Raw genomic sequence first — 230686 nt, forward strand, 5'->3', positions numbered from 1 at the left:
CGCAGTGCCACGCCTTCGGCGGCGGCGGAGGCGCCCTGTCCTCCGGCAAGTTCGCGCCGAGCCTGTACCCGGCGTCGGATCGGACGATCTACGCGGCGATGCTCAGCGGCCCGCAGAACATGCCGGTGTTCGGCGACAGTCAGCTGACCCCGGAGCAGAAGGCCGACATCATCGCCTACATCCAGCAGGTCGTGCAGGAGGGTCCCGACCCGGGCGGGTTCAACCTCGGCCGCTACGGCCCGTCCACCGAGGGCTTGGCGATCTTCCTGGTCGGCATCGTGGCGCTCGTCTTCGCGAGCCTGTGGATCGCGGGCAAGTCGTGACCACCGGCCCCCGAGGATCCGGCCGCGGGCCGACGGACGTCCACGACCCCAGCGTGACCCGCTTCGAGGTGGTTCGCGAGGGCGCTCGCCGCGACGACATCGAGATCGTCCACTACGAGCCGCAGGTCACCGCCGGTTCCAAGGCCGAACGGCGGGTGGTCCGCACCGTGACGGCTCTCTTCCTGGTCGCCGGGCTGTCCGCCACCGCCTTTCTCGTCGTCTACATCTGGTGGCCGTGGCGCTATCGGCTGGTCGGTGACATCGAGGAGTACTACACCCCGCTGCTGGGTCTGGCCCTCGGCGTCGCGCTGCTCACGCTGGGTTTCGGCGTCCTGGTCTGGGGCAAGCGGTTGCTGCCGAAGGAGGTGTCGATCCAGGACCGGCACGAAGGGCCGGTACCCGCCGACGATCGGCGCATCACCGGCCAGACCATGCTGTACATGGCCGACGAGCTCGGTGTGAAACGGCGTCCCCTGCTCGGGGTGTCCCTGCTCGCGGGCCTGGTCCCGGTCGGGGCGGTCGTCGCCGCCCCCCTGGTCGGCGGCCTCATCAAGGATCCGCACGACAATCGGGAACTGTTCCGCACCGGCTTCGCCCCGGCCGACGACAACGGCGCCGTCACCAGGATCCGGCTCGTCCGGGAGGACCGGCGGCCCGTCCGGCCGCTGGAGTTGCTGCCCGGCGGCCAGGTCACCGTGTTCCCGGGCATCCCGCACGGTGTCAGCAACCAGTACGCCGACTCGGTCACGCTGCTCATCCGGTTGCGCGCCGAGGACGCCCTCGCCGCGCGGGAGAACAACCGTCGGGCCGGCAAGCAGGACTGGATGTGGGGTGACTTCATCGCGTACTCCAAGATCTGCACCCACGCCGGCTGCCCCGCCAGCCTCTATGAGCAACAGACCAACCGGTTGCTCTGCCCGTGCCACCAGTCCCAGTTCCTGATCACCGACAACGCGCGACCCGTCTTCGGGCCCGCCAGCCGGCCGCTGCCACAGCTGCCCATCGAGGTCGACGACGAGGGCTTCTTCGTCGCCAGCTCCGACTATCGCGAGCCCATCGGTCCTGACTTCTGGGAGCGCCCCTGACGCGCTCCGGATACGGCGTGCGAAACACACGAGGAGGCACCGTGACGCGACTGGCCCGAGCGCTCCGGCGGGTGTCGCTGCCGGGCGCGGCACTTGCCGTGTCACTGCTCGCCGGCTGCGGCGCGGGTCAGGTCGCGGAGACGGCCGAGAAGGAGCCCTCGATCCAGGGCGTCAACCTGATGACCGACAACGGCGAGTACGCCGTTCGCGGTCTGCTCATCGAGTTTCCCGGCGCTGACGGCTACCGCGCCGGAGCGGACGCGCTGCTCAGCGCCGTCATCTACAACGACTCGAAGGATGCGGTCACGGTGACCGTCACCACGCAGGACGCCCGGGACGTCGTCATCGTCGATGCTGTCCGGCCCGTCCCTCCCCGGTCGGACCCGCCCGCTGCGCCCAGTCCCACCATCGCCAGCCCAGCCGCGACGGACGCCTCCCCCGCCCCCGGCGGATCGCCGGATGGCGCCGCGCCGGATCCGCGGACCGGGCCGGCCCGGATCGACCTTCCCCCGCTGAGTTTCGTCCGGTTCAACGCGCAGGCCGGCCGGTACTTTCAGCTCCTCGACCTCGACGAGTCGCTGCGTTCGGGGCAGAACGCCAGCATCACCTTCGACTTCGGCAACGGGCAGCGGATCACCGGCCCGGCACCGGTCGCCGCGGCCCTGACTCCCGTGCCGCCGCCACCGCCGATCGTCGAACCCGAGGAGGCCGAGACCCACGAGGGGGCCGACCACGGCGATTGAGGTCGCAGCACACCCGGGACCGACCTGCCCTCCGCACGGCGGGCCCGCACCCCACATCGGCACCACCCGCTGAGCGCGCTGCCGGGCTCGGGCTCCACCGGCCCGGATGGTGTGTCGCGCAATCCGGGATTCCCCCGGCGGTGACTGCCTAAGGTGAAGACGCGACGGACACCACCGGTCGGCCGCCGAGAACGATGGGCAGCACCATGGCGCGGTTCCTGGAAGTACTGTGGGACACGAGCAGCGTGAACGGTCGCCTCGTGACCAGTGTGGTGCTGGCCCTGCTGGCTCTCGTCGTCGCCATCCTGGCCGGCCGGCTGGCCACGATCAAGGTGCAGGAAACCACCAACCGCTACTACCTCCGCAAGGCGGTGCACTACCTGACCGTGGTGGCGCTGCTGTTCGCCCTGGCCCTGCTGTGGCGGCCGTTCGCCGGTCGCATCGGTGTGGTCGTCGGCCTGCTCGCCGCCGGCCTCGCGCTGGCCCTGCAGGAGGTCCTCGGCGCCTTCGCCGGCTGGGTGAGCATCCTCACCGGTCGGCAGTTCCGGGTCGGCGACCGCATCCAGATGTGCGGCGTACGCGGCGACGTCCTGGACATCACCCCGCTACGGACCCGGATCCTGGAAAGCGGGTCCTCGTCCGATCCGGAGTCCTGGATCCGTGGCCGCCAGTACACGGGGCGAGTGGTGTCACTGTCGAACCGGTTCGTGTTCACCGCGCCGGTGTTCAACAGCAGCACGGTGCTGGACCATCTGTGGGAGGAACTGACCCTGCCGGTCCCCTACGAGGCGGACTGGCATCTGGCCGAACGCATCCTGTGTGAGGAAGCGCAGAACATCTCCGCCACCGCCGACGCCCAGCACGCCATCGAGCAGATGCGCCACCGCTACCCGGTCGCCGAGGCCGAGGTGGATCCTCGGGTCTTCATCCGGGCCACCCCGAACTGGATAGAACTGTCCGCCCGGTTCGTGGTGCCGGTACGCGCCGCCCGACAGGTCAAGGACGAGGTCACCCGGCGAGTGCTCGACCGGTTCGCCGAGAACGGCCTCCGGGTCGCCTCGGTGACCCAGGACATCACGGTCCGCCCTCCGCAACCAGGAGCTTCCACCCGGCCCGCCGCACCCGCCACCGGATGACCCTGAGCCGCTGCCGCCCTCCGCCCGGGTCGTCCGGTGCTACCCCCGTCACCGGGGTCTGTGGTCTGATGTCGCCACCCTCGCAGAAAGGACGCGAACATGGCCGTCGACCCGGGGTACCAGCAGGTCACCAGGCTGCGAACGGTCGCCCTACAGGAAGCCGTCCTGCAACCGACCACGCCCTGGGGCCGCAGCTGACCAGCCTCGTGGCGCGACTGTGGACGGGGTGACGACCGATCAGAGATGTTGGCGGCGCCACTCACTGGTAGCCTCCTCGATCACCCGTTCCTCCGCGTGGACCGACGCCTTGATCCGCGCCCGCGCGTCAGCGGCGCTGTATCGCTGGATCACCACGAGGACACCGCAGACCGCCACCAGCACGGCCAGCGCCACGAGGGGGGTCAGCGCGGCCGCCGGCACCGCCAGCAGGCTGACGACGACCGCCGCGGCCAGGGCGGTGGAGCGCAGCCGCCGGAACGTACGCGCCGCGACGGCCACCCCCATCAGCAGATAGAGGGCGACACTTCCGTACAGGACGGACACGGCCGGCCAGGGCAGCGGTTCGGTCTCGCGCATGGCCACGACTTCGAGGACGAGCTTCAGCCCGAGGGCGGTCCCGACGATCGCGACGATGGTCACGAAGTGCAGGTAGGAGAAGACGTCGCGGGCCAGGGCGATCCGCTCCGGACCCCGGGTGCCGTGCATCGCCTGCTCGACGCTCGGCAGCAGGGTGTCGAAGTGCAGCCACCACAGGGTCGCCAGCAACGCGATACCGAGCACGGACCCGGTGATCACCGGCACGGTCAGGGTGAGTCGGTCGAACCGGCCCGGGCCGAGACCGAGCGAGATGACCGCCTCCCCGAGGGCGATGATGACGATCAGCGAGTGCCGCTCCGCCCAGTGCCCGGCCGAGGCGACGGCCCAGCGGGCGTACGGCAGGAACAGACCGACCGAGTACTCGACCAGCAGAGCGGCCGCCCAGAGCGCGAGACGCACGTCGAGAACGGCATCGGCCGGCGCCCAGCGGCTCGCGGAGGCCGCCAGGCCGACAAGCACCGCCGCCACCAACGCCGGAAGGCTGATCACCACGAGTTGCCTGCGGTTACGGGCGGCGGCGCTCAGCGCGTACAGGAACGTGACCAGGGTCAGGCCGCGCAGGACCAGGTAGGCGCCGGCGAACACCACCGGACCGGTCAGGTCGTCCGGTTGGTTGACGAACGCCTGCGGGATGGCGATGGCCAGCACGAAAGCGGCGGCCATGACGCCGAAGCCGAGCAGGGGCAGCAATCCGTAGTCGGCGCGGACCAGGTTGCCCAGGGTGGCGAACGTCGTCCAGCAGAACCAGAGCAGCGCCAACACGACCACGCCGGACAGCACCGCCTGCGTGGTCACCTCGACGGACACCAGGCCGGCCACGTTGAGAAACGCGAAGACGAAGATCAGGTCGAAGAACAGCTCCAACCGGGTGACCCGGGAACCGGGCATGACCGGCCGGAGCCAACGGGACCGGCGCAGCTGCGGTGGAGCGCTCACCCGGTCATTCTGCGCACAACGACCTCAGCCGAACTCTGATTCGTACCGATTGCCGGAATGCGCTATCTCGCCGGGATCCTGCGCAGCTACGTCGAGGACGGGCACTACAGCTACCGGCAGGTACTCACCGATGGCGACGTCGGCATCCTGGTCTGACCACTGATCATCCCGCCGGCCGGTGGGAGTGAGCGACTCGCTCAGGCGGGGGTGGGTTGGCGGCCGAACGCGCGCATCGCGAGCGCGCCGACGGCCGGGCCCGGGGCGAGCAGCAGGAACGCCCACCGCCAGCCGACCGCGTCGGCCAGGACGGGAACGAGTTGGATGGTGACCACGGTAAGGGCGAACCCGATGGCCGTCTGCGCGGTGAGCGCGGTGCCGACGTACCGCTTGTCGGCGACCTCACTCAGAGCGGTCGAGAAGACGCCGGAGTCCGCGATCACCGCGGCACCCCACACCACACCCAGCAGTACGACGGCGGCGGGCGGCGCGGCGAAGAACAACGGTGAGGCCAGGCAGCAGGCGCCACTGACCACCAGGGCGGTGAACGCGGCCCGGGGTCGCCCGAACCGGTCGGCGGCCCAGCCGCCGGCGAGGCATCCGGCGACCCCGGCGATCCCGATGGCCAGGAACGCGAGCAGGCTGACGTTCGCGTCGTCGCCACGGGTCCGGGCCGCCGTGCCGGCGATGAGGAAGCTGGGCAGCCAGGTCCACAACGCGTACAGCTCCCACATGTGTCCGAAGTAGCCCAGGTTCACCAGCCGGGGACCACGTTGGCCGAACATCGCCAGGGCGTACCGGGGGTACGGACGCGGCGACGTGCCCGGGGCGAACTGCGGACCTTCCCGCACCAGGGTCGCGGCCAGCACCGCGCCGAGCAGCGCGAAGCCGGCCGCGGTGCCCATCACGCCGCGCCACGGCAGGTCGCCCAGCCCGCCGATCAGGTGCGGCAGCGCCGAGCCGAGGGTCAGCGCGCCGATCATGACGCCGAACGCGAGCCCGCGGCGGGCCGGCGGCGCCCAGGACCCGGTCAGCTTCATGCCGACCGGGTACACCCCGGCCAGGAAGACACCGGTGAGGAAGCGCAGCGGGATGGCTCCGGCCAACCCGTCGACGGTGAGGGCGAAGACGCCGGTGCAGGCGGCGGCGAGCGTCGCGCTGCCGGCCATCAGCAGGTGTGGTCTGACCCGGTCGGCCAGGTTCAGCACGGTCGACGCCACGGCACCGGCCACGAAGCCGAGTTGCACGGACGCGGTCAGCCACACCGAGGCGGCGGCGCCGATCTGCCACGACTCGCGTAGCGCCGGCACCACGGCGGAGGCCGAGAACCACACCGCCAGGCTGAGCACCTGGACGGCAGCGATGAGCGCCCGCTGTACCCCGGGTCGTGACGTCATCCGCGCTCCTCCGCTACCGCCTGGAGATCAGCTTGGTGCCTCGGCCCGGGGCCGCGCCACCGCCCCTCGCGGCCGTCACGGACGCCCCCTGCCGTGCCCCGGCCCAACTTCGCGCAGGTGCCCGCCTCTGCGCCACCCGGCGTGACGCCACCCACAACCGCTACGCCATCCTAGGATGATGCTGTCGACTTCCCTGGAGCAAGCTGCCGACCGGCAGCGGTCAGGACCGACGCCGGCCGATCGCCTGGATCTCGATGAGCAGGTGCGGGTGCGGCAACTGGTGTACGGCGACGGTGGTGCGGGTGGGGCCGGTCTCGTCGAAGTACTCGGCGTAGACCTCGTTGTAGCCACCGAAGTCGTTCATGTCGACCAGGTACGTGGTGATCTGGACGAGGTCGGTGAGGTCCGCTCCGACCGAGTGCAGGATGTCGCGGATGTTGTCGAGAACGGCGCGGGTCTGGGCGCGGATGTCGAGATCGGTGACGCCCATCGCGTCCACCGCCGCGCCGACGATCGTGTTGTCCGGTCGGCGGCTCGACGTACCCGAGACGAAGATCAGCTCACCGGCGAGCTTGACATGCGGGAACCGGCCGCGTGGCGTGGCCTTGCCCGGCACGACTCCGTGGTGGCGCCCGGCCGCCTCGCTGCCGCCGGTCACGACCCGACCCGCAGCGACGCCGTGCCGAGCCGCTCGACGGTGACCCGCACGTACGATCCGGCCCGCAGCGGTACGGCGGCCGTCGCCGCGCCGGCGAGCAGGACCGAGTTGTCGGCCAGGTCCACACCGCTGGCGTCGGCGAGACGGACCGCGTCGGACAGCGCTCGCCGTGGATCGCCGAGGATGGCGGCCGTCGAGCCGACCTGGACCACCCGCCCGTCGACCTCCAGCAGCACGCCGAGGTTGTCGATCCCGTCCGGCATCAGCTGCCAGGCGCCGAGCACGAAGCCACTGGCCGAGGTGTTGTCGGCGATGACCTCGGGCAGCGTGAAGCGGAAGTCGACGTACCGGGAGTCGATGACTTCGATCGCCGGGGCGACCGCCGTGATGGCACCGCCCTCGACGAGGAAGGCGACCTCAGGTTCGGCCTTCGGATGGATGTGGTCGCCGAGCCTGATGGTGCCGCCGTCCGGGATCCGCATGGCGTCGGTGAGCCGGCCCCAGATGACCTCGTCGACGCCCATCTGCGTCATCTTGGCCCGGCTGGTCAGCCCCAGCTTCAACCCGACGGGACGTTCACCACGGGACAGCCTGCGGTCGACCACCGCCTGCTGCACGCGGTAAGCGGTGGTCACGTCCAGCCCGGTCTCGGCACCGAACGATGGGACTGGGGTGCGGCTGGTCGCCGCGCCGTCGAGGCGTACGGCGAACTGGTCGACGATGCTCATCAATCTCCCTCGGTGCCGGTGGTGGCGGTCGCCAGGTCGAGGGCGACGTCGACGATCATGTCTTCCTGCCCGCCGACCATGCCGCGGCGACCCAGTTCGACGAGGATCGAGCGGACGTCGACCCCGTAGCGGTGCGACGCCCGTTCGGCGTGCCGGAGAAAGCTGGAGTAGACCCCGGCGTAGCCGAGGGTGAGCGTTTCCCGGTCGACCCGGACCGGCCGGTCCTGCACCGGCCGGATCAGGTCGTCGGCGGCGTCCATCAGCGCGAACACGTCACAGCCGTGGTCCCAGCCGTGCAGGTCGGCCACGGCGACGAACACCTCCAGCGGCGCGTTTCCGGCACCCGCGCCATGTCCGGCCAGGGACGCGTCCACCCGGGTGGTGCCGTGCTCGACCGCGGCGACGCTGTTCGCCACGCCGAGGGACAGGTTGTGATGCGCGTGGATACCGATCTGCGTGCCCGGGTCGAGGAGCTGCCGGTACGCGTCGACCCGCTCGGCGACGTCCCGGGTGAGCAGCCGGCCACCGGAGTCGGTGACGTAGACGCAGTGGGCGCCGTACGACTCCATCAGCTTCGCCTGCTGCGCGAGTGCCGTCGGGTCGGTCATGTGCGCCATCATCAGGAACCCGGACACGTCCATGCCGTTGTCGCGCGCCCACCCGATGTGCTGGGCGGAGATGTCCGCCTCGGTGCAGTGCGTGGCGATCCGTACGCTCGTCACCCCCAGGTCACGTGCGGCCTTCAGGTCGGCGATGGTGCCGATGCCGGGCAACAGCAGGGTGGTCAGTTTCGCGGTGCTGACCGTCTGCGCCGCCGCGGCGATCCAGTCCGCGTCGGAGGCGGCACCGTGCCCGTAGTTCACGCTCGATCCGGCCAGGCCGTCGCCGTGCGCGACCTCAATCGCCGCGACACCGGCCGCGTCGAGGGCCGCGGCGATCGTCCGGACCTGGTCGACGGTGAACTGGTGCCGGACGGCGTGCATGCCGTCGCGCAAGGTCACGTCCTGGATGTACAGCCCGCTCACGCGGACACCTCCCGTCCGACGCGGGACGCCACCATCCGCTCGGCGGTGCGCAGCGCGGCCGAGGTCATGATGTCGAGGTTTCCGGCGTACGCGGGCAGGTAGTGCCCGGCCCCGGACACCTCCAGGAACACCGACACCTGTACCCCGGTGAACCGGGCACCCAACGCGGGCACGTACGCGTCGACCTCGTCGAACTGCACCCGCTGCTTCAGCCGGTAGCCGGGCACGTAGCCGGCGACGGTGGCCACCATCGCCTCGACCGACGCCGCGACAGCCGCCCGGTCGACGTCCCGGTCCGGGCACAGGCAGTAGACCGTGTCCCGCATGATCATCGGCGGCTCCGCCGGATTCAACACGATGATGGCCTTGCCGCGGTGGGCACCGCCGACCACCTCGATCGCCCGTGCCGTCGTCTCGGTGAACTCGTCGATGTTCGCCCGCGTTCCCGGACCGGCCGACCGGGACGCGATCGACGCCACGATCTCCGCGTATCGCACCGGCGTCACCCGGCCGACCGCCGCGACGACGGGGACGGTGGCCTGACCGCCACAGGTCACCATGTTCACGTTCGGCTCGTCCAGATGCTCGTTCAGATTCACCGGCGGCACCACGTACGGGCCGACGGCGGCCGGGGTCAGGTCCACCACCAGCCGGCCGTGCTCACGCAACAGCGCGGCGTGCCGGTGGTGCGCCCCGGCCGACGTCGCGTCGAACACCAGCCGCACGTCGGCGAACTCCGGCATCGCCAGCAGCCCGTCGATCCCGTCGGCGGTCGTGGCCACCCCGAGCCGGCGGGCCCTGGCCAGGCCGTCGGAGTTCGGGTCGACCCCGACCATCGCCACCATCCGCAACGACTCCGACAACCGCAACACCTTGATCATCAAGTCGGTGCCGATGTTGCCCGACCCGATCACCGCCACGCCCGTGGTCATGCCGTCTCCCCCACCTCGAAGCAGGCCCGGACCGAGCCCAGGCCGGAAATCCGTGCCTCGTAGGCCGCGCCGGCGGTGACCGGCACCATCGGCCCGAGCGCCCCGGAGAGCACCACGTCGCCGGCGACCAGCGGCGCGCCCGCGACGGCCAGCGTCTGCGCCAACCAGGCCACCGCGTGCACGGGATTGCCGAGGCAGGCAGCGCCGGCCCCCACCGACACCGGCTCGCCCGCGTGTTCGAGCACCATCCCGGCCAGCCGCAGGTCCACGTCCGACAGCCTCCGGGGCTGGTCACCGAGGACGAACAGGCCCGACGAGGCGTTGTCGGCGACGGTGTCCACGATCGAGATGTCCCAGCCCGCGATCCTGGAGTCCACGACCTCGATCGCCGGCAGCACGTGGTCGGTCGCCCGGATCACGTCGGCGACCGTCACCCGTTCGAACGGCAGGTCGGCACCCAGCACGAACGCGACCTCGGCCTCCACCCGAGGTTGCAGCAGCCGACCGCGGTCGATCTCGGCGCCGTCCGGGACGGCCATGTCGGCGAACAACACCCCGAAGTCCGGCTGGAAGACGCCGAACGCCTGCTGCACCGCCGCGGACGTCAGGCCGACCTTCGCGCCGATCCGGCGGCGGCCGGCCGCCTCCCACGCGACGACCTGCGCCCGCTGCACCTGGTACGCCGCGTCGACGGCCCCGGTCGGCAGCACCTCGCCGCGCAGCGGCGGCACGGGTTTCCCGGTCTCGTACGCGGTGCGCAGCAGGGTCGCGGCCCGGGCGACATCAGTCATGACAGATCCACACAGACATTCGTCAGTTCCGAGTAGAAGTTCAGCGAGTGGACGCCACCCTCACGGCCGACGCCGGAGGCCTTCACGCCACCGAACGGCGTGCGCAGATCCCGCAGGAACCAGGTGTTCACCCACACGATCCCGGCGTCCATCCGCGCACCGGCCCGGTGCGCCCGGCCGACGTCCCGCGTCCACACGGTGCCGGCCAGGCCGTACTCGCTGTCGTTAGCCAGCGCGAACGCCTCGTCCTCGTCCTCGAACGGTGCCACGTGGCAGAGCGGGCCGAAGACCTCCTCCCGGTTGACCCGGGCGTCGGGCTTCAGGCCGGTCAGCACGGTCGGTTGGACGTACGCGCCGCCGTCGCGGGCATCGCCGAACCCGGGGACACCGCCGCCCGCGAGCACCGTGGCGCCCTCCGCGCGGGCCAGGTCGTAGTAGCCCAGCACCTTGTCCCGGTGCTGGTGGGAGATCAGCGGCATGGTCACCGTCGCCTCGTCGGCAGGCCAGCCGTACGCCAACTCGTCGGCCCGCTCCGCCAGGCGGGTCACGAACTCGTCGAACACCGGCCGCTGCACGAACAGCCGTTCCGTGCACAGGCACACCTGACCACCGTTGGTGAACGACGACCGCACTGAGCCGGCGACCGCGGCGTCGAGGTCCGCGTCCGCGAAGACCAGACCGGCGTTCTTGCCGCCCAGTTCGAACGAGACCGCCTTGACCCCGTCGGCCGCCGCCCGCATGATCGCTGCGCCGGTCGCCGACTCGCCCGTGAACGTGATCGCGTCCACCCCCGGATGCCGGGTCAGGAACTCCCCCGCCGAACCCGGCCCGAACCCGTGCACGACGTTGAACACGCCGTCGGGCACCCCGGCGGCCGCCATCACCTCCGCCAGCAACGTCGCCGACGACGGCGTCTCCTCCGACGGCTTCACCACCACCGCGTTGCCGCAGGCCAGCGCCGGCGCGACCTTCCACGTCAACAGCAGCAGCGGCAGGTTCCACGGCACGATCACCGCCACCACGCCGACCGGCTTACGCACCGCGTAGTTCAGCGCCCGTCCGCCGCTCGGTGTCACCGTCGTGAACGACTCCGTCGGCGCGGTCGAGACGATCTCCGCGAAGGCCCGGAAGTTCGCCGCGCCGCGTGGGATGTCCAGGGTCCGGGCCTGCGCGATCGACTTGCCAGTGTCACCGACCTCCGCCGCCACCAGGTCGGCGAACCGACGCTCCAGCTCGTCGGCGACCCGGTACAACACCGCGGCGCGCTCGCGCTCCCCCATCCGGCCCCACGGCCCACGGAGCGCCGACCGGGCCGCCGCGACGGCGGCGTCCACGGTGGACTCGTCGGCCTCGGCGACGTACCGGATGGTGTCTCCGGTGACCGGGGAGACCTTCGTGAAGTGCGGGCCGGAGGTGTCGAACTCGCCGTTGACGAAGTTCGGCAGCACGGTCGGCTCGCCGGCCGGCCGGCCGGCGAGCAGGCTGGGGGACCAGAGCCCGTCGGTCATCAGGCGTACCTTTCGGTCAGGCGGTGATGGACGCGGTGTCGGCGGCCTCGTCGGCCCCGCTCTCGGCGACCAGGGCTACGACAGCGGCGTCCACGGTGGGCTCGCCGGCCACCGCGGCGGCGGCCTCGTCGGTGACGACAAGCACGGTGGTGCCGACGCCGACGTTCAGCGGGTCGACCGCCACCAGGTCGGGGCCGTCCGGCCGGACCCGGATCAGGACGAGCCGCCGGCCCTGCAACGACGGCAGGATCCGGTCCGCCCACACCTTGCCGACGACCTCACCGAGGACCATCAGCTCGCTCCGGGCAGGGCGGCCATGACCTCACGGATCCGGGCGGTTTCCGGGTTGTCGAGCAGCGCTGCGGTGTTCGGGTGCGGCTTGGGATAGACCTGCGAGCTGCGCAGCTCGCCGTGGGCGCGGATGGCGGCCTCGCCGGCGGCGACGGCCTGCCGTACGGCGGCGAGCGTGCCGCGTACGGCGACGGCCAGGTAGCCGCTGGTGACCCGTTCGACGCCGACGCACCGTACGTCCGCGGTTTTGATCATGGCTTCGATGCCGGCCGAGAGGGCCACGACGCCTCGGGTCTCGACGATTCCGATCGCGATGTCGGAGGACATGTCTGGTTCTCCTTACCGGTGGGTCAGTTTCCGACGAGTTGGGGGTCGGCCGCCAGCGCGCTGACGGCGTCGCAGGGGCTGGCGAAGACGATCGAACGCACCGAGCGGCTCTTGGCCCGGGCGGTCTCCTCGCCGATGTCGACGGCTTCCTCGACGGTCGCGAGGTCACCGCGGACGGCGACGGCGACGATCCCGCCGCCGAGCCGGACCACCTTGGTCACCTCGACCTCGGTGGCCTTCACCATCGCGTCGACGGCGTCGAAGATGGGGGTGAAACCTTCGGCCTCGACGAAGCCCACGGCACTGTTGCGCATGCTCTCTCCTCTAGTGGTGGTCTGGCAGGTTCCAGGACACGACGGCGCCGCCGGTGCCCCAGATCGGGCCGTAGGCGTGCAGATGTGCCGGACCGGTGGCCGCTTCGGCACCGGCGGCGAAGGCGAGTGCCCGGAACTGGCTGTCGGCCTGCGCCTGCCGGGCGAATTCCTCACGGACGGCGAGGACCTCGTCGACCTTGCCGGCGGTGAGCAGGTCGAGGATCCGGGTGTTCCACTGCTCGTGGCCGGGTGCGCCGATGCGGTCCTGGCCGGGGTCGATCCACTGCTGGATGAGTCCCGAGGACATCCCGGTCACCACGACGACCGCGGCGCGCAGGCCGGCGTCGCGGGCGGCGGCGGCACCGGCCCGACCCACGTCGGCGAGGGTCTCGGCGTCGGCGTAGAGGTTGCAGGAGACCTGTGCCCAGCGCAGTTTCCGCTCCGGGTCGAGCAGGGCGGAGGTGACGATGGTGCCGGTGTCGATCGGGAACCCGTCGTAGCGGGTCCGCCGGGCCTGCATTCCCCCGGCCTGCACCCGCGCGGCCCACCGTTCGGTGAAGTCGACGTCGAACCGCAGGTCGTAGTCGAGCAGGCCGTAGTCGTAGGCGTACCAGTTCTCGTCGACGTGCTGGCCGCGTGGGTTGGGGTCGCACTGGAACTGGTGACCGAGGACGGTGAACCACTGCGTCGACAGCAGCAGCACCACGTCGGGTTCGAGGCGCCGCAGCCGGGCGCCGACGTCCCGGGCCGCGTCGGCGAGCGCCGACCAGCTCGGTGCCGGTTGGTCGGCGAGCAGATGGGGCATGCCGGGTAGCAGCGCCCCGGCGAGAATTCCGGTTCGGTCAGCCATGGTGGCTCCCCTCGGGCAGCCACTCCACCACCGCGTTGCCGGTGCCGATGATGGTGCCGTAGCCGAGCACGTCACCGCCGACCTTGGGCCAGCCCATCGCGGCGAGCATCCAGGTGAGGCTGCCGGCCTTGGTCTCCGAGGCGGTCGCCTCGATGTGTTCGGGGATGAGTTCGCGCAGCGGTGCGGTGGGGCCGCGCCGGATCGCCTCCAGCAGTTTCATGTCCCACCGGTACTGGTGGTTGTTGTACGGGTGTTCCCGTTCCATGTCCTCGGGCAGCTCCGGTTCCTCGTGCCAGTGCAGGTGCGACAGCGAGTTGGAGGCGAGCAGGACGGCCCGCCGGCCGGTGGCCTCGACCGCCCGCCGGGTGGCCTCGCCGAGCACCTCCATCTCCTCCAGCGACGCGTCGGAGTAGAAGTACGGGTTGTTGTTGGCCGACAGCGAGACCACCGGGATGTCCCAGGCCGGGTTCGCCAGGTGCAGCGCGCCGATGGTGGCGTAGTCGACGCGTACCCGGGGGTCGCGCAGCGTGCGGGTGACAAGTCCGAGTCCGGCGGCCTCGTCGGCGATCGCCTCACCGAGTTCGACGTCGGTACGGAAGTCGTAGCGGTAGCGGAACAGGTGCGGGAAGATCGGCTCGACGGAGATGCCACGCGGGTTCGGCACGCAGTTGACGTGGTGGCCGACCATCGTGATCCAGTGCGGGGCGTGCACGATGAGCACGTCCGGTTTGTGCACCTCACGGATGCGGGTCCGTAGCCGCTCGTACGCCCAGCGCAGCGTCTCCCAGCCGCCGGTGGAGCGCGGCTCGTTCTGCGGCGGGTTCTCGGCGTAGATCAGGTGTGGTGGGTGTGGGCTGAGGCAGCCGGCGACGATGCCGCAGCGCGGCGGGGTGGCGGTCGGCTGTGGTGCCCGTGCGGCGGTGGTGGCGCCGCCCCGGGCCGGCGGCAGCGGCACCCGGAAGACCTTGCTCATGACCATCCTTCCCCGGCGAGCACCCGCACGTAGCTACGGTCGTGCGGGGCGGTGCCGAGAATCTGCAGCCCGTCGTCGTCGAGGGCGAGTTCGTCAGCGGCCAGTGCCGCGTCGTGCCGGATCCAGGCCCGCAGCGGGGCCGGGTGTGCGCCGTGCACCTCGACGAGGGTGTCCTCGGCGAGGTCGCTGTCGGCGGCGACGTACGCCAGACGTCGCCGCCCCCGCTGCCCGGTGTAGGCCGGGTTGGCGGTGACGGTGGTCCGCAGCCAGCGCCGCTCGTCGCGCAACCGTTGCCGGTTGGCGGCGGTCGCAGCGACGTCGACGTCGCCGGCCGGGTCGAGTTCGACGCCGTAGCGCCGCCGGGCCTCGGCAACGGTCAGGTACTCCTGGGCGACGTCCTCGGCGACGTCCTCGGGCAGCCGTTCCAGCGGGTCGCCCCAGCCGCCACCGCCAGCCGACTCCATGACCAGTACGTCACCGGCGCGCATCGGGAAGCCGGCGACCTTGCCGGGGGTGGCGAAGTCGACCCGCTCGCCGTCCGCGCGCCGGATGTGGGTCACCGTCGGTGCGCCGGGCCCGCCGTTGCGCAGCCCGTATGGCGGGACGGTGGTCCGGTCGGTCTGCACCGAGTAGGCGCCACCGCTGGCCAGCAGGCGGGTTTCCCGGCGGCTGCCGAGCCCGCCGCGACGGACCCCGTCGCCGCACGAGCCGGTCCGCAGCTCGCACGCCTCGATGAGAATCGGGATCTCGGTCTCCAGCCGTTCGACGGACTGGATGGTGGAGATGTCGCCGAGGTCGACCGGGTTCATCGCGCTGGGCCCGTCGGATTCGAGGAATCCGCCGTTGCCACCGGCCGGGTAGTCGTAGTAGAGGTAGGGCCGCCCGGTGTGCTCGTCGACGCCGCCGATGAGGTTCTGGAAGGTGGTGCCGAACTGGTCGGCGGCGATGAGGTCGGGTGCCACCTGGCTGAGGGCGGCCATCACGGCCGAGATGACCCGCTTGCGGACCTCGCTGTGCGCGTTGGCCGGTGCCGGGTAGCTGACGTGCACGACGGTGCCGGGTTCGGTGAGCACCCGCAGCGGCCGGAACGCGCCGTGGTTGACCAGGCCACCGGGGTCCAGTGCCGACTTGACCGCGATGAAGACGCCCGCCACGGTCATCGCCCGCGAGGAGTTCACCACGGCCGCCACCTGGCCCGACGAGCCGCGGAAGTCGGCCTCGATCTCGTCGCCGTCGACGGTGAGCGCACAGCGGACGATGGCGGCGTCGTACCGGCCGTCGGTGTAGAGGTCGAGGTAGTCCTCGTAGCGGTAGGTGCCGTCGGGCAGGGACCGGATCATGGCGCGCAGCCGCTGCTCGGTGCGGTCCATGTTGGCCGCGACGGATTCGCCGATCAGGTCGACGCCGTGCCGGGCGACGAGTTCCCGCAGCCGGCGTTCGGCGGTGTGGCAGGCGGCGATGCTGGATTCGAGGTCGCCGCGGCGTTCCTCGGCCATCCGCACGTTGGCGAAGACGATGTCGAACGCGGCCCGGTTGGGCCGGCCCTGCTCGATCAGCTTGATCGGCGGGATCCGCAGCCCCTCCTGGAGGATCTCGGTGGCCTGGCCGGAGACGCTGCCCGGGGTCATCCCGCCGATGTCCGCCCAGTGCATGCGTACGCAGGGGAAGAGGAAGAGCTTCCCGTCGACGAAGACCGGGCTGATCAGGGTGACGTCGTTGAGGTGGCTGCCGCCACGGTAGGGGTCGTTGACGATGTAGAGATCACCGGGACGCATCTCGTCGGCGAAGTCGGCGAAGATCTCGGCGACCGAGGCCGGCATGGCGATGACGTGACCGGGCATGTCCCGGCCCTGGGCGACCATCTGACCCTGCGGGTCGAACAGCGCGCAGGAGAAGTCCTGCGCGTCGGCGATCACCGGCGAGTGCGCCGTACGGAAGATCGTCTGTCGCATCTCCCGGACGATCGAGATGAGACCTTCGGTGACGACTTCCAGGTCGATCGGGTTCACAGTCATGCGGATGCCTCACTGGTTCCGGCTCGATCCCGGTGGACTGGACCATATTGTGGTCCTAGGGTTATATTATGAAACCTAGCAATCGAGAGGGTGGGAAGCAAGATGTCGTACGCCACTGACCCCGGCACCGAGGACGGACCGGCTCCCCGCGAGTCCGGCACGCAGGCGCTGGACCGCGCGCTCAACGTGCTGCTCGCCTTCCGCGGCACCGACACCGAGCGCAAGGTCAGTGACGTCAGCCGCGAACTCGGCCTGCACAAGTCGACCGCCAGCCGGCTGTTCCGCGCCCTGGCCGACGCCGGCTTCCTGCAGCGCAACGAGGAGAACGGGAACTACCGCCTCGGGGTCACCGTCTTCGAACTCGGCGCCCGCTACCTCGCCGGCCTCGACCTGCACGCCGTCGCCCGCCCCCTGGTGCACCGGCTGGCCGAGGAGGAGGGCGAGAGCGTCAACCTGTCGGTCCTGGAGGGCCTCGACGCGATCTCGATCCACGTCGTGCAGGGCACCCGCAACCTGCAGCTCGTCTCCCGGCTCGGCCGCCGCATCCCGCTGTGGTGCAGCGCCGCCGGCAAGGCCCTGCTGATCGACCAGGACGACGCGCACCTGCGCAGCACGCTGGCCAGCGCACCGTTCACCGCCCTGACCGCCAACACGATCACCGACCTGGACACCTTCGTCGCCCGGATGGCGACCGTCCGGCAGCAGGGCTGGGCCCTCAACGACCAGGAGAGCGAGGAGGGACTGCGGGTCGTGGCCGCGCCGGTCCGCGACCGCCACGGCCGGGTCACCGGCGCGATAAGCGTGTCCGGCCCGATCTTCCGGCTCGACGAGGCACGGGTGGCGGAACTCGCCGCGGCGGCCTGCCGGACCGCCGACGAACTGTCCCGGCAGCTCGGGTACGGCTTCGGCGACGTCTGGGGCGACTGACCCGGTCAAAACTTCTCCTGCACCACGTCGGGGCGTACCCGCACGTGCAGCACGGCCGGCCCGGTCAGCGGCAGCACCTCGTCGAAGGCGGCCCGCGCGCCCGCCTCGTCGGTGACGGTCCACGCCGGCACCCCGAGCGCTCGGGCCACCGCGGCGAGGTCCCGTTCGGGGAACCGGGCCAGCTCCGGGTCGACCCCACGCGGGGCGAGCTTGCGCACCTCCGCGCCATACGCGGCGTCGTCGAGCAGCACCAGCAGCACCGGCGCGCCGACCCGGGCCAGGGTGTCCAGCTCGCCGAGCCCGGTGAGCAGACTGCCGTCGCCCTCGAAGGCGACCACCGGCCGGTCGGGACGACCAACGGCGGCACCCACCGCGAACGGGAGCCCGACGCCGATGCTGCCGAACTCCCACGGCGCGACGAAGGACCGGTCGGTGGCGGCCGAGTCGAGCAGCAGGTTGGGCCAGCCGCCGAAGTGACCGACGCCGACCACCGTGGTCCGCTCGCGCGGCAGCCGGCCGGCGCAGATCCGGATGAACGCCCGTGGGTCGATCCGGTCCGCCGAGGACTCGACGGCCAGGCCGGCGAACGGGTCGGCGGCCGCCAACTCGGCCGGCAGGTCGGCGTTGCGCCAGTGCGGCCGGCGCACGGGTGCCAGCACCGCCGACACCGCCCGGGCCGTCTCAGACGCGTCGCCGAGCACCCCGGCGGCCACCGGCCAGCGGGCCCCGATCGCCGCCGGGTCGATGTCCACGCTGACCACCACCGCATCCGGGAAGAGGGCACCGTGGTCGGCGGTCCACCGGTTGAGCCCGGCGCCGAAGGTGACCACCAGGTCCGCCCCGGCCAGCACCCGCCGGGTCAGCGGCCGGGACAGCCCACCGGCCACCCCGAGGTCGTACGGGTGCCCGCGGAACAGGCCGGCGGCCATCAGCGTGGTGGCGAGCAGGGCCCCGCTGCGGTCGGCGAGTTCCCGGATCGCGGCGGCGGCCGACTCGGCGCCCCGGCCGGCGAGCAGCACCGGGCGCTGCGCCGTACGCAGCCGTCGGGCCAGCGCGTCGACGTCGGCGGGAGCCGGCACGAGCGGTCGCGGCGCCCGGGGCGGCACCGGCGCCGGCCCGACCGCGCCGGCCGGCACCGCCTCGTCGGCGAGGTCGATCGGCACGTTCAGCACCACCGGGCCGGGCAGCTCGCGGGCCGCCCGGAACGCCAGCCCGACATCGCGTACGGCGGTGCCGGCGGCGGCGACCGGCACGAAGGTGCCCGCGGTGGCCAGCGCGTACGGCTGCTGGTCGAAATGCTGCACGTGCAGCGGGTCGCCGGGCGGGGTGTCGCCGGCGATCAGCACCAACGGGGTGCGGGCCTGCCGGGCAATGGTCAGGGCCGCCCCGGCCACGGCCAGCCCCGGCCCCTGGGTGACGGTGGCGACCGCGCACCGGCCGGTGGTGCGGGCGTACCCGTCGGCCATCATCACCGCGGCGTTCTCGTTGCGGGCCGCGACGAACCGCACACCGTGCCGGTGCACCAGGTCGGCGACCAGGAACATGTTGGCGTCGCCGAGCAGACCGAACACGGTGTCGACGCCGTGCGCGACGACGGCGTCGGCGATCGCCTCGAAGACCTTCACCGTGCTCCCCCGTCCAGGTAGCCGCCGGGCGGGCGCAGCGCCACGCTGAGCGCGCCGAGGTAGGAGTCGTTGGCCACCGCTTCGAACCGTGGACCGGCCAGCCGGGCGGCGCGCTTGGTCATCGACCGGCCGACCGCCGAGGTGGCGAGCAGCCGGTCGGTGATGCCGGTGACGGCGGCCGGCAGTCCGTCGGCGTCGACCACGGCCGTGACCAGGCGCAGGGCCAGCATGTCGGCCGGTTCGACCCGTTCGCCGAGCAGCAGCCAGCGCTTGGCCAGGTCGGCGCCGACCAGATCGGCGAGAATCGCCATGCCGCTCCAGGTCAACGGGATGCCGAAGGTCACCTCGGGAAAGGTGAAGTAGGCGCTGTCGGCGGCCACCCGCAGGTCACTGGCGAGCCCGAGGACGGCACCCGAGCCGATCGCCGGGCCGTTGAAGGCGGCGACGGTGGTCTGTTCCAGCCGGTACCAGCGCTCCACCAGCTCGGCGGTGCGCCGCTGGACGTACATGGTGGTCTCGGCGTCGAGGCCGGCCAGCTCGTGCAGATCTGTGCCGGCGCAGAACGCCGTACCGTCGCCGGTGAGCACCACCACCTCGACCGTGCGGTCGCGGCCGAGTTCGTGCAGCACGTCCTCGAAGCGGGCGAGCATGCGCAGGTCGAAGCTATTGCGCCGGGAGGGACGGTGCAGGATCACCCGGGCCAACCGGCCCGAGCGGTGCAGCAGCACCGAGTGGTCACTTGTCATGTTGACTCCGAGGTCAGGAGGGCTCGGTCGACGAGCGCGGCGGCGTGGCCGACGTACGACAGTGGGTCGAGCAGACTGGCCAGGTCGGTGCCGGGCAGGGCGGCGGCGACCTGCGGATCGGCGCGCAGCACCTCGGCGAAGGGCCGGTTCTGCTCCAGGCTGTCCCGGACGATCCGCATCACCAGGTGGTGGGCCTGCTCACGGCCGAGCGATTCGGCCAGGCGCAGCATGACCGCCTCGGAGAGCACCAGCCCGCCGGTGATGTCCAGGTTGGACCGCATCCGGTCCGGGTTGACACCGAGGTCACCGAAGACCTCGATCAGCCGTTCCAGGGCACCGCCGATGAGGATGAAGCACTCCGGCAGCAGCTTCCACAGCGTCATGCCGACGCCCATGTCCCGGTCGTCCTGGGCGACCATGGTCTGCAGGGCCAGCGGCACCTGGGCGCGTAGCGTGCCGGCGGCGGCGATCACCGCCTCGCACCGGATCGGGTTGCGTTTGTGCGGCATGGTGCTGCTGCCGACCTGGGTGGCCCGCTGCGGCTCGTACGCCTCGCCGACCTCGGTACGACCGAGGAAGTAGATTTCCCGGGCCAGCTTCTCGGCGCTGGCGGCGACCAGCCCGAGGACCATCAGGCACTCGGCGAACCGGTCCGACGTGGCGTGCCACGGGGTGTCCGCGACTCCGAGACCGAGTTCGTCGGCCACCGCCCGTTCCAGCGCGAACGCCTGTGGGCCGTACCCGGCCATCGTGCCGGCGGCCCCACCCATGCTTGTTACCAGCAGTCGTTCGCGCAGCTGGGCCAGCCGGGCCCGGTGCCGTTGCAGCTCGCTCTGCCACACCGCGCAGCGCAGGCCGAACGTGGTCGGCAGCGCCTGCTGGCCGTGGGTGCGGGCCGGCATCGGGGTGGCCCGGTGGCGCAGGGCCAACCGGCGCAGGATGCGTACCAGGTCGTCGACCTGGCGTTGAACGACGTCCAGGCCGGCCCGGGCGCGCAGCACGAAGCCGGTGTCCATCACGTCCTGGGTGGTGGCGCCGAGATGGACGTACCGACCGGCGTCGCCGGAGCAGGCGTCGGTCAGCGCCCGGACCAGCGGCACCAGCGGGTGCACGGTGTCGGCGGCGTCGGCGGCGAGCACGGCGGTGTCGAGTCGGTCGAGCCGGGCCGCGTCGGTGATCGCCTGGGCCGCCGCCGACGGGATGAGGCCGAGCCCGGCCTGACCACGGGCCAGGGCCGACTCGACGTCGAGCCAGGACTGCATGAGCTGGCGGTCGTTGAAGATCCCGCGCATCTCGGCGTTGCCGAAGAAGCTGGTGACGGTCAACGAGTCCAGAAAGCACGAGCCGAGCTGCATCAGCGCTCCTCCTCGCCGGTGAGCAGGTCGAGCGCGGCACGCCGGTCGACCTTTCCGGACGGCAGCAGCGGCAGCCCCGGCACCGTCCGGATCAGCGTCGGCACCTTGTGCCGGGCCAGCCGGGCGGCGGCCAGCCCGGTGAGCCGGTCACGGTCGATCTCGGTACCCGCAGCGGCGACCACGACGGCGCCGACCTCCTCGCCCCAGCGCGACGACGGCACGCCGAGTACGCACACCTGGGCAACGGCCGGGTCGTCGAGCAGGGCCGCCTCCACCTCGGCAGGGCTGACGTTCTCGCCGCCCCGGATGATCAGTTCCTTGACCCGGCCGGTGAGGGTGAAGATCCGGTCGGCGCTGAGCGCACCCAGGTCACCGGTGCGCAGCCAGCCGTCGGAGGTGATCGTGGCCCGGGTGGCAGCTGGGTCGTCGACGTAGCCAGCGGTCACCGACTCGCCGCGCACCAGCAGCTCACCGGGGCTGCCGGTGGGCAACTCCGTCCGGGTGCCGGGGGCGACGACGACGGCCTCGAGGTCCGCGACGATCCGGCCGACCGTGTCGCCGGGGCTGCCACAGCGTCCGTCGTCGGGATCGACGCTTATCGTCGGTCCGGCCTCGGTCTGTCCATAGACCACGGCGATGCGGTCCAGCCCGAGCACCCGTCGGGTGCGGGCGAGCAGCGCCGGTGCGCAGGGCGCGCCACCGAGGAAGCCGACCCGCAGCGAGGACAGGTCGAAGCGGTCCGGTGCGGCCTCGACGGTGTCGGCGAGCATGGTGGCCATCGTCGGTACGGCCTGGAGCACCGTGCACCGGTGCCGGGCGATCTGGGCCAGCACCGGGCCGGACCGGAACCGGCGTACCGACACCCACAGTGCGCCGGTGAGCAGGGCCAGCACGGCACCGCTGCCGAGACCGGCCGCGTGCGCCAGCGGCAGCGGCGAGGCGATCCGGTCGCCGGCACCGAGACCGGCGGCGCCGGCCGTCCACCGCGCGTTGGCGATCAGGTTTCGGGCACTGAGCGAGACCATCTTGGCCGGGCCGGTCGAGCCCGAGGTGAACTGGATGTTCAGGGTGGCGTCCGGGCGTGCGGCCGGGGCCGGCGCGGCGTCGGTCCAGCCGGGCAGTCCGGCCAGGTCGTCGCCGAAGGCGTGCCAGCCGTCGGGACGGGCGCCCGGCGGCAGCCCGGCGACCGCCTGCACGGCGGTGGCCCGGCCGTCGCGGTCGCGCACCTGGTTGGCGACGAAGAGCCGGCGCGGGCGGCTGCGGGCCAGTGCCGCGGTCAGCTCCGGGGTACTCAGGCCGGGATGCAGGGTCACCAGCGCGGCGCCCCGCCACGCTGCGGCGGCCAGCAGAACCAGCCAGCCCGGACCGTTCTCGGCCCACACCGCGATCCGGTCACCGCGACCGACCCCGAGTGCGGCCAGCATCGCCGCGCCCCGGCCGGCCAGGTCGGCGAACTCACCCGCCGAAACGGGTCGGTCCACCTCGTCGAAGGCGTACAGCGGGCGGTCCGGTTCCCGGGCGGCGCGGTCCAGGACGATGGCGTCGAGGGCGGAGGGGATCACCGGGTCACTCCCTGACGAGCAGCAGATTTCCGTGGTCGTCGACGCCGGCGGTCCAGCCGGCGCCGACCACCGTCGTGCTGCCGTTCTCCCGGATGACCGCCGGGCCCCGCACCGCGCCGCCGGGGGTCAGCTCGGTACGCCGCCAGACGGTGGCGTCGACCCAGCCGTCGGCCCCGTAGATCCGGGTGCTCCCGGGTCGAGGCGTGGCACCGGCCGGGGGCGCGAAGCGGACGGCGGGTCGGGGACCGAACGCGGTCAGCCGGCAGTTGACGATCTCGGCCGGGTGCCCGGACCGGGCGTACGCGTACCGCTCGGCGTAGGCGGCGTGGAACATCGCCACCAACTCCTCGGCGGTCGCCGGCACCTCATCGACGGGTACGGCGAGGTCGAATGACTGTCCCCGGAACCGCATGCCGACCGACAGACCGAAGGTGACCTGATCGGGTTCGACTCCGTCCTCCGCCTTGAGCTGCGCCCGCGCGACGTCACGCAGTTCGGCCGTCACGGCGCGTACCGCGCTCAGCCCCGCCTCGTCGGCGGGCACCAGCACCGTACGCACGTAGTCGTGCCGGGCCTGGGCGGTGACGAAGCCGAGCGCGGAGAAGTTGCCCGGCACCGGTGGCACCAGCACCCGGCGGATGCCCAGCTCGTCGGCGAGCACGGTGGCGTGCATCGGGCCGGCGCCACCGAAGGGCATCAGCACGAAGTCCCGAGGGTCGTGACCGCAGGCGACCGAGATCTCCTTGATCGCGCTGGTCATCTTGGTGGTGGCGATGGTGATGATGCCGTGGGCCAGTTTCAGGTCGTCGAGACCGAACTCGGCGGCGAGGCGGTGCACGGCGGCCCGGGCGGCGGTGACGTCGAGGCGTACCTCGCCGCCGAGGCTCTCCTGCGGGTCGAGGTGGCCGACGACCAGGTGCGCGTCGGTGGTCGTCGGCTCGGTGCCGCCCCGCCCGTACGCGGCCGGGCCGGGGGTCGAGCCGGCGCTGCGTGGTCCGATCCGCAGTTCACCGCCCAGGTCCCGCCAGGCAATCGAGCCGCCGCCGGCACCGATCGTGTTGATCTCGACCTGGAAGGTGCGGTTCGGGTAGCCGGCGATCTTCCCGTCGTTTGTCATCAACGGGGTGCCGTTCTTGATCAGGCAGACGTCGGTGCTGGTGCCACCGATGTCGCAGGTGATCACGTTCGGGTAGCCGGCCAGCCCGGCGACGTGGACGCTGGCGGCGACTCCGCCGGCCGGACCGGACAGCGCCAGATTGATCGGCAGCCGGCCGGCTTCCTCGGTGGAGACGATTCCACCACTGCTTGTCATGATCGACAGAGGGTGGGCGTAGCCGCCGGCCGCGAGCGTGGTGCCGAGCCCGCGCAGGTAGTCGGCGACCGTCGACCGGACGCTCGCGTTGAGCACGGTGGTGGTGAACCGCTCGTACTCGCCCTGCTCCGGCACGACTTCGGAGGAAATCGTGCAGACCAGACCGGGGTAGCGCTCGGCCAGCCGGGAGGCCGCCGCCCGCTCGTGCGCCGGGTTGCGGTAGGAGTGCAGCAGGCAGACGGCGACGGCCTTCGGCCCGGCGGCGGCCACCCGGTCCAGGACGGCGTCGAGGTCGGCGGTGTCCAGCGGCCGCACCACGCTGCCGTCGGCGCCGATCCGCTCCCGCAGCACGTGCCGCAGCCGACGCGGGGTCAGCGGCGCCCGCCCCGCCTCCTTGACACTGTAGAGCTGTGGCCGGTGCCCCAGTCCCATCTCCAGCACGTCACGGAAGCCCTCCGTGGCCACCACGCTGACCGGCTCGCCGGACCCTTCCAGCAGCGCGTTGGTGACCCGGGTGGTGCCGTGAACGAACCGGTCGACCTCGTCGAGGCGTACGCCGAGCTTGGCCAGGCCCTCGAAGATGGCCGCCGCGGGGTCGTCCGGCGTGGAGAGGGTCTTGGCCTCGGCGAGCCGGGCGGTGGCCGGCTCGTACACGATGACGTCGGTGAAGGTGCCACCGATGTCGACGCCGATGCACAGCATGGCGAGCCTTTCGGTAGTGGTGGGTGCGCTGAGTCGGGCGGGACGTGGCCGGGTCGCCGGGGCGGCCCGGTCAGAAGGTGACGCCGTAGCGGCGCAGGGTTCTGCTGCTGACGGCCCGCAGGATCCAGTCGAAGAGGTAGCCGAGCACGCCCAGGGCGATGATGCCGACGAAGACCCACTCGGTCTTGGCGTAGTTGCGGGCGGTCCAGATCAGCGAGCCGAGGCCGCTCTGCGCCGCCACGATCTCGGCGGAGACGATCGTCAGGAAGGAGTTGCCCATGGCCAGCCGAGCGCCGGTCACCACGTGCGGCACGGTCGAGGGCAGCACCACCGAGACCAGGGTGCGGGCCGGACCGGCGCCGAGCGCCCGGGCTGCCCGCAGCCGCAGTTCGTCGACCGACAGGACCCCGGCCAGCGTGTTGAGCGCGACGATGAAGACGGTCGTGTAGAAGATCAGCGCGACCTTCGACGCCTCACCCGGGCCGAGCCAGATGATCGCCAGCGTGACGAAGGCGATCGGCGGCACGAACCGGAAGAACTGGATGTACGGGTCCAGCATCAACCGCAGCCACGGCACGCAGCCCATCAGCAGCCCGACCGGTACCCCGATCACGACGCCCAGTCCCCAACCGGTCAGGATCCGCGTCGACGAGGCGCTCACCGAGCTCCACAGGGTGCCGTCCTGGACCAGTTCGACCGCGCCGCGCCAGGTGAGCAACGGCGACGGCAGGAAGAAGGCGGTGTAGTTGCGGCTGACCAGATCCCAGATGACGATGCCGAGCGCCACCGACAGGACCGACAGCCCGACCCGGGTCAGCCGGGGCCGGCTCCGGCGTCGGCGGGCCGGACCGGGCTCGGCGCGGCCGGTCCGCTCCGGGACGGTACGGACGTCCACGCTCATCGTCGCGTCCTCCTGTCCTCATCGGCGGCCCGGCCGCCGTTGTCGCCAGCGGCCTGCCTGGCGTCCGGCCCGTCATGCCCGTCGTCGAGGCCCTGGGCGCGCAGGGTCCGGGCCACCTCGGTGCCGATGTCCTCGCGCAGCTGACGGAAGAGCGCGGCGCTCGCCGGGTCGGTCAGGTCACGGGGCCGGGGCAGGTCGCACGGGTAGACGTTCTTGATCGCCGCCGACGGACCGGCGGTCATGGTGACGATCCGGTCGCCGAGCAGGATCGCCTCGCCGATGTCGTGGGTGACGAACACGATCGTCGCGCCGGTCTCCCGCCAGATCCGGTCGAGTTCGACCTGCATCACCAGCCGGGTCTGCGCGTCCAACGCGCCGAACGGCTCGTCCATCAGCACGACCGACGGTTCGTTGGCCAGCACCCGGGCCAACTGCGCACGCTGGCGCATGCCGCCGGAGAGCTGACCGGGAAACCGGTCGGCGCTGTGACTGAGCCCGACCATGGCCAGGTAGCGGTCCACGGCGCTGGCCCGCTGCGCCTTGCCGACGCCGCGCATCCGGGGGCCGAAGTCGACGTTCTGGCGTACGGTCAGCCACGGGAAGAGGGCCTCGGCGCTCTGGAACACCACGCCGCGCGACACGTCGGGGCCGGTGACCCGCGCACCGGCGCAGGTCACCTCCCCACCGACCGGCTTGACGAACCCGGCGATCGCGTTGAGCAGCGTGGACTTGCCGCAACCGCTGGGGCCGAGCAGGCAGACGAACTCCCCACCGGCGATGTCCAGGTTCGCCTGGCGGACCGCCACGAAGTCGTCGAAGCGGATGTCGACGTCGCGTACGGACACCGGGGAGCCGGAGCGGTTCACACCACTCCCCTGACCATGACCGCCGCCGGGTCGGCCTTCTGGTCCACGATGTTGCTTTCCTGCTGGAACTGGGCGATCTCGTTGTAACGGGCGATGTCCTCGTCGGTGAAGTCCCGAACCTGGCACTGCACGCCCTCGAGCAGGGACTGCGCCTCGGCCGCCGGAACCTTGATCGCCGCCTCGGTGACCGTGCCGGCCTTGGCCGGGTCGGCGGTGATCTGCTCGCACGCCTGGGCGATGGTGTCGACGACCTTCTTGGCGGTCTCTGTGTTGGCCTCGTACCAGGCGCCGTCGACACCGATGATCAGGTTGTAGACGTACCCGATGTCTCCGCTGGTCAGCAGCACCGTGCCGCCGTTGGCGACGCCGCGCGACGGCCACGGCTCCCACATGATGTAGCCGTCGACGTCGCCGCGCTGCAGCAGTGCCGGCATCTCGGCGGGCGAGGCGTTGACGAACTCGACCGCGTCGCGGCTGATGCCCTCGCTGTCGAGAACCTTGTTGGTGGCGTACTCGTTCACGGTCCCCGGCACGACGCCGTACTTCTTGATGCCGGCGACGTCGGTGATGCCGGAGCGGGCGACGAGCTTGATGAAGCTGGGCGACTGGGAGAAGACCGCGAGTCCCTTGATATCGCCCCGCGTCGCCCGGTTGAGCAGGCTCGACTCGGTGCTGGCGGTGACCTGGCCCTGCTTGGCCAGGATGGCGTCGAGTCCGCCGGTGCCCTCCTGGTACTGGGTGACGGTCACGTTGAGACCGGCCTGCTCGAAGAGGTTTTCCTGATTGGCGAGGTAGATCGGCGAGTACGCCGGGTCGACGCCGACGCCGAAGTTGACGGCGGCGGAGGGGGCGGCGCTCTCGCCGTCGGGCTCCCCGGACGACTGGTTCTCGGAACATCCCGCCACGGCGACGGTCATCAGCAGGGCTGCGGCGGCGGCCCGCACTCGCATTCTCATGGCTACCCCAGACTTAAGCGGCTCATATTGTGGTCGTGGTTGCTTAATATGGGACGCTACTGTGAGGCGGTTTACAACGTCAAGAGTTTCGACCGATGGCCTCTAGACACAGACAGTAGCCAGAGTCGGGCAGGTGCCCCCAGCACGCATCGAGGAGACACCGACCGTGAAGTACCTGAACAACCCAGTTGACGCGGCGAATCCGGAATCTGGGTCGGAAGCAACGCCATCCGGGCCGGTGACTGAAAGTGGCGGACAGGCGATGCCATCCCGACTCTGCTCACCGAACTGTTACCCACGAACGACGACCGAGCGGGCGTGGACCGTCGCCGACACGATCCGCTACGCCCTCGGCGTCGGTGCCGGACAGACCGACCCCGCCGACGAACTCCGCTTCACCACCGAGAACTCCACCGGCCACCGGCACGCCGCGCTGCCGACCTTCGCCACCCTGCTCGCCGCCGAACCGCCATACCTCGGCGAACCGGCCGTCGTCCGGCACGCCGGTGAGACCCTGACCCTGCACCGGCCGCTTCCGCCCGCCGGTCACGCCCGCATCACCGCCACCGTCACCGGCGTGTACGACCAGACCCGCGGGGCCCTGGTCCGCCACCGCTCGGAGATCCACGGCGTCGACGGCGCACCGCTGGCCACCGTCGAGCGGGCCATGTTCGTCATCGGCCGCGGCGGTTTCGGCGGACGGCGCGCACCGGTCACCGCCTGGCAGCGGCCGGCGGGGCAACCCGACCACACCGCCCATCATCGGATCCGCGCCGATCAGGCCCTGCTCTACCGGCTCAGCGGCGACCGCAATCCGCTGCACTCGGATCCGGCCGTGGCCCGTGCCGCCGGGCTGCCCGGTCCGGTGCTGCACGGGCTGTGCACGTACGGCTTCGCCGCCCGGACGCTGCTGCACGCGGTGGCCGACGGGGATCCCGACCGGATCCACCGGATCAGCGCCCGGTTCAGCGCGCCACTGTTTCCCGGCGACACCCTCACCGTGCTGGTGTGGCGGCGGCCGGGTGGTGCGCTCTTCCAGGCGGCCGACGGTCGGGGCCGGCCGGTCCTCGACCGGGGTGTCTTGGAGCTGCGCCGCGGACCAGCGTGACGGCCGACCGGCAGGACGTCGCCGCCGACGGACCTACGGGACCAGGACGATCTTTCCCACGTGACGGCGGTGGGCGAGTTCCTCCTGGGCGTCAGCGGCCTGGTGCAGCGGGAAGGTCGTCGCGATGACGGGTGCGATCTCACCCCGCCGGGCCAGATCCATCAGGAGTTCGAAGTGGGCCGGGCTGTGCATCGCGGAGCCGATCAGCTGCGCGTTGTGCAGGTAGAGGCGACGCACGTCGAAGCCCACCTGGTAGCCGCCGAGCGCGCCGGCGACGACCCATCGACCGCCGTCGCGCAGCAGGGGCAGACCCTCGTCCACGAGATCGCCGGCGACGACGTCGAGCCCGACGTCGATGCCCTCCGGGGCGACGGCGCGGACCTGCCCGACGACATCCTTCGCGCGGTCCACCACATCGTGCGCCCCCGCCGCGCGCACCGCGTCGATCTTTTCCCCGCTGCTGATGGCCAGCACCCGCGCGCCGCGTGCCCGCGCGATCTGCACCAGCGCCAACCCCACGCCACCGGAGGCGCCCGAGACCAGGACGGTCTCCCCTGGGCGCAGCCGACCCCGCTCGATCATGCCCAGCGCCGTGCCGTACGCCGTGGGCAACGCGGCGAGCTGGTCGTCCGTGAGCGGTGACCCGGTCATGTCGTGCACCTGCCGTGCCGGTGCGGTCACGTACTCGGCGTAACCACCGTCGCGTTCGCTGCCCATCAGGCCGACCGGGTTCGCGTCCGGCCCGTCGGTGTCGTAGATCGCCGGATCGACGACCACGCGGCGCCCGACGAGGCCGGCGTCCACGCCGGGCCCGACGGACACGACCCGTCCGGCCACGTCGGCGCCCTGGATGCGGGGGAACTCGATCGGCCCCCGCCAGCCCGACCGCGCCGTCGGATCCCCCGGGCGGCCGTAGGCGCCCTCCCTGGTCCACAGGTCGGTGTTGTTCACCGCCACCGCGCTGACGCGGACCAGCACCTCCCCCGCCGCCAGGGCGGGCACCGCCACCTCCGCCTCGGTCAGCACGTCCGGCCCACCGTGCCGGGCGATCCGCATGGCACGCATCGTCGTCGGCACCGCCATGGCTGCCCCCTCCGCAAGTACACTGATCTGTGAACCACAACCGTACAGCGATCGGTGCGGAGGAGCCCCCGATGCCGGAAACGCGGGCCCGGACCCGGGCTGGCCAGCGGATCCTCGCGGCCGCCGAGGAGCTTTTCTACGAGCGTGGCATCACCGCCGTCGGCGTGGATCTCATCGCCGAGCACTCGGGTCTGACCAAACGGACCCTGTACAACCAGTTCGGCTCGAAAGACCACCTGGTGACCGCGTATCTCACCGAGCGCGACCAGCGCTGGCGCGCACTCGTGCGCGACACCGTCGACGCGTGCGATGATCCGGTCGAGGCGGTCACCGCACCGTTCGACGCGCTGCGGAGCTGGGGCAGGACCAGCACCCGCGGCTGCGCGTTCATCAACGCGCTCGCCGAACTGCCCGACCCGGCCCATCCCGCCCACCGCATCGCCGCGAACCAGAAGCACTGGTTGCTGGCTCTGTTCGGCGACCTCGCCACCGCGGCGGGCTGCGCGCGGCCCGTGCCTCTCGCCACCCGGCTCCTCGTGCTGCACGAGGGCGCTCTCGCCACCCGACCACTCGCCCTCGACACCCTCGGGGAAAGCACCGAGCTGGCACGTAACCTCGTTCGCGCCAGCCTCCGGACCGGCGGACGGGACGGCGCGCGACGATGATCCGACGTCAGTCGTCGCCGACGACCTTGACGTCCTTCCAGAACGCGACCCGGTCGCGGATCATTTCGGCCTCGGGCAGCGGCTGCGGGTAGTACCAGACCGCGTCCACGCTGGTCTGCCCGTCGTGCTCCAGCGTGTAGTACGACGCGGTGCCCTTCCACGGGCAGACCGTGTGGGTGTCGGAGTCCCGCAGCAGGTCGTCGCGGAGCGCGGCACGGGGAAAGTAGTGGTTGCCCTCGACCACGACGGTGTCCGGGCTCTCGGCGATGACCAGGTCGTTCCAGACGGCTTTCGGCATGTCTCCCAGACTAGGTCGGCGCACGGCCCGGCGGCGGCTCGTGCCTCGTCCGCAACGGTCGACTGGCGCTTGTCGGCGGCACGGCCGACCGCGCCGAGCGGCACGATTCGATGGGAGCGGTGTGGGGACGCGGCGCTAGCGCGGCACCTCGTGCAGCGTGACGGCGTCGAGCCGACCGTCGGCCAGTTCGGCGGTGAGGTACGTCGCGTACGGCTGACGGCGCCGGTCGGTCGGCGAGCCGGGATTGAGCAACCGCAGGCCGCCGGGGGCCTCGCTGTCCCAGGGAATGTGGGAGTGGCCGAAGACGAGCAGGTCGCAGTCGGGGAAGCGAGCCGCGCACCGCCGCTCCCGGCCGCCGGCCGGCCCGGTCTCGTGCACCACCGCGATCCGCATCCCGCCGATGTCCGCGCGGGCGATCTCCGGCAGTCGGGCCCGCAGGTCGGGACCGTCGTTGTTGCCGTGCACGCCGATCAGCCGGGCACTGCGCCGCTCCAGGTCGTCGAGCAGGGCGGCGCTGACCCAGTCGCCGGCATGGATGACCAGGTCTGAGGCGTCGACGGCGGCCCACAGCCCGGGCGGCAGGTCACGGGCACGTTTCGGCAGGTGGGTGTCTGCCATGATGACCAACCGCACCCGGTCAGCGTAGCCCCGCCCCGGCCCCGGCCCGCCCGCGTCGGATCACCCCACCGCCGAGGGGGTCAGACGCGACCGCGTACGAGCGGCAGGAAGACCTCGTCGACGATCTCGACCAGGGTCTCGTCGGGGACCGGAGGGGTGCCGCGCATCGCGTACTCGGCTCTCAGCAGCATCATCGGCGTCGCCGCGACCCGCGGGTGCACGGCCGTCGGCGGTGCCTCACCGCGGGCGACCGCCCGGTCGAGCATGGTCAGCCAGGCGCGGTCCATGGTGTCCGCGCCTGACCGTTGGCGCATCAGGTCGAGCAGCGCCGGGTCGTCCGCCGCCGCGGCCAGCAGGCTGCGCAGGACCGCTCCGTGCGGCGAGGACCACGTCTCGTTCGCCTTCCGCAGCATCTCGAGCGCGTCGCCCCGCAGGGTGCCGGTGTCGGGGTTCGGCATCGCGACGTCGGAGAGATGGCGGTACGCGGCGATGCCCAACGCCGCCCGATGCGGCCATCGGCGGTAGATGGCGTTCTTGTTGGTCCCCGCCCGGGCGGCGACCCGGTCCATGGTCATCCCCGCGTAGCCGGACCGGCGCAGTTCCTCCGCCGCCGCCCGCAGGATCGCCCCTTCCAGTTCCTCGCCCCGGCGTCTGGTGCCCATGCTTTGCAGGGTACTAGACGTACCCTATAAGGTACGCCACGTACCCTTTGGTGAGGAGAGCTGCCGTGCGCGTCTTCGGCATGAACTACGACACCGGCTTCGTGAGCGCCGGTTCCACCACCCACGAGCCGTTCGATCCCGAGACGGTACGGCGCGACCTGCGCGTCATCCGCGAGGAGTTGCGCTGCGACGCGGTACGCATCACCGGCGGTGTCCAGGATCGACTGGAGCTGGCCGCGCGACTCGCCGCCGAGGCGGGGCTCGAGGTGTGGTACTCCCCCTTCACCAACGGCCTCGACCGCGCCGAACTGATGGCGTTCCTGCTCGACGGCGCCGAGCGGGCCGAGCGGCTCCGCCGTACCGGCGCCTCGGTCGTGTACCTCACCGGCTCCGAGATCTCCCTGTTCACCGACGGTTTCCTGCCCGGTCGCGACCTGGCCGAGCGGCTGGCACTGTTCGCGGATCCGATGCGGATGCGGGAGGCGGTCCCGGTTGCCCGAGCCGCCGTACGCGACTTTCTCGCCGAGGTGGTGCCCGGGGTGCGGGAACGCTTCGGCGGCCTCGTCGGCTACGCCTCGATCCCGCTGGAGGGTGTCGACTGGACGCCGTTCGACATCAGCGCCAGCGACGCCGGCTACCGTGACGCGACAAACGCCGCGGCGTTTCCGCGGACCCTGGCCGCGGCGGTGGGGCAGGGCAAGCCGTACGCGGTTACCGAGTTCGGCTGCTGCACCTTCCGCGGCGCGGCCGACGTCGCGGGCGCGACGGAGCCGGTGGAATACGACGAGCAGGGCCGTGCCACGCGGCTCACCACCGAGCTGGAACGTGACGAGCAGGGCCAGGCCCGCTACCTGCTGGATCTGCTGCGCGATTACGAGCGTGGCGGGGTGGAGGCGGCGTTCGTGTACACGTTCGCGAACCGGCACCTACCGACCACGGAAGACCCGGCGCACGACTACGACCTGGCCGCGCGCGGGATCGTACGGGTGCTGCCGGACGGCTCGTGGACGCCGAAGGCCGCCTTCCACGCCCTGGCCGAATACGGCCGCATTCGTGCGAAGGCCTCGACCTGCTCCTGACGCGCGGCAAGCGGTGAAATCTGTTCACCTGGTGCGCGCCGCGTTGACCCGTGCCGCCGCGTCGTGGAGCCTCAGGCGGCGCCGGCGGCGGCCTGCGCGTCCCACATGCTGACCACCACGCCGAACACGAAGAGCTGCACCGGCGTCGCGAGCCCCGGCAACTCGATCGCGATGTCGCCGCGCCAGAAGCTGGTCTTGCGGACCGAGCCCACCCGGGTGTCGCCGAGAACCAGTTCCTCCTCGCCGCCCCAGATGGACTTACGCCGGAAGTGGTAGGTCTGCCCGGCCGTTTCGACGGTCCACCGCTTACGACCCACCCGATCGGCCGAGGCGACCAGTGTCCCCGCGTCGTCGACCATGGTGTAGCTGGTCCCCCAGGCGTTGGAGCGGACCTGGAAACGCCGCCCGTCCAGCTCGAACTCGCCACCGCCGCGCCAGACCGAACTGTCCCAGACGGCGATCTCCCGACCTCGGTCCGTCAGCACATAACGGCTGCGCCAGACGCTGACCCTGCGAGCTTCCATGCGACCAGGGTAGGCAACAGGACCTGCGGGTGGCGCGCGGCGGACATCGGGCACCGCGACCGGCGACCACGCGGCAGCCAACCCTTGCTCCTCACGCGGCGTGATGCCCGATAGTCGTGCCATGGCGGAGCAACTGACCGTGGGACGGGTCGCGGAGCTGGCCGGCGTCAGCGTCCGCACCCTGCACCACTACGACGAGATCGGCCTGCTCGAACCGTCCACCCGCACCGCCGCCGGACACCGGGCCTACTCCGCCGACGATGTGGAGCGGCTCCGGAAGGTGCTCGCCTACCGGCGGCTCGGCTTCGGCCTGCGCGAGATCGCGGAGCTGGTCGACGATCCGACCACCGACGCGGTCGCGCACCTGTGCCGGCTGCGGGGCCTGCTGATCGATCAGCGCGATCGCGCTGCCGCCATGGTGACGGCCATCGACGGGGAGCTGGACGCGCGGGCGAGGGGAATTCGGACGACACCGGAGGAACAGTTGAGAGTGTTCGGGACGCAGTTGTACGACGCCATCGGATCCGCCTACCCCGCGACCCGGCGCACCGAGCCACGGATCGCCACGCGTATCTGGGCCGCCCTGGGTGACGCCCGGACGGTGCTGAACGTCGGAGCCGGCACCGGCTCGTACGAGCCACCCGACCGCGACGTCACGGCGGTGGAGCCGTCGGCGGTCATGCGGGCGCTACGGCCGCCGGGCGCGGCACCGTGCGTGGCCGCGGCCGCGGAGCGCCTGCCGTTCGAGGACCAGTCCTTCGACGCCGCGATGGCGGTCAGCACCGTCCACCACTGGCCCGACCCGGTCGCCGGGCTGCGCGAGATGCGACGGGTGGCCCGCCGCGTGGTGGTCTTCACCTACGACGCCGACGACACCCGCTGGCGGCAGCGGTTCTGGCTCACCCGCGACTATCTGCCCGAATTCGCTGACCTGCTCGTCGGTTGGCCGTCGCTGGCCGACCTGACCGGCGCGATCGGCGGACGCGCCGAGCCGGTGCTGGTGCCGTGGGACTGCGTCGACGGGTTCTTCGAGGCGTACTGGCGCCGGCCCGAGGCGTACCTGGACGAACACGTCCGCCGCGCGGTGTCGGTGTGGACCAGGGTCGGACCGCAGGCCGAGCAGCGGGCGGTCAGCGGACTCCGTGACGACCTGTCCTCGGGTCGGTGGGCTGAGCGCAACCGAGACCTGCTCGCCCTCGACACGGCAGAGCTCGGTCTCCGCCTGCTCGTCGCCTGACGCCTCCGCGTCGCGGTCAGCTGCGCCCGTTCATGGCAGCCCGGATCCGCAGCCACGACGGGTCGCTGTCTGACGCGTCGGTGACCATCTCCAGTTCATCCGACTGCCAGGTCCGGATTCCGTCGGTCAGGTCAAGCTGGTCCACCTCGATGACCGGGGCCTCAACGGTCCCGGCGAGGAACTCGGTGACCGCGGCGGCTGACGCCCCGGCTGGGCTGGTCCGTCTCCCCGACAGCACCAGAAGCGTGCCGCCGCCGGCGACGATCAGCTCGCCGGTGGCGAAGGCCGCCAGGGCGGTCACCCTCGACCCGGGTAGCACCTCGTGCTCGGTCACCTGTTGTCCGTCGATCTCGAACTCGACGACCGCACCCTCCGGCGTACCGATCCAGAGAACACCCGGCCCGAACGCGACGTTCTGGCGCGACCAGGCGTGCATTCCGTCAAGCCACTCCTGCGGGTACGGGTACCCCGGACTGGGCTCGCCGAGCACCAGGCCGAGCACCCGGCGCAGCGACGGGAACTCGAACAGCTCAAGTGAGTTGTCGTAGGCGTTGCCCCGTACCGCGAAATGCCGCCCGTCCGGGCTGAAGATCGGCGTCTCGTAGCCGTCGCAGTCGAGGATCAGCGCCCGCCGCATAGGCCGCAGCACAGCCTCGGTGTCCCGGCAGAAGAGCACCAGGGTGGCGCCCTGATCGCTCTGCAGGGTGGCCACCAGGCCACCGCCCGGGTGCGCCGCGACTCCGGTGTCCCATTGCGGGCCGACCGTGGTTGCGCCGGAGGCGATGTCGAGAACGATGGAGGAGCCCCAGCCGTCCCCGCCGCCGCCGGGCGACAGCCAGAGCGTCTGACCGTCCGGACTGAACGCCACATCCCGTTGGTGTGCGGTCGGCGCAACGCCGTCGATCGCAGTGGTACCCGAGGGAGTCCAGCAGACCGTGCTGGCGCCATCCACTACCACCAGCCGCGGCTCACCGGGATGCCAGGCGGCAGACGGTGTCCGCTCGAACCGGTCATGGCCCACGGCGTCATAGCCGGCCGAGTCCGCGCCGAAGCCGCCAACCTCACGCAACTGCCCGACCGCGTACTCCCAGATCCGGATCGCCGGGCGGTCGGCGTCCCAGCCGGCGATCAACGGCAGTCTGGGGTGGCACAGCAACCGATCGAGCGTGGCTTTGGAGGGCACCTGGGCCAAGGTTTCCACCGGCACACCGTACCGGCGCGAAGCGGATGCCCAGCCCGTCGGATCGAACCAGCGCGCCGCTGCGGGAAAGAGTGCGGCTGCGGCCGGCTGCGGCGTGGATGGCGCCACGGTCGAGGGGCGATGGTCAGTGTCATGGTGCGGCGGGACTGTCAGAATCGGACTCAACGAGCCGGTACGGAACTGGTCGAGGGGAAGACATGAGCGACTGGAACGACAAGGTCATCGCCGAGTTTCGCGCCAACGGCGGTCAGGTGGGCGGGCACTTCGCTGGCCAGCCGCTGCTGCTGTTGCACACGGTCGGCGCCAAGAGCGGCCAGCCCCGCGTACACCCGATGATGTACCACAAGGTGGACGGTGGCTATGCCGTGTTCGCCTCCAAGGCCGGCGCGCCCACCAACCCCGACTGGTATCACAACCTGCTCGCGCATCCGCGCACGCGAGCGGAGATCGGCACGGACACGGTCGAGTTGGTCGCCCGGGTCGCCACCGAAGACGAGCGGGAGCGGATCTGGAGCGCGCAGAAGGCGGCGTACCCGTTCTTCGCCGACTACGAGCGGAAGACCAGCCGCCAGATCCCGGTCGTCGTGCTCGAACCGGCACCGTAGCGAGCGACGATCGACGTCCAGGGACGGCACTCGGGAAGGCCCAAAGAGGACTCCACCAAGGTCCGGGTCAGGCTCGGGTGAGAATGGTGATGCCGCAACTGGAGGCGATCAGCACCGACCGCCAGGCCGTCGGGCGCGGTCGCAGGGTGGTGCCAGGGTGGTGGCGGCGGGCCGACCGCCAGGGTGCGGAACCGGGCGCTCAGCGTCTCGGCGTGGCTCATGGCGAGCCGCCGTCGGCGGCACCGGACGGATCAGCGCCGATCACGGCCCCGATCTCGGCCGGCAGCGGATAGACCCGCTCGGTGGGTAGCAGGGCTGCGGCACCGGCGTCATCGCCGGCGACAAGTCGATCACGTATCGCGTGCGCCAGGCCGGTCACCTCGGCGATGGCGACGATCCACTCGTCGAGGTAACGGTCGACCGCCTCGCCGGACAGCCCCACCTGCAACGACCGGTACGGCAGCGGTCCGAGGCGCAGCGACCGCTCGGGATCCCACTGCACCCGCACCGGACTGGTCTGCACCCGCCGCGTCCACGCGGCACGGTCCGGGTACACGCTTCGGTCGAAGTGACTCAGGCAGGCTGCCGCCAGAGCCCACTCGAAGCCGCTACGCCGGATCTCGACCGCCAGCACCCGCTCCTGGCCGGGCTTGGACGCCCACCCGCAGCGATACATCATCCACAGGAACGACGGTTTGATCCAGGTCATCCGGTCCCGTTTGAACGGCGCCACGAACCGCCCGGCCGCCAGCGCCGGCACCGCGATCTGCGGCGGGTACGCCTGGTAGACGGTGACGGTGTCGGCGGTGTACCGAGCCCGAATCTGCCTGTCCCGAACGTCCACGCCCGAGATCCTCGCCGATCCGGCTGGCGGTCATCCACCAGATTCCGCGTCCTGGTCACCGCGCTGACCGCAGCCGTGACGCCAGCTTTGCGCGAGGTACCGGCCTGGTGCCGGAGGCACGGCTACTTCGCCGCGATCTCATCGTGCAGCCCGGCGACGGGTCGATGTGCCGATCAACCGGCCAGCTTCTCGAAGAGCTCGTTCGTCGTGTCGTAGTACCTCGTCGTCCGGCCGAGGTGCGTCATGCCGAGCCGCCGGCAGACAGCCTGAGAGGCATGGTTGTCCGGATTCGTGACCGCGATGACCCTCGTCAGACCTCGGCCGAACACGTCGTTCAGAGCCGCCGCCGCTGCTTCGGTGGCGTAGCCGTGTCCCCAGGCGTTCGGATGCAGGTGCCAGCCGATCTCGACATCGGCCGGCCCGCCGGCAGGTTCGCCAACCGACAGGGGAATCGGTTTGAGCAGAAGGTTTCCTACCAGCTGGCCGTCGGTAGCGGTGGTGATGGCCCAGATCCCGTGCACCGGATCGTCGATGGCGCGTCGGCGTGCGATCGAGGCGAGAGCCTCCTCGCGGCTGTTCATGGTTGTCGGCTGCGCGCCGAGAAACCGCACGACCTCCCAGCGCGACTCGAGGTCCAGCAGAAAGTCGGCGTCCTCGTCACGCCAGGGACGCAGCAGCAGGCGGTCGCTCGCGATGGTGCGCATCTGGTCCAACCTAGTGTTCCGGCCGGGGGCCGAGGGCCTGCGAAAGCGGATGTCACTGTGGCGGGCGGGGCTCGATGACACTGCTGGCCCGGTACTCGGCAACGATCTCGGCGAGGATACGTTGGCCGTCCGCGAACTCTGCCGCGTCTTCAACAGCGTCGAACGTGTAGGAGCAGGTGGCGAGGGTTTTCCAGAGGGCCCAGCCACGGCCACGCGCCCACGTCGCGTCATCCACCGACAGCCGGGTACGGAATGCCTGCCGGCCATCGGCGGTCAGAAGCGTCCAGGCGATCGCGAGATCGCAGGCCGGGTCGCCGACGCCGCACGTCCCGAAGTCGATGACGGCCGCCAACTGGCCGTCAGCAAGGAGCAAGTTTCCCTGGGCGACGTCACCATGGAACCAGCGGTCGACACCGTCCCAGCGGGCGTCGAGGGCCGTCGCCCAGATCTCGCGCACCAGCTCGGCGTCGACGCGGTCGTCCAACTCGACGAGCGCCTGCTCGACCATCTTCCCGTAGGTACGCAGGGTGCCGCCCCGGAACCAGTTGTGGACCCCCGGCCGCGGACCACCAGCGGCGTCGACGGCTTGCAGGGCCGCCAGGAACTCGGCCAGGTCGACCGCGAATCGCACCGGGTCGGCGATACGGTCCGAGCTGGCCGGCTCGCCGTCGAGCCAGCGGTAGATCGACCACGGGTGCGGATAGCCCGCGTCCGGCTTGCCTCTCGCCACCGGGATCGGGATGGGCAGCGGCAGCCGATCGGCGAGGGTGGGCAGCCACCGATGCTCCTTGTCGACCGCCAGGGCGTACTCGGCAGCGCTGGGCAGACGCACGAGCATGTCGGAGCCGAGGTGGAAGGTCCAGTTGTCCCAACCGCCGTTGGCCACCGGCTCGATCGGGAGGTCGGCCAGGTGCGGGAACTGGTCGGCGATGAGCCGACGCACCTGCTCCGCGTCGACGGTGACGCGCTGCGGCAGCGGACCGAGATCCGGAACGTCACTCACTGACCCGTCCTCGCCTGACTCTTGGTTTGAGCGCAATGTACGCGAGCGGCGGCAGCCTGTCGGTCATGAGCGGCTGGGCGGCTCGACCATGACGCGGCGGTGGCCGCCGGATAGAGGATAGGCGCGCCAAGTCGTCGAATGTGGCGTACGGTGCGGTGGCACCCGGTTGTCGGTGAGGTCGCTATGGATGAGCAGGACTTCTGGACACGGATGGAGTTCCGCATCCGCGCCGAGTTCCAGGGCTTCGCGGACCGGCGTCTTCGGTGGTACTGGTGTGATGGTCTGGTAGCCGAGCAGTACGAGTTACTGACCGCCGATCCGTGTATCCGTGGCCGGGCCTGGTCCGGGCCCAGTGGCCAGGAGCCTTGGCGGTTCGTGCTGCGGATCGGCCGGGGCGCGCGGACGCGTGCGGAGATCCCTTGGACCGCGCTGCTTCCCGGCGAGCAGGCAACGGGATGGCTGTCGGCCGATCCGCGACGCAGAATCATGCTGATAAGCCCGCTGGTCGGCTACCCCGAATGACCATTCGATGCTGCCGTGAAGCGCTCGTCACCTGGCTCTGTGCGACAGTGGCTCATGCCGTTGCGCAGGTACGACCTCAGAGCGTCAATCGCGGTGTCCGACATCGAACGGGCAGTCGCGTTCTACGAAGGCAGACTCGGCCTTCAGGCAGTGCGGTCCGGACCCAGCGCGGACATCCCCGACGGCAGCCGCATCTATGGTTGCGGGGGCAGGCCGGCCCTGAATGTCTACCAGTCGGTCACCGCCGGAAAGAGCCCCGCGACACTCGCGACCTGGTACGTCGACGGCATCGACCAGATCGTCGACGAGCTCGTCTCGTCCGGCGTCGAGATCACCCGGTACGACCAGTTGGAACATGACGCCAGGGGAATCACCGCGCGGGCCGGCGGTGGGCGCATCGCATGGTTCCAGGATCCGGACGGCAACACCTTCGCCCTCGAAGCCGACGTCTGACGACCCGGCTACAGATTCCCGGACTCCGGCCACTCGGACCAGTGGGTGTTCGGCGGTGCGCCGGGGGCGTACCGGGTGGGATCGCCGGTGGCCAGCACGTCGGCGATCTGGCGGAAGGTCTCCGACTCGCTGGGGCGCAGCCCGGCCGCCACGTCGGGATGGTGCCACGGCGCGCCGACGCGCGCTACCGGCGTCGGTTGCGGGGGTGGTTCCTGGCCGTCCGCTCGTTGCCGCGTCGGTAGTTGCCGGTGAGGCGCGCCATCAACTCCTGCGGATCTTCCTCGTGCACGTCGAGCAGGAATCGGGCCGCGGCGGCGCCCCTGAGCACCACGGCGGGGCGGCCGTGGTGGAGCAGTTCCACCTCACCGTTCTTGCGGAGGCGGTAGGTGAATCCCTCAGGCACACCGGGCATCGCCGTATCGTCCTCGCAGGTGGAGCCGCACGCGACCGAATTACGCTGCCCGGCCGGACCGGGTCGGCCTCGGGCACCGGCGATGCTTCGTCGACCCGGGGGTGGGATGCTTCTTGCATGCCGTCCTATCCACCCACCTTCGCCGACCAGGTCGTCGCACAGCCGGCGAAGGCCCAGTTCGAGACGTTCATCGACGAGCACCGCAGGGCGCTGACCAGCTGCCTGGACGGGCTGACCGAGGAACAGGCACGCCGGTCGTTGGTGGTCTCCCGGACCACGCTGCTGGGTCTGGTGAAGCACGCGACCTTCGTGGAGAAGGTCTGGTTCGACGAGGCCGTCACGGGCCGGTCGCGCGCGGAGATCGGCATCCCGGCGACGCCGGACGAATCGTTCGTCCTCGACGACGACGACACGATCGCCAGCGTCCAGCAGGCGCACCGCGAGGCCTGCGCGGCGTCCCGCCAGGCGACGTCGTCCCTGGGGCTGGACGACATCTTGCCCGGCAACCGGCGCGGCCCGCTGCCACTGCGGTGGGTGTATCTGCACGTGCTGCGCGAACTCGCCCAGCACTGCGGGCACGCCGACATCCTCCGCGAGCAGCTCCTGCACGAGTGAGCCGCGGTGTCCCGGACACCAGCACCTTGCCGTACGCGGCCCGCATGCCGGCGAAGGCCCGGTGCAGCCCCTCGATGTCAGTGGTGAGGACGAGACAGGAGCCGTACGACTGTTCCGGGTCGAAACCGGCGATCTCGAAGAAGTGCAGGTGCAGGTCCTCCCGCCGCAACGCCGCGTACGGGTTGGGTTTGCGCTGCTGGTACGTCGGGTGGAAGCCCAGCACCTGATAGAAGGCGACGACGTCGTCGATGGACGGACACGGCAGCAGGGGTACGGTCACCTCGTTGGCCATGGCACCTTCCTATGCGGCGTGGGACGCCCGTCGCACATGGAAATGGCCTACCGTCCGGATCGATCATCCGATCGGCCGACCGGGCAGGTGCCCGACCGCGTCCGACACCCGCCGACAACGGAGGTCGTCCGATGCCGCTGCCCCCGGACAGCCACGTGCACAGCGAGTGGTCGTGGGACACCCGGGTCGGTGACATGGAAGGGTCGTGCGCGCGGGCCGTCGAACTCGGTCTGCCGGCGATCGCCTTCACCGAACACCTGGACCACACCGCGTGGCGGGTCGCGACCGAGGGTCCGTACGTCTCGGAGCACCTCACCTCGCTCGCCGACGCGGGCGGGATACTGACGCCGCCCGCCTTCGACGCCGCCGGATACCTGGCGGCGGTGGAACGCTGCCGGGAGCGGTTCCCCCAGCTGCGCATCCTCAGCGGTCTTGAGCTGGGTGAGCCCCATCGCCACGCCGATCAGATCGCGCGGGTGCTGGCCACCGGCCGGTTCGACCGCCTCCTCGGTTCCCTGCACACGCTGCCCGATCAGGGCGGCTTCGCCGAGCCCTGGGCGATCTACCCGCACCGCGATCCGTACGAGGTGGTCCGCGCGTACCTCGCCGACGTCGCCACCATGGTCACCACCAGCGACACGTTCGACGTGCTGGCGCACATCGACTATCCGGTCCGCTCCTGGCCGACCGACGACGCCGGCCCCTTCGATCCCATCGTCTTCGAGGACGAGTTCCGCGAGGCGTTGCGGGTGACCGCGCTGTCCGGTCGGGCGCTGGAGGTGAACACCCGGCTGCCGTTGCACGCGACCGTGCTCGGCTGGTGGCACGAGGAGGGCGGCGACGCGATCACCTTCGGCAGCGACGCGCACCTGCCGGCCTTCGTCGGACACGGCTTCGGCGAGGCCGCTCGACTGGCGCAGGCGCACGGCTTCCGACCCGGCAGGAATCCCCACGATCTCTGGGGTCGGAGGTGAGCGCCATCCGGCCGCCGACCGAGATCGTGCTGGTCCGGCACGCCCGGTCCGTCCCACCCACCGCCGACGGTCCGGACGACTTCACCCGCCCGCTGACCGCCCACGGGCTGCGGCAGGCGAAGGAACTGGTGACGGCACTCAGCGAGCCGCGACCGGCGGCGGTCTGGTCCAGCCCGTACCGGCGCGCGATCCAGACCGTCCAGCCGACCGCCGACGCGCTCGGCCTGCCCATACGCACCCGGACCGACCTGCGCGAGTGGGACGACGGCCTTGCCTTCACCGAGGTCTGGGAGTCGCATTACGTCAAGAGCTGGACGGATCTGTCCCACGCACGCCCGGGCGGTGAGAGCCTCGAGCAGCTCGGCATCCGTGCCGTCGCCGCCCTGCGGGCACTCGCCCGGCACCACGCCGGCCGGGTGGTGCTCGTCGGCAGCCACGGCACCTTCGTCTGCCGGGCGTTGGCCGGTTTCGGCGTGCCGGTCAGCTGGGCCACGGTGCGGCGGATGCCGATGCCCGCGATCTACCGACTTCGCTTCACCGACCCGAGCACCGGTCCCGAGGTGTCCGGATGGACCTGATCGACTCGGCCCCGGAGCGGCCCGGTCACCGGCTCAGCCGGCCGCCACCAGGTAGGAGGAGGCCCGGTGAGCCGGACGAACAAGGTTCCGGCCGCGGGTCAGGGCAGCTCGATCGGGAGGGTGATGCCGTCCAGGCTGTGCGGACAGGGACAGTCCCGCTCGACCGGAAGTGCGGCGACCGCGTCGAGCAGCAGCCCGCGCAGCCGCTCGGTGTTCTCACCGAAGACCCGGAACACCTCCTGCTGGGTCACCCCGTGACCGCTGTGCACACCGGCGTCCAGGTCGGTCACCAGGGCGATGGAGCTGTAGCAGAGGGCCAGTTCCCGGGCGAGGACCGCCTCCGGGTGACCGGTCATGTTGATGACCGCGCCGCCGATCGCCGCGTACCACCGGGACTCGGCGCGGGTCGAGAAACGTGGCCCCTCCACCACCACCATCGTCCCGTCGTCGTGGGCGGGCACCGACCGGCCGGTGGCGGCCGCCAGCAGGGTACGCCGACCGACCGGACAGTACGGATCGGCGAAGGAGACGTGCACCGCGCCCTGCTCGTAGTACGTCTGCACCCGGCCGCTGGTCCGGTCGACGAGCTGGTCGGGTACCACGAACGTGCCGGGCCCGAGGTCCGGCCGCAGGCCACCGACGGCGCACGGCGCGAGCACCTGGCGCACCCCGAGCGACCGCAGCGCCCACAGGTTGGCCAGGTAGGGGATCCGGTGCGCGGGATGCCGATGATCGCGGCCGTGCCGGGGCAGGAACGCCACGCTACGGCCGCCGACCTCGGCGATCGTCACCGCGTCGGAGGGCGCACCGTACGGTGTCTGGACGACGTGTTCGGTCGCGCCGTCGAGCAGCGCGTAGAGTCCCGAGCCGCCGATGACGGCGAGTTCCGCGGATGGGGACACGCTCACCTCCAGTTCGCTACCGGCCGGGTCACGGCCGCCTACCACGTGGTCAGCAGCAGGTGGTTGATCGTGAGGGCCACCGCTGCCTGCGCGGTGAGCCAGGTACGGCGGCCGGTGGCGGGAATCAGGGCGGCGCCGGCCATGAGCCACCCGGTGAAGGGCAACCAGATGCGTTCGACCTCGGCCTTGCTGTAGCCGGACAGGTCCGCGGCGACGATCGCCGCCGCCGCGGCGAGCGGCAGCAGCCAACAGGCGTACCCGAGGGTGCCGTGCCGCGGTCGCGGCAGACCACTGCCCGGCCACCGCGACGAGACCGCCCGCCAGCCGGCGACCGCCGCGCGGCGGAGGATGACGGCGACCGCCGGGCCGGCGGCGACGGTGACGATCGCCAGGTTGGCCCAGACCCAGTAGCCGTACGCGCGTCGGCTGGCGATGCCCTGGTAGTAGCGCTCGACGACCAGGTGGTAGCCGGTCAGCCAGTCGAAGCCGGCGGCCGTGAACGCGCCCGCCACGAGTGCCGCGCCGCCGAGCGCCCACCAGGCGGTGCACCGGTGCCGGTGGCCCAGGACCACCACGGCCACCGCGACCGGAACCATCAACACCAGCCCGTAGGAGAGGTAGCAGCCGAAGCCCAGCAGCGCGCCGCCGCCGAGCGCGCCGAGTGCGCTGCCCCGGGCGACGCCGTACGCCAGCAGCGCGACGCCGGTGGCGGTCACCCCGGCGAACAGGCCGTCGGCGGACACGCCGGACCAGACCGCTCCCGGGAACAACGCCGCGAACGGCAGCACCGCGCGCGCCGCGTCGTCGGTGCCGAGCAGCCGCACGGTGTGTGGCACGGCGACGGCGGTGAGCGCCGCCGTCAGGATGCACAGCGTCCCCGCCCAGCCGCCACCGCCCAACCCGACCCGGTCCAGCCAGACGAACACCAGCAGCGCTCCGGGCGGGTGCCCGGACACGTGGGTGGTCCAGGAGTCCGGTTGGAAGTCGAGGATCCGGGTGGTGAAGGTGCCCAGCATGGCCGGGATGTCGGTGACGCCGGGCACCTCGTGCAGGTACTCGTGGCGGGTGCTCAGCCGGCCGGCGATGCCGCGTTGCCAGCCGTCGACCAGGGCCAGGGACAGCGTCCACGCCAGCGCGGTGGCGTAGGACAGGACGAGCAGCCGCCGCCACGGCAGCCGGGCCGCCAGGGCGGGTCCGCGCCAGCAGACCAGGACGGCCACCGCCACGGCCAGCGGGGTTCCCGGGCCGACGTGGGGTCGCCAGTGCGCGAACAGCGGTGCCGCACTGGCGTGCACCGGACGTCCCAGCAGGTGCAGCAGGGCACCGACACCGGCGGCGGCGGCGAACAGTCCGACGGCGACGCCGACGGCGATCAGGTCGGCCCGTGCGGTGGTACGCCGCAGCCGGACGAGCAGCGGTGTGCTCATCCGCGCAGCGGTGCGTGGGCGAACTGCCGGACTCCGTCGGCGAGGTGGACCGCCGCGCGGAACCCGAGTTCGTCCTCCGCACGGGCCGGTGAGGCGACCACGTGGCGTACGTCGCCGAGCCGGAACTCGCCGGTGACCACCGGCGTGGGCCCGCCGGTGGCCCGGGCGAGTTCGGCGGCCATCTCGCCGATGCTGGCCGGCCGGCCGGAGGCGACGTTGTAGGCCCGCCAGCCGGTGCGGCTGCCGGTGGCCGTCACCGCGGCGAGGTTGGCCGCCGCCACGTCGTCGACGTGGACGAAGTCGCGTCGCTGTCGGCCGTCCTCGAACACGCGCGGGGCCCGGCCCGCCGCCAGCGCGGAGCGGAATATCGCCGCAACGCCGCTGTACGGCGTGTCGCGCGGCATGCCGGGCCCGTAGACGTTGTGGTACCGCAACGCCACCGCGGTGCCACCGGTCTGCCGGCACCAGGCCGCCGTGAGGTGCTCCTGCGCCACCTTGGTGGCGGCGTACCCGCTGCGCGGGTCCAGTGGCGCCTCCTCGTCGACGAGTCCCGGCTCCAGGGCGGCACCGCAGGCGGAGCAGGCGGGCTCGAAGCGGCGGGCGGCCAGGTCGGTGGCGGCGCGTGGGGCGGGGCGTACCGCGCCGTGCCGGACGCAGCTGTAGGCACCCTCGCCGTAGACCACCATCGAGCTGGCCAGCACGAGCCGGTGGATGCCCGCGCGGGCCATCTCGGCGAGGAGCACGGCGGTGCCGAGGTCGTTGCAGCCGACGTACTCGGGCAGGTCGTCGAGGTCCACGCCGAGCCCGACCATGGCCGCCTGGTGCACGACCACGTCGACGCCGGTCAGGGCGGCGGCGACGGCGGCCCGGTCGCGCAGGTCGGCCTGGCGCAGCGGGGCGCCGGCCACGGTGTCCGGCAGCGGTGCGCGGTGCGCGCCCGGGTGACCGGCGTCCACGACGGACACCTGATGGCCGGTCCGGTGCAGCGCGGCGACGACGTGGGTCCCGATGAAGCCGGCTCCGCCGGTGACGAGTACGTGGGTCACGGCGCCGACGCTAGAGCCCGACGGGCACCGGCGGCGGCCGTGACGGGCAGCCGTCAGCGTCTCGTAAGACTTCATCATCGGCTGGTAATACCTGCCCGGCTCGATGCTGGTTAGCGTCCGCGACATGACCGATGTGGTACTTCCCTGCCGGAACGAGGCACCGGCCCTGCCCGGCCTGCTGGCCCGGATACCGGCCGGCTACCGGCCGATCGTGGTGGACAACGGCTCGACCGACGACTCGGCCGAGGTGGCGCGGGCCCACGGCGCGGAGGTGATCAGCGTCGCCGAGCCCGGCTACGGTGCCGCCGTGCACGCCGGGGTCGAGGCGGCCGACCCGGCCGACGGGGTGGTGTGCGTGATGGACGCCGACGGCTCCTTCGACCCGACGCAACTGCCCCGGCTGGCCGGCTGCGTACGCACCGGTCAGGCGCAGCTGGCCACCGGCCGGCGCCGCCCGGTCGGACGGGGGGTGTGGCCGCTGCACGCCCGGGCCGCCAACGCCTTCCTCGCCCACCGGCTGCGCCGCACGACCGGCCTGGACGTCCACGACATCGGCCCGATGCGGGCGGTACGCCGCGACGACCTGCTGGCGTTGGGGCTGCGCGACCGGCGGTTCGGCTACCCGCTGGAGTTGCTGATCGCGGCGGGCCGGGCCGGTTGGCGGGTGGTCGAGATCGACGTCGACTACGGTCCCCGGGCGGCCGGCACCCGCTCGAAGGTGACCGGCACCCTGCTCGGCACGGCCCGCGCCGTGCGCGACATGAGCGCGGTGCTGGCCCGGTGAGCGCCGCCCAGGTTCTGGTGCTGGCCAAGGCGCCGACACCCGGACGCGTCAAGACGCGACTCTGCCCACCCTGCACCCCCGAGCAGGCGGCCCGGGTCGCCGCCGCCGCCCTGGCCGACACCCTGGACACCGTCACCACCGCCCCGGCCGGCGCCCGCGTTCTCGTGATCGACGGCGACCACCCCGCCCCGCCGGGTTGGGCCACGCTCCCCCAGCGCGGCGACTCACTCGGCGACCGCCTCGCCAACGCGTTCGCGGACGCCCGTACGCCCGGCACGCCCGCCGTGCTGATCGGCATGGACACCCCGCAGCTCCTCGTCGAACACCTCGACACCGCCCGGGAGCTGCTCGCCTCGGCGGACGGCCCGGACGCGGTGCTCGGCCCGGCCGTCGACGGCGGCTGGTGGACGTTGGGGCTGCGCGACCCCGGCCACGCCACCGTGCTGCGTACCATCGCCACCTCCACGGCGAGCACCGGCCAACGCACCGTGGTCGCGCTGCGTCGACGCGGCCTGCGGGTACGCCTGCTGCCCTGGTTGTCCGACGTGGACACCGCCGCCGACGCGCGCGCCGTGGCCAACCTGTGCCCGCCGGACAGCCGGTTCGCCCGCGCCGTCGCCGCCGAGGTGCCGCAGCCCGCACCGGTCGCCCGGTGAACGCCGTCGCGGTCTTCGACACCGCGCTCGACCGGGCCGCCGCCGGCATCCCGGCCGCCTTCACGGCGCGGCACGCCAGCGGCGAGGTCTACCGCTTCGACCCGGCCGCCTGGTGCCGGGACACGATCGCCGGAGACGATGCGTTGATCGGCTGCTGCACCGGTCACACGCTCGATGTCGGCTGCGGCCCGGGCCGGCTCACCAGCGCCCTCAGCCACGCTGGCCGGCCGGCCCTCGGTATCGACGTCAGCGCCAGCGCGGTGCTGCTGGCCCGCCGCCGGGGCGCGGCCGCGCTGCAACGCGACGTCTTCGGCCCGGTGCCCGGTGCCGGCCGCTGGCGGCACCTGCTGCTGGCCGACGGCAACATCGGCATCGGCGGTGACCCGCTCCGGTTGCTTCGCCGGTGCCGTCAGCTGCTGGCCGTCGACGGGCACCTCCACGTGGAGCTGGCACCGACGGGTACGCCGGCCTGGTCCGGAACCGCGACGGTGCGGACCCCGGACGGCGCCGACCGTACCCTGCCCTGGGCCTGCGTACCCCTCGACGACCTTCCGGAGCTGGCCGACGCCACCGGGATGCGGGTGGTCGACACCTGGACGGAGGCGGGGCGGTGGTTCGCCACCCTGGCCTCCCGATGACCGGCCGCGCGACGGTGCTGCGACGCCTCGCCCGGTGGTGCCTGGCGCCGTTACCGGCACCACCGGTGACGCTGCGGCGCGGCCCGCTGCGCCCCGGAGTGTTCCGGTCCCGGCTGCGGTCGACCCGGCTGACCGGTCAGCTCGGCGTCGCCCTCGGCGTGGCGTTCGCCGTCTGCTTCGCCACCGGTCTGCTCAGCCACCTGATCCAGCACCCGCCGGGCTGGTTCTGGTGGCCGGCCCGACCGGTCGGGCTCTACCGGTTCACGCAGGGTCTGCACGTGGCGACCGGGCTGGCCTCGATCCCGCTGCTCGGCGCCAAGCTGTGGTCGGTGTACCCCCGCCTGTTCAGCTGGCCGCCGGTCCGCTCGATCGTCCACGCGGCCGAACGCGCCAGCCTCGGCCTGCTTGTCGCCGCGGCACTGTTCCTGCTGTTCAGCGGCTTGCTCAACATCTCCCGGTGGTACGCGCCGATGCCGTTCTTCTTCACCGCCGGGCACTACTGGGTGGCCTGGCTGGCGGTCGGTGGGCTGCTGGTGCACATCGGCGTGCGCCTGCCGGCGGTCCGTGCCGCACTCGATCGCCCCACCGGCGAGCCACGGCGGGACGGGCTGAACCGGCGTACGCTGCTCGGCGGCGTCGCCGCCGCGTCCGGGCTGATCACCCTGACCACGGTCGGGCAGACGATCCGACCGTTGACCGGTCTCGCGGTGCTCGCCCCGCGCCACCCCGACGTCGGGCCGCAGGGACTACCGGTGAACCGGACCGCGGCCGGTGCCGGAGTGCGGGCGGCGGCCCTCGACCCGACGTACCGGCTGCGGATCACCGGACCGGACCGCAGCGTCAGCCTGGACCTCACCGCCCTCGACCGACTTCCGCAGTACACCGCAGAGCTGCCGATCGCCTGCGTGGAGGGCTGGAGCGCCACCGGCACGTGGACCGGTGTCCGGTTGGGCGATCTGGTCGCGCTCGTGGGTGCCGATCCCCGACGCTCGTCGGCCTGGGTCGAGTCGTTGCAGGTCGGCGGCAGATACCGGGCCTGCACGGTGCCACCGGAACACGTCGCAGATCCGTTGACCCTGGTCGCGCTGCGGCTGGGCGGCGAGCCCCTGCACCTCGACCACGGCTATCCGGCGCGGCTGATCGCGCCCAACCGGCCCGGCGTGCTGCAGACCAAGTGGCTCAGCCGGATCACCGTGGTGAGGACAGGATGAAGACCCGGATCGTGCTGGTCGTCGGCGGTTGCCTGCTCATGGCGTACGCCGTCGTCGGTGCTCTCACCGACGCCGACCGGACGCCGGGCGGGGTGCTGCTCTTCCTGGCCGCGGTGCTGGTGGTGCACGACGTCGTCTGGATGGCGGCGGTGCTGGCCGTCGGTGTCGCGCTGACCCGCGTCCCGTCCCGGTACCGTCCGACGATCCGGACGGCCGTGATCACCGTCGCCGCGGTCACCGTGGTGGGACTCCCCCTCGCCCTGGGGTTCGGACGCGCGGCCGACAACTCCTCGGTGCTGCCGCTGCCGTACGGTCGCAACCTGGTCGGCGTCCTGCTCGCCGTCGCCGGCACCACGCTGCTGGCCTGTCTGGTGCGGCGACGCGGGACGGCGGCGGACCGTAAGGAATCCGAAAGACCCGCCGACGGTCGTCCGTGACCCGTGGTCGATAGCCTGGTCAGGATGGGACACCGGGTGTTAGTGGTCGACGACGACCCGACGGTCAGTGACGTCGTACGACGTTATCTGGAGCAGGCCGGCTGCGAGGTCCAACTGGCCACCGACGGCGCCGACGGCCTCGCCGCGATCGCCGCCCAACGTCCCGATCTCGTGGTCCTCGACCTCATGATGCCCGGCATCGACGGCCTTGAGGTCTGCCGCCGGATCCGGCGGCAGTTGCCCGACCTGCCGGTGGTCATGCTCACCGCGCTCGGTGAGGAGGCCGACCGGGTGCTCGGGCTCGAGGTCGGTGCCGACGACTACGTCACCAAACCCTTCTCGCCCCGCGAACTGGTGCTGCGGATCCGCTCCGTGCTGCGCCGCACCGCCGCGCACCCCACCGCGCCGACCGTCTCGGCGAAGCTGACCGACGCGACGCTGACCGTGGACAGCGCCCGCCGCGTCGCCGCCCTGGATGGCGCGCCGCTGTCGCTCACCGCCCGGGAGATCGATCTGCTGATCTTCTTCATGCGCCATCCGGGACGGGCGTGGTCGCGTACCGACCTGCTGGACAAGGTCTGGGGATGGCAGTTCGGCGACCAGTCGACGGTCACCGTCCACGTCCGTCGGCTGCGCGAGAAGATCGAGAACGATCCGGCCGACCCGCAGCGCATCCGCACGGTCTGGGGCGTCGGATACCGCTACGACCCGCTCGAGGAGGACACGGCCCGGTGACCGACACGCTGCTCATCGGGCTCTACGCGCTCGCCGCCGGCGGGGTCGTCGGCCTGGCCGGCGCCGCGGCGCTACGGCTGCTGCGGGGCCGGTCCATTCTCGTGCACATCCTGGTGCTGCTCACCGTCACCGTCCTCGCCGTGGTCGCCGGAGTCGCCACCGTCGCGCAGGCGATGTTCCTGTCCGCGCACGACCTGTGGGTCGTGCTCGTCACGGTCAGCGCCTCGGCGGTGATCAGCCTCGCCGTCGGCGCCATCTTCGGCAGGCGACTCGCCGCCGCGGCGGTCTGGGCCAGGGCGGCCCGTGAACGCGAGCGGCGGCTGGAGGCCGGCCGACGCGAACTCGTGGCGTGGGTGTCGCATGACCTGCGGACCCCGTTGGCCGGGCTGCGGGCCATGGCCGAGGCTCTCGAGGACGGCATCATCCACGACCCGGCCGTCGTCGACGAGTACCACCGGCGCATCCGGCTGGAGACCGACCGGATGGCCCAACTCGTCGACGACCTGTTCGAGCTGTCCCGGATCAACGCCGGTGCGCTGCGGCTCATGCCCACCACCGTGCCGTTGGGTGACGTGGTGTCCGACGCGATCGCCGGCGTCGCGCCGCTGGCCGCCCGCCGCCGGATCCACCTGGTGGCCGCCGACAGCGGCTGGCCCGACGTCCGGGCCGGCGAGCGCGAACTCGCCCGCATCGTCAGCAACCTGCTGATCAACTCGGTTCGTTACACACCGGAGGACGGCAGCGTGCACATCGCCGCCGGCCACGAGACCGACAACGTGTGGCTGGCCGTCTCCGACACCTGCGGCGGCATTCCCGGCGAGGACCTGGACCGGGTCTTCGACGTCGCGTTCCGCGGTGAACGGGCCCGCACCCCCGCGGCGGCGGACTCAGGTGGTGGCGGCGGACTCGGCCTGGCCATCGTGCGCGGTCTCGTCGAGGCGCACGGCGGCCGGGTGAACGTCGCCAACACCGACCGCGGCTGCCGGTTCGAGGTACGCCTGCCCGCCACCTGACGGTCTGCCCTGGCGCCACGTCCCGGCGAGCAGGGCGTAGGTGTAGCCGTCCACCCAGCCCAGCTCGGCGTGCCAGGAGTCGCCGACACCGTGCTGCTCACGACGCATGCCGACCTTCTCGAGAAGCCGCACGGAGGGCAGGTTGTCCGCGAAACAGCCGGCGGTGATCCGGCGTACGCCCAGCCGGTCGAACGCGTACGCCACCATCGCGGTGACCGCCTCGGTCGCGTAGCCCTGCCCGCCGTACGCCGGGTCGAAGATGTAGCCGAGCTGGGCCTCGGTCCGCGCCGGCATGCCGGGTTGCCCCATGCCGTCGACCACGTCGAGCGAGACGGACCCGATCACCACGCCGCCCAGGGTCACCGCGACGCTGTGGTCGTCGGGGTCCTGCGCCGCGCGCCGCCAGGCCGCCCGGAAGGACGCCGGATCGACCTCGGTACGCAGCAGCCAGCGGGTGACCTCCGGCAGGTTGCGGTACTCCAGCATGCGGTCGACGTCCTCGTCCCGCACGGGACGAAGCTCGAGGCGTTCGGTGCGAAGGTGTGCACTGCCCACGAGGTGGCAGGATAGCCGCCGGTCACGACCGCTGACGCAGCGCGCGCAGCACGCCGTGTCGGCGCAGGGCCCAGGCGAGGCGCCGGACGCTCGAATGCCGCACGAACAGCACCGCCGCCCGACGGATCAGGCCGAGCCGCTTGTCGCTGGACTGGTTGTCGATCGCCTGCCAGATCAGCTCGCGTACCTGGGCGCTGTCCAGCACCGCCCGCACCTCACGCCGCACCGCGGGGTCCTCGGCCGCCGAGGCGATGGCTGCCGCCTGGTCCGGGCGGTCGACGATCGGCCGCACCGCCGCGACGAGCGGCCGGCGTACGTCGTCCTGCTCCAGCAGCAGCAACACGGCCGCACGGATCTCGACCGTGTCCAGACCGGATCGCAGCAGCCTCAACAGGCTGCGTTCCACCTCGCGGTCGTGATCTGGGACGGACAGCGTGGCCAGCAGCACCGACACCTCGTCGAGATCGATGAGGTGTCGCAACCCGCCCCGGAACTCCGGAATACCCCACGCAACCTGGAGCCCCTTGGCGAGATCGCGGTTCATGCGCCCTGCGCTACCCGGGTGCGGCGGTCAGCGAAACCTGCGGTCTGTCCGGCCGGATAGCGCGAAGGGTTCAGTCGGTGCCGTCGGCGGGCAGGCGGTCCGGTAGCCCGAGCCGTGGGAACTGGTCGTCGTGGAACGTGACGATCTCGGCGATCGTCCCGCCGGTGACCCGCAGCACGTCGATGGTCAGCGGCAGGTACGCGCCCTCCCGCTTGCGCAGGTGGTAGAAGGCGACGGCGGGCTGCCGGTTGACCCGGGTCTCGACGGCACGCAGGCCCGTCATGCCCGCGAAGCCGCTGCTGACCCAGTCCTCGACCACCACGTCGCGGCCGACGTGCAGGCCCGGGGTGGGCGGCATCGAGCAGCGCACGTCCTCGCGCAGCAGTGTGGCGAGACCGTCGATGTCGGTGGCCACGCTGGCCTCGGTGTAGCGGCGCACCAGTTCCCGCGTCCCGGCGTCCTCCCCGCCGCCGGTCCAGTCCTGCCGCTCGGCCGGCAGGTGCTCCCGCATGCCCGCGCGGGCCCGCTGCAGCGCGCTGTTCACCGAGTTGACCGAGTCGCCGAGCAGCTCCGCGACGTCCTTCGCCGGCCAGCCGAGCACATCCCGCAGGATCAGCACGGCCCGTGGGCGTGGCGCCAGGTGCTGGACCGCGACCAGGTACGCCAACTCGATCGTCTCCCGAGCGACGGCGACCACCTCCGGCTCGTCCTCGACGCCGGCGGCCAGCTCGTCGAGCAGCCGGTCCGGATAGGGCTGCAACCACCGCACCTCGCCGCCGGACGCCGGCTCCGGGCGGCACCTGGCGAGCAGATCCAGGCAGGCGTTGGTGGCGATCCGGTACAGCCAGGCCCGGAAGGTGGACCGACCGGCAAAAGTCTCCCGCCGCCGCCAGGCGCGCAGGAACGTCTCCTGCACGGTGTCCTCGGCATCCTCGAACGATCCGAGCATCCGGTAACAGTGCACGTGCAGTTCCCGCCGGTGCCGTTGCGCCAACCCCGAGAATGCCGGCTCGTCGATGTCCCCCAGGCCACCCACACCCAGTTCCTTCGGCCGCGTGTCCGCACTCATCACATCGTCCTCACGTCGTCGTGTCCCGTCGTAGGTATGACGGCTACGAGCGCGACAACTCATCACCCGGGTCGGTCCGCGGGTCGCTGGGCCGGGCGGCCCGAGGTGACGTTCCCAGCGTGCGCACCGCTGTCGAGGACAGCCGGGTCAGTCCCGGCCGCGCAGCCAGGAACACCGTGGGTACGCCGAGCGATCGGTTCATCGCGGCGAGTCGGTGCTCGGCCTGAAGGTCGCTGGTGTCACGCACCCCGCGGACGATCACCGACACCTCGTGGGCGTGGCAGTAGGCGGAGGTCAACCCGCGCCAGGCGACCACGGTGACGGAGGTCCACCCGACCGGAAGGACAGCCCGGACGGCGGCCGCTCGTCGCTCCTGGTCGGCACCCGGCTGCTTGTCGCCGTTGACGGCGACGAGCACGACCACGTCGTCGAAGAGGTCGCGGGCCCGGCGCACCACGTCGAGGTGTCCGGCGGTGAAGGGATCGAAGCTGCCGGGGTAGACGGCACGGACGCGTGCGCGACCAGGCCCGTGTCCTGTCGCAGGCCGCCCGGCGGGTGGTTCGGGCGTCACGACCGGGACCGACCGGACCGGGCCGTTGCTCCCCTGTCGATGCTCATGGGCCGACTGTAGATATCGGCCGTCGGTCCGGGCGTCCCTGGGTGGGAAGGGCTTGACGCACCAACTCTCATGACGCATCGTCGATTGACACTCTCGAATGCCTTGACCACGGGGAGCACTGATGAAGGCCTTCGTCACCACCACCCTCGTCGCCGCCCTGCTGCTCCTGACCCCCGGCAGCGCGCCCGCTGACCAGCCGGCAGCCAACCCGTCCTGCACCGGCCAGATCCACCCGAACCCGGGGTTCGAGCGTGGCACCGACGGTTGGGAGGCCGGCCCCCGCATCGTCGTGCTCGGCGACACCACCCGACCCGCGCGCACCGGCCGGGCATACGCCACCTTCGCCGGGTTGGACGTGACCCGCTCCGACCTGCTGCGTACCACCGTCACGGTGCCGGCCAACTGCGACCTGACGGTCCGCTTCTGGGTCCGGACCATCACCACCGAGACCAGCCGCGGCGACTACCTGAACGTCGGGCTGGCGGTCACCGGGATTCCCCCGAAGACCCGGTTCTCGCTGGCCTTCGACGGCGGACCGGAGTGGCGGCAGTACACCATGTCGACCGGGATCGCGGCGACCGAGCGCACCGCCACGGTCAGCTTCCTCGCCAGCGAGTCGGCCGGCAACGGCGTCACGGCCTTCGACGTCGACAACGTCACCTTCCGGTTGAGCTGACCCGGGCCTACGACGGTTGAGCCTCGACCGGCACGGTCAAGCCGTCGAGGTCCAACCGGCACCGCCGAGGGCCAGGCGGTAGGTACGCACGGTGTCGCCGTCCGGGGTGGGTCGCGCCTGGCCCGCGTCCCAGCCCAGACGCTCGTAGAACCCGGTCGCCCCCAGAGGTCCGGTAGAGGTCTGCGCCTCGACCCACCTCGCGCCGGTGCTACCGACCAGCTCGACGAACCGTGCGGCCAGCAGCATCCCGACGCCGCTCTTGCGCCAGTCAGGTCGCACCGCCAGCGCGGTCATGACCGCCACCTGTGGCGCCGACTCCGACTCGGCTCGCTCCCGGGTGCGCACGGTCGCCCGACGAGGCGACACCCGACGGGCCCACGGCCGGAACCGGGTCCGCACGACCCGCAGGGCGACCCGGGGCCGGAGAAGCAGCGCGGCCAGGCCGGCCAGGGCGAGGGACGCCATGGCACGCCGGTCCTTCGCCACCTCGGTGGTGTACCTGGCATGATCGGCGGTGCCCAGCACGAACCCGACAATCTCGTCCTGTGGGGCAGCGGCGTCGATGACGACCATGCCCACCCCGTACCGCGATGTCAGGAACGTGCGGTGCCAACGACGCACGAAGCGGGCACCGAGCGACGGAAACAGCCCGATCGGAAGCAACTCGACATGGGCGCGGGACGTCGCCGGAAGATCCTCGCGTTCCGCCGGCCGCAGCACGAGCCGGTCCGCGGCGTGCTCCGGGGTCGACGGCGCGACGATACTCCACCGGAGATCGTCGATGATGCCTCGCGGGATGCGCATGACCTCAGCCTCCCTTCGGCAACGTCTACCCGCCCAGGGCGACCGGACACAGGGTGACCGCGGACAACCGGTCCCGTTGGCTGAACCCAGATCAACAGTGTCCGCGACAGACGGCCGGGTATCCGGAAGCGAAGGCGTCGCCGAGACTGGGAGAGCCTCTGGCGCCGCGCGGCAGGAGTGGCCGGGCCCGAGCGGCGACCAGCCCGCAGCGAGGCCGAATCTCGACGAGATGGGGGAAATCATGAGGCGGACCAGCCCGCCGATGGCGCCCAGCCACCTCGAGGTCGCCGTGGCCGACGCCGCCGACGGACGATTCGTCCCCGGCCTGACCGTGCACCTGCGACTCAGCCGCGACGGCGCCCCGATCCTCGCCGCCGACCTGCCATTTCTGTGGCATCCGTTCCTGCATCACTACGGCACCAACGCGAGCGTCCCCGACGAAGGCCCCTACCGGGTCACCATCCGCGTCGCGGCTGCCGGCTTCATGCGCCACGACCCGGTCAACGGCCGCCGCTACGAGCGGCCGGTGGAGGTCCACTTCGACAACGTCTCCCTGGCCAACGGGCGCAAGCCCAGTCCGGATGCCCGGCCCCGAGGGCCCGCCGCGCCAACCGCGTCCGGCGCCTGACGAGCGGGCCAGGGTGTACGGGCAGCAGGTGACTCGCCCTGCTGCCCGTACCCCACCGGGCAAAGTGTCACCGTCACGGCACAGCGGACCGTCAGCGGGTGCCGCCGACCGCGACCGGCCGGCTCAGGTGCGCACCGACGACCTTCAGCACCTATTCGGTGATCACTGGCCAGGCATAGGCCAGCAGGGCGAACGCCGCTCCGAGCAGGGCGAGCGAGACACCCCGGGTGGAGATGGGCAGCGCGGCCAGCACGAGCAGGATGACCGCGACGACATAGAGGAATGCCTGTACCGACATGGTGTGTTCCTTCGGGGATGGGATGATGGGCGGATCGCTCTCTACCCCCGGCGTCCGGGCCGCCAAACCCTCTGCCCGCCCCGGCATCGTGCGCCGAGCGATTGACGCCGGCTCGTGCCACAGTGGGAGGCGAGGCTCCGGCTTGAGCCGGATGTGTCCCGCCGGGATCCCGGCGAGCATGTCGGTATGTCACGTACTCTTCGGACACTGAAGATGGTGGCCACCAGCGTCGCGCTGGTGGCCACCATCGCCGTCGTACCCGCATCCGCCACCGCGCAGCCGGGCACCGCAGCGCGGCCGGCCGCTGGCGGACCGGATCGCGCCGCGTTGCGCGCCGCCCTCGCCGCGGTACCCGAAGCCGGTGCCCCGGGAGTGCTGCTCGCCGTGCGCGACGGCCGGCGCGACTGGCGTGACGCCGCCGGCCAGGCCTTCCTGACCAGGCCGCAACCCATGCGGCCGCAGCTGCGGCACCGGATCGGCAGCATCACCAAGACGTTCGTCGCCACCACCGTGCTCCAGCTCGTCGACGAGGGCCGGTTGGGGCTGGACGACCCGATCGGGCGGTGGCTGCCCGACATCGTGCCGGACGAGCTCGGCACCGAGGTCACCGTCCGGATGCTGCTCAACCACACAAGCGGCATCGGCAACTACACCAACGCCATGATCAACTCGTACGCGGCGATCGACCAGATGCGGGTCACCACGTACGCTCCGGCCGACCTGGTGGCCATCGGCCTGGCCTTGCCGCCGACGAACGCCCCCGGTGCCCGGTTCAGCTACTCGAACACCAACTACGTCCTGGCCGGACTGCTGATCGAGACGATCACCGGCAACGACGCGGCGGCCGAGGTCCAGCGGCGCGTTCTGCGACCACTGAAACTCGCCGACACGTTCTTTCCGGGCACCGACGCGCGGATCCGTGGCCCACACAGTGGTGCCTACTTCGCCCCGTTCGGCGTGCGGGATCTCAGCGAGTTCAACATGAGCTGGGCGTGGACGGCCGGCGAGATGATCGCCACCACGGCGGACCTGAACACCTTCTTCCGAGCGCTGCTCGGCGGTGACCTGCTCAGCCCGGCCGCTCTCGACGAGATGCTCACCGCCGTGCCGATGCTGCCCGAACAGCCCGCCGCCGGCAGCTACGGTCTCGGCATCTACTCGCTGCCGACCCCGTGCGGGGAGTTCTGGGGCCACGACGGCGCGGTCATCGGTCACCTGACGATCTCGCTGCACAGCCGCGACGGCGCCCGTCAGGTGTCGTCCGGGATCAACATCAGCCACTACCAGATCGGCCTGCCCGATCCGCACCCGATCGACATCGCCTGGAACACGTTACTGAGCACCGCGATCTGCCCGGCCGACGAGGCGGGCAGCCGTTCGGCGGTGACCGTTGCGCCGTTGCCGGGCGTCACCCGGCTGCCGGGCACCAACGACGCGGCGGTGGCGGCACCCTGAGCCGAGTCCGCCCTCGGTGATCCCCTGACGGCAGCTCGATCCCGTCAGGGGATCACGCCGTCACACCGCCGGCACGGCCCGGTGCGGGCGGTGGCGGCAGGGGTTGGGAGAACCACGACGGTCACATCCGGGGCGCTGCCGGTGTCTTGAAGGGTGGAACCGACCGCGAAGGGAGTCTGACATGGCAGCGGGAACCAGGGTGGTGGTGGTCGGCGGCGGATTCGCCGGCGTGATGGCCGCCAATCGGCTGACGCAACGCGCCGACGTCTCGGTGACCATGGTGAATCCACGGCCGGACTTCGTCATCCGGCTCCGGCTGCACCACGTGGTCGCCGGCGTCCACGACGCGGTCGCCCCGTACCGACAGGTGCTGGCCGAGGGCGTTCGGCTCGTCCGAGACACCGTCACGGCAGTCGACGCGGCTCAGCGCAGGGTGACGCTGCTGGGCGGCGGCACCCTCGGCTACGACCACCTCGTCTACGCGGCGGGCAGCGCGAGTGCCGCACCACGTGTTCCCGGCGCGGACGAGTTCGCCTATCCGATGGCCACGCTCGAGGCGGCGCGGCGGCTGCGCGCGATCCTCGACGACCAGCCTCCGGCGACCCCGGTGACTGTCGTCGGCGCCGGGCCGACCGGCATCGAAACCGCCGCCGAACTGGCCGAGCGGGGCCACCGGGTCACTCTGGTCTGCGGGGGCGTGCTGGGCGCGTACCTGCATCCGGCGGCACGACGTGCCGCCGCCCGGTCGCTGAGTGGGATCGGCGTGGACGTACTGGCCGGTCCCGGTGGCACGGTCACCGAGGTCACGCGGGACACGGTGCGGCTCGACGACGGTCGTACGCTGCCGAGCGCGATCACCATCTGGACCGCCGGTTTCGGGGTGCCGGATCTGGCCACCCGCAGCGGTTTGCGGACCGACGCCATCGGACGCCTGATCACCGACGAGACGCTGACCAGCCTCGACGACGAGCGCATCGTCGCGGCCGGGGACTCGGCCGCGCCGTCCGGCGTGCCGTACCGGATGAGCGCGTACACGGCCAGTTGCCTCGGCGCGCACGCCGCGGACACGGTGCTGCGGCGCATCGCGGGCACCGCTCCCGAGCCGGCGAGCGTCTTCTTCGGCGCGATGTGTGTCGGCCTGGGCTCGCATGCCGGCATCTACCAACTCGCCGGCCGGGACGACACCGCGAACAGGATGTACGTCGGAGGCCGCCTCGGCGCGAGACTCAAGGCCCTGACCTACCGGTTCGCCGTCGGTCACCTCACGAACGAGGCTCGCAAGCCCGGATCGCACCGGTGGCTCGGCAACAACAAGCGTCGGCAACTGCTCCAGGCACAGGCCCCGGTAGCGGCTGCCGCTGACCAGCCGGCGTAGCGCGACGCGGTCCGCCCGGTCGCGCTAGGGGCGGCCGGGCAGCACGATCTCGAAGTGGACCGTCTGGTAGGTGTCGTCGCAGCCGCCACGTGGGTCGTGGATCAGCGTGGCGACGCTCCGCCAGAACGGTTCGGCGCCGTCGACGCGTGGGTCCGTGTGCAGATAGAGCGCACGGTAGCGGGGCTGCCGGGCGACGAAATCGACGGCGAGGCCGACGAGTGCCCGGGCCAGACCGCAGCGTCGGTGTTCCGGGCGCACGTACACCCGGAACAGCTGGGCCGTGGTGTCGTCCGGATAGCGCCGGGCGAGGAAACCAGGGTGCGGTGGGCTCTTGGGCCCGCCGGCGCGTACCGCCGTGGTGCCGACCACCTCGTCGCCCTTGGTGGCGACGAACAGGGCGTGCTGCTCCGGCACGAGGTAGGTGCCGGCCAGGTCGATGACGTCCCGGTGCCAGTCGGGCCGGTAGCCGTAGCCGAAGTCGCGGTAGAAGGTGTCGAGCATGACGCCGCGGGCACCGTCGAGGTGCCGGCGGTCGGCCGGCTGGACCTCGTACGGGCCGACGTCGTGCGGGTACTGCGGCATGGTTCCTCCGGTCATGGGTTGGACGGTGCCGTGGCGGTCGCCGGGTCGATGTGCAGCAGCGCGCGGGTCAGCGGGTGGTGTGCGTGGTGGAGCAGGGCGTCGGCCGGGCCGCTGTCGACGACAACTCCGTCGTCGAGAACGACGATGTGGTCGGCGAGGTGAGCCACCACGTCGCGATCGTGGCTGATCACGACGACGGTCAGCCGGAGGTCGCGTCGCAGCTCGTCGAGGAGGGTGAGGATGCCGTGCCGGGTGATGCGGTCGAGCCCGGCGGTCGTCTCGTCGCAGATCAGCACGCGGGGTCCGCTGGCCAGCGCGCGGGCGAGCGCCGCGCGGTGCAGTTCGCCGCCGGAGAGCCGGTCGGGACGCCGAGTCGCGGTGTGTTGGGCCAGGCCCACCCGGTCGAGCAGGTGCCGGGCGGTGTGGTGGGCCTGTTCCGGCGTGGCGTCGCGCAGGCGTCGCGCGGGCCTGCCGATCTGGTCCACCACCGGCCGGTAGGGGTCGAAGCTGGCCCGGGCGTCCTGGAAGACGTACTGGATGGCGCCGAGCTCGTGTGGCTGGCGTCGGTCGAGGTGCGCGGCGAGGCGCTGCCCGGCGAGGGACACCTGGCCGGTGTGGACCGGGTGCAGGCCGGCGATGCACCTGGCAAGGGTGGTCTTGCCACTTCCGGACCGGCCGACCACCGCCAGGCAGCGTCCGGCGGCCACGGCCAGGTTGACGTCGCGGAGCACGTCGCGTTGCCGACCGCCGTCGCGGTGGGCGGCGCTCAGGTTGGTGACGCGTAGCAGCGGCCGATCCGGTCGGACCGTCGCCGGTGGCCGGGCCGGTGGTGTGGCGAGCAACTGCCGGGTGTGCCGGTGACGAGGTACGGCGAGCACCTCGGCGGCCGGACCGGATTCGACGGCGGCACCTCGGTGCAGCACGAGGATCTGGTCGGCCACGGCCCTGACGAGGTGCAGGTCGTGGCTGAGCAGGATGACGGCGATGCCGGCGCGGGCGAGTTTCGTCAGCTCTGCGGCGACGGCGTCGCGGGTGAGCGCGTCCTGTCCGGTGGTGGGTTCGTCGGCGATGAGCAGGACGGCGTGCGCCAGCAGGGCGTGGGCGATGACGAGGCGTTGCTGCTGTCCGCCGGAGAGCTGGTGGGGGAACCGGCGCAGGAACCGGCGGTCGGTCGGCAGGCTGACGCGTTCCAGGGTGGCCGCCACCGCACGTCCGCGGGTGCCGCGGCTGGCACCGGGTGCCTGGTGCCGGGCGATCTCGTGGAGCACGGCACCGATTCGGCGTACGGGGTGCAGGGCGGCACCAGGTTGCTGGGGTACGTAGCCGACGGTGCCGGGTGCCGGCGGGCTGGCGGTCGTGACGGGCCGACCGGCCAGGGTGATGGTGCCGGTGTGGGTGACGCCAGGGGTCGCCTCGCCGAGCAGGGCGCGGGCGGTGGTGGTCTTGCCGCTGCCGGATGCGCCGATGACGGCGAGGATCTCGCCGGCTCGCAGGCTGAAGGAGACGCCGTCGACAAGCGTCCGGTCGGCGGTCGTGGCCGCCAGCTCCCGCACCTGGAGGAGAGAGTCGTGGGCGTGGTCGCCGGGCGTGGCCGGTGCGGGCGGTGGTGCCGGGCTGGGGACGGCAGGGGTGTCCAGCATCCGGTCGGTGACCAGGTTGAGACCGACGGCCAGGCAGACGATGAGCGCGGCCGGCACGGCGACGGACCAGGGTTGCAGGAACAGGCCGGTGCGGTTGCGGTCCACCATGACGGCCCAGTCCGCGGCGTCGGGTGCCACGCCGATGCCCAGGAAGCTGGCGGTGGCCACCAGGTAGATGGCCCCGATGAACCGGACTCCGGCGTCGGCGAGCAGGACCCGGCGGATGCCGGTGCCGACGTAGCCGGGACCACGTCGCCACCAGGTCTCGCGGTACAGGCGCATCGCCTCCATGGCCGGCCCGTGGGCCAGTGGCAGCGCGGCGGCCCGGGTGATCCGGGTGATCTCCGGCAACCCGATCAGCGCGACGATCCCGACGAGGGTGAGCGGGCCGGGCGGCGCGGTGGCGGCCAGCAGGATCAGCAGCAACAGCGACGGCACCGCCAGCGTCAGGTCCAGGGGGCGCATGAGCAGCTCGTCGACCCACCGGCGGCGGGTGGCGGCGGCCACCAGGCCGGCCGGCACGCCGAGGAGGTACGCCAGCAACGTCGCGCTGACGGCGACCACGACGACGGACCGGCCGCCGAGCAGTACCTGCCGCGCCACGTCGCGGCCGACGAAGTCGGTGCCCAGCAGCCCGTCGTCGGCGAACGGGAACGCGCGCTCACCCGGCTCGCCGACCAGCCACGGGCCGGCCACGGCCAGCGCGAGCGGCACCGCCAGCAGCGCCGCTCCGGTCAGCGTGCGCAGCCGGCTCATCGCACGGCCCCGGTGCGGGGTGCGAGACGGAACGCCACCAGGTCGGCGACCAGGTTCACCACCACGGTGGTGACGGCCACGAGGACGCACAGCGCCTGCACGGTGGGGATGTCGCGGGTGGACACCGCGTCGACGAGGGCGGTGCCGAGTCCGGGGATGACGAACACCGCCTCGACGACGATGACGCCGCCGAGCAGCCAGTCGGTGGTCCGGGCGAGCTGCTGCACCACCGGCGCCAGCGCGCCGGGTAGCGCGTGGCGAAGCCAGAGCCGGCCGCCGGTGATACCGAGCCGTCGGGCGTGGCGCACGTGCTCGCCGCGCAGGGCGTCGAGCAGGCCGGCGCGGGTGAGGCGGCTGATCGTGCAGATCGGCCGGGCGAGCAGCACCAGCAGCGGCAACACGAGCACGGCCGGCCGGGCGAGCAGGTCGGCACCGAACGCGGTGGGTGGCAGCCAGCCGAGTTGGACGCCGAAGACGGCGATGAGCAGGATCGCCAGGGCGAACTCGGGTACCGCGTACAGCGCGACCGACACCGCGGACACCACCCGGTCCAGTCGCCCGCCTTCCCGGCGGGCGGCCAGCATGCCCAACGCGACGGCGAGCGGTACCAGCACCAGCAGGGTCACCGCCGCCAGCAGCAGGGTGGCGGCCGCGCTGTCGGCGAGCCGTTCGACGATCGACCGCTGCGAGATCAGCGAGACGCCGAGGTCGCCCCGGAGCAGGTCGGTCAGCCAGTCGAGGTAGCGCTGCCAGGCCGGCTGGTCGAGGTCCAGTTGCGCCCGGATCGCGGCGATGCGGGCCGGGTCCGGGTGGTCGCCGGCGATCACCACGGCGGCGTCACCGGGCAGCGCCTCGGTGAGCACGAACACGATCGTGGTGATCCCGGCGACCTGCCCGAGGCCGAGCAGCAACCGCCCGGCGGCGTAGCGGGGCAGACTCACCCCAGCCAGACCTTGTCGAAGCGGGCCCAGTCGAGGGTGTTGGCCGGGGCGTCGGCGGACACCCCACCGACGCGGGGCGCGGTGGCGACGAGGAAGTCCGCGAAGCCCCAGATCAGGAATCCACCCTCGGCGTGCAGGGTGCGCTGCATGTCGCCGTACGCCTGTCGGCGGGTCGCTTCGTCGGCGCTGGAGACGGCCTCGGCGTAGCGGGCGTCGAACTCGGTTCGGGCCCACCGGGTGGCGTTGGTGGTGGAGTTGGTCAGCAGCCGCTGGGAGATGTGCGTTTCGATGGGCATGGCACCGGAGCGGTACGAGGCCAGCACACCGGAGTTGAGGATGTCCTTCCAGTAGGTGTCCTTGTTGCCCAGCACGGGTTCGATGACGAGGCCGACCTGTTTGGCCTGGTCGGCGAAGACGCTGGCGGCCTCGACGAAACCACTGGCCACCGGGGCGGTGTCGAGCGGGATGCGCAGGCCCCTGGCGCCGGCCTTGTCGATGAGGAACCGGGCCCGGTCGAGGTCACGGGTGCGCTGGGGGATGTCGTCGGCGTAGTACTGGTAGCCCTTGCCGAACAGGTCGTTGCCGACCTGCCCGGAGCCGGCGAGGACGGTGTCGACCAGCTGTTGTCGGTCGGTGAGCAGGAACATGGCTTCGCGCAGGTCACGGTTGTCGAACGGCGGCCGGTCGACCTTCATGGCGAGCGACTGCATGGTGCTGTTCGGCATCCGGGTGACGGCCATCCGGCCACCGTCGGCGTGGGTACGGGCGGTGGTGGGGGTGATGTCGTGCGCGTAGTCCACCTGGCCGGCGAGCAGGGCGTTGACCCGTGCCGACTCCTCGTTGCTGATCAGGTACTCCAGCTCGTCCAGGTGCGCGGCGCCCTCCCAGTAGCCGTCGTACCGCTTGAGCAGCAACGACCGGCCGGGCTGCCAGGAGTCGAAGGTGAACGGTCCGGAGCCGACGGGCCGCTCGAAGCTGTCGGCGTCCTGCGGGACGATGTACGCGCCGAACGCGGCCAGCGCGTTGGGGAACTCGGCGAAGGGCCGCTTGAGGACCAGTTCCAGGGTGCGGTCGTCGATGGCGCGGCTGTTGGGCAGGTCGAGCAGGTCGAGGCTGGCCTTGGCGCGGAAGGCCCGCTTCGGGTCGGTGATCCTGGCATAGCTGTAGAGCACGTCGGCGGCGCGGACCGGCCTGCCGTCGTGGAATGCGGCCTGCCGCAGGGTGATCCGCCAGCGGGTGAGGTCGCTGCTGGGCTCCCAGCGTTCGGCGAGGCGGGGTTGGATGGAGACGTCCGGGCCGTAGTCGGCGAGCTTGTCGAACATCGCCTTGGCGCGCGACGCCTCGTTGAACAGGTTCGCCAGGTGCGGGTCCAGCGTCTCGTTGACACCGCCGCCCGCGAACGCCGCCCGCAACCGACCGCCACGCCGGGGCTGTCCGGCCGAGGTGCCGGCCGGGTCCCCGCTCGGGCCGCAGCCGGTCAGCAGGGCGGCGGAGATGGCGGCGGCGCCGCCGAGCAGGCCGCGGCGCGACACGCGCGGCACGGCGACTGGCTGATGGATCATCATAGGTTTTCCTCTCGATGCACAGGTGAGCGTTACGCCGCGTCGTCGCGACGGCGGGCGACCAGGTGCAGGCGGTCGCCGGACAGGACGTCCGACAGCGCCGCTGCCGGATGCCAGGGCGGGTCGGTCCGGGGGCCGGGCGTGTCGAACAGGGCCACGACGTCGAACCCGGCGGTGGCGAGCAGGTGCCGTAGCTCGGCGGGGAACAGCAGCCGCCAGGCCGAGGTCTGCACCAGCGGTCGCGGGCAGGCCGGCCAGGTCCAGACGCGTTCACGGCGCAGCAGCTGATCCCGGTGGTCGATCCACAACCGGGTCGCCGAGGTGTACGTGACGGCGCGCCAGGTCACGGTGCGGGTACGGGTGCCGTCGAGCAGCTCGGTGTTGCCGAGGAAGAACGCGCCGTTGCGCATCTCCGCCAGCAGCAACCCACCGGGGCGCAGGTGCCGGTGGCAGCGCCCCAGGAACGCGGTCAGGTCGGCGTTGCGGTGGCAGTACAGCAACGCACTGTCCAGGCAGGTGACGACGTCGAAGCGGTCGACCAGGTCGAAGGTGCGCAGGTCGGCGTGGACGAACCGGACTCCGGGATGTCGTCGCCGCGCGTACGTCAGCATCGGCAGCGACGTGTCCAGCCCGGTGGCGGTGTAGCCGAGGGTCGCGAGGTGCCCGGCGTCGCGGCCGGTGCCGCACCCGACGTCGAGCAACCGCGGCGTGGCGACGACGCGGTCGGCGAAGCGGCGGACGAGGTCGTCGACGAAGCGGGCGGCGACGTGCTCCGGGTCGGGGAACTGCTGCTCGTACAGCTCCGGGTTGTCGGTGAGGAAGTTCTGGCCGTTCACGACACACCCGCCGGCGCCGCGGTCGCTGCGGGCGTGAGCAGGCCGCCACGGCGCAGCAGCCACACCGCGCCGGCCGAGGCGAGGCCGACGCCGGCGGTGAGCAGCCACGCCGTGGTGGGCACGCCGGCCGAGCTGCCCACCGCCGCGCCGACGGCGGCGGTGCAGCCGGCGGCGAGAATTCCGGACACCAGGTAGAACAGGCCGAAGTAGGTGCCGGTCAGTCGCGGCCCGGCGAAGGCGGGGATCAGCTCCAGGACGAACGGCTGGGTGATCATCACCCCGACGGTGAGCAGGACGGCAGCGGCCAGCACGGGCAGCAGTCGCACCACCGGTGGTGCCGATTCCACCCGCAGCAGCGGCAGCAGGAAGCCGGCTCCCATGACGGCCATGCCCGCGGTGATGCACGCGCCACGGCTGGCGCGGCGATGCAGCCAGCCGGTCAGGGGCAGTTGCAGGGTGAGGGTCACGACGGTGGAGACGACGAACAGCACGGCCACCGCCACGGGCTGCCCGGTGACGTGTTCCGCCTGCACCGGCAGGATCAGGTACAGCTGGGTCTGCAACGCGAACATGCCGGCCAGCGCCGTGCTGAACGCCAGGAACCGGCGGTCGGTGACGGCGGTGCGCCAGTCGTGCCAGACGGTGGCCTCGCTGGCGGTCACCGGTTGGGCGGGCAGCCAGACCGCCTGCGCCACGGTGAGCGCGGCGAACACCGCCGCGGCGCTCAGCGCGGCAGCCCGGAAGTCGACGAGCAGCAGTGCGGCCCCGAGCAGTGGTCCGAGCAGCGCGCCCGCGCTGGCGAACACGTTGAACAACGCGAACGCCTCGGCGCGTCGGTCGGCGGCGGCCTGCGCCACGTAGCTGCGTACGGCCGGGTTGAACAACGCTCCGGCCAACCCGGACAGGACCGACGCGGCCAGCAGCGACGGCAGCGAGACGCTGAGGGCGAACAGTCCGAAGCCGACGGCCCGCAGGGCGCAGCCGGCGATGATGACGCCACGGGCACCGAGCCGGTCGGCGGCCGAGCCGCCCAGCAGGAACAGCCCCTGCTGGCTGAGGTTGCGCACGCCGAGCACGATGCCGATCACGGCGGCGGACAGACCGACGTCGTCGGCCAGGTGGCCGGCGAGGTAGGGCAGCAGCAGGTAGAAGCCGACGTTGACGCCGAGCTGGTTGACCACCAGCAGCCGGATCGGCAGCGGAAAGCCGCGCAGGGTGGTCCACGTGCTCATCGGGCCGCCCGTACGCCGAGTCCGGGTTCGTCGGTCAGCCGCAGGACACCGTCCTGGCCGCCGATCCCGGTCCACGGGTCGTCGGTGAGCAGCAGGTGCCCGTCCAGGTCGATCCAGCGGGCGTCGCCGGTGAGGTGCACGGCCGGCGCGATGCCCAGCGAGCTGGCCACCAGGCACCCCAGCATGAGATCCATGCCGTACCCGCGGGCCGTGGCGACGATCCGCGCTGCGGCGTGGATCCCGCCGCACTTCGCAATCTTGACGTTGATGCCGGCGACCGCGCCCGCGAGGGCGTCGAGGTGTGCCACTGTGGCCGCGTCCTCGTCGGCGATGACCGGCACGTCGGTGCGCGCGCTGATCCAGGCGAGCAGCCGCGGTGTGCCGGGCGCGATGGGTTGTTCGACGGCGTCGATGCGGTGCGGCCGGAGCGTGTCGAGCAGCCGCACGGTCTGCTCCGGTGTCCAGGCGCCGTTGGGATCGAGCACCAGCCGGGCCTGCGGCATGGCGGCCCGTACGGCGGCGATCCGGTCCGGGTCGGCGGCGTCACCGCACTTGACCTTGACGAGCTGGAAGCCGCGCCGAGCCAGCGCCCGTGCGGTGGCCGCAGCGTCCTCCGGCCCGACCAGGCCGATGGTGTGGGCCGTGGGCACCGGGGAGAAATCCGGCCGGCCGAGCCACTGGTACACCGGCATCCCGGCGCGACGACCCAGCAGGTCGTGGACGGCCGCGTCCAGGGCCGCCAGCACCCCGGCGGGCAGTTCGGCGGCGAGCGCGGGCAGCTCCGCGAGCAGCGTCTCGGGTTCGCCGTAGCCGGACACCCGCTGGCCGAGACCGGCCAGCAGGTCGAGGATCGCGGCCCGGTCGAGGCCGTAGTAGGCGCTGGTGACGACCTCGCCGTGGCCGGTGACGCCGTCGTGGGACAGGTCGACCTGGACGGCGTCACGGCCAGACATCGTCGAGCGGGAGATCCGCAGCGGCTCACGGAGCCGCAGCGGGTAACTGCGCCAGTCGAGTCTCATGCCGGCACCGCCAGCCGGCGCAACGGGTCGAGGACGGTCCGGCAGCGACTCCACCGGGTGACCTCGACGGCGTTCGGGTGGGGGATCTCGATCGGGTGGCCCGGAGCGGGACCGAACAGTCCGTGGGCGGCGCAGTACGCGTCGTCGAAGATCGAGTCGAGGTAGCGGTGCGGGCCGTCCGGGAAGACCGTGACCACCCGGGCGCCGGGCTGCATGCGGCTGATCCACGCGGCGACCCGGGCGACGGCGCCGGTGCTCCAACCGCCGGTGACGAAGGCTGACCGGGCCAGCCGGCGGCAGGTGTCCACCGCCTCCACGGGGCCGACCCAGTGCACCTCGTCGAAGGCGGTGTAGTCGACGTTGCGGGGAAAGATGCTGCTGCCCAGCCCGCGCATGAGCCGTGGTCGCGCGGGCTGTCCGAAGATCGTCGATCCGACGGTGTCGACGCCGACGAGCCGCAGCCGTGGCCAGTGCCGCCGCAGCGCCCGGGCCAGACCGGCGCTGTGCCCGCCGGTGCCGACGCTGCACACCAGCACGTCGACGGCCTCGACCTGCCCGCTCAGTTCGGCGGCGAGGGCGTGGTATCCGGCGACGTTGTCCGGGTTGTGGTACTGATCGGGCCAGTAGGCGTCCGGGGTGCGCGCCAGGATCTCGTGCAGTCGATCCAGGCGGGCCTGTTGCCACCCGCCGACCGGGTGCGGCCGGTCGACCTGCTCGACCACCGCCCCGTACGCGGTCAGCAAGGCGCGCATCGGTCGCTCGATCTCGCGGTCCACCACCAGGACGACCGGGTGGCCCAGTGCCTGGCCGGCGAACGCCAGCCCGACGCCGAGGGTGCCGCTCGTGGACTCCACCACGGTGGCTCCCGGCCGCAGGTCGCCGCGTTGCCGGGCGGCCTGGAGCATGGCCACGGCGGCGCGGGCCTTCATCCCGCCGGGACTCAGATACTCCACCTTGGCGTGGAAGCCGCCGTGCGGGTGCGGCAGTGGGGTGTCGACGAACGCCACCGGGGAGCGGCCCAGCAGGCCCAGCAGGTGCGGTGCGCACGTCGTCGGCGCGGGGTCGGTCAGCATGTCGGCCGGCCGGCGGCGCGGTAGCGGTACAGCGTCGTCGGTCCGCCGTCGAGCCAGAAGAACGGGTACGGTTCGGCGGACACGGCGCTGAGGCCGGCGCCGAGGAAACAGGGCAGGACGGCGCTGCCGGTCTGTGCGAAGGCCACCATCGGTTTGCCGGTGGCGCGGGCGTGCCGCAGCAGCGGCTCGAAGGTGCCGTTGCCCAGCGTCATGCCGGACACCAGCAGCGCGTCGCAGCGGTCCAGCAGGGCGGCGGCGTCCGGCAGGCACGGCTCGTCCCACTCGGTGCTGCCGCCCGCCAGATCGCAGGGCAGGTAGCTGAGGCCGCGCTGGCGCAGCTGCCCGAGCAGGGAGTTGACCACGCCGACGACCAGGACGTGCTGCCCCGGGGCAACCGTCAGCAGGTCCACCACCGCGGCGGCCCTGGCGGTCGACTTGGCCAGCGAGGTGCCGGCGGGGATGGTGACCGCGTCGTCGGCGGTGTGCGCGTGCGGACGGGCGGCGGCCAGGTAGGCGTCCAGGGCCGCGACGCGGACCGCCGGCACCCGGTGGGCGAGCAGCTCCGCGACGCTGCGGCCCACGCAGTCGTACGCGACGTCGTCGGTCAGCTCGTCCGGCTCCGTCGCGCAGGACCCGACGGTGGCGTCCACCCGCAGACTCAGCACCTGGTTGCGGTAGCCGCGGTCGCGCCCGGTGTGCCGGGCACCCTGCCGGGTGGTGAACGCGACGCTCACCTGCTCGGTGCCCGGGTCAGGACCGAGACGGCCCGCGCTGACGGCCTCGATCAGGTCCGTCACCGAGGTGAACGGCGCACCGGTCCCGACCGGTGCCGGTGTCGTCACGCCAGCGCTCCGGCCAGCTCGTCGGCGTAGCGCACCCGCAGACCGGCGACCAGTTCCTCGGCCCGCGCGCGGGCGCCGAGGCCGGTGGTGTCCACGGCCATGACGTGCCCGAGGTAGGCGTTGTTGCTCACCGCCTCGCCGGTGCGGTGCCCGACGGGCTTCACCGCCCAGTCGACGACGTCGGGCGCGGCGGCGAGCGCGGCGGCACCGTCGATCCCGGCGACGGTGCCGGCGCGGGGCGGCAGCAGGAACGAGATGGCCGCGCTACGCACGCCCGTGTCGGTCACCGTGAGGTCCGGTTGTTCACCGAGGGCGAGCTGGGTGTACACCATGGGCAGGTCCACCCCGGTACCCCGCCGCACCAGCTCGGTGATCTGGTTGCCGGCCGGCCGGGGATTGATCTCCACCACCCGTGGCCCGGCGGCCGTGAGCCGCAGCTCGGTGTGCGCGACCCCCCGGTCGAAGCCGACCGCGGCGAGGGCGGTGACCGCCATGTCGCGCACCGCGGTGACCGTCGCGGCGTCCAGCGCGGCGGGGAACATGTGTCCCGTCTCGACGAACCACGGTTCGCCGGCCAGGCTCTTGTCCGTTACGCCGAGCACCGTCGTCGCGCCGTCGACGGTGACGGTTTCGACGCTGACCTCCGGTCCGACCAGCACCTCCTCCAGCAGCACGCGCGGCGAGCGCTGCTGGCCACGCGCGTTGACCGGGAACGCGTCGAGGGCGTCGAAGGCCGCGCGCAGTTGGGTCAGATCGGTCACCAGCCGGACGAGCATCCCGGCGCACAGGTCGACCGGCTTGACCACCAGCGGAAAGCCCAACGCACGTGCCGCGGCCCGCGTACCCGGCCAGCCCTCGGTGACCGCGAACGCCGGACCGGGTAGGCCGGCCGCCCGCATCCGGTGCCGCGCCAGGTCCTTGCGGCAGGCCTCCTCGACGGCCTGCGGCCGGGCGCCCGGCAGCCCCAGGTGCGCGGCGAGCCGGGCGACCGTGCCGAGGTAGTAGTCGCAGGAGGTGACGACCCCGTCGAAGCGCAGCACCTCGTGCAGCCGCTGGACCTGGGGCAGCAGCACGGCCGGGTCGTTGGTCTCGACGGTGAGCACGTTGTCCGCGGTGAGCAGCGGATGCACCCCGTCGCCACCGCCCTGGCGCAGGTAGTGGTGCAGGTCCCTGGTGAGGAAGGTGAACCGGTGTCCCGCTTCCCGGATCGCCCGGGGCAGCAGGGTGCTCATCGCGCCGACCCAGCTCTCGACCACCAGCACATGTCCCACCGCGCGCTCCCGATGTTCAGGGGATCCCGACCACCGGACGATAACGGTTGTCATTTGCGATGGCTAGCTCGGGCCCATGAAAGGCACCGGGGCGCGCTTCAGCCACCCGTCCGCCAACGGAAGGCAGTTGCCGCCAGTCGCGAGGATCCGCCACCCTTCCGACCGGCGGCGATGGTGCTGGGGAGGCCCGCCGGCCGCGTCTCGACCAGCAGCTGGGGAAGGTCAGGCCCGCCTCTCGCGGCCCTCCCGGCCCGGCAAGGCGTGGTCGATCGCATGGAGAAGGAACGCGACCCGCGTCCGGAGTTCCGCTGCGGTCCGCTGGAACGGCGCGTAACCACGCTCGGCAGCCGGATCAGGCATGCTCCAATGCACCACGTTTCCCGCTCGGGGAAAATCAGGACAGATCTCGCGAAAGCGGTCGCACAGGGTGATCACGTAGTCGAAGCGCTGATCCAGGAAATGACTCAGCTGCTTCGGATGCCGCGTGGTCATGTCGACGCCGCTCTCGCCCATGACCCGCACCGTGTTCGGATGCAGCGGCTTGGGCTGGCCTCCAGCACTGACGACGTCGACCCGGTCGCCGCCCATCTGCTGCAGCATCGCCTCAGCCATCTGCGACCGGGAGCTGTTGCCCGTACAGAGGAAGATCACCCGGGTCGGTGGCTGATCCGGTCGACACGGATTCGGTCCGGGTGGCGCCAGCGCGACGGGAACAAGCTGTAGACCGCCGTGCAACGAAGCACCAGCCTCGGCAAGCAGATTGCGGCAGGCAAGCAGATTGAGGCTGTAGTAGCTGTCCCGCTTGTCCGCCGAACTTCGGCGGACCGTGACCAGTCCGCCTGCCCGCAGCTGCCCCAGGTGGTAGGAGGTCAGGCTCTGCTGCTGGCCGATAAGCCCCATCAGCTCGCGAACCTGTCGGTCGCTACGCGCCAACTCGGCCAACAACCGCCAACGCACCGGGTGCGCGGTGAGACGGAGGACTCCCGGTGGCTCCGGATCGAGGGCGGCACACACAAGCGGAACCTTACATCGAATCAGTTAGTTGGATCCCTGATGGCGTCGCATACATCCGACTGCTCCCCGACCACCGCCGCCGGCTGCACCGACACCCGGGTCCGCAGGAGCGCAACGACCGAGAACGCACTGAGCACCGCGGCCAGAATCATGGCGCCCCGCATCCCGGCGATCGTAGGAGGACAGCGACCACGTCAGGGACGACGCGTCAAGCCACCCATCGACGCTACATCAAGGCCAATTGATGCATCAAGCTGGTTTGATGTAATCTCGCTGCAAGGGATAGCTGAGAACCATCGCGAGTCCGGAGCCTGCCGCCACTACGCCAACGAATGTGAAGGAGCAACCCGCCCATGACCGGAGACGACAGGTACGCCAGCGTCCGGTACATCGTCGATGACGTTCAGGCCGCCATCGACTTCTACACCACCCACCTCGGCTTCACACTCAACGCCAGCGCCGCGCCCGCCTTCGCCGACGTGGTCCGCGGCCGGCTGCGGCTGCTGCTCTCCGGCGCCCCCAGCTCCGGTGCCCGCGCCACACCGGCTGACGCCAACAGCCCCGGACGCAACCGGATCCACCTGCCCGTCGAGAATCTCGACGCCGAGATCACCAGGCTGCGCGACGCCGGACTGACGTTCCGCGGTGAGGCCATCAGCGGGCCGGGCGGTCGCCAGATTCTGCTCTCCGACCCGGCGGGCAACCTCATCGAGCTGTTCCAGCCCGCACGGTAGGCGGACCGGACCGGCCGCGGCCCACGGCATCGGCCGGAGTATCGGGCGCCTGCCCGGCGCGGCCAGGGGCGACACCACCCGGGCCGCCGCCACCGCTCAGCGGATCCCGGCGGCCACCCGAGGCCGCGACGAGGGTGACTCGGCGGCGGCGATCACTTGCCGTAGTACGCGGCGCGCATCAGCTCCTGCATGTCGTCGAGCATCGGCATCCGCGGGTTGGCCGGGGCGCACTGGTCCTCGTAGGCGTTGAGAGCCTGGTGTGGCAGGGCCGCGAGGAACGCCTCCTCGTCCACGCCGACGGCCTGGAAGGACGACTCGATGCCGACGGCGTCGCGCAGCCGCTCCACCGCGGCGGCGTACGACTCGACCCCCTGCTGCGCGGTGGCGGCTGGCAGGCCCAGCATCCGGGCGATGTCCTGGAACCGCTCCGGCGCCCGGTAGTGCTCGTACTTGGGCCACCCGGTCAGCTTCGCCGGCGTGGCACCGTTGTAGCGGATGACGTGCGGCATCAGGATCGCGTTGGTGCGGCCGTGCGCCACGTGGAAGGTGGCGCCCAGGGTGTGCGACATGGCGTGCACGATGCCCAGGAAGGCGCTGCCGAAGGCCATGCCGGCGATGGTGCCCGCGTTGTGCATCTTCTCCCGGGCCTCGGCGTCGGCCGCGCCGTCGCGTACCGCCCGCTCCAGGTAGTTGAAGATCAGCTTGATGGCCTGCAACGCGAGGCCGTCGGTGAAGTCGTTGGCGTAGACGGAGACGTACGACTCGGTAGCGTGGGTCAGCGCGTCGAAGCCGCTGTCCGCGGTGATCCTGGGCGGCAGGTCGGCGGCGAGCACCGGGTCGACAATGGCGACGCTCGGCGTCAGCGCGTAGTCCGCGAGGGGGAACTTCTTCCCGGTGGCGGTGTCGGTGATGACCGCGAACGGCGTCACCTCGGCGCCCGTGCCGGAGGTGGTGGGGATGCAAACCAGTCGGGCCCGCTCCCCCAGCGTCGGGAACTTGAACGCCCGCTTGCGGATGTCGAAGAACTTCTCCCGCATGTCGGCGAAGACCACCTCCGGGTGCTCGTAGCGCAGCCACATCACCTTGGCGGCGTCCATCGCCGATCCCCCGCCCAACGCGATGATCGTGTCGGGCTGGAAGGACCGCATCAGCTCCGCGCCCCGATCCACCGTGCCGACGCTCGGCTCCGGTTCGACGTCGTCGATGATCTGCAACGCCACCCGTCCGGGTCGCTGCTGCAGCACCGTGATCAGCCGGTCGACGTACCCCAGCCGGGTCATCGTGTGGTCGGTGACCACGGTGACCCGGTGCACGTCGGGCAGGTCGGCCAGGTAGCGGATCGCGTTCGGCTCGAAGTAGATCCTCGGCGGGACCTTGAACCACTGCAGGTTGTTGGTCCGGCGGCCGATCCGCTTGACGTTGAGCAGGTCGACCGCGGTGACGTTGTTCGACACCGAGTTGCGTCCGTAGCTGCCGCAGCCCAGCGTCAACGACGGCAGGAACGCGTTGTACATGTCGCCGATGCCGCCCTGGGACGCGGGAGCGTTCCAGATGATGCGGACCGCCTTGACCCGCCGTCCGTACTCCTCGACGAGTTGCTCGTCCTCGCTGTGGATGACCGCGCTGTGGCCGAGGCCGTTCAGCTCGACCATCTGCTCGGCGTACCGGATGCCGTCCTCGGTGGACTCCGCGCGCAGCACCGCCAGGACGGGGCAGAGCTTCTCGCGGGTGAGCGGCTCGGCCGGCCCGACGTGGTCCACCTCGACCAGGAGCACCGACGTGTCGGCCGGCACGGTCAGCCCGGCGCGCTCGGCGATCCACGCCGCGCTCTGGCCGACGACCTGCGGGTTGAGTCGCCCGCCGGCGCAGTCGGTGCCACCGGCGGCACCGCCGAAGATCAGCTCCTCGATCCTGCGCTTCTCGTCCCGGGTGGCCACGTACGCGTGCAGCCGCTGGAACTCCGCGAGCGCCGCCGGGTACACCTCGGCGTCGAGGATCACCGCCTGCTCCGAGGCACAGACCATGCCGTTGTCGAACGACTTCGACAGCACGATGTCGTGCACCGCCCGGCGCAGCCGCGCACCGCGATGGACGTACGCCGGCACGTTGCCGGCACCGACGCCGAGGGCCGGCTTGCCCGACGAGTACGCCGCGCGCACCATGCCGTTGCCGCCGGTGGCCAGGATGGTGGACACGCCCGGGTGCTTCATGAGCGCGCCGGTGGCCTCGACGGAGGGCTGCTCGATCCACTGGATGCAGTGCTCGGGTGCGCCCGCCGCGACGGCGGCGTCCCGGACCACCCGGGCCGCCTCGGCACTGCACCGCTGGGCGGCCGGATGGAAGGCGAAGATCATCGGGTTGCGGGTCTTCAGGCCGAGCAGGGCCTTGAAGATGGTCGTCGACGTGGGATTGGTGACCGGGGTGACGGCGCAGACCACGCCGACCGGTTCGGCGATCTCGACGATGCCGTTGATCTCGTCCCGGGAGATGACCCCGACCGTCTTCAAACCCGCCATGTGGTTGGTGACGTGCTCACACGCGAAGATGTTCTTGACGGCCTTGTCCTCGAAGACGCCGCGTCCGGTCTCGGCCACCGCCATCCGGGCCAGGTCGGCGTGCCGGCCCAGCGCCGCCACCGAGGCCTTCGCCACGATCCGGTCGACGCGCTCCTGGTCGAAGGCGGCGTAGTCGTCCAGGGCCCGCAGTCCGTTGTCGACCAGGGTGTCGATCGTCGTTCCGGGCGCGCTGGCGGTGCCGTTCTGCGGCGGCGTGGCCGGGGCGGGTAGGAGGCTCGTCGCGGGCACGGCGGTCATCCGGATACTCCGATCGTCAGTGCCGGTCAGGTCGTCCGGTCACACTCTGATCGTCACCGATGCCCCCGCGACCGCGCCGGTGCCCAGCGGCCCGGACCGACCGGGTCTTTCGCCCCTGACCGCCCGGTCGCCGCCGGGAGAGGCTCGAGGAGAGCTTCCAGGAGGAGACATGGTCCAGCAGCACAGCACGGCAGTCCGGCCCGAGCGGCACGCGACGGCCGGGTCCGACCCGTGGCGCGGCTTCCACGGCGACGCCTGGCGCGACACCGTCGACGTGGCCGCGTTCGTCCGGGACAACGTGACCCCGTACTGGGGCGACGCCCGGTTCCTCGCCGGGCCCACCCCGCGCACCACCCGGTTGTGGGACCGGCTACGCGACATGTTCACCGTCGAACGCGAGCGCGGCGTCTACGACGTCGACCCGCACACCCCCGCCACGATCACCTCGCACGCCCCCGGCTGGATCGATCGCGACGGCGAGCTGATCGTCGGGTTGCAGACCGACGCGCCGCTGCGTCGGGCGATCATGCCCAACGGTGGGCTGCGGATGGTGGAGAGCGGGCTGACCGCGTACGGCTTCGCCATGGATCCGCAGGTGCGCCGCATCTTCACCGCGTACCGCAAGACGCACAACGCCGGGGTGTTCGACGCCTACCCCGCCGACGTGCTGGCGGCGCGGCGCTCGCACATCGTCACCGGACTGCCCGACGCGTACGGCCGCGGCCGGATCATCGGCGACTACCGGCGGGTCGCGCTCTACGGCGTCGACCGCCTCGTCGCCGAACGTGCGGCGATCAAGGCGTCCCTGGACGACCGTCCCGGCACCGAGGAGGTCATCCGGGACCGGGAGGAACTGGCCGAGCAGATCCGCGCCCTCGGCGAGCTCAAGGAGATGGCCGCCGGCTACGGCTACGACGTCAGCGCGCCCGCCACCACCGGCCGCGAGGCCATCCAGTGGCTCTACTTCGCCTACCTGGCCGCCACCAAGGAACAGAACGGCGCCGCCATGTCGCTGGGCCGCACGTCGACGTTCGTCGACGTGTTCCTGGACCGCGACATCGCCGAGGGCCGGCTCACCGAGTCCGCCGCCCAGGAGCTGATCGACGACTTCGTGATCAAGCTGCGGATCATCCGGTTCCTGCGCACCCCCGAGTACGACGAGTTGTTCTCCGGCGACCCCACCTGGGTGACCGAGGCGATCGGCGGCGTCGACGCGGGCGGTCGGCCGCTGGTGACCCGAACCAGCTTCCGCTTCCTGCAGACGCTGTACAACCTCGGTCCGGCGCCGGAACCGAACCTGACCGTGCTCTGGTCGCCCGACCTGCCCGCCGGTTTCAAACGCTTCTGCGCGCAGGTGTCGCTGGACACCAGCGCCATCCAGTACGAGAACGACGACCTGATCCGGCCGGTGTACTCCGACGACACCGCGATCGCCTGCTGCGTGTCGGCCATGCGCGTCGGCAAGGACATGCAGTACTTCGGCGCCCGCGCCAACCTCGCCAAGGCCCTGCTCTACGCGATCAACGGCGGCCGGGACGAGATCACCGGTGAGCAGGTCGCGCCCGCGACGCCGCCGGTCACCGACGACGTGCTGGACTACGACACCGTGCTGGCCGCCTTCGACCGGACCCTCGACTGGCTGGCCCGCACCTACGTCCGGGCGCTCAACGTCATCCACTACATGCACGACAAGTACGCCTACGAGCGGCTGGAGATGGCGCTGCACGACCACCCGGTGCACCGCTTCCTCGCCACCGGGATCGCCGGGCTCTCCGTGGCCGTGGACAGCCTCTCGGCGATCCGGCACGCCCAGGTGAAGGTGTTGCGTGACGGCACCGGTCTGGTCACCGACTACACCGTCGACGGCGACTACCCCGCCTTCGGCAACAACGACGACCGGGCCGACGCCATCGCCGTGGACCTGGTGGAGCGCTTCATGGCGAAGGTACGGGCGCAGCCGACCTACCGGGGGGCCGAGCCGAGCCTGTCGGTGCTCACCATCACCTCGAACGTGGTCTACGGCAAGCACACCGGCAACACCCCGGACGGTCGTCGAGCCGGCGAGCCTTTCGCGCCGGGCGCGAACCCGATGAACGGCCGGGACACCCACGGCCTGGTCGCCGCGGCGCTGTCGGTGGCGAAGCTGCCGTACGCCAGCGCCCGCGACGGCATCTCGCTCACCACCACGGTCACCCCCGACGGGCTCGGTCGCACCCGCGACGAGCAGATAGACAATCTCGTCGGAGTGCTCGACGGTTACACCGACGCGGGCGGTTTCCACCTCAACGTCAACGTCCTCGACCGGGCCACCCTCGAAGACGCCATGGCTCACCCCGAGCGGTACCCGCAACTGACCATCCGGGTCTCCGGGTACGCGGTGAACTTCGTCCGGTTGACCCGCGAGCAGCAGCGCGACGTCATCTCCCGCACCGTCCACGGCCGGCTGTGACCGCCGTGGCCTGGCCGTCGCGCCCGTCCTACGTGCCCGCCGGCACGGTGCTCGGTTCCGTCCACTCCTTCGACACCTCAACCGGAGTGGACGGACCCGGCACCCGCTTCGTGGCCTTCCTCGCCGGCTGCCCGCTGCGCTGCCGCTTCTGCCACAGCCCGGACACCTGGTACCAGCGCGGCGGACGGACCATGACGGTGGACGACCTGGTCACCGAGATCCGGCGATACGAGCGGTTCATCAAGGTGGCCGGTGGTGGCGTCACCCTCAGCGGCGGCGAGCCGCTGCAACAGCCCCGGTTCACCGCGGCGGTTCTGCGCCGCTGCACGGAGCTGGGGCTGCACACCGCGCTGGACACCAGCGGTTTCCTCGGCGACCGCGCCACCCCGGAGCTGCTCGACGCGACCGATCTGGTGCTGCTGGACATCAAGAGCCGGGATCCGGCGACCTACCGCCGGGTCACCCGAACCGGTACGGTCACGCCGACGCTGCGCTTCGCCCACCGGCTCGCCGATCGGGGCATCCCGATCTGGATCCGCTTCGTGCTCGTGCCCGGTCTCACCGACGACCCGGCGAACGTGGCCGGCGTCGCCGACTTCGTCGCCACCCTGGCCACGGTGCAGCGGGTGGAGGTGCTGCCGTTCCACCGCCTCGGCGCGCACAAGTACCGCGAGCTGGGGCTGCCCTACCCGTGCGCCGACACCGAGCCGCCCACCCCCGAGCTGCTCGCACGGGTCCGTGCCCAGTTCACGGATCGGGGGCTGGTGGCCCGGTGACCACCCGTCGGGCTCCCACCGACACTCCCCTACTCGCCCTGGACCTCCCGTAACCGTGCCGGTCCGAGCCCGAGAGACCGCCGCCACGCATTCCGGTACGCGGTGCCGGTCCTTAGCATTCGTTACATGCCCACTGTCGACAAGAGCGCCCCGCCGCCATCGACGGCGGGAACGGAGAAACAGTCACCGGTTCGGAGCGTGCCATGATCGAGGCGATTCTCCCGGCCGGCACCGTCGCCGTCGACACCTTCACCGAGGCGCCCGACCCGTTCCTCTTTCCGGACGAGGAAAGGGTCGTCCGCGCCGCGGTGGACAAACGGCGGCGCGAGTTCACCACCGGCCGCTGGTGCGCCCGGCAGGCGATGGCCCGCCTCGGTCGCGCACCGGCGTCGGTACCGCCTGGGCCACGCGGTGAACCGCGCTGGCCGGCCGGCCTGATCGGCAGCATCACGCACTGCGACGGCTACCGCGCCGCGGTGCTCGCCGAAACCGAGGTCGTCACCACCATCGGCATCGACGCCGAGCCGAACGCACCGCTGCTCGACGATGTCCTGCCGGCCGTGTCGCTGCCGCAGGAACGGGACCGGATCGGCCTGCTGCGGCGCGACCACCCCGACGTGTGCTGGGACCGGTTGCTGTTCAGCGCCAAGGAGTCCGTCTACAAGGCCTGGTTCCCGCTGACCGGGCGCTGGCTGGACTTCGAGGACGCCGACATCACCTTCGACCCGCTGGCCGGCACCTTCGAGGCCCGGATACTGGTGACGGGGGCGCAGTTGCACGGGCGCCGGCTCACCGGCTTCGACGGCCGCTGGCTGGCCCGGCACGGGCTGGTCGTGACCGCCATCGCGGTGGTGGCACCCGCGTTCGCCGTCGTCTGAACCGCTGGACGGACCGCACGACTGGCGAAACCACGGCAGCAGGCCGCACCGATGGATGCGGCCTGCTGCCTGTCGCTCAGACGCTGGCGGAGTAGTCCGGGCTCAGACTCGCCGGCAGGTCGCCACGGCGGGCGACGTTCAACTTGCGGTACGTACGGGTCAGATGCTGCTCGACGGTGCTGATCGTGATGAACAGCTTCGCGGAGATCTCCCGGTTGCTGTAACCGGCCGCCGCCAAGGCGGCGACGCGATGCTCGGCCTCACTCAGGACCGCCACCGCCACGACCGGGTTGATCGCATCCGGGGTGTCCCCCTCGTCCCAGCCGGACTCCAGGCTGAGCGCCTGGAGCAGCGGTAGCGCCCCCGCCTTCTCGGCCGTGGCCCGCGCCCGCCGGGCGATGAGGCGGACCCGCCGCGACTCGCCGAGCGTCTGGAACGCCTCGGTCAGGTCGACCAGGGTGCGGGCCAGCTCGTAGTCGTCACCGCCGTTGTGCAGGTCGGCGGCCTGACGCAGGAACATCGGCCGGTGCCGGAGCTCACCGCAGGCGGCGTAGAGGCGCAGGGCCATGGCGCGCACCCGCGGCTGGCCGTCGTCGCAGCGCTTCAGCTGGTCCTCGACCAGCTGCTGGGCCTGCTCCGGCGCGTTCATCCGCAACAACGTCTCGGCCGCGTCGACCCGCCACGGCACCAGGCCGGGGGTGTCCATCCCCCACTGCGCGGCCAACTGGCCGCAGAGCCTGAAGTCGCGCAACGCCAGCGGCAGCTCACCGACGGCGAGGCTGTACCGGCCCCGGGCGTACAGGTAGTGCAGTCCGAACCGGGTCTGGAACATCTCCTCCGGCACCGGCTGATCCAGGTGGTCGCGGACCGCACCGATGTCACCGATCGCGGTGGTCGCCATGATCAGAACAGCCAGCGGACCACCCACCGCGACGCCCCAACTGCTCGACGGCATCACCGTCAGCGCGTCGGTGGCGTACTGCCGTGCCCCGGTCAGGTCGCCCAGGCGCATCGAGATCTCCGCGCGGATCGCCGCCAGCCGCGCCTGCCGGCTCGGCGAGCGTCGCATCCGCGCCTCGTCGACGAACGCGTCACACCACACCGCGGCGCTGGCCGGGCAGCCACCGTAGGTGAGTGCCAACAACGCACTCTCCACGGTGTCCAGGCTCATCTCGTCCAGGCGCGAGTTGCGCAGGATCCGTTCGGCCACCGCGATCGCCCGCTCCGACGGGCCGTCGCTGAGCACCCCGGCCAGCGCGGTGGCCGCCGACAGCCGATGACTGGCCGACACCGTCGGCATCGCCACCGGCGGCTGGATGCCCGGGTGCAGCAGCGGCCGGAAGGACGGGTACGTCGCGAGCATCAACGGCCGGGTGATGACCAACTCGGCGAGCGTCTCCGCGTCGGCCTTGCCGCTGTGCGCGCTGATCAGCTCGAACGCCTCCCGGGCTTCGGTGAACTGGCCGTGCCAGAGCAACGCCTTGGTGAGCACCAGCGCGTCCACCCCGCGCAGGTGCCCGCCACGCAGGGCGGCGGCCAGCTCGGGCAGGTACCCGGTCGGCGCGCTCGGGTTGATCCGCCACTCGGCGCGGACCAGGGCGGCGGTGATCCGGGCACGCCGCTGGCTGTCGGTGCAGGCACCCAACGCGAGTTGCAGGTAGCGCACCGCCGCCGCCACCTGGCCCTCCCGCAACGACTGCCGGGCCGCGTCCTCGAGCACCGGCACGGCCCACGCCTCGTTGACGTCGCCGGCGCCGACCAGGTGCTCGGCCACCACGGCGCTGGACGCGCCACCGCGATGAGCGAGCACCGCGGCCCGGCTGAACAGGTCGGCGCGGTCCAGCTCGTCGATGTCGGCCAGCACCGCCGCGCGCGCGGCCGGATGCCGGAAGTCCGTACCGGACAGCAGGCCCATCGTGGTCAGCGTGCGTACCGCCGGGCCGATCTGCCCGCCGTCGTCCGGGACCAACTGTTCGAGCAGCGCGAGATCGCCGCAGACCGCCAGCCCCTGGGCCACCCGCCGCACCCGGGCGCTGGTGCGGTGCAGGCAGGAGACCACCGCCCGGGCGAAGTTCTCCCCGGTCACCGGTTCGCCGCCGACCCCGGCGCCGGCGGCCGACGCCTCCCGGTGATCGTCGAGCAGGCCACGCAGCAGCAGCGGGTTGCCACCGCTGACCTGCTGCCAGGCCGGTGCCAGCCGCTCGGCGTCGGCTTCGCCGACGTAGCTGGCCGCCAGTTCGCGCATCGCGTCGGCCGACAGGGCCGACAGGACGATCCGGGAGCCGTGCGGCGGCCGCCAGAACGCCTCGGTGTCGAATGCGACGTCGTCCCGGCGACCCTGCTCGGTCTGGGTGAACAGCAGCAGCATGGGCGCGAAGCGCGCCCGCCGGGCCAGGTAGGACAGGCAGACGATCGACAACCGGTCGGCGCGGTCGATGTCGTCGACCGCGATGATCAGCGGATAGCGGTGGGACAGCTCCAACAGGATCGTGCAGAGGGCGTGCACGATCTGCGGGTCGATCTGGTTGTCGCAGTCGTCGGCGCGGACCCCTTCGTACAGCAGGTTCATCGCGCGCCGCTGCTCCTCGGGCACCAGCGGCGCGTCGAGCAGCAGCTGGGTGAGCACACCGAGCGGCAGGTCACGCTCGGCGTCCGCGCCGATCGCGGTGATCGCCAGGGCGTCGCGGTCCACCGCCCGGTCGGCGTAGGTGTTCAACAACTCGGTTTTGCCGGACGCTACCGCGCCCGCTATGACGGCGATCCGCCCTTTGCCGGCGACGGCCGAGGCAAGGAGGCCGTCCAGCGTGGCGATCGCGTCCGCGCGCTCGACCAACTTCATGATCATCCTTTCGATACGATCGCAGCTCCGGCTCGCTCACCTGGGATCGGCCGGTACTCCAGACGCTACGGACGGCTGCTGTCGTACCCCTATCGCCGCGCCATCCGTCGATTGTGCTCACCCGACCCGGGCGTAGCGTGGCGTGACCGCCGGTGCCTGGTCCTGCCGCGGTGGCGACGCCAGCGGGGTCCGACCGACCCGGGCCACCGCCGAGCGCACCGCGGCCGACACCGCCGCCGGCAGGTCGGCCTCGATGCCGGCGCCCCACAGGGTCTCCTCGCCCACCCGCAGCTCCGCGTACACGACCAGGCCGGTCGAGTCGGCCAGCCCGGTGCCGGTGCGGTGCACCGCCCGCACCTCGACGCCCCAGCGGGCCAACGACCGCCCGATCCGTTCCAACTCGTCGGTGCGTTGCCCACCGACGGTGAACGCGGCACCGTCGATGTGCAGATACGCGGACACCGGACGGGCCGTCGCCACCGGCACCACCATCAGCGACCCGGACACGTACTCGTCGCGGAACAGGGCGCACACCCGCTCGGGGTCGATCTCGCCGCCCTCGGCATCGGCGTAGGACTGCACCAGGCCGGCGAACTCCAGCTGCAGCTCCCGCGGCGGATGCAGCCCGAGCCGGGAACTCAACACGTACGCCACCCCGCCCTTGCCGGACTGGCTGTTGATCCGCACCACACTCTCGTAGGCGCGACCCACGTCCTGCGGGTCGATCGGCAGATAGGGAATCTCCCAGGCGACCTCGTCCACCGGGACGCCCTGCTCGGCCGCGACCCGGCTCTGCTCGGCGAAGCCCTTGTTGATGGCGTCCTGGTGGGAGCCGGAGAAGGCGGTGTAGGCCAGGTCCCCGGCGTACGGGTGCCGGGGGTGCACCGGCAGGTCGGTGCACCGCTCGGCGGTGCGCCGGATCCGGTCCAGACCGGAGAAGTCGATGCCCGGGTCGACACCCTGGCTGAACAGGTTCAACCCCAGCGTCACCAGGTCGACGTTGCCGGCCCGCTCGCCGTTGCCGAACAGGCAGCCCTCGATGCGCTCGGCACCGGCGAGCACGGCCATCTCCGCGGTGGCCACCCCGGTGCCCCGGTCGTTGTGCGGATGCACCGACAGGCACAGGTGCTCGCGCCGGCTCAGATGCCGGTCCATCCACTCGATCCGGTCGGCGAAGACGTTGGGCATGGTGCGTTCGACGGTGGTCGGGAAGTTCAGGATGATCGGCCGGCCGGGCTCCGGCTGCCACACGTCCATCACCGCCTCGCAGACCTCCAGGGAGAAGTCCGCCTCGGTGTCGTTGAACAGCTCGGGCGAGTACTGGTAGCCCAGGTCGCAGTCGGCGAGGCTCTCCTCGGCGTACTTCATCATCAGCTGCGTGCCGTGCACGGCGAGCTGCCGGCACCCGTCCCGGTCGACGCCGAGCACCATCCGGCGGAACAGCGGCGAGGTCGCGTTGTAGAGGTGCACGGTGGCGCGCGCCGCGCCGACCAGGCTCTGCACGGTGCGCCGGATCAGGTCGTCGCGCGCCTGGACCAACACGGTGATCCGTACGTCGTCGGGGATCAGGTCCTTCTCGATGAGCAGCCGCAGGAAGTCGTGGTCGTCCCTGCTCGCCGACGGAAAGCCGACCTCGATCTCCCGGTAACCCATCGTCACCAGCAACCGGAACATGCTCAGCTTCCGGGCCGGGTCCATCGGGTTGACGAGCGACTGGTTGCCGTCGCGAAGGTCGGTCGAGAGCCAGCGGGGGGCCGCGGCGATGACCCGATCCGGCCAGGTGCGGTCCGGCAGCGGCTCATGGACGGCCGGCCGGTAGCGCTTCACCGCGTTGGAAAAGGAATGCATGCTGTCCTCCTTGATCATCGCCGCGGCGTGGTGGTTCGTCGCGGCGCTTCAGCACGACGGCGCGCGCGGCGCGCCCTTCGATGTCAGCTGCGAGCACCGAGAAACATCGAGCACGAGTACGGCGCCAGCAGCACCTGGATCTCACAGGCGTCCGTCTCGTCGAGGAGCCCGACGACAACCGCGATCTCGGGGTAGGTGGTGCTGACTCCGAGGTTGGCGAAATAGGAGCCGCTGTCGAAAACGACGCGGTAGTCACCCTTGACCAGTCGACTGTCCGTCCAGTCGAGGATGTGGCCGGCGTCGTCGGTCGCCGTGCCGGCCACCGGCTCCCAGCCTCTGGTCGTACGCCGCTCCAGCCGCGCCGGAACTCCGGCAGCAGGTCGGCCGTATACCACATCAAGGGCCTGCGCAGTGACCTTCATCGAATTTTGCTCCTGTTCAGCCCGCGACTGCGCGGGCGCCTGGTTTCCGCGATCATCGAATGGGCCGCTATCGCCGTGCATTCGAATGCCTATCGTCGCGGCCGTGGCCGAGCATCGGAGGCAGAAAAGAAGTCAATAGTGCGCCAATGGACCGGGGCCATAACTTCGTTTCCAGAACCGCTGCCGCACCGCTCTCAAGGCAGCCGGTAATCCGCTAAGAAACGAGGATTAACCATGCGTTCAACTGCTGCTCACATCGCCAAGGCCATTGTCGCCGGTTTGTTCGGTATCGGGCTCGCCCTGGCCGGTGCCTCCGCCGCACAAGCCGACACCACGCTCTCCGCCGGCGAGACGACCGTGAACTCGACCACGCTGGACAACTGGCCCTGGACCTGATCGACGCCGCACCGGACGGAACGCCTCACAACTACGGATCCGCGCTGCCGAACGACCCGCCACAGCAGAAAGACGGTGTGCAGGCTTATCGCCCGCACACCGTCTTTTTGCAATTGTGGTGCCGCAACCGGCACCACGGTTGCCCCGCCGAGCGGAAAGGCCGACACCGCCGGCCATTCGCCCGGCCCGTGGCGGCGGCTACGTCGCGGTCATCTCGTGGTGGGCTGGCGTGGCCGTCGCCTCGCTCTCCGCCGGCTCGGCGTACCGTTGGTCGCCACCACCGGCGGCGGCGTACGCCTCGCTGAGCATGGCCAGCACCCGCGCCTCGAACGTCGGCGCCTGGATGCTGCGGAACAGGCTCAGGGCCCGGTTCAGGTGCACCACCGCCTGCGGTGCCTTACCGACCGCCAGGTCCAACTCGCCCAGGCTGCGTTCGACCCGCGCCTCGATCATCCGCTCGCCCGTGCTGGACGCCAGCCTCCGCGCTTCGGTGAGCGCGCGGCCCGCCTGCTCGTGGTCGCCGGAGCACAGGTGGGCCAGGCCCAGTCCGTGCAGCGCGTAGGCCTGGCCGATCGGATCACCCAGGTCACGCACCACGGTCAGGGTCTCGTCGAACGCCGTCACGGCCGCCGCGTGGTCCCCGGCGCTCAGGTGCGCGTCGGCCAGCCGGAGCAGCACCTGCGCCTCGACGCGCCGGCTGCCAGCCTGTCGACTCAGCTCCAACGCGCGCGGCAATATCCGCTTGGCCTCCTCCGGGTTGCCGCGTTCCAGCGCGGTCTGCGCCATGCTGTTCAGCACGTAGGCCGCCGCGGTCAGGTCACCGGCGGCGAGCAGCACGTGCAACGCACTCTCGTAGCGACGCGTCGCGTTGTCGAAGTCGCTGGCGATCCGGTCCAGATAGGCCAGTTGGCGGCTGACCAGGGCGACCCCGTGCTCGGCACCGAGCTGTTTGAACAGCAGCTCGGACTGCTCCAGATTCTCCCGCGCGTCGGTGAAGCGCTTCTCGACGATGCCGAGCGAGCCGGTGGAGTACAGCATCACCGCCTCGCCGCGCTGATCGCCAACGGATCGGCACGCGGCCAGGGCCACCCGGTGGGTCTCTCGCCAGTCGTCGAGATAGATCCGCGACTCGAACAGGGTCACCGACGTGAACGCGAGGTCCCAGCACAGCTCGACCAGGCCGACCTTGACCGTCTGGCGCACGGCGGCGACCAGGTTCAGGCGCTCGCGCTCCAGCCAGCCCAGCGGATCACGGATGATCCGCGCCACCACCTTCGGGGCGAACGTCCACCGCTCGGCCTGACTGTGCACCTGCCGAGTGTCGCAACCGTGCAACCGCTCGTGCGCCTGCTCGGCGAGGAAGAGCAGCCCGCCGAGCACCCGCGCCAAGGCCGCGCTGTGGTCGGTGGCGCACTCCTCCGCGGCCAGCCGTTCCCGAGCGAACACCCGGATGAGATCGTGAAGCCGGTACTGGGCGCGCGGACCCCCCTCGGTGCCGGTGATCTCGACCAGCTGCGCGTCGACCAGCTCATCGAGCAGGTCCTGCGCGTCGGCCAGCGGCTGGTCGAGCAGCGCGGCGCTGACCCAGCCACCGAAGGCCGGGAAATCGAGCAGGGCCAGCCGGCGGAACAGCCGGCGGGCCTCATCGGCCAGGTTGTCGTAGGTGAGCGAGATGCTCACCCGGATCCCCAGGGCACCGTGCTTGAGCTCGTCGAGTCGGCGGGATTCGTTCTCCAGACGGCTGGCGAGCTGCTCCACCGTCCAGTGCGGGCGCGCCGACAGCCGCGCGCCGGCGATCCGCAACGCCAGCGGCAGCTGCCCGCACAGCTCGGCCAGCTCGGCCGCCGCGTCCGCCTCGGCCTGCACCCGGTCGCCCCCGGCTATCCGCGACAACAGCGCGATCGACTGGACCGAGTCGAAGACGTCCACCTCGATGTGCACCGCGCCCGGGAGCCCGGCCAGGCGCCGCCGGCTGGTGACCAGCACCGCGGAGCTGGGGTTGCCCGGCAGCAGCGGCAGCAGTTGCGTCTCGCTGCCGGCGTTGTCCAGCACGACCAGGATGCGCCGGTCGGCCAGCAGGTCGCGGTACATCTCCGCGCGCTCCTCCAACTCGTCCGGGATCGCGTTGCCCGGCACGCCGAGGCCGCGCAGGAAGCGTTCCAGCACCTGGGTCGGACTGGCCTGCCGGGACGCACCGCCGTGCAGGTCGGCGAAGAGCTGGCCGTCCGGATAGCGCCAGGTGAGCCGGTGCGCGACGTGTACGCACAGCGAGGTCTTGCCGATGCCGGGCTTGCCGGCGACCACGACGATCGGCACCGCCAACTGAGCTGGGTTCTCCGCGGCCTCGGCGAGCCTTTCCTGAATTTCCTGGACCTGTTCGGTGCGACCGGTGAAGTCCGCGATGTCGGTGGGCAGCAGACTCGGGCCGCCACCGGTGACCGGCAGGGGCACGCCGACGCCGGTGACCGGCAGCTTCGGGCCGCCGCCGGTCACCGGCAGGATCGGATCGACGTCGGTGACCGGCAGGATGTTGCCGTCGGCGGCCGGCAGGGGCGGGCCGACGCCGTCGGGCGCCGCCTGCTCGGCGATGACGACCGGCGGCGGGATCCCCACCGGCTCGGCCACGACGGGTCGCCCGATCTCGATCCGCTCCGGGGGCAGCGGCGCGTCGAGCCCGATGTCGGAGCCGAGGATCGAGCGTTCCAACCGCTGCAACCGCTCGCTGGGCTCCAGGCCGAGGTCCTCGATCAGAATCCGGCGGGCCGAGCGGTAGCACTCCAGCGCCTCGGCCTGCCGGCCGGACCGGTAGAGCGCGAGCATCAGCTGCCCGCGCAGCCGTTCGCGCAGCGGATGGGCGGCGACCAGCCCGGTCAGCTCGGCGATCACGTCATCGTGTCGACCCAGGGCGAGCTCGAAGTCGATGCACTCCTCGGTGGCGGCCAGCCGGCGCTCGACGAGCCGGTCGGCGGCCGCGCGCAGTGGTTCGCTGTCCAGGCCCTCCAGCGGCGCGCCGCGCCACATGCGCAGCGCCTCGCGGTAGAGCCGCACGGCCTCGTCCTTGTCGGCGGTCGCGCCCGCCCGGCCGAGCAACGACTCGTACCGTTGCAGATCGACATCGTCATCGGGCACTTCCAGGGCGTACCCCTGGTGCCGCGTGGTGATCGCCTCCGGGCGCCCGTTGGCCGCCAGCAGCCGGCGGAGCGCGGACACACAGATCTGCACCTGGGCACGGGCGCTGTTGGGCAGCCGCTCGCCGTAGACCGCGGTCACCAGTCGCCCGACCGAGATCACCCGGCGCGGTTCCAGGGCAAGGCTGGCCAGGACGATCTGCTGGCGATGACCCCCCAGGTCGAGGCGACCCCCGTCGTCGTCGACCGCTTCCAGCGGACCGAGTACCCGGAATTCCATCGGCCCGCCTACCCTGCGCCACCGTGACGTATTCGTCCCGATGGGGTAGCCATACTCACGACTTGTCGACGCCTGCCCTGCGAATCAACATATCTGCCCCAATTTCGGTGGCCACACCACAATGCACCCCTCGACCGTGTGTCACATTGAGATTACGAACGCATCCATGGTCGCCGCTACCTCATAACCAGAGCACTTCGTCCAATCAGGACTGTCCGTTCAATCGATTGTGCTACGACGTACGGTGTGGGCCCGGTGACGGAACGCAGCGCTGCTCGGTGATTCGCGGCAGTCGACCCGAATGGACACCGCCTAACCCTTAGCAGCCCCGGATTTTCCGGCAGGCGGAGAAAAGGGGTGCCGCCGGCATCAGACCCGCTCTTAGCGTAGCGGGCATGCAGGATCAAACGGCGACAGCTCTCGTGGTGGAGTATCTCAACCGCGCCGCCGCTCACCACGGTGAGGGCCATGTGACCCGCGACGACGTCGACACCGCCATGCGCCTCGGCTGCGGCCTGCCGCAGGGTCCACTCGCTCATCTCGACGACCTCGGCATCGACGTCGCCATCGCCATGCTCGACGACGCCGGGATCCGGCCCGCGGCGATTCTCATCCGGATGGCGTGCGACGGTCGGCTGGGCCGCCGCGTCGGCCGCGGCTTCTACGACTACGACCGACCGGACATCGGCCAGACCGGCGCCCCGCAGGACTCCGGTCCGTCGGGTGCCCCGCGTCCACCGCGCCGACTCGGCGTCGTCGGGTCGGGCACCATGGCACGCGGCATCGCGCAGGTCGGCGCCGTCGCCGGCCTGCACACCACGGTGGTGGCCCGGACCGACGAGCGGGCCGCCCTGGCCCGGGCGCAGATCGGCCGCTCGCTCACCGCCGCGGTGTCGCGCGGCCGCCTCGACGAGCCGACCCAGATGACCGCCGAGGAGTGCCTGACCACCTCGGCCGACCAGGCCGCACTCGCCGGTTGCGACGTCGTCGTCGAGGCGGTGGCCGAGGACGCCGACATCAAGCGGCGGGTGTTCGCCGCGCTGGCCGCCGCCTGCCCGACCGACACGGTGCTCGCCACCACCACCTCGAGCCTGTCCGTCGCCGCGTGCGCGGCCGCCGCCGGCCGTCCCGCCGACGTGCTCGGTCTGCACTTCTTCAACCCGGCACCGGCGATGCGGCTGGTCGAGATCGCCGCCACCGCGACCACCTCGGCGCAGACGGTGGCGACGGCGCACGCCCTGGTGCGGCGCCTGGGCAAGGTCTCCGTGCACAGTGCGGACCGGTGCGGATTCATCGTCAACTACCTGCTGTTCGGCTATCTCAACCGCGCCATCACCCTGCTGGAGCGCGGTGCGGTGCGGGCCGAGGAGTTCGACGCCACGATCCGCGCCGAGTTCGGCTATCCGATGGGCCCGTTCGCGCTGCTCGACACCATCGGACTCGACGTGTCGCTGGCCATTCTGCGCCGGCTCCACGACGAATTCGGCGAGCCCTGCTTCGCCCCCGCGCCGGCCCTGTCCGCGCTGGTCGCCGCCGGGCGGCTGGGTCGCAAGACCGGCACCGGCTTCCTGAGCGAGATCCCTCGAACCCGGCCACGGCAGACGGCGATGGCCGGCAACGCCGTCGCCACAGGTGGTGTCCGATGAACGCGAACTTCGCCGCGGCGGTCGTGGCCGCGCCCGACGCCGCGGCGGTGGCCGCCATACCGGTACCGGAGTACTACCGAGGAGCCGTGCTGCTCGAAGAGGACCAGCACATGTTCGACGACATCCCGCTCGCCGAGCGCGAACCGGCCAAGGCTTTGCACGTGCGCGACGTGCCGACCCCGGAGCCAGGGCCCGGTGAGGCGCTGATCGCCGTGATGGCGAGTGCGGTCAACTACAACACCGTGTGGAGCGCGCTGTTCGCACCGGTGCCCACCTTCAGCTTCCTGCGCCGTTACGCCCGCACCGGTGATCTCGCCGCCCGGCACGCCCAGCCGTACCACGTGATCGGCTCCGACCTCGCCGGCGTCGTCCTGCGCACCGGCCCGGGGGTGCAGCGTTGGCGCCCGGGTGATCGCGTGGTCGCGCACTGCCTGTCGGTACAGCTACAGCACCCGGACGGCCACGACGACAGCATGCTGGACCCGGAACAGCGCATCTGGGGGTACGAGACGAACTTCGGTGGGCTCGCCGACCTGGCGCTGGTGAACGCGAACCAACTCATGCCGAAGGCGACGCACCTGACCTGGGAGGAGGCCGCGTCGCCCGGGCTGGTCAACTCCACCGTCTATCGGCAGCTGGTGTCACCGCACGGCGCGGGCATGCGCCTCGGCGACAACGTGCTGATCTGGGGCGCGGCTGGCGGCCTGGGCTCGTTCGCCGTGCAGTACGCGCTGTGCGGGGGTGCCACTCCGATATGCGTGGTCTCCAGCCCCGAGAAGGCTGAGGTGTGCCGGCGCATGGGTGCCGAGGCGGTCATCGACCGGGAGGCCGAGGCCTACCGGTTCTGGCGCGACGAGACCACCCAGGACCCGCGCGAGTGGCGCCGGTTCGGCCAGCGAATCCGGGAGCTGACCGGAGGAGAGGATCCCGACATCGTCTTCGAGCACCCCGGGCGCGAGACGTTCGGCGCGTCCGTCTATGTCGCCCGCCGTGGCGGCACCGTGGTGACCTGTGCCTCCACCAGCGGGTACGAGCACCAGTTCGACAACCGCCATCTGTGGATGAGTCTCAAGCGGATCGTCGGGACGCACTTCGCCAACTACCGTGAGGCATGGCAGGCCAACCGGCTCGTCGTGCGGGGCCGCATCCACCCGACGCTGTCCGTCACCTATCCCCTCGACGACGTCGGTCGGGCCGTCGACGACCTGCACCGCAACCGACATCAGGGCAAGGTCGGCGTGCTCTGCCTGGCAGCCGCCGAGGGCGGCGGCGTCGAGGACCCCGAACTGCGGGAGCGGCAGCTGACCGCGATCAACCGGTTCCGGCCGCCGGCCGGGTGCGCGGCATGAACGGTCCCGATCCACGCTGGATCCGGCGGTACCACCGCGGGCCGGAAGCCGGCGTCACCCTCGTCTGTCTGGCCCACGCCGGTGGCTCGGCCAGCTTCTTCTACCCGTTCTCGGCAGCCCTGTCCCGCTCGGTCGACGTGGTGGCCGTGCAGTACCCGGGCCGCCAGGACCGCCACGACGAACCGCAGGTCGACAGCGTGGCGGCGCTCGCCGCGGCGGTGGCCGAGCAGCTGGCCGCCTTCGGCCCGCGACCGGTCGCGCTGTTCGGGCACAGCATGGGCGCGCTCGTGGGTTACGAAACCGCGCTGCTGCTGGAACAGGCCGGCCACCAGCCGACACACCTGTTCGCGTCCGGCCGGCGGGCCCCGTCGACGAGCCGGCCGGAGGCGGTCCATCGACTCAGCGACAACGGGCTGGTCGCCCACGTGCAGGAACTCGACGGCGACGCCGGCGTCGCCGAGGCGCTCAACGATCCCGACGTGCGAGCCATGGCGCTACCCGCGCTGCGGACCGACTACCGCGCCGTGGAGACCTACCCGGTCACGGCCGGCCCGCCGCTGCGCTGCCCGATCACCGTGCTCACCGGCCGCGACGACCCGGTGGTCAGCGCCGCCGAAGCGGCCGCCTGGCAGGGGCACACCCTCGGCGGCTTCGAGTGTCTGACCTTCCCGGGCCGGCACTTCTTCGTGGCCACCCACCGTGACGCGGTCGTGTCCGAGATCGAACGCCGGCTCGTCGCGGTGCCGAGCGCTCCCCGCTGAAGCCACGGGAATGCGCCGGGAGGGTCGGAAACCACCACGCTCATCAGGCGTCGCTCCGGGTGGTCTCCAGTTTCGTGTGCAGGATGTCGCGGGCCTGACCCGCGGCCCGGGCGATGCTCTCCGAGACGAAGTCGACGAAGCGGGCGATGTTCTCCAGCCGGGTGGCGGCCGGGGTGCCACGGCCGAGGACACCCACACCCTGCCGGGCGATCTCGCCGAGGTGGGCGGTGGCTCGGGCGCTGGCCATCACCGACTCGTACAGCACGTCGTCGTCGACGACGTAGCGTTCGCGACGTCGTTCGTCACGTTCCCGGCGGACCAGGCCCTGGCTGTCGAGAAAGGCGACCGCCTTGGAGACCGACGCCGGACTCACCCGCAGACGCCCCACCAGCTCCGAGGCGCTGAGGCTGCCGGTGTCGGTGGTGAAGAGGCAGGCCAGCGTCCGGGCCGTCATCCGGGGCAGCCCCGACTGCATGAAGACCGTGGCGAAGGTCTCCTCGTACTCCTGCACGGCCTCGGCGTCACGACCGTGCGCCTGCGGCGGTGTGTCGGCACGCCCGGGAGTGGCCTTCCGGCGGCGCCGGACGCGTCGCTCGGTGGCGTGGTGAGCGAGGTCGGCGCGGTAGGCGGTGGGACCGCCGTTGCGCATCACCTCGCGGGTGATGGTCGAGGTCGGCCGGTTGAGCCGCCGGGCGATCGCCGCGTAGGCGAGGCCGTCGGCCAACCCGAGGGCGATCTGCTGGCGCTCGGGTTGAGTGAGCCTACCTCCCGGCATCATGGCCTCCTTCCGTGCTCCGCACCGGCCCCGAGCATAGCGTTCACTTGCCTGCTATTGCAACGGGTTCACCGAGCCAAGTTGCATTGAACGCTGTCCCATTGCAACGAAATAACTGCTCTGAGCTGCTGATACGACCTTGGAGTGCAACGGCAGTGTTGCCGTCCAGCTGAAAGCAACGTAGTGTTTCCTGCATCGGAAACATCAGTCAGGAGGAGTCATGATGCAGAGGTTCGACACCCCCGCCGCCATCTCGGCCGTGCTCGACATCCCCGCGGGACGCATCCAGATCATTGCCGCCGACCGCACCGACACGACCGTGGAAATCCTGCCCACCGACGCCGGCAAGTCCCGCGACGTGACCGCGGCCGAGCGCGTCGTGGTCACCTTCGACGACGGTGTCCTGCGCGTCCAGGCGGCGGAGCCGGCACGGCGGATCCTCGGCTCGTCCGGGTCCGTCGAGGTGACGGTGCAGCTGCCCGCCGGCTCACGGGTCGAGGCGGAGGCCGCCAGCGTCGAGTTCCGCGGCGTCGGCCGCCTCGGCGACGTCACCTTCGACGGCGCGGAGGGCGCGGTGAAGCTCGACGAGACCGCGCAGGCCCGCCTGACCCTGCAGTCGGGCGACATCACCGTCGGCCGTCTCGGCGGGCCCGGGCAGATCAGCACCCAGCGGGGCAACCTGACCGTCGCCGAGGCCGTCGCCGGCACCGTCACGCTGCGCACCGAGCAGGGCAACATCACGATCGGTGCCGCCCGCGACAGCTCGGCCACCCTGGACGCCGGCACCACGTACGGCCGCGTGCGCAACGAGCTCCGCAACACCGACGGCGCCGCCGCCGGCCTGAACATCCACGCGACCACCGCCTACGGTGACATCGCCGCCCGCAGCCTGTAGGGGTCGCCGGCCACGGCCGACCCGGCGGTGACGAGCCGAGCCACCCGCACCACCCCTGCTTCCCACTCCCCCGTCCCGGGCGGCGTGCGCCGACACCACCGTCGGCGTACGCCGCCCGTCGGTGGTGTCGAGCCAGGGAAGGTAGTGCCGCTCAGGCCGCCTCGGGCACCAGCAACCGCGCCGGTGGTCTCGGCCCGGGATCGGCGACAAGTGCCCGCGCGAGCGCGTCGACGAAGGCGTCTGCCTGAGCCGCGGTGAGCACCAGGGGCGGCGCGAGCCGGATCACGGCGGGCTGAACGGCGTCGACCAGAAAGCCGGCCGTCCGCAGCCAGTCGGTCACCGGCACGGCGACCGGTTCGGTGAGCGCGATGCCGAGCAGCAGCCCGGCGCCACGCACCCCGGCGATCAGCGGGTGCGCGACCGCCTCGATGCCGGCGCGCAGCCGGTCGCCGACCCGCTTGACGTGGTCGAGCAGGCCCATGCCGGCGATGGTGCGGATGACCGCCAACCCAGCCGCGCAGCTGAGCGGGCTGCCACCGACGGTGGTCCCGTGGGCACCGGTGGCCAGCAGGTCCGCCGCCGTCCCGAACGCCAGGCAGGCCCCGAGGGGCAGGCCGCCGCCGAGGCCCTGGGCCAGGGTGACGAAGTCCGGCGCGATCCCCTCGCTCTGGTGGTGGAACCAGTACCCGGTGCGGCCGAGGGCGGTGTGCACCTCGTCCAGCACCAGCAACGCCCCGGTCGCCGTACAGATCGTGCGAGCCGCCGCGAGGTAACCGGGAGGCGGTACCAGCACGCCGTTCTCGCCCTGGATCGCCTCCAGGATCACCATCGCCGTGCTGTCGCTGACCGCGCCGCGCAGTGCCTCGACGTCACCGAACGGGACGTGGGTGACGGCGTCCGGCAGCGTCCGGAACGGATGCGCCCGGCCCGGCTGACCGGTGAACGCGAGCGTCCCCATGGTCCGGCCGTGGAAGGCCCCGGTCGTCGCGACCACCTCGGACCGGCCGGTGAGCCGCGCGACCTGGAACGCCGTCTCGTTCGCCTCGGCACCGGAGTCGGTGAACACCACCCGCCCCGGCCCGGTCAGGGCCAGCAGCAGTTCGCCGAGCAGCACGGTCGGCTCGGCCACGTCCCGGCTGGATACGTGGCCGAGCGTCGCGGCCTGCCTGGACACCGCGTTCACGACGGCCGGGTGGGCATGCCCCAGCACGTTCGTCGCGGCGCCGCCCATCAGGTCGAGGTACTCCCGGCCGGCGTCGTCGGTCACCACCGCGCCACTGCCCTTGACCAGAGCCAGACCCGGGGTGCCGTAACTGCTCACCGTCGTGCGCGACCAGCGTTCGGTGAGTGCTCTGCGGCCACCGCCGTCATCGCGGATCGCCATCACGGCCTCCCGGCGCCCAGATCCGCGCCATGTCCGTCAGCAGCCTGCTCTCCTCGTCCCTGAGATAGAAGTGCCCCCCGGGAAACAGCCGGAGCTGGAAGGGACCGCGCGTGACGGCCGCCCACCCCCGCATCTGCTCCGGGCTGATCGCGGAGTCCTGCTCACCCAGGTACCCGAACACCGGGCAGTCGAGCGGCGGCCGACGCCCGCCTCGGTAGTCGTTCACCAGCTCAAGGTCCGCGCGGATGGCGGGCAACGCGAACTCCCGCAGTTCCAGGTCGGCGAAGACCTCCGTACGGCTCGCGTCGTGGCGGACGATCTCGGCGATGATCTCGTCATCGGTGTATCTGAACCGTGGCTGGTCGACCAGCGCCGCGGGAGGAAGCCGGGCCGACACGCACAGCGCGGCCGGGGGACGACCCCGCCGGTGCAGGCGCACGGCCACCTCGTGTGCCACCGACGCGCCCATGCTGTGCCCGAACAGCACGATCCGCTGCCCGGCCAGCCCGTCGAGCACGTCGGTCACGTCGTCCGCCAGAGCCTCGATACTGGACGGGAACGGCTCGCTGAGGCGGTCCTCCCGGCCCGGGTACCGGATGCCAAGCACGCCGACGTCCGTCGGCAGGCTCCCCGGCCAGGTGCGGTACGCGCTCGCCCAGCCGCCGGCATGGGGAAAACAGACGAGCTTCGTCGTACACCCCTCGCCGTCGTGGAAGCGACGTATCCACCGGTCCTTCGTCAGGGTTCTCATCACACCGTCTCCTCTCCAGGTCGCGGCGGCCGCACGCGACGGCTAACGGACTCCGCCCGCGGCCCTGGCGTACATGGAGCGCTTGTCGTTTCGTCCGGCACTCCGGGCGAGGATCGAGTCGACGATCTCGCCGCTGCGTACGGCGATGTTCGACAGCAGCGAGGAACTGAGGCCGTGGGTGTGCTCGGTGCCGCCCTGCAGGTAGATGCCGCAGGGCACGTCCGGGGTGGTGGCGATGCGGTAGTCACGTTCCATCCGGAGCCGACCAGCCTCGTCCCGCAGACAGTGCTCGTCGAGCGCGCAGAGCAGCCCCGTGGGCTCCATCGAGTCGTAGCCGGTCGCGCAGACGAGGGCGTCCACCTCGAGCTCGTCCTTCTCGCCGGCGGGGCCGCCCCGGAGAAAGACGCGGGTCTCGGCGCCCGAGCGCTTCACCCCGTCCACCCTGGTCAGGTTGAGGAAGTGGAGCCGGTCGACGCCGCGCACCTCGTCGTCGTACGCCCTGCGGTAGAGATCCCGGATCACCTCGTCGTCGACCACCGCGTAGTTCGTGTTGCGGTGATACCGCCAGAACGCCTCGCGCGTCTGGTCGGAGCCGAAGTAGTAGTGGTCCACGGCCCGGGGATCGAAGATCTGGTTCGCGAACGGCGTGGCGTCGGCGATGGAGTAGCCGTAGGACGGGATGATCGCCGAAACCTGGGCGTGCGGAAGTTCGTCGTACAGGAATCTGGTGATCTCGGCGGCGCTCTGGCCCGCCCCGACCACCGCCACCCGCCGCAGCTCGCGCGGGTCCATGCGGCGGAACTTCTGCAGGAACTCCGAACTGTGCCAGACCCGCTCGTCACTCGTGATCCCGTCGAGCATCTTCGGGACCAGGCCCGTCGAGATCACCACGTTGCGGGCCTCGACCACCCGGCTGACCTGGCCGGTGACGTCCGCGACGGTCAGCCGCAGCCGGTCCGGTCGCGCCGTGGGGTCGACCGGTGCCAGGCGCAGCGAGGTCACCGCCGAGCCGTACGAGACGCGGCCGGCCACCCGGGACTGCGCCCACTCGAGGTACTGGTGGAACTCCTGGCGGGTCGGGAAGAAGTCCTGGTTGTTGACGAACTGCGAGAGCCGTCCCGCCGCGTGCAGGAAGGAGATGAAGCTGAAGCTCGACGTCGGATTGCGGAAGGTCACCAGGTCCTTGAGGAACGAGATCTGCATGGTCGCCGAGGGCAGCAACATGTCGCGGTGCCAGCCGAACTGCGGCTGACGCTCGAAGAAGTGATTGCTGAGCGCACGTTCCGGCTCGTCCAGTGCGCGCTCCTCCAGGGCGATGGAAAGCGACAGGTTGGACGGTCCGAACCCGATGCCGACCACGTCGTAGATCTCATGTTCACGATTCGTCATGAATACTCTCCCGCTGGCATGGCCGCACGACGCGCTGTTCGTATGTCGGCCGGCAATAGTGGCTCTGCGGGATCCCCGGCGGGCGATCGCCCGCCGGGGATCCCCGGGTCAGTGAGCGAAACCCGGTACCTGGTTGCAACCGTCGACCGGTGACGACACGTTCGTCACCGGACGCAGGACGACTCGGACAGCACGCTGGCTGCGCCCGGCTCCGCCCCCAGGCTGATCGTCGCCTGCACCGTGAAGGCGTCCCTGGCGGTCTTGGTGATCGTGGTGGTCAGCGGCAGCGAGGTGCCGTCCGGCTGGATCAGCACGCCGGTCGAGGTGAGCGTGTCGTCGACCCACCCGGGGGTCGTCTGCGCGCCGCGCTGACCGGAGCTGTCGAAGCGGTCCGCCGTGAAGAGGCCCTGCTGGGCGTCCCAACCCCAGATGTACTCGGCCGAGGCGATCGGCGTACCGTCGATGGTGTTCGTCTCCTGCCACCGCATGAAGTTCCCGTCGAGGATGAACTTGGCGGTCGACTGGGTGTCGAACGCCAACTGGCTGCCGTCCGGCAGGGTCGTCGCCCCGGTGCAGGTCCACTTACCTTTCAGCTTCTTCAGCGGCTGGAGCGCGGAGGTCGGCGCCACCCCCTGAGCCGACGAGCCGAACGACTCGGTGGCCTGGGCGACGGCCGGGCTCAGCACCGCCGCGGCGAGCAGCGCCACGCCGGTGACGGCCGCTGTTGTCGAAGAAATCCTCATTGGCATCCACGTCCTCCTATACTTTCGCGCCATCGACATGTCGATGTCGCTGGGATGTGATCCGGCTGAGCGAGCGGCTGCCCGCTCAGACGATTGCTCCGCCTTTCGTCCGCCGGCGCAGCGCGGGCCTGCTCGACTTGTTGAGGTTCTCCCAACGCTGGGACAGGCCGGCGACGGTGCGCGCGGCGAACAACGTGCGGATGGAAACTTCCAGGTGCAGCTCCGCGCGGATCAGTCCGACGAGTCTGATCGCCCGCAGTGAGTTGCCCCCGAGATCGAAGAAGTCCTCGTCGATCCCGATCCGGTCCAGTTCGAGAACGTCGGCGAAGAGCTTCGCCAGGACCTGCTCGGTATGGTTGCGCGGCGCCCGGTACGAACCGTCGCGGAACTCGGGCACCGGTAGCCGGGTCCGGTCCACCCGGCCACCGGCCGTGACCGGCAGCCGCTCCAGCACCACGAAGGCCGAGGGCACCAGGGACTCGGGCACCCGCCCGGCGACGAAGCGGCTGAGCTCCTCGTGGACGGCATCGGTGCCGGAATCCGCGGCGCCGGCGGCCGTCGCGTCGCGGGCGGGCACCGGGACCACGTACGCCACCAGGCGCTGCTGGCCGGCGGGGTCGGCACCGACGTCCACGAACGACTGCGCGAGCCGGGGATGCTCGGCGAGCACCTCCTCGATGTGACCGGTGTCGACCTGGGCGCCACCGAGACTGGCCCGACCACCGGCCCGGCCCACGTACTCCAACCGGCCGTCGGCGCCCCACCGGGCTCGGTCACCGGTGCGGTACATGCGCCCGCCCGCCGGCCCGAACGGGCAGGCCACGAACCGTTGTGCGGTGTGCCCGGACCGCCGGGCGTATCCGCGCGCGACGGCCGGGCCGGCCACGTACAGCTCACCGACCACGCCGTCCGGCACCGGCGTCAGCCCGGGGCCCAGCACGTAGCGAGCCACGCCGTCGGTCAGTCCGGCGGCGGCCGCGAGCCGCTGCTCGTCGGTCGCCGCGCCGCGCGCCCGGACCAGGGCGGTGGCGCCGACCGGACCGTGACCGTTGACGATCGACAGCCCCGGACAGGCCGCGCGGACCCGCTGCATGGCGGTCGCGGTCACCTGGTCGGCCGGGATCCACACCTGGCTCAGTCCCGCCAGGGCGTCGGGGCGTTCGGCGGCGACGGCGGAGAACAGCTGCGCGCTCAGCCAGACGACGGAGATCTGGTGTGCCGACCGGATCGCGGTGAGCCCGTCGAGGTCCATCCCGGTCTGCTCGGCCACGACGACCCGGCCGCCGGTGAGCAGGGGCAGCCACAGTTCGAGGGCGAGTGCGTCGGAGGCGGGCGACGTGTGCCACAGGACGGTGTCGCGGCTGTCGCGTGGCCAGTGTCGGTCCAGGACGAACCGCGCCAGGTTCCGCTGGGTGACCACGACGCCGGTGTCCGGGTCGGCCGAGGCGCAGCCGTACAGCACGGCGACCGCGCCGTCGGCGGGTGCCCGGGCGGGCTCGGCACCATCGGTGGCGGCCGCCTCGAGGTCGTGGCACATCACCACCGGCACCGTCGAATCGGCCCGCAGCCGGTCGGCCGGCGCGGCGTCGACGAGCAGCATGCCCGCGTCGGACGTGTCGAGCTGCGAGCGGAGCTGGTCGGCCGGCAGGCCCGGGTCGACCGGCAGGTAGGCGGCACCCGCCCGGACCACGCCCAGGAGCGCGACGACCAGGTCCACCGATCGGGGCATCGCCACCGCCACGACCGTCTCGGGTCCGATGCCGCGACCACGCAGCGCCCCGGCCAGCCGACCGGATCGCTCGTCCAGTTGCCGATAGGAGATCGACGAGTCGCCGGTCACGAGGGCGACCGCGTCGGGATCCCGCGCCACCCGTCGGGCGAACAGCTCCGGAATCGTCGGAGCCGGGGCCGTCGTCACCTCCCGTGCCGTCAGCATCCGGTCCCGCTCGGTGTCGCCGGCCACGTCCAACGCGCCGATCGGCTGTGCGCCGGCGGCGACCACGGCCCGGATGAACGCGATCAGGTCCTCGCCGATCAGGCGCAGCTCCGCCCGCGAGTACAGGCTCGCCGCCGCGTCCAACCGGATGAACAGGTCGCTGTCGGGAGTTCCGTCGCGGTAGACGCCGATCGAGAGTTCGTTGAAGCTCCCGGTCGTCGCCCCGGAGTAGCGCGCCGGATGGTCGGCGAAGTGGATCTGGTCGACGAACTCGATGACGTTCATGACCACGCCGAAGCTCCCGCGTTCGCTGGGAGTCACCGCGACCGCGCGTTGGATGTCGGAGTAGTGGCGCAGTGTGTGCCCGGAGATCTCGTAGGTCTCCTCGACGATCGCGTCGGCCAGCTCGGCGACGGTCGTGCTCATCGGGACGCGGACCCGCACCGGCACCACGTTGACGGCCAGCCCGGGGGTCGTGCCCGCCGGTCCGCTCCGGTTGCCGGCGGCCAGGGAGAGCAGGAACTCGGGCAGGTCGCAGCGGTGCCGCAGGAACGCCGCCGCGGCCGTGGTCAGCATGGACGACATCCACACACCCATCGAATCCGCGGCGGCGGCCCACGCGTCGGCCTCGGCTCGCGCGACGGTAAGCGTCCGGCTGGCCATGCCGATCGCGCCGGCCACCTCGGCCCAGCTGTCCGCGCTGCTCATCGGGGTTTCCAGCTCGGCTCGCCGCGCATCGGGGACGACGATCCGGGGAACCTGCGCCGGCGGGGGCGCTTCCTTCAGGTAGTCGCGCCAGAACTCGGCGTCCGCGGTCGACTGATCCGAGGCGAGGTACTCGGTGGCGATCGCCGCGAACGACTCGACGTCCCAGCGGTGCGGCAGCGCCGGGATCTCCTGCCCCCGTACCAGAGCCGTGTACACCTCGGCCAGGCGCCGCGACAGCAGGCCGCCGGCGCCGTAGCCGTCGGCGACGAGGTGGTGGTAGGCGATCACCAGGAGCGACCGGTTCGCGGCGAGCTTGACCACGCCCAGCCGGAACAGCACGTCGCGCGACACGTCGAACGGCTTGCTGATCATTTCGGCCAGGGCGTCCCGCGCGGCCCGCTCGGGATCGTCGGTGTCCGCGAGGTCCAGGAAGAACGGTCGCCAGTCGCCCAGCTCCCGGGGTACCAGCCTCAGTCCGGCGCCGTCGTCGACGAAGGTGACCCGAAGGATCTCCGCCTCGTCGAGGACGTGCCGGAACGCGGACGCGATGGCTGTCTCGTCCAGCTCACCCGCCACGTCCCACATCGTCAGCGCGTGGTTGAGCGTGGCGGACGCCATGCCGTCCGCCAGCCACAGTCCCTTGTGTGCGGGCGAAGCATCGAACGAGCGCACACGAATCACCCCTCAGCAATAGCGCGGGAATCGAAGAAATTCGCCAACCACCTCCCACATTCCGTGAGGTGATCCAGCTTTACAAGCCATTTGGAAAGCGGAGGCGGCAAGCTCACCGCCCTTACCCGTCTCGTCCCGCTGGCGGGACAATGCATCGGCGACGGAGCCCGGAAAGCCCCTTTTTTCCTTAGTGCTGGTCGCTGCCCGCAAGGGTGGACACGATGTGCCCGGCAACCATTCGTGGTGACGGATGGCGCAGCACCAGGTTCGCCCGGAGTTTGACACCCGTCGAGGTGGTGAGACGCTTACTCAACTCCATGGAGAGCAGTGAATCGAACCCGATCTCCTTGAACTGCTGGTCCGGGTTGATGCTCGTGCCGCAGCTGCGGCCCAGCACGACGGCGACCTTGTCGAGGACGTGCGCCAGGACGAGTGCCGTCGCGTCCTCCGCCGGCAGGGCGGAGATCTGGTCGGACAGGGGCGCCTGCGGCTCGTCGACCGTCGGTGGCACCGTGGCCGGCAACTCCGGCGCGGCCTCGCGGCGTACGGAGTCCACCCAGTAGCGTTGCCGCTGGAAGGCGTAGGTCGGCAGGTCCACCCGACGGCTCGGCCCGATCAGCGCGCTCCAGTCCACCGTCCCGCCACGGGCATGAAGGTGGGCGAGCGAACCGAGCAACGCCGCCACCTCCTCCCGATCGCGGCGGGTCGACGACAGCACCAGCGCGTCGTCGAGGTCCTCGACGATCTCCTGCACCGGAACGGTCAGCACCGGATGCGGACTCATCTCGATGAATAGCCGGAATCCGTCCTCGGTCGAGCGTCGCACGGCGGAATCGAACAGCACCCTTTCGCGCAGATTGTCGTACCAGTAATCCCGGTCGAGTTCGGCGGTGTCCAGGCGCGTGCCGTGCAGCGTCGAATAGAGGGGCACCGGGGCGGTGACCGGAGCCACGCCGTCCAGCGCATCGATCACCTTGTCGCGTACCCGGGCCACCTGATGGGAATGCGACGCGTAGTCGACGGAAATTCTGCGCGCCTGGATGTCGTCGGCCTTCATCGCGTCGATGAACTCGTCGAGCGCCGCCGGCTCACCGGACACCACCACCGAGCGAGGTCCGTTGACGACAGCGATGCTCACCCGGCCCTGCCACGGGGCCAGGCGCTGCGCCACGACATCGACGCCGGCCACCACCGAACCCATGCCACCGTGTCCGATCAGATCCACGAGTGCCTGGCTACGCAGCGCCACGATCCGGGTGGCGTCCCGCAGGGACAGGGCGCCGCAGACATGGGCCGCGGCGATCTCGCCCTGGCTGTGCCCGATCACCGCGGCCGGCACGACCCCCCATGATCGCCACAGGGCGGCCATGGACACCATCACCGAGAACAGCACCGGTTGCACCACGTCGACCCGGTCCAGCGTCGGCGCCCCGGGCACCCCCCGCATGACGTCCAGCAGGGACCAGTCGACCCACTCGGCCAGCGCCGCGGCGCACTCGTCGAAGCTGGTGGCGAAGGCCGGGAAGGAGTCGTACAACTGCCGGCCCATGCCGATCCACTGCGAGCCCTGCCCGGGGAACAGGAAGACGGCCCCGCCCAGGTTGCCGGCGACCCCGCGCACCACCGAGGGAGAGTCGGTGCCGTCGCGTACCGCCCTCAGGCCCTGCAGCAGTTCGTCCCGATCGTGGCCCAGCACGACCGCCCGGTGCGGGAACCGGGTGCGGTGCGAGATCAACGAGGACGCGACGTCGGCGACATCGACGGCGGGATCACCGGCGACGAAGTCGTGCAACCTGGCGGCCTGCTGCGCCACGGCGGCGGCGCTCTTGCCCGACACCACCCACGGCGCCAGCCCGCCGAGCACCGTGGCGCGCGGGCGGTGGTCGTCCGCCTCGGCCGCCGCCGGCTCCTCGAGGATGACGTGGGCGTTGGTGCCGCTGACTCCGAACGACGACACCGCGGCCCGCCGCGGACCGTCCGCCGGTTCCCACTCGCGCCCCTCGACCAGGAGCTGGACGGCACCGGAGGACCAGTCCACGTGCCCGGAGGGTGCGCCGACGTGCAGCGTCTTCGGCAGGTACCGGTGGCGCATCGCCAGCACCGCCTTGATGACCCCGGCGACGCCGGCCGCGGCCTGGGCGTGGCCGATGTTGGACTTCAGGGAGCCCAGCCAGACCGGACGGCCCGCCGTCCGGTCCCGGCCGTAGGTCGCGAGCAGCGCCCCGGCCTCGATCGGGTCGCCCAGCACCGTTCCGGTGCCGTGCGCCTCGACCAGGTCCACCTCGGACGCCGACACCCCGGCGTTGACCAGCGCCCGCCGGATGACCTCCTCCTGGGCCCGGCCGTTGGGGGCGGTCAGCCCGTTGCTGGCGCCGTCCTGGTTCACCGCCGATCCGCGCAGCACGGCCAGCACCGGATGGCCGTTGCGGCGCGCGTCCGACAGTCGCTCCAGCAGCAGCACGCCCACCCCCTCGGCCCAACCCGTCCCGTCGGCGCCGTCCGCGAAGGACTTGCACCGGCCGTCGGGCGCCAGCCCGCGCTGTCGGGAGAACTCCACGAAGATCGAGGGCGTCGACATCACCAACGCCCCGCCGGCCAGCGCGAGCGAACACTCCCCCGCCCGCAGCGACTGCGCCGCCAGGTGCAGGGCCACCAGCGACGAGGAACACGCCGTGTCGATCGACACCGCCGGCCCGGTCAGCCCCAGCTCGTACGCCACCCGGCCGGAGGCGACGCTCAGGGTGCTGCCCTGCAGCAGGTAACCCTCCAGTTCGCTGGGGCCGTCCAGGAGTCGGGTCCCGTACTCCGACGAGCTCACCCCGGTGAACACGCCGACCTCGGCACCACGTACCTCGGCGGGCACGATGCCGGCCCGCTCGAACGCCTCCCACGAGGTCTCCAGCAGCAGCCGTTGCTGCGGATCGACGGCCAGCGCCTCGCGCGGGGAGATGCCGAAGAAGTCGGCGTCGAACCCGGCCATGTCGGTGAGGAACCCGCCCTGCCGCACGTACGAGCTTCCCGTGGTGTCGGGGTCGGGGTGGTAGACGTCGCGCCAGCCACGATCGGTGGGGAAGTCCGACACGACGTCCCGGCCGGCGCGGATCACCTCCCACAGTTCCTCCGGTGACGAGACACCGCCCGGGTAGCGACAGGCCATCGCCACCACCGCGATCGGCTCACCACGGCCGGCCTTCAGGGCGTCGTTCTCCTGGCGGAGCCGGTCACGCTCGGCCAGCAGGGCGCGCAGGGCCTGTTGCACCCGGTCCCCGCCCGCGCTCACGGCCGGACCGTCATTGGCGTCGCTCATGTCAGTTGTTCCTCCCGTCGAGAGCCAGGTCCAGCAGCGCCTCCAGGTCCAGCTCCGCCAGTTCGTCCGGCTCGGCACCGGCCGCCGGACCGTCCGGTTGCACCGGTTGGGCGCAGGCCAGAATCTGTTCGAGAATGCCCAGGTCACGCAGCCGGTCGATGGAGACCGTGCGCAGCGCCTCACGGATCGCCTCGTCACCGGCCTGGACCGCGTCCTCGGCCGGGTCGGACTGCGGCTCCGGACGCAGCAGGTCGTTGAGATGCCGCCCCAACTCGTCCGGCGTCGGATAGCTGAAGACGAGCGTGGAGGGCAGCCGCAGCCCGGTCGCGGACGCCAAGCGGTTGCACAGCTCCACCGAGGTCAGCGAGTCGAACCCGAGCACGGTGAACGGCTGCTCGGCGTCAACCACCGCACCGGCCGGATAGCCGAGCACGACCGCGACCTGTTCGCAGACCCACTCCCGTACGGCCGCCTGCGCCTCGTCGCCGTGCAGCGCCGCCAGCCGGTCGCGCAACCCACGGGAGCCACCGTCGGAGGCCCGGCGGGAGCTGGCGCGTACCGGTCGGCCACTGTCGGCGAGCTCGCGCAGCACCGGCGGCAGTTCGTCGGCGGGTCTGCCGCGCAGCGCCGTGGCGTCCAGTCGGGCCGGGATCAGCACCGGCGTGTCCAGCGCGCACGCCGCGTCGAAGAGGGCCAGCGCCTGGGACGTCGGCAACGGACCGACACCCATCCGCCGCAGCCGGGACAGGTCGGCCTGGTCCAGGTTCTCGGTCATGCCGCTGCTCTGCTCCCACCACCCCCAGCACAGCGAGGTGGCGACGAGGCCGCCGGCTCGGCGCCGTGACGCCAGCCCGTCCAGGAACGCGTTCGCCGCGGCGTAGTTGGCCTGTCCCGCGGTGCCCAGCGTGCCGGCGAGCGCGGAGAACTGGATGAACGCCGACAGGGGCCGATCCCTGGTCAGCTCGTGCAGGTGCACCGCACCGCCGACCTTGGCCCGGAGCACCCGGTCGAGGCTGTCCCGGTTGAGCGACTCGATGGTGCCGTCCGCCAGCGCACCCGCCGCGTGCACGATCGCCGTCAACGGGTACCGGCCGGGCACGGCGGCCAGCAACTCCGCCACGGCCTGCCGGTCGGCCACGTCGCAGGCCACGACCCGGACCGTCGCGCCGGCGCCCTCCAGATCCGCGACCAGCTCCGGCACCCCGGCCGCCGTGCGGCCGCGACGGCTCGCCAGCAGCAGACTGCGTACGCCGTGCTCGGCGACGAGATGCCGGGCCACGAGCGAGCCCACTCCCCCGGTCCCACCGGTGACCAGCACGGTGCCACCGCCCAGGCCGCCGCCCAGGTCGAGGACCAGCTTGCCGACATGGCGGCCCTGGCTCATCTCCCGGAACGTCCGACGCGCGTCCCGGACGTCGCGCACCGAGACCGGGTTCAGCCGCACCCGCCCGTCGGCGAACAGCTCCATGACCTTCTCGAACATGTCCCGGAGCGCGTCCGGACCCGCCTCGTAGAGGTCGAAGGCCGTGTAGTCGACGCCCGGATGCTCGGCGGCCACCTGGCCAGCGTCCCGGATGTCCGTCTTGCCCATCTCGATGAAGGTGCCGCCGCGGGGCAGCAGCCGCAGGGAGGCGTCCACGAAGTCGTGCGCGAGAGAGTTCAGCACGACGTCCAGCCCGCGACCACCCGTGGTGGCCGAGAACTTCGTCGCGAACTCCAGGTCGCGCGACGAGGCCAGGTGTTCGTCGTCGATTCCCAGGGCCCGCAGCGCCGGCCACTTGCCGGGGCTGGCGGTGGCGTAGACCTCGGCCCCGACATACTTCGCCAACTGGACGGCGGCCATACCCACGCCGCCGGCACCGGCGTGGATCAGGATGCGCTGTCCGGCCGCGAGCCTGGTCACCTGGAAGAGGGCGTGGTAGGCGGTCAGGAAGGCGCTCGGCATCGACGCCGCCTCGGCGAAGCTCCACCCGTCGGGGATCGCGGTGACCAGGCGGTGGTCCGCCACGGCCACCGGTGCGAACGCGCCGGGGAAGATGCCCAGCACCCGGTCGCCCGGCGCGAGCCCGGTCACGTCGTCGGCCACCTCGAGCACGACGCCGGCACCCTCACTGCCGAGCCCGGCGTCGAAGGCGGTTCGCTCCACCAGCCCGAGGGCGATGGTGACGTCCCGGAAGTTGAGGCCGGCGGCCTGCACCGCGACCCGCACCTGCCCACTGGTCAGGGGGGCCTGCGCCTGCGGGCCCGGGATCCAGGTCAGGTTCTCCAGGGTGCCGGCGCTGGACATGCCCAGCCGGTGGGCGTCGTCCGGTGGCGGTTCGAGCCGGTGCTCCGCGGGCGTGACCGGAACCATCCGGGGAACGAGATACGCCTCGCCCCGCACCGCCAGTTGTTCGTCGCCCGCGGCGAGCACCGCCGGGAAGCAGGCGCGTGCGGCTGCTTCCTCGTCGACGTCCACGATACGGAACCGTCCGGGGTGCTCCGTCTGGGCGGACCGGATCAGGCCCCACACCGACGCGCCAGGCAGGCTGTCCACCCCGTCGCCGGTGTCCACGGCCGATCGGGTGATCACCACGAGCGTCGTGGCGGCCAGCCGCTCATCGGTCAGGAACCGCTGGACCAGCGTGAGGACGTCGTTGGTCGCGTGGCTCACCTCGGCCACCGGGTCGCCGCCGACGAGCAGGTCGTCCACCCCGATCACGAGGTGTCGTGGCGGACCGGCCTCGACCGCCGCGTCGACGGACTCGTAGCGAGTGACGTCGCCGTCCGCGTCCCCGAGACGGGCCGCCAGGCCGTCCTCGGCACCCAGCACCGCCCACTGCCCGCGGTGGGGTCCCCGTTCGGGCGGCTCCACCGGCCGCCATCGCAGCTCGAACAGCGACTGCTCCGGACTGCCGGCGGCCGAGCGCACCTGCTCCGCGCTGACCCGCCGGAACGTCAACGCGTCGACGTGGGCGACCGCACGGCCGCGCTCGTCGGCGACCGTCACCGAGAAGGCGCCTTCGCCGACCGGGGACAGCCGCACCCGGACCGACGGTCCGCAGTCGCCGGCCAGCCGTACGCCGGACCAGGCGAACGGCATCCAGCCCTGCTCGCCGCGTACCTCGATGGCACCGCCGGCCACCAGGGCGTGCAGCACCGTGTCCAGCAGCGCCGGGTGCAGCGCGAACCCGCCACCCGACGAGGTCGTCGCGGCCTCGGGCAGCGTGGCGGCGGCGCACAGGTCGTCGCCGTCCCGCCACACCTCGGCCAACCCGCGGAACGCCGGACCGTAGTCGAATCCCGCGTCCGCGAGGGAGTCGTACAGCTCCCCCAACTCCAGCCGTCGGGCGGCGGCCGGGGGCCACTGCGTGACGGTCCGGGCGGGCGGCGGCGCGGTGACCGGAGCCAGCCGGCCGATGGCGTGGCGGGTCCACGCCGCTGCCGGCTGGTCGTCGCCGGCACACGAGTAGACGGTCAGACGGCGACGTCCGGTCTCGTCCGGTGCGCCGGCGACCAGCCGCACCCGCACGTCACCGGCGTCCGGAAGAATCAACGGAACCTCCAGGGAGAGTTCCTCGACCGCGGCGCAGCCGACCTGGTCGCCCACCCACAGCGCCAGGTCCAGGTACGCGGTCGCCGGCACCACCACCTGGCCGTACACCGTGTGGTCGACCAGCCACTGGTGGGTCCGCACCGACCACCGGTCGCTGAACATCACCTCGCCGGTGTCGGGATGGTCGACGGCGGCACCGAGCAGCGGATGGTCCGGCGCCGTCAGGCCGGCGGTCGCCACGTCCGCCGTCGTCCCGGCCCGGAAGTCCAGCCAGTAGCGTCGGCGCTGGAACGCGTACGTCGGCAGGTCGACCCACTCGCGGGTACCGAGCAGGTCGGCCCAGCCCACGGCGCCGCCCCGGACGTGCAGCCGCGCCAACGCGTCGGCCAGTCCCGCCGTGGCCTCGCGACCGCGCCGCGCCGACGACACCACCAGCGCGTCGTCGACGTTCGCGGTGGCGAAGGCGTCCGTGGTGATGCTCGCGAGCGTCGAGCCCGGCCCCACCTCGAAGAACACGTCGACGCCGGCGGCGCGGGCCTGCTCCACGGCGGCGTGGAAGCGGACCGGTTCGCGCACGTGGCTCACCCAGTGTTCGACGGAGGTCAGCTCGGCCAGGGTCGCCTCCCGGCCGAGCCGGGTCGACACGATCGGGATCGTCATCGTGCCCGGCGCGAGCTCGTGGATCGCGTCGGCGAACTCGGCCAGGACCGGGTCCATCAGCGGGGAGTGGAACGCGTGGTCGACGTCGAGCAGCTTCGCCGACACACCGCGGGCGAGGAGCCGGTCCCGCAGGTCGTGCACGTCGTCACGGGTACCCGAGGCCACCACCGAGTCCGGGCCGTTCACCGCGGCGATGGTGACGCGGTCGTACCGGTCGAGCAGTTCGCCCACGGTGTGCTCGTCCGCGCGTACCGCCAGCATGGCGCCGCGTTCGCGGACCGTCTGCATGATCCGGCCCCGCGCGGCCACCAGCCTGGTGGCGTCGTCGAGGTTGAGCGCCCCGGAGACGTGCGCGGCGGCGATCTCCCCGACGGAGTGACCGATCAGGAAGTTCGGCCGCGGACCATACCGGGTGACCAGCCGGTACAGGCTGACCTGCAGGGCGAACAGGGCCGGCTGGGCGATGTCCGTCCGGTTGTGGTCCGCGGGCTGCTCGGCCAACAGGATGGGCTTGAGGGCGAACGGGAGGTGCGCGTCGAAGCGCGCGCAGATCTCGTCCAGGCTCCGCGCGAAGTCGGGGAAGGCGTCGTACCACTGCCGCGCCACGCCGCTCCAGCGCGCTCCCTGGCCGGGGAACATGAGGGCGACGCCGCCGATCTCCGTGGCGACGCCACGCACGACTCCCGCCGACTCCTCGCCGTCGGCTGTCGTGGTGAGTCCGGCGAGCAGTTCCTCGCGGGTCTGGCCGAGGACCACCGCCCGATGCTCGAACAACGACCGCGTCGACAACAACGAATGCGCCACATCCGCCACATCCACATCCGGCGCACCCACCACGAAATCCCGCAACCGGGCCGCCTGCGCCCGCAACGCCGACTCCGAACGCCCCGACACCACCCACGGCACCACACCACCGACAACCGGCACCCCACCACCAGCCACCGGCCCCTCCAAAGCCGGCGCCTCCTCCACAATCACATGCGCATTCGTCCCACTGGCGCCGAAGGCCGACACACCCGCCCGCCGCACCCGACCCCCACCACCAACCCACGGCCGCGCCTGCGTCAACAACTCCACCGCACCAACCGACCAGTCCACATGCGACGACGGCCGATCCACATGCAACGTCCGCGGCAACACCCCACACCGCAACGCCATCACCATCTTGATCACACCAGCCACACCCGCCGCAGCCTGCGTATGACCAATATTCGACTTCAACGACCCCAACCACACCGGCACACCAGAATCCCGACCCTGCCCATACGTCGCCAACAACGCCTGCGCCTCAATCGGATCCCCCAACCGCGTACCAGTCCCATGCGCCTCCACCACATCCACATCACCAACACGCAAACCCGCATCCGCCAACGCCGCACGAATCACCCGCTGCTGCGCCAACCCATTCGGCGCCGTCAAACCATTCGACGCACCATCCTGATTAACCGCCGAACCACGAATCACCGCCCACACCCGACGACCATGACGCCGCGCATCCGACAACCGCTCCAAAACCAGAACCCCAGCACCCTCCGAAAAACCCGTACCATCCGCCGCATCCGCGAACGCCTTACACCGCCCATCCACCGACAAACCCCGCTGCCGGGCGAACTCCCGGAACACCTGCGGCGTCGCGGTGACCGTCACGCCGCCGGCCAAAGCGAGGTCACACTCGCCCTGGCGCAGCGAACGCACCGCCTGGTGCACCGTGACCAGCGACGAGGAGCAGGCCGTGTCGGTCGACACCGCCGGACCCTCCAGGCCCAGCACGTACGACACCCGGCCCGACGCCACGCTCGCCAGCGATCCGGTCTGCGCGTACCCGGAGATGACCTCGGGCGTGACGAAGTGGTTCCCGTATCCGAAGTAGGCCAGGCCGGCGAACACACCGGTGCGGCTGCCACGCAACGAGTGCGGGTCGATGCCGGCACGTTCCAGCGACTCCCACGACACCTCCAGCAGGAGCCGCTGCTGCGGGTCGGCGGCCAGCGCCTCGCGTGGGTTGATGCCGAAGAACTCGGCGTCGAAGTCTCCGGCGTCGCTCAGGAAGCCGCCGGTGCGGGTGTAGCAGGTGCCGGGTCGGCCGGCGTTCGGGTCGTACAGCTCGTCGAGGTCCCAGTTCCGGTCGGTGGGGAAGTCAGACATGACATCCGCGCCCGACTCGACAAGGTCCCACAACGCCTCCGGAGTCACCGCGCCGCCCGGGAACCGGCAGGCCAGGCCGACCACCGCGATCGGCTCGCTGGCGGCCTCGGTCAACTCGCGCAACCGCTTGCGCGTCTCCATCAGCTCGATGGACGTCCGACGGAGGTAGTCCAGGACGTCGGCATTGTTGTCGTTGGTCATCGCTCTTCCCCTAGCCGAGCTCGTGGTCCAGCAGCGAGAGCAGCTCTCCCGCCGAGGCCGAACTGATCCGGTCGACGATGCCGACCGGTGCGCCAACGCCCGTCTTCGCCGTCACCCGGCCGCGCAACTCACCCAGCAGCGCGGCGATGCTCGCCTGCTCCTCGGGCCCGAGACCGAGGTACACGTCGTCGAGCTGGTTGCCCAGCGCCTCGATCTCCCTGGTCAGCCGATCGACGACGGAGCCGGTGTCGGTGCCGGCGTCCGGAGCGATCCGGGTGAGCAGGAACTTGGTGAGCGCGCGCGGGTTCGGATGGTCGAAGACCATCGTGGCGGGCAGTTTGCCGCCGACGATCGCCGACAGCTTGTTCCGCAGTTCCAACGCGGTCAGCGAGTCGATGCCCAGTTCCTTGAAGGCCGTGCTGGCACCGGCCGTCTTGACGTCGGAGTGCCCGAGCACCAACGCGGTCTGGGTGCGGACGGCGTCCAGCAGCACCGTCTCCGCCTCGTCCGGCGGCAGCGTGCGGAGGCGCCGCACGAGTGCCGGCTCTGCGGCGGCATCGGCTGCCGGGTCGGTGCCCTCGACCGGCGCCGCGAGCAGACCCCGCAGCAGCGGCGAGGCCAGCCGTTCGCCGTCGGGTGTGTGCGGCGACGGCTGCCCCAGGCGGGCGGGCACCAGCACCGCCCGGTCGTGGTCGAGTGCCGCGTCGAAGAGCGCGAGGCCCTGGTCCGAGGACAACGGCAGCACACCCTGCCGACGCAGCCGAACCAGGTCCGCGTCGCCGAGTTCGGCGACCATCTCACTGCGCTCGGCCCAGAAGCCCCAGCACAGGGAGCTGGCGGGCAGCCCTGCCGCCCGGCGGACCTCCGCCAGACCGTTGAGGAAGGCGTTGGCCGCCGCGTAGTTCGCCTGCCCGGCGGTGCCCAGCACGCTCGCGATCGACGAGAACAGGACGAACGCGGAGAGGTTCAGGTGTCTGGTCAGCTCGTGCAGGTGCCACGCGCCGCGGACCTTCGGCGCCAGCACCGTGTCGATCTGGTCCTCGGTCAAGGTCACCACGACCCCGTCGTCCAGGATCCCGGCACAGTGGATCACCGCCGTCAGTGGGTGGTCGGCCGGCACCGCCGCGATCAGCTCGGCCACCGAGGCCCGGTCGGTGATGTCACAGGCCACCACCTCGACCTCGGCACCCGCCTCGGTCAGCGCCTGGCGTAGACCTGCCGCGGCCGGGGCCGTCGGCCCGCGGCGACTGGTCAGCAGGAGTCGACGGACGCCGTGCCGCCGTACGAGGTGGCGGGCCAGCATGGCGCCCAGTCCACTGGTGCCGCCGGTGATCAACACCGTGCCGGCTCCGAGCATGGCGTCGTCCGGGCGCGACGACGGTCGGCCGGGGTGGTGCGGCGCGGCGCGGTTGCCGTCGGCGTGGGCCAGCCGCGGAGTGCTCAGCACACCGGTCCGGATCTTGATCTGGGTCTCTCCGGTCGCGACGGCCGCCGGGACGAGCTCCCACGACGTGGGTTGGTCGTCGACGTCGACGAGCGTGATCCGGTCCGGGTTCTCGGTCTGCGCGCTCCGCACGAATCCCCAGATCGCGGTCGCGGCTAGATCCGGGGCGACGACCTGCTCGTCCTGGATCGCGTCGCGCGTCACGATGGCCAGCCGGGAGTCGGCGAAGCGGTCGTCGCCGAGCCAGCGCGGCAACCACCGGAGCAGCCGGTGCAGGCGGTCCTCGACGGTCGCCGGTGTGTCGGGGCCCGCCTCGGGCGCACCCGCGACCGAGACGATGACGACCGGGGGTGGGTCGTCGAGGCCGGCGAGGGCGGTCTCGGACGGCTCCAGGACCACGTGCCGCCCGGCCGGCTCGGCGGTGTCGACGGCGCGGGGCAGCCAGTCCACCTGGTACAGCCGGTCGGTCCGCTGGTCCGGTCCGGGCTCGGCGGCACCGTCGTGCGGGGTGTTCAACCAGTACCGCTGTCGTTGGAACGGGTAGGTCGGCAACGGCGTCCACCGACCGTCCCGGTCGGGCAGGGCGGCGTCCCAGGACACCGGCAGGCCCGCCACGAACGCCTCGGCCGCCGACCGGAGCAGGCGATCGAGGCCGCCCTCGTCGCGGCGCAGCGTGCCCACCACCGTGCCGGTGACGTCCGTGCTGTCCAGCGTCTGGGCGATGCCGACGGTCAGCACCGGGTGGGCGGACGCCTCGATGAAGAAGGTGAAGCCCTGGTCGGCGAGGGACCGGGTGGCCTCCTCGAAGCGCACCGTGTGCCGCAGGTTGGTGTACCAGTACCCGGCGTCGAGCCGGGTGGTGTCCAGCCAGTCGGCGGTGACCGTGGAGAAGAACGGCACCTCGGACGGTCGCGGGGTGATTCCCGCCAGCACCCGGGCCAACTCGTCGCGTACGTCGTCCACCTGGGCGGAGTGCGAGGCGTAGTCCACCGGGATCCGCCGGGCCCGCACCCCCTCCGCGTCGCACCGGGCCAGGAGCGCGTCGAGCGCGGCGACCTCACCGGAGACCACGACCGACGACGGCCCGTTGACCGCCGCCACCGACAGCCCTTCGGTCAGGCGGGCCCGTACGGCGTCGACCGGCAGCCCGACCGACACCATCCCGCCGCGACCCGACAGCGCCAGAATCGCCCTCGACCGCAGTGCGACCACCTTGGCCGCGTCCGGCAGGGTCAGGGCGCCGGCGACACAGGCGGCGGCGATCTCGCCCTGCGAGTGGCCGATCACGGCGGCCGGTTCGACGCCCCAGGAGCGCCACGCCTCGGCCAGCGACACCATGACGGCCCACAGCACGGGCTGGATGACGTCCACCCGGTGCAGTGCCTCGGCGTCGTCGAGGACGTCCAGCAGCGACCAGCTCACATGGGGCGACAGTGCGTCGGCGCATTCCTGCATGCGGCGCGCGAAGGCCGGCGACGACACGTACAACTCGCGCCCCATGCCCACCCACTGCGAACCCTGCCCGGGGAAGACGAACACCGTCCGGCCACCCGGCGTCGCCGGTGCGGACGGGCCATCGGTTCCGTCGGCTGTCGTGGTGAGTCCGGCGAGCAGTTCCTCGCGGGTCTGGCCGAGGACCACCGCCCGATGCTCGAACAACGACCGCGTCGACAACAACGAATGCGCCACATCCGCCACATCCACATCCGGCGCACCCGCCACGAAATCCCGCAACCGGGCCGCCTGCGCCCGCAACGCCGACTCCGAACGCCCCGACACCACCCACGGCACCACACCACCGACAACCGGCACCCCACCACCAGCCACCGGCCCCTCCAAAGCCGGCGCCTCCTCCACAATCACATGCGCATTCGTCCCACTGATGCCGAAGGCCGACACACCCGCCCGCCGCACCCGACCCCCACCACCAACCCACGGCCGCGCCTGCGTCAACAACTCCACCGCACCAACCGACCAGTCCACATGCGACGACGGCCGATCCACATGCAACGTCCGCGGCAACACCCCACACCGCAACGCCATCACCATCTTGATCACACCAGCCACACCCGCCGCAGCCTGCGTATGACCAATATTCGACTTCAACGACCCCAACCACACCGGCACACCAGAATCCCGACCCTGCCCATACGTCGCCAACAACGCCTGCGCCTCAATCGGATCCCCCAACCGCGTACCAGTCCCATGCGCCTCCACCACATCCACATCACCAACACGCAAACCCGCATCCGCCAACGCCGCACGAATCACCCGCTGCTGCGCCAACCCATTCGGCGCCGTCAAACCATTCGACGCACCATCCTGATTAACCGCCGAACCACGAATCACCGCCCACACCCGACGACCATGACGCCGCGCATCCGACAACCGCTCCAAAACCAGAACCCCAGCACCCTCCGAAAAACCCGTACCATCCGCCGCATCCGCGAACGCCTTACACCGCCCATCCACCGACAAACCCCGCTGCCGGCCCAACTCGACGAGCACGCCGGGCGTCGGCATCGTGGACACCCCACCGGCCAGCGCGAGCGCGCACTCCCCGGAGCGCAGGGAACGCACCGCCTGGTGGATGGCGGTCAGCGACGACGAGCAGGCGGTGTCGGTCGACACCGCCGGACCCGCCAGGCCCAGCACGTAGGCCACCCGACCCGACGCCACACTGGGGTACGTTCCGGTGAGCGTGTACCCTTGGACCTCGCCGGCGGCGCCGCTACCCATGCGGGGGCCGTAGTCGACGGGGTAGAGGCCGGTGAACACACCGGTGTCGGTGTCACGCAGTCCGGTCGGATCGATACCCGCCCGTTCCAGGGCCTCCCAGGAGATCTCCAGCATCAGCCGTTGCTGCGGGTCCATGGCCAGCGCCTCGCGCGGGCTGATCCCGAAGAACGGCGCGTCGAACCCGGCGAGGTCGGCCAGGAAGCCGCCGGCCCGTGGGTACGTCGTCCCGGCCGCGTCGGGTTCCGGGCCGGACAGCGACGCCAGGTTCCACCCCCGGTCCAACGGCAGGTCGCCCAGGGCGTCCACGCCGCCGGAGACGATGTCCCACAGGTCCTCGGGAGACGCGACGCCGCCCGGGAAGCGACACCCCACGCCCACCACCGCGATCGGCTCGCGAGCGGACTCCTCCAGGTGACGTACCCGGTCGCGCAGCTGCTGCGCGTCACTGACGGCACGTCGCAAGTAGGACCGGAGCTTGTCGAGATCCTCCACCGGGCCCTCCCTAACGTTTACGGTTGGACGAGAACGGACGTGACTACAGGTATCCGCGGTCGATGAGCGCGTACAGCTCGTCGTCGGCGCGGTCGTCGAGCTCCGCCGGCTCGGCCGGCGGGTCCGGCTTCGGCGGTTCGACCAGAGCGAAGAGGTGTGCCGCCAGCGCCTGCGGCGTTGGGTAGGTGAAGGCGACCGTGGCAGAGAGCCGTAGCCCGGTGACCCCGGCCAGCCGGTTGCGGAGTCCGACCACCATGGCGGAGTCGAAGCCGAGGTCGCGGAAGGTCTGTGCCGACCGCGCCGTGAGTACGGCCGGGGTCAGGCCCGGTTTCGTCGTGCTCAGCATCGCCGCCGCCTCGGCGCACACCAGGCCCAGGGCGGACGCCTCGCTGTCCGGGCGGACGCCGTCGGCCGGTGCCGGAGCACCGGGCGACGTGGCGGCGTCGTCGGCGGTCAGCCAGTACCGCTGCCGCTGGAACGGATAGGTCGGTAGGCCGATCCGGCGGGCGGGCCGGAGGCCGCAGGCCGCGCTCCAATCGACGGGCAGGCCCCGCACGTGCAGCTCGGCCAGCGAGCCGTACACCTTGAGCAGGCCGGCGTCGTCCCGGTGCAGGGTGTTGACCAGCACCGGAGAGGCGGCCAGCGCGTCAGCGGTCTCGGCCATCGCCAGCTGGAGCACCGGATGCGGGCTGACCTCCACGAACACGGTCCCGGGCACCGCCATCAGCTGCTCGACGACCTCGCCGAACCGGACCATCGAGCGCAGGTTGGCGTACCAGTGGGCGCTGTCCAGCCCTCGGGTGTCGAACGGGCCGCCGGTGACGGTCGAGTAGAACCTGACCGCCGACTCCCGGGACGTGACGTCCGCGATGGCGTCGAGCAACGTCTCCCGGAGGGGTTCGAGGTAGTGGGAGTGGCCGGCCAGGTCGACCTTGACCCGGCGTACCCGGACGCCCTCGGCGCCGGCCAGCTCGGCGAACTCGTCGAGGGCCGGCACCTCGCCGGAGATCACGACGGAGCTGGGCCCGTTGACCGCGGCGACCGACAGCCGCCCGGACCACCGCGCCAGCCGGTCCCGGACCCAGTCCGGCGACGCGGCCACCGCGGTCATCCCACCGCAGCCGGTCAGCTCGGCCATGGCCTGGCTGCGCACGCTGACGATCCGTGCGGCGTCGTCGAGCGAGATCGCCCCGCAGTCGTACGCCGCGGCGATCTCGCCCTGCGAATGCCCCACCACCGCGTCGGGCACCACGCCGAGCGAGCGCCACACCCGCGCCAGCGACACCATCATCGCGAACAGCGCCGGCTGGATGACGTCGATCCGGTCCAGCGAGGCCGCCGATTCGGCGCCGGTCACCACGTCCACCAGGGACCAGTCGAGCCACAGCTGGAAGGCCCGGGCGCAGTCGTCGATGGCACCGGCGAAGACCTCGGACTCCGCGTACAGCTGCCGGCCCATGCCCTGCCACTGGGATCCCTGGCCGGGGAAGACGAAGACGGTGGGGCCGACCGGCCCGTCGACCACCCCGCGGACCGCCCGGGCGGCGCTCTGCCCGCCGGCCACCAGGTCGAGACCGGCCAGCGCCGCCTCGCGTCCGTCACCGAGCACCACCGCCCGGTGCGCGAACGTGGTCCGCGTCGCCACGAGCGAGTACGCCACGTCGGCCGCCGACAGCGAGGTGTCCGCGGCGACGAACTCGCGCAGCCGGGCCGCCTGCGCCCGGAGCGCCTCCGGCGACCGGGCCGAGAGCACCCACGGCAGCACCCCGGCGGTCTGCGCGGCGGTGGGAGTGTCCGGTTGCCCGGGCGCCTGTTCGAGGATCACGTGTGCGGTGGTGCCACCCATGCCGAACGCCGACACCCCGGCCCGGCGGGGCCGGCCGGGCTGCCCCGGCCAGGGCTGGGCGGCGCGGGCGACCTCGAAGTCCCGCCCGAAGTCGGCGACGGCGGGGTTCGGCGACCGGAAGTTCAGGCTCGGGACCAGTTGCCCGCGGTCCAGGCAGAGCGCCGTCTTGACGAAGCCGACGATCCCCGCGGCCGGTTCCAGGTGGCCCACGTTGGTCTTCACCGACCCGACGGCCAGCGGGCGGGTGCGGCCGGTCTGCCGGAAGACCTCGCGCAGGCCGGCGAGTTCGGCCGGGTCACCGAGCCGGGTGCCGGTACCGTGCGCCTCGACGTAGTCGACGTCGCCGAAGTCGACGGCGGCACGCTCCAGCGCGGTGCGGGTGGCCGCGGCCTGGCCGCTGGGGCTGGGGTCCGGCATCCGGCTGGACGCTCCGCCGCTGGCGACACCCCAGCCCCGGACCACCGCGTAGATGTGGTCGCCGTCGGCGACGGCGAGGTCCAACCGCTTGAGCACGACGATCGCCCCGCCTTCGCCGCGGACGAAACCGTTGGCCCGCTCGTCGAAGGTGAAGCAGCGGCCGTCGGGCGACAACGCGCCCAGATTGGCCAGGCTGATGCCCGCCTCAGGATCGGTGATCAGGTGTACGCCGCCGGCGATGGCCAGCTCGACCGCGCCGCTGCGGATCCGGTCGCAGGCCAACGCCAGCGCCACCAGCGAGGAGGACTGGCCGGAGTCCGCGCAGAAGCTCATGCCCCGGACGTCGAGGAGGCTGGAGATCCGGTTCGCGATCAACGCACCACTCGACCCGAGCGCGGCGTAGTGGTCGTCCCGGTCGCTGCCGGACAGCTTGCGGAGCAGGTCGTACCCGGAGGGCGCGGTGCTCACCACGACGTCGACCTCGCGGCCGGCGAGCGCGGTCGCCGGGATGCGGGCGTCCTCGACCGCCTCCCAGGCCAGCTCCAGCCCCAGCCGCTGGGTGGGGTCCATGGCCGCCGCCTCCGCGCCGCCGGTGCCGAAGAAGGCCGCGTCGAATCCGTCGATGGCGTCGAGGAACGACCCGGTCGTCAGGGTCGCGGCGTCCGGGTGGGACGAGACCGTCGAACCGGTCAGCCGGTGTTCCGGGAACGTCGCGACGGTCGACTCGCCGTTGACCAGCAGACGCCAGAACTCCGTCAAGCCGGGCACGCCGGGAAAGCGGCACGACATCCCGATCACCGCGATGTCCGCTCCTGCCCTAACCATGCGATTTCCTTCCGCTCCGCACGGCGGACGACTCTCGTCGCGCCGTGCCGCCGTCACCGCCAGGTGGTCAACAGATCTCGAAGTTCGTCGGGCGCGTCCATGAAGTCGTAGTGACCGCCGGCGACGACCCGGAACTGCACCGAGTCGGAGTAGTGGCGCCATCCGGCCAGCTCGTCGAGGCTCACCTCGGGGTCGTCCCGCCAGTGCACGACGACGATCGGGCAGGCCAGCCGGACCGGCTCCGCCCGCCGGTACCGCGCGGCGGCGGCATGGTCGTCGAGCAGCACCGACAGACCCATGTCGATCATGTCCGGCCGGGGGTCGATGCCCCGCCCACGCAGGAACGCCTCCACCTCCCGGCGCAGCTCCGGCTCGCTCATCGCGAGCATCCGGTCGCGCGACGCGTCGTGCGGGGCCGGCTGGCCCGACACGAAGAGGCACTCCGGGCCGGGCAGGCCACGTGCGGCCAGCCGAACCACGGCCTCGAAGGCCGGCAGGGCGCCGGCACAGTGGCCGAACAGCGCGAACGGGCGGTCGAGCGTCGGTGACAGCGCGTCGACGAGGCCGTCGGCGAGGTTCTCGTAGGTGCCGTAGTGCGGATGGGCCAGCCGGTTCTCCCGGCCGGGGAACTGCACCGGGCAGATCTCGGCGTCGCCGAGCGTGGCGGGCCAACCGTTGAAGGCCGAGGCCCCGGCCCCGGAGAAGGGCAGGCAGAAGATCCGGGACGGATGCGCGGTGGACGGTTGCCGGATGAACCACGGCGAGACGGTGCTGACGGTCATGATGTCGGCCGTTTCTGGGCGACGATGGGCAGGTGGGTCATCCCGGCGATGAAGTACGACCGCAGGTGCTGCGGCTCACCGGCTAGTTCGATGGCGCCGAACCGGTCGAGCAGCTCCTCGAAGAAGATCCGCAGCGTCATCCGGGCCAGCGGCGCGCCGATGCAGAAGTGCGGGCCGAAGCCGAACGCGACCTGACGCTTCGCGCCGACGCGGTTGATGTCGAACACATGCGGATCGGGAAACTGCAGCTCGTCCCGGTTGGCCGAACCGATCCAGGCGACGACCGCGGCGCGCGCCGGGATGGTGCCGCCGCCGATCTGGACGTCGTCCACCGCGTACCGCATGAAGTTGCACGCCGCGGACGTCCAGCGCAGTCCCTCCTCCACCAGGTTCGGGATCAGCGACGGGTCGGCCTGTGCCCGGGCGAACTGCTCCGGCCGCTCGATCAGCGCCTCGACCGTGCCGGACACGGTGTGCGGTGTGGTCACGTTGGCGCCGAGCAGGATGCTGTAGCCGTCGAGGGCGATCTCCTCGTCGGTCAGCGGCGTGCCCTCCACGCTGAGGTTCATCAGGTGGTCGAGCAGACTGCCGTCGTCGCCACCGCCCGCCCGCCGCCGCCGTACCCACTCGGTGACGTAGGTGATGAGTTCGTGGTGGGCGATCGCCAGGGTCGCGGCCTCGCTGCCGTGCTGGAAGTGCGGGTCGGCGGGAGCCGTCACCATCGCGGTCAGCTCCACCAGCTCCTGCCAGTCCCGCTCGGGGATGCCGAGCAGGGGGCCGGTGACCAACGCCGGCAGCAGCAGCGCCCGGTCGGCCAGGTCGAAGACCTCCCCGTCGAGCGCCGGCTCGAGGAACTCCACCACGGTGGTGCGGATGGTCTCGGCCCAGGGCGCCACCGCCCGCGCGGTGAGTTTGGCGCCGATGGCGCGGCGTACCCGGGTGTGGCGCGGCGGGTCGGTCGAGGTCAGCAGCCTGCCCGCGGCCGGGTCGTCGGTGCCCAGGTGGGTGGGGACCGTGCCCCGCTCGGAGGTGAACTCACGGTGGTCGCCGAGCACCCGGCAGACGTCCTCGTACCGGGTCACCGACCAGAACTCCCGACCGTCGGGCAGGACCTGGTGGTGCAGCGGCGCCTTGGCCCGCATCACGTCCCAGACGGGATGCGGGTCGCCGTGGGAGTAGAGGTCCAGGTCGAACAGATCGACGGTGTCCAGGTCGATGTCGCGGGCGGGACCCGGGGTGAGCCTCACGTCCCGGCCCTGCCCTGTGCGATCAGCTCGGCGACCCGGGCCGGTGTCTGCGCCAGGTAGAAGGCCCGGACGGACAGCCGTACGCCGTAGTCATCGGCCATCCGGTCGATGATCTTGATACCGGCCAGCGAGGTGCCACCGAGCGCGAAGAAGTCGTCGTCCTCCTTGGCCTCGGCGCCGAGATACTCCGACCACAGGTCCGCGATGGCCTGCGCCTGCGGGACGGGTCGCGCCACGGCTGCGCCGCCGCCACCATTCTGGTGGTCCGTCCGTGGTGACGATTCCATTCTTCAGCTCCCTTTGGTCCGCCGGTCGGGATTGTCTTTCCGATCCTTTTCGGCCCGATTCGGGCCGGCACCGCCGACACCACCATGCGGCGTGCGGAAAGTGCCACTGACGGAAGTCGCCTCATGCGACGAGGCAATTCCTTGGTGGCCGGTTCGAGTGTGGCGCGATTCTTCGTACGGGAACACCGGTAAAGGCGAATACAGGGGTTCACCGGGGGTGCGGTCGAGGTGACCAACGCGTAGCCGTCCCGCTGGCGGGACAGTACAAGGTGGACCGAACGCGGGCCGCCCCGGCGCCGCCGCCGGTTGCCTCACGGCCGTCGGCGGGTGACCGTGACGGTAATTCGACGACACATGGCGCAGGGACGTGAGGGGAACGACGTGGAAGACAGCGGTGTGGATGCGGACGTGGTGATCGCCGGTGCCGGACCCACCGGTCTGATGCTGGCCTGCGAACTCCGCCTGGCGGGTGTCGATGTGCTGGTGGTGGAGCGGCTCGCGCAGCCGACGGGCGAGTCGCGGGCCGGCGGAATGCACTCGCGCACCCTGGAGGTGCTGGACCAGCGTGGGATCCTGGATCGCTTCACGGACATCGGCGTTCCGCAACCCGTAGGCCATTTCTCCGGTCTTTATCTGGAGTTCGACGAGGCGGAGTCGCGGCACCCCTATCCGTTGATGATCCTGCAGACCGACATCGAACGGCTGCTCGAGGAATGGGCCGTCGCGCTGGGTGTGCGTATCCAACGGTCGTCCGAGGTGACCGGAATCAGCCAGGACGGTGCCGGGGTGACCGTCGAACTGGGCACCGCGCCGGGACCGACGCGTACGCTGCGCGCCCGCTATCTGGTGGGCTGCGACGGCGGACGCAGCGCCGTACGCAAACTGTCGGGCATCGACTTCGTGGGCACGTCGGCGACGATGACGGCGCTGATCGGCGACGTCGAGCTTCCGGAGCTGACCGAGGACTACATCTGGGTGCGCCGCTGCCCCACCGGCGACTACTCGGTGATCGCCTTCGAGCCGGGCTGGTACCGGGTCATCGCCTCCGAGTACGACCGCGTCGTCGACCGCGACGAGCCGGTGACGTTCGAGCAGCTCCGCGAGTCGCTGCTCAGGCTCGCCGGCACCGACTTCGGGATGCGCAACCCGCGGTGGGTCTCCCGGTTCAGCGACGCCGCGCGCCAGGCCGACCGCTACCGGGCCGGTCGGGTGCTGCTGGCCGGCGACGCCGCGCACATCCACTTCCCGGCCGGCGGGCAGGGGCTGAACCTGGGCGTGCAGGACGCGGTCAATCTCGGGTGGAAGCTCGCCGCGGTGGTCAACGGCCAGGCCCCGGAGAGCCTGCTGGACACCTACCACCACGAGCGCCACCCGGTCGGCGAGCGCGTGCTGCACAACACCCGGGCGCAGTCGGCGCTGGCCCGCCCCGGCCCGCACACGGAGGCGCTGCGCGACGTCTTCGGCGAACTGCTGCAGTTCGACGACGTCAACCGGCAGCTGTGCGGCAAGCTGACCGCGCTGAACCTCCGCTACCCGGTCGACGGCGATCACCCGCTGGCCGGCCGTCGGGTTCCCGACGTCGACCTCAAGACGGCCGGTGGCGCCACCCGGATGTACGAGTTGCTGCACGCCGCCCGACCGGTGCTCGTCGATCTGCACGGCAGCACCGAGGTCGCCGCAGCGGCCGACGGCTGGGCCGATCGGGTCGACCTGGTCGAGGCGACGAGCGGGGACGACCACTGGATCGTCCCGGACCTCGACGAGCTGCCCGCACCGGCCGCGCTGCTCGTCCGCCCGGACGGTCACGTCGCCTGGGCGGCCTCCGCCGACGAGCCGCTGGACACCGCGGCGCTGCGGGCCGCCCTCGCCACCTGGTTCGGTCCGGTGCGACCTGGTCGATGACGAGGCACCCGACATCGGTACAGGGCCCCGAGCGTCGCTCGGGGCCCTGTCGTTCGTCGGTCGCGTTCGCCTCAGACCGGTGCCGGGCTCCTGCCGGTGCTGACCTGCTCGATGACGTCGAGCACCTCCCGACCCTGATCCACCAGGTACATGTGGTCGCCGGGAAACTCCACGTAGCTGAACTCGCCGGTGGTCGCCGTCTGCCACTGCCGGGCCTCGGCGGCGGTCACCAGACCGTCGGAGTCACCGCGCAGCGAGCAGATCGGCACCGCTACCGGCCCGTCGAAGCTCGGCAGGTAGGCCTCGTGCATCTCGCAGTCGGCCTGCAAGGCGGGAAGGATCAGCTCCCGCATCTCCGGATGGTCGAGCGCCTCGTGCCGGAAGCCGGCGAACTCCTCGACCCGGGCGAGGAACTCCTCGTCCGGTAGCCCGGCCGCCCGCCGCTCGCGCTGCGTCCACGGCCCCGGTGAACCGCTGACGATCAGCCGCTCCACCACGACGCCCCGGCTGCTCAGCAGGGGCACCAGCTCGTACGCGAGCACCGCGCCCAGGCTGTGTCCGAACAGCACGGTCCGGGTACCGGCGCCGAGGTCGGCGGCGATGGTGTCGACCTCGGTCCGGGCCGCTTCCACCACGTTGCGGTACGGCTCCTCCAGGAATCGCCGTTCCCGGCCCGGCAGCTCCACGGAGGTGACGCGCCACCGGCCGGCCGCCAGCTCGCGCCACGGGTGGAAGAAGGAAGCACCCGCTCCCGCGAACGGCACGCACAACAGCGTGCCGCGTTCCCGCGCCTCATCGGTCGCGCCCTGCCCTGTCATCTCAGATCAGCTCCTGTCCTTCGCCGGTTGTCGGTTCACTGCGCCGCGAGCTTGCGGTTGATGACCTCGAAGATCTCGGCCACCGGGCCGGGCAGGTTCATCTCGTGGTGCGTGGCGTGCACGTCGTACTCCTCGATGGCGCCGAGGACGTACGGCCGCCACAGGTTCGCGTACAGGTCGTCCTTGAGCACCGCGTTGAAGAACAGCACGTCACCGTCGTAGACCGGCGACTCGAACGTCATCATGAGCTGGGAGTTGTTGGCCAGTACCCGGGCCATGACGTCGATGGAGTCCTGCTGGTTGTCGGTGCCGATGTACTGACCGAAGAAGTCCTCCAGCTCGTCCCGGTAGTCCTCGACGGTCTTGTTGGCGTGGATCTCGGTCCAGCCGTGCCCGCCGGGCTGCGAGTCGAGGATGGCCGTCAGGGCGATCTCGTGCCCGCGCCGGGCGAGGCCGGCCGCGACGGCCTGGGCCACGGTGCCACCGTAGGACCAGCCGATCAGGTGGAACGGACCGTCCGGCTGGATCTTCAGCATCTCCTCGATGTAGCCGTCGACCATCTCCTCGACCGACGACACCAGCTCACCCACGCCGTTGTAGCCGCGCGACTGCAGGGCGTACGCCGGCCGGTCCGGCACGTGCACCACGAAGCTGAAGTACGCCCAGCCCAGCCCGCCTCCCCCGTGGAAGAACCACAGCGGCGGCTTGCCCGTGCCGGGGTCGATGTTGAGCGGCAGCACCACGCCGAGCGGGTCGGCGATCTCCCCGGCGGGCTGACCGATCAGCAGCAGCGACGCCAGCTCGGCCACGGTGGGGAACTTGATGATCGTACGGAGTGGGAACTCGATGCCGAACTCCTTGCGGATGCGCACGCTGAGCCGGGTGGCCAGCAGCGAGTGCCCGCCGAGGGCGAAGAAGTCCTCGTCCACCCCGACGGTCTCCCGGCCGAGCAGCTCGCCGAAGATCGCGCACAGCCGCTGCTCCTGCGAGGTGCGTGCCTGTCGACCGGTCGCCTTGCTGGTGTCCTCCTCGGGCAGCGCCCGACGGTCGAGCTTGCCGTTCGGCGTGAGCGGCAACTCGGCGAGGGGAATCACCGTGGCCGGCACCATGTAGTCCGGCAGGCGTCCGCGCAGGTACGTGGTGAGTTCGGTGCGGAGCTGGTCAGCCGCGACACCTCCGGTGGGCGCCGGCACCACGTAGCTCACGATGCTCTTGTCGCCCTGCTGGTTCTCGCGCACCACGACCGCGGCTTGCGCCACGCCGGGGTGCCCGGCCAGCACGTGCTCAATCTCCCCCAGCTCGATCCGGAAGCCCCGGACCTTCACCTGGAAGTCGGTGCGCGCGATGTACTCCAGCTGACCGGCCCGGTTCCACCGCGCCAGGTCTCCGGTCCGGTAGATGCGCGATCCGGCCGGCCCGAACGGGTTGGGCACGAACCGTTCGGCGGTCAGGTCCGGTCGGCCCTGGTAGCCACGGGCCAGGCCGTCGCCGGCGAGGTACACCTCCCCGGCGACGCCGCGCGGCACCGGGCAGAAGCGTGCGTCGAGCAGGTACACCTGGGTGTTGCCGATCGGGGTGCCGATCGCCACCGGCGCTCCCGGAGTCAGCGGCGCCATGGTCGACCAGGTCGTCGTCTCCGACGGGCCGTACCAGTTGCCCACCTCGGTGGCCTGCGCGGCCAGCGTCTCGGCGAGGCGGGCGGGCACCGCCTCCGCCCCGGTCATGATGCGCAGCCCCCGCGCGGCGTCCGGGTCGTGGGCGAGCAGCATCTGCCAGAAACCCGGCGTGGCCTGCACCACGCTGACCTCGTTGCGGCGGATGTACGCCAGCACCGCCGCCGGATCGGTGACGGTCTCCTTGGCCGCCATCACCATCGTCGCGCCGGTGACGAACGGCAGGTACAGCTCGGTGTTCGCCATGTCGAAGGAGACCGTCGTGCTGAACAGCATCCGCTCCCCCGGCGACAGCGGGAACCGCCGCTGGACGGAGGCCAGGAAGTTCGCGACCGCACCGCGCGGGATCGTCACCCCCTTCGGCGCGCCGGTGGAACCCGACGTGTAGATCACGTACTGGGTGTTCGCCGGGTGCGCGACCACCGCCGGCGGCAGGTCCGGACAGCCCGAGCAGTCGGCGCCGGCGAGCGTGTCGTCGTCGAGCACCAGCACCGGCTTCGCCTGGGCCAGGATGTGGTCGATGCGGGAGCGCGGGTGCTCCGGGTCCAGCGGTACGTAGGCGCCGCCGGCCTTGAGCACCGCCAGCAGCGCCACCATCAGGTTCACCGTCCGGGGCAGGCACACGGCGACCAGCGACTCGGCCCGCACGCCGCGCTCGACCAACCAGTGCGCCAGCCGGTTCGACCGGACGTCCAGTTCCTGGTAGGTGATCGAGTCGTCCTCGGTGAGCACGGCGAGTGCCTGGGGTGACTCCTGGACCCGGCGGCGCACCGCCGCCAGCAGCCCGCCCTCCAAAGTCGGCTCGGCGGTGTCGTTCATCTCCACCAGCAGTCGCTCGCGCTCGGCCGCGCTGAGCACGTCGACGTCGCCGACGCACCGGGTCGGGTCGGCGACCACCTGCTCCAGGACGCGGACGAACCGTTCGGCCATGGCCTCGACGGTGTCCCGGTCGAACAGCCTGGTCCCGTACTGGATGTCGCCGTAGAGCACCCCCGCCACGTCGTCCAGGGTCATGCTGAAGAAGAGATCGACCATGGCCTTCGTGGTGAGGGCCTGCTGGAACTCGGCCGTGAGCCCCGGGAAGTCGAGCACCGGCTTGGCGAAGTTCTGCCAGCCGCACATCACCTGGAACATCGGCCGGTACTTGGCGGAACGGTCCGGATTGATCTCCTCGACCAGCACGTCGAACGGCACGTCCTGGTGCTCGTACGCGGTGAGCGCCTTGTTGCGTACCTGGGCGAGCAGGTCCAGGAAGGTCGGATTGCCGGACAGGTCGACGCGCAGCACCAGGTTGTTGACGAAGCAGCCGACCAGGTCGGCCAGCGCCTCGTCGGTCCGCCCGGCGATCGGGGACCCGATCGGCACGTCCTCGCCGCCGCCGAGCTTGCTCAACAGCACCGCCAGCGCGGCCTGCACGATCATCGACATGGTCATGCCACGCTCGGCGGCGAGGCGTTCCAGCCCGGCGGTGACGGCGGGCCGCACCACGAAGGCCACGGCGTCACCGTCGGTGCTCAGGTCCGCCGTCCGTGGATGATCCAGCGGCAGGTTCAGCGGCTGGGGTACGCCGGTGAGTTCCTTGCGCCAGTACTCCAGCTGCGCCGCGGCGAGGCTGTTCGGATCCTTCAGGTCACCGAGCACCTCCCGCTGCCACAGCGTGAAGTCCTTGTACTGCACGGGCAGCGGCTCGAACGCCGGGGCTCGGCCGGCCCGCCGGGCGCCGTAGGCCGTGGCCAGGTCCCGGGCCAGCGGGAAACTGGAGCTGCCGTCGGTGGCGATGTGGTGGATGGCCAGGACGAGGACGTGCTCGCGGGGCGAGGAGCGGATCAGGCTGGTCCGGAACGGAACCTCGGTCGCCAGGTCGAAGGTGTGCGCGACCGCGCGGTCGACCGCGCCGGACACCTCCTCCGGTGGCACCTCCAGCACCGGCGTCTCCACCCGGGCCAGTGCCTCCGCCACCGGCAGGATCCGCTGGTACGGCTCACCCTGGTCGTCCACCACGTAGGTGGTGCGCAGGATCTCGTGCCGCTCGACCACGTCCCTGATCGCCGCGTCCATCGCGGACAGGTCCAGGTCCCCGGTCAGCCGCAGGGCCGCCGACATGTTCCAGGTCTCGCCACCCTCCAGTTGGTGCAGGTACCAGTAGCGGCGCTGGGCGAAGGACAACGGAATCATGTGCTTACTCCTCTACGGTCATCTTGCGCAAGCGAGGGCGACGCGGAGCTGCCGGTGCTTCCAGTCCCGCCCGGTCCAGCCATTCGGCGAGCGCGGCCACCGTTGGCCGGTCGAAGATCGTGCGGATGGGGATCTCCGCTCCGGTCTCCGCCCGGGCCCGGCTGATCAACCGGGTGGCGAGCAGCGAATGCCCGCCCAGATCGAAGAAATCGTCGTCGACGCCGACCCGCTCCAACCCCAGCACCTCGGCGAAGAGCCGGGTCAGGCACTCCTCCCGCGGGGTGCGCGGCGCCCGGTAGTCGGTTCCGTTGAACTCCGGCTCGGGAAGCGCGGACCGGTCCAGCTTGCCGTTGGCCAGCAACGGCAGCCGGTCCAGCAGCACGAAGGCGGCGGGCACCATGAACTCCGGCAACCGCTCGGCGGTGTACCGGCTGAGTTCCGCGGCGTCGACCTCGTCCACGGTCACGACGTAGGCGGCGAGCCGGGCGCCGGTGCCCGCGCCCGGCCGGGACACCACGACGGCCTGGTCGACCGCCGGGTGCGCGCCGACAACCGTCTCGACCTCGCCCGGCTCGATCCGGAAGCCGCGCACCTTGACCTGCGCGTCTCCCCGGCCCGCGTACTCCAGCTGCCCGTCGTCGTTCCACCGGGCCAGGTCGCCGGTGCGGTACATCCGGGCACCGGGCGGGCCGAAGGCGTCGGCGACGAAGCGCTCGGCGGTCAGGTCGGCCCGGCCGTGGTAGCCACGACCGACGCTGCCGCCGACGTACAGTTCGCCGACCACCCCCGGCGGTACCGGCGCCAGGCCAGGGCCCAGGACGTAGGCCCGCATGTTGCCCAGCGGCGTGCCGATCGGCACGCTCCCCGCCGGGTTCGCCGCGTCCTCGGCGACCGTGCAGGTGGTGGCGTAGAACGACTCGCTCTGCCCGTAGGCGTTCACCACACGTACCCCTGGGAAGGCCTGCCGGGTCTTCTCCACCAGCGAGACGGGGAGGGCCTCGCCGGCGAAGACCACGGTCTCCACACTGGTACGGCCGGCGATCTCGCCGACGAGTTCGGCGAAGGCGGACGGCACGGTGGAGATGACGCTGCCGTGCCAGCCCGCCGGCTCGGCCAGGGCCAGCACGTCCCGGACCACCTCGACGACGCCACCGGTGGCCAGTGTCGTGAAGATCTCGAACGCCGAGACGTCGAAGTTCACCGAGGTGCCGGCGAGCAGCCGCTTGCCGGGGGCCAGGCCCACCCGGGACGCGAGCCGCAGCACGCCGTTGACCACGTTCGCGTGCGTGATGGCCACACCCTTGGGCCGGCCCGTGGAGCCGGAGGTGTACATCACGTACGCCAACTGCTGTGCCTGGACCCGCGGTTCACCGCCGGTGTGCTCGCCGGCCAGGTCGAGCGTGTCGAGCAGGACGTCCGGCGCGTCGTGCTCCGGCAGCACCGCGACCGTCGCGCCGTCGGTCAGGACCAGGCAGGGCCGGGCCTCCCCGAGGATGGCGGCGGTGCGGGCGCTGGGATACCGGGGATCGACCGGCAGGTACGCGCCACCCGCCCGCAGGATCGCCAGCAGGGCGACGACCAGATCCGCCGAGCGCGGCAGCGACACCGCCACCAACGACTCCGGGCCCACGCCACGGCCGGACAGTTCGTCCGCCAGGCGGGCGGTCCGGGCGGTCAACTCGCGGTACGTGAGCGACTCGCCCCCGGCGACCACGGCGACCTCGTCCGGGGTCCGTGCCGCCTGGGCCTCGACGAGCCCGACGATCGTGGTCCGCGGAGTCGGCGTGGCCGTGTCGTTGACCTCGGTGAGCAGCAGGTGGCGTTCCGCCGGGTCCAGGATGTCGAGCTGACCGACGGTCAGGCTCGGGGTGGCCACCATGTGCCGCAGGACCCGGGCGAGACGCGCCGCCAACGTCTGCACCGCCTCCGGGCCGAAGACACCCCGCGCGTACTGCAGGAGCAGTTGGAGCTGCGGATCCGCCGCCGCCATCAGGGTCAGCGGATAGTTGGTGGCCGTCGACGGGCGCAGGCCGGTGAAGGCGACACCGTCCGCGGCGTCGGTGGCGGCGTCGAGCGCGTCCCGGTCGACCGGGTAGGACTCGAAGACGACGAGCGTGTCGAACAGCGACGACAGGCCGACCGTCTGCTGGATCTCGGTCAATCCGTAGTAGTGGTGCTCCAGCAGGCGGGCCTGCCGACCCTGCAGCCGGGTGAGGACCGCCGCGACGGTGTCGCCGGGCGCGTACTCGACGCGTACCGGAAGGGTGTTGATGAACATGCCGACCGTCGAGTCGACACCGGACACCGCGGGCGGACGCCCGGAGACGGTCGCGCCGAACAGCACGTCCCGGCGGCCGGTGAGCTGGCCGAGCAGCAGCGCCCAGGCACCCTGGACCAGGGTGTTGACGGTGATGCCCCATTCGGCTGCCCGCCGCACGAGGGCCTGCGCCTCGTCCGGGTCGAGCGCGACGGCGAGCTGACCGACCCCCTCGACGGCCACCTGGTCCGAGCCGGGAGCGAGCAGGGTGGGTTCCTCGATTCCGGCCAGCTCGGCCGCCCACACCCGCGCGGACTCCGCGTCGTCCTGCTGGGCGCGCCAGCGCAGGAACTCACCGAAGTCACCGGACGCGGGCAACCCGGCCGGGTCGCCGCCGGAGGCGTAGAGCAGCAGCAGGTCCCGCATCAGCAGCGGCATGGACCAACCGTCGATCAGCACGTGGTGGGCGGTCAGCACCAGTTCCGCGCGGCCGGGCGTCGTGACGACCAGGGCCATCCGGATCAGCGGTGGGCGGCCCACGTCGAAGTGCGCGGACCGGTCGTGGGCGAGGAAGCGCTCGAACCTGTCGGTCCGCTCCGCCTCGTCGAACGTGGTCAGGTCGTGGTACTGCCACGGCAGGGCCACCTCCTGCGGCACCACCTGCACCACCCCGCCGTCCGCGCGGTCGACGAAGGCGGCCCGGAGGCTGGCATGCTGCCCCAGCAACGCCTGCGCGGCCCGGCGCATCCGCTCCGGGTCGACCGCGCCGGACAGGTGGAAGACCAACTGCATGTGGTACGCGTCGAACGACGACCCGGCCAGCATGGTGTGGAACAGCATCCCGGACTGCACCGGCGTGGTCGGCCAGACGGTGGCCAACGCACCGAAACGGGTCTCCCACGCGTCGATCTCCGCCTGGCTCACCTCGACCAGGGGCGCGTCGCTCGGGGTCAGCCCCCCGGCGTCGGGGGTGGTCGCGTGGCGTGCCAGGGCGGTCAGCGCGTCGACCCACAGCCCGGCCAGTTCGGTCACCTCGTCGCGGTCGAGCACGCCGGTGGGGAAACCGAAGTAGGCGGTCAACTCGTCACCGTCGGCGGTGCTCGCGGCGACCGCGTTGATCTCCAGCGCCGACAACGCCGGCATGTCCGCGTCCGGGGCGGCGATCAGATCCCGGTACGCGGTGTCCGGCGCCCAGCCCAGGCCGCGCAGGTCCTCGGGGATGTCCGCGCCGGAGGAGCGGCCCAGGTAGTTGAAACCGATCTGCGGCTCCCGCGTCCCGGCCAGCGCGCTGGCGGTCTCCGGGTTCAGGTGGCGCAGCAGGCCGTAACCCGTGCCGTTGTCCGGCACGGCCCGTAGCTGCTCCTTGACCGCCTTGATCGCCCGGCCGGCGGCCGGGCCGCCGGCGAACGCGTCCACCACGTCGACGCCCGCCACGTCCAGCCGCACCGGGAACATCGCGGTGAACCAGCCGACGGTGTTCGACAGGTCGGCGCCGGGGACCACGTGTTCGGCCCGGCCGTGCCCTTCCAGCCGCACCAGGGTCGAGGTGCCCGACCCGCCCCGGGTCGCACGCCAGCGGCTCAGCGCCAGCGCCAGGCCGGCCAGCAGCCCGGCGTCCACACCGGCCCGGAACACCGTGGGCACGGTGGTCAGCAGGGTCTGCGTGACCTCGGGCGGCACCTGGACGCGCAACGTGCCCACGGTGGCCGCGACGTCGCGGGCCGGATCGAGCGGACGGGCGCCCAGCACCGGCTCGTCGGCCCGCAGGATCTCCTGCCAGGCCGGCAGTTCCGCTACTCGTTGCGGGCTGGTCGCGGCATCGGCCAGCCCGCACATCCACCGCCGTAGCGAGGTGCCCACCGCCGCCGGTGGTGTGGTTTGGCCGCCACTGATCCGCTGCCAGGCGGCGGCCAGGTCCGGGATCAGGATCCGCCACGACACCCCGTCGACGACCAGGTGGTGCAGCACGATCAGCAGCCGGTCCACGTCCGTGTCCGAGGTGAATCGCACGAACTGGGCCATCACGCCCGCGTCCGGGTCCAGCCGGTCCGCGGCCGCGTCCAACTCCACCCGCACATCGGCGTCGCCGAGGACGACGTCGCGCAGCAACACGTCGGCGTCCACGGTGCCGACGGCCGCCATGACGATGCCGGACCCGGCCCGGTCGAGCCGGGACCGCAGCACGTCGTGCCGGTCCAGCACGGCCTGCAGCGTCGCGACGAGTCCGGCCCGGTCGATGCCCTCGGGCAGGGTGAGCAGCGCGGACATGCAGAACCGGCCGACACCTCCGCCCAGCGCGAGCACGTGCGCCGCCGTCGGCGGCAACGGCGCCCAGCCCACGCCGCCGCCCGGGAGTTCGGCCAGGGTCACCGGCTCCTCGTCCGCCCGGCCGTCGACCAGTTCGGCGAGCCGGGCGACGGTGCGGTGCTCGAAGATCTCCCGTGGGCTGACGACCAGGCCACGCGTCTTGGCCCGCGCGGCGACCTGGATGGAACGGATACTGTCGCCGCCGCTGGTGAAGAAGTCGTCGTCGATGCCCACCGGCCCGGCGCCCAGGACGTCGGCGTACACCTCGGCCAGCAGTTGCTCCACCGCGCTGCGCGGCGCCCGGTGCTCGGTGCCGGCGAACTCCGGCACAGGCAACGCGCCCCGGTCCAGCTTTCCGCTCGCCGTCAACGGCAGCCGGTCCAGCACCACGAACTGGGCCGGGACCAGGTAGTCCGGCAGCCGCTCGGCCGCGAACGCGCGCAGCTCCGCCTGGGACAGGTCGGCCACCCGTCGCGCAGCGCTACCGGTGGCGCTCTCCGGCGGCGCCACGTAGCCGACGAGCCGGGCCCGGCCGCTGTGGTCCTCGCACACGGTCACCGCCGCCCGGCCGACCTCGGGGTGTCGGGTGAGGACGGTCTCGATCTCGGTCGGCTCGACCCGGATGCCGTTCACCTTCACCTGCGTGTCGACGCGTCCCGCGTACCGCAGGTGACCCTCGTCGTCCCACCGGGCCAGGTCGCCGGTCCGGTACATGCGCGCACCGGCCGGGCCGAAGGGGCAGGCGACGAACCGGTCGGCGGTCGACCCGCCGTCGCGGTGGTAGCCGCGGGCGAGCCGGCCACCGACGTACAGCTCACCGATCACGCCGGGCGCGACCGGAGCGAGTTCGGGCCCCAGCACGTAGGCGCGCATGTTGGCCAGGGGCGCTCCGATCGGCACCGCTTCGGAGCCGGCCAGCTGCTGCGGAACCGGGTAGGTGGTGGCGTAGAAGCTCTCCGTCTGCCCGTACGCGTTGACGACGCGTACGCCGGGCAGGGCGCGCCGGACCTCGTGGACCAGATCCGCCGAGAGGGCCTCACCGGCGAAGACGACGGTTTCCACGTCGAGTGCGGGACGTGCCGCGGGGCCCGAACCGAGCTGATCCAGCAGGGCGGCGAACACCGTGGGCACGGCGCTGACGGTGGTTCCCGACCAGCCGCCACGTTCGGCGAGTTCGAGCACGTCACGGACGATCTCGATGCTCGCGCCCGTGGTCAGCGCGGTGAAGGTCTCGAAGACCGAGACGTCGAAGTTCACCGACGTCGCGGCCAGCATCCGGGAGCCCGCCTCGACCCCCACCCGGCGGCGCAGGTCCCACACGCCGTTGACCACACCGCCGTGGGTGACCGCGACCCCCTTGGGCACGCCGGTCGACCCGGACGTGAACATCACGTACGCGAGATGGTCCGGCCGCACACCGGTCTCCGGCAGCTGCGTCACCGGGCCGTCCAGGCACAGGTCGTCGAGCCGCAGCACCGACGGCGAGCCGGCGACCACCGCCGCCGTCGCGGCGTCGGTCACCACCAGGGCCGGTCGGGCGGCCTCGAGCAGGAGGGCGACCCGCCCGGCCGGGTAGGCCGGGTCGATCGGCAGGTAGGCCCCGCCGGCCTTGAGCACGCCCAGCAGCGTGACCACCAGGTCCACCGATCGTGGCAGGGCCACGGCGACCAGGACCTCCGGTCCGACACCGTGCTGCCGCAGCAGCGCGGCCAGCCGGCTCGCGCGGACGTCGAGTTCCCGGTACGACAACGTGGTCGGTCCGCACACCACCGCCGTCGCGTCGGGGGTGCGGACCACCTGGGCGGCGACCAGCTCCGCGACCGTGGCGTCCGGCACCGGTGCCGTCGTCCGGTTCAGCCGGGCCAGCCGGTCCCGCTCGGCGTCGGTGAGCAGGTCCACCGCCGCGAGTCGCGCCGCGGGATCGGCGACCACCTGCCGCAGCACCCGCAGATAGCGGTCGACCAGGTGCTCGGCCGTGGCCGGGTCGAACAGCTCGGTCGCGTACTCCAGCCGCCCGTAGGCACCGCCGGCCGGGGCCGGGACGATGTTGAAGAAGAGGTCGAACTTCGCGGTCCCGGTGCCCGCCGGGACCGGGGTGACCCGCAGCCCCGGAAGCTCGACCTGCGCCCATTCGAACTGCCAGGCCAGCATCACCTGGAACAGCGGCTGGTAGGCGGTGGTCCGGTCCGGGCTCAGCAGCTCGACCAGACGCTCGAACGGTACGTCCTGGTTGTCGTAGGCGGCCAGGGCCCGGTCCCGGACCTGCCTGAGCAGATCCTCGAACGTCGGGTTCCCGGACAGGTCGACGCGCAGCACCCAGGTGTTGGCGAAGAAGCCGATCAGGTCGTCGAGTTGCTCGTCGGCGCGCCCCTCGATCGGGCTGCCGATCGTCAGGTCGTTGCCGGCGCCGACATGGTGCAGCAGTACCGCCAGCGCCGCCTGGGCGACCATCGGGGCCGTGCCGCCGTGCTGAGCGGCGATCTTGGCGACGCCGGTGAGCAACTCCTCGTCGAGCTCGAAGTCGACGTGACCGCCCTGGTGGCTGGCCGCCGTCGGACGCGGCCGGTCCAGCGGCAGGTGCACCGGTTGCGGCACGTCGGCCAGCTCCGTACGCCAGTACTCGACCTGCGCGGCGGCGATGCTGTCCGGGTCGGACTCGTCACCGAGCAGCTGTTGCTGCCAGATCGTGTAGTCCTTGTACTGCACCGGCAGCGGGGCCCACTGTGGTGCGGCACCCCGCAGCCGGGTCGAGTACGCCGTCACCAGGTCCCGCAGGAACGGCCCCATCGACGCCCCGTCCGCGGCGATGTGGTGGAACACGAACGCCACCAGGTGCTCCTGCGGAGCCTCCTGGAAGATCGTGGCCCGCAGCGGAATCTGCGTCTGCAGGTCGAACCCCTGGCGCACCGCGGCCTGCACCGCGGCGTGCGAGGCGTCGCGGGCGACGGTGAGGAACCGGCTCTGGAAGACCGCCTCCTCGGGTGACAGCACCCGCTGTTCGGGGGTGCCGTCCGCGTTCTCGACGATGAGGGTACGCAGGCTCTCGTGCCGCGCGATGACATCGGTGAAGGCCGCGCACAGCGCCGCCGTGTCCAGTGGCCCACTCAGGCGCAGGACGAACGGGATGTTGTACGTCGCGGACGCGCCCTCCAGGCGGTGGAGGAACCACATCCGGCGTTGGGCGAAGGACAACGGGATCATCGACGCACTCCTACACGTTCATCGGGCGCAGCTGAGGGCGACTTGAGGTGGAGAGCTTCTCGATCTGCGCCGCCAGCTGGGCGACAGTCGGACTGCGGAAGACCATGGTGACCTTGACGTCGACCTTGAGTTCCTTGCGGATACGGCCGATCAGGCGAGTGGCCAGCAGGGAGTGGCCGCCGTGCTCGAAGAAGTCGACGTCGATGCCGACCTCGTCCACCCCGAGCAGCTCGGCGAAGAGCCGGCAGAGGACCTCCTCGGTGTGGTCACGCGGTCCCCGCCCGGTCGCGGTGGTGGACTGCTCCGGGGCGGGCAGCGCGTTGCGGTCGAGCTTCCCGCTCGACGTCAGGGGAAGTCCGTCCAACGGGATGATCGCCGAGGGGACCATGTACTCGGGCAGGCTCTGCCGGGCCTGCTCGGTGAGCGCCGTCAGGTCCAGCCGCGCGGCGTCCCCGGCCGCGTCGGCCGGTACGACGTACGCGACGAGCCGTTGGTCGCCGGGACGGTCCTCGCGCAGCACCACCACCGCGGTGGCGACCTGCGGGAGTGCGGTGAGCACCTGCTCGATCTCGCCCAGCTCGATGCGGAACCCGCGAACCTTGACCTGGAAGTCGGACCGACCGAGGTACTCGATCTGGCCGTCCTGGTTCCAGCACACCAGGTCGCCGGTGCGGTACATCCGGGACCCGGGCGCGCCGAACGGACAGGCGACGAACCGGCCGGCGGTCAGCCCGGTCTGTCCCAGGTAGCCGCGGGCCAGCCCGGCGCCGGCGAGGTACAACTCGCCGACCACTCCGGGCGCGACCGGGCGCAGCGACCCGTCGAGCACGTAGACCTGGGTGTTCCACACCGGCGCGCCGATGGGCACCCGGTCCGCGCCCGGCACGTGCCGCCACGCCGTGACCTCGACCGCGGCCTCGGTCGGACCGTAGAGGTTGTGCACCTCGCAGCCGGGCAGCAGGTCGACCGCCGCGTTGGCCAGGGCGGCGGGGAACGCCTCCCCCGCGACCTCGATCCAGCGCAGGCTGTCGCACTCCTTGGCCGTGGGCTCGGTGAGGAAGGCGTCCAGGAGGGAGGGCACGAAGTCCGCTCCGGTCACCCGTTCCCGCTGGATCAGGTCACTGAGGTAGGCGGGGTCGCGGCGTCCGTCCGGCCGGGCGATCACGACGGCGGCGCCGACCTGCAGCGCTGCGAACAACTCCGGCACCGACACGTCGAAGCTCGCGGTGGTGCTCAGCAGCACGCGGTCCTCGGCGCCGACGTCGAAGTGCGCCAGGCCCCACCTGAGCCGGTTCATGATCGCCCGGTGCGTCACCTGCACGCCCTTGGGTACGCCGGTCGAGCCGGAGGTGTAGATGACGTACGCGGCGTGGTCCGGCGACAGCGTGCGCCGCGGGTTCTCCGTCGGGTGGCCGGACACGTCGGGCAGGTCCTGGTCGAGCACCAGCAGCGGCCGCGCGCTGTCCAACACCTTGCGGGCCCGGTCGGCCGGTAGCTCGGTGTCCAGCGGCAGATAGGCCGCGCCGGCCTTGACCACCGCGTAGATCGCCACCAGCAGGTCCACCGAGCGGGGAATCCGCACCGCGACCAGTTGCTCGGGTCCGGCACCCTGGTCGATCAGCCAGTGCGCCAACTGGTTGGCGCGCCGGTTGAACTCGCCGTACGTCAGGTTCTCCCGCTCGTGGATCAGCGCCAGCCGGTCCGGGTCGCGCTCCACCTGGGCCTCGAACGCGCCGGGTAGCGTGTCCGCGGGCACCGGGTGTGCGGTGTCGTTGACCTTCCGCAACAACCAGTCCCGCTCCTGGTCGGAGAGCACGTCCACGGCGCCGACGACGGTCGTCGGGTCGTCGAGCATCTGCTCCAGCACCCGGACGAGTCGCGCGGCGATCACCTCGGCCGCGTCCCGGTCGAACAGGTTGGTCTGGTAGTCGAGAGACAGCCGCAGGTAGGGGTCGGAGGAGTTGAGCGTGAGCGGGTAGTGCGAGCCGGCGAGCGGCCGGATGCGGTCGATGGTGAAACCGGCGGCGGTGTTCGCCTCGACGATGCCGACCCGGTCGATCGGGTAGTTCTCGAACACGACGATCGTGTCGAACAGGGCGGGCAGCCCGGTGCCCCGCTGGATGTCGGCCAGCCCGTAGTAGTGGTGGTCGAGCAGCGCGACCTGCCGGTTCTGCAGCTCGGTGACGACCTCGCCGATGCTGTCGTACGGCCGGCAGTAGGCCCGGGTCGGCAGGGTGTTGATGAACAGGCCGACCATCTCGTCGGAGCCGGTCAGTTCCGCCGGGCGACCGTTGACCGCGGCGCCGAACACCACGTCCGGCCGGCCGGTCAGCTTCGACAGCAGGATCGCCCACGCACCCTGCAGCAGGGTGTTCAGGGTGACCCCGAGCTGCGCGGCCCGCCCGGCGAGCTCGCGTCCCTGGTCGATCGAGAACGGCACCTCGACGCGCCCGAGAGCGGAGGCCTCCTCGGCGATCGAGGTGTCCGGCGCCACGATGGTCGGCTGGTCGAAGCCGGCGAGTTCGTCCTGCCACCGGGCGGCCGACTCCTGGCGGTCCTGCCGGGACAGCCAGGCCAGGTAGTCGCCGTAGTCGCGCACCGGCGGCAGGGCCTGGTCGTCGGCGTAGAGCTGGACCAGATCCTTGATCACCAGCGGCGACGACCAGCCGTCGAACAGGGTGTGGTGTGCTGTGACGACCAGCTTGGCCCGCTGCGGTCCGCAGGTGAGCAGGGCCAGGCGCAGCAGCGGCGGCCGGGTGGGGTCGAGCCGGTCGGCCCGGTCCTCGGCCAGCAGGCGGTCCAGCGCGGCGTGCTGTTCCGCGTCGCCCTGCCCCGTCAGGTCGATGTGCCGCCAGGGCAGGGCGACGTGTTCCGGCACGACCTGGACGGGATCGCCGTCGGTCGCGGTGAGGAACGCGGAGCGCAGGTTCGGGTACCTGCGCAGCAGCGCCTGTCCCGCCGACCGAATCCTCGTGGGCTCGACGGGTCCGGACAGGTGCAGCACGAATTGCATGTGGTAGACGTCGAAGGTGTCGTCGGCGAGCGCGGCCTGGAACTGGATGCCGGACTGGCCCGGTGCCTGCGGCCACACCTCGGCCAGCCGGCCGTAGCGCTGCTCCCAGCTCTCGATCTCGTCCTGCCGGACCGAGACCAGCGGGGCGTCCGAGGGAGTGAGGCCACCGATCGGCGTACGGGCGGCGTACGCGGCCATGCCCCGCAGCACGTCGGCCCACAGGTCGGCCAGTTCGGTGACCCGCTCCCGGGACAACACCCCGGACGGGAACATGAAGATCGTCTGTAGCTGGGTGCCGTCGGCGGTGTCCACGGCGACCGAGTTGACCTCCAGTGCGGACAGGGCGGGCAGGTCCGGGTCGGGCATCGCGATCAGTTCGGTGGACCAGGACGCCGGCACCCACCCGTGGGCACGCAGGTGTTCGGGCACGTCCGTGTCGGAGATCCGGCCGAGGTAGTTGAAGCCGATCTGCGGTGGCGGGTAGTCGGCGAGCTGCTCGCCGGTCTCCGGGTTGAGGTAGCGCAGCAGTCCGTAGCCCAGCCCCTTGTCGGGCACCTCGCGCAACTGCTCCTTGACCAGCTTGATCGCCGTACCGGCGGCGGGACCGCCGGCCAGCACGTCGGCGAGGTCGACCCCGGGTACCGCCACCCGGGCCGGGTACATGCTGGTGAACCACCCCAGGGTCCGGGACAGGTCCGCGCCGGGCACCACGTCCTCCTCGCGGCCGTGCCCCTCCAGCCGGACCACGGTGGGTTGCGGCGCACCGCGCCACCGGTCGAGGGCCAGCGCCAACGCGGCGAGCAGCACGTCGGTCCCGGTCGCCCGGAAGGCTGCCGGCAGCTCGGTCAGCACCACGTCGGTGACCTCGGCGGGCAGCCGCAGCCGCACGGTGTCGACGGTGCCCATCAGGTCCACCGCCGGGTCGAACATCCGCTGTCCCAGCGGCGGGTTCGGCAGCTCCAGCAGGTCACGCCAGTAGGCCAACTCGGTCTCCCGCTGCGGGGAGAGCGCCTCGTCGGCCAGGGCGGCGGTCCACCGGCGCGCCGACGTGCCGACCGCGGGCAGGTCGGCCGGGCGTCCGGAGCCGATGTGGTCCCACGCCTCGGCGAGGTCCGACATCAGGATGCGCCAGGAGACACCGTCCACGACCAGGTGGTGCAGCACGACGAGCAGTCGGCCGGTGCCGTCGGTGGCGGCGAACCAGACGAAGTCGGCCATGATCCCGGCTTCCGGGTCGAGCCGGCCGAGCGCAACCTGCAGTTCCGCCTGCGCCCGCGCCAGCGCGGACGGTTCCGCCCAGTTGCCGTCGCAGGCGACCGGGTGCAGCAGGTCGCCCGCGCGTACGCTGCCCGGTGGGCGGACGTCGAGGCTGAGGTCGCCGTCGCGGACCAGCCGCGCACGCAGCAGGTCGTGCCGGTCGAGGACGGCGTCCAGCGTCGCGGTCAGCCCGTCCGCGTCGATGCCGACCGGCAGCTCGAGCGTCATGGCCATGGCGAAGCGGTCGATCGCGCCGCCGTGTTCGAACACCTGCCGGGCCACCGGGGGCAGCACCATCGGGCCGACCCCGCCACCGGCGTCCTCGACGAGCGCGGGGGTGCGGTCACTTCGGGCGCTCGCCAGCTCGGCGAGCCGGGCCACGGTGCGGCCCTCGAAGATCTCCCGGGTGGTCAGGTGCAGGTTACGCGCCCGGGCCCGGGCGACCACCTGGATCGAGCGCAGGCTGTCCCCGCCGATGCCGAAGAAGTCGTCGTCGATACCGACCCGGTCGACCCCGAGCACGTCCGCGTACGCCGTGGCGATGATCGACTCGGCCTCGGTGCGCGGCGCCCGGTAGGTCCCGCCGGAGAACTCCGGTTCGGGCAGGGCAGCGCGGTCCAACTTGCCGGTCGGGCCGACCGGAAGTCGGCTCAGTGCGACGAAGGCCGACGGCACCATGTAGTCGGGCAGCCGGGCCGCGACGAATTCGCGCAGCTCGGCCGCGGAGGCGCCGGCCTGCACGTCGACGTCGCCGATGCCGCCGGCACCGTCGTCGCCGACCCCACCGTCGCCGGTGTGGACCACGTAGGCGACGAGCCGCCGCCCGCCGCCGGGCACCTCGCGGGTGATCACGACGGCCTCGCTGATGCCGGGATGCTGCGTGCAGGCCGCCTCCACCTCGGCCGTCTCGATGCGGAAACCGCGCACCTTGACCTGGCTGTCGTCGCGACCGACGCACTCCAGTTGGCCGTCGGCCCGCCAGCGGACCAGGTCGCCGGTGCGGTACATCCGCTCGCCGGCCGGGCCGAACGGGTTGGCCACGTAGCGCTCGGCGGTCAGGCCCGGTTGACCGTGGTAGCCGCGCCCGAGCGAGGCGCCGGCGACGTACAACTCGCCGAGCACCCCCTGCGGTACCGGCACGAGTCCCGGACCCAGCACGTAGGCGCGCACGTTGTCCAGCGGGGTGCCGATGGGCGCGACGTCGCTGTGCGTCCAGTCCTGGTTCGCCGGCAGGGAGAAGGTGGTGGCGTAGAAGCTCTCGCTCTGCCCGTACGAGTTGACGATCTGCACGTCGGGCCGGACCTCGCGGATCTGCCGCATCAGGCGGCCGGGCAGCACCTCACCGGCGAGGACGACGGTACGGACGTTCGGTGCCCGGTCCAGGTGGGCGGCCAGTTCGCCGAGCACCGACGGCACCGCGCTGACCACGTGCCCGTCCCAGCCGTCACGCTCGGCGAGTGCCAGCGCGTCGGACACCACCTCGACCGTGCCGCCGGTGGACAACGTGGTCAGCAGCTCGAAGACCGAGACGTCGAAGTTGACCGAGGTGCCGGCCAGCATCCGCCAGCCGGGTGGCGCGTCCAGGCGGCGGGTCAACGCCCGCACCCCGTTGACGACGTTGCGGTGGGTGATCGCGACGCCCTTCGGCCGGCCGCTGGAGCCCGAGGTGTACATGACGTACGCGAGGTTGTCGGCGGCCGGCTGCCGCACCGGGCTGGTCCCGTCGGGCGAGGCCCACTCGTCGCGGTCGTCGAGGTTGACGACCGACATGACGTCGTGCGGCAGCTCCGCCGAGGTCGCGGTGTCGGTGACGGCGAAACGCGGACGCGCCTCGGCCAGTACGCCCGCGGCCCGGGCGCCCAGGTACCGCGTGTCCATCGGCAGGTACCCGGCACCGGACCTGAGGATCCCGAGCAGGCCGACCACCAGGTCCGCCGAGCGCGGCACCGCCAACACGACCAGGTCCTCCGGCGTGGCTCCGCGCCGCCGCAGTTCCCGGGCGAGACGCTCGGCCCGGTCGTCGAGTTCGCGGTAGGTGAGCGTCCGGTCACCACAGACGACCGCCACCGCGTCCGGGGTGCGGGCGGTCTGGCGCTGCACCAGCTCCGGGATCGTCTGCTCGTCGACGGTCGTGGCGGTATCGTTGAACCGGGTGAGCAACCTGTCGCGTTCGGCCGGCGCGAGCACGTCGGTCCGGTCGACGTCGCGGTCCGGGTCGGCGACGAGCTGGCGCAGCACGCGGGTGAAGCGGGCGGCGACGTCCTCGACCGTGTGCCGGTCGAACAGGTCGGTGGCGTACTCCAGGCGGACGCCGGCGCCACCGGAACCGTTCGGGATGATGTTGAAGAACAGGTCGAACTTCGCCGTTCCCGTCTCCAGGGTCTCCGACTCGGTCCGCAGACCGGCGAAGCTGAGCTCGCCCAGCGGCTCCTGCCAGGCGAGCATCACCTGGAAGAACGGGTGGTACGCGGTGGAGCGGTCCGGGTTCAGCAGCTCCACCAGCCGTTCGAACGGCAGGTCCTGGTTGTCGTAGGCGCCCAGGCAGCGATCACGCACCCGGTCGAGCAGCTGGCGGAAGGTCGGGTTGCCGCTGAGGTCGACCCGCAGCACCCAGGTGTTGACGAAGAACCCGACCAGGTCACGCAGTTCCTCGTCGACCCGGCCGGCGATGGGCGCGCCGATCGGCACGTCGTCGCCGCAGCCCAGGTGGCGCAGCAGCACCGCCAGCGCGGAGTGCATGACCATCGACACCGTGACGTCCTGCTCGGCGACGAGTCGCTGCACGGCCGCGAGCAGCTCGGGTTCGATCGGGAACTGCACCAGGTCGCCGTGCGAGCGCATCACCCGCGGCCGGGGCCGGTCCGTCGGCAGCGCCAGGGGCTGCGCCAGACCGTCGAGCGCCGCACGCCAGTACGCCAACTGCCGGGCGGCCACGCTCTCCGGGTCGGACTCGTCACCGAGCATCTCCTGCTGCCACAGCGTGTAGTCGGCGTACTGGAGCGGCAGCGGCTCCCACTGCGGCGCCCGTCCCTGGCGACGCGCCGCGTACGCGGTGCTCAGGTCGCGCAGCAGCGGCCCCAGCGACTCCCCGTCCAGGGCGATGTGGTGCACCACCAGGACGAGGGTGTGCGCCTCCGGTCCGGTGCGCAGCAGCCGGGCGCGGATCGGTGGGTCGGTGGCCAGGTCGAAGGTCTCCCTGGCCACCTCGTCGACCGCCGCCCGCCGGTCCGCCTCCGCGACCTGCACGGCCGGCAGGGCGAAGGGCCTGGCTCCGGACGGCAGCACCTCCTGATACGGGATGCCGTCGTCGCCTTCGACGATCACCGTACGGAGTACCTCGTGCCGGTCGATGACGTCCCGGAGCGCTGACTCCAGCGCACCGACGTTCAGCTCACCGGTCAACCGCAAGGCGAAAGCGCCGTTATAGGTCGGCGACGGCCCCTCGAACCGGTCCACAAACCACAACCGGCGCTGCGCGAACGACAACGGAATCATTGTTTCTCCAAATCGGCGAACCTGGTGAGCGGAACGTCAGTCAGTCCTGGTCGAGCAGAGCCAGGAGTTCCTCGTTGTAGAAGTCGTCGATGGAGATCGCCCCCGACAGGGTCGAGAAGTAGCGATCGATGTGCTCCTGGTGACCGACCAGCTTGCGCAGCATGTCCGTGCGCCCCTCGGGCTTGAGTTCGGCCACGTTGAGCGCGCCCTGGTAGTGGTTGAGGGCCTCGTTGCTGAGGCTGCGCTCGTAACGCCGCAGCGCCGAGCGCAGCGCACGGTCGTCGTGCAGGTCCGCGCCGACGTAGTCGGTGAGCGTCTGTGCCTGCACCCACGCCTCGGTGATGCCACGCGCGGTGATCGAGTCCTTGTGGTTGACCGCGTCGCCCACCAGCACCCAGCCGGGCCCGTACGCCTTGCGGAAGTAGTTCTCCTGGTGCCCGGTGCCGTACAGCTGCTCCACCCGCTCGCCGGACCGCATCCGCTCGTACAGCTCGGGTGCAGTCGTGCGGAACGCCTCCAGGTAGGCGGGCTCCACCGCCTTGCGGACATCGCCGAAGTCGGCCTGCGGGAAGTAGGTCATCAGCAGGGTCAGGTCGTTGTTCGTGGGTACGACGCCGATCCAGCGACCGGGCCGTTCGTAGAGCTCGAAGTTCGCCGGCACGCCGGCCCAGTAGCTGTAGTAGACGCAGGTCAGCCGGGCGTGCTCGATCACGTTCGGCGCGCCGACCTTACGGGCGACGAGCGAACGCATGCCGTCCGCGCCGACCACGAGCCGCGCCCGTTCGGTCGTCTGCACGCCGGCGGGCGTGGTGTACCTGACCCCCACGACCCGGTCGTCCTCGTAGATCAGGTCGTTGACCGCGCACGACTGCTGGAACTCCGCCCCGGCCCGCACGGCACCCGCCGCGAGGATGGGGTCGAGGACGTACCGCCGGGGCGCGTACGTGGTCCGCAGGCCGTTGATCGGCAGGGAGAACCCCTCCACACGCACTCCGGGTGCCTCGTACACCTGGTGGGTGATGGGCTGGACATCGGTGGCGCGCAGCTCGTCGAGCAGCCCCCACCGGTCGAGCAGCGCCACGCCCTGCGAGTGCAGGTAGTGCGAGGAGAGGGTGTCCTGCGGGAACTTCGCCTTCTCCAGGAGCAGGACCCGGTACCCCTGCCGCGCGAACAGCATGGCCGTCGGCGAACCCGCGCAACGGGCACCTATGACAATGACGTCGTACATGGCGCCTCTCTTAACCAGGCTTCACGATTGATACGGTCCCGGACGGGGCCGGGTGAGGTAAGCGTTCACACAGCGCGGAAACCCGCTGTCGAGCGTCGGCAGGCCGGTATATGTGCCGCTATCCGGTCGTGGCCCGCGCGGATTCGATGTACGCCGAGATGGACGCCACCGTCGGATTGCGGAACAGCTGGTCCACAGGCACCTCGACACCGAGTTCGACGATGAGGGACCGCTGAATTCGGGCCATTATCACCGACTGGCCACCGAGGGCGAAGAAGTCGTCGTCGACAGCCACGTCGTCCCGCCCCAGTTCGCGGCGCCAGATCGCGTGCACTCTTTCGGTAATCATCACGTTCCCTTCGTCGGTCATCGGGCCGGTGAGCCGGTCCGCAGCTCGTCGAGCAGCGCCGCGCGGTCGACCTTCCCGTGCGGCGTCAACGGCAGTCGGGCGATGGTGCGGAATCGGGCCGGGACCATGTTCCGCGGCAGGGACTCCAGCAGGCGGGCACGCACGTCGTTGTCGGCCAGCTCGGCACCGGTCGGCACCAGGAAGGCGGTCAGCTCGCAGTCGCCGGAGTCGTCGGGGCTCACCACGACGGCGGCCTGCCGGACTCCGGTCAGCCGGCCCAGCGCCCGTTCGATCTCGTGCGGATCGATGCGCATGCCACGCACCTTCACCTGCGTGTCCATCCGGCCCAGGACGATGAGCTGACCGGTGTCGGTGACGTAACCGCGGTCGCCGGTGCGGTAGATCCGCACCGGAGCGCCGTGGATCTGGATCGTGGTGAATCGCGCGGACTCGGGACCCGAGCCGTTCAGGTAGCCCGCGCCGACGCTGCGGCCGGCGATGCAGATCTCCCCCGGTTCCCCGGTGGGAATCCCCCGCAGCTGCTCGTCGAGGATGTGGATGTCGGTGTTGTAGCCGGGCCGGCCGACCGGCGCGATGTCGTGCTCGTCGCTGCGATAGTCGGCGAGGTCGTACGAGGTCGCGACGTCCGCGCACTCGGCGACGCCGTACTGGTGCAGCAGGGTGCAGGTGTTCCCCTCGGCCCTGGCCCACTCCAGGACGCGCTCGACGTGCAGCGGCTCCCCGCCGAACAGCACGTAGTCCAGCCGGGTGAGGGCGTCTCCGCCGCTCGCGACCTCCCAGTCCACCAGGACGTAGAGGGTGGACGAGGCGCAGTTGACCGTCCGGATGTCGTGCTCGGACAACATCCGGTAGGCCATCGCGGCGTCGAAGTTCCGGGTGGCCATGAGGTACTGGGTGGCGCCGCAGAACAACGGCATCATCAGGCTGCGCTGCGAGAGGTCGAATCCGAACGCGCTGACCACGAGGTTGTGCGACCCACGGTGCAGGTCGAACTCGAAGGTCAGCCAGTTCAGGAGGTTGAACCAGTTCTCGTGCCGGACGGCGGTCAGCTTCGGCGTACCGGTCGAGCCCGAGGTGAAGACCGCATAGCAGAGGTCCTCGCCGGTGAGCGGCACGTCCGGGTTGACCACCGGCATCGCCGCCAGCTCGTCGGACGCCTGCGTCAGGTCGATGACCGGGGCGTTCGCGCACTCCACCAGCTCGACCGTGGCGGGCGCGGCGACGATCGCGGCGAGCTGCGGTATCTGCCCCAACAGCAGCCGCAGGCGTGCGGCCGGGTAGGCCGGGTCCAGCGGTACGTAGGCCGCACCCGCCTTGAGGGTGCCCAGGATGGCGACCAGCATGTCGACCGAATAGTCGAGGCAGACACCGACCTTGGCACCGGGGCCGTGCCCGCGCTCGGCGAGCAGATGCGCGAACTGGTTGGCCCTGGCGTTCAGGTCTCGGTACGACAACCGCTGTCCGGCACAGTGGACCGCGATGGCGTCGGGAGTGTCCGCGGCGTGTGCCTCGAATCGGTGGTGGACCACCGGCACCGAGGGCAGCGGTACTCGTTTACCCGGAAGAATCATCAACCTACTCCGATGTGACGGGTGGCCGGCCGGCCTGGTTGCCGGATCACCACGAGGGGGACGGTGCGGCGTCGTCAGGCGACGCGCCGATCGACGGCGTCGAGGACACGGGTGACCCATTCGTCGACGGAGAGACCGCGCGCGGCGGCCAACCTCGAGTAGCAGTCCAGTTGGTTCGCGGACAGCTCGATCGTGATCTTGGTGGTCGAGCCCTTGCGTTTCTCGGTGTCGCTCGCCTCTGCCAGCTGCACGACGCCCTGGCTCTGGTCGCCCTCGGCGACCGGGGGTGCGGCGTTCGCGCCGCGCTCGGCCAGGCTGGCCCGAACCGCCTTGCGGAGTTCGTTGCGCGACCATTTCTGCTGCTCCGCCTTGCGGAGCCAGTAGTCCTGCTCCGCCGGTGCCAGGCGGGCCAGCTCGGCGTGGTGGGCGAAACTGAGCGTGTCCCGCCGGCGGCCCTGCTCGAACCGCCGGGCCACCCACGCGTAGTTGCGCAGCGTCTGGTAGTCAAGGCCGGTCCGCTCGATGGCCTCCCGGTAGCGCCGCCACCCGTAGGTGGCCTCTCCGAAGATCAGCCAGTCGGCGAGCCACCAGGCCGACGAGTTCGCCAGCTCGCGGAGACTGCTGCCGATCTGTTCCCAGGATCGCTCGGACAGACCCTGCGGGAAGACCATTCCCGACTTCCGTACCGTCGCCTGGTTGCCGACGAACGAGACCACGAGATCGTGCTGCACGGGTCCGCCGGCGCTCACCGGTCTGGTTCGGCATTCGTCCACGGTCTTCACTGATGTCCCCCATTCCTTGTCGAAACCAGAGGCGGGCGGCGCGAATTCACCCGATCGAACTTCCAGCCGCCCGGCCCGCTCAGCCGCGCTCGGCCATCCTGGTCATGTATTCCGCCACTTCGCGCTGCCCCCCGGCTGCTTCCTGAAAGTGTCGGCAAACCTGACCCTGCGTCTCGCGGTTCTGTTCCTGACTGAGCTTGAAAATCGCATCGGACCGGGTGACGGTGAAACGAAAGGCACCCACCCCGGGAAGAATCCGGCGGAAGTGGCCCATCGAATCGGTCATGTCCCAACCGTTGCCGAATTCAGCCTCCAGGGTCCCCGCGGTCGCCCGCACCACCGACAGCGTCTCCGCCGCGGACCCGATCGGCTCGATCACGCCGCGCAGCTGCACGGCCGTGTAGTTCCAGGTCGGCGCCGCGGGCGTGAACGGGTACAGCGTCGGCGAGACGTATCCGTGCGGGCCGGCGAAGCTGAGCACCGCGGGCGTGCCGGTGCGCAGCGCCTTCCACTGCGGATTCGCCCGGTTCATGTGACCGAGCAGCGTGGTGCCGGTCAGGTCCGGCGAGTCGTGGGCGGCCGCGGCCGGATCCGCGATGACCGGCAGGTGGGTGCCGAACGGCCCGTCCGCGTCGGCACCGTTGGTCATCAACAACGCCAGCGGATTCCGCCGAATCAACTCCCCGATCCACTGTGGGTCGGGCTCCCGGTACATGCTGGGCACAAACATGACGCTCCACTCCTCCGCGAGATACGACGACGGTCAGTTCGCCGCCATGGCCTCCCGTAGGCTCCGCGGGCGCAGGTCGGTCCAGTTCTGCTCGACGTATTCCAGGCAGGCAGCCTTGACGTCCGCGCCGAAAACGACCCGCCAGCCGGCCGGCACCTCGGCGAAGACCGGCCACAGGGAGTGCTGGTCCTCGTCGTTGACCAGGACGTAGAAGCTGCCGTTCTCGTCATCGAAAGGGTTCGTGCTCACGTGCCACCGTCCTTGTGATCGTCGCGGAATGACTCGGGTTCGAATCGAGATGACGTCCGACATTCAACGGCCGCCGAATAAATGCCAGGTCATCGTAGGCGTCAGCCGCAGATACCTGTCAAGGATGGCGATACCCCTGTTCCGGAGGGCTCTCCCCCGACCATTTACGGGGCCCCTGTCGCAGAAACGGTCCCGCCCGAGTCGGGCCCCTATTCTCGTCCGGCAACCCCTATAGGTGGCTTCGGGACGTAGACACCGCATTGGCGACAAATACGCTTACTACTCGGCAGACGCTGAGCCGAACCATCCTGAGAGGGACGCCGGTGCCCGATCACGGCGAACGCGCTGCGTTTCGGACACGACGAGGACGGTGGAGAAGTGAGACGTTCAGCGGTTTCTGTTTCGGGACTGCGCAAGAGCTACGGCGACAAGGTGGTCCTCGACGGCATCGACTTCGACGTCCCCGCGGGATCGGTCTTCTCCCTGCTCGGCCCGAACGGGGCAGGCAAGACCACGACCGTGAACATCCTGACGACCCTGATGCGGGCCGACGCCGGCACGGTGCACGTCGCCGGACACGACGTGACGACCGCGACCAGGCAGGTCCGCTCGGCCATCGGCGTGACCGGCCAGTTCGCCGCGGTGGACGAGCTGCTGTCGGGCCGGGAGAACCTGCGCCTGGTCGCCGACCTCAAGCACCTGCGTGCCGGTGACACGGTCGTCACGCGGCTGCTGGAACGCTTCGACCTGGTGGCGGCGGCGGACAAGCTTGCCTCGACCTACTCGGGCGGCATGCGACGCAAGCTCGACCTGGCGATGACGCTCGTCGGCAACCCGGACATCATCTTCCTGGACGAGCCGACGACCGGCCTCGACCCGCGTAGCCGGCGCACGATGTGGAGCATCGTCCGCGAGCTGGTCGCCGACGGCACCACGATCTTCCTGACCACCCAGTACCTCGAGGAAGCCGATCAGCTCGCCGACCAGGTGGCGGTCCTCAACGAGGGCCGGCTGGTCGCCCAGGGCACCCCCGAGCAGCTCAAGCGCCAGGTCCCCGGCGCACACCTGCAACTGCGGTTCGCCGAGGCGCACGACCTCGACGCGGCGGCCCGGATCCTGGGCGCCGTCACCCGGGACGACGACGAACTGACCCTGCAGGTGCCACACGACGGTGAGCCGCGGTCGCTGCTTGCCCTGCTCAACCGCCTCGACGAGCAGTCGATCACGCTCCGGGAGTTCGCCGTCCGGACCCCCGACCTCGACGACGTCTTCCTGTCCCTGACCGAGCACTCCGCCACCAGCCGCCCGCGTGAGGAGGCGATCGTCCGATGAGCACTGTCGCGACCTCGTTCGGTGACTCGACCGTCATGCTGCGCCGCAACCTCCGGCACACCCTGCGCAACCCGACCACGGTGTTCAACGCGATCCTGTTCCCGATCGTGATCATGCTGATGTTCGTCAAGGTGTTCGGCGGCGCGTTCGACGTCGGCTCCAGCTACATCGACTACGCGACACCGGGCCTGCTCGTGATGGCGGTCAGCTACGGGCTGGGGGCCACCGCGACGGAGGTGAACTCCGACATGACCAAAGGCATCATCAATCGTTTCAAGGTCATGGACGTCTCTCGGGGATCCGTGCTGACCGGGCACGTGATCATGACCACCCTGCGCTGCCTGGTGGCCTGCGCCGCCATCATCGGAGTTGCCTTCGGGTTGGGCTTCCGCCCCAGTGCCGGTCCCGTCGACTGGCTCGCCGCGATCGGCGTGATCGTGCTGCTCGGCTTCGCGGCCGGATGGCTCACCGTGGCGTTGGGGCTCGCCGCGAAGACCGTGGAGTCGGCCGGCATCGCCACCGTACCGCTGATCATGCTGCCGTTCCTGAGCAGCGCGTTCGTGCCAGCGGACTCGATGGGCGCCGGCATGCGGCAGTTCGCGGAGTACCAGCCGTTCACCCCGATCATCGAGACGCTGCGCGGACTGTTGATGGGCCAACCCTCGACCGGTAGCGCGCTGGCAGCCGTCGCCTGGTGTCTCGGGCTGGCGTTCGTCGGATACCTGTGGTCGGTCTCCACCTTCAACAAGCGCGCGTGACACATCGATCCCTCACTATGTAGTTGGGCCCGGGCACCAAGGCGGACGCCCCCGGTACCTCGGCCCCCGTGGCACCGGCTCGACGAACCTTGATCGCCGAGCCGGTGCCGCACGGTCGACACGCCGCACCGACCGGCCAACGCTCACACCGCGGCACCCGCCTCTCTCCTGGGAGTGACAATGACAGCGAACCCCGTCGAAATCGCCGACCTGCGCAAGTCGTTCGGCTCCGTCAAAGCGCTCGACGGCCTGCACCTGACCGTCCGTCCCGGTGAGATCGCCGGATTCCTCGGCCCCAACGGCGCCGGGAAGTCGACCACGATCCGGGTGCTGCTCGGCCTGCAGCGCCGCGACTCCGGTACCGCCCGGCTCTTCGGTGGCGACGCCTGGCGCGACGCCGTGGCCCTGCACCGCCGGCTCGCCTACGTTCCCGGTGACGTGAGCCTGTGGCCCAACCTCACCGGTGGCGAGGCCATCGACTACCTGACCCGGCTGCACGACACGTCCGACCGGGCGGAGCGACGAAAGCGCAAAGCCGCCCTGCTGGACCACTTCGAGCTCGACCCGACCAAGAAGGCACGCACCTACTCGAAGGGCAACCGCCAGAAGGTGGCGCTCGTGGCCGCCTTCCTCATCGACCCCGAGCTCTACATCTTCGACGAGCCGACCTCCGGCCTGGATCCCCTGATGGAGGCGGTCTTCACCGAGCACGTCCAGCGGGTCAAGGACGCGGGACGGGCGGTGCTGCTCTCCTCGCACATCCTGAGCGAGGTGGAGAAGGTCTGCGACACCGTCACGATCATCAGGAGCGGTCGCACGGTCGAGTCCGGCACCCTCGCCGAGCTGCGCCACCTGACCCGTACCACGGTCAGCGCGCTGGTCGTCGACGACCCGGCGGCCATCACCGGACTCACCGGTGTCCACGACGTCACCACCACCGCCGCCAGCGGTGACGTCACCAAGGTCGACCTCTCCGTCGACAACGCACAGATCGGCGCGGTCCTGGCCGCGCTGTCGCGGCTGGACGTACGCGGTCTCACGGCCACCCCACCGTCGCTGGAGGAACTGTTCATGCGGCACTACGGCGCGGAACCGGCCGCCGCGGCGCCCCGAAACGTCGAGGCGGTGACCCGATGAGCACGCCGACCGCCGACCTCGCTCGGCAGGCGCCGCCCACCCGCCCCGCGACGGCACGAACTCCGGCGTCCACCGCCACCCTGGCGGGCACCGGCTACCTCCTGCGGTTCATGTTGCGACGCAACCGGGTCCGACTGGCGGTCTGGACGGGTTCCCTGGTGGCGTTCTGCGGCTACTACGTGGTCGCCATCGCGGCGGTCTACCCCACCGCCGCCGACCGGCAGAACCGGGCCGACTCGATCGCGAACGCCGGTGGCACGCTGCTGGCCGGACCGGGTTACGGGCTGGAGGACTACACCATCGGCAGGATGTTCGCCAACGAGATGGCGCTGTGGTTGATGGCGCTCCTGGCGACGATGAACATCCTGCTGATCGCCCGCAACACGCGCGCCGAGGAGGCGAGCGGCCGCACCGAACTCGTCCGGGCCCTGCCCATCGGACGGCACGCGGGCACCGTGGCGGCGTTCCTCATGGTGATGATCGCCGACGCCGCCTTCGCCCTGTTCGGCAGCGCGCTGATGATCAGCGCCGGGCAGCTCGCCGCGGCGGACACCTTCACCCTCCTGACCGGGGTGATGCTCACCGCCCTGGTCTTCGCCGCCGTCACGACGGTGACCAGCCAGCTGACCGTGCACAGCCGCGGTGCCTCCGGCCTCGCCTTCGCGGCACTCGCCGCCGCGGTGCTGATCCGGGGCATCGGCGACATCCAGCAGGAACACGGCAGCTGGTTGTCCTGGCTGTCCCCGATCGCCTGGACGCAGCAGACCAGACCGTACGCGGACGTCCGGCTCTGGCCGCTCGGCCTGAGCGTGCTGGCGATCGTGGTGGCGCTGGTCGTCGGGGCCGTCCTGGCATCCCGGCGTGACCTCGGGGGTGCCCTCCTGCACGGCCGGCCTGGCCCCGCCGCTGCCGCGCCGTCGCTGGCCAGTCCGTTCGCGCTCGTCGTTCGCCAGCAGCGCGGGGCGTTGCTGTGGTGGCTCGTGGGGTGTGTGGCGATGTTCGGCCCCGCCGGGCTGTTCCTCGGCGCGGACTCCGGTGACGCCCTCCAGCGGATCGCCGAGCAGAACGAACTCACCGAGACCATCTTCGGTGACGACCCGATCCTGGCGTTCCTGGCCATCATGATGCTGCACAACGCGCTCGCCGTGGCCGTGTTCACCACCGCGTCGGTGCTGCGCGTGCAGACCGAGGAGGACGAGGGACGGCTCGGGCTGGGCCTGTCCCGGCCGACGTCGAGGACCACCGCACTGCTCGCGCACCTGGGCGTCGCCGGCATCGGCGCGCTCGTGCTGCTCGTCGCCGGCGGTGCCCTGCCGCTCTGGGTCGGTGCCTCCCTCTCCGGCGGCGACACCAGTCTGCTGATCCTGCTGAAGAGCGCCGGTGCGTTCGCGCTCGGCATCGCGGTCCTGATCGCCTTCACCGCGGCGCTCTACGCCTGGGTTCCCCGGGCGAGCGCGCTCGCGTGGGTGTTCTGCGGGATCATCGTGGTGGAGCGGTTCTTCGGATCGGTCCTCCAGCTACCCACGGCGGTCAAGGCCCTCTCGCCGTTCTGGTGGGTCGGCAGCTACCCGAACGCGCCCCTCGATCCGGCGCACCTGGTGGGTCTCGGCGTGGCAGCGGCCGCGCTGCTGGCCTTGGCGGTCGCCGGTTTCCGCCGGCGTGACCTCAGCGCGGGCTGAGCACCTGTTCGACCGCCCAGCGTCGGGCGGTTCCCGATGGCCCCGGCCCCACGGCCGGGGCCATCGGCGCTACGGCCGCCAGCGACACCGAGCCGGGTTCACCCGGTGGACGCCGAAGGCCGCCGGGCGTACCAGCGACGGCCCGGGGTGGCGGTGACACCGTGCACCACCGTGCTCGCCACCACCGCCAGGCTCCCGGCAGCCCACAGCCGGGGGTCGGCGACCCCGTGCTCCTGACTGTGCGTGAGATAGAACAGCGCCGACACCCCGACCGGGCCGAACCAGCCGAGAAACACCGTGCTCCGCCAGGACATCCCCAGCGCCGGCTTCAGCGCCAGCACCACCGGCAGCCGACGCAGCAGCAGCAGCGCGACGACGAAGGCGAGGACCGGCCACCCGAGTTCGAGCCAGTCGCGCCACGGCACCTCGATGCCGAGCAGGAAGAACAGCGGCAACACCAGGTAGCGGGTCAGTGCGTCGTCGAGTCGCTGCTGCGACGCGCGGGAGCGGCCACCGACGACCGCGTTGTACGCGAGACCGGCGACGAAGACCGCGAGAATCCCGTCCGTGTACGCCAACCGGGCGACTCCCAGCGCGGCGACGCCGAGCACGATCGTGAAGACCAGCAGGGAACCCCGGTCCACGTCCTCCCGCTCCTCGGCGGCCAGGATGGCCCGGCCGGCGGTCCAACCGACGGCCACGCCGATCACCAGCGCGCCAACGACCGCCCAGATCACCTCGACGAGAGCACCACCCAGCGACCCGGACGTGACGACGGCCAGGGCGAGCACGACGAAGGCGAAGGCCAGGCCGTCGTTCGCGCCCGACTCGCCGCTGATGACCTGCCGCAGCCGCGCCGGGAGTTCCCGCTCGGCGGGCCGACCGGAGACGACGCTGGAGGCCAGCACCGGGTCCGTCGGTGTCACGCACGCGCCGAGCAGCAGCGCGAGGGCCAGCGGAAGACCGAGGACGAGCCAGGCCAGGCCGGCGCTGACCACCGCCATGCCGACCATCGCGACGGCGAGCAGCACACCGACCGGACGGATCACCGACCGGTAGGCCGGCAGCGGAAAACGCAGCGCGACCGCCATCAGCGAGATGGCCAGCAGTATTCGACTGGACTCCAGCATCAGCGCCGTCATCTGGTCGGCGGGCAGGTCGATCAGGTCGAGCAGCGGACCGGCGAGGACACCCAGCGACAGCGCGAGCAGCGGCTCGCTGACCGGTGCCCGTCGCACGGCACTGGACCAGAAGGCCAGCAACAGTGCCAGGACCCCCACCAGGGCGTAGCTGAGATGCAGCCGATTCATTCCCGGTCGTTACCCGTTGCCTCCCGTGGCATACCAGCCGGTCGCTGCCCCGAGGGGTGGAGCGTCCCGGTACGGCCTGCTCGTTGCCGACCGGCCCCGGTGAGTTCGCCACGGGCTGGCACCGGATGCTGCACCCGGAGGAGGACGGCGAGCAACGCCCTCCTCCTGCTCAGGCGTTGCCGGAGACCGAGGCGGGCGTCGGCGTCGACGCGGCCGGTCGCGGGCTCGGCCGGACCGGCAGCCGCACCGCGAACCGGGCTCCCCGGCCGGGGTGACTGCGGGCGTCGATGGTGCCGCCGTGTCCGGTGACCACCTCCCGCAGCAGCGCCAACCCGAGCCCGGTGTGCCGCTTGTCCGGGCCGGCACCGCTGTGGAACCGGTCGAAGATGCGGTCGGCCGGATCGAAGCCGTTGCCGGTGTCGGCGACGATCAGTTCCGCCACGTCGTGGGCGGGCAGCCGCACGGTCACGTCGATCCGCCCGCCGGCCGGCGTGTGGGTCAGGGCGTTGGTCAGCAGCTCACTGATCACCCGCCGCAGCGCCGATTCCACCCCGGAGACCGGGACCGGCACGTCCGGGCGGCTGAAGGTGAGCCGCACACCCTGCTCGCCGGCCCGGTCGTTCTCGGCGAGCACCGCGGCCTCGGCGACGGCCGCCAGGTCCACCGGATCGGCGGCCGCCCCGTCACCCGGCGCGGCGGCCAGCCGGGCGGAGAGCAGCAGGTCGTTGACGACCTCACCGAGGCGTCTGGTGGTGCCGGTCAGGCGGTTCAGCTCCGCCTGGTACTCCACCGGCACACCGGCCGCGCCGGCCCGTCGCGCCAGCAGCTGCGCCCGGGTGTGCACCTGTGCGATGGGCGTACGCAGTTCGTGGCTGACGTCGGCGATGAACCGGCGCTGCCGGGCGAGGGAGTCGGCCAGCGGCGCGACGGCGAGCCGGCCCACCACCGCCCCGCTGGCGACGGCCACGACCAGCCCGAGCAGCTCCGCGACGGCGAGCGCGACGAGCAGGTGACGCCGGTCGGCGAGCTGGTACCGGGCGTCGAAGATCGCCTGCACGACGTCCTCGCCACGGGTCTCGGTCAGCACGAAGTAGACCGTGCCGTGGCGCTCGATCGTCGTCTCGGACGGAATTCCGGTGCGGGCCGTGGTGCTCATCGCCGCCGCGAGCGGGAACCCGGACGGCGCCGGCACCGCGCCGCCGGAGATCTCGCCGTCGTGGAGCAGGAAGAGCCAGGTGCAGCCGGGTGGACCGGACGGGTCGCCCCGGCTGGCCGTGTAGGCGAGTTCCCGCTTGATCTGGCGTTCCTGGCCACGGATCAGCATGCCGTAGGAGAGCACGCCGACCGCCGTGACCAGGACGGTCACCGCGAGCCCGACCAGCAGGCCGACCCGGCGGCGGGCCCGGGCCACCACGACGCGCTCGGCCGCCAGCCAGGAGAGGCCGGCGGGCGCCGTCCGCGCCCTTCGCCACGGCGTCACAACTCACCGAGCCGGTAGCCGAGGCCGTGCACCGTGCGGACCGCCGTGCGGCCGAGTTTGCGGCGCAGGTAGTACACGTAGGTGTCGACGATGGAGGTGGCCTCCGCCGCGTCGAAGACCCGGCGGCGCAGCTCGGCGCGGGTGTGCACCGCCCGGGGTCGGACGGCGAGCACGCGGAGCAGCTCGAACTCCCGGGCGGAGAGCGCGACCCGGGTGCCGTCGGCGAGCACCACGTCGCGCAGGCCGAGGTCGAGTCGGCCGGTACCGATCGGCAGCGCCTCGGCGCCGTCCGACGTGCGTCTGCACAACGCCCGAATCCGGGCGCTCAGTTCGTCCAGGTCGAACGGCTTGATCAGGTAGTCGTCGGCGCCCGCGTTCAGGCCGGCGACCCGGTCGTCGACGGTGCCGAGCGCGGTGAGCAGCAACGCGCGGGCACCGATCGCGCGGGAACGCAACCGGGTCAGCAGGTTGAGCCCGTCGAGCGCGGGCAGCAGCCGGTCGATCACCATCACGTCGTAGGGTCGGGTCAGCCCGAGATGCAGGCCCCGTTGTCCGTCTCGCGCCACATCGACCTGGTAGCCCTCGTCGGCGAGCACCTCGGTGAGCATGTCCGCGAGTTCCGCGTCGTCCTCGACCAGAAGCAGCCGGTGTACGCCTGGTGATACCTCGCTTACCTGTAGCACATGTCGAGAATCCCACACCCGTCCGTAGTATTGATTGTGACCAATGTCTCTATGTTGTTGCGCCGGAGATCATTCCGGTCGATCCGCCATGGTCATCGCCGGACCTCCTCGAAGTAGCTCGCACACAGGCGCTGGCGCCGGGCGTCGAGCACCATCCAGGTACCCAGCACGAGTTGGACGAGGCTGCGCCACACGTCGGACCAGCGGTCACCCCAACGCATCACCGCCAGCCGGAACCGGGCGGGCGGGCGGGCCCCGGTCGGGACGAGGAAACACGGTCCACGGTTCGGCAACGACCGGGTGTGCCGCACGGTGGAGACCAGCGCGTACCGGCGCAGCACCTCCCGGGTCACCGCGCGCATCATCACCGGCGCCACGCCGCGTGCCGGACAGGCCCGGTTGGCGGTGACACCGAACGGAACGAAGTGCGCGGCACCGCGCTCCAGGGTCAGCCAGCGGGCCGGCTCGAACGTGTCGTCGGCCGCCGGTCCGCTGCGCTGGTAGGCGAGGTAGTTGAACAGCAGCACCGAACCGGCGGGGATGGTGAGCTCCGGGTCGACCTCGATCGGGCCGGACGTGATCCGGTGCGCCACCCCGAAGAGCGGATGTACCCGCAGTGTCTCGTCGATCACCCGGTCCAGGGCGGCGTCGCCGTCGGGGTCGTCGAGGGCGGCGACCAGGTCACGCCGCACCGCCGGATGCTGCGCCACGGCGAGCAGGAGGTGCGCCATCGCCTCCGACATCTGCACCACAGCGGTGTTGAAGAAGGTGCCCTGCAGGTACCAGGCGGTCTCCTCGGCGGTGAACGGCTCCGGCAGCGTCACCGGCGCCGTGCCGGCCTCGACCCGGGCGCGCAGATAACGGGTGAGCGGGTCGCGCCGATCCAGGTGTCGCAGCCCGCAGCACTTGAGCGCGGTGACCACGTCGTCGGCGTTGGCCACGATCAGCGCCCGTACCTCCGGCGGGCACGCCGCGTCGAAGACGAGTTCGTAGTAGACCTCCGCCCAGATCGGCATCATCAGGTCCCGCAACCGGACGCGGCGGGTCCGGCCGGCCGGCAACTCGTCGAGAATCCGTCGGGTCGCCGCACCGGCCAGCTCGGTCGAACGCCGCTGCGACAGCGCGACCACCCGTCTGGTCGTCCGGGCGACCGTGCGGTAACGCTCGCCCGGCTCCAGGTGTTCCTGGTGCATCTGCGGGCCGGGTGCCAGCCAGTACCAGAACAGGTCGGACAGGCCCGCTCCCCGGCTACGCCCGCTGGCCGCCGGATGGGCGTAGATCCGCGCGAAGTGCTCGGGCCCGATCCGGGGGCCGGGCACCGGGATCCCCTCGGTGCCGTTCACCCGCCTGAAGATCCACTCTCGGAGCCGGACCACCGCCGGCGGCAACCGGCGCGGCAGCAGCCACCCCACGGCCAGCAGACCGGCCAGCCCACACCACAGCACCAACGGCCGGGTCATACCGGCATCCGGTCGAGGATCATCTCGCGGGTCAGGTCGGCGGGGCGGACCGCGCCGGCAAGCGTCATGGCCCGGGCCAGCTCGGCACGGAGCAGGTCGAGCAGCTGCCGCACGCCGGGCTCGCCGCGGGCCGCCAGCGCCCAGACCACCGGCCGGCCGATCCCGACCGCGACCGCCCCGAGCGCCAGCGCGGTGAGGATGTCGGTCCCCCGGCGGATCCCGCCGTCGAGCAGGACGGGGATGCGTCCCTCGACCGCCGCCACGACCGCCGGCAGCGCGTCGATGCTCGCCGGTGCCCCGTCGAGCTGCCGCCCGCCGTGGTTGGAGACCAGCACGGCGTCCACCCCGTGTGCGACCGCGAGGCGGGCGTCGGCGGGGTGCAGGATCCCCTTGAGCACGATGGGCAGCCGGGTGGTCGCGCGCAGCCACTCGATCCGGGCCCAGTCGAGAGTGGCGTCCATGACGATGTCCCGGACCCGGCCGCTCGCCGGATCCCGCATGTTCTCGCAGCGGCAGCCGGGCGGCAGGTCGAGGAAGCCGTTGCGCAGGTCACGGTCGCGCCGGCCGAAGACCGGTGAGTCGACCGTGACCACCAGGGCGCGGCAACCGGCCGCCTCCGCCCGCCGGATCACCGAGGCGGTGAAACCCAGGTCCGGCTGTGGATAGAGCTGGAACCACAGCCGCGCCGGGCGGCCCGCCGCCCCGGCGACCGCCTCGATCGGCGTGGTGGCGGCCATGCTCACCACCAGCACGGTGCCGGCCGCCCCGACCGCCCGGGCCGTCGCCACCTCGCCCTGTGGGTGTGCCAGCCGGTGGAAGGCCGTCGGCGAGACCAGCACCGGCATCGGCAGCGTCTCACCGAACAGCTCGATCCGCAGGTCACGCTCGCCGCCGCCGCGCAGCACCCGGGGCAGGATCCGATATCCGTCGAAGGCCGTCTCGTTGGCCCGTAACGTGCGCTCGTCGCCGGCACCCCCGGCGAAGAAGTCCCGGTGCACCGGATCGAGCCGCAGCCGCGCCTCCGCCTCCAGGTCGTCGACGCGGTACAGCGGAGGAGGCTCGGCGGTGGCGGCGAGCCCCGGCGTGGTCTGTGCGGGCACCGACGACACGGGTCAGCCCACGGTGCCGGTCAGGCAGCGGTGCAGGAAGGCGACCAGCGGCACCCGGTGCACCTGCGGCTTGTTCCACTGGTTCTCCAGGTTCTCCGCCAGATGGTGTTCCGCCACCACCCGGCCGTCGCGCCGGTGGCGCACCACCGGATGCAGGTACGCCGCGTCGTGGGCCTGACCGGCGACGTCCTGGGCGATCCGGCGCACCGAGATGTCGAAGGGGTCGACCTGGTCGTGGTCGGGGCCGTACTCGAGGGTGACGACGAACGCGTGCTCGACCGGATGATCGGCGGTCGCCAGCCCGGCCTGCCCGAGGTGGTCGACCGGCACCTCCTGGTGGTAGCGGGCGTCCGCCCCGGCCACGGTGACCACGTCGGCGAGCACCGCGAACTGCTGCCAGAGACCGGAGGACCGGTTGACCCGCTCGATGATCGCGTCGGCCGCCGCCTCGGGCGTCGCGTCCAGCTTCTCCGCCGGCCACGGATTGTCGTGGTAGCGGTGTTCGAGGATGCGGTGCAAGGCCCGCACACCGTACCGGAAACCGTGGACGAAGCCGTTCGTCGACCGCTTGAAGTCGCGCTCCTGGGTCAGCGTGCCGGCGAAGAACAGGTCCGGGACGTTCACCGACTCGAACGCCGGGGTCTGGGCCGGGAAGCGATCGTTGATCACCAACGCCGGGCGGCAGTCGTCGGCGAAGATCGACGCGTCGAAGCGGAAACCGGTGCAGGCCAGCACCCGGTCGTACCGCAACTCCTTGACGACCTCGTCGGCCCGGGAGAAACCGAAGGTGACCCGGTAGCCGTCGTCGTCACGCGCGATGCCGCGCACGTGTCCGTCCAGGATCGCGTTGGCCGACTTGAGCTGGTAGGTGTCCAGGAAGTTGTTGTTCACCGCCCGCAGGTGCCCGACGTAGTGGGTCCGCCACGCCATCCGGACCGGACTCGGCCCCGCCACGTGCACCAGCGTGGTCGTCTCCATCAGCGCGTCGGCGGTCTCGAAGGCGGAGTTGCCCTTGCCGATGATCAGCACCCGCTGGTCGAGGAAGTCGCGCGGGTCGACCGGCATCGCGTCGTACCGCTCCGCCAGCTCGATGCCGGGGATCGGCGCGACGTAGGGCTGTGAGACACCGGTCGCCACGACGACCCGACGCGCCCGGTACGTCGTACCCTCCTCGTCGGTGACCCGGAAGCCGGCGTCGTCGGGCCGGGCGACCCGGACCACCCGGCTGCGGTAGCGGATCCGGACTCCGGTGGCCGCCGCGAAGTCCGCCAGGTAGCGGACCATCACCTCGGCGTCGGGGAAGTAACGTTCGGTGTAGCGGGTGAAGCGCAGCTCCGGGTCGTCGCTGAGCAGGGAGTTCCAGTCCAGCCGCAGGTTCAGCTCCGGATCGTCGGATCCGGTGTGCGGCTTGTTGATCGAGATGAGTTGGCGGTGCCGGGGAAACCGGGTGAAGAAGGCGCCGGGAACGTCGGCGGACTCCAGTACCAGGTAGTCCCGGCGGCCGTCCCGTTCGAGCAGCGCACCGAGCTGAAGCCCGGCCGGTCCCGCCCCGATGATCAGATAGTCGAGCATCTCTCCGGTCACCAGGCGACCGTACGAAGGCGAACTCAGAGAAAAATCAGCCGTCGATCCCGACCGCCGTCGACGCCGGCCGGTTCGGTGCCCCGGTCAGCAGGTCGAGCAGGTCGGCGGCGCGACGGACGTCGTCGTCGAGCGGCCGGTCCGGATCGATCGCCGGCACGGTCTCCGCGAGCCGCTCCAGCACCGCGACGCAGGCCGGCGCGGTCGGGGTACGCGCACCGACGTGGACCGCCTGACGCAGCCCCACCGCGAGCGTTCCGCAGATCAGCCGCAGCAACCGGGCCTGGTCCACGGCGCGCAGCGCGGCCTGGGTGCCGAACGGCACGACGTCCTGGTTGTGCAGATTCGTGGGCAGACTCTGCATCCCGGCCGGAATGGCCTGTCGACGGATCTCCGCGACCATCGCCGTCGAGGCGAGCTGGGCACCCTGCAACCCGTGCTGCCGTCCCGGCCCGGCCGCGAGCATCGGCGGCAGCCCACCGTTGCGGGCCGGATCGACCAGGAGGTCGAGTTGACGCTCGACGAGGTTGCCGAGCTGGGCGGCCACCGTCGCCAGCAGGTCGGCGGCGAAGGCCGCCGGCTGACCGAAGAAGTTGCCGCCGTGCAGCACCAGGTCCTCGTCGGGGACGAACACCGGGTTGTCGCTGACGCTACCCAGATCCGACTCCACCACGCCGTCGACGTAGCGCAGCGCGTCCTCGGCCGCGCCGAGCAACTGCGGGGTGCAGCGGATGCTGTACGCCTCCTGGAGCGGGCGCCCGCTCGACGGCACCGCCCCGGTCAGGCACCGCCGCATCCGGGCGCCGACGTCGACCGCGCCGGGGTGCCCGTACGCGGCCAGCAGCCGGGGGTGCAGGAACTGGCCGGGGTCGCAGCCGAGCACGTCGACGAGCAGGCAGCTCAGCAGCTGGGCGGCCCGGTGCGCCCGGCGGACGTCGTCCAGGGCGAGGGCGGTGGCGGCGGTGGTCAGCGAGGTGCCGTTCACCAACGCCAGCGCGTCGCGTCCGTCGAGCAGCAGCGGTGTCAGCCCGGCCCCGGCCAGCGCCTCGGCGGCCGGCATCCGGTCACCGTCCAGATAGGCCCAGCCCCGACCGCGCAGCGACTGGGTGGCGTAGGCGAGCGGAATGAGGTCACCGCTGGCCCCGACCGAACCGAGGCGGGGCATCGCCGGCACGAACGTCGTACCGAACATCGCGGCGAGTCCCTCGACCACCCGCGGCGAGACGCCGGAGGCACCCTGGCCCAGCGACCAGACCCGGACCAGCATCGCCGCCCGGACCACCGCCGGGTCGATGTCCGGGCCCTGGCCGGCACCGAGGTGGGCGAGGGTGTTGTCGCACTGGTCCGCGTCGTCGTCGCGACCGGCGAACCCGACGAGCGCGCCGAACCCGGTGGTGGCGCCGTAGACCTGACGGTCGTCGCCGAGCACCGCGCGCAGGTGCTCGCGGGAGCGCCGCACCCGGTCGCGTACCTCGGCGGTGATCTCGACGGTGACCTCGGTCGCGGCCCGGCGCAGGTCCGCCACCCGCAGCGGGCGGGCCAGGTCGATCGGAGCGGCCACGGCGGACACGGTGTGGGTCGTCATCGGGCCGACCGTAGCCGTGGATTCTCAGAGCGGTCTGAGTTATCTCTGATGACCGGTGGCTACCGTCCGGCACATGACGCACGCCTACCTGATCATCGGCGCCGGGCCGGCGGGACTGCAACTCGGCGCGTTGCTCGAACGCGACGGTCATGACTACGTCGTCCTGGAGGCCGGCGCCGCACCCGGCACCTTCTTCCGCAGCTATCCGCGGCACCGCAAGCTGATCTCCATCAACAAGGTCCACACCGGTTCCGACGATCCCGAGTTCAACCTGCGGATGGACTGGAACTCCCTGCTCAGCGACGACCCGGAGCTGCGGTTCGGCCGGTACAGCAAGCGCTACTTCCCGGCCGCCGAGGACCTGCTGCGCTACCTCGCCGACTTCGCCGAGGCGACCGGAGTGCGGGTGCGCTACCAGACCCCGGTGGTCCGGATCGGCCGCGACGACGACGGCTTCCACGCCCTCGACGCCCACGGTCACACCTGGCGGGGACGTCGGTTGGTCGTCGCGACCGGCGTCTCGCGGTTGTACCTGCCGGCCATCGACGGCATCGGGAACGCCGAGCGGTACGACACGGTCAGCGTCGACCCGGCCGACTTCGTCGACCAACGCGTCATGATCATCGGCAAGGGGAACTCCGGCTTCGAGACCGCCGACGCGCTGATGGAGACCGCCGCCGTGGTGCACCTGGCCGGTCCCCGCTCGGTCCGCTTTGCCTGGCAGTCACACTACGTCGGGCACCTGCGTGCGGTGAACAACAACTTCCTCGACAGCTACCAGTTGAAGTCGCAGAACGCCGTGCTCGACGGCACGGTGGAGAGCATCCACCGCCGGCCCGAGGGTGGCTACCTGGTCCGCTTCCGGTACGCCCGCACGGTCGAGGCGATCCGGGAGATCCGCTACGACCGGGTCATCGTGTGCACCGGATTCCGGTTCGACGCCAGCATCTTCGACGACACCTGCCGGCCCCGGCTGGTCATCGACGACCGGTTCCCGGAGCAGACCTCGGCGTACGAGTCGACCACGGTCCCCGACCTCTACTTCGCCGGCACCCTCACCCAGCAGCGCGACTTCAAACGGTCGACGAGTGGCTTCATCCACGGCTTCCGGTACGGGGTCCGGGCGCTGCACCGCATCCTCGCCGCCCGCTACCACGACGCGGACTGGCCGACCACCCGGCTGGCGGCGACCCCCGAGGCGATCACCGACGCGATCGTCGCCCGGATCAACCGCTCCTCGGCGCTCTGGCAACAGTTCGGGGTGCTCGGCGACGTGGTGACGGTCCGCGACGGCACCGCGTACTACCACGAGGAGGTGCCGATGGCGTACCTCGCCGACGGTGGGCTGGGCGGTGGCTGGGCGCTCGCCGTGACCCTCGAGTACGGGCCGGACCACGACTGCGTCGACCCGTTCGACGTCGCGGTGCCCCGGGTGGCGGAGAACGACGCGTACGCCGCGCACCAGGCGACGTACCTGCACCCGGTCGTGCGGCAGTACCGGGACGGGCAGGTGGTGGCGGTGCACCACCTGGCGGAGAACCTGGAGAACGAGTGGAACCTGCCGACCGTGCACCAGCAGCCGCTGACGGTGTTCGTCAAGGAGTCCCTGGCCGGCGTCGCCGCTGCCGCGGGAGCGTCCGGGTGAGCACGGAGCCGGTGCCGGGCTACCCGCAGGCGATCCTCGACCTGCTGGCCGGCGGGCGGGACCGGCCGGTCTTCGAGCACGGCTCACGCATCGTCCGCGCCGACGAGGTGGCCGAACTGGTCGCCCGGATCGCCACCGGACTGCGAGCGGCGGGAATCGGTCCCGGTACGGGGGTGGCGGTGCTGCTCGGTGTGTCCCCGGAGGCGTTCGCCGCCGTCGTCGCGGCACACCTGGTCGGTGCCCGGGTCGCCGGGGTACGCCCCGGACTCCCCCACGAGCACCTGCGACACCTGCTCGGCCACCGGATCTCGGCGGTGCTCGTCGACCGCTCGACCGTGACCCCGCAGCTGCGGGCGGTCACCGCCGGCCTCCCGCTGCTCGGCGTCGGCCCGGTCGACGGGACACCCGACCTGACCGCCACCCGGGCCGACGGCACACCGACGCTGCCCGCCGGACGTCCGGACGACATCGGCCGGGTCGTCTACACCAGCGGCAGCACCGGCAACCCGAAGGGCTGCCTCCAGACATACGCGTCCCTCGACGCCGCCTGGGCGGCGCACCCGGACCGGTGGCCGCCGCCGGTCCGCGACCTCGCCGGCCGCCTCGACCGCTACCTGGTCTTCGGCTCACTGGCCAGCCAGGTGATGCTGGAGTACGGCATTCTCACCCTGGCCGCCGGCGGCACTATGGTGATCGCCGAACCAAACCGTGCCGGTGTGCCGTTCTTTCCCGAGGCGCTGGTGCGGCACCGGGCGAGCGCCAGCGTGATCACCGTGGGCCGGCTGGCGAAGCTGGTCGCCGCCCAGCGCGCCGCGCCGGCCGACCTCGGCGCGCTGCGCGCCCTGCTGGTCTCGGGCTCGCCGCTGCACCCGGCCCGGCTCGCCGAGGCGCTCCACGTGCTCGGGCCGGTCGTCTACCACGGCTACGGCCAGACCGAGACCGGCATGATCGCCATGCTGACCCCGGCGGAGATGCTCGCCGCCCCGGCTCGGCTCGCCTCGGTGGGCCGCCCGCCGGCCGTGGTCGACGTACAGGTCCGCGACGCCGACGGACAGCCGGTCGTCCCCGGCGTCGAGGGGGAGATCTTCGTTCGCACCCCGTCGCAGGCCAGCGGTTACTGGGACGACCCGACGGAGACCACCGAGGTGTTCACCGACGGCTGGGTACGCACCCGCGACCGTGGTCGGCTGGACGACGACGGCTACCTGCACCTGCTGGGGCGGTCCCGGGACGTCGTCATCGTCAACGCCGACCTCCGGTACGCCGGCCCGATCGAACGTGTCCTGGCCAGTTGCGCCGACGTGGCCGAGGCGTACGTGGTGGCCGCGCCCGACGAGGACACCGGCGAGGCGGTGCACGCCTTCGTGGTTCCCGCCGAGGGCCGGCAGCCGGATCCGGACGTGCTGCGCACGCTGGTCCGACAGCAGCTCGGCGAGCCCAGCACTCCCCGGACGATCACCTTCATCGCCGAGGCGCCGGTCACGGCCGCCGGCAAGCCCGACAAGCGACGCCTGGCCGGCACACTGCACGCGCACGACGCCCCCGGCTGACCGGCGGTGACCGGGCCCGCCGACAGCCCGGGGCGACCGGGAGTGGGCTTACCTGGCGCTGGTGAACACGAGCCGGACGCCGAGGCCGATCAGCAGCGCGCCGCTCAGCCCGTCGACGAGGCGACGGGTCGCCGGCCGGGAGAACGCCCGGCGAGCCGCGGCGACCAGGTTCGCCACGGTGAGGAACCACCCGACCGTGATGGCCACGGCGATCGCCGACAGCGCCAGCAGGGGAACGAGGCCGGCGTCGGCCGGGAGGAACTGTGGCAGCAGCGCGACGAAGAAGACGGCCGCCTTCGGGTTGAGCGCGTTGCACAGCAGACCATCGCGGAACGCCGCCCACATTCCTGACTCGACGGTGGGCCCGGTGTCGGGAGCGGATCGGACATCGCCCGAGCGCCACGCCGAGCGCAGCGCGTTGACACCCAGGTAGACCAGGTAACCCGCGCCCACGAGCTTGATGATGGTGAAGGCGACGGGCGTCACGGCGACCACCGCGGCGACACCGGTGGCGGCGGCGACCACCCAGGCGAGGACCCCGGCGGCGACGCCGACCGCCGTCGCCATGCCGTGCGCACGGCCGGCGAGAGCCGAGCGGCGCACGACGACGGCGAAGTCCGGTCCGGGTGACATGGCACCGAGCACGACGACACCACTGAAGGTCAGCAGCTGCCCGGTTGTCATCACCACTCCCCCGCTGTCCACGGCGGCGAACATGGTTTCACACCGCCCCTGTTTCTGGCTGCCGCGCAGCCTCGGATGGCCGCCGGTCGACCGTTCTGACCTCCAGCATTCGTAGTCCCGGACTGCGTCTTTCGTACCGGATGGTCGCCTTGCGCCCCGACGGGCCGGACGGCCGGTTCACCCCCAACGACCGCGACCGTGACACCACGTCACACGCGGTAATGACACCACGACACTGACAGGTCGGCTGATTCCGCGCTGTCATGGGTACATGTCCGTCACCCCTGTGGTCGGGTCCCGCCGTCCTCGACGGCGCTGGATCGTCGCCGGCATCGTCGCCACCGTCACGGCCGTCATCAGCCTCGGCGTGGCCGCGCTTCAGCTCGGCCTGCCCTGGCAGCTGGGCGAGGGCGACCGCAACCATGTCTACGAAGGCCCCGCCGGTTCCCAGCGCTACCAGGTCCATCTGCCGCCCCAGCACCACGGGACGGCCCGACTGCCGGTCGTCATGGCGATCCACGGGTGCGCGATGACCGGCTACGGGTGGAACTCGATGAAGGCGACCACGCAGTTCAACAGCCTGGCCGACCGGGAGGGCTTCATCGTCGTCTACCCCACGCAGTTGATCACCCGCAACGTGATCGCCTGCTGGAACTCGGCGGACCCCCGAAATCAGCAGCGACACACCGGAGAACCCGCGCTGCTGGCCGGTGTCGCCCGCCAGGTGGTCGAGAGGTACCACGCGGATCCGAGGCAGGTGCACGTTGCCGGCGCCTCGTCAGGAGCGGGTACCGCCGTCATCCTCGGCGCGACCTATCCCGACGTCTTCGCCACGGTGACCTCGGTCGCCGGTGGTGAGTACGGACTCAACCAGGTCGATCCGGACGACCCGGACGCCACGTCGCCGCTGGACACGGCACGTCAGGCCTGGGCACAGATGGGCGAGCGGGCCCGGCGGGTGCCGCTGCTGATCATTCAGGGCGAGCGCGACGAGGTCGTGCCGCCCCTGGTCGCCACCCGACTCGCCGCGCAGTGGACCGCGGTGGGCGATCTCGTCGACGACGGGCTGCCCAACGACAGCCTCGACCCGACCGAGGAAACCGTCTCCGTACCGCCCGCAGCGGGACGACACGCGTACACGCACACGAAGATCACCGCGTCGGACGGCTCGTCGATCGTCGAGTCGTACCACGTCAAGGGCATGGGACACGCCTGGCCGGGCCCGGACGGCGACGGCCGCTACACCGATCGCGCGGGCCCTGACGCCAGCGAGATCGTGTGGCGGTTCGCCGAGCGCCACCCGATGCCATGAGTATTTCGCGTGGAGACACCGCCGCCCCGATGATGCGTGCCCAGCAACACCTGATCCGCCGGTGCGGGGGGAACGAGGCGTCCCTGGCCGCACCCTGACGGCGGCGCGGGCAGCCTTGGCCCAGATTGTCTTAGTCATTAAGATAACAGCATGAGAGTATCGACTGACTTCTCGGTGGCGATCGCCGGTGCCGGTCTCTCCGGCCTCTGCCTCGCCCAGTACCTGACCCGCGCCGGCATTGACGCGCACGTCTACGAGCGGGATCCCGGCCCCTTCGTCAGGCGGCAGGGTTACCGGATCATTCTCAACCGGCACGGACTGGAGGCGCTGCGCGAGAGCCTGCCCCGACCGCTGTACCGCCTGGCACTGAGCACCGGTGACGAGCCCGGCGGTCAGCTGCGCTTCACCGACAGCCGACTGCGGGACGCGTTCACCATCACCCTCAGGGACGAGCCGCACGCCTCCCGCCAGGTCGACCGGCTGACCCTGCGGTCGATCCTGCAGTCCGGGCTGGACGATCGCATCCACTACGGAAGGACCGCCGTCGCGGTGGACGGCGGCGACCCGGCCCGGCTGCGACTGCGGTTCGCCGAGGGCGGGTCCGTCGCCGCGACCGTCGTCGTGGGCGCGGACGGCGTCGGCTCGGCACTGCGCGCCCAGCTCATGCCCGACGCGGACCCGGCCAACACCGGGATGGTGGGCATCTACGGCCGGTCGCCCCTGTGGCGGCACGGCGAGAACGTCCTACCGGACGCGCTGCGTGGCAGCGGCGTCCTGGCCATTGCCGACCGGCCGGGCCGCGCCTTCTTCTTCACCTCGATGCGCTTCGGCGAGCACCCACAGGAGGCGTTCGCACGCCTCGCTCCGGGCAGCTACGCGCCCACCGGTGCCGACTACGTCATGTGGGCGCTGCTGCTTCCGCAGGAGGAGGTGCCCGACGACGTACGGGGGCACCTGCTGGCGCAGTGGAACCTGGCCGCCCGGCGGAGCGCGGACTTCCACCCGCTCGTCCGGCGGCTGGTCGACACCGCCGAGGTCGACGCCACGGTGCTCAACCATTTCGCCACCGGCCGGCGCCCACGCCGATGGGCGGTGCCCCGGGCGACGATGATGGGCGATGCCGTGCACGCCATGCCGCCGTTCGGCGCCCACGGCGGCAACACCGCGCTGCGCGACGCCGCCCTGCTCGGCCGCCGGCTGGTCGAGGCCCGGACGAGCGGTACCCCGGTGGAGAAGGCGATCGCCAGCTACCAGAACGAGATGGTGCCCTACGCCTTCCGCGCCGTCGACACCGCCGCCCGGCTGATGCGCCGTCTCACCGGCGGCGCGGCCGCACCCCACTGGGTGCTGACCCGCCTGCTACCTCGGCTGCACCCGGTCACCGTGCCGGAGGCATGATGACGGACATGTCCACCGAACCGGCCCGTACCTGCGCGATCGCCGACCTCATGCGCGCCGGGCGGGAGACCGCGCGGCTGTCCACGGTGTTCCGGTACGCCATCGCGGAGCGGCTCGGCCTCACCGTCAGCGACCTGGAGTGCCTGGACTACCTGGCCGACGTCGGATCCGCCACCGCCGGGCAGGTCGCCGAGCGGACCAACCTCACCACCGGAGCCGTGACCAGCATGCTCCGGCGGCTGCAGCAGGCCGGCTACGTCACGGCCGAGCGCGATCCGGCCGACCGACGGCGGGTGGTCGTCACCCTGCGGCCGGAGCGAACCGCCGAGTTGGAGCGACCGTACGAGCGGTTCGCCGCGCGGGCGGCACGGCTCGTCGAGGGCTACTCCGTCGAGGAGATCGAGCTGCTGGTCCGGCACAACGAGCGCATGCAGGCGATGTACCTCGCCGAGTTGGACCACCTCGGCAGCTGACATGTGTCCCTGCCGGACGTGCGTCCGCCCATGTCGCGGGCCACCGCAGGCCGGACACCTCGCCTCTGACGACCGCACGCGGACGTAGCCGAGAAGCTACAGGTGCCCCGTGTCGTTGAAGCTGACGAGAGTCGGTGGCCGGTCGGCTTCCCATTGCACGACGGTGATGCCGCAGTTGGCCTGGTTGAGGCCGATCCAGCGCCACGTGGGGGCGTCGAGGGTGTGGCGGACGAACCAGCCGATGACGAAGTTGTGCGTGATCAGCAGTTCATGTCGGTCGGCGTCGCCCTCCGGTCGAGCGCCACCGACGGTGCCAGCCGGGAAACGACCGTGACCCGGCTCGTCGCGCACCTGCGCGACCGCGGATGGCCGCTGCGATCCGAGCCCGGCAGCTATTCCGGCAGCCGGGAGATCAGCGGACTCCTGCACTGGAGTCCACACCGGATCTGGCTGTACACCGAGCCCGAGCCCGCAACCGCGCTCGAACCGGCGACACCACACGACACGGTGATCATCTACATCGACAACCTGTGACACGTCCGCGCCGCCCTCGAACCGGGGACCCTTACGCGTCCGCGGCCCGATCCTGCCGCCCGGGGGCGGACGTCCCGCGCCGTGGCGTGACCGACACGACGGCGGCCGCGCCGAGGACCAGGGCCGGAATCACGAAGTAGACACCGTCGCCGAGGCCGAGCAGCAGCCCCCAGACCAACATCACCATCGCCGCCAGCGTCGTCGTGACACCGACCGCGCGGCCCGCCAGATCCGCGGCGAGGGGCAACAGGGCCGCGACGGTCGGCACGCCCAGCAGATAGCCGGCCGCGGCGCCGCTGTCCGACAGCGTGTCGGGCAACACGGCGACGGCGATCCACAGCGTCACCCCGAGCGCGAGCAGTCGCAACGACCGGCCCAGCGCGCCCGGCATGGCACGCCGACGGCCCAGGTAGACGAACGCTGCCGCCGCGACGAACAGCGCCAGCACCACACCGAGAACCCCAGCGACAGTCATGGCTTTCCTCCGCTGCCTTCAGTTCAACGACAAGTGTCTCCCGGTCCGCACCGCCATGCCGCTTAGGATCTCACCGCCGCGTCACCGCGACGCCCTCGTCCGCTCCCGCGAGCGGCCCGCGTCCGCCCAGGTTGTGGAACTCACGGCGACGAGGTGCCTCTTTCACGCGCTTCTTTGCGTAGTTTCACGGATCCACGACTTCCTACCCATTGCCTAGCATCCATGTCACTGATCGTCACAAGACGATCACGTGACGCTGGGAGGTAGGCCGTGACATCACGCGGAGCCGTGCCACCGGGACGGCAGATGCGACTACTCGCCATGGTTGCGGTCATCGGTGGGCTGTTCGTCAGCGCACAACCCGCGCTGGCCGCAACGTCACCCGTCGATGACGGCGCCGCAGCCCCACCGGCAGCGCGGGGCGCAGGTTGGCAACCCGACATCCAGGCCCCCGACCCGGTGACGATTCCCGGCACCACCAAGAAGGTCACGCCGTTCGCGACGCCGCTGACCCCGCGACAGCCCGAGGCGCTGCCGGGCGCCTCGAAGGGTCCCGGCGCCACGCTCAAGGCGGACAGCTCGGCCCGTGCGGAGATCCGCAAGGTCGACCTGCCGACCTTGCAGGGGACGTCGCCGCAGGCCGACCCCGACGACCCGCCAACCGGGCTGTACTGCACCGAGGCGATCACGCGGAGCGGTTCCGTCAGCGGTACGCCCAACCAGACCAACTACGCGGCGAACGTCTCCTACCTGGCGGAGTTCGGCTGCAACTTCTGGCTGAACGCGGCCTACATCGCCACCGGCGTGATCGACCGCGGCCGCTTCGACGGCCAGTTCCTCTACACCACGGCACCCCTGACGTACGGGCCGACCTACTACGGCGCGACCTCGGGCGGCGTCAGCATCCCCGGCGAACTCTTCGACGGTGGCCGTACCGTGGAGATCGCCTTCGAGCTCTACCTGGTGGCTCCGGCCGGGGTCTACTGGGGCGGCTGTTTCCCCATACCGGGGCTGCGCTACCTGCTGTGTGAGGGCCTCGGCACCAACCTGCTGCACATCGTGCTGGGCACCGGGCCGTTCGGGACCGGGCTGCAGTCCCCGGTGATCCGCCATGTCGCGCTCGGTGACTCCTACTCCTCCGGCACCGGCGCGCCACCGTACTCCGACGCGTCATGCCGACGGTCGCCCGCGACCTACGCCAACCTCATCACGGGAACACCGCTGTCCGGGCTGCCGGTGGACCGGCCGACTCTGGCGGCGTGTCACGGCGCGAGGATCACCGACCTGTACGCGAGCCAGCAATCCGGCCTGCCGCCCCAACTGGACGCGATACAGCCGCACACCCGGCTCGTCACGCTGACCATCGGCGGCAACGACCTCGGCTTCTCGGCCAAACTCACCGGCTGCTACCTGGGCGCCGACTGCTCCGCGTCCGGACCGTTGGTCACCCCGCAGGAGCTGTACCAGGTACAGGTCCAACTCACCACCCTGTACCGGCAGATCAGGGCGGAGATGCACCCCGGCGGGAAGCTCATGGTGCTGAGCTACCCGGCCATCGTGCCCAACCCGGACGACCCCGCGGACCCGCAGCCGACCCAGGACCGTTGCCCCGACCTGGGAAGTAACCTCGTCGAGAGCGAGCGGCGAGCGATCTACGAGGCGACCGTCCAGACCGACAGGATGATCCGCGACGCCGTGTTGGCCACCGGCGACTCCCGCGTCGTCTACGTCAACGGACTGGACCTGTTCCGCGGCCACCGGCTCTGCAGCACCAACGGCGTATGGGCCAACGGCCTCACCTCGCCGCTGAGCGACTCCTTCCACCCCAACGCCTCGGGATACCAGGCGATGGCTACCCGGGTTGCCCAGGTCCTGCCCCCACTCTGAACCCTGCGGCCGAGCGGCGGGGCGCCCTGGGTCGCCAGGGCGCCCCGCCGTCGCACCCCGGGGCCCGGCGGGCCGGCGCCGCGCGGGCGGCGGCGTCGTCAGTGCTCGGACGCGGGAGCGGAGAGCCAGTCCTCGGCCGGGGTGAGCGGGACGGCTGCGGGGCGGTCGACCGCCGTGGTCAGCTCCACCCGCCGACCCTCCTCGGCCGACCGGAGCAGGGCGGTCATGATGTCGAGCACGTGCAGCGCGACCGCGCCGCTGGCCCGTGGTGAACGCAGCTCGTCGGCGTGGACCAGGTCGATCAGGCCGACCCCCCGGGACGCGGCGACGTAGCCGGCCCGCGGTTCCAGGGTGCGCCACCCGGGGCCGTCGAGCGCGAGGTGGCGGACCTCGCCGTCGAAGGTGTTCGGATCGGGTACGGCGAGGGTGCCCTCCTCCCCCTGCACCTCGATCGGCGCGGCCGTCGTCGCGACACCGTCGAAGGTGGTCGTGAGGGTGCTCAGGGCACCATCCGCGTGTTCCAGCACACCGCTCACGTGGGTCGGCACCTCGACCGGGATCCGCTGTCCGAGGCGTGGGCCCGAGCCGATGACCCGGGAGTCTCGCAGCCGGCTGGCCGCCCCGATCACCGCACGGACCGGCCCGAGCAGGTGGACCAGCGCGGAGATGTAGTACGGCCCCATGTCCATGAGCGGGCCACCGCCCGGGACGTAGTAGAAGTCGGGGTTGGGATGCCAGCGCTCGTGTCCCGGGGTGACCATGACGGCCGACGCCGAGAACGGTCGGCCGATCAGTCCACCGTCGATCGCCGCTCGGGCGGTCTGCGTGCCGGTGCCCAGGACGGTGTCCGGCGCGCAGCCGACCCGGACGCCGGCCGCCGCCGCCCGGTCGATGAGCGACCGGGCCTGCGGGAACGCGACGGTGAGCGGCTTCTCGACGTAGACGTTCCGGCCGGCGTCGATCGCCGCGCCCGAGATCTCTGCGTGCGCGGCCGGGATGGTGAGGTTGAGCACCGTCGCCACGTCGGGGTGGTGGAGCAGGCGCTCGACGGTGACCGCCTGCGCGCCGGGAATCGTGGCGGCGGCGGCGTCGGCTCGGGCCGGGTCCAGGTCGGCCACCGCGACGACGCGCACGGTGGGATGGTTGGCCAGCGTGTTCAGGTACGCGCGGGAGATGAACCCGAGACCTACGACGCCGACGCCGTGCGGGTCGCCCACACCATCCCCCTCTCGATGACGGTACGGACGCATCCGTGTTCCAGCACGTCGAGGCTGTGTCCCGGAGTCGTCACGACGATCCGCCCGGCGCCCCAGCGTCGGGTCCAGATCGCCGGTGAGGTGACCGGCCGGTGCCACGGGTGCCACTCCCGGGTCGGATGGGTGGTGGTGGCCAGGACGTCGATCAGGTCGTCGTGCAGTACCCAGTACTGCTCGGTGACCAGGTCGAAGTCCTCGATCCCGGCGGTGATCGGATGCTCCCGGCCCAGCTCGGTGACCGTGATCGAGTGCGGCAGGAAATTGTCCGCCTCGCCGCCGCCACGGTCGCACGGCTCGACGCCCGGATGGGTGGCGAACTGCCCGCCCACCAGGTGCAGGTAGTCCGAACAGGTGCGGAACGAGTCGACGACGCCGCCGTGCCAGCCGGTGAACCCCGTACCCGCGACGACCGCTGCGGCCAGCCCCGCCACCTGCTCCGCGGTGATCTGCGACATCGTCACGCACTGCACGATGAGGTCGGTGTCGGCCAGTTCGGCGGCGTCGGCGTAGATCTCCGTCGACCCCTCCACCCGTACCGCGTATCCGCTGCGTTCGAGGAACGGGATGAACAACTCCGTCGCCTCGACCGGCCGGTGGCCCTCCCAACCGCCTCGGACCACAAGGGCTTTCCGCCGCGTCACACCCGCTCCTTCCGGTTCGCCGCACCGGGCCACCGCTGCCGCCCGGGCCGACGCCCGCACATCCGACCGCCGCCAACCGTACCCGGGACGACACCCTGACTCGGTCCCTCGGCCGAGGCACCGCGATCCGGACCTGCCTACCATGCACCGGAGTAATGGTTCAGCCACGAGCTTGCGCCGCTGTTTCCGGGCGCTGGCAACGCCCAGCGTGCGGCCCCAACGTGAACCGTGAATATAAGCTGCGTGCATGATTGAGGCGTGGACCCTGCGGGTGCTCCTGGAGGTCGCCGGCCGGGGTTCGTTCTCCGCCGCGGCCGAGGCACTGTCCATGACGCAACCAGCCGTCTCACGGCAGATCAGCGGATTGGAGCGGCGCGTCGGCGTGCCACTGTTCCGTCGGCTTCCGCGCGGCGTACGGCTCACCCAGGCCGGGCAGACCGCCGTCGAGCTCGCCCGCGACATCCTGGTGCGGACCGACGCCCTGGAAGCCCGGCTGCGTGCCTTCACCAGCCTGACCGGCGGGCAGCTCAACGTGTCGGCTTTTCCGAGCGCCAACGCCCGACTCACGCCGGAGGCCATTCGTCGCTTCGCCGAGTCCCACCCCGGCGTCGCGGTGCACCTTGTCCGACCGGACGAGGCGGGTCCGCTGGCCGCCGTCCGGGACGGCCGCATCGACGTGGCCCTGCTGACCTCGTGGCAGTTGTTCGCCGACCCGGTCAGCGCCAAGCACGACCTGTCCGCGTCGCGCCTCACCGACGAGGCGTTGGACGGTCTCGACCTGGTGCCGCTCTGCGACGAACGGCTGCATGTCGCCCTTCCGGCAGACCACCCGTTGGCGCGACGCCAACGGGTGCCGCTGCGAAAACTGAAGGACGAACGGTGGATCGAGGGCGCCTATCCGGACTGCCTCGGTCCGATCCCGCCGATCGCCGAGGCGTTGGGCGGCCCCCCGCAGATCGCGTTCTTCTGTGACGACTGGAACGGTAAGCAGGCACTGGTCGCCGCACGGGCCGGTGTGATGCTCGTGCCGACGCTGACCCAGGCCGCGCTACGGCCGGACATCGTCCTGCGCCCCACCGTGCCGGTCCTGCCGACCCGCCGGCTGTATGCCGCGGCCGCCGCCCCACCGTTCCGGTCGCCGGCGGCGACCGCGATGATCGAGATCCTCACGGCGATCTGCCGGCAGACCGTCGACGCGTGACGAACGACCGCCGGCAGCCCCGGATGAGCGGCAGACGCCCCGGCCGGCGGCTCTGGTCAGCGTGCGCCGCCGTCCGTCGCCGGTCGCCGGTCGATCCCACTCGGCCGCTGCCCGGGCCAGGCGGGTGCCACCGCCAGCACCACCGCGGTGACCAGGGTCAGCACCCCGGTGCCCTGGAACAGCACGTCGTCGGAGATGCGCGCGTCGCCGTGCACGGGGTAGAGGTCGTCGATGAGGGCGTGCGCGTCGAGCAGCCGCAGTACGACGAACAGGGCGTGATTGAACCCACCCTCGAAAAGGCCGACCGCCGCCACCCAGAAGGCGTAGACCAGGAACCAGAGGATCGCGCGAGCCCACCGCATCGTCGAGCCGAGGCGGTACGCCAGATACGTGACGGCGTACACGGCGCTGAACACGACAGCCAGGAGCGTCCGCTGTGGGCTGTCGAACCGCACCCCGCCGTACACGTGGTGGATGAACGTCACCAGGAAGAGCACCGTCGTCCAGGTGATGGCGGCTCGACGCCGCCCTGCCGACCCTCGCTTCATCACCCCTCGCCTCCTTCGAGAGTGGCAGGAATCCGGCCGGTCGGCGACGGCGGCGGATGCTCGTGCACGGTCAGTCCGTGCCGCTGGATCGTGCTCAGGAATTCACCCGCATCGACGACCTGGTCGATGTGACGCACCCCGGGCGGGTAGCGGCGACCCATCAGGCCGAGGGCGACCTCCGCTGCCACCACACCGGTCGCGTGGCACTCCTGACGGCCCGTCGCCGCCGCCCACACCTGCCTGCCGCCGCCATCGGTGGCCGAAACGTGCACCACGAACCGGTCCCCGCCGAGCCGCAGGAGGTTCGACGCGCCGGTCAGCGGGCGAACCCCGCCGAGCCGGTCCGCCAGATGGAAGGCACCGATCCCACGCAGCCAGAACAACGTCGCCGTGACCGCAGCGGAGTCGAGACAGAGGCGGGTGGTCACCGGGACGCCGAGCGTGTGGCTCAACGTGTACTGATCCGAGAAGGGAAACGGATGCACGGTGCGCAGGCCGAACCCCGGCAGGTCCACCCGAGCCCGTCCCGGCCGCCGGGTCCGGTCGAACGGGGCCGTCAGTCCCGCCACCGTCCAGCGGACCGAGTCGGGTCCGTGATCACCGGCCGTACCCAGCAGGACCGTCACGTCGACGGAGGTGGCGGACGGGAGACGGCCGGCGCAGCGTCGGGCCAGCACGTTGGTCAGCTCGGGGGCCAGCCCGACGCTGAGCACGGCGGCGGTTCCGGTCCGTTTCGCGGTGGGCTCGAGCCGTTCGATGCCGGCCAGCACGTCGGCTGACGCGCTGATGTCGACGATGGGAACGCCACGGTCCAGGCAGGCGCGCGCCACCGTTTCGTTGCGATGCTCCACACACATGACCACGACGGCGGCGTCGGCCAGCAGCCCGTCGAGATCCCGCAGGTCGTCGAGGTCCAACCGGCGCGGGGTCAGCCGGCCCGGGCCGCTGCGGGCCAGGGCCTCGGCACGCGCCAGATCACGACCAGCGACGACGACCTCGTTCGCCGAATCTCGGGCCAGGGTGGTGGCAACCACCCGACCCACCGCGCCGTATCCGCCGATCACGACGGCCACCCCGTGGCCGGTCACTGCCGCCTCGCCGTGACCACCGGGTGCCTACCGCTGAGGCGGACACCGGCTCCCGGGTCGTACGGCTCGACGGCGGACAGCAGGTGATCGCGCTCCCCGGCCGGCGCGATCCCGGGATGGTCCGCCCGACCCGGGGCACGTCCTCGGGCCGCGGTGCGACAGGTGCGCCCCGTGCCGCACCTGTCGAGCACCACGTCGGTGGGACCGATCTCGGCCATCCGGAAGAGGCGGTCGAGCAGCGCACCGTCGAGATCCTCCCGTCGATCATGGTGCTCGGCCCGGTGCGTCCCCTCCGGACCATTCCAGGCCGCTGCCGGGTCAGCGTCCACCACCCGCATCTGATCACCTCTTCGAACACCGCCCATGGGCATGAGTCTGGGCGGGCACAGCTATGAGCACCACTGCAGATTGGTAGGGGAAGTCATCACTTCAGCGCATGGCACGCCCGCAGCGTGCCGTCGGTGGCGTCGCCCGGTCCCTTCGGACGGTGTCGCTGTCGGAATTGCGGGAATCGCCTTGCTCAGGCGCACCCGACGGGACACGCTGCGGCCATGCTGGAACAGCAGCGCGGCAGGCTGTGGCTGGTGGTCGCCGCCGCCGGCTACGGCAAGACCAGCGCGCTACGCCGGCTGTTCCCCGGCCCCACCGTTCGGTGGCAGCGGGAGTGCGACGTCGACGCGCTGCTCGGCGGTGAGCTGGCGGAGCTGTCCGCCGGGACGACACAGCTCGTTCTCGACGGGTTGCCCGCCATGTCGGAACGGACCGAGCAGGCGTTGCTGCACGCGATCGCCGGCCTGCCGGATGGTGTACGCCTGGCACTGTCGTCGCGTTGGCCGGTGGGTTGTGCCGCGTCGTCGTGGTTGACCCGGATGGCGCCCGCGCAGCTCCGCCCGGCCGAGTTGAGCCTGACCACCGACCAGGTCGAGGAGATGCTGCACACCGAGTACGGGCTGGCCGAGCCCACCCTGGCGCAGCGCGTGCACGAGATCACCGCAGGGTGGCCCGCGCTGGTCCGGCTGGTCGCCGAGACCCTGGTCGCCGAGGGCGTACCCGCCGGGCCGCTGCTGCCGGCGGTGACCGAGCCCGGAGGTCTGGTCACGGGTTACCTGACCGAGGAGGTGCTCGGTCCACTGCCGGAAGACGTCCGGCGGTTGCTGCACGAGATGGCCGACCTCGCACCGGTGACGGCGGGCGTCTGCGCGATCGCCGGCCACCCGGCGGCCGGGCCGCAGATCGGCCGGCTGCTCCGCACCGGGCTACTGACCAGAGTCGGCACCGAGCCCGACACCGGGCCCCGGGTGGTACCGGTGGTCGCCGCGGTCGCCGGACATGACCGGCCGGTGGTGGCGCGCGGGACGCTGCTGCGGGCGGCGGCCTGGTACCGCGACCACGGCCCGGCCCGCGCCGCCGCGTACACCTTCCGGCTCGGCGGCGACGACGCGGCGCTGGCGGCGGTGCTCGACGAACACGGCGACCGGATGATCGTCGGTGGACGGCCCGCCGCGACCGCCGGGTTGGTCGCCGCGCTCCCGGCGCCGCTGCGCACCCGTCGGCTGCGGCTGCTCGCCGGTGACGCGCTGCGCACCGCCGGCGACGTGGCCGGGGCGGCCCGCGTTTATCAGGAGGTGGCGGCGGCCGAGCCGGCCTGGGAGCCGGGCATCGCCTGGCGGATGGGTCTGATCCACTACCTGCGCGGCGACCAGCCCCGGGCCCTGGCCGACTTCGCCCGGGGTGACGAGGCCCCGGGTCGCCCCACCGACCAGGCGATGCTGCTGGCCTGGACGGCGGCGGCCGCCGCCCGCAGTGGTGACGCGGGGACCGGCATGGCGCACGCCTGGCGGGCCTACCGCCTCGCGGCCGAGACGGGCGTCGACAGCGCCCTGGCCACCGCACACGTCAGCCTCGCGCTCTGCCTCGGGCTCACCGGTGACCAAATCGGTGCCGAGGAGCACTACCGGCTCGCGCTGGGCATCGCCGAACGCACCGGCGACCTCGTGCTGCTGGCCCGGATCCTGGTCAACCAGAGCTACCACCTCGTCGAGCAGGCCCGCTATCCGGCGGCGCTGACCGCCGCGCAACGGGCGGCCAACGCCGCCGAGGCGGCCGGGCACGCCAATCTGTCGGCGATGGCCGCCGGCACCGAGGCCGACATGCTGGCGATGCTCGGCCGGTACGACGAGGCGGCGACGCGGTACGCCCAGGTACTCGCCCGGCATCGGCGGATGGGCTCGCGCCGCTGCGCCGACACGTACCTGGGTCTGGCCGAGCTGCACTTGATGCGAGGCTGGCGGGAGCAGGCCCGGGCCGCGTTCGTCGAAGCGGTCCGGCTGGCCGATGCCGGTGACAGCCGGAAGTTGACGGTGCGGGCGCACGCCGGGCTGGCCCGGGTGCTGCTGCCCGACGACGCGGCGGCGGCGGCCCGACACGCCGCCGCGGCGACCCGGCTGGCCACCGACGACCTTCGGGTTCCGGCACTGCTCGCGCAGGGGTGGGTGGCGCTGGCCGGCGGCGATGCCGCGAGGGCGGCGTCGCTGGCCGACGAGGCGCTCGACCTGGCCCGGTCCGGTGGGCTGCGGGCCTGCCTGGCCCGGGCGCTGGAGCTGCGCGCCGCTGCCGAGATCGACCCGGATCGGGCCCGCACCGCGCTGCGAGAGGCGCACGCGATCTGGGCCGACGCGTCGGCGGTCGGCGACGCGGCCCGTACCGCGCTGGCGCTGAGTCGGCTGCCGGGTGCCACTGCCGACGACCGGTTCGCCGCGCTGCTGGCGACCGAGCGCCTCGCCGCCCGTGGCGTCGCGATCGACCCGGAAGAGACGTCGGCGGACCGGTCGGCCGTCGGCCGACCGGCCACCGGTGTCGGTCCCGGCGGCGTCCTGGTCCGCACCCTCGGCCGGTTCGAGGTGCGGGTGGCCGGCGTCACCGTGCCGCCGTCGGCCTGGCAGTCACGACGGGCGCGGGACCTGCTGCGGATCCTGGTGGTACGCCGGGGTCGGCCGGTGCCCCGGGGCGAGCTGTGCGAACTGCTCTGGCCCGACGACGATCCGAGCCGGACCGGGCACCGCCTGTCGGTGTTGCTGTCGATCGTGCGCGGGGTGCTCGATCCGGACCGGATCTTCGCCTCCGACCATTTCCTGGTGACCGACGCGGCGAGCGTCGCGCTGGACGTCACCCACCTGCGGGTCGACGTGATGGAGTTCCTCGGTGCGGTGGCCCACGGCCGTCGGTTGCTGGCTCGCGGTGCTCGGGCGGAGGCACGCACCATCCTCGCGGCGGCCGTCCGGGACTACCGGGCCGACGTGTTCTCCGACGAGCCGTACGCCGACTGGGCCTCGGCGTTGCGGGAACAGGCGCGGGCCGCGTACGTCGCGGCGCTGCGGATGTTGGCCGACGCGCACCGCTCGGCGGGGAGCGGCGGCGCGGCCGTGGACTGCCTGCTCCGCCTGCTGGAGCAGGACCCGTACGACGAGCCGGCGCACCGGATGCTGGTGCGCACCCTGGTGACGGGCGGGCAGCACGGCGAGGCACGGCGGGCGTTCGCCCGCTACCGATCGGCGATGCGCGCCATCGGGGTACGGCCGCCGGACGAGATCATCCTGGCACCACGGGCCGGGGTACGGTCGCCGGCGACGGTCGTACCCCGGTCGGGGTGAGGGCTCGGGCGTCGCCCGGTCCCCCACCTCCGGCGGCTCAGTAGATGTCGTGGTCGGTGCTGTAGCCGGTGACCGTCCACAACGTGTCGTCGGTCGAGTGGCGGTCGAGCGAGCGCAGCCCGTTGCCCGCCGCCGCAGCGCCACCGACGGACCGGCCCGCCGCGACGGCGGCCCGCTGGACCGCCGCGACGGTCACCCGGGTTCCGTCGTCGTTGGGCATCATCGCGTCGATGAAGATGTCGAAGACGGGCGCCGGGAACGGGTCGGAGGGATCGGGCAGCACGGTGATCTCGCCGCCGACGCCGGACATCGACGGGAATTCGTCCTCCCACTCACGCTGCACGGTCACCATCCTCGGCGACGACGTACCCACCGGGCTGGTCGCGGCGAACCGCTTGTAGCGCAGTCCGACGCCGTCCCACGAGGCACGGTTGCCCTCCACACAGACCGCGTAGGCGACCGGGCTGGCGCCGACCGGTTGGAAGGCGGTGCGAACGGTCACGCCCCCGCCGTCGGCGTCGGGTACCAGTCCGGCCAGCGGCACCCCGGCGGGCAGGTCGAACCCGGTGCCGCTGAGCACCAGGTCCGCAGGGCAGGCCGCGGTTCGCGAACCTGGTGGGGAGATCTCGACGACCCGTGGCGTGCCGTCGTCCGGCGCGCAGATGGCGGCGGCGATCACCGACCAGGGTTCCGTGTGGTCCGGGTACGCCTCGCCGCGTACCACCACCGAGGTCGCGCCCGGCACGATCGCGGCCAGGCGGACTCCCCCGTTGCCGTTTCTGATCCGGCCGCCGGCGCCGATCAGCACCTCGCCGGGCCCGCACGTCGCGGTCACGCTCTTGGACGACGTGGTGTCGTAGCCGCTCTCCGCCCGGTGCCGGTACGCGGCGTGGGCCGTCCCGGGTAGGACGAGGGTCGCCGCGACCGCGACCGCCGCGGCGGTTGCCGCGGCAGCGCGCCTCGCCCGGGTGTGGGTGCCGAGTGTCGTTCCCCTGCTCATGACGACAGTCCTTTCCTGCTGACGCTGCCGCGAACGGTTCGCGTGGCGCTTGCCGGAATCATCGGCGGGGCCCGTCACGGTGACGTCATGGTGGCGCACGGCGGACTCCCGAAAGCGCCCACGCCTGGTCACGTCGACCGACGTGACCAGGCGTGGCGCCCGCTGGCGGCGCGGGCCGTGAACGGTTACGGGCCCCAGCAGATGGCGTGGCTCTCCAGGTCCCACGGCGGCAGGTAGACACCGTCCTCGGCGGCGATCGCCTGGGCGTTGTTCTGGGCGACGGTCGCCGTCACCCGGGTGAGCAGGACGTTGCCGGTGGCGGTGGCGTCGACCGTGGCGCCGACGCCGGTGGCGAGCGCGCCGGCCGGACAACCCGCGGACACCTGCCCCTTGGGGCTGGCGCTGTTGGCCGCCCCGGTCAGGCTGACGAGTGTGCCGGTGAGGTTGGCGGGCAGGGTGGCGCAGATGGCGTACCCGACGAGTTCCCACGGCCCGGCGAAGCCGCCGGCCGCACCCGCGGTGACCGCCCCGGCGGTGAGCGCGGCGTTCGGCTCGATCCGCTGGTAGAAGGCCTCCCCGTTGGCGGTGCGCAGCTCCGCGCCCAGCCCGAGCAGATCGGTGCCGGCCGGGCAGGCGGCCACCTGGTTCTTGATCGGGTCGGCGTTGCTGCCGCTGGCCGAGGTGACCCGCTGGTAGTTGGCCGGGACTGCGCCGGGCACGCAGATCGCCTGCGCCACGAGGGTGTACGCCCCGGCCACGCCGCCCGGGTTCGTGTGCGCCCAGACGGTCACCGACTGGGTGGCCAGGTTCGGAATGATGTCGGTCAACGTGACATCGCCGCCACCACCGTCGACGGAGCCACCGCCACCGGCGAGGAACTCACCGGCCGGACAGGTCGCCACCGCGGACTGGTTGGGGAAGGCGCCCGCCACGCTGACGTTCACCACCGTCGCCTGCGCCGGCCCCGCACCGGTGGCCACGGCAACGGCGGTGCTGGCCAGCAGCAGGGCCGTCGCGCCCGAGAGCCGGGCGAGCCTGGATCGAGTTCGCATCGTGCACTCCACTTCGTACCTGCCGCGAGACGTTTACGCCCCGGCGGGACGGTGCGGCAGGTATCTCACGATCCGGGGTGGCCTCACGGCCGCCTCAGCGCCGCGTCACGGCGGACCGACCGGCACACCGGCGACGGGGGCCCGCTCCGCGTCGCGCTCGATCGTGGCCGACCGGCGCAGAAGGGGGAACAGCCGGAGGAACCACGGCGGGCGAGCGGCACGGGCCTCGCCGGCACCGGCGGCTTCGGAATCTGAGCTCCTGCCGTCGACCTTCCGATCACCTCAGGGCAGCAGGATGAGGTGCAGGGTACGGGGGCCGTGGACGCCTTCGACCCGGTTGAGTTCGATGTCGCTGGTGGCTGACGGACCGCTGATCCAGGTCAGGGGTCGGTGTGGGGTGAGGCGGGTCAGTGCCTGGGGCACGCCCGCGACGACCTGGGTGGCGCGGATGACGCAGATGTGCAGGTCGGGTAGGAGGCTGAGAACGCGGCGGCCCTGGTCGGGTGAGCCGTCGAGGATGACGGTGCCGGTGTCGGCGATGGCGACGGCGGCGGCGGTGACCACGGCGTCGGCGGCGGCGATCTGCTGGTTGTCGAGGTCGTCGTCGGGTCGGGCGGTCACGGTCGCCGGCAGCCAGGCTCGCGGCAGTGCCGGTGGCACGACGACGGTCGCGCCGGTCGGCAGGATGGCGGCGATGGTGTCGGCGACGTCCGTCTCGGCGACCCGGTGCACGTGGGCGCGGTAGTCGGTGAGCCGGTCGACCAGCCGGTCGAGGTCGACCGGGCCGTCGCGTCGGTAGTCGCGTGGCACCTCCACCGGCGCCGGCGCGGGGTCGAGGGCGGCGCGGAGCCGGGCGAGGATGACCTCCCGGGCGGTCACCGGCTCGCCCACCACTGCCGGAAGGTCTGCGCCGGGGGCTCGGGCAGGTCACGGCCGGCGGTCCAGCCGGACAGCGGCGGTGGCAGGCCCCGACCGCGCCGGCCGGTCAGCCGGCTCAGCCGGGTCGCGCGCTGCGCCGCCGCGTACAGTGCCGGGTGGTCCATGGCGTACGCGGCCGCCGCCATCGCGGCCGACTCGCCGCGCGGATGCGGCGCCTGGTCGCGCAGGTGCACCAGCAGCTCCGGAATGTCGATCTTAACGGGGCAGGCGTCGTAGCAGGCCCCGCAGAGCGACGACGCGTACGGCAGCGACGCATTGTCGGCCACCCCGGTCAACTGCGGCGACAGCACCGCACCGATCGGACCCGGATACACCGACCCGTACGCGTGCCCACCGGTGCGCTCATAGACCGGGCACACGTTCAAACAGGCCGAGCAGCGGATGCAGTGCAACGCCTGCCGACCCACCTCGTCGGCGAGCACCGCGCTGCGACCGTTGTCCAGCAGCACCAGATGAAACTCCTCCGGCCCGTCACCCGGGCTCACCCCGGTCCACATCGACGTGTACGGGTTCATCCGCTCCCCGGTCGAGGCCCGGGGCAGCAGTTGCAGGAACACCTCCAGGTCCCGCCAGGTCGGCACCACCTTCTCCACACCCATCACGGTGATCAACGTGCGCGGCAGGGTCAGACACATCCGACCGTTGCCCTCGGACTCCACCACCGCCAACGTGCCGGTCTCCGCCACCGCGAAGTTCGCCCCGGACACCGCCACCGACGTGGACAGGAAAGTCTGCCGCAGAAACCGACGCGCCGCCGCCGCCAGCACCGCAGGCTCGTCGGTCAACCCCGGATCCACCCCCGGCATCGCCCGCAGGAAGATCTCCCGGATCTCGGCCCGGTTACGGTGAATCGCCGGCACCAGGATGTGACTCGGCCGGTCCTGGCCGAGTTGCACGATCAGCTCGGCCAGATCCGTCTCCACCGGCGCGATCCCGGCCGCCTCGAGGGCCTCGTTGAGACCGATCTCCTGCGTCACCATCGACTTGACCTTCATCACCCGGTCACTGCCGGTGCCCCGCGCCAGGTCCACGACGATCGCGTTCGCCTCGTTCGCGTCGGCGGCCCAGTGCACCACTCCCCCGGCCGCCGTCACTCGATCCTCAAGCTGCTCCAGCAGCTCCGGCAACCGGGCCATGACGTCGGCCTTGATCGCGCTACCGGCCGCCCGCAACCGCTCCCAGTCCGGCACCTCGCCGATCACACCAGCCGACTTCGCCCGGATCGTCGCCGTGGCGTGCCCGAGATTGCGGCGCAACTGCGGGTCGCCCAGCGCCCGCCGGGCGGCGACCGGAAAAGTCTCCGCGCCGCGCAGGTGCCCGACACCGGCCGGCGCGGTCGCCGGCATACCGAGGAAGGTACGGGTCACGACCGCACCGCCGGTTCGCTTCGCTCGCTCATCGTGCCGCCCTGCTCCGTCGAGGCCAGGATCTCCGCCAGGTGCACCGTCCGCACCCCGGCCCCCGCCCGGGACAGCCCGCCACCGATGTGCATCAGACACGACGAGTCTCCGGCCGTGCAGACCTCAGCGCCGGTGGCCAGCACGTGGCGCATCTTGTCCGCCAACATCGCCGTCGAGGTGTCCGCGTTCTTCACCGCGAAGGTGCCACCGAACCCGCAGCACTGCTCCGCCGCCGGCAGCTCCACCAGGTCGAGCCCCCGCACCGCACGAAGCAGCCGTACCGGCCGGTCGGCCACCCGCAGCATCCGCAACGAATGACACGTCGGGTGGTACGTCACCCGGTGTGGAAAGAAGGCACCCACGTCGGTCACCCCCAGCACGTCCACCAACAGCTCGGACAGCTCGTACGTCCGCCCGGCCACCGACTCGGCCCGACTGGCCAACCGTTCGTCACCGCTGCGGCGAGCCACCGTCGCGTGTTGATGCCGTACCGACCCCACACACGACCCCGACGGGGCCACGATCACGTCATACGGATCGAAGGTCCGCACGTGGCGGCGTACCAACGGCACCGCCTGCTCCTGATAGCCGGTGTTCACGTGCATCTGCCCACAACACGTCTGCCCGTCGGGGAACACCACCTCATGCCCCAACCGCTCCAACAACCGCACCGTCGCCTTCGCCGCCGCCGGAAACAGGGTGTCCGCCAGACACGTCACGAACAACGCGATCCGCACGTCACACCTCCCACTCGCCGGCCCGCGCCGCCACCGGGCCCGTAACGCATGATCCGCCGAGTCTGCCGCACGAGCCGCCGCACCGCAGCAAGGTCGCCATCGACCGTCGGCGGTTCCGGGCAGGGTGCGGGTGCCGGCAGGTCACCGGCGGCTCAGGCGGAGGGCAGCAGCGCGTGGGCGGCGCTGCTAGGCTCCGCTCATGCCGGACATCGATCGTCCTGACATGCCCCGGTGGCACCGGCGGTGGGCCACGGTGACGCACACGGCCGGCTTCATCACGGCCGGCGGGCGATAGCCACGTTCCGTGGCGCGGGTGACCCACCCGTCGCTATGGGCACCACTCGAGATGACCTCGCCTGGCTGCGAACGCGACCGCGCTCCGCAGTACGCCACGGGCAGCGATCCGATTCTGGGACAGACGTGATCTGCGTGGCTGGGCTGCCGACCTTCGGCTGGGCGCCCGGACAGACCAGCGAGTGGGGTGTCGGTGGAGTTTCGGCTCTTGGGTCCGATCGAAGTGTGGGCGGCGGATCAGCGACTGGACCCGGGGCAGCCGCGCCAACGCGCGGTTCTGGCCGCGCTGCTCGTCGACGCGGGACGGGTCGTTCCGGTGGAGACCCTCATCGACCGCGTGTGGGGAGAGGAACAGCCGGAGCAGGCACGTCGAGTCCTGCACTCACACATCTCCCGGGTCAGGCAACTGCTGTCCCGGGCGGATCCGACGCCGTCGACGTCCGTGCGGTTGGCCCGCGAGCCGGGTGGCTACCTGCTGAGCGCGGAAGAGAGAAGGATAGACGGGCACCGGTTTCGGTTGCTGCTTCAGTCGGCGCGTGACCGCCGAGGGTTGGACGACTTCGATCGCACTCGGCTGATCCGAGAGGCGTTGACGTTGTGGCGCGGGCAGCCGCTGGCCGGCGTACCGGGCGAATGGGCCGCCCAGGTACGCGCGGGGTGGAACGCGGAGCGTGTCGACGCCGTGGTCGAGTGGGCACGTATCGAACTGCGGCAGGGTAACCCGGACGAGGTCCTCGCCCAGTTGACCGGTCTGAGCGCCGAACATCCGCTGGTCGAACCGCTGGTCGAGGTGTTCATGCGTGCCCTGCATGCCACCGGTCGAAGCGCTGACGCGTTGGATCGGTACGCGGGATTCCGCCGTCAGCTGGCCGATGGGCTGGGCGTCGACCCGAGCCCGGTGCTACAACAGCTCCACCTGTCGATCCTCAGGGGTGAGCCGTCCCTGGCCGACACGGATGCCGTCTCCCCGGTGCCCACTCCCTCCGCGACCGCAAGCCGCGCACCTGCTGCCGGCCTCAGCACCATCGCCGGCTCCTTGGCTCACCGGCCACGTACGCTGCCGCGGCAGGCGCCTGACTTCACCGGCCGTTCGGAGATCATTGCTCGAATCGCCGTAGCGGTGCGCGCCGAGGACCAGCAGTCGACGATGGTGCAGATCATCGACGGGATGCCCGGCAGCGGCAAGACGACGTTGGCCGTGCAACTGGCGGTGCTGCTCCAGGACGACTATCCGGATGGCCAGCTGTTCATCGACCTGCACGGTCACAGCACGCGCGACCCGATGGATCCTCGAACGGCCCTGTCGGCATTGTTGCAGCAGATGGAGGTCCCGCCGGACCGCTTGCCGGTGGACTTCGAGGGACGGGTCGCGTACTGGCGCACCCTGCTCTCCGGCCGTCGTCTGGTGCTGGTGTTGGACAACGCCGGCAACTCAGCCCAGATCGCACCCCTGCTGCCGACAGCGCCCGGCTGTCTGACGTTGGTCACCAGCCGGCGGCGACTGGGGCTCGACAGCGTACGGCTGGAGCCGTTGCCGGTGATGACACCGGCGGAAGCGACCGAACTGCTCGCCCGTATCGCGGGCTCCGACCGGGTGGCCGCGGAGCCGGCGGCGGCATCCGAGGTCGTGAGCCGGTGTGGCTATCTTCCATTGGCCATCCGCCTGGCCGGGACGCGGCTTGCGCACCGCCCGAACTGGCGGGTCAGCGACCTGGCCGCACGGCTGAGAGGCGATCGCCCGACTCTTCCTGAGCTGACGGCGGAGACCCGCACCGTAGCGGCGGCCTTTGCGCTGTCGTGCGCGCAGCTGTCACCCCCGGCGCACCGGGTGTTCCGCCTGCTGGGCCTGCACACCGGCGCCGATTTCGACGCCTGTGCCGTTGCCGCGCTGGTCGGGCTGCCGCTGCCGCGGACGCAGCAGCTGCTGGATGAACTCGTTGACAGCTACCTGGTCGAAGAGCCGACCGTCGGGCGGTACCGGCTGCACGACCTCGTCCGCGAGTACGCCTTCGAGTTGTGCACCGCCACGGACAGCGATGACGACCGACGCGCCGCCGTCGAGGGTCTGCTGGACTTCTATCTGCACGCGGCCGACGTTGCCCGCCGGTCCATCGAGTCGCCCAGAAGTCGCCGCTTCTTCGAGCCTGGCGCGCCCCGCCGCCCCGACCTCGTAGAGGACCTTGGTGCGTTGCCGTCCAGCTGGTGCGCAGTGGAGCGCCGGAACCTGGCCGCGGCCGTCGCGCTCGCGATGGACGTCCACTGCTATTCCTATGTGTGGCGCCTGGCGCGAGTGTGCTGGCGTCACCTGTACCAAGCCGGCAGCCTTGACGAGCTCATCGCCATGCAGGAGCAGGCACTGGCTGCGGCGAAGGCGCTCGACGACGACGAGGCGCTCACCGCGAGCTGCAACTATCTGGCGTCCGCCTACTTCCGTCGGGGCGAGACGCAGCGGTGCCTGGAATTCATGGAGCCTGCGATGGCGGCGGGGCAGCGCCTCGGTAACAAGGCGTGGCTCGCGGTTCTGCACGGCAACGTGAGCATCATCTACCTGAACGCCGGACGACATCCGGAGGCTATCGCCCACGGCTTGCAGGCGCTTCGGGAGTTGCGTGACACGATTGAACCGGACCCGGACGTTCCCCGTCTGCTGAGTGGGCTCGGAGAGATCTACGCGATCACCGGGCGATACGAAGAAGGGCTTCTGCACCTACGGCGTTCGCTGTTCCTCGCCGCGGAGAACGGTGACCAGCAGGTCGTGGCCAACGTCCTCCGCAACATCGGTTCCATTCGCTCCCGTCAGGGCGCGCAAGGGTACGCGAAGCGTCTCCTCACCGCATCCTTGCTGATCTATCGTCGTTTCGGGACCGAGTGGGGCGAGGGCGAGGTGCTCAACGAGCTCGCCTCCATCGAACTCGCCCTGGGCAGGCCAGATCTGGCCGCGCAGGTGTACCACGAGGTGATCCACGCGCTGCGGGACAAGAGAAACCCGGGCATCGAATCCGCAGCCCACAACGGGCTCGGACGGGCCGCTCTCGCCGCCGGCGACGTTCACGCCGCGCGTGAGCACTTCGAGGCTGCCCTGGAACTGGTGCGCGAAATCGGTCACCGTCGCGAGTTCGCAATTTCTCTCGACGGCATCGCGTGCTGCCTGGTGGCCGCTGAGCCTGACCGCGCTCGGACACTGTGGCGGCGAGCCCTGAAGCTCCTGATCGAGCTCGACATGCCGGAACGCTTCGAGGTGGAGAAGCGGTTGACCGAGGCGGAGCGTCGGCAGCCCGCCGTTCGGTGACGAGTACGGACTTCCGTTATCCGACCGGTGGGCGCGGCGGCGAGTAGGCACATCTTCCGGTACGTCTGTGGCCCGTGCTGAACTGCGAGTTCGGGAAGTTGTGGCGGCCGCAAGGTCTTCGCAAGCCTCCACAACATTCTCTCAACGGATGCACCGCCGAGGCTCACTACATTGCTGGCTAGTGATCGGTGGAGAAGCGGTGCCGCGCACGAAGTAGCCGAATCAGTCGAACAGGTCATGGCAACCCGGTTCCGGCGACTGGAAACGCATCGGGGGCGGGCGCGGGCCGACAACCCACCATTCCCGGTGACCCACCGGGGCCGCCTGCCCAGCGGATGGGCAGGCGATCCAACCTCCCGAGTGAGGAGAATTGATGAGCGGAACACTGCTGCGGGTTGGACTCGCTGCGCTGTTCGCCGTCGCGGTGCCCGGCCTGCTCGCCGCACCGGCCAGCGGTTCGCCGGCTGCCGACGACCCGAGCCCGGCGTTGCCCCTGTCCACCGACGTCGCCGACCGATATCCGTCGAGCCCGTGTGACCCGAACGGCACCACCACGTCCGACAGCACCATCGCAAGCCAACTCAACGGTCAGCTGACCGGCACCATGGCTGGCGCGATGACCGCGTACCGCGTCTCCTGCGCTCGTATGGTCGTCGACACGGTCCGCGACCGCGACCTGGCCTCGCGCGCGGCGGTCATCGCCATCACCACCACGATCGTGGAAAGCACCATCCAGAACATCAATGTGGAACTCGACCACGACAGCCTCGGCCTGTTCCAGCAGCGTGCTTCCTGGGGCACTGCGGCTCAGCGTCTGAACCCCACCTGGGCCACCAATGCGTTCCTCGACAAGATGATCCGCGAGTATCCGAACAATTCGTGGATGACCGCGCAGATCGGGGACGTGTGCCAGGACGTACAGGGATCGAAGTTCCCGGAGCGTTACCAGCCCCAGGCCGCTGACGCACAACGCATTGTCGAGGCGCTCTGGTCCGTGTCTGAGCCCGGTGGTCCGGCTGTGGTGCGGGCGGAGGGTGAGTACCACCTGTTCGGGGTCAGTCCGAGTGGTCAGCTCAGCCAGAACACCTGGCGACCCGGCGGCTGGCTCGGCTGGGAATCCCTCGGCGGCACCGTCGCCGGCACCCCCGCCGTCACCTACCACGACGGCCAGTACGACGTGTTCGCCCGCAGCCCCCGAGGCGTCGTCTACCAGAAAACCTGGCAAGGCACCTGGAGCGACTGGAAAAGTCTCGGCGGCATCATCCAAGGCGGCCTCGCCGCCGTCTACGTCAACGGCGAACACCACGTCTTCGGAATCAGCCCCAGCGGCCAGTTGAGTCAGAACACCTGGCGAAACGGCAGCTGGCTCGGCTGGGAAGCCCTCGGCGGCACCGTCGCCGGCACCCCCGCCGTCACCTACCACGACGGCCAGTACGACGTCTTCGCCCGCAGCCCCGGCGGCACCGTCTACCAGAAAACCTGGCAAGGCACCTGGAGCGACTGGAAACACATCGGCGGCACCCTCGGCTGACAACGCTCGTCGATGCCGAGGCCGGTTGGCCGGCACGGGTTACCCCGTGCCGGCCAACCGGTCCTTCATACAGTTCCGCTCAGGTCGGTACCACCCGGCCCGGTGCGGTCAGCTCCCGCGTACCTCGGCGGCGGCGGCCACCAGGTGCCGGAGAGACGCCTCGACCTCCGGATAGCCGCGCGTCTTGAGGCCGCAGTCCGGATTCACCCACAACCGGCGGGCCGGCACGGCCGCGACGGCCCGGCGCAGCGCCTCGACCACCTCGTCGCGCGACGGCACCCGGGGCGAGTGGATGTCCCAGACCCCGGGGCCCACACCCCGGCCGTAGCCGATCGCGGCCAGGTCGTCGAGGATCTCCATCTTGGACCGGGACGCCTCGATGCTGGTGACGTCGGCGTCGAGGGCGTCGATGGCACCGATCACCTCGCCGAACTCCGAGTAGCACAGGTGGGTGTGGATCTGGGTGTCGTCGGCGACGCCGCTGGTGGCCAGCCGGAACGCCGCCACCGCCCAGTCCAGGTACGTCTTCTGGTCGGCCCTGCGCAGCGGCAGCGTCTCCCGTAGCGCCGGCTCGTCGACCTGGATGACCCGGATCCCGGCGGACTCCAGGTCGCGGCACTCGTCGCGAAGGGCGAGCGCGACCTGGTCGGCGGTGTCCGCGAGGGGCTGATCGGTACGGACGAACGACCAGGCCAGGATGGTGACCGGACCGGTGAGCATGCCCTTGACCGGTCTGCTGGTCAACGACTGCGCGTAGGTGGACCACGCGACGGTCATCGGTGCCTTGCGTGACACGTCGCCGTAGATGATCGGCGGGCGTACGCAGCGGGAGCCGTAGGACTGCACCCAGCCGTGCCGCGTGGCGGCGAAACCGTCGAGTTGCTCGCCGAAGTACTGCACCATGTCGTTGCGTTCCGGCTCCCCGTGCACGAGCACGTCCAGACCCAGCTGTTCCTGCAACCGGACGACCTGCTCCACCTCGGTGCGCATCCGGGACGCGTAGCCGGCGTCGTCGAGGCTGCCGGCCCGGTGCGCGGCGCGGGCCCTCCGCAGCTCGGCGGTCTGCGGGAACGACCCGATCGTGGTGGTCGGCAACTCCGGCAGACCCAGTCGTTCCTGCTGCCGGGCGGCCCGGGTGGGATAGTCGCCGCGCTGCCGGTCGGCCGGGCGCAGCGCGGCGAGGCGGCCGCGTACGTCGTCGTGACGCCAGTTTGCCGGGGTGGCCGGCAGGGGCGCGGGCAGCGCGGTGGTGCCGTCGCGCAGCGCGCGGCCGAGCACGACGATCTCGTCGACCTTCTGCCGGGCGAACGCCAGCCGCTCGGACAGCCGGGGGTCGAGATGCGTCTCGGCGGACAGGTCGACCGGAACGTGCAACAGCGAGCAGGACGACGAGACGGCGACGTGGTCGGCCAGCCCGGCGACCGTCGCGCCGGCCGCGACAGCGGCCCGCAGGTCGGTACGCCAGACGTTCCGACCGTCGACTAGGCCGGCGACGATGGTCTTGCCACCGAGTGGTCCGGCGGCGGCGAGACGGTGCAGGTTGCCCGCGCCGGCGACCAGGTCCAGACCGACGGCGTCGACCGGGGTGTCCAGCAGGGCCGGCAGCGCGTCGCCGAGGTCACCGAAGTAGGTCGCCACGAAGATCCGCGGTCGGTGCGTGAGGTCGCCGAGCCGGGTGTAGGCGCGGCGCAGGGCGTCGATCTCGGCTGGGCTACGGTCGGCGGCGTAGGCGGGCTCGTCCAGTTGCACCCAGCTGACGCCCGCGTGCGCCAGCTCGGCGAGAATCCGGGCGTACGTCTGGACCAGGTCGTCGAGCCGAGCGAACGGGTCGACGCCCTTGGCCAGCAGCAGGAACGTGGCCGGTCCGACGAACACCGGCCGGGTGGTGATGCCCAGGTCGCGGGCCTCGGCGTACTCGTCAAGCGCCTTCGCCGGGTTGGCGGTGAAGACGGTGTCCGGGGCGATCTCCGGCACCAGGTAGTGGTAGTTGGTGTCGAACCACTTCGTCAGCTCCAACGCCGGCTCGGCGTCGACACCACGTGCCATGGCGAAGTAGGTGTCCAGCGCGGACAGACCCAGCCGGGTGAACCGGTCCGGGACCGCGCCGACCGCGACCGCCGTGTCGAGCATCTGGTCGTAGTAGGAGAAGGTGTTCGACGGGATCGCGTCGAGACGGGCGTCGCGCAGCGTCCGCCACACCTGCGCCCGGAGGCCGGCGGCGGTGCCGGCCAGAGCCTCGGCGTCGATGGTGCCGGCCCAGTACGCCTCGACGGCCTTCTTCAGTTCACGGTTCGCGCCGATGCGTGGGTAGCCGAGCACGGTGCTCTGCCCGAATGCGGTACTCACCAAGGGTTCCTTCCCTCGAAGTGTCCGGCGGACACGGGAGGGAAGACGGGTACACCTCGGGTACCGGCTTCCGCCCTGGTCCTCCCACGGGACCGCCGGCGACGCACGCCGGCGGCGTGCGCAGCACTGGCAGGTCTTCGGACTCGCGGGCATGACACCAGGTCGCCTACTGGCCGTCGCTTCCCAGACCTCACGGTCCAGTGCTTTGTTGACGGCGGTCGTTCCCACTCACCGCTGCGGGGCAGTCCCGGATTCACACCGGGTTCCCTCTTACGACGCCCCACCCACCCGGGCGGGACGAACCAGCACCACCGGCCATCGTACGGGCCACACCGCCGGCTAAGCCCGAGGTGTCCGGCCTGCGGGACCGCGAGCAGGCCGGACACCGCACTAGCGCAGGTGCCGGGCGAAGAACCGGCCGGCGTCCTCCCCCGCGTACCAGGGCACACCGGTGTGTCCGCCCATGTTGGCGTGCAGCGTCTTCTCCGTGGAGCCGAAGGCGTCGAACAGCTCCAGCGCCGCCTGCCGGTCGTTGCCCTCGTCGTCCCACTGCAACAGCATGTGCAGCGGAATGGTGACCTGCCGGGCCTGTTCGACGATGAGGCGCGGGACGAAACTTCCGGCGAAGAGACCGGCGGCCACGATCCGGGGCTCCACCACCGCGAGTCGGACGCCGACCGAGATCACTCCCCCGGAGTACCCGACGGGGCCGCCGATCTCGGGCAGCGACAGGAGGGAGTCCAGGGCGGCCTGTGCTTCCGGGACCGCCCGGTCGACGAGCGGGAGGACGAGAGCGTCCACGATCTCGTCGCTCACCGCCTCGCCCGCCGCCAGCACCCGGTGCAGTTCGGCGCGAGCCTGCTCGGCGGCGGCCCAACGCGGCCGGTCACCGCTGCCGGGCAGCTCGACCGCGGCGGCGGCGAAGCCGTCCGCTGCGGCGCCCCGGGCCCGCGCCACCAGACGGGGGTACATCCGGCCCAGCCCCAGTGGCGGGTGACCGAGCAGGATCAGCGGAACCGGTGCGGTCGCGAACGCGGGTGTCCACAGGAAACCGGGGATGTCGCCGAGCGTGAACCCGCGTTCGAAGACGCCGTCGTCGAGGTGTCGTTCGGAGGTGAATCGCATGGTCGTGCCTTTCGGGAGTGCGTGTGAACGGCGCTCCCGGGCGACCTACCGCCCGACCGTGACCCCGGAGGGGAGCACCCATGTCGAAACGTTCACGGGTACCACCTCCTCGGTCTCTCGCACGGCCTTCGGGCAAACTAGCAGCGGGCCGTCCCGGTCCGCCACGGGGTTTCCCGCGCCGCTTCCGCTCGCCTCGCGCACTGTCGGCCGGTGAGGTTCACACCCCCAACCGGAACGCCTCGACATGCTGTTGGCGGGACGGAACCCGCAGGGCGCGCAGGCTGCGTCGCACGGTGCCGGCCATCGCCGCGGGACCGCACAGGTAGACGTCGCGCTCGGCGATGTCGGGGACCAGGCCGCGCAGACTCTCCGGACTGAACGGCTGGCTGCCGTCGGCGGTGCGACCGGTCAGCAGGTGCAGGCGGGCGCCCCTGGCCTGTGCCAGATCGCGCAGCTCATCGATCAGTACCGCGTCGGCGGGCGTGCGGGCCCGGTAGAGCACCACGACGTCTCCGGTCAACTCCGGGTCCTCCAGCAGCGCCCGGATCGGAGTGATGCCGATGCCACCGGCGATCAGCAGGCTGTTCTCCCGGGTGCGGGCGGCGGTGGTGAGGGCGCCGTACGGACCCTCGGCGTAGACCCGGGTGCCCACCGGCAACTGCCGCAGCCCGGCGCTGGTGGAGCCGATCGCCTTCGCCGTCAGCCGCAGCGTGCGACCGTCGGGCGCCGCCGACAGCGACCACGGGTTGACCTGCCACCAGGAGTTGTGCCCCGGGAAACGCCACCAGAAGAACTGGCCGGGACGGGCGCGCAGCCGGTCGAGGCGGTTGCCGGCAACGTGGACGGACACGACGTTGTCGGTCTCCGGCACCACCGCGACGACCCGCAGCCGGTGCCGGACGTTGCGCACCAGCGGCACGACCAGGCGGTTGGTCAGCAACGAGCCGACCGCGAAGGCCCACAACCCCCACCAGTAGGCCTTGGCGACGGCGCTGCCGGCGAACGAGGCGCCCTCGTAGATCTGGTGGATCACCGACAGCACGATCACCACGTACACCACCAGGTGGATGGCGTGCCAGAGCTCGTACGACATGCGGCGGCGGGCGATCCGTACCGAGGTGGAGGCCAGCACGCCGATCAGGACTGCGGCGATCATGCCGAGTAGCACCGGCATCTGCCGGGCCAGGTTCGGGATCTCGGCGAAGAACGAGATCCGGTCGATCTGTGCGTAGCCGAGCAGCACGAACGTCGGGTGCAGCACGACCAGCCAGAAGATCGCGAACCCGGTCCAGCGGTGCCAGTTGGTGAGCTTGTCCATGCCGATCCGCCGTTCCAGGAACGGCATCCGGCCGATCAGCAGCAGTTGCAGTGCCATCACGAAAGCCAGATGCAGGCCGAGGAAACGGCCGATCGCGGTCAGGGTGTTGGGCGTCGGCCGGCTCGGATGAGCGAACATGACCTGGAGGATCACCAGGTTGACCAGGACAAACGTCCAGAGCAGCAGGTACGCGGCCCGAGCCTGGCCGGTGCGGCGCACCGGACCTGCCGCGGCGGCGGTGAAGGTGGTCGTGGACATCGTGAGCCTTCCTGAAGCGGTCCCGGTCGGGGTGGCGTGGGATTCCGTTCCGTCTGCCTCAGCGTGCCAGCGTCGGCGTGCGCCCGGAAGCTCGCCGAGCACGATCGCAACCTGCCCGGTGCCGAGCCCGCGAGCGGCGAGGTCGCGGTGCCACCACACGCTGCGCCGCCGCCCGCGCCGCGACGTGTGGCTGCCAGGGGCGCAGGAAAGCCAGCCGGGGGCATGGTCAACGGAGCCGCCGGTTGCGAAACTGCTTCAATCTGCGTCGGTGGGGGCGATCGGACCCTCGACCCCTCCGGCAACCAGGCGGGCCGGCCGGACGACACCAAGGGCCGGTTCGGTGCGCCGGACCGCCAGCCCAGGCTGGCTCGACGCCGGCCCGACCCGGACGGAGGGAAGGAATGGCCAGCACACCGCTGTCCCTGCCGCAGTCGTCCGCGCGCGCCCCCGAGTTCGGCCGGGACGCGCTCATCGTCTGCGAGAACCTGGTGCGGATCTACCAGACCGGTTCGATCGAGGTGCAGGCACTGCAGGGACTGGACCTGACCGTGGCCGGCAGTGAGCTGGTCGCCGTCGTCGGTGCCTCCGGGTCGGGCAAGTCGACGTTGCTCTCCATCCTGGCCGGCATCGACGCCCCCACCGCCGGGCGGGTCCGGGTCGACCGGTGGAACCTGCTGACGATGTCCCGCGCGGATCGGGTGGCGTACCGGCGGCACACCGTCGGGTTCGTGCGGCAGCAGACGGCGAGCAACCTGATCCCGTACCTCACCGCGCGGGAGATGGTGGACCTGCCGATGACGGCGGCCCGTACCGCAAAGCGGGAGCGCCGGGAGCGCGCCGCCGAACTGCTGGACAGCCTCGGTGTCGCCGACTGCGCCGAGCGGCGCCCCGGGCAACTGTCCGGGGGGCAGCAGATGCGGGTCGCGATCGCGGTGGCGCTGGCCAACCAGCCGCGGATCCTGCTCGCCGACGAGCCGACCGGCGAGTTGGACGCCGCCACGTCCGCGGAGGTCTTCGGCGTACTCCGGGAGGTCAACCGGCGGTACGGCGTCACCGTCGTGGTGGTGACCCATGACCCGGCGGTCAGCGGCCAGGTCGAACGGACCGTCGCGATCCGGGACGGACGCACCAGCAGCGAGGTGCTGCGCCGCACCACCACCAACGAGCAGGGCGACACCCAGGTGATCGCCGAGGAGTACGCCGTGATGGACCGGGCCGGGCGGGTGCAGGTGCCCCGTGACTTCCGTCAGGCGCTGGCGCTGACCCGGCGGGTCCGGCTGGCCCTGGAACCCGACCACATCACGATCCGCCCCGATTCGGGAAGCGACGAATGAGCGGCGAGCCGCTGCTGCGCGTGCGCGACGTGCACCGGCGCTTCCGCACCGGGCCGACCGTCGTACACGCCCTGCGCGGCGTGTCGTTCGACGTGGCCGCCGGCTCCATGGTGGCGCTCGTCGGCCGCTCCGGCTCGGGCAAGACCACCCTGCTCAACACCGTCGGCGGCCTCGACCGCCCGGACGCCGGCACGGTGCACGTCGACGGCACCGACGTCACCGACCTCGACGAGGACGGCCTGTCCCGGTTACGACGGGAGAAGGTGTCCTACGTCTTCCAGAGCTTCGGGTTGATCCCGGTGCTGTCGGCCGCGGAGAACGTCGCCGCCCCGCTGCGGCTGGCCCGCGTCGCCCCGGCCGAGCGTGAGCGCCGGGTCGAGTTGCTGCTGGACCTGGTCGGCCTGGCCGACCACGCCCGGCAGCGGCCGGCCGAGCTGTCCGGCGGCCAGCAGCAGCGAGTGGCGATCGCCCGTGCGCTGGCCGCCTCGCCCCGGCTCCTGGTCGCCGACGAGCCCACCGGGCAACTGGACGCCGAGACCGGACTGTCGGTGATGGCCCTGCTGCGCGCAGTGGTCGAATCCGAAGGCGTCACCGCACTCGTGTCCACCCACGACCCGGTGATGATGGCACTGGCCGACCGGGTGATCCGCATCGACGACGGGCAGCTCACCGACGAGACAGCCGGACGACCGCCCGAGCCCGTGCCGGACGCCAGGTGACGCGTCGATGCTGAGGCTGGTCATCCGGCGCGCCCGCGCGCAGTGGCCGTTGCTGGCGGCCCTCGTCGGCATCGTCACGGTCGGCGCGACCCTGCTGGGCACCTGCACCCTGCTGAGCACCCGCACCACCGAGCGGGCGCTGGAGGTCGCCATGGCCCGCGCCGCGCCGGCCGCCGTCGACGTGACCGTCTACACCGGCACCGTCGAGGGCCGGGACACCTGGTCCGTCGCCGCCGACACCCGTACCGCGGTGGCCGCCGCGCTCGCCCCGTTCCCGGTGACCACCACCACGCGGGCGTCGACGGTGCTGCGGGCGCTGCCGCCCACGCTCGCCCCCGGCACCACCGTCCCGGCGCAGGCGTACCTGTCGGGGCTGGACGACCTACCGACCCGAGCCGAGTTGGTCACCGGGCGTTGGCCACGCGACCGTGGTGACGCCGTGCTGCTGGAGTCCACCGCCCAGCTGCTCGACCTCACCACCGGTCGGCGGGTGCGCCTCGGCGCCGAGCTGGCGCACGCGCCCGTCCCGGCCATCGACGTGACGGTCGTCGGTGTGGTCCGCCCGCTGCCGGGACGCGGCTGGGACCGCGACCCGCTGGCCGCGGCCGGTTCCGCCACCGGCCACCAGGACGGTCGCTTCCGGCAGCCGGTGAACGCCTACGGCCCGTTCCTCGTCGACCTCGCCGACCTGATCACCACGGGCGCCACCGTCGACCGGATGGAGGTCACCGCCCACCCGGACCTGTCCCAGGCCAACCGCCGCGATCTGGAGACCGTGGCCGGGTCCGTCCGCGGCGCCGACCGTCGGTTGGCCGCCGCCCTCGGCGACCGCGTCCGGCTCGCCCGGGTCGCCTCCGACCTGCCGCTGACCCTGCGGTCCGCCGACGACCAGCGGCACGTCACCGCCGCCGTCGTGCTCGCCGTCGCCGTCCTCGGCGGTGTCCTGACCGCGACGGCACTCGTCCTCGCCGGCCGACTGACCGCAGGCGTGCGCGCCGACGAGACCGCGCTGCGGTCCGCCCTCGGCACCAGTCGCCGCCAACTCGCCGCCACCGCGACGCTCGATGCCGTCGTCGTCGCCGCCGTCGCCGCCGCGCTCGCGATACCGGCCTCGTCGGCCGTACACGCCGGCCTGACCCACCTGCCGCCGCTGGACGGCGCCGGCCTGACCGCCCGGCCGGCCGTGACCGGTGTCCAGGTCCTCGCGGTGGCCGGCGGCGCGCTGGTCCTCGCCGCCGTCCTCACCGTGCTCGCGATCCGGCCCGGCCCGGCGCCCGACGCCCGACGCACCCGCCGCGACCTGCTGGCCCGGTCCGGCACCGACCTGCTGCTCGCGGTGTTCGCCGCCGCCGGCTGGTGGCAGCTGTACGCGCAACCCACCGCCGCGAGCCCGCGCGCCGACGTGGTCCGGGTACTCGCGCCGGCGCTGCTGCTCACCGCGGGCGCCGCGCTGGCGCTGCGGGTGGTGCTGCCCGCCCTGCGCGGCGTCGACCGGTTGGCGTACCGAGCCCGCGGGCTGGCGCTCCCGCTGGCGGTCGCCGAGGCCGCCCGCCGGCCCCAGGCGGTCGCCGCCGGGCTGCTCGTCGGGCTGGCCTGCGCGGCCGGCACCTTCGGCCTCGCCTTCGACACCACGTGGCAGCAGTCGCAGCGCGACCAGGCCGCGCTCTCCGTCGGCACCGACCTGGCCCTCGCCCTCAGCACGGCGCCGGCGCCCGGAGAGGGCGCGGTCGTCGGCGCGGTCACCGAGGGGACGGTGAGTCCGGCCCTCGACCGGGGTACCGCGGTCGGTCAGTGGCTCGGCACCGCCGGCGACGCGCCGCGCCTGGTCGCCGTCGACACCAGCCGCGCCGACGCGCTGCTGCGCGGGCGGCTCGACGGTGACCGCACCTGGCCGGACGTGGCAGCGTTGCTCGCCCCACCGACCCGCGTCACCGGCGTACCCGTTCCGGCCGGAGCCTCGCTCGTGCTGACCGGAACCGCGACCGGCGACACCAACCTCGCCGTGACGCCCCGGCTGCTGCTGCAGGACGCCACCGGCCTGCGCATACCCTGCACCGGTCCCGCCGTGCCACTCGACGGCCGGGCGCACCGGTTGCCCGCGTGCGCGACCGCCGACGGACTGCGCCTCGTCGCGGTGTCCCTGCCGGTCGAGGCCGGACCGGATGCCGGGTACGGGGTCGGTGGCCGCGCCGCCGTCGCCGTCACGCTCACCGTGCCGTCGGCCGGATCGACGGTGGGATCGGACTGGACCGCCATGTCGGTGTCGCCGGTGCCGAGCACGCTGCGCGACCCGACCGTCGGGCTCTCGGCCACGTCGACGGGGACGGCGCTGCGGATGGCGGCGACCGTCGACCTCGGCAGCGTCGCGTACGCCGCCCCCAACCTCGTCGCCACCGCCTTCCCGGCCCCCGGCCCGGTGCCCGTCGCCGTCTCCGCCCGCTTCGCCAGCGAGGTCGGTGCCGACATCGGCAGCCAGCTCAGCCTCACGGTCGGCACCACGGCCGTCCCGATCGTCGTCACCGACGTCGTGCCGACCGTGCCGTCCGCCCCCGGTGCCGTGGCCGTCCTGGCCGACCTGGACCTGCTGTCCCGCGCCCGCGCGGTCGCCGGCGATCTGACGTTCCCGGTCGACGCCTGGTGGGTCGGTGACCCGGCCGGACCCGGTGCCGCCGACCGGGCCGCCGCCCTGCACCTGGGCACCGTCGCGACCCGCGAGGCGGAGACCGCCCGGCTGACCGGTGGCCCGCTGCACGCCGGGCTGCCGGCCGCGCTGCGGCTCGTCGTGCCGGCCGCGGCCCTGCTGCTGCTCACCGGCGTCGTCCTGCACGTCACCTGCGACCTGCAGGCCCGCGCCGTGGAGGTGGCGCGGCTACGCGGCCTGGGGATGTCCCGACGCGGCATCCGGGCCGTGCTGCTGGGCCAGCACGTCGGCGTTCTGCTGCCCCTGCTCGCGGCGGGCGCGGCCGTCGGCGCGCTCGCCACCCGCGTCGTCGCTCCCCTGCTCGTACGCTCCGACTCCGGTGCCGCGCCCGTGCCGGCCGCCCAGCCACACTGGCCGTGGCCGGCCGAGGCCGCGCTGCTGGCCGTACTGCTGGTCGGATCCCTGCTGGCGGTCGCCGTGGTGGTGGTCGTCCAGGTCCGCCGAGCCGACGCCGCGCACCTGCGGGTGGTGCCGTGAACCGGTGGCTGACCCGCCGGTGGCCGGCGCCGCACTGGCCCAGCGTCCGCGGCCGGGGCCGTGCCGACGCCGGGCCGCTGCTGCTCACCGCCACCGTCGTCGCGGCCGTCGCGCTGCTCGCCGGGGCGGTGCCGGCGCTGCTCCGGATCGCCGCCGACGACGCCGTCCAGGACACGGTCCGCCGCGCCAGCCACGACTCGAACGTCCTCGTCCACGCCAACTGGGAACGCGACGACGGTCCGACCGGCGGGCGGATCCGGATGCCCCGCCTGGCCGACGACGTCGACAACTTCCGCGCCCGGGCCACGTACGCGCTCGGGACCGACCTGGACGCGGCGCTGCTTCCGCCCACCGCCGTTGTCACCAGCCAGAGCCTCACCATCACCGACGGCGACCAACCGCGTACCCTCCAGGTCACCTATCTGGCCGGTGACCTCGGCGGCCCGGACGTGACCTGGATCGCCGGCGGCGCGCCCGGCCCCGCCGCACCCGGACGGTCCGTCGAGATCCCCCACGACGGACCGCCCTGGCCGATACAGGTCGGCCTCTCCGAGGCGGACGCCGCCGCCCTGCACCTCGGCCCCGGCGATCGGATTCCGGTCCGGGACGGTCAGGGCCGCGACAAGGACGTCCGGATCAGCGGGATCTACCGACCCGTGGACAGCGCCGACCCCGCCTGGCGACTCGCCCCGGCCCTGCTGCGGCCGGTGCCCGGCGCCGATGGCGTGGGCACCACCCGGATCGCCGGACTGCTGTCGCGCGAGTCGCTGCCGGACGCCCGGCTCGCCTTCGACGAGGACCAGCTGCGGCGCACCGTCCACTTCGCCCCCGAGCCCGAGGCGCTCGCCTGGGACGCCACCGCGACGCTCGCCAGGCAGGTGGTCACGCTCAAGGCGACCTCCGGCTCGTCCGGCGTCCGCGACCAGTCCCTGAAATGGGAATCACGGCTCGACACCGTCCTGCGCGACGCCCGTAACCAGATCAGTGCCGCCTCGGCGCAGGCCGCCGTCCTGCTCGCCGGGCTCCTCACCGGCACGGTGCTGGTGCTGCTGCTCGCCGCCGATCTGCTGGTCCGCCGGCGTACCGCCGTGCTGAGCGCCGCCCGGCAGCGGGGGGCGGCGCTACCCGACCTCGGTGCCGAACTGCTCATCGAGTCCACCCTGGTGTCCCTGTCGGCCGCCGCCGTCGGGCTCGCGCTCGCCCGTGCGGTCGCGCCCGGCGTCTCCTGGACCTGGACCGTTCCCGTGGTGCTGGCCGGTGCTGTCGCCGGGCCGATCTTCGGCACCCTCGCCGCCGCCCGCGCCAGCCGCGACCGGCGCCAACCTGCCAACCGTGCCGCGCGCCGCCGGATCCTGGCCATCGGCCGGTTGCGCCGCGCCGCCGTGGAGGTCGCTGTGCTGACCGCCGCGGTCGCCGCCGTCGTCACCCTGCACCAGCGCGGGCTGCTGCCCGTCGTCGCCGACGGCGACACCGGTGAGCTGACCGGCGACCTGGTCCTACCGGTCAGCGCGGTCGCGCTGGGCGTGTTCGCCGGCACGCTCGTCCTGCTGCGGCTGCTGCCCGCCGGAGTGCGGCTCGCGCTCCGACTGGCCCTGCGCTCGCGCCGCCCGCTGGCCGTGTTCGGCGCCGCCCGGGCGGCCACCACGGCCGGACGCGCGCTGCCGTTGCTGGCACTCGTCAGCGCCACGGCGCTCGCGTCGTTCGCGCTCGTCGTCGGCACCACCGTCGCCCGTGGTCTGACCGACGGCGCGTGGAGCACCGTCGGCGCCGACGCCCGCCTCGACGTCGACACCGACGCCGCGGCCGCGACGCCCGCGCTCGCCGAGGGCATCGCCACCGCACCCGGGGTGGAGCAGGTCGTCGTCGCGCAGGTGACCGACTCGGCACCCGTCTTCACCGAATCCGCCCTGCTCACCCCACGCCTGGTCGTGGTGGACGCCGCCGCGTTCCAGCGCCTGCTGGCCACCACCCCGCTGCCCGACGCGCCGGCGCTGGCCCGGCTCACGGCATCCGGTCCCGGCCTCCTGGACGTCCCGGCTCTGGTTCGTTCGAGCAGCGGCGACCTGCGGACCGGGATGCGGCTGCGGCTGGCCCGGGACGACGCCCCGGCGGTCGGTCTCGCCGCGGTCGGCGCCGCTCCCGACGTCGGCGGCGCCGCCGACGTCGTCATCGTGGACGCCTCGGCTCTCGCCGACGCGGGGCTGCCCGCCGTGCCCAACACCGTCTGGGTGACCGGCCCCGGCGCGGCGCGGGCCGTGTCGAGCAGCGGCGTCTCCGCCGACGTGGTGCTCCGCACGGACGTGCTACGGGCGCAGCGGGTGGCTCCGCTGACCGCGGGGATCTCCCGGCTGGCGTGGACGGTCGCCGCGGTGCTGGTGGCGCTGGGGCTGCTCGGCCTCACGCTCGCCGCCGCCGCCGGTGCGTCGGAGCGGTGGCAGACCCTGACCCGACTGCGGACCCTCGGCCTGCGGCCACGCGACGCTCGCTGGGTCGCCGCGGGCGAACTGCTGCCGCCGGTCGTGGTCGCCGCGTGCTGCGGCCCGCCGCTCGGGGCCCTGCTCGCCCACCTGACCCTCGGCCCGCTCGAGCTACGGCTGCTCACCGGGCAGGCCGACGACCCGGCGGCGGTCCTGCCGTGGTGCCTGCTCGGCCTGGTGAGCGCGGCGCTGCTGGTGACGGCCGCCGTGGTCGTACCTGTCGAGTCGGCGCTGCGGCGACGCGACCGGCTGAGTGAGGTGCTCCGCGTCGGAGGGACCACGACATTAGGTGAAGGTGATGTCGGCAGGCGATGATGCCTCTGCGCGCGGCGATGGCGCGTGAGGGAGGTGGCGAGGTGGACGACTGGCTGCCTGACGCTCAGGTGCTCGCCATGCTGGACCTGGAACCGCAGGGCTGGATACTGGCCCGGGCGGTGCACGAGGGTCGCCTGATCGTTGATTTCGAACTTGCCTACATCAACGACGCGGGGTGCGGCCTGGTCGGACGGTCGCGCGCCGACTTGGTCGGGCGCCGCTACCGGCACCTGTGGCCGGAGACCGTGCACGACGGGACGCTCCCGTTCTACCGGTCGGTCGTGGAGACGGGGAAGCCGGCCCTACGCACGGTGTACTACGAGCGGCAGTCCATCACCGGACATTTCGAGTTCCGGGTGGGTCCGTACCGCGACGGGATCATGGTGCGGTGCGTGGACCTGCGTCAGGTGACGGTGTCTCCGCAGTCGGCCGGTGCGGTACGGCTGTACGACATGCTCGACACCGCGTTCGACGGGTTCACGGTGCTGCGCCCGGTGCGGGATGCCGGTGCGGAGATCGTGGACTTCGTCTGCGAGTACGTCAACCAGGTCGGGGCCAAGATGACCGGCCGCAGCGTCGAGGACGTGATCGGTCACCGACTCAGCGATGTCTCTGCCCACAGCTGGGACAACGGGCTGTTCGATCGCTACCGCACGGTGGCCGAGACCGGAGAGCCGTGGCGGCAGGAGTTGACCTATCCCGAGATCAACCAGGTGTGGGAGATCAAGGTGGGACGTACCAGCGGCGGGCATGTCGCGGTGTCGTTCCGGGAGATCACTGAGCAGGTCGACAAACAGCGACAGCTGGCCGAGAGCGTGGCCCGCGCCGAAAAGGCCGCCGCCCGCGCCCGCAGCCTGGAAAGCGTGACCGCGGCGCTGGTGGCGGCGAGCACGACAGAACAGGTGTACGCCGCCATCGGATCGGTGCTGCGACCCTCGGCAGGCGGACAGTCCCTGGCACTGCTCCTGCACCAGGAACGGTCCCTGCGCCTTGCTTACCACGCCGGGTACGAACCAGAGATCATCGCGCGGCTGCATGACCTGTCGATCGAGCATCCCTACCCGGCGGCGGCCGTCGCCCACACCGGACAGCCCCGTTACCTGACCTCACTGGCGCAGTTCCACGCCGCTCAGCCCGACCCGGAGACAGCGGTCCCGCCCGGGTCCCGCCAGGCGTGGGCCTTCCTTCCGCTGACCGTGGCCGGCGAGGTGCTGGGTGCGCTCGTCGTCGGCTATCGGGAACCGCGTGACTTCGATCCCGACACCAGGTCGACGCTGACGGCCCTGGCGGCGCTGGGAGCCCAGGCACTACAGCGGGCGATGCTGTTCGAAACCAGCGTGTCGATCGCCTCCGAGCTGCAGCACGCGCTGCTGCCGGCGGCGCTGCCGCAGACGGCGGGGCTGCGGCACGCGGCCCGGTACCTGCCGTGGACCCGCGGCGCCGAGGTGGGCGGCGACTGGTACGACATCATTCCCATCAGTGACGGCGTCGTCGCCGTCGTGATCGGCGATGTCGCTGGCCACAACACCGCCGCCGCAGCCACGATGGGTCAGGTCCGGGACGCCCTGCGCGCGTACGCCATCACCGGGCAGCGGCCGGCCGTGGTCATGAACAACGTCAACCACCTCGTCCGCGCGCTGCGGCTGAACACCATGGCCACCTGCTGCTACCTGCAACTGGACGTCGCCGAGGGGGCCGTCACCGCAGTGCTTGCCGGACATCCGGCCCCGATCCTGCGCGACGCACACGCCACCGGCCTGGTCCGCCTCGTCACGCACCCTGCCCTGGGCGTTTCGGACTCGGTCGTCTACCGCGAGGACCGCTTCGACTTCCCGCCCGCCGCCACCTTGGTGCTGTACACCGACGGACTCGTCGAGGACCGCAGCCATCCACTCGACCGGGGCTTGGCGGAGCTGTGCGCGGCAGTGCGCGGCGCGCCCCGCCTCGACCCGGCCGAGATCCTGGAGCACATTCTGGCCGGCGGCGTCGGTCCGTGGCCGCGGCGCGACGACATCGCCCTGCTCTGCCTCACCCGGGACCCGGTCGAGCGCTGACGAGGCGATCCAGGTGCCGGCGGCGGCCGAGGCACGGCCACCGCCGGCACCCGTCCGCTACCCGGTGTACTTGCCGTTACGGGTGTCACCCGAGGTGGCGTCGTAGATCACCTTGCGGTAGCGGTGCACCGAGCCCTTCTTCACCTTCTGCCAGTGCCACAACGGCACCGCGTAGTCGTGGTGCTTGTGGTACGAACCCGCCTTGTAGTAGATCCGGTGGCGGGCGTAGCCACCGCAGTTGGCCAGGTAGCTGTGGGAGTACCTGGCCATGCCGCCGAAGTCGGACGAGTAGTAGGTCCGGTGCGGATGCGACACCGAGTCCGGTTGGGGGTAACCGGGCAGCTCGGCCCAGTGGTAGGAGTTCCAGTACAGATCCCAGCAGCTCGACACCGCCGTCGTGGCCGCACCACCCGGTGACGGCACGACGAGGTCGTCCGCGGCCACCGGCGAGGCCACGATGGTCCGGTCACCCAGTTCCGGCGGGATCGGCGTGCCCGGCGGTGGCTCCGACAACAACTCGCGCGGCACCGGCGTGTCCTTCGGGGTGATGCTCAGGTACGCCGCCAGCATCGTCGTCGCGTCGTCGCGGACCAGCGGAGCGTTGCGGCCGATCTGGCCGTCCTCCCGCAGTCCCCAGTCACCGGACTCCTCGTCCTGGGAGAACGTGACCCGTACCCCGTTGCGGTAGGTCAGCCGGGCCACCTCGACCTCCCGGTCCACCGGCTCCTCGGCGTGCGCCCCCGGTTTCGGGTCAGCGGCGGCAGCCGGCGCGGCCGGAGCGGTCACCGCCACCACGGTCGGCAGGACGACCAGCACGGCGAGCACCGCACGGCCCGACAGCGAACTCCTCATGGCACCTCCTCGTTCTGCGTTGATCGGTACGCGGACCGGACGGCCCGCTGCGGCACCCATGGTCGGAGGCGGGGTTCACAGCGCCGTCAAGGTGACGTCAATCGGTGCTGTCGCAACGGCGACGCTGACGTACCCACCGTGCCCCGGCAGGCGCCAAATGGAGGTGGACCAGTCTCACCGGAAGGCGTCGGATGAGCAGACAAGGTCGGCTGCAGCAGCACAGGTGCACCCTCGTCGTGGCCGCCGCCGGCTACGGCAAGACCAGCTCGATCCGGGCGCGGCTGCGCGGCCGGACGGTGCACTGGTTCGACGGTGCGGACGCCGGCCCGCTGGTCACCGGTTGCCCCCAGCGGCTCGCCGACCTCGGTGCCCGGTGTGCGGAAGACCCGTCCGGTCGTGATCCGGTCTGGCTTGTCCTCGACGACGTGCCTCAGCTGTCCCACCGGCAGCTACGCGCTCTCGTGGACACCGTGGACGTGCTGCCGGACCGACTCCGAGTCGCGGTGCTGACCCGCCATCCCCCGGCGATGCTCCGGCGCCCGACGGGGATGCCGGCCGAACTCGGCCCGGCCGACCTGGCGCTCACCGCCGAACAGGTGGCGGCCGTCCTCGTCGCCGACCACGGCACGGCCGACCCGACGCTCGCGGCACGGGTGCACGCCGCCACCGCCGGCTGGCCGGTGCTGGTCGCGCTGGCGGGCGAGTCGGCCGGCGTCAGCGGCGTCGACCTCGACGATCTGGCCGGGCCGGGTACGGCGCTGGAGTCCTACCTGTTGCGGGAGGTGCTCGCTGGCCTGCCGGCCGAGGCTGACCGGCTGCTGCGGGACGCCGCTCACCTGGACCCTGTCCTACCCGACCTGTGTCGACACCTCGGGCACCGGCGGGCCTGCCATCTGCTGACCTGGCTGACCCGCGCCGGCATCGTCGCGCCGACGGCCGTCGGCGGCCAGGAATACCGGGTGGTCCCGGTCGTCGCCGACGTCGTCCGACGCTGTCTGCCGCTGACCGTAGCGCGGCGCACCCGACTGTACGCGTGTTCGGCGACGTGGTACGCCGACAGTGGACACCTCGTGCCGGCACTGCGGTCGTCCGGTCGCTGTGGTGCCGTCGAGGCCACCGTTCGGCTGCTCGCCGAGCACGGCGCGACGATGCTCGCCTCGGGCGGGGCCGCGACGATCGCCGAAGCCTGCCGGTCACTGCCCGGGCGGGCGCTCACGCCGTCGCTGCGGCTGCTGCATGGCGAGGCCCTGCAGATCCAGGGCGACTTCGACGCCGCTCTCGCCGCGTACGACACGCTCGCGGCGGGACAGTCATCGCTGATCGCGGCACTCGCCTGGCGGTACGCGCTCGTTCACTACCTGCGCGGCGAGCCGGGCCGCGCCCTCGACATCTTCCGGCGCGGCCGACTCGATCCGCTCCCGACCACCGACAACGTACGCCTGCTCGCCTGGACCGCGGCGGCGTACTGGACGACCGGAGATGCCGCCGCCTGCCGGGATCACGCCCGTCGGGCCCTGACCGCGGCGGTCGCGGTCGGTGCCGACGACGCGCTCGCCGCCGCGCACGCGGCGCTGGCGTTGGCGGCGAAGCTGAGCGGAGACCGCTGCGCCGCGGACGAGCACCACGAGAAGGCGCTGCGGTCCGCCGAGGCGGCCCGCGACACCGTGCAGGTGACCCGGATCCGCGCCAATCGCGCTTCGGCGCTCGTGGGCGAGAGCCGCTACGCCGAGGCACTGGCCCAGCTGCGACCGGCGGTGGAACTGGCCGAGTCCAACGGTTACGCGGCGATGCTCGCACTGGCCCTGTGCAACGAGGGCACCGCATACTTCCATCTCGGACAACTGGCACAGGCTCTCGCCTGCTACGAGCGGGCCGTGCCGATCCTGCAGCGGATGGGGTCGCACAAGGTCGCGTACGCCCTGGTGGGAATCGGTGAGATCCACGCCCTGCGGGGACGCGGGAGCCTGGCGCGAGCGGCCTTCGAGGAGGCGCTGCGGGCCAGCGAGCCGGTCGACGATCACCAGGCTCTGGTGCCGGCCTTCGCCGGGCTCGCCCGGGTCCTGGCCGCCGAGGACGGCGCCACGGCGATCACCATGGCGCAACGGGCGGTGGCCCTGGAACGCGGACCGGATTCCGCCGCCGCCCGGCTGGCCCTCGGCTGGGTGGCACTGGAGACGGGCGACCGGGATCGGGCGGTCACGGTCGCGTCGACAGCCGCCGAGGCGGCCCGTCGGCACCGTGACCATGCCGCGTTGGCCGAGGCATTGGAGCTTCGCGGTGCCGCCACCGTCGATCTCGACGATACGCGCCGGGCGTGGCGGGAGGCGGCGGTGATCCTGCGAGACATCCAGGCGCAGGTGGCGGCGGACCGGCTGGCGGTGCTGCTCGGTCGGCTGCCCAGCACGGGTCCGCAGGAGCGTGCCGCCGGTCACCTGGCCGCCGCGCGGCTGGCGGCGGTCGGCGTGCCGCAGCCGGGCATCGCCAGCCGGTGCCATGGCATCCGGGTCCGCATCCGCACCCTCGGCGGATTCGAGCTGTGGGTGAACGGGGAGCCGGTGCCGGCCACGGCGTGGCAGTCGCGTAAGGCGCAGGACCTGCTGCGGATCCTCGCCGCTCGACGCGGCCGACCGGTGCCGCGCGAGCAACTCGGCGAGTTGCTCTGGCCCGACCAGGATCCGGGCCGGGTCAGCCACCGGCTGTCCGTGGCCCTGTCCACCCTCCGCTCGGTGCTCGATCCCGACCGTCGCGCCCCGACGGACCATTTCGTCGTCGCGGCGCACGCCAGCCTGACCCTCGATCTCGATCACGTGGAACTCGACATCGAGCAGTTCGTGACCGATGCCGCGCACGGCCTCCGACTCGCCGAACAGGGAGCGGTCGAGGACGCCCGCACCGTGCTGCTGCTCGCCGAGCAGCTCTACCGGGGTGATTTCCTGGAGGACACCGCCTACGAGGACTGGGCGACGCCGACCCGGGACGAGGCGCGTCGCGTCTACCTCAGGGTGGTGCGCACGCTGGCGTCGCTGGCGCGACAGCGGTGTCAGCTCGACGAGACCGTGCGGCTGCTCAGCCGTGCCCTGGAGGTGGAGCCCCATGACGAGCGGGTGCACGGTGAGTTCGTCGGTACGTTGGTGGCAGCAGGTCGGCACGGTGAGGCCGACCAGGCGTACCGGCGCTACGCCGACGCGATGTCCGCCATCGGGGTGCGCCCGCGCCCTCGGGGCCAGTTGGGCGGCGTGCCGATGCGCCCGTGACACCGAGGTCACAGCGGTCCGCATGACCGACGACATCGTGGTGTCACGATGAGCCTGGTGCCGGACATACAGAGAACGTGAGCTCTGAGGACCGGTTCCGGCGCGTCTACGCCGGCAACTTCGAAGCGCTTCTCGCGTACGCCGCACGTCGGGTCCAGCAGCCGGCGGACGCCGCCGACGTGGTCGCGGAGACCTTCCTGGTGGCGTGGCGGCGCAGCGCCGACCTGCCCCACGACGACGAGGTCCGGCTGTGGTTGTACGGAGTGGCCCGCCGGGTGTTGGCGAACCACCACCGCAGCGGGATCCGCCGGGAGCGGTTGGGTGAGCGGCTCCGGCAGTGCCTGGCCGCGTTCGCCACAGCCGATCCCGGCGACGAGGTGCCGCAGCGACTCGCGGTGCGGGCCGCGCTGAGTCGACTGAACGACACGGACCGGGAGATGTTGCTGCTCGTCGCCTGGGAGGGCCTGCGGCCCCGGGAGGCGGCGAAGGTGGTCGGGGTGAGCGCGACCGCAGCCCGGACCCGACTGTCGCGGGCGCGGGCCCGGCTGCGCGAACTCGTCGGTGACGACCCTGACGCGCCCGGACATGTACTCGATGTCCTGGCCGTACCCGTCCCGGAGGAGGGCAGATGACCGACGAACACCTCGACCGCCTGGTCCGCGACGTCGACCCCTATCGACCTGAGATCATCCAGCGCCTCGCCGGGGCGGATGAGCATCTCCTGGAGGAGATCATGTCCACCCCGAAACCCGACACGGTGCCGGTGAGACCGCCACGCCGTACCCTCGTCCGTCGACTCGCCGGCCCCGCGGCCGCCGCGGCGACCGTGGCCGGCATCATCGTCGCCTCGGCGGTCTGGTCCACACCGCCCGACGATCGGTACGCCGGACCGACCGGCCTGCCCGACGTGGGCGCGGCCGCGATCAGCGGGCGGGAACTCGACCTGAAGGCCGCGCACCAGCACCCGCGTCTGCTGATCGACGAGCCGGGCTGGAACGCCACGAGCGTCTACGGGTTCGCCGAGGAGAGCGGCACCATCGAGTTTCGCAACGGCGACCGCAGCCTGGAGATGAACTGGTACCCGGACGAGCAGTACCAGGACTACTACGACGACCGGCTGCAGGTCAGCAGACCGGAGGCGACCACCGTGGCGGACCGACCGGCGAACGTCTTCACCTACCGCGAGAACGACATGTCGGCCATGCTCGAACCGCGGGACGGCACGTTCGTCGAGGTGCGCACCGGGGGCAACTGGACGCGGGCCAGCTTCGACGGGGTCCTCACCCACGTGATCAAGGTGGATGCCGAGTCGTTCCTCGAGGCGCTGCCGCCGGAGATCGTCACGCCCGGCGACGTCCGGGAGGAAGCCGCCAGGATTCTCGCCGACCTGCCGTCCCCGCCGGGCTTCGACGTGTCGGTACTGGACAACGCCGGGGCCAACGATCCGTACCAGTTCGGCGCCGCGGTGGCCGGCAGGGTCACCTGCGACTGGATCGCCGAGTGGATCCGGGCCGACTCGGCCGGCGACACCCAGGCGGTCGAGCAGGCGGCGGCCGCGTTGCGCAGCAGCCACCGGTGGAAGGTGCTGCACGACATGAACGACGAGGGCGACTACCCGGAGGTCGTCTGGGAGATCGCCGACCAGGTCGCCGACGGCGATGTTCCCAGTGGGTACCAGGAGGGCCTGGGCTGCTGACCCGGGGGGCACCGGCCGGTGGCGCGGCCTCCGGCCGGTGCCACACCGACCAGACGCCACGACAGCACCAGCCCCCACCCGACGACCACGAACACGTAATCTCCGAGGGTCGATCGCGCTCACACGTGAACGCGGCCCCTCGACCGACAGGGAGCGGTTGTGCCGTACGGATACATCGCATCGATGAAGTGCACGCCGGGCCACCGCGACGAGGTGGTGGACATCCTGCTACGCGGCGTCGAGGGGCTGCGACCGATCGGCTGCCAGTTGTACGTCGTGAGCGTCTCGGACACCGATGACGTCACGATCTGGGTGAGCGAGGTGTGGGAGAGCAAGGAGCAGCACGACGCGTCCCTCCAGCTTCCCGAGACCAGGGCTGCGATCGACAAAGCCATGCCCATGCTCACCGGCGAGTTCACCGGGCAGGAGGTCACCGTCGTGGGCGGTCTCGGCCTGTGACAGGAGGAGGCCGGGTTGCCCGGTGAGCCGGCCGGCGACGGAGTGCTGTGGTTCAGCGTGCGCGGCGGTAGTGCATGGCCACCGCACCGTTGCGCATCGGCTGCGCGGAGAGCAGTTGGAGGCGACGCGTGCCGGGCAGCCCGCCCTGGTACAGCGTCGGGCCGTGCCCGACGATCATGGGCTGGACGAGCAGTCGGTACTCGTCGATCAGGTCCAGCCGGTCGAGTTCGGTCGCGAGTTTGCCACTTCCGAGCAGGACCCCGTTCGGGGTCGCGTCCTTGAGCTTCCGCACGCCCTCACCCAGATCACCGGCGATGTGGTGGCTGTTCGCCCACGGGAAGTCCTGACGCGTCGACGAAACCACGTACTTCGGCTTGGCCTCCAGCTTGACCGCCCACTCTCGGATGGCCGGCGGCGCCTCCTCGTCGCCGCGGGCGATGGCCGGCCAGGAGCCCTCCATCAGCTCGTAGGTGACGCGACCCCACAGCATCGCCCCGCTCTCGTCCATCAGCCGGGTGAAGAAGGCGTGCGTCTCGTCGTCGGCGATGCCCTCCTGATGGTCGACGCAACCATCCAGGGTCACATTGAGGCTGAAGGTGAGAAGTCCCATGACCGGCGACTCTAACGCCCACCACCGCGTCGTCAGCGGTAGGTGACCCCGGTCAGGTCCTCGGCGGCCGCCCACAGCCGCTTGCCGACGGCCGGGTCGGCGGCCTCCCGACTGAGTCGGGCCTCGGTGACCCGGCCCCGCGTCTCCCAGAGCCCGGACGGGCCGAAGAACTGGCCGCCGCGTACACCGGGCTCGGTCGCGGCGCGCAACTGCGGCAGCGCGCCGCGCTGCACCGGCTGGGTTGCCAACAGCCCGCCCCAGGCGATCATCCGCCCGAACCGGCCACGGTGCTCCCAGGCACGCGGAGTCAGGTTGGTGCGGGTCAGACCGGGGTGGGCCAGCGCGCTGACGATCGGCGCTCCGACGGCGCGCAGGCGGCGGTCCAGTTCGACGCCGAAGATCGTGGTGGCGAGCTTGGACCGGCCGTAGGCGGTGGCTGCCCGGTAATCGCGTTCGAACATCAGGTCAGCGAAGTCCAGGTGCGCGTTCTTGTGGGTGATGGAGCTGAGACTGACCACGCGGGCTGCCCGCGCCGCGGCCAGGTTGTCGAGCAGCAGACCGGTCAGCGCGAAGTGGCCCAGCATGTTGGTGGCGAGGTGCAGCTCGAATCCGTCGGCGGAGGTGCGGCGCGGACCGAGCAGCACCACTCCGGCGTTGTTGACCAGCAGGTCGATCGCCGGGTGGTCGCCGGCCAGCTTCGCCGCGAAGGCTCGCACGGAGGCGAGGCAGGCCAGGTCCAGCTCGCGGACCTCGACGTCGCCGCCGATCCGGCGGGCGGCCTCCTCGCCGGCGCGGGTGTTGCGTACGGCGAGCACGACGTGGGCGCCGTGACGGGCCAGTTCGGTGGCGGTGACCAGGCCGAGACCCGAGTTCGCGCCGGTCACGACGGCGACCCGACCGTGCTGGTCGGGGATGCGGTCGGTGCTCCATCCGGTCATCTGCTGCTCCTGGCGGTGTCGGCGCGCTGGGGCCATCGACGTTAGGAGCGATCCGGGACGGTTCGATCGTTCTCGGTTGCCTGGGTCTGCCGGACCTACCTTCGGCGGTCCGGGCCACGGCACACTTGCGGCATGACAGGTCCCCGTCCGTACGCTCGGGAGCTCGGCGACTTCCTACGCGCTCGGCGTGGCCGGCTGCGTCCACACGACGTCGGCCTGGAGCCGGGCAGCCGGCGCAAGGTCACCGGGCTGCGGCGCGAGGAGCTGGCCCTGCTGGCCGGGCTGAGCACCGACTACTACCAGCGGATCGAGCAAGGCCGGGAGGTACACCCGTCCGACGACGTCCTGGACGCCCTCGCCGGCGCGCTCAGTCTCGACCACGAGGAACGCCGGCACCTGTTCACCCTGGCCCACGCCGCCCGCCGACCCACGCCCGCCCGCGTGCACCGCGATCCGGAGCGGGTACCGGAGGGCACCCGACGCCTGCTGCGGGTGATGGACACCCCTGCGGTCATCCTCGGCCGGCATCTCGACCTGCTCGACTGGAACCCGATGGCGCAGGCGCTCCTCGGCGACCCGGACGCCTACCCGGCCGACCGGCTCAACATGCTCCTGCTGCTGTTCGACGACACGCTGACCGGCGAGCGCAGCTGCCCGGACTGGGAGCGGCAGGCGCTGGACTACATCGGCATGATGCGTACCGCCGTCGCCACCGACCCCAGCCACCCACGCGCCACCGCGATCGTCGGCGAACTGAGCATCCGCAGCGCCGAGTTCCGGCGGCTGTGGGCGCAGCACGACGTACGCGAGTCGGTGAGCGGCAGCAAGACCTTCCGGATTCCCGAGGTGGGCGACATCGTCCTGGACTGGGACACCTATCCCCTACCGGGAAACCCCGGCCCCGTCATGCTCGTCTTCACCGCCGAGCCCGGCAGCGCCGACGCGGACCGGTTACACCTCCTGGCATCGTTGTACGCGACCCGCTCAGCGCCCACCGACACCCACCCCTGCGGAACGGACAGGCACGCTGCCGGCCCCACTCTCAACGCGACGGCCTAGCCCTGCCCGTACGACGAACCACCACTTTCACCCCACGACGTCGACGGGCGGCCGCGCGGCCCGATGACGCAGTGACCGCCAGGTCGGCAGCGCGCTCGCCAGCGCCGCCAGCAGCAGGCAGAGGCCCACCACCCCGCCTACCACCGACCACGGCACCACCAGGTCGACCGGTACACCGGCCTGCTCGGCGAGCCCGGCACGGATGCTCAGCAGGCCGACGAACGCGACAGCACCGCCGAGCAGCGCGCCGATCAGCACCACCAGGGCGGATTCCGCCGTGACCAGCCAGATGACCTGCCTGCGGGTCGCTCCGGCCAGCCGGATCAGCCGCAGGTCGGGCACCCGACCAGCAGCGGCCATCAGCAGCGTGTTCGCCACCGCGACGGCTCCGTAGCCGGCCGAGACACCGATCAGCAGCAGCGTGGCGAGCCAGACGAGACGATCCTCCGCACGGTCCGCCTCGGCCGCCCACCCGGGAACGTCGAGAATCCGTGCTCCGGCCGGAGGATCGATCCGCTCCCGGACGTACACCACGGAGGAGAGCGCCGAGGGGTCGTGCTCCCGCACCACGGACCGGGGCAGCAGCAGGTCGCCCGGGATCGAGTCGTCGGTGACGACCGCGACCACGCGCAACGACACCAGCTCCCCGTCGGCGAAGACCAGCGCGTACGGTTCGGTCGGCTGTCGGTTCGCCGAGGCGGTGAGCACCACCGTGTCGTCGCCGCCGAGGCCGCCGAGGGAGCCGGCGACGACGGTGAGCGCGCGGTTCGCGGCGGCGAAACCCGCCGGGTCCACGCCTAGTGCGGTCAGTGGCCGGTTCTCCGGCGGCGTGCTCGGGTCGCTCACAAAGACCGTGGTCGGTAGCAGGGCGGTTCCCCCGGTCGCCGCGACGGCCTGGTCCGACAGGCCGGGTGTACGGTCGGGCACGACGATCCAGCCGGCGTTCACGTTGTCGGCCCGGCCCGCCGCGTAGGCGGCCGTCGTGGTGCGCACCATGCCGGAGACCAGCACCGCGAACGCCACCGTGAGCAGTACCGGAGCGGCGATCGAGGCCGTCCGCCGGGTCGCGGTCAACGCCCCGGCCCGGACCAGCATGCCGATCGCACCGCCACGTGGACGCACCGGCACCCGCAGCATCCGCACCACCGGGCCGACGACCGCCGGGGCGAGCACCGCGACACCGGCCACCAGGGCCATCACCGCGTAGAGGGCGAACGTGGCGGCGCTGCGGGCGTCGTCGGACGTGGCGGTGCCGAGGCTGAGGGCGACCCCCACCGCGACGAGCAGTGCCCCGGTGGCGATCCGTAGCCGTCCGATCGGCCGCTGCTCCACGGCCGCCGCACGCAACGCCTCCAGCGGGCGAACGCGTGCCGCTCGACGCGACGCCGACCAGACGGCCAGCAGCGCGATCACCGGCCCGGCGGCGAGCGACACCGCGACCGGCCAGGACTCGTAGCGGACCCGGAAGGTCGCCGGCTGGAACCCGACGTCGACAAGCAGTCGACCCAGCACCGGCGCGAGCGCCGCGCCGACCAGCAGCCCGGCGAGCCCGGCCGAGACACCGACGCCGAGCGCCTCGACGTACAGGATGCGGCGGACCTGACGACCCGTGGCCCCGACGGCGCGCAACAGACCCAGCTCACGGCGGCGTTGCGCGACCGTGAAGGCGAAGGCGGAGGCGACCACGAAGACCGTGACGAACCCGGCGAGAGCCGCCGTGGCGGTGAGCACCTGCATGCCGATCCAGCGGGTGCGGGCGTCATCCCGAGGCTCCAACGCGCCACGTTCGTCGCCGGTCAGCGCCCGGCCGTCGCCACCGACGACGCCGCGAGCCGCCGCGGCGACGTCCTCGGCATCGGCGCCCGGCGCGACCAGCAGACCGATGGCCCGGACGCCGGGCGCGAGCGCGGCGGCGACCTCGTCCGCGACGTAGACGCCGGGCGCGTCGACCAGACCGGTGACGGTGTACGACTGCGGCCCTGCCGCGGTGAGCAGGGTGACCGGCCCGCCGGGAGGCAGCCCGAGCGCACGGTCGACGACCACCTCGCCGGCCTGCCGGGGTGGCTCGCCGGCGGTGAGACGGGATCCACCCAGCCGGGTGCTGGACCAGCCGTGCCCCTGGTGGGCGTCCTCTCGCTGGCCAGCGGTGGGCGGGGGCCGGCCGTCGACAAGCGCCTGGGCGTAGAAGGTCCGGTCCGGTACCGCGGCGGTGACGCCCGGCACCTTGGCCAGCATGCTGGTGAGTTCCGCCGCCCGGGCGGCCGACCAGGGCCTGGTCGGCGCGAACGATTCGGCCGGCGCACCGGCCTCCGGGCTCTGGACGACGACTGCCGCGTACGCCAGCCGGTCGGGCACCTGCGGGCGTCCGGAGGCGAGCAGCAGGGTGGCCGCCGCGACAAGTGCCACGCCGACGGCGACGACCACGAACGCGCTCACCGGCCGTCGGACGCTCAGCACGACCGCTCCCCGGTGGTTCCCGCCGGAGCCGTCTCCTGTTCGGCGATCCGCGCGGCGACGACCGCGGCGGTGATCCCGCCGGTCAGCTCGTCGACGATGCGGCCATCGGCGAGCAGCAGCACCCGATCGGCGTACGCGGCGGCGATCGGATCGTGGGTCACCATCACCACGGTCTGCCGGTGGTCGTCGACGAGTGCGCGCAGCAGCCGAAGGATCTGCCGGGACGCGGCGCTGTCCAGTGCCCCGGTCGGTTCGTCGGCGAAGACCACCGCCGGACGGGTGATCAACGCCCGGGCCACGGCGACGCGTTGCTGCTCGCCGCCGGACAGTTCGCTCGGCCGGTGCCCGGCCCGACCGGTCAGTCCGACGGCGTCGAGCGCGGCGGTGACGTCCCGGGCCGAGGGACGCCGCCCGGCCAGACGCAGCGGCAACTCGACGTTCTGCGCCGCGGTCAGCGTGGACACCAGGTTGAACGCCTGGAACACGAAGCCGATCCGCTCGCGGCGCAGCCGAGTCACCTCGTCCTCGCCCAGTTCGTCCAGGCGCCTGCCGTCGATGATCACGGTCCCCTCGGTGGGCCTGTCCAACCCGGCGGCGCAGTGCAACAGGGTGGACTTGCCCGAGCCCGACGGGCCCATCACCGCGGTGAACGTGCCGCTGGCGAAGCTGGTCGTCACGTCGTCGAGCGCGGTCACCCGGCGCGCGCCGGTGCCGTACCTGGCGCTCAACCCGGTCAGGATCACCGTCTGTGTGGTCATGACCGCCAGGGTGCCGGCTCCGGCGGGTGCCGGGCGTCGTGCCGGAGCGGACACTTTCCGGTCCGCCCCGGAGCGGATCCGGGATCCCGGAACGCACCCGACGTCCTGCCTGAGGATGACCACCCGCGGGTGGACGCGCCCGGTCCAGGCGGCCGATACGCTCGGGCAGGTGACCGCCTTCCTGCTGACCCGGCGGCTCCGGCCGGCGGAACTGGCCACCGTGGACGTGGTACTCGCCGTGGCGGTCGGCGGGCTGCTCGGCCCGTACGCGGCGTTGGAATCGCCGCTGCGCGGTGGCGTGCACGAACCGCTGTGGGTGTCGGTGCTCGTCGGGATGGCCCTCGGGCTGCCGCTGGGCGTCCGGCGCCGATGGCCGATCACGGTCGCCGTCGTGATCAGCTGTGTCGCCGCCGTTGCCCTGGTCAGCGGCGTGGTTCCCAACTACGCCGCCGCCGCGCCCGGGCTCGCCGTCGGACTGTCCGTCTACTCGGTGGCCGTGTCGACGAGCACGCACCGGTCGGTGCTCTGCGCCGCCGGTTGTCTCGCGCTGGTGAGCATCGCGCTGATATTCACCGAGAGTGATCTCTGGTCGCGGACCGGCGCGGTCGGCTACGCCGCCGTCATGGTCGTGCCTGCCGGGATGATCGGCTGGCTGGTCCGGGAGCGCCGTGCCCTCGCCGTCCGTCAGGGCGAGCACCTGGTCCGCCAGGCCGCCGCCGAGGAGCGGTTACGGGTGGCCAGGGAACTGCACGACGTGGTCGCGCACACGCTCAGCCTCATCGTGGTGAAGGCGGCCGTCGCCAACCACGTCGCCGAGACCGACCCGCGCGAGGCGGGAGCCGCCCTGAAGGTGATCGAGGAGACCGGTCGCAACGCGTTGACCGACGTCCGCCGGGTGCTCGGTGTCCTGCGCGAGGACACCCCGTACGCCCCGCAACCCGGACTGGACGAGTTGCCCGCGCTCGCCCGGCAGGCCGCGATCGGCGGTGTCGACGTCCGTCTCGACGTGCGACGGGACGAATCAGCCGAAGCGGTGCCGGAGTCGGTGGGTCTGGCCGTGTACCGGATCGTGCAGGAGGCGGTGACGAACGTGGTGAAGCACGCGGCGCCGGCCACCTGCCGGGCGACGGTGATCGTCACCCCTGGCGAGGTCAGGGTCGAGGTGACCGATGACGGCCGCCGGCCGGTCGCCACCGTCGGTGAGGGGCACGGGATCATCGGCATGCGGGAACGGGTGGCAATGCACGGCGGCGAGTTCCACGCCGGTCCACGCTCCGGCGGCGGCTTCGTGGTGACGGCCGGGCTGCCCTACCGGGTGACCGCGTGATCCGGGTGCTGATCGCCGACGACCAGGCGCTGCTGCGTGGCAGTTTCCGGCTGTTGGTCGATTCGACACCGGACCTCGTCACCGTCGCTGAGGCGGACACCGGCGCAGCGGCCGTGGCGCTGTCTGCCGAGCACCGGCCGGACGTGGTGCTGATGGACGTACGGATGCCGGAGATGGACGGCATCGAGGCGACCCGACGGATCTGCGGCGACCCGACGGGCGTCGGCACCCGGGTCGTCATCCTCACCACCTTCGACCTGGACGAGTACGTCTACGGGGCACTGCGCGCCGGAGCCAGCGGGTTCCTGCTCAAGGACACCCCGCCGACGGATCTGCTGGCCGGCATCCGGGTGGTGGCCGCCGGCGAAGGGCTGCTCGCGCCGACGGTGACCCGCCGGCTGATCGACGAGTTCGCGCGTCGACCCGAGCCGGCCCGGCCGCTGCCGCGACGGCTGGAGGCGGTGACCGAGCGGGAACGGGAAGTGCTCACGCTCATCGCCCGCGGCCTGTCCAACGCGGAACTGGCCACCTACCTCAATCTCAGCCCGGCCACCGTGAAGACGCACGTCGGCCGGCTGTTGACCAAACTGGCGGTACGTGATCGGGCGCAACTGGTCATCGTCGCCTACGAAACGGGCCTGGTGCAGCCGAGCGGCCCACGCTGAGAAGATTTCCGGAACGTTTCCGGAAGTTGTTGACAGTGCGGCCGGTCGATATCGAGACTGACCGTCCGGGGCATGCACCCACGTCGATCGATGACGTCCGGCACCAAGGAGGGACCCGTGCACAGCGACCTGCGGCACCGTAGAAAGGTTGCTCGAACAGCTCTGCCGACGGCGGTGCTGTTGCTGATGGGCAGCGCTGTGGTGGTTCAGTCCAGCGCCCCGGCCGTGGCCGCCGAGACCACGCTGCGGGCCGCAGCCGCCAAGGCCGGGCTGTTCTTCGGCGTCGCCGCCTCACCCAACCGGCTCTACCCGATCGTCGGGCAGGAGTTCAGCCAACTGACGCCCGAGAACGACATGAAGCCGGACCGGATCGCCACCTCCAGCGGCGGGCTGCAGAACACCAGCGGCGCGGACACCTTGGTCAACCACGCCCAGAGCAACAACATGCTGGTCCGCGGCCACACGCTGGTCTGGCACTCGCAGGCCGGCGCGTTGCAGGGTGCCAGCCAGGCGACGTTGAACACCTTCATCGGCAACGCCATCAACCGCTGGGGCAGCAGGATCGCCTACTGGGACGTCGTCAACGAGGCGTTGGAGGACAACAACACCGGCCGGCGGCGCAACCAGTGGCCGCACACCATGAACCGGGACGCCAACGGCGACGGTGACTTCTTCGACGCCGGCGACACCGACGTCATCCGGGACTCGTTCATCCGGGCCAAGCAGGTCGTGCAGGCCGGCGGGCTGACCACCAAGCTCTGCATCAACGACTACGACGTCGACGGCCTGACGGTCCAGGGCGGCACCCCGAACCGCAAGGCCGACGCCCTGTACGACATCGTCCGCAACTACCGGCAGTACATCGACTGCGTCGGGTTCCAGGCACACTTCAACGACAACCCGAACAGCATCATCACAAACGATCTCCAGGCCAACATCCAGCGCTTCGCCGACCTCGGCGTCGAGGTGCACATCACCGAGCTGGACATCGACGACGACCTGAGCAACAACGACATCGGCGCGGGGCAGGCGGAGAACTACCGCAAGGTCGTCCGGGCCTGCCTGAACGTCGCACAGTGCACCGGCATCACGGTCTGGGGCATCTCCGACAGCGAGTCGTGGCGCTCCTCGGAGCGGGGCCTGCTGTTCACCGGCGGCAACGGCAGCTACCAGAAGAAGGCCGCCTACCACGCGGTCCTCGACGAGCTGAACAAGGGCCGCAACCCCACCCCGCCGTCGACCACGCCGCCGGTGACGCCGTCCGTCCCACCGACCACGCCGCCGGTCGATCCGACCACGCCACCGCCGCCGACCACCCCACCCCCGCCGACCACGCCGCCGCCGGCCACCGGGTGCTCCGCGACGGTCTCGCTGAACTCCTGGACCGGTGGCTTCGTCGCCACCGTCAGGGTCACCGCCGGCACCGCGCCGATCAGCGGATGGAGCGTCCAACTCACCCTGCCCTCCGGAGCCAGCGTCACCAACGCCTGGAACGCCAACCGCTCCGGCAGCAGCGGCACCGTGCAGTTCAGCAACGTCAGCTACAACGGCTCGGTGAACGCCGGCCAGTCCACCGAGTTCGGCTTCCAGGGCGTCGGGACCGCCACCGGCCTGACCCCGGTGTGCACCGCCGCCTGAGCACGACCCGTGCTGGACGGCCGGCCGGCGTGCCGGTCGTCCAGCACAGGCAAGGCGGTGGTGACCACTCCGATGCTGGCGCGGCCCGGACGTCACGTCCGGTCTGCCGGCGTTTGCGGCGCCGCGCCGAGGGAACCCGACGAAGGTATCCCCGGAACAGGAGGACCATCGTGGGTGACTTCATGAACAAGGCCAAGGACTTCGCGGACAAGCACGACAAGCAGGTCGACCAGGGGCTGGAGCGGGCCGGTGACATGGCCGACAAGCGCACCGGCGGCAAGTACGACCAGCACATCGACAAGGGCGTGGACCAGGCCCAGGCGCGTACCGGCGAGGGCGACCAGGTGCGCTGACCGGCAACGCCGATCCCGGGTCGCCTCGAAGGGTGACCCGGGATCCGGATTTCCGGCGGTCGGGCCAGGTCGACGTCGACCGTCGGCGGCGCGACCTGACGCGGCGCGGGTACCTGGCCGCGACCGACTGGTGCGGCGACGGGGATCCGGGCGCGGAACGCCACCGGCTCAATCGGCCTGATCCGCCACCTCCAGTGCCGCCCGGTAGCCGACGTGCTGCACGACGATGTCCACGTCGAGCGCGGACTGCACCGCCCGGGCGACGTCCTGCCGGACCGTCGCGAGTGCCTTGGTGCCGAGGTCGGTCAACCAGGCGCGCAGCAACAGCAGACGAAGTTCCGAGGCGGCCAGTTCGGCCACCTCCAGCCGGCCTGCCTGCTCCGCGCGGGCCAGCAGGCGCTCGGCGAGCAGAGCCGGCGCGTCGATTTCGCGGTCGACAAGGCACAGCACCAGCCGGTGCTGTTCCATCCGCGCGGCCAGCGCGTCGGCGACCAGCACCACTCCCGCTGACGCCCAGTGCCGTACCACCGGGTTGTGCCGGCTCACCGCCACCATCAGTGGGCTCAGCTCGTGCCCGTCGGCCTGACGGCGCAGTTCGAGCAGGTAGCTGGCGGTTAGTGCCTGGAGCCGGCGTTGCGCACGCTGCACCGGGTTGAGGGCGGCCACCCGCCGCACTCCCCCGGACAGTGGACGCAGGGACCGCAACGCCCGCTTGGGCGAGTCCTCGAACGCATCCACCACATCCTGCTCCAGCTCGGCGCGCTCCTCGGCGGTGAGCGCCTCGCCGGCGAGGAACTCGGCGAACGCGACCGTCTCCGCCAGGTGGCCACGGGTCAGCCGGTAGCCCCGAGCAGCCGCGACGACCGTGGCCGCCTCCGTGGAATCGAGCGACACGTCGCCACCCGGAAAACCGCTCGCCTGCTCCAGCCAGTGCTCGGTGGCCAGTGGGGTGCCGGCCCACCGGCGGGCGGCGTCACCGCGGGCCTGCTCGGCGTCGAACATCGGTGTCGCGCCACCTGCGGGCGCGGCGCTGACCTGGGTGGACATGGTGACCTCCGAAGGCCGGTGAGGTGGGATGTGCCGGACCGGACGGCCCGCACATCCCGCATTCGCCGGCCACCCGCTGCGCGGTTCCCGGCGCGGATGGGGGAACCGGTCCGTGCCGCCACGGCGAACCCCGGCTGTCGTGACCCTCGCCTGGGGACGCGTTGGGGGAAGGAGCCGGACGATGGCGTACGTCGGTATCGACAGTCAGGGTGCACGGACGCTGGGCGGGGTGCTACGCGACACCGCGACCCGCGCGGAAGCGGTACGGCGCCAGGTCGTCGGCGCGCTCAACCTCGCCGAGTTGACCAGCCAGGCACCTCTGCAGCTCGCCCTCGTCCAGGACGGATTCGCCACCCTCGGCGCCGGGGTCATCGACAAGGCCGACCTCGCCGAGCAGTTCGCGACAGACCCCCGGGGGGTGGCCACCGGCCTCGGTGCGACCACCGCCGAACTCGGCAGTGTGCTCGGTGCGCTGCTCGGATTCGCCGGCCCCCGGGATCTACGAGCCTTCCTCGTCGGCCTCGCCCCGACCGGCAGGAACGCGGCGCTCGACGCGGCGCTCGCTCGCCTGTCGCCGGTCCTGGTGCCGGCGCTGCTGGCCGGACAGCGACCCGACCTTCCCGCCGAGCTGCTTCCCGACCTGCGAGTGCTGGCCCTCGCGCTGGGCATCGAACACGTCGGACCGCCGGTGCCGCCGCCGGACGGGGAGCAGGCCGGTCGCGGCTTCCTCGGCCTGTTCCGGCCTCGGGCCGAGCAACGCACCACCGAGGTGTTCTGGCAGGACTTCTGGTCCGACGGACGAACTGTCGACGACGTGTTGGCCGACCCGCAGCGACTGCTGGACTGGGTCGCCGGCACCGTCGAGCTGGACCACCGTCTCGCCCGCGCGGCCGACCTGCCGCGACTGGGCGACGTGCTGGCCACGCACGACTTCGCCACCGCCGAGACCGCACCGGCAGAGCTGGCCGCGAAGATCACCGCCGCCGAGATCGAGTTCGCGGCGATCGCCGACTGGCTGCCCGCCCACCTCGTGGGCCGGGACACCACCGCGCCCGATGACACGCAACTCGAGCAGACCCTGACCTTCGCCGCACGGGTCGGCTGGACCGACCCCGGTGCCGCGGCGGCGACCCCGGCGGCCCGGTTCGCGGCGGCGGTGGCGTTCCTGCGCGCCAACCGGATGGTGCAGAGCGCGCTGCTGCCCACCGGCTTCGAGGGCGACACCGAACCGACGGCGTTCTTCAACGAGGCGGGCATCGACGTCGTCCTGCGGTTCGGCCGCGCGGCAGGGGCCATCGACGAGTCGTACACCGTCGGCCTGGCCGGGCTCGTGGACCAGGCGATGACCGCCGCCGGGGTCGATCTGGGCAGCGCGACACCCGTCGAGCTGACCCAGCCGGTCCAGCAGCAGCTCTTCGCGCTGGTCGCGAGTCAGATCCCCCGCTCGATGGCCCAGTCGCCGACCGTCCAGGCCCAGTTCGTGGGCGCGCTGAGCTACCTGCGCGGCGCGGCCGACGGGCCGCGGTTGCGCGAACGCGTCAATCGGGTGGTCGCGGCCTTCCGGTCGCTGGCCGTCGTCGGAGCACCGGCGCTCACCGAACGTGAGCTGACCGCCGTGGTGGGTGGCAACGTCGTGGACACACTCGGCCGGGGTCGGCTCCGGATGCGCAGCCGGGACGCCGTCGAGCGCAGCCCCGAGTTCCTGATCCTCGCCCGTCAGTGGGGCATCCCCGGTGGCCGCAGTCAGGACCTCGGCAAACACAAGCTCACCATCACCTTCGACGACCTCGGGGTGCTGACCGACATCAGCCGGCGGAAAAAGAAGAAGAAGGGTTTCCTGTCCCGGGTCTTCGACACCGTCAAGTCGATCGGCAAGGCCATCGTGACCGCCTGGAAGGACAACCCGTTCAAGGCGATCTTCCAGATCGGCAAGATCGCGCTCGGGGTCGCCGGTCTCGTCGTACCCGGCCTACAGGCCGTCGGGATCGCCACCCTGGCGGCCAACGCGGTGGAGGCGGTGAGCCACGCCATCGACGGCAACTGGCTGGGCGCCATCGGCGCGGGCCTGTCCGCCTTCACCGCCGGCGCCGACCTGCTGGGTACGGCGGCCGGGGCGGCGAAGCTGGTGGGGCAGAGCAGCATCGCAGGCGGTCTCTTCGACGCCGGCACCACCCTCGACGTGCTGCGCAACGCCAAACGCGCCTTCGACATCGGTGCCTCGGTGTTCCAGGCGTCCCAGGCGAAGACGGTGGTCGGTGCGATAACCGCGGGGCTCGGCGCCGCCGGCAGCGTCCTGGGCAACGGCGGACCACTGCTGGCGAGCCTCGACCTGATCGACCGGAACCTCGCACTCGACCTGGTGCGGCTCGGTACGTCCGTACGGGACGTCGCCCGTCTCGTGACCCCGGCAGCCGGCGTGATCCAGGCTCTCGACCGAGGCGACGCGCTGGCCGCGTTCGGCAACGGCCTCTCGGTGGTCTCCGCCGGGGCCGCGGCACTGCTGAACCCCAGGGGTGTCCTCGGTGACCCGAAAACCGTCGCCGGAACGGCGTTCGACTTCGACCTCAAGACCCGTACCGACCTGGCCGACCTGGCGAAAGGCACCGGGATCGCGGCGAACCTGGCACAGGCCGTCGCCGCGGTCGACGCGGGGCGTCCGTTCGCCGCCGGCCAGGCACTCGCCCAGGCACTGCGGATCATCCGCACCGCGCCGCCGGCCGGGCCGGACGCGGCCGTGATCGCGCAACGCGTCGCCGAGGTGGGTGTGGTGCTGGAAGGCGTGTTCCGGGGCGTCGACCCGAAGCTGGCCGCCCCGGTCGTGCTGCAGCGGCTCCGCGACGTGCTCGACGCGCTGAGACCGACCGGCGTAGCCGGCGGTCCCGCCACCGGGGGCGAGTCGCTCGTCCTGTCTGCCGGCGCGACCACGACGTCCGCGGCGCCCACGACGTTCGGCGCACTGCCAGGATCGGCTGGGACGACTCCACCGAGCGGCGCCCCGGCAATCAGCACCCTGGCGGGCGGGGCCGGGGAGAGCACCCTGGCGGGCGGGGCCGGAGCAGACACGCTCGGCGGTGGGTTCGTCCTGGCACAGGCCACCGGTGGTCCCGCCGCCGGGCAGCCGACCATGACGTTGCCCGGCTCGACGACTCCGATACCGCTGCAGCCGGGAATGCAGTTCATTCCGCCAGGTGCGACGGTCGTGGGTCCCGATGGCACCGTGTACGGCGGCGACAGTGGACTGGGGCCGGATTCGACACCCGGCGCGATGAGCGTCCCGGGTGGCATGGCCCCAGCCCCGGGACGGCTCAAGCAGCTCCCCGGCGGTTACCTGCTCTTCTTCCTCGACCGTCCCGAGGACATGCCGCAGAGCCGGCTCGACGAACTGGACGACTCGGCCATCGGTGGTGGGACGCGCCTGGCCAGTCTGGCCGGTGCGTCGCTGCTCGGCGGTCCCACCGGCGACCTGCTCCTCACCGCCACCGCCAGCACGTCGGAGGAGCCGGGCCGGATCAACCTTCCCGACGGTCTCGGTCGTGGCGCGGAATCGCCGTTCCACGTCCCGCTGCCGGTCGAGCCACCGTTGCATCCCATCGGGCAGTTGTTCGTGCCGCCGGCCGGCGACCCGTCCTTCGTCTGGGCGGCGCCGCAGAACCCGGCGTTCGTCGCCAACCACGTCCTCGACGGCGGCGCGCGGACCAAGGAGTCGATCCTCAACATCGTGGGCTGGGGCGCCTCCGCGCAGGAGCCTCACCGGGCGTCCGAGTCGGTCTACGTGGGGGTCCGCAACGGTGTGCTCCTGATCGACAATGACACGGCCCCGGTGGACGGTCTCACCATCGGCGGCATCGCCGGCATCTCCTACCAGGCCGGCCACCACGGCCTGGTCACCTCGATCGCCGGCGAGGTGAATCTCGGCCCGATCCTGGACCTGCGGCTACCCACCGTCGCCCTCGACGGGATGGCCGCGGTGAACATCCCCTTCATCGGCGCCGTCGGGTTCCGGGCCAACAGCGACGGGTTCCGGCTCGCCGAGCAGAGCGATTTCGCCGACGGCTTGGCCACCGGCGCGGGCGCGCTGGTCAGCGTCAAGTACCCGGTCAGCGGCGACCTCGCGGTGGAACGCATCGCCGAACTCGCCGGTGTGTCCACCGCGGACGTGCTCGTCGCACAGCAGGCGCCGCCAGGCAGCCTGCTGGCCTTCGACGTACGCGACGAGTTCCGGTCACCGTTCGACCCCGCGTTCGCCGACCGGCCCGGTTTCCCGGCCCCGGACGTCCGGCCCGGGAGCGACCTCGACCTCGATCTCCACAGTGGCCTGCCGGACGGCTTCTCCGTCGACTCCGGCCGGGCGTACGTGCCGCCACCGGACGACCTCTACCGCTACGGCACCGTGACAGCGACGGACCGGGCCGGCTGGGACGACATCTCCGAGCACGAACTGCCCGACCTGTACCACACCGCCTACGACACCATGATCGGACTGGGGGCACCCGAGGGCACCACCGTGGACTTCGGGCTCGACGACGACTTCTGGGCCCAGACCCAGCCCTCGACAACCTACGACGACGGTGCGCCGACGCTGCTGGGACCGGCGTTCGACACGTTGATCTGGGATCCGCAGCTGGAGTCGGTGCCTGGGATCGCCATCAGCGACGACGAGTTCGCGCCGCTGGACCTGGATGCCGACGACGGCTGGTCAGACTGGTGAGCCAGGGAACCGAAACGGTGCCCGGCGGCGAATGCAGACGACCGAGGCGACACCGGTCGCCCGGGAAGAACACATCGGGAGGAAGCAGCCATGAACGTCGGAATGCTCGGCGGCGACGTCGCCCAGATCCAGCAGCACGCCATCGCGTACCGCAGCCTCGGTGACAGCCTCGCCGCCTGTGGTGGCAACGTCGTCTCGACGACGGACAGTGCGGTCGCCGGCCTCCAGGAGCAGATCACCAACGCCCAGACCGCCGTGGTCTCGGCGCTGATGGCGGTCAGCCAGGAGTCCCGCTCGGTTACCACGAGCTTCGGCGGCGTCCAGTGGACCGGCGCCAACCGGGCCCAGGCCGAGGAGGTCGGCGTGGAGCTCGACGCACGGGTCAACGAGACGACGGTACGCGTCCAGGAGATCTTCGAGACCTTCCGGGCCGACCTCGCCCGCCTCGGTGGCGAACTGAACGAGGTGGCCACCCAGTTCAACGCCGTCGCGGTGGCGGCCGGCGAGTCGGCCGGATCGCTGGGCCAGGCGATGGACGCGCAGGCCGTCCAGCTCGACGAGATCATGAACACCGGGATCACCCGGGTCTGAGTGGTGGGTCGCCGTGCCGGGGGCCGGGGTTGGTCTTGACGCCCCGGCCCCGCGCAGTGACCGGCACCGGAAGGGAGCGTCGAAGTGCCATTCGCGGAGGACTACGAGGCCGCGGCGAGCGTCCTGGACGCGGCAGCCCAGATGGCCGGCACGCTCATGGAGCCGGCGCGGGCGGCGATCGGCGCGGGCTCCATGATCGGTGGTCAGTTGACCGACATCGTGACCGACGAGCTGGACGCCGCGGCCACCATCCTCGACCAGGTCGCCACGGAGCTGACCCAGCTCGCCGTCACCTGCCGGGAGCGTGCGGAGACCTGTCGCGAGGCCACGGCGGCCGAACGTGACTACACCGCCGCGTACGAGGAGTACCGCGCCGAGTTGCGGGACCGGCAAGGGCTGCCCGAGCCGGGCGATCCGCCCCCGGCACCCCAGCCGCCGCCGGCACCACCGGTGTGGGCCAACATTTGAACGAGCGGCGGAGCTGTCCCGCTGGCGCGGTCACCGGTAGCGGTGGACCGCGCCAGCCTGCTGGGGTCAGGAGTCCAGTGCCGCCGTCATCACCACCAGGCCGGACGGGGCCGGCGGCGCTCCCTCCGTCTGGAGGGTGACGCTGAAGGTGGTGTAGTCGGCGATGTCCACCCCACTCCACAGCTCGATGGGCACGCCGCTGCGGCGCTCGTGGAAGGAACCGATCGGTACGGTGCCGCGCGGTCCCTTGAGCCACGCCGCGTAGTAGGAGCCCGGGGCCGCCGCGGGCAGACCCACCGGCTCCAGCACGATGGATGCCCCCGACGGAGTGTCCACGACGGACACCTTGCCCCGCGCCTCCGGGGCCAGGTCCGTACCGGCGGCGGCGTAGACGTCGGCGTGCGGCTGCGGGTCGAGCATCCGGTCGACCGCCAGCACACCAGCGGTGAACACCGCGGCACCGAGGGCGGCGGCGGGCAGCGCCCAGGTGAGCCGGCCCATCCGGGGACGCCACCACGCCGGTTGCCACCACCTCGGGCCGGGATCCGCAGGGGCTACCGGGGTGGCCGCGCCGCCCGTCGGCGGCCCGGGCGCGGCCGGCGGCTCCGGCGCGGGCACCGCCTCGGGCACGGCCCGCGGCTCCGGCGCGGAACGCGGCTCGGGCATCGGTTCGGCGACGGGCCGCTCGGCGGCGTGCGCCCGTACCCGGCTGAGGATGCTGTCCCGGAGTGCCGGCGGTGGACCGGACGCCCAGGTGGTCTC

The 230686-nt window shown here is 71.8% G+C and carries 176 protein-coding genes, 4 pseudogenes and 1 riboswitch (2 of these 181 running past the window's edge); of the genes and pseudogenes, 68 read left to right on the forward strand and 112 right to left on the reverse strand.

Translation table 11 applies throughout. The features are described from left to right. The 4 genes from qcrC to O7605_RS28090 form a co-directional block, all read left to right on the forward strand. Nucleotides 1–323, forward strand: partial view of a cytochrome bc1 complex diheme cytochrome c subunit gene (qcrC, locus tag O7605_RS28075; protein WP_443083972.1) — the 3' end only. 520 nt of this gene lie to the left of the window's left edge; only the last 323 of its 843 coding nucleotides appear in the window; its start codon lies beyond the left edge, outside the window; it ends in the stop codon at nt 321–323. Beyond that, nucleotides 320–1408 carry a cytochrome bc1 complex Rieske iron-sulfur subunit gene (gene qcrA / locus O7605_RS28080; RefSeq protein ID WP_269741970.1) on the forward strand — a complete coding sequence of 363 codons (1089 nt, stop codon included), beginning with the start codon at nt 320–322 and terminating at the stop codon, nt 1406–1408. Before qcrC ends, qcrA begins: the two co-directional genes overlap by 4 nt. Before the next feature lie 41 nt (nt 1409–1449). After that, the gene (locus O7605_RS28085) at nt 1450–2151 is read left to right on the forward strand and encodes a hypothetical protein (protein ID WP_269741972.1); all 702 of its coding nucleotides are present in this window, start codon (nt 1450–1452) and stop codon (nt 2149–2151) included. A gap of 260 nt (nt 2152–2411) precedes the next feature. Continuing rightward, nucleotides 2412–3287: a mechanosensitive ion channel domain-containing protein gene (locus tag O7605_RS28090; RefSeq protein ID WP_269741973.1), complete on the forward strand. Its 876-nt coding sequence runs from the start codon at nt 2412–2414 to the stop codon at nt 3285–3287. Nucleotides 3288–3524: 237 nt separating this feature from the next. Here the strand turns inward: O7605_RS28090 and O7605_RS28095 are convergent, their stop codons facing one another. The 14 genes from O7605_RS28095 to O7605_RS28160 form a co-directional block, all read right to left on the reverse strand. Beyond that, complete coding sequence (locus tag O7605_RS28095) at nt 3525–4820, reverse strand: low temperature requirement protein A (RefSeq protein WP_269741974.1); 1296 nt, start codon at nt 4818–4820, stop codon at nt 3525–3527. A 197-nt stretch (nt 4821–5017) separates the two neighbouring features. Continuing rightward, nucleotides 5018–6214: an MFS transporter gene (locus tag O7605_RS28100; protein ID WP_269741975.1), complete on the reverse strand. Its 1197-nt coding sequence runs from the start codon at nt 6212–6214 to the stop codon at nt 5018–5020. Nucleotides 6215–6434: 220 nt separating this feature from the next. Beyond that, on the reverse strand, nt 6435–6872 hold the full coding sequence (locus tag O7605_RS28105; protein WP_269741976.1) for a RidA family protein: 438 nt from the start codon (nt 6870–6872) through the stop codon (nt 6435–6437). Then, a complete protein-coding gene (locus O7605_RS28110; RefSeq protein WP_269741977.1) occupies nt 6869–7600 on the reverse strand; it encodes a 2-keto-4-pentenoate hydratase in 732 nt (243 codons plus the stop codon). Before O7605_RS28110 ends, O7605_RS28105 begins: the two co-directional genes overlap by 4 nt. Further along, nucleotides 7600–8625: a 4-hydroxy-2-oxovalerate aldolase gene (gene dmpG, locus O7605_RS28115; RefSeq protein ID WP_269741978.1), complete on the reverse strand. Its 1026-nt coding sequence runs from the start codon at nt 8623–8625 to the stop codon at nt 7600–7602. Before dmpG ends, O7605_RS28110 begins: the two co-directional genes overlap by 1 nt. Next, nucleotides 8622–9557, reverse strand: coding sequence for an acetaldehyde dehydrogenase (acetylating) (locus tag O7605_RS28120; RefSeq protein WP_269741979.1), 936 nt, complete (start codon nt 9555–9557; stop codon nt 8622–8624). The genes dmpG and O7605_RS28120 overlap by 4 nt, the downstream gene beginning before the upstream one ends. Then, entirely contained in the window at nt 9554–10348 is a 795-nt protein-coding gene (locus O7605_RS28125) for a 2-keto-4-pentenoate hydratase (RefSeq protein WP_269741980.1), read from the reverse strand. The genes O7605_RS28120 and O7605_RS28125 overlap by 4 nt, the downstream gene beginning before the upstream one ends. Next, a complete protein-coding gene (locus tag O7605_RS28130) occupies nt 10345–11856 on the reverse strand; it encodes a 2-hydroxymuconic semialdehyde dehydrogenase (protein WP_269741981.1) in 1512 nt (503 codons plus the stop codon). Before O7605_RS28130 ends, O7605_RS28125 begins: the two co-directional genes overlap by 4 nt. A gap of 16 nt (nt 11857–11872) precedes the next feature. Then, on the reverse strand, nt 11873–12148 hold the full coding sequence (locus tag O7605_RS28135; RefSeq protein WP_269741982.1) for a EutN/CcmL family microcompartment protein: 276 nt from the start codon (nt 12146–12148) through the stop codon (nt 11873–11875). Further along, a complete protein-coding gene (locus O7605_RS28140; RefSeq protein WP_269741983.1) occupies nt 12148–12474 on the reverse strand; it encodes a BMC domain-containing protein in 327 nt (108 codons plus the stop codon). Before O7605_RS28140 ends, O7605_RS28135 begins: the two co-directional genes overlap by 1 nt. Before the next feature lie 23 nt (nt 12475–12497). Then, nucleotides 12498–12788 carry a BMC domain-containing protein gene (locus O7605_RS28145; protein ID WP_269741984.1) on the reverse strand — a complete coding sequence of 97 codons (291 nt, stop codon included), beginning with the start codon at nt 12786–12788 and terminating at the stop codon, nt 12498–12500. Nucleotides 12789–12798: 10 nt separating this feature from the next. Then, nucleotides 12799–13638, reverse strand: a complete 840-nt coding sequence (locus O7605_RS28150) for a 2-amino-5-chlorophenol 1,6-dioxygenase subunit alpha (RefSeq protein WP_269741985.1) — start codon at nt 13636–13638, stop codon at nt 12799–12801. Further along, complete coding sequence (locus O7605_RS28155) at nt 13631–14611, reverse strand: tRNA U-34 5-methylaminomethyl-2-thiouridine biosynthesis protein (protein ID WP_269741986.1); 981 nt, start codon at nt 14609–14611, stop codon at nt 13631–13633. The genes O7605_RS28150 and O7605_RS28155 overlap by 8 nt, the downstream gene beginning before the upstream one ends. After that, nucleotides 14608–16626: a hydantoinase B/oxoprolinase family protein gene (locus O7605_RS28160; RefSeq protein ID WP_269741987.1), complete on the reverse strand. Its 2019-nt coding sequence runs from the start codon at nt 16624–16626 to the stop codon at nt 14608–14610. The genes O7605_RS28155 and O7605_RS28160 overlap by 4 nt, the downstream gene beginning before the upstream one ends. A gap of 102 nt (nt 16627–16728) precedes the next feature. On the opposite strand from O7605_RS28160, the gene O7605_RS28165 reads away from it, so the two are divergent. Beyond that, on the forward strand, nt 16729–17553 hold the full coding sequence (locus O7605_RS28165; protein WP_269741988.1) for an IclR family transcriptional regulator: 825 nt from the start codon (nt 16729–16731) through the stop codon (nt 17551–17553). 5 nt (nt 17554–17558) lie between these two features. Here O7605_RS28165 and O7605_RS28170 read toward each other — a convergent pair whose 3' ends face one another. From O7605_RS28170 to O7605_RS28205, 8 genes are all read right to left on the reverse strand, one after another. Continuing rightward, a complete protein-coding gene (locus O7605_RS28170) occupies nt 17559–19178 on the reverse strand; it encodes a thiamine pyrophosphate-binding protein (protein WP_269741989.1) in 1620 nt (539 codons plus the stop codon). Further along, nucleotides 19175–19924, reverse strand: a complete 750-nt coding sequence (locus O7605_RS28175) for an enoyl-CoA hydratase/isomerase family protein (RefSeq protein WP_269741990.1) — start codon at nt 19922–19924, stop codon at nt 19175–19177. Before O7605_RS28175 ends, O7605_RS28170 begins: the two co-directional genes overlap by 4 nt. After that, entirely contained in the window at nt 19921–21279 is a 1359-nt protein-coding gene (gene purB, locus O7605_RS28180; protein ID WP_269741991.1) for an adenylosuccinate lyase, read from the reverse strand. Before purB ends, O7605_RS28175 begins: the two co-directional genes overlap by 4 nt. Continuing rightward, entirely contained in the window at nt 21279–22841 is a 1563-nt protein-coding gene (locus O7605_RS28185; RefSeq protein WP_269741992.1) for a class I adenylate-forming enzyme family protein, read from the reverse strand. Before O7605_RS28185 ends, purB begins: the two co-directional genes overlap by 1 nt. Nucleotides 22842–22845: 4 nt before the next feature. Beyond that, complete coding sequence (locus O7605_RS28190) at nt 22846–24855, reverse strand: hydantoinase/oxoprolinase family protein (protein WP_269741993.1); 2010 nt, start codon at nt 24853–24855, stop codon at nt 22846–22848. Nucleotides 24856–24925: 70 nt separating this feature from the next. Next, complete coding sequence (locus O7605_RS28195; protein ID WP_269741994.1) at nt 24926–25756, reverse strand: ABC transporter permease; 831 nt, start codon at nt 25754–25756, stop codon at nt 24926–24928. Next, nucleotides 25753–26622: an ABC transporter ATP-binding protein gene (locus O7605_RS28200; RefSeq protein ID WP_269741995.1), complete on the reverse strand. Its 870-nt coding sequence runs from the start codon at nt 26620–26622 to the stop codon at nt 25753–25755. The genes O7605_RS28195 and O7605_RS28200 overlap by 4 nt, the downstream gene beginning before the upstream one ends. Further along, on the reverse strand, nt 26619–27578 hold the full coding sequence (locus tag O7605_RS28205; RefSeq protein WP_269741996.1) for an ABC transporter substrate-binding protein: 960 nt from the start codon (nt 27576–27578) through the stop codon (nt 26619–26621). Before O7605_RS28205 ends, O7605_RS28200 begins: the two co-directional genes overlap by 4 nt. 262 nt (nt 27579–27840) lie before the next feature. Here O7605_RS28205 and O7605_RS28210 point away from each other — a divergent pair, with 262 nt between their 5' ends. Beyond that, nucleotides 27841–28686 (forward strand): MaoC family dehydratase, encoded by an 846-nt coding sequence (locus O7605_RS28210; protein WP_269741997.1) that lies wholly within the window; start codon nt 27841–27843, stop codon nt 28684–28686. Nucleotides 28687–28719: 33 nt separating this feature from the next. Here O7605_RS28210 and O7605_RS28215 read toward each other — a convergent pair whose 3' ends face one another. Further along, on the reverse strand, nt 28720–29769 hold the full coding sequence (locus tag O7605_RS28215; protein ID WP_269741998.1) for a zinc-binding dehydrogenase: 1050 nt from the start codon (nt 29767–29769) through the stop codon (nt 28720–28722). Between the two features lie 71 nt (nt 29770–29840). On the opposite strand from O7605_RS28215, the gene O7605_RS28220 reads away from it, so the two are divergent. Then, complete coding sequence (locus O7605_RS28220; protein ID WP_269741999.1) at nt 29841–30434, forward strand: TetR/AcrR family transcriptional regulator; 594 nt, start codon at nt 29841–29843, stop codon at nt 30432–30434. 7 nt (nt 30435–30441) lie between these two features. Here the strand turns inward: O7605_RS28220 and O7605_RS28225 are convergent, their stop codons facing one another. The 3 genes from O7605_RS28225 to O7605_RS28235 all read right to left on the reverse strand — a co-directional run bounded on the left by O7605_RS28225 (nt 30442) and on the right by O7605_RS28235 (nt 32012). After that, complete coding sequence (locus tag O7605_RS28225; protein WP_269742000.1) at nt 30442–30732, reverse strand: DUF427 domain-containing protein; 291 nt, start codon at nt 30730–30732, stop codon at nt 30442–30444. A 135-nt stretch (nt 30733–30867) separates the two neighbouring features. Then, entirely contained in the window at nt 30868–31365 is a 498-nt protein-coding gene (locus tag O7605_RS28230) for a metallophosphoesterase family protein (protein ID WP_269742001.1), read from the reverse strand. Nucleotides 31366–31430: 65 nt separating this feature from the next. Continuing rightward, the gene (locus O7605_RS28235; protein ID WP_269742002.1) at nt 31431–32012 is read right to left on the reverse strand and encodes a TetR/AcrR family transcriptional regulator; all 582 of its coding nucleotides are present in this window, start codon (nt 32010–32012) and stop codon (nt 31431–31433) included. A 65-nt stretch (nt 32013–32077) separates the two neighbouring features. Between O7605_RS28235 and O7605_RS28240 the strand changes: the two genes are divergently transcribed. Continuing rightward, on the forward strand, nt 32078–33091 hold the full coding sequence (locus O7605_RS28240) for a hypothetical protein (protein WP_269742003.1): 1014 nt from the start codon (nt 32078–32080) through the stop codon (nt 33089–33091). Nucleotides 33092–33162: 71 nt separating this feature from the next. On the opposite strand, the gene O7605_RS28245 is transcribed toward O7605_RS28240, so the two are convergent. Further along, nucleotides 33163–33615: a hypothetical protein gene (locus tag O7605_RS28245; RefSeq protein ID WP_269742004.1), complete on the reverse strand. Its 453-nt coding sequence runs from the start codon at nt 33613–33615 to the stop codon at nt 33163–33165. Nucleotides 33616–33736: 121 nt separating this feature from the next. On the opposite strand from O7605_RS28245, the gene O7605_RS28250 reads away from it, so the two are divergent. Next, a complete protein-coding gene (locus O7605_RS28250) occupies nt 33737–34852 on the forward strand; it encodes a MerR family transcriptional regulator (RefSeq protein WP_269742005.1) in 1116 nt (371 codons plus the stop codon). 16 nt (nt 34853–34868) lie between these two features. Here the strand turns inward: O7605_RS28250 and O7605_RS28255 are convergent, their stop codons facing one another. Further along, nucleotides 34869–36053, reverse strand: coding sequence for a hypothetical protein (locus O7605_RS28255; RefSeq protein WP_269742006.1), 1185 nt, complete (start codon nt 36051–36053; stop codon nt 34869–34871). A 197-nt stretch (nt 36054–36250) separates the two neighbouring features. On the opposite strand from O7605_RS28255, the gene O7605_RS28260 reads away from it, so the two are divergent. Then, nucleotides 36251–36658 carry a nitroreductase family deazaflavin-dependent oxidoreductase gene (locus tag O7605_RS28260; protein WP_269742007.1) on the forward strand — a complete coding sequence of 136 codons (408 nt, stop codon included), beginning with the start codon at nt 36251–36253 and terminating at the stop codon, nt 36656–36658. A gap of 217 nt (nt 36659–36875) precedes the next feature. Here O7605_RS28260 and O7605_RS28265 read toward each other — a convergent pair whose 3' ends face one another. The 3 genes from O7605_RS28265 to O7605_RS28275 all read right to left on the reverse strand — a co-directional run bounded on the left by O7605_RS28265 (nt 36876) and on the right by O7605_RS28275 (nt 39209). Continuing rightward, the gene (locus tag O7605_RS28265) at nt 36876–37502 is read right to left on the reverse strand and encodes a DUF4291 domain-containing protein (protein WP_269742008.1); all 627 of its coding nucleotides are present in this window, start codon (nt 37500–37502) and stop codon (nt 36876–36878) included. A 173-nt stretch (nt 37503–37675) separates the two neighbouring features. Beyond that, nucleotides 37676–38206, reverse strand: a complete 531-nt coding sequence (locus O7605_RS28270) for a GNAT family N-acetyltransferase (protein WP_269742009.1) — start codon at nt 38204–38206, stop codon at nt 37676–37678. A 52-nt stretch (nt 38207–38258) separates the two neighbouring features. Beyond that, a complete protein-coding gene (locus O7605_RS28275; protein ID WP_269742010.1) occupies nt 38259–39209 on the reverse strand; it encodes an aminoglycoside phosphotransferase family protein in 951 nt (316 codons plus the stop codon). Nucleotides 39210–39392: 183 nt separating this feature from the next. Here O7605_RS28275 and O7605_RS28280 point away from each other — a divergent pair, with 183 nt between their 5' ends. Both O7605_RS28280 and O7605_RS28285 read left to right on the forward strand, forming a co-directional pair. Next, nucleotides 39393–39731 (forward strand): hypothetical protein, encoded by a 339-nt coding sequence (locus O7605_RS28280; RefSeq protein WP_269742011.1) that lies wholly within the window; start codon nt 39393–39395, stop codon nt 39729–39731. A gap of 93 nt (nt 39732–39824) precedes the next feature. Continuing rightward, nucleotides 39825–40184 (forward strand): VOC family protein, encoded by a 360-nt coding sequence (locus O7605_RS28285; protein ID WP_269742012.1) that lies wholly within the window; start codon nt 39825–39827, stop codon nt 40182–40184. A gap of 8 nt (nt 40185–40192) precedes the next feature. Here O7605_RS28285 and O7605_RS28290 read toward each other — a convergent pair. Together O7605_RS28290 and O7605_RS28295 are read right to left on the reverse strand one after the other, a co-directional pair. After that, nucleotides 40193–40342, reverse strand: a pseudogene (locus O7605_RS28290) (DUF7003 family protein); the annotation flags it as partial. A gap of 26 nt (nt 40343–40368) precedes the next feature. Then, the gene (locus O7605_RS28295) at nt 40369–40596 is read right to left on the reverse strand and encodes a hypothetical protein (protein WP_269742014.1); all 228 of its coding nucleotides are present in this window, start codon (nt 40594–40596) and stop codon (nt 40369–40371) included. Nucleotides 40597–40713: 117 nt separating this feature from the next. On the opposite strand from O7605_RS28295, the gene O7605_RS28300 reads away from it, so the two are divergent. Next, a complete protein-coding gene (locus O7605_RS28300) occupies nt 40714–41211 on the forward strand; it encodes a DinB family protein (protein ID WP_269742015.1) in 498 nt (165 codons plus the stop codon). Here O7605_RS28300 and O7605_RS28305 read toward each other — a convergent pair. Next, nucleotides 41108–41503: pseudogene (locus O7605_RS28305) on the reverse strand (VOC family protein); the annotation flags it as partial. The gene O7605_RS28300 and the pseudogene O7605_RS28305 overlap by 104 nt on opposite strands. 131 nt (nt 41504–41634) lie before the next feature. On the opposite strand from O7605_RS28305, the gene O7605_RS28310 reads away from it, so the two are divergent. Both O7605_RS28310 and O7605_RS28315 read left to right on the forward strand, forming a co-directional pair. Further along, on the forward strand, nt 41635–42477 hold the full coding sequence (locus O7605_RS28310; RefSeq protein ID WP_269742016.1) for a PHP domain-containing protein: 843 nt from the start codon (nt 41635–41637) through the stop codon (nt 42475–42477). Continuing rightward, nucleotides 42474–43055, forward strand: a complete 582-nt coding sequence (locus O7605_RS28315; protein WP_269742017.1) for a histidine phosphatase family protein — start codon at nt 42474–42476, stop codon at nt 43053–43055. The genes O7605_RS28310 and O7605_RS28315 overlap by 4 nt, the downstream gene beginning before the upstream one ends. 98 nt (nt 43056–43153) lie before the next feature. Here the strand turns inward: O7605_RS28315 and O7605_RS28320 are convergent, their stop codons facing one another. From O7605_RS28320 to O7605_RS28330, 3 genes are read right to left on the reverse strand one after another with little or no spacing between them, the layout of a single operon-like run. Beyond that, nucleotides 43154–43957 (reverse strand): S-methyl-5'-thioadenosine phosphorylase, encoded by an 804-nt coding sequence (locus O7605_RS28320; RefSeq protein ID WP_269742771.1) that lies wholly within the window; start codon nt 43955–43957, stop codon nt 43154–43156. A 38-nt stretch (nt 43958–43995) separates the two neighbouring features. Beyond that, nucleotides 43996–45384, reverse strand: coding sequence for a hypothetical protein (locus O7605_RS28325; RefSeq protein ID WP_269742018.1), 1389 nt, complete (start codon nt 45382–45384; stop codon nt 43996–43998). Next, nucleotides 45381–46430 carry an NAD-dependent epimerase/dehydratase family protein gene (locus O7605_RS28330; RefSeq protein ID WP_269742019.1) on the reverse strand — a complete coding sequence of 350 codons (1050 nt, stop codon included), beginning with the start codon at nt 46428–46430 and terminating at the stop codon, nt 45381–45383. Before O7605_RS28330 ends, O7605_RS28325 begins: the two co-directional genes overlap by 4 nt. A 124-nt stretch (nt 46431–46554) precedes the next feature. On the opposite strand from O7605_RS28330, the gene O7605_RS28335 reads away from it, so the two are divergent. Genes O7605_RS28335 through O7605_RS28365 form a run of 7 tightly spaced genes read left to right on the forward strand, consistent with a single transcriptional unit; the run spans nt 46555 to nt 51904 of the window. After that, a complete protein-coding gene (locus tag O7605_RS28335; RefSeq protein ID WP_269742020.1) occupies nt 46555–47214 on the forward strand; it encodes a glycosyltransferase family 2 protein in 660 nt (219 codons plus the stop codon). Then, nucleotides 47211–47870 (forward strand): TIGR04282 family arsenosugar biosynthesis glycosyltransferase, encoded by a 660-nt coding sequence (locus tag O7605_RS28340; RefSeq protein WP_269742021.1) that lies wholly within the window; start codon nt 47211–47213, stop codon nt 47868–47870. The genes O7605_RS28335 and O7605_RS28340 overlap by 4 nt, the downstream gene beginning before the upstream one ends. Next, nucleotides 47867–48508 carry a methyltransferase domain-containing protein gene (locus O7605_RS28345; protein WP_269742022.1) on the forward strand — a complete coding sequence of 214 codons (642 nt, stop codon included), beginning with the start codon at nt 47867–47869 and terminating at the stop codon, nt 48506–48508. The genes O7605_RS28340 and O7605_RS28345 overlap by 4 nt, the downstream gene beginning before the upstream one ends. Continuing rightward, nucleotides 48505–49719 carry a molybdopterin-dependent oxidoreductase gene (locus O7605_RS28350; RefSeq protein ID WP_269742023.1) on the forward strand — a complete coding sequence of 405 codons (1215 nt, stop codon included), beginning with the start codon at nt 48505–48507 and terminating at the stop codon, nt 49717–49719. The genes O7605_RS28345 and O7605_RS28350 overlap by 4 nt, the downstream gene beginning before the upstream one ends. Next, nucleotides 49716–50156, forward strand: a complete 441-nt coding sequence (locus O7605_RS28355; protein WP_269742024.1) for a hypothetical protein — start codon at nt 49716–49718, stop codon at nt 50154–50156. Before O7605_RS28350 ends, O7605_RS28355 begins: the two co-directional genes overlap by 4 nt. A 24-nt stretch (nt 50157–50180) precedes the next feature. Beyond that, on the forward strand, nt 50181–50891 hold the full coding sequence (locus tag O7605_RS28360; protein WP_269742025.1) for a response regulator transcription factor: 711 nt from the start codon (nt 50181–50183) through the stop codon (nt 50889–50891). Continuing rightward, a complete protein-coding gene (locus O7605_RS28365; protein ID WP_269742026.1) occupies nt 50888–51904 on the forward strand; it encodes a sensor histidine kinase in 1017 nt (338 codons plus the stop codon). Before O7605_RS28360 ends, O7605_RS28365 begins: the two co-directional genes overlap by 4 nt. Before the next feature lie 12 nt (nt 51905–51916). Here the strand turns inward: O7605_RS28365 and O7605_RS28370 are convergent. From O7605_RS28370 to coaD, 4 genes and pseudogenes are all read right to left on the reverse strand, one after another. Continuing rightward, nucleotides 51917–52459, reverse strand: a pseudogene (locus tag O7605_RS28370) (GNAT family N-acetyltransferase); the annotation flags it as partial. A gap of 22 nt (nt 52460–52481) precedes the next feature. Continuing rightward, nucleotides 52482–53003, reverse strand: coding sequence for a hypothetical protein (locus tag O7605_RS28375; protein WP_269742027.1), 522 nt, complete (start codon nt 53001–53003; stop codon nt 52482–52484). A 70-nt stretch (nt 53004–53073) separates the two neighbouring features. Continuing rightward, complete coding sequence (locus O7605_RS28380) at nt 53074–54075, reverse strand: RNA polymerase subunit sigma-70 (protein WP_443083973.1); 1002 nt, start codon at nt 54073–54075, stop codon at nt 53074–53076. A gap of 40 nt (nt 54076–54115) precedes the next feature. After that, nucleotides 54116–54643 (reverse strand): pantetheine-phosphate adenylyltransferase, encoded by a 528-nt coding sequence (gene coaD / locus O7605_RS28385; protein ID WP_269742029.1) that lies wholly within the window; start codon nt 54641–54643, stop codon nt 54116–54118. 169 nt (nt 54644–54812) lie between these two features. On the opposite strand from coaD, the gene O7605_RS28390 reads away from it, so the two are divergent. Beyond that, nucleotides 54813–55367 (forward strand): hypothetical protein, encoded by a 555-nt coding sequence (locus O7605_RS28390; RefSeq protein WP_269742030.1) that lies wholly within the window; start codon nt 54813–54815, stop codon nt 55365–55367. Between the two features lie 36 nt (nt 55368–55403). Here the strand turns inward: O7605_RS28390 and O7605_RS28395 are convergent, their stop codons facing one another. Beyond that, nucleotides 55404–56171: a GNAT family N-acetyltransferase gene (locus O7605_RS28395; protein WP_269742031.1), complete on the reverse strand. Its 768-nt coding sequence runs from the start codon at nt 56169–56171 to the stop codon at nt 55404–55406. A 241-nt stretch (nt 56172–56412) separates the two neighbouring features. On the opposite strand from O7605_RS28395, the gene O7605_RS28400 reads away from it, so the two are divergent. Next, nucleotides 56413–56799 carry an iron transporter gene (locus tag O7605_RS28400; protein WP_269742032.1) on the forward strand — a complete coding sequence of 129 codons (387 nt, stop codon included), beginning with the start codon at nt 56413–56415 and terminating at the stop codon, nt 56797–56799. A gap of 151 nt (nt 56800–56950) precedes the next feature. Here O7605_RS28400 and O7605_RS28405 read toward each other — a convergent pair whose 3' ends face one another. Beyond that, nucleotides 56951–57097: a hypothetical protein gene (locus O7605_RS28405; RefSeq protein ID WP_166458961.1), complete on the reverse strand. Its 147-nt coding sequence runs from the start codon at nt 57095–57097 to the stop codon at nt 56951–56953. A gap of 216 nt (nt 57098–57313) precedes the next feature. Here O7605_RS28405 and O7605_RS28410 point away from each other — a divergent pair, with 216 nt between their 5' ends. Then, a complete protein-coding gene (locus O7605_RS28410) occupies nt 57314–58552 on the forward strand; it encodes a serine hydrolase domain-containing protein (RefSeq protein ID WP_269742772.1) in 1239 nt (412 codons plus the stop codon). 181 nt (nt 58553–58733) lie between these two features. Beyond that, nucleotides 58734–59927 (forward strand): NAD(P)/FAD-dependent oxidoreductase, encoded by a 1194-nt coding sequence (locus O7605_RS28415; RefSeq protein ID WP_269742033.1) that lies wholly within the window; start codon nt 58734–58736, stop codon nt 59925–59927. A gap of 24 nt (nt 59928–59951) precedes the next feature. On the opposite strand, the gene O7605_RS28420 is transcribed toward O7605_RS28415, so the two are convergent. The 11 genes from O7605_RS28420 to O7605_RS28470 form a co-directional block, all read right to left on the reverse strand. Beyond that, nucleotides 59952–60524, reverse strand: coding sequence for a GNAT family N-acetyltransferase (locus O7605_RS28420; protein WP_269742034.1), 573 nt, complete (start codon nt 60522–60524; stop codon nt 59952–59954). Continuing rightward, the gene (locus O7605_RS28425) at nt 60521–62905 is read right to left on the reverse strand and encodes an ABC transporter ATP-binding protein/permease (RefSeq protein WP_269742035.1); all 2385 of its coding nucleotides are present in this window, start codon (nt 62903–62905) and stop codon (nt 60521–60523) included. Before O7605_RS28425 ends, O7605_RS28420 begins: the two co-directional genes overlap by 4 nt. Next, the gene (locus tag O7605_RS28430) at nt 62902–63846 is read right to left on the reverse strand and encodes an ABC transporter permease (protein WP_269742036.1); all 945 of its coding nucleotides are present in this window, start codon (nt 63844–63846) and stop codon (nt 62902–62904) included. Before O7605_RS28430 ends, O7605_RS28425 begins: the two co-directional genes overlap by 4 nt. Continuing rightward, on the reverse strand, nt 63843–65408 hold the full coding sequence (locus tag O7605_RS28435) for an ABC transporter substrate-binding protein (RefSeq protein ID WP_269742037.1): 1566 nt from the start codon (nt 65406–65408) through the stop codon (nt 63843–63845). Before O7605_RS28435 ends, O7605_RS28430 begins: the two co-directional genes overlap by 4 nt. Before the next feature lie 32 nt (nt 65409–65440). Further along, a complete protein-coding gene (locus O7605_RS28440; RefSeq protein ID WP_269742038.1) occupies nt 65441–66244 on the reverse strand; it encodes a class I SAM-dependent methyltransferase in 804 nt (267 codons plus the stop codon). Further along, entirely contained in the window at nt 66241–67476 is a 1236-nt protein-coding gene (locus tag O7605_RS28445; protein ID WP_269742039.1) for an MFS transporter, read from the reverse strand. The genes O7605_RS28440 and O7605_RS28445 overlap by 4 nt, the downstream gene beginning before the upstream one ends. Further along, nucleotides 67473–68495 (reverse strand): dipeptide epimerase, encoded by a 1023-nt coding sequence (locus tag O7605_RS28450; RefSeq protein ID WP_269742040.1) that lies wholly within the window; start codon nt 68493–68495, stop codon nt 67473–67475. Before O7605_RS28450 ends, O7605_RS28445 begins: the two co-directional genes overlap by 4 nt. Then, complete coding sequence (locus O7605_RS28455) at nt 68492–69568, reverse strand: PLP-dependent cysteine synthase family protein (RefSeq protein WP_164449049.1); 1077 nt, start codon at nt 69566–69568, stop codon at nt 68492–68494. Before O7605_RS28455 ends, O7605_RS28450 begins: the two co-directional genes overlap by 4 nt. Beyond that, nucleotides 69562–70410 carry a Rossmann-like domain-containing protein gene (locus tag O7605_RS28460; protein ID WP_269742041.1) on the reverse strand — a complete coding sequence of 283 codons (849 nt, stop codon included), beginning with the start codon at nt 70408–70410 and terminating at the stop codon, nt 69562–69564. Before O7605_RS28460 ends, O7605_RS28455 begins: the two co-directional genes overlap by 7 nt. Further along, nucleotides 70407–71681 carry an ATP-grasp domain-containing protein gene (locus tag O7605_RS28465; protein ID WP_269742042.1) on the reverse strand — a complete coding sequence of 425 codons (1275 nt, stop codon included), beginning with the start codon at nt 71679–71681 and terminating at the stop codon, nt 70407–70409. Before O7605_RS28465 ends, O7605_RS28460 begins: the two co-directional genes overlap by 4 nt. Before the next feature lie 222 nt (nt 71682–71903). Further along, nucleotides 71904–72695 carry an arsenate reductase/protein-tyrosine-phosphatase family protein gene (locus tag O7605_RS28470; RefSeq protein ID WP_269742043.1) on the reverse strand — a complete coding sequence of 264 codons (792 nt, stop codon included), beginning with the start codon at nt 72693–72695 and terminating at the stop codon, nt 71904–71906. A 353-nt stretch (nt 72696–73048) separates the two neighbouring features. Between O7605_RS28470 and O7605_RS28475 the strand changes: the two genes are divergently transcribed. Beyond that, nucleotides 73049–73429, forward strand: coding sequence for a VOC family protein (locus O7605_RS28475; protein ID WP_269742044.1), 381 nt, complete (start codon nt 73049–73051; stop codon nt 73427–73429). A gap of 152 nt (nt 73430–73581) precedes the next feature. Here the strand turns inward: O7605_RS28475 and adhE are convergent, their stop codons facing one another. Beyond that, the gene (gene adhE / locus O7605_RS28480; RefSeq protein WP_269742045.1) at nt 73582–76242 is read right to left on the reverse strand and encodes a bifunctional acetaldehyde-CoA/alcohol dehydrogenase; all 2661 of its coding nucleotides are present in this window, start codon (nt 76240–76242) and stop codon (nt 73582–73584) included. A 169-nt stretch (nt 76243–76411) separates the two neighbouring features. Here adhE and pflB point away from each other — a divergent pair, with 169 nt between their 5' ends. The 3 genes from pflB (at nt 76412) to O7605_RS28495 (ending at nt 80345) form a co-directional block, all read left to right on the forward strand. Beyond that, nucleotides 76412–78691 (forward strand): formate C-acetyltransferase, encoded by a 2280-nt coding sequence (gene pflB, locus O7605_RS28485; RefSeq protein ID WP_269742046.1) that lies wholly within the window; start codon nt 76412–76414, stop codon nt 78689–78691. Between the two features lie 5 nt (nt 78692–78696). Then, nucleotides 78697–79467 (forward strand): pyruvate formate-lyase-activating protein, encoded by a 771-nt coding sequence (gene pflA, locus O7605_RS28490; protein WP_269742047.1) that lies wholly within the window; start codon nt 78697–78699, stop codon nt 79465–79467. 203 nt (nt 79468–79670) lie between these two features. Then, nucleotides 79671–80345, forward strand: a complete 675-nt coding sequence (locus tag O7605_RS28495; protein WP_269742048.1) for a 4'-phosphopantetheinyl transferase family protein — start codon at nt 79671–79673, stop codon at nt 80343–80345. 76 nt (nt 80346–80421) lie between these two features. Here O7605_RS28495 and O7605_RS28500 read toward each other — a convergent pair whose 3' ends face one another. From O7605_RS28500 to O7605_RS28510, 3 genes are all read right to left on the reverse strand, one after another. Then, the gene (locus O7605_RS28500; protein ID WP_269742049.1) at nt 80422–83184 is read right to left on the reverse strand and encodes a helix-turn-helix transcriptional regulator; all 2763 of its coding nucleotides are present in this window, start codon (nt 83182–83184) and stop codon (nt 80422–80424) included. Nucleotides 83185–83301: 117 nt separating this feature from the next. Further along, complete coding sequence (locus O7605_RS28505; RefSeq protein WP_269742050.1) at nt 83302–85032, reverse strand: 2-isopropylmalate synthase; 1731 nt, start codon at nt 85030–85032, stop codon at nt 83302–83304. An 83-nt stretch (nt 85033–85115) separates the two neighbouring features. Then, the gene (locus O7605_RS28510; RefSeq protein WP_269742051.1) at nt 85116–85454 is read right to left on the reverse strand and encodes a hydroxyisourate hydrolase; all 339 of its coding nucleotides are present in this window, start codon (nt 85452–85454) and stop codon (nt 85116–85118) included. Between the two features lie 234 nt (nt 85455–85688). Between O7605_RS28510 and O7605_RS28515 the strand changes: the two genes are divergently transcribed. Next, nucleotides 85689–85850 (forward strand): hypothetical protein, encoded by a 162-nt coding sequence (locus O7605_RS28515; RefSeq protein WP_269742052.1) that lies wholly within the window; start codon nt 85689–85691, stop codon nt 85848–85850. 198 nt (nt 85851–86048) lie between these two features. On the opposite strand, the gene O7605_RS28520 is transcribed toward O7605_RS28515, so the two are convergent. After that, on the reverse strand, nt 86049–89258 hold the full coding sequence (locus tag O7605_RS28520; RefSeq protein ID WP_269742053.1) for an AfsR/SARP family transcriptional regulator: 3210 nt from the start codon (nt 89256–89258) through the stop codon (nt 86049–86051). Between the two features lie 395 nt (nt 89259–89653). Between O7605_RS28520 and O7605_RS28525 the strand changes: the two genes are divergently transcribed. The 3 genes from O7605_RS28525 to O7605_RS28535 are packed head-to-tail and all read left to right on the forward strand — an operon-like array spanning nt 89654 to nt 93014. Continuing rightward, nucleotides 89654–90904 carry a 3-hydroxyacyl-CoA dehydrogenase NAD-binding domain-containing protein gene (locus O7605_RS28525; RefSeq protein WP_269742054.1) on the forward strand — a complete coding sequence of 417 codons (1251 nt, stop codon included), beginning with the start codon at nt 89654–89656 and terminating at the stop codon, nt 90902–90904. Further along, the gene (ccrA, locus tag O7605_RS28530) at nt 90901–92253 is read left to right on the forward strand and encodes a crotonyl-CoA carboxylase/reductase (RefSeq protein WP_269742055.1); all 1353 of its coding nucleotides are present in this window, start codon (nt 90901–90903) and stop codon (nt 92251–92253) included. Before O7605_RS28525 ends, ccrA begins: the two co-directional genes overlap by 4 nt. Next, complete coding sequence (locus O7605_RS28535; RefSeq protein ID WP_269742056.1) at nt 92250–93014, forward strand: thioesterase II family protein; 765 nt, start codon at nt 92250–92252, stop codon at nt 93012–93014. Before ccrA ends, O7605_RS28535 begins: the two co-directional genes overlap by 4 nt. A 43-nt stretch (nt 93015–93057) precedes the next feature. On the opposite strand, the gene O7605_RS28540 is transcribed toward O7605_RS28535, so the two are convergent. After that, complete coding sequence (locus tag O7605_RS28540) at nt 93058–93789, reverse strand: helix-turn-helix domain-containing protein (protein WP_269742057.1); 732 nt, start codon at nt 93787–93789, stop codon at nt 93058–93060. A 220-nt stretch (nt 93790–94009) separates the two neighbouring features. Between O7605_RS28540 and O7605_RS28545 the strand changes: the two genes are divergently transcribed. Next, on the forward strand, nt 94010–94684 hold the full coding sequence (locus O7605_RS28545) for a DUF4097 family beta strand repeat-containing protein (RefSeq protein ID WP_332317158.1): 675 nt from the start codon (nt 94010–94012) through the stop codon (nt 94682–94684). Between the two features lie 151 nt (nt 94685–94835). Here O7605_RS28545 and O7605_RS28550 read toward each other — a convergent pair whose 3' ends face one another. The 12 genes and pseudogenes from O7605_RS28550 to O7605_RS28605 all read right to left on the reverse strand — a co-directional run bounded on the left by O7605_RS28550 (nt 94836) and on the right by O7605_RS28605 (nt 122194). Then, nucleotides 94836–96068 (reverse strand): acetylornithine transaminase, encoded by a 1233-nt coding sequence (locus O7605_RS28550; protein ID WP_269742058.1) that lies wholly within the window; start codon nt 96066–96068, stop codon nt 94836–94838. Then, nucleotides 96052–96819 carry a thioesterase II family protein gene (locus O7605_RS28555; protein ID WP_269742059.1) on the reverse strand — a complete coding sequence of 256 codons (768 nt, stop codon included), beginning with the start codon at nt 96817–96819 and terminating at the stop codon, nt 96052–96054. Before O7605_RS28555 ends, O7605_RS28550 begins: the two co-directional genes overlap by 17 nt. Nucleotides 96820–96861: 42 nt before the next feature. Beyond that, the gene (locus O7605_RS28560) at nt 96862–98208 is read right to left on the reverse strand and encodes a lysine N(6)-hydroxylase/L-ornithine N(5)-oxygenase family protein (RefSeq protein ID WP_269742060.1); all 1347 of its coding nucleotides are present in this window, start codon (nt 98206–98208) and stop codon (nt 96862–96864) included. 164 nt (nt 98209–98372) lie between these two features. Next, the gene (locus O7605_RS28565) at nt 98373–98957 is read right to left on the reverse strand and encodes a DUF1579 family protein (protein WP_269742061.1); all 585 of its coding nucleotides are present in this window, start codon (nt 98955–98957) and stop codon (nt 98373–98375) included. A 79-nt stretch (nt 98958–99036) separates the two neighbouring features. Beyond that, complete coding sequence (locus O7605_RS28570) at nt 99037–102267, reverse strand: AMP-binding protein (protein WP_269742062.1); 3231 nt, start codon at nt 102265–102267, stop codon at nt 99037–99039. Between the two features lie 187 nt (nt 102268–102454). Continuing rightward, nucleotides 102455–105445 (reverse strand): annotated as a pseudogene (locus tag O7605_RS28575) (type I polyketide synthase); the annotation flags it as partial. A 130-nt stretch (nt 105446–105575) separates the two neighbouring features. Beyond that, nucleotides 105576–112115, reverse strand: coding sequence for a type I polyketide synthase (locus O7605_RS28580; protein WP_269742064.1), 6540 nt, complete (start codon nt 112113–112115; stop codon nt 105576–105578). Between the two features lie 10 nt (nt 112116–112125). Further along, complete coding sequence (locus O7605_RS28585; protein WP_269742065.1) at nt 112126–116790, reverse strand: type I polyketide synthase; 4665 nt, start codon at nt 116788–116790, stop codon at nt 112126–112128. 43 nt (nt 116791–116833) lie between these two features. After that, nucleotides 116834–119878, reverse strand: coding sequence for a type I polyketide synthase (locus O7605_RS28590; RefSeq protein WP_269742066.1), 3045 nt, complete (start codon nt 119876–119878; stop codon nt 116834–116836). Between the two features lie 53 nt (nt 119879–119931). After that, nucleotides 119932–120660, reverse strand: coding sequence for a thioesterase II family protein (locus tag O7605_RS28595; RefSeq protein WP_269742067.1), 729 nt, complete (start codon nt 120658–120660; stop codon nt 119932–119934). After that, nucleotides 120657–121907 (reverse strand): cytochrome P450, encoded by a 1251-nt coding sequence (locus O7605_RS28600; protein ID WP_269742068.1) that lies wholly within the window; start codon nt 121905–121907, stop codon nt 120657–120659. Before O7605_RS28600 ends, O7605_RS28595 begins: the two co-directional genes overlap by 4 nt. Beyond that, nucleotides 121904–122194: an acyl carrier protein gene (locus O7605_RS28605; RefSeq protein WP_210823779.1), complete on the reverse strand. Its 291-nt coding sequence runs from the start codon at nt 122192–122194 to the stop codon at nt 121904–121906. The genes O7605_RS28600 and O7605_RS28605 overlap by 4 nt, the downstream gene beginning before the upstream one ends. Nucleotides 122195–122575: 381 nt before the next feature. Here O7605_RS28605 and O7605_RS28610 point away from each other — a divergent pair, with 381 nt between their 5' ends. After that, on the forward strand, nt 122576–124096 hold the full coding sequence (locus O7605_RS28610; protein WP_269742069.1) for an FAD-dependent monooxygenase: 1521 nt from the start codon (nt 122576–122578) through the stop codon (nt 124094–124096). Nucleotides 124097–124167: 71 nt separating this feature from the next. Here the strand turns inward: O7605_RS28610 and O7605_RS28615 are convergent, their stop codons facing one another. The 10 genes from O7605_RS28615 to O7605_RS28660 all read right to left on the reverse strand — a co-directional run bounded on the left by O7605_RS28615 (nt 124168) and on the right by O7605_RS28660 (nt 149222). Beyond that, a complete protein-coding gene (locus O7605_RS28615) occupies nt 124168–124914 on the reverse strand; it encodes a thioesterase II family protein (protein ID WP_269742070.1) in 747 nt (248 codons plus the stop codon). A gap of 35 nt (nt 124915–124949) precedes the next feature. Next, nucleotides 124950–128762, reverse strand: coding sequence for a non-ribosomal peptide synthetase (locus tag O7605_RS28620; protein WP_269742071.1), 3813 nt, complete (start codon nt 128760–128762; stop codon nt 124950–124952). Nucleotides 128763–128766: 4 nt separating this feature from the next. Further along, a complete protein-coding gene (locus O7605_RS28625; protein WP_269742072.1) occupies nt 128767–136527 on the reverse strand; it encodes a non-ribosomal peptide synthetase in 7761 nt (2586 codons plus the stop codon). A 10-nt stretch (nt 136528–136537) separates the two neighbouring features. After that, a complete protein-coding gene (locus tag O7605_RS28630; protein WP_269742073.1) occupies nt 136538–144292 on the reverse strand; it encodes a non-ribosomal peptide synthetase in 7755 nt (2584 codons plus the stop codon). Between the two features lie 40 nt (nt 144293–144332). Continuing rightward, the gene (locus tag O7605_RS28635; RefSeq protein WP_269742074.1) at nt 144333–145520 is read right to left on the reverse strand and encodes an NAD(P)/FAD-dependent oxidoreductase; all 1188 of its coding nucleotides are present in this window, start codon (nt 145518–145520) and stop codon (nt 144333–144335) included. A 118-nt stretch (nt 145521–145638) separates the two neighbouring features. Further along, nucleotides 145639–145869 carry an acyl carrier protein gene (locus O7605_RS28640; protein ID WP_269742075.1) on the reverse strand — a complete coding sequence of 77 codons (231 nt, stop codon included), beginning with the start codon at nt 145867–145869 and terminating at the stop codon, nt 145639–145641. A 17-nt stretch (nt 145870–145886) separates the two neighbouring features. Then, nucleotides 145887–147461 carry an amino acid adenylation domain-containing protein gene (locus O7605_RS28645; RefSeq protein ID WP_269742076.1) on the reverse strand — a complete coding sequence of 525 codons (1575 nt, stop codon included), beginning with the start codon at nt 147459–147461 and terminating at the stop codon, nt 145887–145889. A gap of 74 nt (nt 147462–147535) precedes the next feature. Next, a complete protein-coding gene (locus O7605_RS28650) occupies nt 147536–148192 on the reverse strand; it encodes an LmbU family transcriptional regulator (RefSeq protein WP_269742077.1) in 657 nt (218 codons plus the stop codon). Between the two features lie 130 nt (nt 148193–148322). Continuing rightward, nucleotides 148323–148973 (reverse strand): FMN-binding negative transcriptional regulator, encoded by a 651-nt coding sequence (locus tag O7605_RS28655; protein WP_269742078.1) that lies wholly within the window; start codon nt 148971–148973, stop codon nt 148323–148325. A gap of 33 nt (nt 148974–149006) precedes the next feature. Beyond that, nucleotides 149007–149222, reverse strand: a complete 216-nt coding sequence (locus O7605_RS28660) for an MbtH family protein (protein WP_269742079.1) — start codon at nt 149220–149222, stop codon at nt 149007–149009. A gap of 378 nt (nt 149223–149600) precedes the next feature. Between O7605_RS28660 and O7605_RS28665 the strand changes: the two genes are divergently transcribed. From O7605_RS28665 to O7605_RS28680, 4 genes are all read left to right on the forward strand, one after another. Further along, a complete protein-coding gene (locus tag O7605_RS28665) occupies nt 149601–150554 on the forward strand; it encodes an ATP-binding cassette domain-containing protein (protein WP_269742080.1) in 954 nt (317 codons plus the stop codon). Continuing rightward, the gene (locus O7605_RS28670; RefSeq protein ID WP_269742081.1) at nt 150551–151312 is read left to right on the forward strand and encodes an ABC transporter permease; all 762 of its coding nucleotides are present in this window, start codon (nt 150551–150553) and stop codon (nt 151310–151312) included. Before O7605_RS28665 ends, O7605_RS28670 begins: the two co-directional genes overlap by 4 nt. Nucleotides 151313–151492: 180 nt before the next feature. Beyond that, entirely contained in the window at nt 151493–152449 is a 957-nt protein-coding gene (locus tag O7605_RS28675) for an ABC transporter ATP-binding protein (RefSeq protein ID WP_269742082.1), read from the forward strand. Then, nucleotides 152446–154128 carry an ABC transporter permease gene (locus O7605_RS28680; RefSeq protein WP_269742083.1) on the forward strand — a complete coding sequence of 561 codons (1683 nt, stop codon included), beginning with the start codon at nt 152446–152448 and terminating at the stop codon, nt 154126–154128. Before O7605_RS28675 ends, O7605_RS28680 begins: the two co-directional genes overlap by 4 nt. Nucleotides 154129–154226: 98 nt before the next feature. Here the strand turns inward: O7605_RS28680 and O7605_RS28685 are convergent, their stop codons facing one another. The 7 genes from O7605_RS28685 to O7605_RS28715 form a co-directional block, all read right to left on the reverse strand. Beyond that, nucleotides 154227–155438, reverse strand: coding sequence for a cation:proton antiporter domain-containing protein (locus O7605_RS28685; protein WP_269742084.1), 1212 nt, complete (start codon nt 155436–155438; stop codon nt 154227–154229). A 169-nt stretch (nt 155439–155607) separates the two neighbouring features. After that, entirely contained in the window at nt 155608–156918 is a 1311-nt protein-coding gene (locus O7605_RS28690) for a sensor histidine kinase (protein WP_269742085.1), read from the reverse strand. Continuing rightward, nucleotides 156915–157601, reverse strand: a complete 687-nt coding sequence (locus O7605_RS28695) for a response regulator transcription factor (RefSeq protein WP_269742086.1) — start codon at nt 157599–157601, stop codon at nt 156915–156917. Before O7605_RS28695 ends, O7605_RS28690 begins: the two co-directional genes overlap by 4 nt. Nucleotides 157602–157693: 92 nt before the next feature. After that, nucleotides 157694–159061 carry a cytochrome P450 gene (locus O7605_RS28700; protein WP_269742087.1) on the reverse strand — a complete coding sequence of 456 codons (1368 nt, stop codon included), beginning with the start codon at nt 159059–159061 and terminating at the stop codon, nt 157694–157696. After that, nucleotides 159058–160161: an alpha-hydroxy acid oxidase gene (locus O7605_RS28705; RefSeq protein ID WP_269742088.1), complete on the reverse strand. Its 1104-nt coding sequence runs from the start codon at nt 160159–160161 to the stop codon at nt 159058–159060. Before O7605_RS28705 ends, O7605_RS28700 begins: the two co-directional genes overlap by 4 nt. Nucleotides 160162–160173: 12 nt before the next feature. After that, nucleotides 160174–161754, reverse strand: coding sequence for an FAD-dependent oxidoreductase (locus O7605_RS28710; protein ID WP_269742089.1), 1581 nt, complete (start codon nt 161752–161754; stop codon nt 160174–160176). A gap of 34 nt (nt 161755–161788) precedes the next feature. Next, complete coding sequence (locus O7605_RS28715; RefSeq protein ID WP_269742090.1) at nt 161789–163336, reverse strand: aromatic amino acid ammonia-lyase; 1548 nt, start codon at nt 163334–163336, stop codon at nt 161789–161791. 73 nt (nt 163337–163409) lie between these two features. Here O7605_RS28715 and O7605_RS28720 point away from each other — a divergent pair, with 73 nt between their 5' ends. Both O7605_RS28720 and O7605_RS28725 read left to right on the forward strand, forming a co-directional pair. Next, nucleotides 163410–164981 (forward strand): NAD(P)-binding domain-containing protein, encoded by a 1572-nt coding sequence (locus O7605_RS28720; protein WP_269742091.1) that lies wholly within the window; start codon nt 163410–163412, stop codon nt 164979–164981. After that, nucleotides 164978–166531, forward strand: coding sequence for a class I adenylate-forming enzyme family protein (locus O7605_RS28725; RefSeq protein WP_269742092.1), 1554 nt, complete (start codon nt 164978–164980; stop codon nt 166529–166531). The genes O7605_RS28720 and O7605_RS28725 overlap by 4 nt, the downstream gene beginning before the upstream one ends. Nucleotides 166532–166579: 48 nt before the next feature. On the opposite strand, the gene O7605_RS28730 is transcribed toward O7605_RS28725, so the two are convergent. Continuing rightward, the gene (locus O7605_RS28730) at nt 166580–167215 is read right to left on the reverse strand and encodes a LysE family translocator (RefSeq protein WP_269742093.1); all 636 of its coding nucleotides are present in this window, start codon (nt 167213–167215) and stop codon (nt 166580–166582) included. Nucleotides 167216–167486: 271 nt separating this feature from the next. On the opposite strand from O7605_RS28730, the gene O7605_RS28735 reads away from it, so the two are divergent. The 3 genes from O7605_RS28735 to O7605_RS28745 all read left to right on the forward strand — a co-directional run bounded on the left by O7605_RS28735 (nt 167487) and on the right by O7605_RS28745 (nt 170398). Beyond that, nucleotides 167487–168527: an extracellular catalytic domain type 1 short-chain-length polyhydroxyalkanoate depolymerase gene (locus O7605_RS28735; RefSeq protein ID WP_269742094.1), complete on the forward strand. Its 1041-nt coding sequence runs from the start codon at nt 167487–167489 to the stop codon at nt 168525–168527. Nucleotides 168528–168677: 150 nt separating this feature from the next. Continuing rightward, complete coding sequence (locus O7605_RS28740) at nt 168678–169925, forward strand: FAD-dependent oxidoreductase (RefSeq protein WP_269742095.1); 1248 nt, start codon at nt 168678–168680, stop codon at nt 169923–169925. Between the two features lie 8 nt (nt 169926–169933). Further along, a complete protein-coding gene (locus O7605_RS28745; protein WP_269742096.1) occupies nt 169934–170398 on the forward strand; it encodes a MarR family winged helix-turn-helix transcriptional regulator in 465 nt (154 codons plus the stop codon). Nucleotides 170399–170494: 96 nt separating this feature from the next. On the opposite strand, the gene O7605_RS28750 is transcribed toward O7605_RS28745, so the two are convergent. After that, on the reverse strand, nt 170495–170749 hold the full coding sequence (locus tag O7605_RS28750) for a histidine phosphatase family protein (protein ID WP_269742097.1): 255 nt from the start codon (nt 170747–170749) through the stop codon (nt 170495–170497). On the opposite strand from O7605_RS28750, the gene O7605_RS28755 reads away from it, so the two are divergent. After that, nucleotides 170729–170932, forward strand: coding sequence for a hypothetical protein (locus tag O7605_RS28755; RefSeq protein ID WP_269742099.1), 204 nt, complete (start codon nt 170729–170731; stop codon nt 170930–170932). The two genes, O7605_RS28750 and O7605_RS28755, sit on opposite strands and share 21 nt — an antisense overlap. Nucleotides 170933–170963: 31 nt before the next feature. Here the strand turns inward: O7605_RS28755 and O7605_RS28760 are convergent, their stop codons facing one another. Next, complete coding sequence (locus O7605_RS28760) at nt 170964–171407, reverse strand: hypothetical protein (protein ID WP_269742100.1); 444 nt, start codon at nt 171405–171407, stop codon at nt 170964–170966. Between the two features lie 270 nt (nt 171408–171677). Here O7605_RS28760 and O7605_RS28765 point away from each other — a divergent pair, with 270 nt between their 5' ends. Next, nucleotides 171678–173294, forward strand: a complete 1617-nt coding sequence (locus O7605_RS28765) for an SGNH/GDSL hydrolase family protein (RefSeq protein ID WP_269742101.1) — start codon at nt 171678–171680, stop codon at nt 173292–173294. Nucleotides 173295–173392: 98 nt separating this feature from the next. On the opposite strand, the gene O7605_RS28770 is transcribed toward O7605_RS28765, so the two are convergent. Beyond that, entirely contained in the window at nt 173393–174511 is a 1119-nt protein-coding gene (locus O7605_RS28770; protein WP_269742102.1) for a Gfo/Idh/MocA family protein, read from the reverse strand. Next, nucleotides 174481–175191: a ThuA domain-containing protein gene (locus tag O7605_RS28775; protein WP_269742103.1), complete on the reverse strand. Its 711-nt coding sequence runs from the start codon at nt 175189–175191 to the stop codon at nt 174481–174483. The genes O7605_RS28770 and O7605_RS28775 overlap by 31 nt, the downstream gene beginning before the upstream one ends. 247 nt (nt 175192–175438) lie before the next feature. Between O7605_RS28775 and O7605_RS28780 the strand changes: the two genes are divergently transcribed. Continuing rightward, a complete protein-coding gene (locus tag O7605_RS28780; RefSeq protein WP_269742104.1) occupies nt 175439–176392 on the forward strand; it encodes a LysR family transcriptional regulator in 954 nt (317 codons plus the stop codon). Between the two features lie 56 nt (nt 176393–176448). On the opposite strand, the gene O7605_RS28785 is transcribed toward O7605_RS28780, so the two are convergent. Genes O7605_RS28785 through O7605_RS28795 form a run of 3 tightly spaced genes read right to left on the reverse strand, consistent with a single transcriptional unit; the run spans nt 176449 to nt 178366 of the window. Further along, nucleotides 176449–176940 carry a hypothetical protein gene (locus tag O7605_RS28785; RefSeq protein WP_269742105.1) on the reverse strand — a complete coding sequence of 164 codons (492 nt, stop codon included), beginning with the start codon at nt 176938–176940 and terminating at the stop codon, nt 176449–176451. Beyond that, a complete protein-coding gene (locus O7605_RS28790) occupies nt 176940–178004 on the reverse strand; it encodes a saccharopine dehydrogenase family protein (RefSeq protein WP_269742106.1) in 1065 nt (354 codons plus the stop codon). Before O7605_RS28790 ends, O7605_RS28785 begins: the two co-directional genes overlap by 1 nt. Before the next feature lie 20 nt (nt 178005–178024). After that, entirely contained in the window at nt 178025–178366 is a 342-nt protein-coding gene (locus tag O7605_RS28795) for a hypothetical protein (RefSeq protein WP_269742107.1), read from the reverse strand. A gap of 213 nt (nt 178367–178579) precedes the next feature. Here O7605_RS28795 and O7605_RS28800 point away from each other — a divergent pair, with 213 nt between their 5' ends. Beyond that, nucleotides 178580–181678: a BTAD domain-containing putative transcriptional regulator gene (locus O7605_RS28800; protein ID WP_269742108.1), complete on the forward strand. Its 3099-nt coding sequence runs from the start codon at nt 178580–178582 to the stop codon at nt 181676–181678. 37 nt (nt 181679–181715) lie between these two features. Here O7605_RS28800 and O7605_RS28805 read toward each other — a convergent pair whose 3' ends face one another. The 5 genes from O7605_RS28805 to O7605_RS28825 form a co-directional block, all read right to left on the reverse strand. Beyond that, nucleotides 181716–182678: a hypothetical protein gene (locus O7605_RS28805; RefSeq protein ID WP_269742109.1), complete on the reverse strand. Its 963-nt coding sequence runs from the start codon at nt 182676–182678 to the stop codon at nt 181716–181718. A 185-nt stretch (nt 182679–182863) separates the two neighbouring features. Then, nucleotides 182864–183730, reverse strand: a complete 867-nt coding sequence (locus O7605_RS28810; RefSeq protein WP_269742110.1) for a hypothetical protein — start codon at nt 183728–183730, stop codon at nt 182864–182866. Between the two features lie 282 nt (nt 183731–184012). After that, nucleotides 184013–184609: a LutC/YkgG family protein gene (locus O7605_RS28815; protein ID WP_269742111.1), complete on the reverse strand. Its 597-nt coding sequence runs from the start codon at nt 184607–184609 to the stop codon at nt 184013–184015. Beyond that, complete coding sequence (locus O7605_RS28820; RefSeq protein ID WP_269742774.1) at nt 184606–186015, reverse strand: LutB/LldF family L-lactate oxidation iron-sulfur protein; 1410 nt, start codon at nt 186013–186015, stop codon at nt 184606–184608. Before O7605_RS28820 ends, O7605_RS28815 begins: the two co-directional genes overlap by 4 nt. A gap of 17 nt (nt 186016–186032) precedes the next feature. Next, nucleotides 186033–186806, reverse strand: coding sequence for a (Fe-S)-binding protein (locus O7605_RS28825; protein WP_269742112.1), 774 nt, complete (start codon nt 186804–186806; stop codon nt 186033–186035). A gap of 487 nt (nt 186807–187293) precedes the next feature. Between O7605_RS28825 and O7605_RS28830 the strand changes: the two genes are divergently transcribed. Further along, nucleotides 187294–190389: an AfsR/SARP family transcriptional regulator gene (locus O7605_RS28830; RefSeq protein ID WP_269742113.1), complete on the forward strand. Its 3096-nt coding sequence runs from the start codon at nt 187294–187296 to the stop codon at nt 190387–190389. A 373-nt stretch (nt 190390–190762) separates the two neighbouring features. Further along, on the forward strand, nt 190763–191920 hold the full coding sequence (locus O7605_RS28835) for a hypothetical protein (RefSeq protein WP_269742114.1): 1158 nt from the start codon (nt 190763–190765) through the stop codon (nt 191918–191920). Between the two features lie 108 nt (nt 191921–192028). On the opposite strand, the gene metE is transcribed toward O7605_RS28835, so the two are convergent. From metE to O7605_RS28850, 3 genes are all read right to left on the reverse strand, one after another. Further along, entirely contained in the window at nt 192029–194266 is a 2238-nt protein-coding gene (gene metE / locus O7605_RS28840) for a 5-methyltetrahydropteroyltriglutamate--homocysteine S-methyltransferase (RefSeq protein ID WP_269742115.1), read from the reverse strand. Between the two features lie 111 nt (nt 194267–194377). Beyond that, nucleotides 194378–194588, reverse strand: a riboswitch (cobalamin riboswitch). 68 nt (nt 194589–194656) lie between these two features. After that, nucleotides 194657–195391: an alpha/beta hydrolase gene (locus O7605_RS28845; protein WP_269742116.1), complete on the reverse strand. Its 735-nt coding sequence runs from the start codon at nt 195389–195391 to the stop codon at nt 194657–194659. Between the two features lie 217 nt (nt 195392–195608). Beyond that, nucleotides 195609–196967, reverse strand: a complete 1359-nt coding sequence (locus tag O7605_RS28850) for a ferredoxin reductase family protein (protein WP_269742117.1) — start codon at nt 196965–196967, stop codon at nt 195609–195611. Between the two features lie 401 nt (nt 196968–197368). Between O7605_RS28850 and O7605_RS28855 the strand changes: the two genes are divergently transcribed. The 5 genes from O7605_RS28855 to O7605_RS28875 are packed head-to-tail and all read left to right on the forward strand — an operon-like array spanning nt 197369 to nt 207044. Beyond that, complete coding sequence (locus O7605_RS28855) at nt 197369–198301, forward strand: ABC transporter ATP-binding protein (RefSeq protein ID WP_269742118.1); 933 nt, start codon at nt 197369–197371, stop codon at nt 198299–198301. Further along, the gene (locus tag O7605_RS28860; RefSeq protein WP_269742119.1) at nt 198298–199020 is read left to right on the forward strand and encodes an ABC transporter ATP-binding protein; all 723 of its coding nucleotides are present in this window, start codon (nt 198298–198300) and stop codon (nt 199018–199020) included. Before O7605_RS28855 ends, O7605_RS28860 begins: the two co-directional genes overlap by 4 nt. 7 nt (nt 199021–199027) lie before the next feature. Continuing rightward, the gene (locus O7605_RS28865) at nt 199028–202198 is read left to right on the forward strand and encodes an FtsX-like permease family protein (RefSeq protein ID WP_269742120.1); all 3171 of its coding nucleotides are present in this window, start codon (nt 199028–199030) and stop codon (nt 202196–202198) included. Next, nucleotides 202195–204990, forward strand: coding sequence for an FtsX-like permease family protein (locus O7605_RS28870; RefSeq protein ID WP_269742121.1), 2796 nt, complete (start codon nt 202195–202197; stop codon nt 204988–204990). Before O7605_RS28865 ends, O7605_RS28870 begins: the two co-directional genes overlap by 4 nt. Then, nucleotides 204987–207044 carry a SpoIIE family protein phosphatase gene (locus O7605_RS28875; RefSeq protein WP_269742122.1) on the forward strand — a complete coding sequence of 686 codons (2058 nt, stop codon included), beginning with the start codon at nt 204987–204989 and terminating at the stop codon, nt 207042–207044. The genes O7605_RS28870 and O7605_RS28875 overlap by 4 nt, the downstream gene beginning before the upstream one ends. A gap of 57 nt (nt 207045–207101) precedes the next feature. On the opposite strand, the gene O7605_RS28880 is transcribed toward O7605_RS28875, so the two are convergent. Beyond that, on the reverse strand, nt 207102–207896 hold the full coding sequence (locus O7605_RS28880) for a hypothetical protein (protein ID WP_269742123.1): 795 nt from the start codon (nt 207894–207896) through the stop codon (nt 207102–207104). 191 nt (nt 207897–208087) lie between these two features. On the opposite strand from O7605_RS28880, the gene O7605_RS28885 reads away from it, so the two are divergent. The 4 genes from O7605_RS28885 to O7605_RS28900 all read left to right on the forward strand — a co-directional run bounded on the left by O7605_RS28885 (nt 208088) and on the right by O7605_RS28900 (nt 213305). Next, nucleotides 208088–211150, forward strand: a complete 3063-nt coding sequence (locus O7605_RS28885; RefSeq protein ID WP_269742124.1) for a BTAD domain-containing putative transcriptional regulator — start codon at nt 208088–208090, stop codon at nt 211148–211150. Nucleotides 211151–211227: 77 nt separating this feature from the next. Further along, nucleotides 211228–211782: an RNA polymerase sigma factor gene (locus O7605_RS28890; RefSeq protein WP_269742125.1), complete on the forward strand. Its 555-nt coding sequence runs from the start codon at nt 211228–211230 to the stop codon at nt 211780–211782. After that, a complete protein-coding gene (locus O7605_RS28895; protein WP_269742126.1) occupies nt 211779–212846 on the forward strand; it encodes a hypothetical protein in 1068 nt (355 codons plus the stop codon). Before O7605_RS28890 ends, O7605_RS28895 begins: the two co-directional genes overlap by 4 nt. 159 nt (nt 212847–213005) lie before the next feature. Then, the gene (locus O7605_RS28900) at nt 213006–213305 is read left to right on the forward strand and encodes a putative quinol monooxygenase (RefSeq protein WP_269742127.1); all 300 of its coding nucleotides are present in this window, start codon (nt 213006–213008) and stop codon (nt 213303–213305) included. 52 nt (nt 213306–213357) lie between these two features. Here O7605_RS28900 and O7605_RS28905 read toward each other — a convergent pair whose 3' ends face one another. Next, nucleotides 213358–213915, reverse strand: a complete 558-nt coding sequence (locus O7605_RS28905; RefSeq protein WP_269742128.1) for a dihydrofolate reductase family protein — start codon at nt 213913–213915, stop codon at nt 213358–213360. Nucleotides 213916–213947: 32 nt separating this feature from the next. Continuing rightward, nucleotides 213948–214853, reverse strand: coding sequence for an oxidoreductase (locus O7605_RS28910; protein WP_269742129.1), 906 nt, complete (start codon nt 214851–214853; stop codon nt 213948–213950). 132 nt (nt 214854–214985) lie between these two features. Between O7605_RS28910 and O7605_RS28915 the strand changes: the two genes are divergently transcribed. Further along, nucleotides 214986–215912 (forward strand): helix-turn-helix transcriptional regulator, encoded by a 927-nt coding sequence (locus O7605_RS28915; RefSeq protein WP_269742130.1) that lies wholly within the window; start codon nt 214986–214988, stop codon nt 215910–215912. 27 nt (nt 215913–215939) lie between these two features. On the opposite strand, the gene O7605_RS28920 is transcribed toward O7605_RS28915, so the two are convergent. Then, nucleotides 215940–218369 (reverse strand): ABC transporter permease, encoded by a 2430-nt coding sequence (locus O7605_RS28920; protein WP_269742131.1) that lies wholly within the window; start codon nt 218367–218369, stop codon nt 215940–215942. Then, a complete protein-coding gene (locus O7605_RS28925; RefSeq protein WP_269742132.1) occupies nt 218363–219127 on the reverse strand; it encodes an ABC transporter ATP-binding protein in 765 nt (254 codons plus the stop codon). Before O7605_RS28925 ends, O7605_RS28920 begins: the two co-directional genes overlap by 7 nt. A gap of 169 nt (nt 219128–219296) precedes the next feature. Here O7605_RS28925 and O7605_RS28930 point away from each other — a divergent pair, with 169 nt between their 5' ends. The 4 genes from O7605_RS28930 to O7605_RS28945 all read left to right on the forward strand — a co-directional run bounded on the left by O7605_RS28930 (nt 219297) and on the right by O7605_RS28945 (nt 223110). Further along, nucleotides 219297–220454, forward strand: coding sequence for a sensor histidine kinase (locus O7605_RS28930; protein WP_269742133.1), 1158 nt, complete (start codon nt 219297–219299; stop codon nt 220452–220454). Further along, nucleotides 220451–221119 (forward strand): response regulator, encoded by a 669-nt coding sequence (locus O7605_RS28935; protein ID WP_269742134.1) that lies wholly within the window; start codon nt 220451–220453, stop codon nt 221117–221119. Before O7605_RS28930 ends, O7605_RS28935 begins: the two co-directional genes overlap by 4 nt. Before the next feature lie 186 nt (nt 221120–221305). Next, the gene (locus tag O7605_RS28940) at nt 221306–222757 is read left to right on the forward strand and encodes an endo-1,4-beta-xylanase (protein ID WP_443084013.1); all 1452 of its coding nucleotides are present in this window, start codon (nt 221306–221308) and stop codon (nt 222755–222757) included. 170 nt (nt 222758–222927) lie between these two features. Continuing rightward, nucleotides 222928–223110 carry an antitoxin gene (locus O7605_RS28945; RefSeq protein WP_164447963.1) on the forward strand — a complete coding sequence of 61 codons (183 nt, stop codon included), beginning with the start codon at nt 222928–222930 and terminating at the stop codon, nt 223108–223110. A gap of 168 nt (nt 223111–223278) precedes the next feature. On the opposite strand, the gene O7605_RS28950 is transcribed toward O7605_RS28945, so the two are convergent. After that, a complete protein-coding gene (locus O7605_RS28950; RefSeq protein WP_269742136.1) occupies nt 223279–224157 on the reverse strand; it encodes a hypothetical protein in 879 nt (292 codons plus the stop codon). Between the two features lie 181 nt (nt 224158–224338). Between O7605_RS28950 and O7605_RS28955 the strand changes: the two genes are divergently transcribed. The 3 genes from O7605_RS28955 to O7605_RS28965 all read left to right on the forward strand — a co-directional run bounded on the left by O7605_RS28955 (nt 224339) and on the right by O7605_RS28965 (nt 229924). Next, a complete protein-coding gene (locus O7605_RS28955; RefSeq protein ID WP_269742137.1) occupies nt 224339–228865 on the forward strand; it encodes a hypothetical protein in 4527 nt (1508 codons plus the stop codon). 90 nt (nt 228866–228955) lie between these two features. Next, nucleotides 228956–229456, forward strand: a complete 501-nt coding sequence (locus tag O7605_RS28960) for a hypothetical protein (protein ID WP_269742138.1) — start codon at nt 228956–228958, stop codon at nt 229454–229456. A gap of 84 nt (nt 229457–229540) precedes the next feature. Further along, the gene (locus O7605_RS28965; protein ID WP_269742139.1) at nt 229541–229924 is read left to right on the forward strand and encodes a hypothetical protein; all 384 of its coding nucleotides are present in this window, start codon (nt 229541–229543) and stop codon (nt 229922–229924) included. A gap of 66 nt (nt 229925–229990) precedes the next feature. Here the strand turns inward: O7605_RS28965 and O7605_RS28970 are convergent, their stop codons facing one another. Then, a protein-coding gene (locus tag O7605_RS28970) for an anti-sigma factor (protein WP_269742140.1) crosses the window boundary here: on the reverse strand, nt 229991–230686 show its 3' portion. It continues 165 nt past the right edge of the window; 696 of the gene's 861 nt are visible here — the last part of the coding sequence; its start codon lies off the right edge, out of view — the gene reads right to left on this strand; it ends in the stop codon at nt 229991–229993.

The organism is Verrucosispora sp. WMMA2121 (assembly GCF_027460185.1).
GTDB classification, from domain to species: domain Bacteria; phylum Actinomycetota; class Actinomycetes; order Mycobacteriales; family Micromonosporaceae; genus Micromonospora; species Micromonospora palythoicola.

What these genes read in the sequence shown, in the direction of transcription:
- O7605_RS28100 (WP_269741975.1), bottom strand. Translation starts at nt 6,214, where the DNA reads ATGACGTCACGACCCGGGGTACAGCGGGCGCTCATCGCTGCCGTCCAG.
- O7605_RS28110 (WP_269741977.1), bottom strand. Translation starts at nt 7,600, where the DNA reads ATGAGCATCGTCGACCAGTTCGCCGTACGCCTCGACGGCGCGGCGACC.
- O7605_RS28120 (WP_269741979.1), bottom strand. Translation starts at nt 9,557, where the DNA reads ATGACCACGGGCGTGGCGGTGATCGGGTCGGGCAACATCGGCACCGAC.
- O7605_RS28125 (WP_269741980.1), bottom strand. Translation starts at nt 10,348, where the DNA reads ATGACTGATGTCGCCCGGGCCGCGACCCTGCTGCGCACCGCGTACGAG.
- O7605_RS28130 (WP_269741981.1), bottom strand. Translation starts at nt 11,856, where the DNA reads ATGACCGACGGGCTCTGGTCCCCCAGCCTGCTCGCCGGCCGGCCGGCC.
- O7605_RS28135 (WP_269741982.1), bottom strand. Translation starts at nt 12,148, where the DNA reads ATGGTCCTCGGTGAGGTCGTCGGCAAGGTGTGGGCGGACCGGATCCTG.
- O7605_RS28140 (WP_269741983.1), bottom strand. Translation starts at nt 12,474, where the DNA reads ATGTCCTCCGACATCGCGATCGGAATCGTCGAGACCCGAGGCGTCGTG.
- O7605_RS28145 (WP_269741984.1), bottom strand. Translation starts at nt 12,788, where the DNA reads ATGCGCAACAGTGCCGTGGGCTTCGTCGAGGCCGAAGGTTTCACCCCC.
- O7605_RS28150 (WP_269741985.1), bottom strand. Translation starts at nt 13,638, where the DNA reads ATGGCTGACCGAACCGGAATTCTCGCCGGGGCGCTGCTACCCGGCATG.
- O7605_RS28155 (WP_269741986.1), bottom strand. Translation starts at nt 14,611, where the DNA reads ATGAGCAAGGTCTTCCGGGTGCCGCTGCCGCCGGCCCGGGGCGGCGCC.
- O7605_RS28160 (WP_269741987.1), bottom strand. Translation starts at nt 16,626, where the DNA reads ATGACTGTGAACCCGATCGACCTGGAAGTCGTCACCGAAGGTCTCATC.
- O7605_RS28165 (WP_269741988.1), top strand. Translation starts at nt 16,729, where the DNA reads ATGTCGTACGCCACTGACCCCGGCACCGAGGACGGACCGGCTCCCCGC.
- O7605_RS28175 (WP_269741990.1), bottom strand. Translation starts at nt 19,924, where the DNA reads ATGACAAGTGACCACTCGGTGCTGCTGCACCGCTCGGGCCGGTTGGCC.
- purB (WP_269741991.1), bottom strand. Translation starts at nt 21,279, where the DNA reads ATGCAGCTCGGCTCGTGCTTTCTGGACTCGTTGACCGTCACCAGCTTC.
- O7605_RS28190 (WP_269741993.1), bottom strand. Translation starts at nt 24,855, where the DNA reads ATGCTGTGCATCGGCGTCGACATCGGTGGCACCTTCACCGACGTCATC.
- O7605_RS28195 (WP_269741994.1), bottom strand. Translation starts at nt 25,756, where the DNA reads ATGAGCGTGGACGTCCGTACCGTCCCGGAGCGGACCGGCCGCGCCGAG.
- O7605_RS28205 (WP_269741996.1), bottom strand. Translation starts at nt 27,578, where the DNA reads ATGAGAATGCGAGTGCGGGCCGCCGCCGCAGCCCTGCTGATGACCGTC.
- O7605_RS28210 (WP_269741997.1), top strand. Translation starts at nt 27,841, where the DNA reads ATGCCATCCCGACTCTGCTCACCGAACTGTTACCCACGAACGACGACC.
- O7605_RS28215 (WP_269741998.1), bottom strand. Translation starts at nt 29,769, where the DNA reads ATGGCGGTGCCGACGACGATGCGTGCCATGCGGATCGCCCGGCACGGT.
- O7605_RS28220 (WP_269741999.1), top strand. Translation starts at nt 29,841, where the DNA reads ATGCCGGAAACGCGGGCCCGGACCCGGGCTGGCCAGCGGATCCTCGCG.
- O7605_RS28225 (WP_269742000.1), bottom strand. Translation starts at nt 30,732, where the DNA reads ATGCCGAAAGCCGTCTGGAACGACCTGGTCATCGCCGAGAGCCCGGAC.
- O7605_RS28235 (WP_269742002.1), bottom strand. Translation starts at nt 32,012, where the DNA reads ATGGGCACCAGACGCCGGGGCGAGGAACTGGAAGGGGCGATCCTGCGG.
- O7605_RS28245 (WP_269742004.1), bottom strand. Translation starts at nt 33,615, where the DNA reads ATGGAAGCTCGCAGGGTCAGCGTCTGGCGCAGCCGTTATGTGCTGACG.
- O7605_RS28250 (WP_269742005.1), top strand. Translation starts at nt 33,737, where the DNA reads ATGGCGGAGCAACTGACCGTGGGACGGGTCGCGGAGCTGGCCGGCGTC.
- O7605_RS28260 (WP_269742007.1), top strand. Translation starts at nt 36,251, where the DNA reads ATGAGCGACTGGAACGACAAGGTCATCGCCGAGTTTCGCGCCAACGGC.
- O7605_RS28270 (WP_269742009.1), bottom strand. Translation starts at nt 38,206, where the DNA reads ATGCGCACCATCGCGAGCGACCGCCTGCTGCTGCGTCCCTGGCGTGAC.
- O7605_RS28280 (WP_269742011.1), top strand. Translation starts at nt 39,393, where the DNA reads ATGGATGAGCAGGACTTCTGGACACGGATGGAGTTCCGCATCCGCGCC.
- O7605_RS28295 (WP_269742014.1), bottom strand. Translation starts at nt 40,596, where the DNA reads ATGCCCGGTGTGCCTGAGGGATTCACCTACCGCCTCCGCAAGAACGGT.
- O7605_RS28300 (WP_269742015.1), top strand. Translation starts at nt 40,714, where the DNA reads ATGCCGTCCTATCCACCCACCTTCGCCGACCAGGTCGTCGCACAGCCG.
- O7605_RS28310 (WP_269742016.1), top strand. Translation starts at nt 41,635, where the DNA reads ATGCCGCTGCCCCCGGACAGCCACGTGCACAGCGAGTGGTCGTGGGAC.
- O7605_RS28325 (WP_269742018.1), bottom strand. Translation starts at nt 45,384, where the DNA reads ATGAGCACACCGCTGCTCGTCCGGCTGCGGCGTACCACCGCACGGGCC.
- O7605_RS28335 (WP_269742020.1), top strand. Translation starts at nt 46,555, where the DNA reads ATGACCGATGTGGTACTTCCCTGCCGGAACGAGGCACCGGCCCTGCCC.
- O7605_RS28350 (WP_269742023.1), top strand. Translation starts at nt 48,505, where the DNA reads ATGACCGGCCGCGCGACGGTGCTGCGACGCCTCGCCCGGTGGTGCCTG.
- O7605_RS28355 (WP_269742024.1), top strand. Translation starts at nt 49,716, where the DNA reads ATGAAGACCCGGATCGTGCTGGTCGTCGGCGGTTGCCTGCTCATGGCG.
- O7605_RS28360 (WP_269742025.1), top strand. Translation starts at nt 50,181, where the DNA reads ATGGGACACCGGGTGTTAGTGGTCGACGACGACCCGACGGTCAGTGAC.
- O7605_RS28375 (WP_269742027.1), bottom strand. Translation starts at nt 53,003, where the DNA reads ATGAACCGCGATCTCGCCAAGGGGCTCCAGGTTGCGTGGGGTATTCCG.
- O7605_RS28390 (WP_269742030.1), top strand. Translation starts at nt 54,813, where the DNA reads ATGAAGGCCTTCGTCACCACCACCCTCGTCGCCGCCCTGCTGCTCCTG.
- O7605_RS28395 (WP_269742031.1), bottom strand. Translation starts at nt 56,171, where the DNA reads ATGCGCATCCCGCGAGGCATCATCGACGATCTCCGGTGGAGTATCGTC.
- O7605_RS28400 (WP_269742032.1), top strand. Translation starts at nt 56,413, where the DNA reads ATGAGGCGGACCAGCCCGCCGATGGCGCCCAGCCACCTCGAGGTCGCC.
- O7605_RS28405 (WP_166458961.1), bottom strand. Translation starts at nt 57,097, where the DNA reads ATGTCGGTACAGGCATTCCTCTATGTCGTCGCGGTCATCCTGCTCGTG.
- O7605_RS28415 (WP_269742033.1), top strand. Translation starts at nt 58,734, where the DNA reads ATGGCAGCGGGAACCAGGGTGGTGGTGGTCGGCGGCGGATTCGCCGGC.
- O7605_RS28420 (WP_269742034.1), bottom strand. Translation starts at nt 60,524, where the DNA reads ATGACCGGAGGAACCATGCCGCAGTACCCGCACGACGTCGGCCCGTAC.
- O7605_RS28425 (WP_269742035.1), bottom strand. Translation starts at nt 62,905, where the DNA reads ATGAGCCGGCTGCGCACGCTGACCGGAGCGGCGCTGCTGGCGGTGCCG.
- O7605_RS28435 (WP_269742037.1), bottom strand. Translation starts at nt 65,408, where the DNA reads ATGATCCATCAGCCAGTCGCCGTGCCGCGCGTGTCGCGCCGCGGCCTG.
- O7605_RS28445 (WP_269742039.1), bottom strand. Translation starts at nt 67,476, where the DNA reads ATGAGCACGTGGACCACCCTGCGCGGCTTTCCGCTGCCGATCCGGCTG.
- O7605_RS28450 (WP_269742040.1), bottom strand. Translation starts at nt 68,495, where the DNA reads ATGAGACTCGACTGGCGCAGTTACCCGCTGCGGCTCCGTGAGCCGCTG.
- O7605_RS28455 (WP_164449049.1), bottom strand. Translation starts at nt 69,568, where the DNA reads ATGCTGACCGACCCCGCGCCGACGACGTGCGCACCGCACCTGCTGGGC.
- O7605_RS28475 (WP_269742044.1), top strand. Translation starts at nt 73,049, where the DNA reads ATGACCGGAGACGACAGGTACGCCAGCGTCCGGTACATCGTCGATGAC.
- adhE (WP_269742045.1), bottom strand. Translation starts at nt 76,242, where the DNA reads ATGACCGCCGTGCCCGCGACGAGCCTCCTACCCGCCCCGGCCACGCCG.
- pflB (WP_269742046.1), top strand. Translation starts at nt 76,412, where the DNA reads ATGGTCCAGCAGCACAGCACGGCAGTCCGGCCCGAGCGGCACGCGACG.
- O7605_RS28495 (WP_269742048.1), top strand. Translation starts at nt 79,671, where the DNA reads ATGATCGAGGCGATTCTCCCGGCCGGCACCGTCGCCGTCGACACCTTC.
- O7605_RS28500 (WP_269742049.1), bottom strand. Translation starts at nt 83,184, where the DNA reads ATGAAGTTGGTCGAGCGCGCGGACGCGATCGCCACGCTGGACGGCCTC.
- O7605_RS28505 (WP_269742050.1), bottom strand. Translation starts at nt 85,032, where the DNA reads ATGCATTCCTTTTCCAACGCGGTGAAGCGCTACCGGCCGGCCGTCCAT.
- O7605_RS28510 (WP_269742051.1), bottom strand. Translation starts at nt 85,454, where the DNA reads ATGAAGGTCACTGCGCAGGCCCTTGATGTGGTATACGGCCGACCTGCT.
- O7605_RS28515 (WP_269742052.1), top strand. Translation starts at nt 85,689, where the DNA reads ATGCGTTCAACTGCTGCTCACATCGCCAAGGCCATTGTCGCCGGTTTG.
- O7605_RS28520 (WP_269742053.1), bottom strand. Translation starts at nt 89,258, where the DNA reads ATGGAATTCCGGGTACTCGGTCCGCTGGAAGCGGTCGACGACGACGGG.
- O7605_RS28525 (WP_269742054.1), top strand. Translation starts at nt 89,654, where the DNA reads ATGCAGGATCAAACGGCGACAGCTCTCGTGGTGGAGTATCTCAACCGC.
- ccrA (WP_269742055.1), top strand. Translation starts at nt 90,901, where the DNA reads ATGAACGCGAACTTCGCCGCGGCGGTCGTGGCCGCGCCCGACGCCGCG.
- O7605_RS28535 (WP_269742056.1), top strand. Translation starts at nt 92,250, where the DNA reads ATGAACGGTCCCGATCCACGCTGGATCCGGCGGTACCACCGCGGGCCG.
- O7605_RS28540 (WP_269742057.1), bottom strand. Translation starts at nt 93,789, where the DNA reads ATGCCGGGAGGTAGGCTCACTCAACCCGAGCGCCAGCAGATCGCCCTC.
- O7605_RS28545 (WP_332317158.1), top strand. Translation starts at nt 94,010, where the DNA reads ATGATGCAGAGGTTCGACACCCCCGCCGCCATCTCGGCCGTGCTCGAC.
- O7605_RS28550 (WP_269742058.1), bottom strand. Translation starts at nt 96,068, where the DNA reads ATGGCGATCCGCGATGACGGCGGTGGCCGCAGAGCACTCACCGAACGC.
- O7605_RS28555 (WP_269742059.1), bottom strand. Translation starts at nt 96,819, where the DNA reads ATGAGAACCCTGACGAAGGACCGGTGGATACGTCGCTTCCACGACGGC.
- O7605_RS28560 (WP_269742060.1), bottom strand. Translation starts at nt 98,208, where the DNA reads ATGACGAATCGTGAACATGAGATCTACGACGTGGTCGGCATCGGGTTC.
- O7605_RS28565 (WP_269742061.1), bottom strand. Translation starts at nt 98,957, where the DNA reads ATGCCAATGAGGATTTCTTCGACAACAGCGGCCGTCACCGGCGTGGCG.
- O7605_RS28580 (WP_269742064.1), bottom strand. Translation starts at nt 112,115, where the DNA reads ATGACCAACGACAACAATGCCGACGTCCTGGACTACCTCCGTCGGACG.
- O7605_RS28590 (WP_269742066.1), bottom strand. Translation starts at nt 119,878, where the DNA reads ATGGTTAGGGCAGGAGCGGACATCGCGGTGATCGGGATGTCGTGCCGC.
- O7605_RS28595 (WP_269742067.1), bottom strand. Translation starts at nt 120,660, where the DNA reads ATGACCGTCAGCACCGTCTCGCCGTGGTTCATCCGGCAACCGTCCACC.
- O7605_RS28605 (WP_210823779.1), bottom strand. Translation starts at nt 122,194, where the DNA reads ATGGAATCGTCACCACGGACGGACCACCAGAATGGTGGCGGCGGCGCA.
- O7605_RS28615 (WP_269742070.1), bottom strand. Translation starts at nt 124,914, where the DNA reads ATGACAGGGCAGGGCGCGACCGATGAGGCGCGGGAACGCGGCACGCTG.
- O7605_RS28620 (WP_269742071.1), bottom strand. Translation starts at nt 128,762, where the DNA reads ATGATTCCGTTGTCCTTCGCCCAGCGCCGCTACTGGTACCTGCACCAA.
- O7605_RS28625 (WP_269742072.1), bottom strand. Translation starts at nt 136,527, where the DNA reads ATGATCCCGTTGTCCTTCGCCCAACGCCGGATGTGGTTCCTCCACCGC.
- O7605_RS28630 (WP_269742073.1), bottom strand. Translation starts at nt 144,292, where the DNA reads ATGATTCCGTTGTCGTTCGCGCAGCGCCGGTTGTGGTTTGTGGACCGG.
- O7605_RS28635 (WP_269742074.1), bottom strand. Translation starts at nt 145,520, where the DNA reads ATGTACGACGTCATTGTCATAGGTGCCCGTTGCGCGGGTTCGCCGACG.
- O7605_RS28640 (WP_269742075.1), bottom strand. Translation starts at nt 145,869, where the DNA reads ATGATTACCGAAAGAGTGCACGCGATCTGGCGCCGCGAACTGGGGCGG.
- O7605_RS28645 (WP_269742076.1), bottom strand. Translation starts at nt 147,461, where the DNA reads ATGATTCTTCCGGGTAAACGAGTACCGCTGCCCTCGGTGCCGGTGGTC.
- O7605_RS28655 (WP_269742078.1), bottom strand. Translation starts at nt 148,973, where the DNA reads ATGTTTGTGCCCAGCATGTACCGGGAGCCCGACCCACAGTGGATCGGG.
- O7605_RS28670 (WP_269742081.1), top strand. Translation starts at nt 150,551, where the DNA reads ATGAGCACTGTCGCGACCTCGTTCGGTGACTCGACCGTCATGCTGCGC.
- O7605_RS28675 (WP_269742082.1), top strand. Translation starts at nt 151,493, where the DNA reads ATGACAGCGAACCCCGTCGAAATCGCCGACCTGCGCAAGTCGTTCGGC.
- O7605_RS28680 (WP_269742083.1), top strand. Translation starts at nt 152,446, where the DNA reads ATGAGCACGCCGACCGCCGACCTCGCTCGGCAGGCGCCGCCCACCCGC.
- O7605_RS28685 (WP_269742084.1), bottom strand. Translation starts at nt 155,438, where the DNA reads ATGAATCGGCTGCATCTCAGCTACGCCCTGGTGGGGGTCCTGGCACTG.
- O7605_RS28700 (WP_269742087.1), bottom strand. Translation starts at nt 159,061, where the DNA reads ATGACCCGGCCGTTGGTGCTGTGGTGTGGGCTGGCCGGTCTGCTGGCC.
- O7605_RS28715 (WP_269742090.1), bottom strand. Translation starts at nt 163,336, where the DNA reads ATGACGACCCACACCGTGTCCGCCGTGGCCGCTCCGATCGACCTGGCC.
- O7605_RS28720 (WP_269742091.1), top strand. Translation starts at nt 163,410, where the DNA reads ATGACGCACGCCTACCTGATCATCGGCGCCGGGCCGGCGGGACTGCAA.
- O7605_RS28730 (WP_269742093.1), bottom strand. Translation starts at nt 167,215, where the DNA reads ATGACAACCGGGCAGCTGCTGACCTTCAGTGGTGTCGTCGTGCTCGGT.
- O7605_RS28735 (WP_269742094.1), top strand. Translation starts at nt 167,487, where the DNA reads ATGTCCGTCACCCCTGTGGTCGGGTCCCGCCGTCCTCGACGGCGCTGG.
- O7605_RS28740 (WP_269742095.1), top strand. Translation starts at nt 168,678, where the DNA reads ATGAGAGTATCGACTGACTTCTCGGTGGCGATCGCCGGTGCCGGTCTC.
- O7605_RS28745 (WP_269742096.1), top strand. Translation starts at nt 169,934, where the DNA reads ATGTCCACCGAACCGGCCCGTACCTGCGCGATCGCCGACCTCATGCGC.
- O7605_RS28760 (WP_269742100.1), bottom strand. Translation starts at nt 171,407, where the DNA reads ATGACTGTCGCTGGGGTTCTCGGTGTGGTGCTGGCGCTGTTCGTCGCG.
- O7605_RS28780 (WP_269742104.1), top strand. Translation starts at nt 175,439, where the DNA reads ATGATTGAGGCGTGGACCCTGCGGGTGCTCCTGGAGGTCGCCGGCCGG.
- O7605_RS28785 (WP_269742105.1), bottom strand. Translation starts at nt 176,940, where the DNA reads ATGAAGCGAGGGTCGGCAGGGCGGCGTCGAGCCGCCATCACCTGGACG.
- O7605_RS28795 (WP_269742107.1), bottom strand. Translation starts at nt 178,366, where the DNA reads ATGCGGGTGGTGGACGCTGACCCGGCAGCGGCCTGGAATGGTCCGGAG.
- O7605_RS28800 (WP_269742108.1), top strand. Translation starts at nt 178,580, where the DNA reads ATGCTGGAACAGCAGCGCGGCAGGCTGTGGCTGGTGGTCGCCGCCGCC.
- O7605_RS28805 (WP_269742109.1), bottom strand. Translation starts at nt 182,678, where the DNA reads ATGAGCAGGGGAACGACACTCGGCACCCACACCCGGGCGAGGCGCGCT.
- O7605_RS28810 (WP_269742110.1), bottom strand. Translation starts at nt 183,730, where the DNA reads ATGCGAACTCGATCCAGGCTCGCCCGGCTCTCGGGCGCGACGGCCCTG.
- O7605_RS28820 (WP_269742774.1), bottom strand. Translation starts at nt 186,015, where the DNA reads ATGCCGGCGACCGCGCCGGCCGGTGTCGGGCACCTGCGCGGCGCGGAG.
- O7605_RS28835 (WP_269742114.1), top strand. Translation starts at nt 190,763, where the DNA reads ATGAGCGGAACACTGCTGCGGGTTGGACTCGCTGCGCTGTTCGCCGTC.
- O7605_RS28845 (WP_269742116.1), bottom strand. Translation starts at nt 195,391, where the DNA reads ATGCGATTCACCTCCGAACGACACCTCGACGACGGCGTCTTCGAACGC.
- O7605_RS28850 (WP_269742117.1), bottom strand. Translation starts at nt 196,967, where the DNA reads ATGTCCACGACCACCTTCACCGCCGCCGCGGCAGGTCCGGTGCGCCGC.
- O7605_RS28855 (WP_269742118.1), top strand. Translation starts at nt 197,369, where the DNA reads ATGGCCAGCACACCGCTGTCCCTGCCGCAGTCGTCCGCGCGCGCCCCC.
- O7605_RS28860 (WP_269742119.1), top strand. Translation starts at nt 198,298, where the DNA reads ATGAGCGGCGAGCCGCTGCTGCGCGTGCGCGACGTGCACCGGCGCTTC.
- O7605_RS28865 (WP_269742120.1), top strand. Translation starts at nt 199,028, where the DNA reads ATGCTGAGGCTGGTCATCCGGCGCGCCCGCGCGCAGTGGCCGTTGCTG.
- O7605_RS28875 (WP_269742122.1), top strand. Translation starts at nt 204,987, where the DNA reads ATGATGCCTCTGCGCGCGGCGATGGCGCGTGAGGGAGGTGGCGAGGTG.
- O7605_RS28880 (WP_269742123.1), bottom strand. Translation starts at nt 207,896, where the DNA reads ATGAGGAGTTCGCTGTCGGGCCGTGCGGTGCTCGCCGTGCTGGTCGTC.
- O7605_RS28885 (WP_269742124.1), top strand. Translation starts at nt 208,088, where the DNA reads ATGAGCAGACAAGGTCGGCTGCAGCAGCACAGGTGCACCCTCGTCGTG.
- O7605_RS28895 (WP_269742126.1), top strand. Translation starts at nt 211,779, where the DNA reads ATGACCGACGAACACCTCGACCGCCTGGTCCGCGACGTCGACCCCTAT.
- O7605_RS28905 (WP_269742128.1), bottom strand. Translation starts at nt 213,915, where the DNA reads ATGGGACTTCTCACCTTCAGCCTCAATGTGACCCTGGATGGTTGCGTC.
- O7605_RS28910 (WP_269742129.1), bottom strand. Translation starts at nt 214,853, where the DNA reads ATGACCGGATGGAGCACCGACCGCATCCCCGACCAGCACGGTCGGGTC.
- O7605_RS28915 (WP_269742130.1), top strand. Translation starts at nt 214,986, where the DNA reads ATGACAGGTCCCCGTCCGTACGCTCGGGAGCTCGGCGACTTCCTACGC.
- O7605_RS28925 (WP_269742132.1), bottom strand. Translation starts at nt 219,127, where the DNA reads ATGACCACACAGACGGTGATCCTGACCGGGTTGAGCGCCAGGTACGGC.
- O7605_RS28940 (WP_443084013.1), top strand. Translation starts at nt 221,306, where the DNA reads ATGGGCAGCGCTGTGGTGGTTCAGTCCAGCGCCCCGGCCGTGGCCGCC.
- O7605_RS28950 (WP_269742136.1), bottom strand. Translation starts at nt 224,157, where the DNA reads ATGTCCACCCAGGTCAGCGCCGCGCCCGCAGGTGGCGCGACACCGATG.
- O7605_RS28955 (WP_269742137.1), top strand. Translation starts at nt 224,339, where the DNA reads ATGGCGTACGTCGGTATCGACAGTCAGGGTGCACGGACGCTGGGCGGG.
- O7605_RS28960 (WP_269742138.1), top strand. Translation starts at nt 228,956, where the DNA reads ATGAACGTCGGAATGCTCGGCGGCGACGTCGCCCAGATCCAGCAGCAC.